This window comes from Streptomyces sp. NRRL S-1022 (assembly GCF_000720135.1).
Classification (GTDB): domain Bacteria; phylum Actinomycetota; class Actinomycetes; order Streptomycetales; family Streptomycetaceae; genus Streptomyces.
In genome coordinates this window covers 1-218742 of sequence record NZ_JOIU01000021.1, presented here as the reverse complement: position 1 = coordinate 218742, position 218742 = coordinate 1, and the positions used below count along the sequence as shown (strand labels likewise).

The following is a 218742-nucleotide window of genomic DNA, read 5'->3' as shown; positions in this document are numbered from 1 at the left end:
CAGGGAGCCGGTGACGACCGCCTCCGTCCCCGCCTCGTCCACGATCTCGCTGACCGGCTGCACCAGGACCGGGTGAGCGCTGGACTCGACGAACACCGAGTGACCCTCGGAGAGCAGAGCAGCGATGGCCGGTCCGAAGCGGACCTGACTACGCAGGTTGCGGTACCAGTAGGCGCCGTCGAGGACGCCGGCCTCGCGCACCCAGCCGCCGGTGACCGTGGAGTAGAACGGCACCAACGGCGCCTGGCTCACACGCAGCCGCGATCTCACCCTGCGAATGCCCGACCACCGCATCCGGTACGACCCCGACGGACGCCCATACGGCGGCCAGGGCGACCATCACGGCGAAGCTCGCCGGCTGGACCACATCCACCCGGCCCAGCAGGTCCGCCTCGCCGCGCAGAACAGCCGTCAAGTCCCAGTCCGTCCACGGCTCCAGAGCCCGGGCACACTCTTCGATCCTGGCGGCGAACACCGGCGAGGACTCCAACAACTCCCGCCCCATCCCCAGCCACTGCGAACCCTGACCCGGGAACACCAACACCGTCCGCCCAGGCGCCCCCGCCGAACCGGCCACCACCGCAGGACCGTTCTCGCCCCTGCCCAGCGCGCCCAGCCCCGCCACCGCCTCCTCACGGGAACCGGCGACGACCACGGCCCGCTCCGACAGCACCGCCCGCCGGGCCAGCGCCCCCGCGATCCCGGCCGGCAACACCTCCGTGTCCCCGGTGAACGCCGCCAGTCGCTCCGCCTGCGCGGACAGCGAGCCCTGCGACGCCGCCGACACCACCAGCGGGACCACACCGTCGTAGGCCTCCGGAGTGGTGACCGGCTCCTCCGGTATCTGTTCCAGGATCACGTGCGCGTTGGTGCCGCTCACGCCGAACGAGGACACGCCGGCCCGGCGGGGGCGCCCGGTCTCCGGCCACTGCCGGGACTCCGTGAGGAGTTCGACGGCGCCCACGGACCAGTCGACCTGGGAGGAGGGCGCGTCGACGTGCAGGGTGGCGGGCAGGAGGCCGTGCCGCAGGGCCTGGACCATCTTGATGACGCCGGCGACTCCGGCGGCGGCCTGGGTGTGGCCGATGTTGGACTTCAGCGAGCCGAGCCAGAGCGGTTGTTCGCGGTCGCGGCCGTAGGCGGCCAGCAGGGCCTGCGCCTCGATGGGGTCGCCGAGGGTGGTGCCGGTGCCGTGGCCCTCCACGGCGTCGACGTCGGCGGGGGTCAGCCCGGCATCGGCCAGGGCCCTGCGGATGACGCGCTGCTGGGAGGGGCCGCTCGGGGCGGTGAGGCCGTTGGAGGCGCCGTCCTGGTTGACCGCGCTGCCCCGGACCACGGCCAGCACGCGGTGCCCGTGGCGGCGGGCCTGCGAGAGCCGCTCCAGGACGAGCACGCCCGCGCCCTCGGCCCAGCCGGTGCCGTCGGCGGCGTCGGCGTACGACTTGCAGCGGCCGTCGGCGGCCAGGGCCCGCTGCCGGGAGAACTCCACGAAGGTGCCCGGGGTCGCCATGACGGTGGCGCCGCCGGCCAGGGCCATGGAGCACTCGCCACGGCGCAGGGCCTGCGCGGCCAGGTGGAGCGCGACCAGGGAGGAGGAGCAGGCCGTGTCCACGGTCACCGCGGGGCCTTCGAGGCCGAAGACGTAGGAGATCCGGCCGGAGGCCACGCTGGAGGCGGTGCCGGTGGTGACGAAGCCTTCGAGTTCCGCGGGGAGCCGGCCCCCGGAGCCGTAGCCCTGGCCCATGACTCCGGCGAACACGCCGACGTCCGTGCCCTTCAGGGCGTGCGGGTCGATGCCCGCGCGTTCCAGGGCCTCCCAGGAGGTTTCGAGGAGCAGTCGCTGCTGGGGGTCCATGGCCAGCGCCTCGCGGGGCGCGATGCCGAAGAAGCCGGCGTCGAACCGGCCGGCGTCCGGCAGGAATCCGCCCTGGCCGACGTAGGAGGTGCCGGGTTTCTCCGGGTCGGGGTCGAACAGGCCGTCGAGGTCCCAGCCCCGGTCGGTCGGGAAGTCCGTGACGGCGTCCCGGCCGGCGGTCAGCAACTGCCAGAGGTCGTCCGGGGAGTCGACTCCGCCGGGGAGCCGGCAGGCCATGCCGACGATGGCGATGGGTTCCTGCGGGTCGGTGTCCGCGGCCGGCTGTTCGGGGGTGGTCGCGGTGCCGGTCGGGCCGAGGACGGCGGTGCGCAGGTGGGCGGCCAGCTCCCGCGGGGTCGGGTGGTCGAAGGTCACGGTGGTGGGCAGGCGCAGCCCGGTGTGCTCGGTCAGCCGGTCGCGCAGGGCGACGACGGCGACGGAGGTCAGGCCCAGGTCGCGGAAGGCGCGGTCGGCCGGGAGGGGTGCCGCGTCGGGGCCGTGCAGGACGGTGGCCGCCTGTGCGCTGACGAGACCCTCGAGCAGGGCCAGTTGGGCTCGCTCGTCCAGGTCGGCGAGGCGTGCGCGCAGGGCGGCGGTGACGGTGGCGTCGGGGCGGGCCTGCGGGGCCGGTGGTTCGGCCAGGGCGCGCAGGAGCGCGGGGACCGGCCGGGACGGGTCGGGCAGGGCCGGGCGGGGGGCGAAGAGGGCCGGGGCCCGGCCGGCCAGGAGGACGTCGAACGCGGCGAGCAGGTCGGCGAGTTGGCCGGTGCCCCCGTCGGGCGCCCAGGTGAGGGTGGCGGCGGCCGGGCCCCGCAGCCGGCGGGCGTGGGTGACCGCCTCGGTGACGGCGCCGCGCACCGCCCGGTCCGGGTCGCCGGGTGCGCCCAGGGTCGCGGAGCCGTCGGTGACGGTGATGAACTCGGCGCTGTCGTCGAGGAGTTCGTCCAGGGTGCGGGCCAGTGCCGGGTCGTCGGCCGCGTGCACCACGGCGCCGACCGGGTGGGCCTCCGCCAGGGCGGCGGCCAGGCCGGACCCGTCGGCGGCGACGGCGCGGGTGCGGGTGCCGGCGGGCCAGGCGTCGGGGTCGGTGCGGTCGGTCGTGCCGGGCGCGTGGACGAGGAGCAGCCGGGCGGCCCCGTGCACAGCGGCGAGGTGGTGGGCGAGCGCGGCGCCGGCGGGCGTGTCCGTGCCGGTGACGACGACGGTGCCGGTGCGGGCGGCGGCGGGGCGGGGCCGGCCGTCCACGGGGGTGCGCAGCAGCCGGGGCACCAGCAACCGGTCGCCGCGCACCGCGAGTTGCGGTTCACCGGAGGTGACGGCGGCGAGCAGGGTCCGCGGGTCCGGGCCGTCGGCGTCGAGGTCGACGACGGTCAGCTCCCGGTGTCCGTCCGCCTGGAGCGACCGTACGGCGGCCCACAGCGCGGCGCCGACGGGGTCGGGCGTGGTGTCGCCGGCGGGCGTGGCGTGCCGGGTGAGGACCACCAGCGGTCCGGGGGTGCCCCCGCCGGTCATGTGCTCGGTGAGGAGGCGGGCCTGGGTGAGGGGGTCGGCGGAGGCGGGCGGCGGCAGCAGGACGGTGAGGCCGGGGGCCGTACCGGCCGCGGACGCCAGGTCGGGGTGGAGTTCCGCGGGGACCCCGGCGCCGCGCAGGGCGGCGGTGAGTCCGGTGGTGTCCTCGCCGGCCACGGCGCATCCGGCCGGGCCGGGGCCGTCGCCGGCCGGTGCCGGGAGCCACGCGGGGGTCAGCAGGGCGTCGTGGTGGCCGTCGGCCGTGTGGAGCGGCCAGTACGGCTGGGCGGCGAGCAGCCGGCGGACGATCTTCCCGGAGGCGGTGCGCGGGACGGCGGCGGCCTCGTGGATCCGTTCGGGGAGCTTGTAGGCCGAGAGCCGGGCGCGGCAGTGGGCGAGGACGGCGGCGAGGTCGATGCCGTCGGGTCCGGGGACCAGCCAGGCGACCGGCACCTCGCCCAGGGTGTCGTGGGCGGCCCCGGCCACGCCCGCGTCGGCGACCCCGGGCGCGGTGCGCAGGACCGCCTCGACCTCGTCGGGGTGGATGTTCTCGCCGCCGCGGATGATCAGGTCCTTGAGCCGGCCGCAGACGGTGAAGTAGCCGGCCTCGTCGCGGCGGGCCAGGTCACCGGTGCGGAACCAGCCGTCGCGCAGCGCGGCCCGGGTCGCGTCGGGGCTGTTGTGGTAGCCGACCATGACGTTGGGGCCGCTGACCCAGACCTCGCCCTCCTGCCCGGCGGGCACGTCGCGCCCGGTCGCGGGGTCGACGATGCGGACGTCGACGCCCGGCACGGGCAGTCCGCAGGAGCCTTCGACGCGGGCGCCGTCCGGCGGGTTCATGGTGATCGCGCCGCAGGTCTCGGTGGAGCCGTAGGCGTCGACCAGCGGGACGCCGAAGGTCTCCTCGAAGGAGCGGCGCAGCTCGGAGCCGGTGACGGCGCCGCCGACGAGTCCGATGCGCAGGTCGGGCAGGCTGAGGCCGGTGCGGCGGGCGGTGGCGACGAGGTGGTGGTAGGTGGTGGGCACGCCGGCCAGGAAGGTGGCCCGCTCGGTGCGCAGCAGGTCGAGGACGTCGTCGGCGGAACTGCCGTCCGTGAGGCGGGCGGTGGCGCCGACGGAGGTCACGGACAGCACGCAGGCGATGTGGGACAGGCTGTGGAAGAGCGGCAGCGGCCACAGCACCCGGTCGTCCGGGCGCAGGTCCGGGACGGGGACGTAGCTGGCGGCGACCGACCAGAGGCAGTTGCGCTGGGTGGACAGCACGCCCTTGGGGCGGCCGGTGGTGCCGGACGTGTAGAACATCCAGGCCACCTCGTCCAGGCCGAGGTCGTCGGGAGCGGGCGTGCCGGGGTCGGTGGCCGCGAGCTCGTCGTAGGCGTGGGCGCCCGGCGGCACGTCGGTGGCGCCTGCGATCAGGACGGTAGTGTCCGGGGCGGTGTCCGACACCACCTGAAGAAACGTCACTGCACTGCCTGCCCCGGCGAGCACGAACCGTGCCCCGCTGTCGGCGAGGAGGTACTCCAGCTCGGCGGGCGCGGACCGCGGGTTCACCGGCACGCCGACGCCGCCGGCCCGCACGACCGCCAGGTACCCCTCCACCATCTCGACGGAGTTGCCGAGGCAGAGCGCCACCCGGTCGCCGCGGCGCAGCCCGAGGCGGACGAGGTGACCGGCGAGCCGCCGCGTGCGCACCTCCAGCCCCGCGTAGGTGACCGCGCGCCGGCCGTCGGCGAAGGCGACCTTCTCCGGGATGCGGAGAGCGTGCTCGTGCAGCGTGACCGCAAGCGGTGTGACCAGGTCGGAACGCACGCCTCGGACTCCTTCCACAGGGCGGCAGCGGGTACGGCCGACCCCCCCCCGCAGGACGGGGGGGAGGCCGGGCGGGGGTGGGGGGGGAGGGGGGCTGGCCCGGCCCGGGCGGCGGCCCGCCGTACCGCCGGACCTGGTCGAGCAGGGGCGGACGTACGGTCAGGGCACCCGGAGGCTCACCAGGCGACCGGGAGGCTCTTCAGGCCGAAGACGGACCCGCGGGTGCGCAGCGGGACGTCCTCGGCCGGCGTGGCCGCCCGCAGGTCGGGGAAGGCCTGCAGCAACGCGCGCAGGCCGGTGCGGAGTTCGAGGCGGGCCAGGTTCTGGCCGACGCACTGGTGGATGCCGTGGCCGAACGCCAGGTGTCCGGCGGTGTCCCGGCCGAGGTCGAGGTCGGCGGGGCAGCCGTACTTGGCCGGGTCGCGGTTGGCGGCCGGCAGGGACACCGTGACGGTCTCCCCCTTCTTCACCAGCTGTCCGTCCAATTCGACGTCCTCCAGCGCGGTGCGGAAGATCTCGTACTGGTTGACGGTGACATAGCGGAGGATCTCCTCCACCGCCGCGTCGACACGGGACAGGTCGGCGCGCAGGGCGGCGAGTTGCTCGGGGTGGTGCAGCAGCGCCATGACGCCGACACTGAGAGCGCTCTCGGTGGTCTCGTAGCCCGCGAACAGCAACAGGGCCACGATGTTGCCGAGTTCCTCGTCGGTCAGCTCGCCCGCGGCCAGCAGCCGGCTGATGATGTCGTCACCGGGCTCCTGGCGCTTGCGCGCGATGGTCTCCCCGATGAGCACGCCGACCTGCTGGAAGACCGCCATCGACTCCTCGGCGTCGCCGTCCGGGTCGTGGGTGATGGCGGGCGCGTCGGCGTACCGCTCGCGCTCCTCCCACGGCAGCCCGACCAGGTCGGACAGGACCCGCAGCACGAGCGGCCTGGCGAAGGCGGTGATCAGGTCGGCGGACGCGCCCTGCGCCCGCATCTCCTCGATCTGCCCGGCGGCCACCGACTCGACGTGCGGGGCGAGTTCGGCGATCCGCCGCACGGTGAACTCCCGCGCCAGCATCCGGCGGAACCGGGTGTGGTCCGGCGGGTCCATGTGGATGAACATGCCGGGCATCGCCGGGAACTGCGGTACGGGCGCGCCGTACTTGGTGACGGGGAAGTGCCCGATCTCCAGGCTGTGGCTGAAACGGGGGTCGCTCAGGACCTCCCGGACGATCCGGTGGCTGGTGGCGAACCAGCCGATGTGACCGTCCGGGTAGGCCATCCGCGTGAGCGGGTGTTCCTCCCGCAGCTTGTCGAAGATCGCGGGCGGGTCGAAGTGATGGGTGCGTGACCAGACGTCTTCGTAGGACAGCATCTCGCTCATGAAGCACCTTCCCCACAGTATGTGCGAACGTATCCGTCCGCGGAAATCCGCACCCGTGCCCGGGGTGCGCCCGCCCGCGATGGTGGTGCCACAGGTCAGACGGCCAGCTTGCGCAGGCTTTCCCGGGCGTCGGCGAGGGACTTCTCGCCCAGCGGCTTCAGCTGCGCCATGGCGGGCACGATCGCGGCGAAGGTCAGCTCCGCGTGCACGAACCTCAGGTTGTCGGCCAGGCCGATGGCGCCCAGCACGGCCCGCAGGTAGGGCTCCTGGTAGTCCCAGCCCTCACGCGGGGTACCGGGGGCGTAGGAGCCGCCGCGAGCGGTGACGACGATGACGTTCTTGCCGCTCAGCGCGCCGGACTCGGCACCCGGGGGCACCATGTGCGCCGGGGTGACCAGGCGGTCGATCCAGGTCTTGACGGACGACGGGATCGTGTAGTTGTACATCGGGATGCCGAACACGATGGTGGTCGCCTCGCGGACCTCGGCGTGCAGCGCCTCGGTGAGCGCCTGCTCCTCGGGGGAGACGCCGTGCAGGTCGCCGGTCGGGTCGAAGAGCCACTCCCGGATCTCGTGCGTGATGTGCGGAACCGGTTCGGCACCGAGGTCGCGGTAGGTGTAACCGGCGTCGGGGTGGTTCTGCCGCCACTGGGTGACGAACTCGGCGGTGAGCTGCCGCGTCACGGACTCGCCGGAGCGGATGCTCGCGTCGATGTGCAGAAGATGGGTCATGGCATGACTCCTGGCCAGTCGGTACGGCTGTCTCGGCGACCCGCCCGGTGCCGCCCGGCCGGCGCTCGCCGGCGGTACGGCACGACACGGTGCGGAACGGTGCTTCCCTTGCTGGAGGCTACGTGGGGGGACCGCCGCGGCGGCATCCCTCAGGTTGGTAGGGCGGGGATGGTGGGGGTGGCGCGGAGCCGTCACCTGCGCTGACGGTCCCGCGCCGGCCGGCGGCTACCCGGCCTGCCGGGCGGCCACGGCGGGCCGGACCAGGAAATCGGGCCCGGACTCCCGTACGTGGTCGCCGCGTTCCTCCACCAGGATCCGGTTCCAGGAGCGGGCCAGTTCCACCCGGGAGGTCACGTCGAGCTTGCGGAATATCTTCTTCAGGTGGAAGGCCACCGTGTGCGGGGAGATGTAGAGCTGGCTGCCCACCCGGCCGTTGGTGAGCCCCTGGCTGACCAGTTCGGCCACCGCGAACTCGGTGTCGGTGAGTCGGCTGACCCGCGTCCGGCCGCGGGCCGGCCGGCCGCCGTGGTCGTCCAGTTCCCGCAGCCGGCTCTGCACCCGCGCGAGGTCCCGGGACGCCCCGGCGCCCAGGTAGGCGTCGGCCGCGCGCCGCAGCAGGTCCACCGCCCGGTCGCGTTCCGCGACGCGCACGGAGCGCACCCGGCTCGCGTCCTCCAGGGCGGAGGCGCGCGCCCAGGGGTCCAGGTGCCGCTCCGACGCGGCCTCCAGGGCGTCCGCGTCGCGGGCGAACAGCCCCGTGGCGTGCTCGGCGGCAGCCTGCACACTGCGGAAACTGCGGTTCATCAGCGCGAGCCGGCCCATCGTGCGCACGGTGTGCTCGGCGAGTTCGGTGTCGCCGAGGCGCTGGCCGGCCCGGACCAGCCAGGGCGCCGCCGCCGGCTGGGAGACCAGCAGGTCGCGGGTGAGCACCTCGTCGTGGAGGATGCCCTTCAGCAGGTGCGCCACGCTCTCCATGCCGTCGCGCGCCTCCAGGGCCTGGGCGGCGGCCCAGACGCACTGTCCCGGCATCAGGTTCTCCTGTCCGAGCAGCGCCGCGTCCCGCAGCCGGTTGGCGTAGAGCAGGCCGGTCGTCAGGTCAAGGGCGCGCACCGAGCACACGGCCATGACCACGTGCCCTCGTGGGGGGAGCCCGCGGTTCCCGGCCTGGGCGGCGAGCCGGAGCCCGGCTTCGGCCGCTGTCGTCGCCTCGGTCAGTCTGCCCCCGGCGAGATGGATCTCCGCCTCGCACAGCCGCAGCGCGGCCTGTGCCTCGGGGCGTTGCGCTCCGGGGTCGACGCACCGCGCACCGGACTGCGCACCGGGCTGCCCGCCGGTGAGGAGGCGTTCCGCCGGCCGGAGGCCGCGGACACGCGTGAGCAGCGTGGCGTACCAGATGCGCGCCTCCAGCGGCGCCTCGCGCACGGGGAGGTCCCTCCCGGCCGGTTCCGACGCGGCAGCGGCTAACTCCATGCTTTCGCCGAGTCGTCCGTCGAGCCAGAAGAGTGCTGATTGTGCGACAGAACGTCCTGGCTCGGAAGACGATTCCAGAAGAGTTTGCTCGCTGATGACTGAATATCGCGGGGGCACTACAAACCTCTGACGTGTAATCGGGTGGCGTTCTGAACTCGTGGGGTGTCGCTCTGACCCGTCGATCGTTTCTTCCGGAATCGCGCACACGCTGCTCCCGTCGTCCCCCGTCGCGCATGTGGCCCGGCCGCTGCGGGCCGCCGGTGGTGACCTGCCTTCTGGCACGAGCGCGCACCTCACCGCTCGTGCGTCGGTGCTCCGGCACAACCCGGTGTACTGAAGGACATCAACCAACCCCCCTGGCCTGTGACCCAGTTGTCCGTGTTGCCTACACGTGTGGTGAAACGCAGTCGCGCACGAACGTCACAAGGCTGGCGAGCAATTTCGATCTCGCCACCTACTCGCCGGTCCTTTCGCACAACGATACGTATTCATTCGGTGAAGCACCATGAATCGCTGTGACGCTGCCGTTAACGTCCCTCGACGACTGACCCCGAGCGCGCCCCGCCGTGGACCCGGTTCACCATTCCCCCACACAAGTCCCATCCCTGCCCGCGCGGCAAGGCGGCTCGCCGTCCCGCTCGTCCCGGGAACTAGCCCTGCCCCTTCCGGCGCCCTCGCGAACGTGACCAACGCCACGGCGGGCAGGCGCCGTTCACCCGGTGACGGCGGGTCGGAGTTCGGCCACCATGGCCGAAGGCACCCGCCGGTCCGGTGGCCGTACCCTCCCGGCGGGTTCAGCGCACCCGGCCCGCCGCGCGGCCGGCCAGCAGGTCCCGCAGTTCCCGGGCGTTGCGCCGGCTCACGGCGAGCACCCGGTCGCCGATCCGTACCGTCAGGTTGCCCCCGTCGACCCGCAGTTCCTCGATCCGGCCGAGGGCGACGAGCCGGCTGCGGTGGATCCGCACGAAGCCGTGCGAGCGCCACTGCTCCTCCAGGGTGGACAGCGGTATCCGCACCAGATGGCTGCCCCGCCCGGTGTGCAGCCGCGCGTAGTCGCCCTGCGCCTCCACGTAGGCGATGTCGGCGAGGGGCACGAACCGGGTGACGCCGCCCAGTTCCACGGGCACCTGGTCGCCGCGGCGTGCCGCGGGTCCGGGGGCCGCGGGGGCCGCCGGGCGGGGGCCCTGCCCGGCCCGGACCAGCTCGGCGACCCGCCGTACCGCCTCGGCGAAGCGTTCCTTGCGCAGCGGCTTGAGCAGGTAGTCGACGGCCTTGAGGTCGAAGGCGCGCACGGCGAAGTCCTCGTACGCGGTGACGAAGACGATCAGCGGCGGGGCGGGGAACGCGCCCAGCATCCGGGCCAGTTCGAGACCGCTCAGGCCGGGCATGTCGATGTCGAGGAAGACGACGTCGAAGCCCTCCGCACCGTCCTTGCCGGGCTCTGGGCCCGGGCCGCCCGAGGCGTCCGCCCCTGTCCCGCCCAGCCGGCGCAGCGCCTCGCCGGCCGTGAGGGCGGGGACGACGGTGCCGACCCGGGGGTCCTCCCCCAGCAGGTACAGCAGCTCCGCGAGCGCGGGTTCCTCGTCGTCCACGGCCAGGACGCGCAAGGGCCCGTCGGTCACCCCCATGTCCGGCAGCTCCTTCCGTCCTCGGCCGCTCCCCCATGGTGGTCCCGCCGGCCGGGCGGCGTCGAGATCACGGACGGCGGTGTGTCCGTGCCGTGACCCGGTCATGATCCTCCGGTCCACGCACGAGCGGCACGAGGAGGCACCGTGACCGAGCCGAACCCCGAGAGGCGGGACACGTGCCGGGCGGGCAGGGGCCGGTTCGGGCCGCCGTACTCCGCCGGACTCCGGCTGCTCGCCGCGCACGTCCCGGCGCCGGCGGCCGGGCGGTGCCTGGACGTCGGCTGCGGTACCGGCGAACTCGCCCGCCACCCGGCCGCGTCCGGGCATCCGGTGGACGCCGTCGACCGGTCCGCCGTGGCGCTCGCCGAGGCCGGGCGCGCCGCCGGGGACGGGGTGGCGTACCGGCAGCCGGACGTCGGACACGACAGCCTCGCCCGGCACGCCGGCGATCACAAGGACATCCGTACCGCGATCGGCTTCCCGAACCGGCTCGACGAGAAGCAGCTCGGCCCGGGGCTCACCACTCGCCCCACCCGCCGGAGGTCGATCCGGTCCGCTTCCTGCTCCGGCCGCCGCAGGACGGTCGCGCCGCCTGCCTGCTTCCGGGCATGCCCGCCCACAGCGCCCGCGACACGGCCATGCTCGAAGGCGTGGCCGGCCTTCCTCCCCTGCGGGGCCGCCCGATGGTGCGGGGCGCCGGGTCTCCGGCTCGGATCACGTCTACGCGCTGCACCCGGACGCGGGCAGCCGACTGATCGGCGGATACATGGTCTTCTACTCGATCGGCAGCGCCACCGGCGCCATCGCCGCGACCTGCCTCTACACGCCGGCCGGCTGGGGCGCCGTTTGCGCACTGGGTTCCGCGTTCAGCTGCCTCGGGCTCGCGCTGTGGGCCTTTGCCCGGCACAGCACCCCGGACGGACCGCCTCTGACCGGTAGCTGAAGAACCGCGCCGGGACCGCTGCCAGAGCTGCCGCCGGTGCACCGGTGCCCGGTCGCCGAGGGCTGACGGCCTCAGTCGGGCAGCACCAGCCGGGCCGTCTCCCCCGGCCCGACCGGGATCACCCGGTCGCCCAGGCGGATGTCGATGGGCGGCTGGTCGGACTCGGGTACGGCGATCTCCAGCAGGCCGCTGCGCAGCCGCAGCCGCACGCCCCAGTGGCCGTGGTAGCGGACGGCGAAGCCGTAGGAGGACAGCTCGGGCAGCGGGACGGGGTCGAGGCGCAGGCCGTCGCCGCGGGTCTCCAGGCCGGTCAGCCCGCGCTGCACGAGGTCGAGGGTGCCGGCCATCGCGCCCAGGTGGATGCCCTCGCCGGTGGTGCCCCCTTGCAGGTCGGCGATGTCGCCGCGCAGCGCCTCCTGGACGAAGCTCCAGGCGTCGGCGCGGCGGGCCCGGGCCAGGATCCAGCCGTGGACCAGGCCGCTCAGGGTCGAGCCGTGGCTGGTGCGGTGCAGGTAGTGGTCCACGGTGGCGAGCCAGCCGTGCTCATCGAGGTGGTGGCCCAACTGCTGGAACAGGGAGCGCAGTTCGAGCGGCGAGAAGAGGTAGCCGAGCATCAGCACGTCGGCCTGCTTGGACGCCTTGTAGCGGTTGACGGTGTCGCCCTCCGCCTCCAGGATCCGGTCCAGGCGCCGGATGTCCCGGTACCGCCCGCGGTAGCCGTCCCAGTCCAGCTCGGCGAGGTCGCCGTAGCCGTCGAACTGGCTGATCACCCCGTCGTGATAGGGGACGTGCAGCCCGCGGGAGACCTCGGTCCAGCGGGCGGGCTCGTCCGCGGACAGCCCGATGTGCTCGGTGAGTTCACGGCGGCGCGGCTCGGGCAGGCCGTCCAGCAGCTCCAGGGCGTGGGTGAGCACCCAGGCGGCCGTGACGTTGGTGTACGCGTTGTCGTCCAGGCCGGGCCGGTCCGCGCCGGGGTAGGCGTCGTGGTACTCGTCGGGGCCGACCACGCCCCGGATGCGGTACCGGCCGAGGTGGTCGTCCCAGTGCGCCGACCGCCCCCAGAAGCGGGCGATCTGGAGGAACATCTCGGCGCCCTCGCCGTGCCGGAACTCGGTGTCGCCGGTCGCCTCGCAGTACCGCCAGACGTTGTAGGCCACGGCCGAGCCGACATGGTGCTGGAGCCGGGAGTGGTCCGGCAGCCAGCGGCCCGAACGCGGGTTGAGGTGCACCTGCTGGGTCTCCTCACGGCCGTCGCTGCCGCTCTGCCACGGGTACAGGGCGCCGCACCGGCCCAGGTCGCGGGCCGCCCGGCAGGCCGCGTCCAGGCGGCGGTGCCGGTAGTGCAGCAGGGCGCGGGAGACCTCGGGGACGTGGAGGTCGAGGTAGGGCAGGACGAAGAGTTCGTCCCAGAAGACATGACCGCGGTAGGCCTCGCCGTGCAGTCCGCGGGCGGGCACGCCGACGTCCAGGTCCGCGGTGTGCGGGGAGAGGGTCTGCAGCAGGTGGAACAGGTGCAGGCGCAGGATGCTGCCCGCCTCGCCGGGCACGTCGAGCGCGGTGCGCCGCCACAGCTGCTCCCAGGCCGAGCGATGCGTCTCGCGCAGCTCCTCGAAGCCGGGCGCGGCATCGACCCGGTCCACGGCCGCACGCAGCGGGTCGCCGATCGCCGGGTCGTGGGAGGTGTACAGGGCGACCGTCTTGTCGACGGTGGCACTCGCGCCGGGCGGCAGCCGCAGCGGCAGCCGCTGGACCGCCCGGTGGACCTCGTTGGCGTGGGTGACCGGCGCCCGGGCGGTCAGCCGGGCGGCCAGCCCGAAGCCGGTGTCGGAGGTGCGGGTCCGGCAGCGCAGCCAGACCGTGCCGGGCACGGCGGTGCCGACGGTGACATGGCTGAGGTGCCGGCCGTCCAGCTCGCGGTAGCGGGCGACCCCGGAGTTGGTGACGCCCCCGTCCAGCGCGGCCTCCACGTCCAGTTCGACGGTGCCGCCCTCGGCGGTGAACTCGGTGCGCAGCGCGGCGAGATGGGGGTCGGCCAGGTGGACGAGGCGCTCCTGCCGGACCAGCAGGCTCGCGCCGGCGCCGAGCGGGTAGCGGGTACGGCGTTCCAGCAGGCCGGGGTCGAGGACGAGCATCTGGTGGTGCTCGGCGACGGGGGTGGTGTCCGGGCTGAGCCAGTCCCCGCCGGCCGGCCGGAACCGCAGCGGCAGCCAGTTGGGCAGGTTGACCATGTCCTCGTTCTCGACCCGGCGTCCGGCGATCTCCGAGGTGAGCCGGTTGTAGCAGCCGGCCGCGTAGGTGCCGGGGTAGTGGACGTCGTCCGCGGTGCACTCGGGCAGCGCCCCGCGCGTGGCGAAGTAGCCGTTCCCCAGGGTGCACAGCGACTCCCGCAGCCGTTCCTCCGCGGGCCGGTAGCCCTCGTACTCCCAGGTGGGGCCGTCCACCGTCAGCCTTCGGACAGCAGGCCGGCGAGGATCCGGTCGGGGGTGAGGGGGAGTTCGCGGAAGCGGATGCCGGTGGCGTGGTGGACGGCGTTGCCGACGGCGGCCGCGGTGCCGACGATGCCGATCTCGCCGACGCCCTTGCTGCCCATGGGGTTGAGGTGGGGGTCGTCCTCGTCGATCCAGTCGGCCTCGATGCCGGTGACGTCGGCGTGCACGGGCACGTGGTAGGAGGCGAGGTCGGACTCGGGGAAGTCGCCGAACGCCGGGTCCAGGGTGCTGCTCTCGGTGAGGGCCATGCCCAGGCCCATGATCATGGCGCCGGTGAACTGGGAGCGCGCGGTGCGGGCGTTGAGGATCCGTCCGGCGGCGAACACGCCGAGCAGCCGGCGCACCCGGGTCTCGCCGGTGACGGTGTCGACGGCGACCTCGGCGAAGTGCGCGCCGAACGCGTGCCGCGCCCAGGGGCTGTCGGCGTCGGCCTTCCCGGTGGTGTCCGCGCGGGTCTCGATGCCCTCGTCGGGCAGCGGTCCGGTGTGCGCGGCCAGCCGGGACGCCAGTTCGGCGCAGGCATCGTGGACGGCCCAGCCCCAGGAGGCGGTGCCCATGGAGCCGCCGGCCAGCGGGGCCGGGGGCAGGTCGCTGTGGCCGATCTCGGTGCGCACCCGGTCCAGGGGCACGCCGAGGGCGTCGGCGGCCACCTGGGCGAGGACGGTACGGGCCCCGGTGCCGATGTCCGCCGCGTTGGTCCGGACGACGAAGCCGCCGTCGGGCAGCGCCCGGGCGGTGGCGGTGGACGGGGCGACCTGCACGGGGTAGGTGGCGGCGGCCACGCCGGTGCCGAGCAGGAAGGGGCCCTCGCGGCGGACGCCGGGGCGCGGGTCCCGTCCGTCCCAGCCGAAGCGGCGGGCGCCCTCGCGCAGGCACTCCACGACGTGCCGGCTGCTGAACGGTTTGCCGCTGCCCGGCTCCTCGGCCGGTTCGTTGCGGGCGCGCAGCTCCACCGGGTCCAGGCCGAGCGCGTCGGCGAGTTCGTCCACGGCGGACTCCAGGGCGTACATGCCGGGTGCCTCGCCGGGGGCCCGCATCCAGGACGGTGTGGGCATGTCCAGCGGCACCACGCGGTGGGAGCTGAGCAGGTTCGGGACGGCGTACATGACGCGGGAGACGACCGCGGCGTACTCCACGTACTCCTTCACCCGGGAGGTGGGGCTGGTCGTCTCGTGCAGCAGGGCGGTGAGCCGGCCGTCCCGGCCGGCCCCGAGCCGCAGCCGCTGCACCGTGGGGGCGCGGTGGCCGACGACGGCCGGCAGGTGCCGGCGGGCGTAGGCGAGGGTGACGGGCCGGCCGGTGTGCCGGGCGGCCATGGCGGCGAGGACGACGTCCGGGCGCGGAGTGCCCTTTGAGCCGAAGCCGCCGCCGACGTGCTCGGCGACGACGGTGATCCGCTCCTCCGGCAGCCGGAACAACTGGGCGAGCGTGGCCCGCACCGTCGTGCCGCCCTGGCTGGAGGTGTACACGGTGAGCCGGTCGCCGTCCCAGTGGGCGGTGCTGGCGTGCGGCTCCATGGGGTGGTTGTGCAGGGGCGGCACCCGGTAGGTGACGTCGACGCGGACGTCGGCCCCGGCGTAGGCCGCCTGGGGGTCGCCGTGCTCGACGCGGCCGGGCTGGCCGCCCGCCTCCTGCGGTGCGTAGCCGTCCCGGTGGTGCTCGGTGAACCCGGCGTCGTGGGACGCGGTGTCGTAGGTGACCCGGACGGCCCGGGCGGCGGCGCGGGCGGCCTCCGGGGTCTCGGCGACGGCCAGGGCCACGCACCAGCCGCGGTGCGGCACGTCCGGGCCCTGCAGCACGGCGAGGGTGCGGTCCTCGGGCTCGGCGAGCCGCGGCGCGTCGCCGGGGGTGAGGACGGCGAGGACGCCGGGCAGGGCGAGGGCGGCCGAGGTGTCGACGGCGCGGACCCGGCCGCGGGCCACCGCGGCGGGCACCGGCCAGGCGTGGGCGCGGCCGGGCAGGGTGTACTCGGCGGCGTAGCGGGCGGCGCCGGTGACCTTCTGGCGTCCCTCGCGACGCTCGGCGGGCGCGCCCAGGGCGGTGCCGGTCATGGGGTTCCTCCTGCTGGGGGGCGGCTCAGGCCGGGGCGGGGGCCGGGGCGAGACGGTTCAGGACGTCCAGGGCGAGGTTGCGGGCGAGGGACACCTTGTAGGCGTTGTCCCGCAGCGGCTCGGCGTGCGCGAGTTCGAGGGCCACGGCGCCTTCGAAGGCGGCGGGGGTGGCGGGGGCGCCGAGCAGGGCCAGCTCGGTGTGCCGGGCCCGCCAGGGCCGGTGGGCGAGGCCGCCGAAGGCGATGCCCGCCTGGTCGACGACGCCGTCCGTGACCCGCAGTGCCACGGCCACGGAGGCGAGGGCGAAGGCGTACGACGCCCGGTCCCGGGCCTTGCGGTAGGCGGACGGCACACCGGCGGTGGCGGCGGGGAGCACGACGCCGGTGATCAGTTCCCCGGGGCGGATCCAGGTGTCCCGCTCGGGGTGCTCGCCGGGCAGCCGGTGGAAGTCGGCCGCCGGGAGGCGCCGGGGGCCCTCGGGGCCGTACAGCTCGACCTGGGCGTCCAGGGCGGCGAGGGCGACGGCCATGTCGGAGGGGTTCGTGGCGATGCACTGCGCGGAGTGCCCGAGGACGGCGTGGTCGCGGTGGACGCCGTCCCGGGCGCCGCAGCCGCTGCCCGGCTCCCGTTTGTTGCAGGGCTTGTCCAGGTCCTGGAAGTAGGGGCAGCGGGTGCGCTGGAGCAGGTTGCCGCCGGTGGTGGCGGCGTTGCGCAGCTGTGCGGAGGCGCCCGCGAGGAGTGCCTGGGACAGCGCGGGCCAGCGTGCGCGGACGCGCGGGTCGGCGGCCAGGTCGCTGTTGCGGACGGTGGCTCCGACGCGCAGGGAGCCGTCGGGCAGCTCCTCGGTGCCGTCCAGGGGCAGCCGGCCGATGTCGATGAGGACGGTGGGCCGTTCCACGCCGAGTTTCAGCAGGTCGACGAGGTTGGTGCCGCCGGCGAGGTAGCGGGCTCCGGGGCGGGCGGCGTACGCCTCGACGGCCTCCTGGACGCTGCCGGGCCTGAGGTATCCGAAACCGTCCACTCAGATCACGTCCTCGATCGCCTCGACGATGCGCGGGTAGGCGCCGCAGCGGCACAGGTTGCCGCTCATCCGCTCGCGGATCTCGGTCCGGTCCAGCGGTACGGGCGGGCCCGCGGGGGTCCGCGGGTCGGTGACGTGGGAGGGGTGGCCGGCTGCGGCCTCGGCGAGCATGCCCACGGCGGAGCAGAGCTGGCCGGGGGTGCAGTAGCCGCACTGGAAGGCGTCGCGGTCCAGGAAGGCCCGCTGGAGCGGGTGCGGCTCGTCGCCGTCGCCGCCGAGGCCCTCGACGGTGGTGATCTCGCTGCCGTCGAGGGTCACGGCGAGCAGCAGGCAGCTGTTGAGGCGGCGGCCGTCGACCAGCACGGTGCAGGCACCGCACTGGCCGTGGTCGCAGCCCTTCTTGGACCCGGTGAGGTCGAGGTCCTCACGCAGCAGGTCGAGCAGGACGCGCCGGTTGTCGACGCGCAGGGTGTGGGGTTTGCCGTTGACCCGGAGGGTGACCTCGCAGTGGTGGCCGGGCCGGGGTGAGCTGGTCATGGCAGGGGTGACCTTCCGGACGGACGGTGCAGCCGTGCAGACCGCGTATCCACGTCCGGCCGGGCTCACACGTCCCGAGGGCCACCTTTCCGATCACGGGTCCGATCACGGGTAGCGGACGAGGTCCGCGACGTTGGATGTCGCGTTCGAGGGTCCTCCGGTGCCGTTGACGACGTGGCCGATGGTGCCGGTGCCGCCGAGGGAGACGGTGACCATGCTGGTGAAGCGGACGTTCGGGTGGTCCGGTGCCTCGATGGCGCGGGCCGCCGTCACGCGCGGGTCGACGTTGAAGTAGCAGTAGCTGCCGAGGCCGTACGCCTGGTGGCTGGTGACGGAGTCGGCGACCTTGTAGGCGGCGTAGCCCTGGGTGGAGCCGTTCATCCAGGCGGCCTGGTTCGGCGGGTCGTACGGCATCTCGTTCTGGAAGAAGTAGGTCCGGCCGCCTTGGCCGTTCCAGACGGTCTGGTACTTCTGGAAGTGCTCCACGAACAGCCCGTACATGGTCACGTCGTCGCCGTTGACGACCAGGCCGGTGTCGGCGGTGTTGCTGGTCCAGCCGACGCCGCTGCCGTGATCGGCGCGCCAGATCCACATGTGGTCGCCGATGACGTTCCTGCTGTTGACGACGAGGCCGGTGGCCGCCTTGCCGACGCCGGCGCCGCCGATGCGGAAGTAGACGTCGTGCAGGGAGGTCGGGTCGGCCGTGTGGGAGGCGGTGGAGCCGGCCGGCCCGACCTCGACCAGGGTCTTCGAGCTGGTGGTGCCGGCGTCGAAGAGCAGGCCCGCGATCTTCACTCCGTCGACGTCGGCGACGGACAGCGCGGTGACGCCGTTGTCCGGGACGAAGGTGGCGAGGCCCAGGCCGAGGACGACCGTGTCCGGGCGGGTCACCTTCAGGGTCTGGTCGAGGTGGTAGACACCCGGGGTCACCAGCAGGTTCTGGCCGGCCGCCAGGGCCGCGTTGATCTGGGCGGCGGTGGCGCCGGGCTTGACCACGTAGAACCGGCTGAGCGGCAGCGAGGATCCGGCCGGGGTGCCGCCCGCCCAGCTGGTCGCGGTGGAGTCGGTGCGCACGGACGGCACGAACACCTGGTAGTTCCCGGAGCCGTCGACGTACAGGAACGGCTTCTCCCGGATGACGGGGCTCTGCGCGACGGTGGTGTACGGCGGTTTCGGGAAGCTGGTGGCCGGGACGCCCTGGCTGCCGACGAACACCATGTTCCAGTTGGACCCGGTCCAGCTGCCGAGCTGGGAGTTGCGGGTCAGCCACTGCTGCTGGCTGCCGGAGTTCACCTGCCCGTCGACCTTGCTGTCGGCGAGGTAGCCGCCGGAGGACCAGCCGCCGTCGTCCAGGGCGAGGTTGCCGCGCAGGTGCATCCGGCGGTAGGGCGCCGCCTGGGAGACGGCCCAGCGGTCACCGCCGCCGGTGGGGTTGACGGAGAGGTTCTCGGCGCCGCGCCAGAAGTTCTGGGTGGCGTTGCCCTGGAACCAGTCGGCCTCGGCGTGCACCGCCCCGTTGACCGTCACCGCGTCCGGGGTCAGGCCGAGGCCGAGCACCTGGGTGTAGAAGCCGACGTTGACGTCGGCGTCGTAGGCGCCGGGCTTGAACAGGACGGCGTAGCGCTGGGCGCCGAACTGGTTTGTCTCCTGCTGCTTGAAGATCGTGTCCAGCTTGCCCTGGATGGCCGAGGAGGACATCGACGGGTCGAAGACGACGACGCCCGGGCCGAGGTCCGGATTGCCCGCCGACTGGGTCACGGGGACCACCTGGAAGCGCTGGGCGGCGGTGCCGTTGCAGGTGTACTGCACGTACTGCACGCTGTCGGCGAGCGAGGCGCCGGGGTCGTCCAGGCACTTGCCGCTGTTCCGGTTGACGAAGTGGAAGGCGCCGCCGCCGTCGTCCACGGGCAGCCACTGCTGGTTGGCGCCGCCGCCGTAAGCCCACAGGTGCACCGCCGCGTTGTCGGCCGTGGACACGTCGGCGACGTCGGCCACCCGGCTGGTGTCGTTGCGGGTCGCGATGCGGACGTAGCCGCCGCCGGCGTCGGTGAGGCTCCACTGCTGGGCCGTGGTGCCGTTGCAGGCGTACTGCTGCACGACGGTGCCGTCGGCGGTGCCGGCCGCCCTGGCGTCCAGGCACCTGCCGCTCGCGGCGTTCATCACCGTGGCGAAGCCGGTGGGCAGGGCGGCGGCCCCGGCGGCGGCCGCCGGGGCGGGTGCCGCCGTGAGCAGGGCGGCGGCGAGGGACAGTGCGGCGAGGGACCCGGCCGCGGGAAGGGGTCTGGCCATGTGCGCGGGTGGCCTTTCGTGGGGGGCAGGCCGCAGGCCCAACAGCGGGGGGACAGTCGACCGTTGGGACCTGCGGGGCTTTGTTTAAGGCGTGAAACTAAAGGTACGGACCACCGGAGTCAAGAGGTGCACCGGAAACCCCGCCCGAGCCCGGAGCGCCGGACCATACCGGTGGGCGGGCGTCACCCCGCCGTCGGCGCCCCCGCCTCCACGGCCCCCGGCTCCACGGCCCCCGGCTCGACCGCACCCGGCGCCGCCGCCTCCGTCGGCTCCCCCGGCTCGCCGCGCCCCGCGAACTGCGTGCGGTACAGCTCGGCGTAGCGGCCGTCCGCCGCCAGGAGCTCCTCGTGCGTGCCGCGTTCCACGATGCGGCCGGCCTCCACGACCAGGATCTGGTCGGCGGCCCGGACCGTGGACAGGCGGTGGGCGATGACCACGGCGGTGCGGCCCTCCAGGGCCTCGGTGAGCGCCTCCTGGACGGCCGCCTCGGAGGTGTTGTCGAGATGGGCGGTGGCCTCGTCCAGGATGACCACGCGCTGGCGGGCCAGCAGCAGCCGGGCGATGGTCATGCGCTGGCGCTCGCCGCCGGAGAGCCGGTAGCCGCGCTCGCCGACGACCGTGTCCAGCCCGTCGGGCAGGGACCGTACGACGTCGGCGAGGCGGGCGCGGCCGAGGGCGTCCCACAGCTCGTCGTCCCCCGCGTCCGGGCGGGCCAGCAGCAGGTTGGCGCGGACGGTGTCGTGGAAGAGGTGGCCGTCCTGGGTGACCATGCCGAGGGTGGCCCGCAGGGACGCGGCGGTCAGCTCCCGTACGTCGGCCCCGCCGATGCGGACCGCGCCCGCGTCGACGTCGTACAGGCGTGGCAGGAGCTGGGCGATGGTCGACTTGCCGGCGCCGGAGGAGCCGACCAGGGCGACGGTCTGGCCGGGTTCGGCGCGGAAGGAGATGCCGTGCAGCACCTCGGCGCCGCCGCGGGTGTCGAGCGCGGCGACCTCCTCCAGGGAGGCGAGGGAGACCTGGTCGGCGGACGGGTACGCGAAGCGGACGTCCTCGAACTCGACGGCGACCGGTCCCTCGGGGACCGCGCGGGCGTCGGGCTTCTCCGCGATGAGCGGCTCCAGGTCGAGCACCTCGAAGACCCGCTCGAAGCTGACGAGCGCGCTCATCACCTCCACCCGGGCCCCGGCGAGCGCGGTCAGCGGGGCGTACAGCCGGGTCAGCAGCAGGGCGAGGGAGACCACCGCGCCGGGCTCCAGGGTGCCGTGCAGCGCGAACCAGCCGCCGAGGCCGTAGACGAGGGCCAGGGCGAGGGCGGAGACCAGGGTCAGGGAGGTGATGAACACCGACTGGGCCGTGGCCGTGCGCACGCCGATGTCCCGGACCTGGGCGGCCCGCGCGGCGAACTCCGCCGACTCCTCCTCCGGGCGCCCGAACAGCTTGACCAGGGTGGCGCCGGGCGCGGAGAACCGTTCGGTCATCCGGGTGCCCATGGCCGCGTTCAGCGCCGCCGCCTCCCGCTGCATACGGGCCATCCGGCGGCCCATGCGGCGGGCGGGCAGCACGAACACGGGCAGCAGCACCAGCGCCACCAGGGTGATCTGCCAGGACAGGGTGAGCATGACGGCGAGCGTGAGCAGCAGGGTGACGAGGTTGCTGACGACGCCGGAGAGGGTGTTGGCGAAGGCCCGCTGGGCGCCGATCACGTCGTTGTTGAGACGGCTGACGAGCGCGCCCGTACGCGTACGTGTGAAGAACGCGACGGGCATGCGCTGCACATGATCGAACACAGCCGTCCGGAGGTCGAGGATGAGTCCCTCCCCGAGCGTCGCCGACAGCCGGCGGCCGAGGATGCCGAGCCCCGCCTCCGCGAGCGCCACAAGCGCGATGAGCAGGGCCAGCCGGATCACCGTGCCGGAGTCGTGCCCCGCCACGATCGCGTCGACGACGCGGCCGGCGAGCACCGGCGTCGCCACGGCGAGCAGGGCCGTCACCACCCCGAGCAGCACGAACCGGACGATGCCGGCGCGGTGCGGGCCGGCGAAGGCGGCGATGCGGCGCAGCGTGGCGCGGGCGAACGGGCGCCGGTCGGACTGCGCGTTCATGACGCTGTGCAACTGCGTCCAGGCGGTGGTCTCCATGCTCATGGGAAAGAACCTAGAACCTCAAGGTTCGTTGAGGTCAAGCTCCCGGGTTTTTCATCGCTGATCCGGCGGCTCGGAAAGCCTGTGCCGATATGACTGCCGTCCCGCACACCCCGGGCCGCCTCCCCCGGCGCGTCCCCGTCCGCCGGGCGCTGTGCCTGGTGCCGCTCGTGCTCGTCGCCGTGACCGCGGCAGGGCGCCGCCCGGTGCTAGCCGAGGGCTTCGGGCACCTGCGGACCGCCTCCTGGCCCCGGCTGCTCGCGGCGGCCGCGGCCGACCACCTGCTGCCGAGCGGGCTCGGCGCCGGCGCCGTCGACCTGCGTGTCATGATCGTGTGCGGGGTGCCCCTGGCCCGTTCGCGGGCCGCGCTCGCCCCGTACCCGCCGGCTGAGCGCGCGGGCCGGCTCGGCCTGCCGGCCGCGCTGCTGCTCGCCTTCCCGGACGCGCTGCGGCCCGGCACCCAGCTGCCGGCCGGCACGGCGCTCCCGCTGCCGACTACGAGCGCGCCGCCGCGGACGTCGCCGCCGCGGTGGAGCTGGTGCGGGCCGAGCCCCGCGTGGACGCCGACCGGGTCGCCCTGTGGTTCCTCTCCGGTGGCGGCCTGCTCGTCGCGGACTGGCTGACAAAGCCCCCGGCCCGGCTGCGCTGCCTGGCCGCCTCCTACACGATCTCTGCGCCGCTGCCCAACTGGGGCCGGACGGCAGCCGGTTCCACTCGAGCCGGGCGATCGCGCAGGCGGGCGCCCTGCCCGTCGTCCTCCTCCGTGCGGGACGGGAGACACCCGAGATCGCCGCCACCGTGGAGGCGTTCGTGACCGCGGCCGGGGCCTGCGGGGCACACCTGGAACCGGTCGGCCTCCCGAACGGCCACCACGGCTTCGAGACCCTCGACGCCCCCGAGGAGACCCGCCCCGTCCTGCTCCGCGCCATGCGCTCGGTGGCGGCCCGCCTGACCGCCTGACAGGCTACGGACGGATCACCGTCCCGCCCCGGGCACCGGGGCCGATGAAAGAGGTCGCCGCATGCCGGTGCGGATCGAACGGCAGGAGTACGTCACCACGGTCGTCCTGTCCCGGCCGGAGGCCCGCAATGCCGTCGACGGTCCCACGGCCGCCGAACTCGCCGCCGCGTTCCGGGCGTTCGAGGCGGACGACACCGCCCGGGCGGCGGTGCTGTGGGGCGAGGGCGGCACCTTCTGCGCGGGCGCGGACCTGAAGGCGATCGGCACCGGGCGCGCCAACCGGGTGGCCGAAGACGGTGACGGGCCGATGGGGCCGACGCGGATGCGGCTGTCCAAGCCGGTGATCGCGGCGGTGTCCGGGCACGCGGTCGCGGGCGGCCTCGAACTCGCCCTGTGGTGCGACCTCAGGGTCGCGGAGGAGGACGCCATGTTCGGGGTGTTCTGCCGCCGCTGGGGCGTGCCCCTGATCGACGGCGGCACGGTACGGCTGCCCCGGCTGATCGGCACCGGCCGCGCCCTGGACCTGATCCTCACCGGCCGCCCGGTCCCGGCCCGTGAGGCGTACGAGATCGGGCTCGTGAACCGCCTGGTCCCGGCCGGACGCGCCCGCGCCGAGGCGGAGGCCCTCGCGGCGGCCGTCGCCCGCTTCCCGCAGGCCTGCCTGCGCAGCGACCGCGCCTCGGTCCTGGACCAGGAGGGCCTGGACGAGCGGACGGCGATGCTCGGCGAGCTCCGCCACGGTGCGGGGGTCCTGGCCCAGAGCGCGGAGGGTGCCGCCCGGTTCGCCGCGGGGGCCGGGCGGCACGGCGCGTTCGACGCGCCCTGAGCAGGCCGGGGACGCCCGCTCAGCCGGTGCTCACCCGTACCGGCCCGCCGCCGGGGTCGACGCGGTCGTGCCAGCGGGCGGTGAGGGTCAGCGTGCGGCCGGGCGGCGCGGTGCCGGCGGTGAGCCGCCGGCGGTCAAGGAGGCGGCCGTCCTGGCGGACGTACAGCACCGGGCGGGGCAGCGGGACGCCGGTGCGCAGGACGTGCCGGTCGGGTACGGCGCCCGGGGTGACGCGGTTCGGGGCGATCCAGCGCAGCGGTGCCTCGACGGTCACGGGGACGCCCGGGTCCGGCCAGGGCGCGCCCGCCAGGAAGTCCAGGACCGCGCCGGCCGCCCGGGCGCCCTCGCGGGCCGCGGTGCCGGCGGGCTCCACGGCGTGCAACAGGTTGCCGGCGGCGAAGACGCCGGGGCGCGAGGTGTGCGCGGTGGCGCCGGTGGCGGGGCCGCGGGTGCCCGGGTCCAGGGTGAGGCCGCCGCGCCGGGCCAGTTCGTGCTCGGGCACGAAGTCGCCGGTGAACACCACGGTGTCACAGGGGAGTACGGCCGTGCGACCGTCCCGGTGGCGGACCCGGACGCCGGACAGCCGTCCGTGGCCGAGCAGTTCGGTGATCGTGGTGCCGGTGAGCAGCGGGATGCCGTGGACCAGCCGGGCCGCACCGGCGCGGGCCCTGCCGGTCTGGGCGCGCGGGTGCTCCGTGACCAGGGCGACGACCTCGGCGCCGGCCGCGCGGACGGTGGCTGCCGCCGCGTAGGAGACGTCCGCCGCGCCGACGACGACCGCGCGGGTACCGATGTGCTGCCCGTACAGGTGGACCGCCTGCTGGAGTTCGCCGGTGGTCCAGACGCCGGCGGGGCGGGTGCCGGGCACCAGCCGGGCGGCGCGCGGGCGTTCGCGGGCGCCGGTGGCGAGGACGACGGCCCGCGCCTGGACGGTCTCCGGTCCGCCGGGCCCGACGGTGGTCAGCACGGGGCCCGCCGGCGCCCAGTCCAGCGCCGTCACGCCGGTGCGGAGCGTGGCGCCGGCCCGCTCGGCGGCCTCGGTGAGCAGGCCGGCGTAGCGGGGGCCGGTGAGCGGGCGGGTCCAGGTGCCGAAGCCGCCGTGCGCGCAGTGCCGGGGCATCCCGCCGGGCCGCGCCTCCCGTTCCAGCAGCTCCACGCGTCCGGCGCCGGCGGCGGCCAGCCGGGCGGCGGCGGCGAGTCCGGCGGGACCGGCGCCGACGACGAGGACGTCCACGTGCCGCGGGGCCGTCATGGCGCCGCCCCCTGCTCGAACAACTGCCGTACCGCCGCGCCGCAGTAGAACCCCTGGCAGCGGCCGGCCCGTGCGCGGGTGCGGCGGCGCAGGCCCTCCAGGCTGCGCGGCGGGACCGTCCCGGCGAGGGCGTCGCGGATCTCGCCGCGGGAGACGCGCTCGCAGTGGCAGACGAGGGTGCCGTACTCGGGGTCGGCGGCGATGAGGTCGGCCCGCTGGTAGGGGCGCGGGAATGCCTCGCCCAGGTTGGGCATGGTCACCGGCTCGGGCTCCCGGACCGGGCCGAGGTCCAGGCCGCCGTCGGCCAGCAGGCCGGTGACGTGGGCGGCGATGGCCAGGGACGCGGTCAGGCCGGTGGAGCGGATGCCGCCGACGGTGACGTACGCCTGCCCGGGGTGCGCGGTGATCCGGTAGTCCTCGTGCCCGGTGGCCGCGCGCAGCCCGGCGTAGACGGCGGTGACCTCCTCCGCCGGCAGGGCGGGCAGGATGCGCCGGCCCTGCTCCAGCAGTGCGGCCGTCCCGTCGGCGGTGGAGCCGGTGGCCTGCTTGTCGTGCAGGTCCTCGGCGGTGGGGCCGAGCAGGACGTTGCCGTAGACGGTGGGGGCGACCAGGACGCCCTTGCCGAGGGCGGTCGGCACGGGCAGCAGGATGTGCCGGACGAGGGGGCGGGCGAACTTGTCGTACACCAGGAGCTGGCCGCGGCGCGGGGTGACGGTGAAGTCCTCGTGGCCGAGGGCGCGGTCCAGGGTGTCGGCGTGCAGTCCGGCCGCGTTGACCAGGTGGCGGGCGCGCAGGGTGCCCCGGCTGGTGGTCAGCAGGTGCCCGTCGGCCCACCGGGTATGGTGCACGGCCGTGTTCAGGTGCAGGTCCACTCCGGCGCGCACGGCCTGGGTGGCGTAGGCGAGGGTCGTCGTCCAGGGGCAGATGATGCTCTCGCCGGGGACGTGCAGGGCGCCGAGCGCGCCGGGGCCGAGGTGCGGCTCCCGGGCGTACAGCTCCCCGGGGCCCAGCAGCACGGTGCCGGGGCAGGCGTTGCGCTCGGCCTTCTCGGCCAGCCGGGGCAGCGCGGCGAGCTGCTCCCCGTCCCAGGCGACCAGCAGCGCGCCGACCCGTTCGACGGGGATGCCGGTCTCGGCCGCGTAGGCGCCGAGCCGCGCGTAGCCTTCGCGGACCAGCCGGGCCTCCAGGGTGCCGGGGGTGGCGTCGAAGCCGGTGTGCAGGATCGCGGTGTTGGCCTTGGAGGTGCCCTGGCCGACGTCGTCCTGGGCTTCGAGCAGGGCGACGCGCAGCCGGGGCCGGCGGGCCAGTTCGCGGGCGACGGCGCAGCCGACGACGCCGGCACCGGCGATCGCCACGTCGTACGGCACCGAGGGCAGCGGACCCTCCGCGGTGACCGTCACGAGCCGAGGAGGGCCGTGACGGCGGCGCGGAACCCGGCGCGGCGTTCGGCGGCCTGGCCGGCGCTGATGCGGGGCTCGTACACGGCGGCGGGGCTCCAGTCGGGCAGGGCGTCCTCGACGCTCAGGCCGGGGTGCGCGCCGAGCCGGGCGAGGGTGGCGGCGCCGAGCGCGGTGGCGTCGGGCAGCGCGGACACCTCCACGGGGCGTTGCAGCAGGTCGGCCTGGGTCTGCATGAGGAGCGCCGAGCGGGTGAGGCCGCCGTCGACGCGGAGCGTGTCCAGCGGTGCGTCCAGGTCGCCGGCGGCCGCGTCGGCGAGTTCGGCGACCTGGGCGGCGATGCCCTCGCACAGGGCGCGCACCAGGTGCCCGGGGGTGGTGTCGAGGCCGAGGCCGGTGAGGGACCCGCGTACGTCGCCGCGCCACCAGGGGGCGGCGAGGCCGGCCAGGGCCGGGACGAAGGTGACCCCGCCGCTGTCGGGGACGGTGGCGCCGACCGGGTCGAGGTCGGCGGCGGAGGAGACGACACCGAGCCCGGTGAGCCAGCGGACGGCGGAGGCGGCCGTGTAGACCTGGCCGTCCAGGCAGTAGGCGGTGTGTCCGTCGAGCCGCCAGGCCACGCAGCCGGCCAGGCCCGAGTCGCCGCGCCGGGGGCGGTCGCCGGTGTGCGCGAGCAGGAACGCGCCGGTGCCGTAGGTGCACTTGGCGGCGCCGGGGCCGGTGACGCGCTGGGCGAGCAGCGCGGCCTGCTGGTCGACGATCAGTCCGGTGAGCGGGATCTCGGGGCCGAACGCCCGGGTGGTGCCGACCGGCTGGGCGGTGTCGGTCACCTCGGGCAGGCGTTCGCCGGCCAGGCCGTACAGGTCGAGGGCGCGCGGGGACCACTCGGCGCGGTCCAGGTCGAGCAGCTGGGTGCGGCCGGCGGTGGCGGCGTCGGTGGCGAAGGCGCCGGTGAGGCGGTGGACCAGCCAGGCGTCGGAGGTGGTGACGACGCCCTCGCGGGTGAGGTGGCGGCGGATCCAGGCCATTTTCGGCGCGGCGAAGTACGGGTCGAGGGGCAGACCGGTCAGCTGCCGCAACTCCTCGGCGTGCTCGGCGAGTTCGGCGCAGACGGTCTCGGCGCGCCGGTCCTGCCAGACCAGGGCGTCGGTCAGCGGGCGGCCGGTGGCCGGGTCCCAGGCGAGGACGGTCTCGCCCTGGTTGGCCAGCCCGAACGCGACGACGTCCTCGCCGGCCTCGGCGAGCGCGCGCCGGCCGGCGTCCACCACCGAGTCGTACAGCCGGGCCGGGTCCACCTCGACCAGGCCGCCGGGCAGATGGCGGGGCCGCACCTCGGCGAAGGCGGAACCGAGCACCCCGCGCTCGGGGCACACCACGAGCGCCTTGGTGCCGGACGTGCCCTGGTCGACGGCGAGCACCGGCCCGGTCATCGCGCGTCCTCCGCTCCAGCCGTGAAGATCACCGCGCCAGCCTGCCGTCGCCCGGGCCCGGCGTCAAGCTTCCCCCGCCAGGTCAACTTGCCTTACTAGATAGTTGACTTGGTAACAATGGTACGGGGCAACCCACGCCTCTATAGTGACCGCCGACCACACGAGGCATCTTCCATACCGCCCAGGGGAGGGCTGTTGCAACGTCACCCCGCCACCTCGCCCGTGCGCCAGTGGCCGGGGGCCCGCTGATGGCCAGAGACGGAGCCCGCCCCTCCTACGACCCCGCCGGCCCCGACCACGCCCTGCGCGCCGCCCTGCAGGACCTGCGCACCGGCCGCTGGATGGCCATGCGCACCCTGCTCGCGGAGACCGCCCACTGGGGGCAGTGGACCCAGCGCACCCAGGTCCTGGCGGCGACCGCGGCCGGCACCGACGTGGTGCGGGCCTGGCTCGCCGAGGAACCGGACAGCGCGCACGCGGTGGTGATGCACGCCCGGGTCGGTGTGGAGCGCGCCCTGCGGGCCCGGCGCGAACGGCACCGCCGTACCCACCAGCTGTGGATCGAGGCGTGGGACGCGGCCCAGTCCGCCGCCCGGGCCGCGCCGCGGGACCCGGTGCCCTGGGTGTGCCTGCTGGCGCTGGCCCAGCTCGATCCGGAGCAGCGCTGGGAGGAGCACCGGGCCGCCGCGCCGGAGCCGCTGCTGCCGCCCGGCCCCTGGGGGCTGCTGGCCGAGGCCGGCCGGCGCGACCCGTTCAACCGCGAGGCCCACCACCGCATGCTGCAGTTCCTGTACGTGCGCGGCGGTTCGGGCCGGCTCGCGGAGGCCTCCGGGTACGCGCAGTGGGCCGCCGGCCAGGCCCCGCCCGGTTCCGCGCTGCACCTGCTGCCGCTGTACGTCCGGGTCGAGCGCTACCGCCGGGACAGCGGGCACGACGCGGCGCTGGACCTGCACTGGGTGGCGGAGGAGGCGGCCCGTGAGGCGCGGCGCGCGCTGGACTCCTGGTTCGAGCGGACGCGGCCCGCCGAGCGGGCGCTGCCGGACCTCAACCACCTGGCGCACGCCCTGTGGGGCTCGCTCCAGTTCCCGCAGGCGGCCCGGGTGTTCGAGGCGATCGGCCCGTACTTCACGCCCCCGCCCTGGATGTACCGCACCCCGGACCGGGACCGGGCCGTGGAGATCTTCGTGCAGGCCCGCGACCGCTGCCGGGCCGCCGCGGACGGCTCCCGCCCCTGAACCGGTCCCGCCCCCGCCCGCTCCCCTGAACGCACAGCCCTCCGCTCCACCCCCGAACGTTCCCGTCGCACGTGCCCGTTGGAAACCGTCGATACCGGAGGTCCCCCGCGTGTCCCCCACCCCCGATCCCTCGCCCGCCCCCGTCCCCTCCCCCGGCCTGCCGCAGCAGGACGAGGAGCAGCGGCTGCGGGAACTCGGCTACCGGCCGGTGCTGGCCCGCCGCATGGGCGGCTTCGGCAACTTCGCGATCAGCTTCTCGGTGATCTCGATCCTGTCCGGCTGCATGACCCTGTACGGCTTCGGCCTGAACACCGGCGGCCCCGCCGTGATGCTGTGGGGCTGGGCCGGTGTCGGCCTGTTCGTGCTGTGCGTCGGACTCGCGCTCGCCGAGGTCACCAGCGCCTACCCGACCTCCGGCGCCCTGTACTACATGGCCGACCGGCTCGGCGGCAGACGCTGGGGCTGGTACACCGGCTGGCTGAACCTGCTCGGCCTGCTCGGCGCGATCGCCGGCATCGACTACGGCGCCGCCCTGTTCACGGGCGCGTTCGCCAACCTCCAGTGGGGCTTCGAGCCCACGCCCGGCAAGACCATGCTGATCTTCTGCGCCATCCTGCTGCTGCACGCGGTGCTGAACCTGTTCGGCGTGCGCCTGGTCAGCGTGCTCAACTCGATCAGCGTGTGGTGGCACCTGGCGGGCGTCGCCCTCATCGTCGGCGCGCTGGCGGTCTTCCCCGACCACCACCAGTCGCCGTCCTTCGTGTTCACGAAGTTCGTCAACGAGACCGGCTGGCACAACCCGCTGTACGTCGCGGCGATCGGCCTGCTCCTCGCCCAGTACACCTTCTCGGGCTACGACGCCTCCGCCCACCTGTCCGAGGAGACCTCGCACGCCTCGGTGGCCGCCTCCCGCGGCATAGTCCGCGCCATCTGGGCGTCCTGGCTGGCCGGTTTCGTGCTGCTGGCCGGTCTGACCTTCGCCATCCAGGACTACGACGCCACCCGCACCACCGGCACCGGTGTGCCGCCCGCCCAGATCCTGCTCGACGGCCTCGGCACCGACGGCGCGAGCGCGCTGCTCCTCGTCGTCATCGTCGCCCAGCTGTTCTGCGGGAACGCCGAGGTCGCCGCGGCCAGCCGGATGGTGTTCGCGTTCAGCCGGGACGGCGCGCTGCCCGGCTCCCACCTGTGGCGCAAGGTGAGCGGCCGCACCCAGACCCCGGTCGCCGCCGTCTGGCTGTCCGTCGTGGTGGCCTGCGTCCTCGCCCTGCCGTCGCTGTACTCGGCGACGGCGTACAACGCGGTGACCGCCATCAACGTCATCGGCATCACCCCGGCCTACGCCATCCCGGTGTACCTGCGGCTGCGCGCCGGCGACCGCTTCCGGCCCGGGCCGTGGCACCTGGGCCGCTGGAGCAGGCCGATCGGCTGGATCGCGGTCGTGTGGGTGGCGTGCGTGACGGTCCTGTTCTGCCTGCCGCAGTCCTCGCCGGTCACGGCCGGCACGATGAACTACGCCTCCGTCGCCCTCGCCGTGGTCCTGGTCCTCGCCAGCATCTGGTGGTACGTCGCCCGCCGGTCGTACGGCACCCCCACCACCGCCGCGTACGGCAGCGACCGTGACCAGGCGGAACTCGCCGAGGGCATCGTCTGAGCCGGCTGTCCGCACAGCGCCGGTCCCGGTGCGGACCTGCGTCCCGGATACGGCAGGATGAACGAGCGCGCCGGTCACCGGAGTTCCTCCGGCCGGCGCGATCGCACATTCCGGACATCGAGCAGGTGACAACGTGACGAGACTTCACAAGTGGTGCTCCGCAGCGGTTCCGCGCCCCGGAGGTGACCGGTGAACCGCACGCCGACCCTGGACGACCTGGTCCTCGCCGGCATCGCCCTGGGGGCCGGCCTGGTGCTCGCCTTCATGTCCCGCACCCTGCTGCGCTGGCTCGCGGGGCACGCCAAACGCACCCGCTGGAGCGGTGACGACGTCATCGTGGACGCGCTGCGCTCGGTCGTCCCCTGGGCGGCGATCGCGGGCGGCGCGGCGGCGGCCACGGCCGTGCTGCCGTGCACCAAGGCCGTCCAGCACCACGTGTACCAGGCGCTCCAGGTCTGGGTGATCGTCGTGGTGACGTTCTCCGCGGCCCGGGTGATCGCCGGTCTGGTCCGTACGGTCACCCAGTCCCGGTCGGGCGTCGCGGGCTCGGCGACCATCTTCGTCAACATCACCCGGGTGCTGGTCCTGGCCATCGGCTTCCTGGTGGTCCTGCAGACCCTCGGCATCTCCATAGCGCCCCTGCTGACCGCCCTGGGCGTCGGCGGCCTGGCGGTCGCCCTGGCCCTCCAGGACACCCTCGCCAACCTCTTCGCGGGCGTCCACATCCTCGCCTCCAAGACCGTCCAGCCGGGCGACTACATCCGGCTGAGCAGCGGCGAGGAGGGCTACGTCGTCGACATCAACTGGCGCCAGACCACGGTCCGCCAGCTCTCCAACAACCTGGTGGTCATCCCCAACGGCCAGCTGGCCAAGGCCAACATGACCAACTTCACCCGCCCCGAACAGGAGCTGACCGTCCTGGTGCAGGCCGGGGTGAGCTACGACTCCGACCTGGAGCACGTGGAGCGGGTCACCGCTGAGGTGGTCGCGCAGGTCATGACGGACGTCGCCGGCGCCGTCCCCGACCACGAGCCCGCGATCCGCTTCCACACCTTCGGCGACTCCCGGATCGGCTTCACGGTGATCCTCGGCGTCGGCGAGTTCAGCGACCAGTACCGGATCAAGCACGAGTTCATCAAGCGCCTGCACCGCCGCTACCGCGAGGAGGGCATCCGCATCCCGGCCCCCACCCGCACGGTCTCCCTCCAGCCGGGCCCGGCGGTGATCCCGCACCAGCGCACCGGGGAGGACATCACCGGCGGGGCGGCGGTGGCCGACTGAGCCACCCCGGCCGGACCGTCCTGGGAGCGGGCGGGGATCTTGGGCATCCGTAGCCGGGAGATCTTCGTCGCTGTCAGGAGGAAGCCGGCATGACCATACCCGTGCGCCAGGTCCGAGGGGCGGAGCGCCGTCGGCGCTTCGACCTGCGCAGCACCGCGATGTTCTTCGTGCTGCTCGCGATCATCCTGTGCGTCCTCGCGTTCCTGGCGCGCACGGCGGCGGACATGGCCGAACGCCGCCCGGTCTGGGCCGGGATCCTGGCGCTGCTCGCCACGGCCGCCGCGCTCCGGCTCCGTTCCCGGCGGCGCCGCCTGTCCGCCGGCGGGTACGCGGTCCGGGCCGCCCGGGCGCTGGAGGAAGCCGCCGACAAGGCCTCCGGCAGTCTCGCCGCCGCACCGGCGGCCGGGGCCGCCGCGTCCGTGCCCGCCGCCGCCCCCGTCCCGGTGACCGACTTCGCCGCGCTCGACCCCGACGGTTTCGAGCAGGCGATAGCGGAGCTGTGCGAGCTCGCCGAGTGCCGCGAGGTGGAGGTGGTGGGCGGGGCCGGCGACCTCGGGGCGGACGTCGTCGCCCGCACCCCGGACGGGCGGCGCCTGGTCATCCAGTGCAAGCAGTACTGCGACGACAACAAGGTCGGCTCCCAGGACATGCAGCGCTTCGGCGGGACCTGCTTCACCATCCACGAGGCCGACGTCGCCGCGGTGGTCACCACGAGCGACTTCACGGCACCCGCCCTGGAGTACGCGCTGCAGTGCGGCATCGTCTGCGTGAACGGCGACGGCCTGGAGGCCTGGCGCCGGGGCACCGGCCCCAGCCCCTGGGAGCGGGCGCCCCTGGGACCGTGAACCGGCACGCCCGCCGCACCGGCCGGCGCAGCCCCCGGACGTACCGGTCACGGACTACCCTCGAAGCAGCATGACCTCCTCCCCCGACCCCCGCTCGCTCGACCAGCTGCTGGACGCCCTCGCCCGGCAGCCGTTCCGGGCGCGGTTCCACCTGCGCGGCCGGGACCGGGCGACCGCCGGGCTGAAGGGCCCGGCGACCCTGCGGTGGCACGCCTACGACCTGATCGCCAAGCGGCTGGCCCCGGCCGAGCCGTACAAGGACGGCAGGCAGACGCCGTACCGGGGACATCCGGTCTTCGTGGCCCAGCACGCGACCGCCACCTGCTGCCGGAGCTGCCTCCAGCGCTGGCACGGGATCCCGAAGGGGCGGACACTGACCCGGGACGAACACGTGTACGTGGTGGACGTGATCTGCCACTGGATCGCGCGCGAGATGGCGGGCGGCGCTTTTTCCGGCCAGGACCCCTGTCGAGCCGACCCCGATCACGAGATATCTTGATGTCGAGCAATGTTGCAGACGTGGAGCGGAGCACCCGGTGACTGACTCGACCATCATCTACACCTACACAGACGAGGCCCCGGCCCTGGCGACGCATTCGTTCCTGCCGGTGATCCAGGCGTACGCCTCGCAGGCCGGTGTGCCCGTGGAGACGCGTGACATCTCGCTGGCCGGGCGCATCATCGCCGTCTTCCCGGAGTACCTGAACGAGGACCAGCGCATCCCCGACGCGCTGACCGAGCTGGGCGAGCTGGCCAAGACCCCCGCGGCCAACATCATCAAGCTGCCGAACATCTCGGCGTCCATCCCGCAGCTGAAGGCCGCCGTCGCCGAGCTGCAGGCCAAGGGCTACGCGCTGCCGGACTACCCGGACGACCCCAAGACCGACGAGGAGCGCGAGATCCGCGCCCGCTACGACAAGGTCAAGGGCTCCGCCGTCAACCCGGTGCTGCGCGAGGGCAACTCCGACCGCCGTGCTCCGGCCTCGGTGAAGAACTACGCCAAGACCCACCCGCACCGCATGGGCGCCTGGACCGGCGAGTCCAGGACCGACGTGGCGACCATGGGCGAGAACGACTTCCGCTCCACCGAGAAGTCCGTCGTCGTCTCCGAGGCCGGCGCGCTGCGCATCGAGCTGGTCGGCGAGGACGGCACCACCACCGTCCTGAAGGAGTCCGTACCGGTCCGCGAGGGCGAGGTCGTCGACGCCGCCGTCATGCGCGTCGCCGAGCTGAACACCTTCCTCGCCGCGCAGGTCGCCCGCGCCAAGGAGGAGGGCGTCCTGTTCTCCGTGCACCTGAAGGCCACGATGATGAAGGTCTCCGACCCGATCATCTTCGGTCACGTGGTGCGCGCCTTCTTCCCGAAGACGTTCGCGAAGTACGGCGAGACCCTCAAGGCGGCCGGCCTCACCCCGAACGACGGCCTCGGCGGCATCCTGAAGGGCCTGGAGAACCTGCCCGAGGGCGCCGAGATCAAGGCCTCCTTCGACGCCGAGATCGCCGAGGGCCCGGACCTGGCGATGGTCGACTCCGACAAGGGCATCACCAACCTGCACGTGCCGTCGGACGTCATCATCGACGCCTCGATGCCGGCCATGATCCGCACCTCCGGCCACATGTGGGGCGCGGACGGCCAGGAGCACGACGCCCTCGCCGTGATCCCGGACTCCTCCTACGCCGGTGTCTACCAGGCCGTCATCGACGACTGCCGGGCCAACGGCGCCTACGACCCGTCCACCATGGGCTCGGTCCCGAACGTGGGCCTGATGGCGCAGAAGGCCGAGGAGTACGGCTCCCACGACAAGACCTTCGAGATCCCGGCCGCCGGCACCGTCCGCCTGACCGACCAGGCCGGCAACGTCCTGATCGAGCAGCCGGTCGCGCAGGGCGACATCTTCCGCGCCTGCCAGACCAAGGACGACCCGATCCGCGACTGGGTCAAGCTGGCCGTCACCCGCGCCCGCGCCACCGGCGACCCGGCGGTGTTCTGGCTGGACGAGACGCGCGCCCACGACGCGCAGCTGATCGCCAAGGTCAGGCAGTACCTGCCCGAGCACGACACCGAGGGCCTGGACATCCGCATCCTGTCCCCGGTCGAGGCCACCAAGCTGTCGGTGGAGCGCATCCGCCGCGGCGAGAACACCATCTCGGTGACCGGCAACGTGCTGCGCGACTACCTGACCGACCTCTTCCCCATCCTGGAGCTGGGCACCAGCGCCAAGATGCTGTCGGTCGTCCCGCTGATGGCGGGCGGCGGCCTGTTCGAGACGGGCGCCGGCGGCTCCGCCCCGAAGCACGTCCAGCAGCTGGTCAAGGAGAACTACCTGCGCTGGGACTCCCTCGGTGAGTTCTTCGCCCTGGTGCCCTCCTTCGAGCAGTACGCGGCGACCACCGGCAACACCCGCGCCAAGGTCCTCGCCGACACCCTGGACCGCGCCACGGCGACCTTCCTCAACGAGGACAAGTCCCCGACCCGGCGCGTCGGCGGCATCGACAACCGCGGCAGCCACTTCTACCTGTCCCTGTACTGGGCGCAGGAGCTGGCGCGGCAGACCGACGACGCCGACCTGGCCAAGGCCTTCGCGGCGTTCGCCGAGACCCTCGCCGCGAACGAGCAGAAGATCGTCGAGGAGCTGAACGCGGTGCAGGGCTCCCCCGCCGACATCGGCGGCTACTACCAGGTCGACAAGGCCAAGGCGGACGCGGTCATGCGCCCGTCGGCCACCTGGAACGAGGCCCTGGCGTCCCTGAGCTGACGCCCGCGGCGCCCGTGTGACGCGCCCCGGCCGGCAACCGCCCGGCCGGGGCGCGGTCGTACCCGCCGCGGGGCGTTGTCAGTGGTGTGTGGCACCTTGATCACGCACCATGCCACCGACGACGCCCTGGAGCGGCCCGTGACCTCCTTCGACCTCCTGCCCGGTGACCCGGACTCCCCCGTGCTGCTGCACGTGCCGCACTCGGCACGGGCGATACCCGAGGACGTGCGCGCCGGGATCGTGCTGGACGAGCGGGAACTGCAGCGGGAGCTGGACCGGATCACGGACGCGCACACGGCCGAGATCGCCGAGCGGGCCGCGGCGCTCGCCGGGGTGCGGCCCTGGCGGTTCGTGAACCGGCTGTCACGGCTGGTGGTGGATCCCGAGCGGTTCCCGGACGAGCGGGAGGAGATGGCGGCGGCCGGCATGGGCGCCGTGTACACGCGGACCACGCACCGGGGTGTGCTGCGGCCCGCGGACACCGACCCGGAGCCGCTGCTCGCCCGCTATTTCCGGCCGTACGCCGCAGCCATGACCCGGGCGGTGGCCGGCCGGCTCACCGCGACCGGGCGGGCCGTGATCATCGACGTCCACTCGTACCCGGCCGAACCGCTGCCGTACGAACTCCACGGCGCCGGCCCGCGCCCGCCGGTGTGCCTCGGCACGGACCCCTTCCACACCCCGCCGGAGCTGACCGCGGCCGCCCGCACGGCGTTCGCCGGCTGCGGCGGGACGGGGCTGGACAGCCCGTTCGCCGGGACGTACGTCCCGCTGGACTTCTACGGCACGGACGCCCGCGTCGGCGCCCTGATGGTGGAGATCCGCCGGGACACCTACATGACCGAACCCTCCGGCCCGCCCGGCCCGGGCCTGAACCGCCTCGCCACCGCACTGGCGTCCCTCGTGGACCTGGCCGGCCCCTGAGCCACGCTTCCGACGAGTGCCCGGCCGCCGGCCGGCGGGCGCAGGCCGGAGACGCTCGCCACCGCGATCCGGCCCCCCGGGGGAACCGGGCGGCCCGAACCCGGACCCCCGCGCCACCGCGCCGACGGCGCTCGTGGACTGGTTCAGGCCCGCAGCCACTCCGTGACGATCACCTCCGCGTCGGTTCGCAGTCGCAGGGCGAAGGGGCCGGACGGCGGGGTGGTGCCGGTGAAGCGGCCGAGGGGGTCCGCGATGAGCGGGGCGCGGGTGGTCTGCGGGCCGCCGAGGATCTCGACGCGGGCCGGCTGCGGCGGCAGCACCTGACCGATCAGGCCGTCCTCGGTGACCTCCACGTCGACGGTCACCTCGCCCGCGCGGAACGTCAGCATCCGCGGCGCGCCCGTGACGCCCCTGACCGGCAGCGCGTCCACGAGCGAGTCGAAGGACAGCTCGGCCAGCCGGGCGTCCAGGTCGTGCAGCGCGAACGCGTCCAGGGCCGCCTGCACCAGCTCGGCCGGGACCGGGTCCAGCACGGCGGCCGCCTGGCGCAGCTCCTCCTCCAGCAGCCCGTCCGCGAACTCCTCCGGCCCTCCGGGCCTGCCGTCGTCGCCGTTCACGCCGCACCCCGTGCGTTCATCCGGGTCCGCAGCCGGCGCAGACAGCGCTGGCGCAGCGGACCGATGCTGCCGACCGCGATACCGAGCGCGGCCGAGATCTCCCCGTAGCTGGGCGGCGGCGAGGCCACCAGCACGCGCAGCAGCTGCCGGCAGCGCTCGCCCAGTCCGTCCAGCTCCTGCCACAGCCGGCGGACCCGCTCGGCCCGGTCCGCCGCGTCCTCCGAGTCGATCAGCGTCTCCTCCGGCGTCCGTTCCTCGCTGGCCCGGTCCAGCACCCGCGGATCGTCGGTCAGGGTCAGCCGCGCCAGCCCCTTGAGCACCTTCAGGCACTCGTGCCGGGCCGTACTGGCCAGCCAGGCACCGGCCTTGTCGGGTTCCCGTATGCGGCCCAGGTACTGGGCGAAGCGGAACCACGTGGTCTGGAAGACCTCGTGTCCGTCGGCGTCCGACAGCCGGTGCGCGCGCACCACCGACCACACCAGCGGACTCATCCCTTCCACCAGCGCCTTCCAGGCCGCGGCGTCCCCGTCGACGGCGGACTGGACCAACACGCCGACCTCTGCTCGGTCCACGGCCCCACCCCTTGTGTACGGCCTGTCATCGTACGCCGCGGAGTGGAGCGTTCCGGACCTCATGCGGGCACGGCCCAGGCCGCGCCCGGGACGGGGCGCCAGGTGGGCGGCCGGAGCGCCGGCACCTGCGCCCCGCGCACCTCCGCCCGCTCGGTGGCGGTTGCCAGCAGCGCCGCGCCGGCCGCCCGCGGGTCGCGCTCCCGGTACGCCGACATCCGGGCGGCGACGAGTCCCGCGGCCACCGGGGCGGCGAAGGAGGTCCCGCTCCACTGCGCGAGACCGTCGAACATCACCTGGTCCGGCTTGCCGCCGGTGCTCTCCCGGCCCTCGCTCAGCACACCGGTGTGGCGCGGGTACCGGCAGGTGCACGGGTAGTCGGCGCCGAACCGGCAGGCGTCGAAGGTGGAGTGCTGGTAGACGTACGGCACGGGCGTGGTGAAGCCGGTGAGGGCGCTGGTGAGGCGCTCGCCGGGGACGTGGACGCGCACCCACGGCCCGTGGTTGGTGAAGCAGGCCCCGGACTCGCCGTCCCCGCGCAGGGCACCGACCGACAGCACGCAGTCGGCGTACTCGGGCAGGGCGGCGTAGGCGGCGGGCCAGAACGGGGTGTCGCTGCCGTTGTTGCCGGCGGCGGCCACCAGCAGCGTGCGCCGGTCGCGCAGTTCCCGCATGAACGCGTCCAGACCGATCAGTCCGTCGGTGTCGGCGCTCGGGGTGCCCGCGGAGAGGCTGATGATGTCGGGCCAGCCGTCCCGGTCGACGGCCTCGAAGAGCAGCGCGCCGAACTCGGACTCCAGCACGGCGCCGGCGTCGTTGAGGGTGCCGCGCACGGTGATGTCGGTGTTGGGCGCGACGGCCGCGAGGATCCCGGCGATGAACGTGCCGTGGCCGACGTACTGGTGGAGCACGCCGTCGCCGTCGGTCTCGGTCAGCTGGGCGTCGCCCGTGGTGTGGGCGAGCAGCGGGTAGGAGCGGTGGTCGTGCATCAGACCGGTGTCGACCACGAGGACGCCGACCGCGGTGGCCGGGTCGTAACTCTCCTCGGCCGCGGCGGGGTTTGCGGGCTCGGTGCGCGGGACGGGCACCGGCTCGTCGCCGGGGCAGGCGTTGACCGCGATGTGCACCACGTGGTTGCGGCCGGCCAGCCGGCGGCCCTGGCGGTCCTCGGCCTCCCGCACCGCGCGCAGCGCGTGCGGCACGGTGTCCTCGCCCCCGTCCGGGTCGCCGACCCGGATCCGGGTGACGCCGGTGCGGCCGGCCCGCGGGCCGACACGGCGCACGGGGTCGGGGACGAGCCCCGGGGTCCGGGTGAAGTGGGCGCGCACGGCGTCCTCGACGAACCGGGCCTCCTCGCCGTCCCGGACCAGGACGGCGCCCTTCTCGTACAGCATCCCGGCCGAGTCGTCCGGCCCCATGGTCAGGGGTACGTCCGGCAGCGAGCGCCGGATGTGCTCGAACTGCTCGTGGAAGCGGTGTGGTGCCATGTGGTGTCCTCCCCCTCAAGACGGTGTCCGACAGTGAGAGTCGTGGGGTCACCGTCTGATACAGCAGGCCACTACCATGCGAGACGTGACAGCGGGAAGCGAGTCGGTGCTCGAACTGCTGCCCATGGTGTTCGCCGATCCCGGCGAGGCCCGGGCACGCGCCGAACACGTGCTGCGCGCCGCCCCGTCGCCGCTCCACGCCAGCGTCGCCCACCAGGTCCTCGGCATCTGGCAGCGGGACTTCGGCGACCTACGGATCGCGCTGCGGCACCTGCGGCGGGCCCGGGACCTGGCCGCGCGCGCCGAGTCGGCGGACCGGGAGGCCGATGTGCTGGCGACGCTGGGGGTCGCACTGGTGCACGCGGGGCGCACGCGGCAGGGGCTCGCCTCCTTCGAGCGGGGGGTCGCCCGGGGCAGCGGCCACACCCGGGCCCGGGTGCTGTACCGGCGGGCCTACGTGTGGTGGGTGCTGGGGCGGCACCGGGAGGCCCTGGAGGACGTCCGGCGGGCCCTGCCGGTCCTGCGGCAGGCCGCCGACGACATCTGGACGGCGCGGGCGCTGACCCTGCGGGCCACCGTGCATCTGGCGCTGGGCGCGGTGGACCGGGCCGTCGCGGACTTCACGGCGGCGGAACGGCTGTGGGAGACCACCGGCCAGGAGCACGACAAGGCGGACGCGGTGGAGAGCCGGGGACTGGCCGCGTTCCGGTCCGGGGACATCCCGGCGGCGCTGCGGCTGCTGGACGAGGCCGAGGAGCGCTACGCCAAGCTGGGCACGCCCACGTACAACCTGTCGATCCGGCGCTGCGAGGTGCTGATGGCGGCCGGGCTCGCCCCGGAGGCGCTGGCCGAGGCGGACGCGGCGATCGCGCTGCTGGACCGGATCGGCGGCCAGTCCACCCGCAAGGCCGAGCTGCTGCTCGCCGCCTCGTGGGCCGCCCGGTCGGCGGGGGACGCGCACACCGCGATAGCCCGCGCCGCCGTCGCGGTACGCCTGTTCGCGGCGCAGCGCCGGTCCTGGTGGGAGACGCACGCCCGGCTGGTGCTGCTGGAGGCGCGGGTGGCGGCCGGGCGGCGGTCGGGGCGGATGGTCGGGGACGCGGCGGCGGTCGCCGGGCGGCTGGCCTCCTTCGGTTCGCCCGCGGCCCCGGAGGCGTCGCTGCTGGCGGGCCGGATCGCGCTGGCGCTGGGCTGGACGGCGGACGCGGAACGGCACCTGGCGGTGGCCGCGCGCAGCCGGCACGGCGGGCCGCCCACGGCCCGGATGACGGGCTGGGTGGCGCAGGCGCTGCGGGCGCGGGCGGCCGGTTCCCGGCGCGGGGTGCTGGAGGCGTGCCGGCGCGGTCTGGACGTGCTGGACGACCACCGGATGACGCTGGGCGCCTCGGAGCTGCGTGCCCACGCGACCGCGCAGGGTGCCGAACTCGCGGCACTGGCGCAGGAGGTGACTCTCGCGCAGGGCGGTCCGCGCCGGCTGCTGGGGTGGAGCGAGCGGTGGCGGGCGACCGTGCTGTCCACGCCGCCGGCCCGGCCGCCCGACGATCCGGCGCTGCTGAGCGGGCTGACCGCCTACCGGGAGATCGCCGCCCGCGCGGAGGCCGCCCGGATGGCGGGCCGCCCGGTGCCGGCGCTGGACCGCGAACAGCGGCGCCTGGAACGGGAGATCCGCTCACGCACCCGGCACATGGGCGGGGCGGCGGCCGACGCGGGCGACCGGCTCGACATGGGCCGGCTGCTGGACCGGCTGGGCGACGGACGGCTGGTCGAACTGGCCGTGGTGGACGGCCGGGTGCACGTCCTGCTGTGCGGACAGGGCAGGGTACGGCGGTTCGCGGGTGGTTCGCTGGCGGAGGCGGCGGCCGAGGCCGAGCACGTGCAGGCGGGGCTGCGACGGCTCGCGCACCCGGGGGCCGACGCCCGGCTGCCGCTCGTGGAGGCCGCCGGCCGGCGCCTCCAGGAGCTGCTGCTGGCGGGGGCGGTGCCCCATCTCGGTCCGGGCCCGGTGGTGGTCGTACCGCCGGGCGCGCTGCACCGGGTGCCGTGGGCGCTGCTGCCCGCGCTGCGGGAGCGGGTGCTGAGCGTGTCGCCGTCGGCCGGCAGCTGGCTGCGGGCCCGGGAGACGGCGCCGCCGCCGGACGACGGCCGGCCGGTGCTGGTGCGCGGCCCGGGCCTGGCGACGTGCGGTGCGGAGGTGTCCGAACTGGCGGACCGGTACGGCGCGGCGACGGTCCTGGAGGGCGAGGCCGCGCAGGTGCCGCGGGTGCTGGCGGAACTCGACGGCGCGTGCCTCGCCCACCTCGCGGCGCACGGCACGTTCCGCGCCGACAGCCCGCTGTTCTCCGCCCTCCGGATGGCCGACGGCCCGCTGATCGTCCACGACTTCGAGCGCCTGGCCCGCAGCCCGTACCGGATCATCCTCTCCAGCTGCGACACCGCCCGCCTCGCCTCGGTCGGCGCCGACGAACTCCTGGGCCTGGTCACGGCGTTGCTGCCGCTGGGCACGGCCGGGGTGGTGGCCAGCAGCGCTCCGGTCAACGACGCGGCGGTGGTGCCGCTGATGCTGTCGCTGCACAAGGGCCTCGGCGCGGGTCTCTCGCTGGCCGAGGCCCTGCGCGACGCCCGGGCGGTCCTGCCCGGCGACGCGGTCCACCAGGCGACGGGCTGGGCGTTCGCGGCGTTCGGGGCGGCCTGAGCGAAGGGGGACCGCCCCGGGCATCCCTCAGGCCGTCTCCGTCCGCGGCTCCTCGACCAGCCGGGGCAGCGCGTCCCGTTCCCCCGTCCCCAGCCGGGTGTACGCGCTGTACAGATGGTTGCCCACGGTCCGTACGGACAGCGTCAGCCGCTCGGCGATCTCCCGGTTGCTCAGCCCCGCCGCGGCCAGAGTGACGATCTGCCGCTGCCGCACGGTGAGTTCGCCGAGGACCAGGCCGGCCAGCGCGGGCGTACGCGCTCCCTGGCAGCGCCGGGCCAGGGCGACGGCCCGGGTGCGGGACAGCCGCGCGGCCCGCGGATCCCGGTGCACCCGTACCGCCTGCGCGTGGGCCTCGGCCGCGTACAGCAGGAACCCCCGTTCGGCCAGCGCCTGCGCGGCCAGGTCCAGCGCGGGCCCGTCCCCGCGCGCGAGCGCGTCCGCGTGGCGGGCGAACACGCTCCCGGCCGGCAGCCGCCCGACCGCCCGGCCGGGCTCGCCGAGGCGTACGGCGCCGTAGAGCGCGTGGACCTCGTCCGGATCGGTCACCTCGCCCAACGGCTGCTCGGCGAGGGCGAGTTCCCGCAGGCACCCGCTGTCCGACGCGGTCTGCCGCAGCCCTTCCCGGGCCCAGGCCGCCGCCTCCCGCAGCTCGCCCCGCAGCCGGGCGTACCGGGCGCGGACGGCGGCGTACCCGGCGGGCAGCGGGCCGCCCTCCGCCACCAGCCACTCGCCCACCGGGGCCGGCACCGGCCGGACGTCGAGCCGTTCCATCCGCCGGGCCAGCGCGCTCTGTTCGGCGGCCAGCGCGGGACCGTGCGCGAGGGGCGCGCGGCCGAGCCGCCGGGCCCGCAGCCGGCCGGCCGTGGCACGCAGGACGGGGCCGTGCAGGGGGTGGGCGAGGGTGACGGCGCCGTGTGCACCGACGTCGATCAGGCCGTCCGCCTCCAGGTGTTCGAGGGCGGCCAGGTCCAGCTCGTCCGCGGGCAGCGGCAGGGGTTCGGCGAACGCGAGGCGTTCGAGCGCCTCGCGTTCACCGGGCCCGGACCGCTCCAGGGCGGGGGCGAGCCGCTCGCGGACGGCCGGGGTGACCGGCAGGGCGCCCCGCCAGGCCCGCTCCCCGGTGCCCGCGACGGGGGTCAGCCGGCCGGATCCGGCGAGCGCGGTGACCAGGTCGCGCAGCAGCCGCAGGTCGCCCCGGCAGGCCTGGTGCAGCCGGCGCACGGTGAGCGGTTCCAGGCCGGCGCCGGCGAGCAGCCGGGCGGTGTCCTCGCAGGGCAGCGGGTCGAGGGGCAGCCGGGGCAGCAGCTCCCCGGTCCACAGCCGGGAGACCGCCGCGGGCGGGGGCGGGCCGTCCGCCGCGGCCACGACCAGACGGATGCGGCCCTGCACGGCCAGCTGGTGGACCAGGGCGGCGGAGGTCTCGTCCAGGAGCTGGGCGTCGTCCACGACGAGGAGGCGTACGCCGGACAGCGCGCGGACCGCGCGGTGCAGCGAGACGGTGTCGGGGAGCAGGTGCGCGAACGCCGCGAGGGGCAGGTCCCGGGCCTCGGGTGTGCCGGTCACCCGGGCGTGGTCCGTGCCCCGCACGGCCTCCGTGATCAGCCGGGTCTTGCCGCGGCCCGCCGGCCCGGTCACCACGATGCCGGGCCGGCCGGCGGTCAGCGCACCGCGCACCCCCTCCAGTTCCTCCGCCCGGCCGGTGAACGGCCAGGGCAGTTCCAGGGTCTTGGCGTCCTGTTCGTAGGTCCTCACATCATGCAGAGCGCGCGTACTCAGGCTTGATACAGGGCGACTTGAGTAGACCCCGACTCAGGCGTCCGGGCGGCGCGGGCGGCACTGTGGCCGCATGACCCGACGCCTCTGCTCGCTTCCGCGGCAGCCGGCCCCGGCCTTCGCCCCGGGGCTGACGGCCGAGCGGCTGGGCGCGCTGCTCGCCGGGCGGCGGATGTGGGTCGACGGCACGGTCCTGCACTACTGCTTCCTGGACGACCGCACCGACGCCTCGGTCATCCCGGTTCCCGGGACGGGGGAGCTGCGCCGGGTGCCGTGGGCGGGCGGCGAGGAGCAGCGGGAGGTGGTCCGCTCGTGCTTCGGCGAGTGGCGGGACCTCGGCATCGGCGTCGCCTTCGCCGAGGTCGGCGACCGCTGCGAGGCGGAGCTGCGGATCGGGTTCCAGTCCGGCGCCGGGTCCTGGTCGGCGGTGGGCCGGGGCGCTCTGTCGGTGGGCCGGGGCGAACGCACCATGAACCTCGGCTGGGACGTGACCGCGCCCGGGGAGCGCGGCACGGTCCTGCACCAGATCGGGCACGCGCTGGGCATGGTGCACGAGCACCAGAGTCCGTTCGCCGGGCTGCACTGGGACGACGAGGCCGTGTACGCCGAACTGGCGGGCCCGCCGAACTTCTTCAGCCGGGAGACGGCGTACCGCAACGTGCTGGGCCGGCTGGACGCCTGCGAGGCGGGCGGCTCGGTGTGGGACCCGCAGTCGGTGATGACACTGCCGATCGGGCCGGGGCTGGTGCTGGAGCCGGAGCAGTACCGCGGGGGGCTGCGTCCGCCCGGCACGCCGTCCCCGGCGGACAAGGAGTTCGTGCTGCGCTGGTACCCGCCCACCGGTCCCACCGGGCCGGCCGCGCTGGTGCCGTTCCGGTCCGCGCCGCTCGGTCTCGGGCCGGGCGGGCAGGCCGATTTCACCGTCGAGCCGCCGGAGACCCGCGAGTACACCGTGGGCACCTTCGGCGACGCCGACACCGTACTGGTGGTCTTCGAGGAGCGCGACGGGGAACCGCGCTTCCTCGCGGGCCACGACGACGGCGGCACACCGGAGAACGCCGCCGTCCGCGTCCGGCTCGTCAAGGGCCGCCGCTATGTCGTCCGGGTCCGCCTGTACTCCACGTGGGGGTCGGGGGAGACAGCGGTCATGTGCTGGTGACGGCACACGGACGACGGCGGGCCACGGACCGGCGCCGGGGGAACGGGCATGGACGTCACCCACGGGGGAGGTGACGTCCATGCCCGCACCGGGTGGCCGAAGGGCTCCGCGAAGAACCGCACCCCTCGACGTGCTGAGGGGCGCGGGGCGGAACGGGCGGCCCGGGGCGCCTGCGGGTCGGGGGGTACGGGGAGAAGTCAGGCGGGCCGGCGCGCCGGGGACGTCACGACGCGGCGCGCCGGGCCGTGCCGGTCTCGTCGGGGTGGGCGAGGCCGAGGTGGTCGCGCAGGGTGGTGCCCTCGTAGTCGGCGCGGAAGACGCCCTGCTCCTGGAGGAGCGGGACCACCTTGTCGGCGAACGGGTCGAGTCCGCCGGGGGTGATGTGCGGCACGAGGATGAAGCCGTCGGAGGCGTCGGCCTGCACGAACTCGTTGATGGTCCGGGCGACGGTGGCCGGGGAACCGATGAACGTCTGCCGGTTGCCGGTGTGGATGACCAGGTCGCGGATGGACCACTTGTTGGCCTCGGCGAGCCGGCGCCACTCGCGGGCGATGGCGACCGGGTCCCGGTACATCCGCACCTGGGCGCGGCCCCGGGAGATGTGCTCCTCGGCGACCACCGGGTCGACGTCGGGCAGCGGGCCCTCCGGGTCGTACGCCGACAGGTCACGGTTCCAGACGAACTCCAGGTGCTTGATGGCGGTGGCGCCGCTGACCTGCTGCCGGCGGACCTCCCGGGCGAGTTCGGCGGCCTCCTCGTCGGTGTCGCCGAGGACGAAGGTCGCGGCGGGCAGGATGAGCAGCTGATCCGGGCGACGGCCGTACTTGGCGAGACGGGACTTGACGTCCGTGTAGAACGCCTGGCCCTCCTTCAGCGTGGCGTACCGGCTGAAGATGGCGTCCGCGCCGGAGGCGGCGAACTCGCGGCCCTCCTCCGAGTCGCCGGCCTGGAAGACGACCGGCCGGCCCTGCGGGGAGCGCGGGACGTTGAACCGGCCGTGGATGTCGAAGTGCTGCCCCCGGTGCACGAAGGCGCCGGCCCTGGCGTCCCGCAGGAAGGTGCCGGTGGCCTGGTCGGCGACGATCTCGTCACCGCGCCAGGAGTCGAACAGCTCGTGGGCGGTGGCGAGGAACTCCCTGGCCCGGGAGTAGCGTTCCTGCTGCGGCAGGAAGCCGCCGCGCCGGAAGTTCTCGCCGGTGAAGGCGTCCCAGGAGGTGACCACGTTCCACGCGGACCGGCCGCCGGAGAGGTGGTCGAGGCTGGCGAACTGGCGGGCCACCTCGTACGGCTCGTTGAAGGTGGAGTTGATGGTGCCGGTCAGGCCGAGCCGGTCGGTGACGGCGGCCAGCGCGGCCAGCACGGTGAAGGTGTCGGGGCGGCCGACCACGTCGAGGTCGTATATCTGCCCGCCCTGTTCGCGCAGCCTCAGTCCCTCGGCGAGGAACAGGAAGTCGAACTTGGCGCGTTCGGCGGTCCGCGCGAAGTGCGCGAAGGAGCTGAACTCGATGTGGCTGCCGGCGGCCGGGTCGCTCCACACGGTGGTGTTGTTGACCCCGGGGAAGTGGGCGGCCAGGTGGATCTGCTTCAGCGGCTTGCTCATGGCGTACGGGTCGTCCCTTCCGGCGTTCAGGCTGCTGCGTAGCGGTTGGCGGGGCGGGCGAGGCCGAGGAGGCCGCGCAGGGTGCCGGCCTCGTAGGCGTCCCGGAAGCGGCGGCGGCGCTGCAGCTCGGGCACCAGGTCCCGGGTGATCCGGGGCAGGTCGTGGCCGGCGACCGCGGGCCGCAGCCGGAAGCCAGTCAGTCCGCCCTCCGCCAACTCCTCCAAGGTGTCGGCCAGTTGTGCGGCCGTGCCGGTGAAGATGGGGGCGTCGCTGGTGTACGGCTCCCCCGCGAGCGTGTCGAGACGGTCGCGGCGGGCCTCCGCCTCGGCCCGGCTGTCGTCCAGGAGGACGACGAGGTCGCCGAAGACGTGCACGGTCTCGCCGGCGCGGCCCGCCGCCTCCTGCTCGGCGCGGATCTCGGCGACGATCGCCCGGGCCTCGTCCGCGTCCCGGGGGGTGACGTAGCCGACGTCGGCCTGGCGGGCCACCAGCCGGTACGGGACCGTCTGGTGGGCGAGCGCGGTGACCAGCGGCTGGCCCTGCGGCGGACGGGGTGTGATGGAGGGGCCCTTGACGCTGAAGAAGCGGCCCTCGAAGTCGATGTAGTGCAGCTTGTCCCGGTCGATGAAGCGGCCGGTCGCCGCGTCCCGTATCTCGGCGTCGTCCTCCCAGCTGTCCCAGAGCCGGCGGACCACCTCCGCGTAGTCGGCGGCCTCGTCGAACAGCTCGGCGATCACCTCCCGTGCCCCGGGGGCGTCGAAGCCGTCGATCCGGGGGATGGTGCGCCGGCCGAAGTGCGCGGCCTCGTCAGGGCGGAAGGTGGTCCGCACCCGCAGGCCCGCGCGTCCGCCGCTGACGTAGTCGAGGGTGGCGATCGCCTTGGAGATGTGGAACGGCTCAGTGTGCGTGGCGACCACGGTCGGGACCAGCCCTATGTGCCGGGTGAGCGGGGCGACGCGGGAGGCGACGAGGACCGCGTCGAGCCGGCCGCGGACCTGGTCGGTGCGCTCGTCGGGCGCGAGGAGCCGGGAGGACTGCGGGCCGAGGTCGTCCTCAAGGGTGACGAAGTCGAGCAGGCCGCGTTCGGCCTCGGTGATCAGGCCGGCCCAGTAGCCGGCGGTGAACAGGTCCCGGGGGCGGGCGGCCGGCTCGCGCCAGGACGCGGGGTGCCAGCCGGTGCCGTCCAGGGCGACGGCGAGGTGCAGGGGGGCGGGGGAGGTCGAGGACACGTCGGTGCCTTCCTTGATGTCCGTACGAGAAACACCGGCTCGCGGTGCCGGCGGCGACCGGGGCGGGCGGCGGCGGCCACGGGTGGGCGCGGCGGAGGAGACCCCGGGCGGGAAGCGGGGCCGGGGGGAAAGGTCAGCGGCGACAGAGCGCGGCGGACACGCGCTGGAGGTCTATGTGCGGCCGGGAGTGCAGACGGACGGAGCGGTACGGGTGCGGGGCGCGCGGCGGGCGTGCCCGCGGGGGCACTCGGGTCACGGCCGTCACCTCCCTCCGTCGGCCACGGCGGGCCGGATCGGCGTCCGCCCGGTGGATCTCGTCACAACGTCCAACGCCCGGCCCGCGCCGGTTGTTCCCGGGCTGCGCACCTGCACGATCCGGGAGCGGCGGCGCAGGGTGAACCCGAGGGACTCGTACAGCCGGATCGCGGGTGTGTTGCCGGCGGCGGCGTGCAGGAACGGGGTGTCCCCGCGGTCCCGGATGCCCGCCGCGACCGCGCGTACCAGCCGGGTGGCCAGGCCCCGGCCGCGGTGACCGGGATCGGTGCACACGGCGCTGATCTCGGTCCAGCCGGGCAGCCGCAGCCTCTCCCCCGCCATGGCGACCAGCCTGCCGTGGTGCCGGATGCCGAGGTAGGTGCCCAGCTCGACGGTCCGGCGCAGGAACGGGCCCGGCCGGGTGCGGGCGACCAGGCCGAGGATCTCGGGGACGTCGTCGGGGCCCAGCCGCACCGCCTCCGGGGCCGGTCCGGCCCGCAGCGCGGTGTCGACGAGCTGGACGCCCTCGCCCTCGCCGAGCACCTCCCAGCCGTCGGGGACCCGCTCGACGGGCTTGACCCGTACGGTGGTTCCGGGTCCGACGAGCGTGTGCAGGTCGGCCCAGGCCGCCGGGTCCGCCGGGTCGGCGAGCGCCGCGAAGGCGTACGTCTGCGGCCGGTAGCGGGCCGCCCGGCCGTACCGGTCGGCGAGGTGGGCGTGCGGGCCGTCCAGGGCGGCCCACACCGCGTTGTCGAGGGCGCGGACACCGGGCAGGAGCGGTGCTCCGCCGCCGCGGACGTCGGTCGGATGGGCCACGGAGGCGGAGTCCTCTCTGCGGGTGCCGGGTGGACGGGCGGCCGGGCGGCCGGGTGCCGGGTGGTCAGGAGTTGGTGAGCGGCAGCCCGGGCGGGTTGACCTCCGCCTTCGCCACGGACTCGTTGGAGAGGTTGTACGCGGCCAGCCACTTGCCGTACTGCCCGTGCTCGATGAGGTAGTTGAGGGCCTCGGTGAGCGGCTCGGCGAGCCCGCTGTCCTTCTTGGCGGTGGCGGCGATCAGTCCCTGGAGCGTCGCGCCGGCACCGGAGAAGGTGCCCGCGTTGCGGGTCGGGTCCGGGCTGTTCGCGGTCTGCCGGGCGCGGTAGGCGATCGTGGGGTTGGGCCCGAAATAGGCGTCGACCTTGCCGCTGTTCAGCGCCAGGTTGATGGCGTTCTGGTCCGGGAAGTACTTGACGGTGAGCTTCTTGCCCTCCTTGGCCAGCTTCGTCTTCCACTCCAGGAGGATCTTCTCCTGGTTGGTGCCGGCGCCCACGGTGACCGTCTTGCCGGCGAGGTTCTCGTAGTCGCCGTCGAAGTTCCAGGAGTTCTTCCTCAGCACCTCGAAGGCCAGGTTGTCCTTGCGGTAGGAGGCGAACTCGTACTTCTTCTTGCGCTCCTCGGTGACGGTGACGTTGGAGAAGGCCACGTCGACCTTGCCGCTGTCGATGCCGACGAAGAGGTTCTCCCAGGTGGAGTTCCTGACCTCGGGCTTGAGGCCGAGCACCGCGGCCACCAGACGGCCGAGGTCGGGCTCGGAGCCGGTGAGGGTCTTCTGGTCGCTGCCCACGAAGTTCAGCGGCGCGGACCCCGAGGGCAGGGCTCCGACGCCGATGACGAGCTTGCCGCTCCTGCGGACGGAGGCGGGCAGGTGGGCGCTGATCGACTTCACCTCGGAGACCTTCAGCGCGGTCTCCTTCGCGGCGCCGTTGGACAGCCGGCCCACGGTCACCGTGCCGGCCGTGTCGGTGGTGGTGGCCGCGTCGCTGTCGCCCCCGCAGGCGGCGAGCCCGCCGGCCAGGGAGAGGGCCGCGGTGGCCGCGGTGAGGCCGCGTATCAGTCTGCGTCGGGAGAACTGGCTGGGCATGGCTGTCCTTGTCGTTCGGAAGGGCCGGGAAGACCGGGAGGTCCGTCGGGAGTCGGAAGGTCCGGGACGTGCAGGGGGCTTGGGGAGGTGCGCGGGGCCGGGGAGGTGTGCGCCGCCGGGCGGGCGGTCAGAGCACCTTGCCGAGGAAGTCCCGGGTCCGTTCGTGCCGGGGACGGTCCAGCACCTGGCCGGGCGGCCCCTGTTCGACGATCCGGCCGCCGTCGATGAAGACGACCCGGTCGGCGACCTCGCGGGCGAAGCCGATCTCGTGGGTGACGATGAGGAGGGTGGTGCCGCCGCTCGCCAGGTCCTTGATGACGGCCAGCACCTCGCCGACGAGTTCGGGGTCGAGCGCCGAGGTCGGCTCGTCGAAGAGGATGATCCCGGGCCGCAGGGCGAGGGCGCGGGCGATGGCGACGCGCTGCTGCTGGCCGCCGGACAACTGCCGCGGGTAGGCGGCCGCCTTGTCGGCTAGGCCCACGCGGCCGAGCAGTTCGCGGGCGAGTTCCCGGGCCGCCGCCCTGGCCAGCCTGCCGGTGGCGACGGGAGCGGCGGCGACGTTGTCGAGGACGGTCAGGTGCGGGAACAGGTTGAAGTTCTGGAAGACGAAGCCGATCCGGCCGCGCTGGGCGAGGAGGGCGCGTTCGCTCAGTTCCTTCAGCCGCTCCCCGTGCCGCTTCACCCCGATCAGCTCGCCGCCGACGCTGACATGGCCGATCTCGGGCTTCTCCAGGTGGTTGATCACCCTGAGCAGCGTCGACTTGCCGGAGCCGGACGGCCCGATGATCACCGTGACCTCGCCGGGGCGGACGGTCAGGTCGATGCCGTCGAGGACGCGGTGGGCGCCGTACCACTTGTGGACGCCGCGGATCTCCAGTGCGGCGGGTGCGGGCTTCGCGAGCGTGGGTGCGGTGGTCATACGGCGGCCTCCTTGCGCAGCCGGGCACGCAGCCCGGCCAGGCCGGCCCGGGCTTTCTGCAACGGGGTCGGCGGCAGGGTGCGCGTGGCGCCCCGGGCGTAGTACCGCTCGACGTAGAACTGGGCGCCGGACACGGCGCTGGTCAGGATCAGGTACCAGACGGTGGCGACCATCAGCAGCGGCACGACGTCACCGGGGTAGGTGCTGCCCATGGACTGCACGGTGCCGAACAGGTCGAGCAGGGACACGTAGAACACCAGGGACGTGCTCTTGACGAGGCCGATCAGCTGGTTGACGTAGTTCGGGGTGATGGACCTGAGGGCCTGCGGGAAGACGATCCGGCGGAACTGGTAGCCCTTGGGCAGTCCGAGCGCGGCGGCCGCCTCGTGCTGTCCCTGGTCGACGGAGAGGATACCGCCGCGGACCACCTCGGCCGCGTACGCCGCCTCGTTGAGGCTGAGCCCGATGACGGCGATCGTCATGTCGGTGGCCAGCCGCGACTCGTCGAAGGTGACGAAGGCGGGGCCGAAGGGCACCCCGAGGCTGAGCGTCTTGTACAGGGCGCTGAAGTTGTAGAGGAAGATCAGCACCACGATCAGCGGTACGGAGCGGAACAGCCAGGTGTAGGTCCAGCTGACCGCGCGCAGCACCGCGCTCCCGGAGAGCCGGGCGACGGCCAGCAGGATCCCGCCGAGCAGCCCCAGCACCGCGCTGAGCGCGGTCACTTCGAGGGTGACGAGGAGGCCGTCGAGGACGGTCGGGCGCAGGAACCAGTAGCGGAAGCGGTCCCACTGGTAGAAGGGGTTGGTGACCAGTCCGTGCAGGATCTGCGCGACGAGCACGAGGACGACGGCGGTGACGATCCACCGGCCGGGCCGGCGCAGCGGCTGGACCCGCTGGGCGGTGAGGGTTTCTGACGGGGCGTCGGCTTGTACCGGCGGCTCGGCTGTCGAGACGGCGGCGCCTGGGGGTTCGCTCATGGCGGGCTCCGGCGGAGTCGGACACCCCGGGGCCGCGCACGGGCGGGCGTGTGCCGCGTCGGCACGGGGGCACGAGGCGGCGCACGGACGGGCGCGGAACCGGGGGCTGGGCGGACAACGGCACACCGGGCGGTGGGTGTGCGGCGGGAACGCGGGGGCTGGGAGGAGACGTCAGCCCTGACAGCGGGCAGAGCCCGGTGCGGTACACAGTGCGCTGTTCACGCGGAGCAGATCGACGGCCCGGTCGGCGACGAGGAGACCGGCGTACGACGGTACGCAGCCCTGGGGGCGGCTCGCGGCCGTCCTGGGAGCTGCGTACATGGCGTCACCTGTCACTGTTGCGGCCCCGTGGGGCCTCGCGCTTACCGAATACGTCGTCCGGTCCGGTCGTCACCTGGGGCACCCCACCGCGGTGCGAGGGTTGCCGGTCAGCGAGCCAGGGCTTGGCGCTGACGCTCATGACCGTTCTGAGCCGTAAGTAAGGCAGTTGGCCGTCCGAATGTCAACGGCCGTCCGTCACATGGACATCGGTGCACCGCTCTCACCTGTGAGAAGCGTCCGAGGTATCTGCGGCGTGGGCCGCCCAGTCCAGGATCTGGACAGCGGCTCCGGCGGCCTCCAGGCCCTGGCAGCGGCCGTGGTGGCGGCGGGCGATGCCGTCGAGGTCGAGGTGGCGGCCGAACGCGGGACGCGCGGCCAGGCGGCGGGCGTAGGCCCACAGGGCGCGGTGGCCGGCGATGCGGTGCACGGCGGAGGCGTCGAGGTGGCAGCGGTGGACGGTGTCGAGCTGCACCAGGGTCACCCACAGTTCGACGTCGGCGGCGGTGAGCCGGTCGTCGGCCAGGTACTGCTCCGCGTCCAGCCGCCGCTCCAGCCGGCCCAGGGTGTCGAGCAGCACGTCGAGGGCGGCGGCCCGCTCGGACGGGCCGGCGCCGGCCCGTCCGGCGCGCTGCGCGGCCTCCTCGATGCCCTCGGCGCACATCCGCTCGACGGCCTCGATCACGGACTCCAGCCCGGAGGGGTAGAGGCGGGCCCGGCCGTCCGGCCCGAACCGGTCCAGGTCGCGCAGGATGTCGGGGGTGTGGGTGCTGACGATGCGTCCGGACCAGTCGTCGCTCAGCACGGGCGCGAGCGCCGGTCCCGTGTAGTGGTGGGCGCTGGCCTCGTACAGCGGGCGCAGCGCCGCGTGGCCGCCGCCGGGACAGTCCGGGACGGGGGGCAGGAGGGTGACCGGACAGCTCGCGCCGAGGCCGAGCAGGCTGTGGCCGACGGCGAGGCGCAGCCCGTCGGGGCAGGCGGTGGACAGATGGAGCCGGTAGCGGTGCGGCACGGCGTAGTGGCCGCTGCGCGCGTCCCGGCCGATCCGTCCGCGGAAGGCGGGGGCGGTGCGAGGGGCGGGCGGAACGGCGGCGAGCGGAGCGATGGACATGGGTCTCCCCGGGTGGTGGGCGTGCGGAGGGGCGCGCCGGCGCGGGCGTGGCCGGCCGGTGGGGCGAGCGGGGCCAGGCTCAGCGGCGGCGGCCGATCGCGCTGCAGACGCGCTGCAGGTCGATGTGACGGCGGGAGGTGAGCAGGGGGGCGCTGGGCGGCGTCCGGCCCGTGGAGCCGGTACCCGTCCGGAGGCGCGCCATGATTCCCTACCTGTTCACTAGGATTCCCTCCCTGGAGTGTCGATCGGCCTCAGCACGGCGTCAAGGGGGCGTCCACGCCTGGGAATCGGAGGCCGCGCCGGGTACTCCTCAGGGACAGGAACATGTGACATAGTACTGCCGTGACCAAGCGACTGACCTGCGATGTCGTGGTCGTCGGGGCCGGGATGGTGGGCGCTGCCTGCGCGCTGTACGCCGCACGGGCCGGACTCGGCGTACGGCTGGTGGACCGGGGGCCGGTGTCCGGCGGCACCACCGGCGCCGGCGAGGGCAATCTGCTCGTCTCCGACAAGGAACCGGGCCCTGAGCTCGCACTCGCCCTGCTGTCGGCCCGCCTGTGGGTCGGCCTGGCCGAGGAGCACGGAGGCGCCGTGGAGTACGAGCGCAAGGGCGGCCTCGTTGTCGCCTCGGCACCCGGGACCCTGGCCGCGCTGCGGGAGTTCGCGGCCGGACAGGCCGGCGCGGGTGTCACCGCCGTACCGGTCGACGCCGACCGGCTGGGGGAGCTCGAACCGCACCTGGCACCCGGCATGGCGGGCGGCGTCCACTACCCGCAGGACGCGCAGGTCATGCCCGCGCTGGCCGCCGCCCACCTGGCCCGCGCCTCCGGTGCCGCCCTGCACACCGGCCGGACCGTGACCGGGGTGCTGCGCACGGCGGACGGCACGGTGTACGGCGTCCGCACCGACCGGGGCGAGATCCACGCCCCGGCGGTGGTGAACGCGGCCGGCACCTGGGGCGGCGAGGTGGCGGCGCTGGCCGGCGTCCGGCTGCCGGTGCTCCCGCGGCGCGGCTTCGTGCTGGTCACCGAGCCGCTGCCGCGGATGGTCCGGCACAAGGTGTACGCCGCGGACTACGTCGCCGACGTGGCCAGCGACGCGGCCGCCCTGCGCACCTCCCCGGTCGTGGAGGGCACGGCCGCCGGCCCGGTGCTGATCGGCGCCACCCGGGAGCGGGTCGGCTTCGACCGCTCGCTGTCGCTGCCCGCGGTACGGGCGCTGGCGGCCGGGGCGGTCGGACTGTTCCCCTTCCTGGAGCGGGTGCGCGCCCTGCGCACGTACGCGGGCTTCCGGCCGTACCTGCCCGACCACCTGCCGGCCATCGGCGCCGACCCGCGGGCGCCCGGCCTGTTCCACGCCTGCGGGCACGAGGGCGCCGGCATCGGACTCGCCACCGGCACCGGGCGGTTGATCGCGCAGGCGGTCACCGGGAGGACACCCGAACTGGATCTCACACCGTTCCGGCCGGAGCGGTTCGACACCGAGGGAGGCGACGTCCGGTGAATCCGCTGAGGTCGACCCGCGCCCGGCCGGGCGCGGCCTGCACCGTCACCTTCGACGGCCGGCCCCTGCCGGCGCTGCCGGGCCAGACGGTCGCGGCGGCCCTGTGGGCGGCTGGCGTGCCGGCCTGGCGCAGCACGCGCGGCACCGGCCGGCCCCGCGGGGTGTTCTGCGGGATCGGGGTGTGCTTCGACTGCCTCGTGACCGTCAACGGCCGCCCGAACCAGCGGGCCTGCCTGGTGCCGGTGCGCCCGGGCGACGACATCCGCACGCAGGAGGGGACGGGCCTCGACGATGACTGAACGACCGCGACTCGCCGTCGTCGGCGCGGGCCCGGCCGGCCTCGCCGGGGCGCTGGCGGCGGCCGCACGAGGGGTACGGGTGCTCCTGGTCGACGCGGCCGAGCAGGCCGGGGGCCAGTTCTACCGGCAGCCCGCCGCCGCCCTGGGCGCCCACCGGCCACAGGCCCTGCACCACCAGTGGCGCACCTGGGAGCGGCTGCGGGACGCCCTGGAGCGGCACCGCGCGGCCGGCCGCATCACGCACCTGACGGACCATCACGTGTGGTGCGTGCGGCGGGACTCCGCCTCCAAAACGTTCTCCGTGCACGCCCTGCTCGGCCCCGCCCAGGAGGAGGGCGTCACCGTCCGCGCCGACGCCGTCCTGCTCGCCACCGGCGGGTACGAGCAGGTGCTGCCCTTCCCGGGCTGGACACTGCCCGGGGTCGTCACCGCCGGCGGGGCGCAGGCCATGCTCAAGGGCGGCCTGGTGCTGCCCGGCCGGACGGCCGTGGTCGCCGGGACCGGGCCGCTGCTGCTGCCGGTGGCCACCGGGCTCGCCGCGGCCGGTGCCCGGGTCGCCGCGCTGGTCGAGTCCGCCGGTCCCGCCGCCGTGCTGCGCCGGGCGCCCGCCCTGGCCGCGCAGCCCGGCAAACTCGCCGAGGGCGCCGGGTACGCGGCCCGGCTGCTGCGGCACCGGGTGCGCACACTGGCCCGGCACACCGTCGTGGCGGCGCACGGCACCGACCGGGTGGAGGCGGTCACCGTGGCCGCGCTCGGCCGGGACCAGCGCCCGAGGCCCGGCAGCGCCCGCCGCATCCCCTGCGACACCCTCGCCGTCGGCCACGGCATGCTGCCGCACACCGACCTCGCGGAGACCCTGGGCTGCACCCTGTCGGGCACCGCCGTACAGGTCGACGAGGAGCAGCGCACCGGCGTGCCCGGTGTCTGGGCCGCCGGGGAAACCACCGGCGTCGGCGGCGCGGCGCTCGCGCTCGCCGAGGGCCACATCGCCGGACGCTCGGCCGCCGCCCGGCTGCACGGCACCGAGCCCGACCCGCGCCGCTGGGCCGCCGCCGCCCGGGCCCGGACCCGGCTGCGGGAGTTCGCCACGGCCCTGGACGCGGTGTACGCCCCGCCGGCGGGCTGGGCCGGCCGGCTGCCGGACGACACGGTGGTGTGCCGCTGCGAGGAGGTCACCGCCGGCCAGGTGCGCGCGTCCGCGGACACGCTGGGCGCCGGCGACCTGCGCACCGTGAAGCTGCTCACCCGGGCCGGGATGGGCTGGTGCCAGGGGCGGATGTGCGCGCCCGCGGTGGCCGGCCTGACCGGCTGCCCGCTCGACCCCGGCCGGCGGCCGTTCGCCCGGCCGGTACCGCTCGGGGTGCTGGCCGCCCTGCCGGAGACGGACTGAGCCCGCCCTCCCGGCGGAGGACCCGGACCGCACCGCCCGTCAGTAACATGTCACACCCTATTGATTGGGAGAGCCCCATGACCGACCCGCAGCACCGTCCCTGGCGCGGCATCCTCGTCGCCACCGCCCTCCCGCTGCGCGACGACCTCTCGGTCGACCACGACCGGTACGCCGAGCACTGCGCCTGGCTCGTCGCGAACGGCTGCGACGGCGTCGTACCGAACGGCTCGCTCGGCGAGTACCAGGTGCTCACCGACGCGGAGCGGGCGCGGGTGGTGGAGACCGCCGTGGCCGCGATCGGCGGGGAGCGGGTGATGCCGGGCGTCTGCGCGTACGGCTCGGCCGAGGCCCGGCGCTGGGCCGAGCAGGCGGGCGAGGCGGGCTGCGCCTCGGTGATGCTGCTGCCGCCCAACGCCTACCGCGCCGACGAGCGTTCGGTGCTCGCCCACTACGCGGAGGCCGCGCGGGCGGGGGTGCCCGTGGTGGCGTACAACAACCCGGTCGACACCAAGGTCGACCTGGTGCCCGAACTCCTCGCCCGGCTGCACGGCGAGGGGCTCGTGCACGCCGTCAAGGAGTTCTCCGGTGACGTCCGCCGTGCCTACCGCATCGCCGAACTCGCCCCCGATCTAGACCTCTTGATCGGCGCCGACGACGTGCTGCTGGAGCTGGCGGTGGCCGGTGCCAAGGGCTGGGTGGCCGGCTACCCCAACGCCCTCCCGCGCGCCTCGGCCGAGCTGTACCGCGCCGCGCTCGCCGGGGACCTCACCACCGCGCTCCCGCTGTACCGGCAGCTGCACCCGCTGCTGCGCTGGGACTCGCGGACGGAGTTCGTCCAGGCGATCAAGCTCTCCATGGACGTCGTCGGACGGTACGGCGGTCCGGTGCGCCCGCCGCGGGTCCCGCTGCCGCCCGAGCAGGAGGCCGCGGTCCGCGCGGCCACCGAGAAGGCCGTCGCCGCCGGTCTCGCGTAAGGAGTCCTCCCATGCGCAGCAAGCTCGTCCTGCACGCCGTCGACTCGCACACCGAGGGCATGCCGACCCGCGTGATCACCGGCGGGATCGGCACCGTCCCGGGGGCGACCATGAACGAACGGCGCCTGTGGTTCCGTGAACACCGCGACCAGGTCAAGCAGTTGCTGATGAACGAGCCGCGCGGCCACTCCGCGATGAGCGGCGCGATCCTGCAGCCGCCGGCCCGCCCCGACTGCGACTGGGGCGTCCTCTACATCGAGGTCTCCGGCTATCTGCCGATGTGCGGGCACGGCACGATCGGGGTGGCCACCGTGCTGGTGGAGACCGGCATGGTGGAGGTCACGGAGCCGGTGACCACGATCCGGCTCGACACCCCGGCGGGGCTCGTGGTCGCCGAGGTCGCGGTGGAGAACGGCGCCGCCCGGAACGTCACGCTCAGGAACGTGCCGTCGTTCGCGGCCGGCCTGGACCGCGAGATCACCCTGCCGGACGGCCGTACCGTCACCTACGACCTGGCCTACGGCGGCAACTTCTACGCGATCCTGCCGCTGGACGCGTTCGGGCTGCCCTTCGACCGCGCCCGCAAGGACGACATCCTGGCGGCCGGCCTGTCGCTGATGACGGCGATCAACGCGGAGGCGGAGCCGGTGCACCCCGAGGACCCGTCGATCCGGGGCTGCCACCACGTCCACCTGTACGCGCCCGGCGCCACCGCCCGGCACTCCCGGCACGCCATGGTCATCCACCCGGGCTGGTTCGACCGCTCCCCCTGCGGCACGGGCACCAGCGCGCGCATGGCGCAGCTGCACGCGCGCGGTGAACTCCCGCTGCACACCGAGTTCGTGAACGAGTCCTTCATCGGCACCCGGTTCACCGGCCGGCTGCTGGGGGCCACGGAGGTCGCCGGGGTGCCGGCCGTGCTGCCCAGCTTCACCGGCCGGGCCTGGATCACGGGCACCGCACAGTACCTGCTGGACCCGGCCGACCCCTTCCCGGAGGGGTTCGTCCTCTAGCGTCCTCTACACTCACCCCGGTGATGCGTGACATGGCACCGAACCCCCGTGACCCCGAGATGCCCGCGCTCCCCCGGCTGGGCGGCCGGCGGAGCAGCTACCGCGAGCGGGTCGCGGACGCCCTGCGCGCCGCGCTGATCGCGGGCGAGCTGCGGCCCGGCGAGGTCTACTCGGCGCCCTCGCTGGCCACCCGGTTCGGCGTCTCGGCCACACCGGTGCGCGAGGCCATGCTCGACCTGGCCAAGGAGGGACTGGTCGACACGGTGCCCAACAAGGGCTTCCGGGTCACCGCCGTCTCCGACCGGCAGCTGGACGAGTACACGCACGTCCGGGCGCTCGTCGAGATCCCCACCGTGGTGGAGCTGGCCCGCACGGCCGACCGTGTCTCGCTGGAGGCGCTGCGCCCTGCGGCCCGGGAGATCGTCACCGCCGCGGTGGCGGGCGACCTGATCGCCTACGTCGAGGCCGACACCCGCTTCCACCTCGGTCTGCTCGCGCTGGCCGGCAACGCCCACCTGGTCGAGGTCGTGGCCGACCTGCGCAAGCGCTCCCGTCTGTACGGGCTGACCGCGCTGGTGGAGGCGGGCCGGCTGCTCGCCTCCGCCGAGGAGCACCTGGAGCTGCTGGACGCCCTGCTGGAGCGTGACGAGAAGGCCGTGCACGCGATCATGACCCGGCACCTCGGGCATGTGCGCAGCCTCTGGGCGGCGACGGACTGACCTCGCCCGTCCGCGGGACCCGCCGGAGGGCGCCGGACATCTCGCGGCGCCGGGACCCCGGCACGACGTATTTTCCGTGCTCAGGCGGCCACTGCGGAACAAAAAACGGCGATTTTGCGCCAGACCGGTGCATCCCCGACCATGGCCCGGTCCCGGCGATCCCGGGAACGTCAGTTCCATGAGAGGCGCACCACCCATGCACAGCACCGGAACCGTCCCGGCTCCGGCCCCCGCGGAGATCCCCGCGGAGACCGCCACGGCTCACGGCGGGGACCCGCAGGGCGACACCGGCAGGCATGCCCGCCGGTTCGGCCTGCCCGTCGCCACCGCACTGGTCATGGGCAACATCATCGGCGGCGGCATCTTCCTGCTTCCCGCCTCCATCGCCCCTTACGGCACGGTCAGCCTGGTCGCCTTCGGCGTGCTGACGGTCGGCGCCATCGCGCTGGCCCTGGTCTTCGGCCGGCTCGCCGCACGCGACCCGCGCACCGGCGGCCCCTACGTCTACGCCCGCGAGGCGTTCGGCGACTTCGCGGGATTCCTCGCGGCCTGGTCGTACTGGATCACCACCTGGGTGTCGAACGCCGCGCTCGCCGTCGCCGCCGTGGGCTACCTCGACGTGCTCGTCCCGGTGAACGGGCACCGCTGGACCGCCTGCCTGGCCGCGCTGGCCCTGCAGTGGCTGCCCGCCCTCGCCAACTTCGCCGGCACCCGGTACGTGGGCGCCGTCCAGCTGGTGTCCACGGTGCTGAAGTTCGTGCCGCTGCTGCTCGTCGCGGTCGGCGGGCTGTTCTTCTTCGACCCCGGCCGGCTGGGGCCGTTCAACACCAGCGGCCACGGCGCGGTCGGCGCGGTGTCCGCCTCCGCCGCCCTGCTGCTCTTCTCCTACCTCGGGGTGGAGTCCGCCGCCGTCAGCGCGGGCGAGGTCAGGGACGCCCGGCGCAACGTGGGGCGCGCGACCGTCATCGGCACCGCGGGCGCGGCGCTGGTGTACCTGCTGGGCACCCTGTCGGTGTTCGGCACGGTCGCGCACGACCGCCTGGTCGCCTCCACCGCGCCGTTCTCGGACGCCGTGAACACGATGTTCGGGGGCAGCTGGGGCGGTACGGCCGTGGCGCTCGCCGCCCTGGTGTCGATGACCGGCTGCCTCAACGGCTGGACCCTGCTGAGCGCCCAGACGCCGTACGCGGCGGCCCGCGACGGACTGTTCCCGAGCGCCTTCACGCGCCGTCGGCGGGGCGTGCCCACGGTCGGCGTCGGCGTGACGGTCGTCCTCGCCTCGCTGCTCACCGTCTACAACTACTTCTCGGGTTCGGGCCGGGTCTTCGAGGTCCTGGTCCTGGTCACCACGTTCACCGCGACCGTGCCGTACCTGCTGGCCGCCGCCGCGCAGATCTTCCACCTGATGGCCGGCCGGTCCGAGGCCGTCGACCGGGGCCGGCTGGTGCGGGACTCCGTGATCAGCGCGGTGGCCGCCGCCTTCACGCTCTGGCTGATGGCGGGCGCCGGCTACGCGGCCGTCTACCAGGGCGTGCTGTTCCTGTTCGCCGGTGTCATCGTGTACGCGGTGATGGCGGCCCGCCGCCAGCGCCGGCAGCAGCGGTGACGGGCCGAGCGGCGCACCGAGGGACGGGCTGCGGGACGGACTGAGGGACGGGCCGAGGGGATCAACGACGCCGGCTTCCCCGTCCCCGGCCCCGGGACGGTCGAGTCGCCCGCCACCGTGGCCGGGATCTCCGGCAGCGACCCGAAGATCTGCCTGGTTGCCCCGGACGGCAGGGCCTACGGGCTGAAGGAGACCAGCGCCTCGGAGTCCGGCGGCACCCTGACCAGGACCTACTCGGTCGACGCGAGCGCCTCCCCGGCCAACGGCACCTGGAAGCTCCAGGTCGCGGACGTGTACCCGGACGGCATCGGCACCCTGGACAACTGGTCGCTGACCTTCTGACCCGTCCCCACGCGCGCGGCCCCCGGCAGCACCCCGCCGGGGGCCGCGGGCATGTCCGGCACGGGCCCTCACTCGTTCCCGGAGGCGGTGCGCGGAGGCGTGCTGTGCACTCCGGTGCGGTACTTGGGGATCCGGATCGTGATCTTCATCCCGGCCGCGACACCGGTCTCGATCACCAGCCCGTGGTCGTCGCCGTAGACCTGGCGCAGCCGTTCGTCCACGTTGCGCAGCCCGATGCCCGTCGAGGGGCCGTCCTCGCCGCGCAGGATCCGGCGCAGCCGGTCCGGTTCCATGCCGACCCCGTTGTCCTCGATGACGATCCGGGCCGTCGCCCCCTCGTCCTGCGCGGTGATGCCGATACGGCTGCGCTCCACGCTCTCCTCCAGCCCGTGCCTGACCGCGTTCTCCACCAGGGGCTGCACGCACAGGAAGGGCACCGCCACGGGCAGCACCTCCGGGGCGATCTGCAAGGTCACCCGCAGCCGCTGCCCGAACCGGGCGCGGACCAGCTCCAGGAACTGCTCGACGGAGCGCAACTCCTCGGCCAGGGTGGTGAACTCGCCGTGCCGGCGGAACGAGTACCGGGTGAAGTCGGCGAACTCCAGCAGCAGTTCACGGGCCCGCTCGGGGTCGGTGCGCACGAACGAGGCGATCGTGGCGAGGGAGTTGTAGATGAAGTGCGGGGAGATCTGCGCGCGCAGCGCCCGGATCTCCGCCTCGATCAGACCGGTGCGGGTGCGGTCGAGCTCGGCGAGTTCGAGCTGGACGGACACCCAGCGCGCCACCTCCTCGGTGGCCCGGACCACGCTCGCCGACTCCCCGGCGCCGAGCACGACGAGGGCGCCGAGCACCCGCCCGTCGACCGTGAGCGGCGCGGCGGCGCCCCGGCGCACGGGGCAGTCCGGGTCCGGGCAGCGGATGGTGAAGGTCTGCGTGCGGCCGCTCCCGAGGACGTGCCGGGCCCGCTCCAGGGCGGTGTCCGCGTGGTGCCGGCCCGGCCCGTCCCAGGCCAGCAGCCGGTCCTCGGCCGTGAGACCGAGCGCGGCCGTGCCGAACAGCGGCCGGAGCCGTCGTACCGCCTTGCGGGCCGCGTCCTCGGTGAGTCCGGCGCGCAGCGGGGGCGCGGCCGCGGACGCGGTGTGCAGGGTGCGGAAGGTGGCGCGTTCCACGGGGCTGCCGCCGTGCTCCGTGCCGTCCCGGTCGCTCCGGCGGGACAGGAGGCGTCCCGTGGCGAGGCCCGCGGCGAACACCACGGGCGTCGCGGCGGCGAGGAGGACGAGGCCGTTCATGCGCGGGCGCCGTCGGCGGGCCGGCGGGTCGTCATGGGGTGGTCACTCCTCGGCGGGTGGCGGACGCGCCCCGGCCCGGGGGGCGTTCGGGCAGGTGCAGGCGGGCCATGGCGGCCTCGGTGCCGGCCGGGATCCGGTCCCGGGTGGCCAGGGAGACCAGGATCATGGTCAGGAAGCCGAGCGGCACGGACCACACCGCCGGCCAGGCGAGCAGGGTGTGCGGCCAGCCGTCGGTGAGGGGCCCGGCGATGGTCAGGGCGACCGCGGTGAGGGCACTGCCGCCCCCGGTGAGCAGCCCCGCGATCGCGCCGGGCGCGGTGAGGCCGCGCCACCAGATGCCGAGCAGCAGCAGCGGGCAGAAGGAGGAGGCGGCCACCGCGAAGGCGAGGCCGACGGCGTTGGCGACGGGCAGACTGCCGGCCGCCACGCTCACCGTGACGGGTACGGCGACCGCCAGGAGCGTGGCCAGCCGGAAGTGGCGGACGCCGAGCGAGGGCAGTACGTCCTGGCTGAGCACGCCCGCGACGGACAGGGTGAGCCCGGAGGCGGTGGACAGGAAGGCGGCACAGGCGCCGGCGGCGATCAGGGCACCGAGCAGGTCGCCGCCCGGGCCGCCGACGAGACGTTCCGGCAGGACCAGGACGGCGGCGTCCGTGGTGCCGGTGAGCAGCAGGTCGGGGGCGTAGATCCGGCCGAGGAGGCCGTACAGCGGCGGCAGCAGGTAGAAGCCGCCGACCAGGGCGAGCACGATCACGGTGGTGCGCCGGGCGGCCCGGCCGTCGGGGTTGGTGTAGAAGCGGACGAGGACGTGGGGCAGGCCCATGGTGCCCAGGAAGGTGGCGAAGATCAGCCCGTACGTCGTGTACAGCGGGTGGTCCTCCCTGCCGCCGGACAGCGGCGCCGCCCAGCTGGAGGCTCCGGCGCGCCGGCCGTCGCCCGGCTCCCGCTCGGGCACCGGGGTGCCCGGCGGGAACCGGAGGGTCGTACCGGCCCGGACCTCGTGCACCCCGGGGTCCAGCAGCAGCGGGTCCCGCTCGTGGTCCCGGCCGTCCACGGCGCCGGTCGCGACGGCCCGCAGCGGCGTCTCGATCCGGATGCGGACGGTGGTCTCGACGGTGACCTGGGTGTGCCGGCGGAAGGTCGGCGGCTCCTCCAGGGCGCCGGCGGGGCGCGGGTCGCCGTGCCAGGCCAGGAGGAGGAAGACGGCGGGCACGAGGAGCGCGGTCAGTTTCAGGCAGTACTGGAAGGCCTGGACGAAGGTGATGCTGCGCATGCCGCCGGCGGCCACGGCCAGGGCGACGACGACGGCGACCAGCACCCCGCCGAGCCACCGCGGCGCGCCGGTGACCAGGCCGAGGGTGAGGCCCGCGCCCTGGAGCTGCGGCAGCAGGTAGAGCCAGCCGACACCGACGACGAGCACGCTGGCGACGCGCCGGGCGGCCCGGGACTGGAGCCGTGAGTCGGCGAAGTCGGGCAGCGTGTAGGCCCCGGAGCGGCGCAGCGGGGCGGCGACGAACACGAGCAGGACGAGGTAGCCGGCGGCGTAGCCGACGGGGAACCAGAGCATCTCGACGCCCTGGGCGGCGACGAGCCCGGCGATGCCGAGGAACGAGGCCGCCGAGAGGTACTCGCCGCTGATGGCCATGGCGTTGAGGTACGGCGGCACGGTGCGGGAGGCGACGTAGAAGTCGGAGGTGGTGCGGGAGATGCGCAGGCCCGCCGCGCCGATCACCAGGGTCACCACGACCGCCGCCGACACGGCCACGACGCCGTACGTCTGGTTCACCCGGCGGCTCCGGGTGCGCGGCCGGACGGGGACGGCTGGACGTCGCTCACCGCCGGGCCCCTCCGGCGCGGTCCGCGGTGTCGCGTTCGTTGCGCTCGGCGCGTACGACGTACCACCGGCCGATGACGACGAGCGCGGGGTAGACGGCGACCCCGAGGACTGCCCACACGGCCAGGGCGCTGCCCGGCCGCGCCGCCGGGTCCGGCAGGGCCGTGAAGGCGAGGGGCAGCGGACCGAGCAGGACGGCGAGCAGTGCGAAGGCCCGCAGCCCCAGCTTGAGTTGACGGCGCATCAGGGAGCGGAGGGCGAGGGTGTCGACGGCCGGACCGGGCTGCGCGGGCCCGTGCCCGCCCCGAGCCGGGCGGGCCGCACGCGGAACCCCCGTGACCACTTCACGTCGAGGAGCCCCCGGTGCACTCATGCCGCGTCCTCCGACCGCGATGATCACACTTCGCAGTGGAGTGTACGCACCGGGAAAACAAAGCGACAGCCTCCGGGACGGGCCGACGCCGACGTGCGGTCAGGGGATTCGCGGGGAGCCGTCAGCGCGGCCGGACGGCGGCCGTCGCCGAAGACCGCCGTCCCGCTCGCGCCCTCCTCCCCCTCGCAGACCCCGTACCGGCCCTCGGATAGAGCGGGAGGTGCGCGGGCCCGGCCGCGGCCCCACGGCCCGGCACGTCGCGGCCGGGCGGGCGCGTGAGGGGGCCGCCGCCGGGTACCCGGCGGCACATGATCGGAAGCGCCGTCTGGCAGGGGCCGGCCGGGGGCACCGTCGGGGGCGTGGTGACGAACCTCGGCGAGAAGACCGAGCAGACCGCCACCGGCCGCCCCGGCTCCCACGTACCCGCCCGGGTCCCCCAGCGCCCGACCGGCCTGCCCGAGTGCCCGGGCGCACAGCCCCGGCCGGTCGGCCTGGCCATGCACCACGGCCAGGCCGACCTGCTCGGCGTCGTGTGCTCGCTCATGGCCCAGGCCGGCCTGCCCGGGCCGCCGGCCTCCGCCGAGTTCACCGTCGTCCGCCCCACCGACGACCAGATCCTGGAGAACGCGACCGGAGCCGGCGTCCCGCCGGGCACCTGGCCGCGCGGGGACCTCGTCCCGGACGTGCCGCACAAGGCGGTCTGCGCCTTCACCACCGGTGCCGTCGCCGACGTGCCGGCCGCCCGCGGCGGACCCGGCCCCGGACAGGCCCACGCCGCCTCGTGCCCCGGCCGCCGTTCCGGCGTCGGACCGCTGCCGCGCGGGGACGCCCCCGGGCGGTGAGTGTGGGCCCCGCCCGGACCGGCCCCACGGACCATGTCTCCGAGCCGCGCCCGGAGCTGATCACCTTCGGTCACGGCACCGCGGACAGGACCGCCCTGGCAGGGCTCCTGCGAGAAGCCGGTGTCGAGTCTGTCGTGGACGTCCGGACCGCGCCCGGCAGCCGCCGGAACCCGGACGTGGCCCGTCAGCGGCTGGCCCAGTGGCTGCCCGGGGAGCGGATCTCCTACCGGTGGGAGCAGAGGCTCGGCGGGTGGCGCAAGCCGTCGCCGGACTCCCCCGACACGGTCTGGCGCAACGAGTCCTTCCGCGGCTACGCCGCCCACACGCGCAGCCCCGAGTTCGTCACCGCGATGGATGTCCTGCTGCGGCAGGCGGGCGAGGAGCGTACGGCGGTGATGTGCAGCGAGGCGGTGTGGTGGCGGTGCCACCGGCGCCTGATCGCCGATTTCGCCGTCCTCGCCCGCGGCGCGCTGGTCCTGCACCTGATGCACGACGGACGCCTCATGACCCACACCCCGACCCCGGGCGCCCGCCTCCGCCCCGACGGCCTCGTGGTCTACGACGCCGGTGACGGGGCGGCACCGTGATCAAACCACCGCCGGCCCGTCGCCCGGATCGCCTGCGCACCGGATCAGCCCCGGCCTTTCCACGAGACGGTCACGTCGAGGTGGCAGCCCGCCTGGCCCTCCGTGATCACGGCTCGGGCCGACACCGACAGGTCCACGCCGAACTCGATCACGACCTCGTCGGGACGGACCTCGCGCAGCTGTTCCGGGGCAAGGCGCGCCCTCTCCGTGACCGGCCCGAGCGCCTCCTGGAGCGTCGTCGGCAGCTGATGCACGGCGTCGTCGACCCGGCCTGCCTTCACCGGCCCCTCGTAGGCGGCCGGACCCTCGGCCAGAAAGCAGCCCCCGCCCTCCAGCGGGATCCGAGCCCGGGATACCACGGCGCCTCCTACGTCTGCCGTCCCGCCCAGCGCCGCCCACACGAGCGGAAACCGCATCACGGCACAGGGGTCCGTGGCCGCGGTGACTGCACACAGTGCCCTTCGACTGCTGCGCCCGCGAGCGCATTCAGCCAGCCGATGCCCATCAATGCCGAGCCGGATGGTTCAGCTGACCGTAAGGCCTGGTTCTCCAGCGGAAGAAGCGAGGAGATCCCCGGGACGAGGGCGGGAGCGAGGATACGCGGCACCACTCCGGAGATCGGGCGGAACTCAGTCCGCGTCGGTTCCACTCTTCCAGGCGAGGCGGAGCTGCTCTGTGGCATCGGCGGCTTGGCGAAGGCCGGCCTGGTAGGCCGGTTCCCATGCCGTCCGGTCATTCAGGTCCGAGCCGAATGCGCTTATTGATGCCGGGTCGGGCTCGATGGTCACCACTGTGCGTGCCCCGGCGACCGCCAGCTCCTGGTGCAGCAACTCGCGGGGAAACAGGTGCGCCTGCGGGTCGATCACGACGAGCGTGCGGGCTCCGGCTGCGAGTCCTGCGTTGGTCGCCGACTGCAGGGAGCCGTCCATGTACCGGCGGCCCTTGATGGTGATCGGTGGGTAGATGCCCGGGAAGGCCGTGCTTGCCGCCACGGCGGAGGGCAGCGGGACGCCACTCGCGCGGTCGAAGACCTCCTGCTCACCGGTCCCGGCGTTCATCGCGGCGATGAGCAGCTGCCGGTCCGGCCACTGGTCCGCGCCGACCATGGCCCGCATCCGGGCGACATGCGCCTGCTCGGGGCCGGTCTCGGCAGCGAGTGCGATCCGGCCCACTCGGCGCCGCGCCTCGGCGGGGTCCGAGGCGGCCATACCGAGCACGGCGAACGCCTCGCCCAGCCGGCGCCCGTCCACCTGGGGAGGAGTGCTGCCGGAGTCGGCGGGGCGCACTGGGGTGGCGAGCCGGTCGGGGTCCTGGCCGGTGGCCAGCAGTGCCGCGGTGATCGCGCCGGCCGAGGTGCCGACGATCAGATCGGCCTCGCCGAGATCCACCCCACCACGGCGCAGCCCGCAGGCGAGCCCGGCCGTCCAGGCCGTGCCCACGAGACCTCCGGCGCCCAGTACGAGTGCCCGGTCGAGTGAGTGCATGACTTCTCCCCCAGTTATCGAAACAGTCGCACCACATACTGACGCACGCTCTTCAGGTGCCGGAGAAAAGGACCATCGCCCTTTACTGAGCAGCAAGGTCGACACCACGGCCCGCCGTTTGACGCTTGTGAGACGCAGGTCCCGGAAAAACGACCGAGGGCCCTGTCCCACCGAAGTGGAGCAAGGCCCTGACCCGGGGAAAACCCCAGGCATTCTGTCGGGACGACAGGATTTGAACCTGCGACCCCTTGACCCCCAGTCAAGTGCGCTACCAAGCTGCGCCACGTCCCGTTGCGGTCTCACGCGGGTGCCCCGCGTGATCACGCAGGTCAACCCTACCGCACGCGGGCGGGTGCCCGGGCCGGGGCCGGGGCGGTGCCGGTGCGGGCCGGGCGGGTGGGACGGCGTGCCGGGACGAGGAGGGCGGCGCCGGCTGCGGCGAGGCACAGGAGGGCGAGCAGGGCCCAGGCGTGGGTGTAGCCGGAGGCGTACGGCAGGCCCGAGGGCTGGAGCCGGCCGGTGACCAGGACACTGGTGAGCGCGGCGCCGATCGAGCCGCCGATGGTGCGGATGTTGGCGTTCATGCCGGTCGCGGCGCCGGTCTGCTCCGCCGGCACGCTGCCCACGATGAGGTTGGCCATGGAGGCGAAGGCGAGTCCGATGCCGAGGCCGAACAGGCCCGCGACGACGGCGATCTGCCACTGCGCGTCGTGCCACAGGGTGAGGAAGCCGCAGGCCACCGCGCCGAAGGCGGCGCCCGAGACGAGCAACGCCTTGGCGCCGACACGGGGTTCGAGGCGGCCCGACAGGACGCCGGAGAGGAACATCGCGACCAGCATCGGCAGCATGAGCAGGCCGGAGGCGGTCACGCTGGCGCCGAAGCCGTAGCCGGCCGCGGACGGGGTCTGGACGAAGCCCGGCAGGAAGGACCAGATCGAGTACATGCCGGCGCCGAACAGCAGGGCGGCCGCGTTGGTCGTCCACACCGGGGGCTGCCGCAGCACCCGCAGATCGATGAGCGGGCTGCGCGAGCGGGCCTCGGCGGCCAGCCACACCGCGAACAGTACGACGGCGGCGGTGAACAGGCCGAGCACCTTCGCCGAGCCCCAGCCCCACCGGCCGGCCTGGCTCAGCGGCAGCAGCAGGGCGACCAGCCAGCCGGAGAGCAGTACGGCGCCGCCCCAGCTGACCCTGCCCCCGGCCCTCCTGGGCGACTCGGGGACGTAGCGCAGCGCGATCAGGACCGTCGCGGCGACGATCGCGACCGGTATCCAGAACAGCCAGCGGTAGTCGAGCGCGGACACGATCGGCCCGGCGGCCACCATGCCGACGCCGCCGCCGGCGGCGATCACGGCGGAGAGGTTGCTGATGCTCCCGCTGACCTCGCCGGGGGCGAACTCGTCCCGGATGATGCCGAAGGAGAGCGGGAACAGGGCGCCGCCGACGCCCTGGACGACCCGGGCGACGATCAGTACGCCGATGGTCGGGGCCAGCGCGGCGATGAGACAGCCCGCGAGGACGGTGACCAGGACGGCCACGAGGGTGCGTTTCTTGCCGGCGAGGTCGCCGACCCGGCCGAGGATCGGGGTGAAGACGGAGGCGGACAGCAGGTATGCCGTCATCACCCAGGTCGCGGTGGACTGCGAGGTGTGCAGGGCGTGCTGGACGGTCGGCAGGGCCGGCGCGATCAGCGACTGCAGCATGGAGAACACGCCGGCACCGGTCGCGAGGACCGTGAAGGTGAGGCGGGTGGACGCGCGGGGCATGGAGAAGCCTCTCCCGGATGAGGGACGCGGAGGATCGGGTACGTGGGGCGCGGTCGTACGGGCCGCGCCGGGGCAGGCGGGGCCGGCTGGGCGGGCCGCGTCCGGCCACGGCGGAGCCGACCCCGCACTGTTAAAGTGGAGGTACCCCTCCACTGTAGCGGAGGTACCCCTCCGCTTCAATCGATTCCCCTCCCGGGAGGCAGCAGTGACGGCCACGCCGTTCCCCGTCGGCGAGATCGTGGCGGCCCGCCGGCCGCACCGTAAGGACGCCGCCCGCAACTACGACGCGCTGCTCGCCGCGGCCCGCGAGGCGTTCGCGGAGCACGGGGCGGACGCCTCGCTGGAGGACATCGCCCGCCGCGCCGGCGTCGGCATCGGCACGCTGTACCGGAACTTCCCGACCCGCCGCGACCTGTTCGAGAGCGTCTACGCCGACGAGGTCAACGCCCTGTGCCGGGCGGCCGTCGAGCTCGCGGACCGGGAGCCGTGGGAGGCGCTGACGGCCTGGCTGAACCGGTTCTCCGGGTACCTGGTCACCAAGCGGGCCGTCCGCGAGGCCCTCGACGGACAGTCGGACATCTTCCAGTCGTGCCGCGACTCCATGTACGCGGCCGGCGGCCCGCTGCTGGAGCGGGCGCAGCGGGCCGGTGCCGCCCGGGCGGACATGGAGTTCGGTGATCTGCTGCGGATGGTCGCCGGGATCACGGCGACGGCTTTCGAGGACGACGCCCAGCGCGACCGGGTCCTGACGATCGCCCTGGACGGCGTCCGCACCATCCGCTGACGGACCCGCCCGGGCCTGTGCGTGACGTCCCGGAAGGCAACGCTGCGCGGGGCCGCCCGGGACCGTACCGACCGGCCCCGCAAGCCGTCCCGCGCACCCGCCCCGCGCACCCGTCCCACGAGCCGCGCCGACCGCCCTCGGGGCTCGGCCCCCGCCGACCGGCCTCGGGCTCGGCCCGCCCCGACCGGTCCCGGCCGAGGGCCCCACCGGCCCTGCCGACGCACCCGGCCTCGCCGGCCGACACCCCCGCATCCCGCGCCGGCCCCAGTCCGCCCGTAGCCGGCCGGGCCGCGGCCGGCAGCGCCCGGCGGCTACTTGATCAGCGCGTTCGCCACCACCACGAACAGGCCCAGCAGCGCGTCGCCCAGTCCCATCAGGACGGCGGTCGGCCAGGTGCGGGCCGACCAGCGGGCGGTGACGAGGCCCAGGGCGAACAGGATGGCGATGTTGAGGGCGAACGCCGCGTACTCGACGCCTTTCGCGGACCACCACCCGAAGCGCGCGCCCGCCAGCAGGAAGACCGTGGGCAGGACGGCCGCGACGAGCGGCCACTCGTTGCGCAGGGCGAGCAGGATGTCCCAGCGGCGGTGCGGGACGCGCTCGGCGATGTAGTGGGCGTAGCCGTGGGCGAGGGCGGAGGCGCACGCGGTCACCAGCACCCAGGCGGCGTCGTAGCCGCGGACCTCGGCGGAGGTGTGCCCGTACTGGGTCAGCGCCGCGACCATCGAGCTGGCGAGGACGGCGCCGTACACGCCGCCGAAGAGGACGATCTCACGCGTGCCGTGGTGCCGGGACGGTGCCGAGCCGACCGCCGTGGAGTCAGCCATGCCCCCACGATCACGCGCGCCGGGCGCTCCCGCCACCGCGCGGCCCGACGAAGTGTCCCGCGACCGTGCCCGATACCGCACACCCTGTCGACGGCGGCGCGGCGCGCCCGCCGACTAGGGTCGGCCGCATGACGCCCAGCTTCGCGCTCAACATCCCCGACGCCGACCTCGAACCCGAGCCCCTGGACCCGGAGCAGATCGTCTCCGGTGATCCGGAGGTCACCGGGAAGGTGGTCTGGGAGTCGGCGGACGGCCGGCAGATCCGCGGGATCTGGCAGATCACCCCGGGCGTGGTCACCGACACCGAGGCGGACGAACTGTTCGTAGTGATCAGCGGGTCGGCGACGATCGAGGTGGCGGACGGGCCGACGCTGACCGTGGGCCCCGGCGACCTGGCGGTGCTCCGCGCGGGCGACCGTACGACCTGGACGGTGCACGAGACCCTGCGCAAGGCGTACGCGATCAGCCTGTGACACCGGCCGCGGGCGGCCCCGTCGTGCCCCGGATCTCCAGCACGGGCACGGCCAGGTGTACGCGCCCCTCCCGCTCCGGCCGTGCGAAGCGGTCCAGCAGACAGCGGGCGGCGCGCCGGCCCACCTCGTGCGGGGAGGCGTCGACGGTGGTCAGCCAGAGGTGCCGCAGCCGGGAGACGCTGGTGTTGTCGTACCCGGCCACCGACAGGTCGTGGGGCACCCGCAGCCCCAGTTCCCCGGCCGCCGACAGCGCGCCCACCGCGGCCATGTCGTTGACGGCGAAGAGCGCCGTGGGCGGTGCCGGGCCCCTCAGCAGGCGTACGGTCCCGCGGTAGCCGCCCTCCTCGGTCAGGTCGCCCGGTTCGACCAGCGGTTCGGCGCCGTGCTCGCGCATCGCCGCCTCGAAGCCCCGCCGGCGCAGCACGCCGACGGCGCCGTGGCCCGCGAGGTGCGCGATCCGGCGGTGGCCGAGCCCGAGCAGGTGCTCGGTGGCGAGCCGGGCGCCCCGCTCGTCGTCGCCGGCGACGACGTCCACGCCCGGCGGCTGCGTCTCGCGCGCGCCCGCGACGACGACCGGCATCCGCCGCGCGAGCGTTTCGAGGCCGCCCGCGTCCGGGACCGTGCCGACCACCACCAGGCCGTCGACGCCCAGGTCCAGGAAGGGTTCGGCGAGGTCGTGGCCGATGCGCCGGCTGAGGCGGGCGTCGGCGAGGAGCATGCTCAGGCCGGCCGCGTGCAGCGGGGAGTTGAGCCCGTCGAGCAGGTCCACGAACCAGGGGTTGCGCAGGTCGTCGAGGAGGACGCCGACGGTGCGGGTGCGCTGCTCGCTCAGGCTGCGGGCCGCCGCGTTCGGCCGGTAGCCCAGCTCGCGCACGGCCCGCAGGACCGCGTCCCGCTTCTCCGGGCGCACCGGGCCGGAGTCGCGCAGCACCAGTGAGACCAGCGACTTCGACACGCCGGCCCGTTCGGCCACGTCGCGGATGGTCGGCGCTCTCATGGCATGGACCGTTCCACGCGGCGTGCCGCGCTGTCAAAGGGTTGACACGCTGTGCATGTCCGAACAAAGGTGGCCTGGATCGTATGTGGACCGGTCCAAACGCGGGAGGCTGTCATGGCGGATGCGCTCGGTGTCGCCGTCGTCGGGTTCGGCTGGATGGGCCGGGTGCACACCCAGGCGTACGCCCGCCTCCCGCACCACTATCCCCGGCTCCCGCTGCGGCCCCGGCTGATCACGGTCGCCGAGGAGGTGCCGGGGCGGGCCGAGGAGGCCGCGGAGCGGTTCGGCTTCGCCTCGGCGACCCGTGACTGGCGGGAGGTGGTGGCCGATCCGCGCGTGCGGGCGGTGAGCGTCACCGCGCCGAACTTCCTGCACCGGGAGATCGGCGTGGCGGTGGCCGAGGCCGGCAAGCACCTGTGGATCGAGAAGCCGGTGGGCCTGACGGCCGGGGACGCCCGCGCGGTCGCCGACGCGGTCGCCGGGGCCGGCGTCCAGGGCGCGGTCGGCTTCAACTACCGCAACGCGCCCGCCGTGGAGGCCGCCCGCGAGCTGATCGTCTCCGGCGGCCTCGGCACGGTCACGCACGTCCGCATCCGCCTCTTCAGCGACTACGCGGCCCACCCGGACAGCGCCCTGACCTGGCGGTACGAGCGTGCGCGGGGCGGCAGCGGAGTGCTCGCCGACCTGGCCTCGCACGGCGCCGACCTGGCCCGGTTCCTGCTCGGCGACATCGCCTCGCTCACCGCGGACACGGCGGTGTTCGTGCCGGAGCGGCCCCGTCCGAGCGGCGCGACGGCCGGCCACGCCCTGGCCTCGGGCGGCGAGCCGGGCCCGGTCGAGAACGAGGACTACGTCGGCTGCCTGCTGCGCTTCGCCTCCGGCGCCCGCGGGGTCCTGGAGGCCTGCCGGGTGTCGGTCGGCGAGCAGAACGGCTACGGCTTCGAGGTGCACGGCACCCGGGGCGCGGTGTTCTGGGACTTCCGCCGGATGAACGAGCTGCGGGTCGGCCGCGGTACGACGTACCAGGACCAGCCGGTGAGCACGGTGTACGTCGGGCCGGGCGCCGGCGAGTTCGCCGCGTTCCAGCCGGGCGCGGCCAACGCGATGGGCTACGACGACCTGAAGGTGATCGAGGCCTACCGCTTCGTCCGCTCCATCGCCGAGGGCACCCCCTACGGCGCCACCCTCGCGGACGCGGTGCACAGCGCGGCCCTGCTGGACGCCATGGCGGAGTCGGCGCAAAGCGGCCGGTGGGTCACCCCGCAGGCATGTTGTACGGGGTGACCACCTGGATCGCCGACGGCAGCACCGGCCCGGCGGGCGGCAGCGCGCCGTGGAAGCGCATCACCCTCCTCGGCGCACGGCGGACAGCCGTACCTCGCGCCGTACGTCGCCGCCAAGGCGGGCCTGGTCGGCCTCACCCGGAACGCGGCGCACGCGCACCGCCGGGACCGGATCCGGATCAACGGCCTGAACATCGGCTGGACCGCGACGGAGGGCGAGGACGCGACCCAGCGCGCCTTCCACGGTGCCGGGGACGACTGGCGCGAACAGGCCGGGGCCCGGCTGCCGATGGGCAGGCTCGGCCGGCCGGACGAGATCGCCGACTTCGTGGGCTTCCTGCTGTCCGAGCGGTCGGGGGTGGTCACCGGGTCGGTGATCGACTGGGACCAGAACGTGCTCGGCGGCCTCGACCAGAACTCCGCACAACCCTAGGAGCAGTACCGCATGCGTATCGGAATCCTCGGCCTCGGCCGCATCGGCGCCTTCCACGCCGAGACCCTCTCCGGCCTCGACGCCGTCGAGTCGCTCGTCGTCGCCGACCCCTTCGCGCAGGCGGCCGAGGCCGCCGCCGAGCGGTTCGGTGCCGAGGTCGCCCACTCGCCCGAGGCCCTGCTGGCGGCCGGCGTGGACGGTCTCGTCGTCGCGGCGGCCACCGACGCCCATCCCGCCCTGATCCTGGCCGGTGTCGAGGCCGGCGTCCCGGTCTTCTGCGAGAAGCCCGTCGCCCGGACGATGGGCGAGGGCGTCGAGGTCCTCAAGGCCGTGCGGGGCAGCGACGTGCCGATCCAGATCGGCTACAACCGGCGCTTCGACGCGGGCTTCGCCGCCGCGCGGGCCGCCGTCCGGTCCGGCGAGCTGGGCGCGCTGCACACGGTGCGGTGCACGACACTGGACCCGGCCCCGCCGCCGGCCGCCTACGTCGCCGCGTCCGGCGGTATCTTCCGCGACTGTTCCGTGCACGACTTCGACATCATCCGCTGGGTGACGGGAGCCGGGGTCACCGAGGTGTACGCGGTGGGCGGCAACCGGGGCGCCGACTACATCAAGGCGGCGGGCGACGCCGACACCACCGGCGCGGTCCTGACCCTGGACGACGGAACCATCGCGGTGGTGTCCAACTCCCGGCACAACAAGCGTGGTTACGACGTGCGCATGGAACTGCACGGCTTCGCCGACTCGCTCGCCGTGGGCCTGGACGACAAGCTGCCGCTGCGCTCGGCCGAGCCCGGCGTGACCTTCCCCGCCGGCACCCCGCACGACTTCTTCATGGACCGCTTCACCGACGCCTACCGCGCCGAACTGACCGCGTTCACCGAGGTCGTGGCCGGCACCCGGCCCTCCCCGTGCACCGTCGAGGACGCCCTGGAGGCCGGCTGGATCGCCGAGGCCTGCACGCTGTCCCTGCACGAACACCGGCCGGTGACACTCGCGGAGGTGCGGCAGGGCTGAGCCGCCCGGCGCCGGGCAGCCGCCCGGCGCCGCCCGGTCCGTTCCGCGTCAGCCGCAGTACCGGATCAGCCACTCGTCGGGGTTGTAGGTGTCGCGCGCCGGGTCCGGCACGGTCGCCGGCCTGGTCTCCACCGTGTCCTCGGGACGTATGCGCTCGGGCAGCGAGCCGAAGCGGTCGCGGCGCAGGACCGCGGCGTCGGCCAGGACCGCGGCGTCGGCCTGGTCCTCGGGCGTGGTGCGGGCTTCCGTACGGTGTGTCATCTCGTCCTCCCGTCCGCGCGGGCGTTCCCCGTTGTCGGTGGAAACGACCGCGTGCCCCCGTTGGTTCCCGGCCCCCCGGTGACCGAATCCCTCGCAACAGCGCAGGAACCGGGCCGCGGTCGTGCACCCCGCGGCCCGGTCGGGTGGGACGGCCGGCCCCTCAGGCCCCGCAGGACCGCAGGAAGCGGCGGGTGCGCACCGCGATCGGCAGCGGCTTGTCCGGCTCGCACGGGTACATGTCCTGCTCGACGATCGCGAACAGCTCCACGCCCAGTTCCTGTGCCGCCTCCAGCACCGGCCCCAGCTCCGGCACCCCGGACGGCGGTTCGCACATCACCCCGCGCCGCACCGCCGGTCCGAACGGCACCCCGCCCGCGACGACCTCGGCGAGGACGTCCGGGTCGACCTGCTTGAGGTGCAGGTACCCGATGCGCTCGCCGTAGGTCTCGATCAGCTTGACGCTGTCCCCGCCGCAGTAGGCGTAGTGCCCGGTGTCCAGGCACAGGTTGACCAGTTCGGAGTCGGTCGAGTCCAGGAAGCGCCCGACGTGCTCCTCGGTGTCGATGTGGGTGTCGGCGTGCGGGTGCACCACGATGTCCAGGCCGTAGGTCTCCTTGACCTCGTGGCCGAGCCGCTCCATGCCCTTGCTCAGGTGCGCCCACTGCCCGGCGGTCAGCTCGGGCGGCTCCAGGATCTCGGCGGTCTTGTCGTCCCGCCAGAAGGAGGGGATGACCACCAGGTGCCGGGCGCCCATCGCCTGGGTGAGCGCGGCGACCCGGCTGACGTGCGCCCAGGTCTCCTCCCAGACGGCGGGGCCGCGGTGCAGGCCGGTGAAGACCGTGCCCGCCGAGACCTTCAGGTTCCGCGCGGCCACCTCGTCGGCGAGCCGTGCCGGGTCGGTGGGCAGGTAGCCGTACGGGCCGAGTTCGATCCAGTCGTAGCCGGCCTCGGAGACCTCGTCGAGGAAGCGTTCCCAGGGCACCTGCTGCGGGTCGTCGGGGAACCAGACGCCCCAGGAGTCGGGGGCCGAGCCGACCCGGATGCGGTCGAGCGGGGTGGGGTGCGCCATGGTCAGGGGGTTCCTTCCGGGGAGGTGGCCGCGGGTGCGCTCAGGTCGCCCTCCTCGGGCAGCTCGTCCACGGCGACGCCGCGCACCTGGGCCAGCTCGTGCTTGAGTGCGGCGAGTTCGGTGCCGCCGGCCATGTGGTGGGTCAGCTCCTCCAGGCCGATCCCGCTGCGTTCGGCGCTCAGTTCGAGGGTGCCGAGGCGCAGGACGCTGAAGTGGTCGCCGACCATGTAGGCGTGGTGGGGGTTGTGGGTGATGAAGATGACGCCGAGGCCGCGGTCGCGGGCGGCGGCGATGTACTTCAGGACCACGCCGGACTGCTTGACGCCGAGGGCGGCCGTCGGCTCGTCCAGGATGAGGACGCGGGCGCCGAAGTAGACGGCACGGGCGATGGCCACGCACTGGCGCTGGCCGCCGGAGAGGGTGCCGATGGGCTGTTCCAGGTCGTCCAGGACGATGCCCATGTTGCGCAGTTCCCGGTCCGCGGTCTGCTTCATGCGGGCGATGTCGAGCCGGCGCAGCGGCCAGGGGCCCTTGGTCATCTCGGAGCCGAGGAAGAAGTTCCGCCACACCGGCATCAGCGGGACGGTGGCCAGGTCCTGGTAGACGGTGGCGATGCCCCGGTCCAGGGCCTCGCGCGGGGTGGAGAAGCGCACCGGGTGTCCGTCGACGAGGAACTCGCCCTCGGTGTGCCGGTGCAGCCCTGAGATGATCTTGATGAGGGTGGACTTGCCGGCGCCGTTGTCGCCGAGCACGCACGTGACCCGGCCGGCGTGGACCGTCAGGTCGACACCGTGCAGGGCGCGGATGTTGCCGTAGGACTTGCCCGCCCCGCGCAGTTCGACGAGGGGGCCCCCGGCGGGGGGCGGCGGGTCCTGGACGGCGGTGCCGTGGGTCGTGTGGTCGGTCATCGCTTCACCTCCGGGTCGCCGTGCGCTGGACCCACAGATTGATCAGGACGGCGCCGAGCAGCATCACGCCGAGGAAGGCCTTGAACCAGTCGGGGTTCCAGCCGGCGTAGACGATGCCCTGCTGCACCATGCCGAACATGAACGCGCCGAAGACCGGCCCGATCGCGGAGCCGTAGCCGCCGGTGAGCAGGCAGCCGCCGATGACGGCCGCGGCGATGTAGATCAGCTCCTGGCCGACGCCCTCGCCGGACTGCACGGTGTTGAACGAGAACAGGTTGTGCATGCCGACGAACCAGGCGCCGAAGCCGACCAGCATGAACAAGGTGATCTTGGTGAACCTCACCGGGACGCCGACCGCGCGGGCGCTCTCCTTGTTGCCGCCGACGGCGAAGATCCAGTTGCCGTACCTGGTGCGCAGCAGCACCCAGGTGGCGAGGGCCGCGAAGACCAGCCACCAGATGACGGTGATCTTCACCTGGACCCCGGCCACGTCGAAGGTGGAGGCGAAGATCTTCTTGGCCTGGCCGAAACCGTCCATGTCGCTGATGTCGTCGGTGGCGACGTTGCCGGTGACCAGCTTGGTGACGGCGAGGTTGGCGCCCTGGAGGATCAGGAAGGTGCCGAGGGTGACCAGGAAGCTGGGCAGCCCGGTCTTCACCACCATCCAGCCGTTGAAGGCGCCGATCCCGAGGGACGCGACCAGGGCGACGACGACGCCGGTCCACACGTTCACGGTCAGCTGGTAGCTGAGCATGCTCGCGGTGAGCGCCGAGGAGATCACGGCGACGCCGGAGGAGAGGTCGAACTCGCCGCCGATCATCAGCAGGGCCACCGGGAGGGCCATGATGCCGATGGTCGAGGACTGGTAGAGGATGTTCGCCATCGAGCTGCCGTCGCGCACCGGCGGCGCCGTGATCAGGAAGAAGACCAGGACGGCGACGGCGCCGAGGAAGACGCCCACCTCGGGCCGGGCCAGCAGCCTGAGGACCGGCGGGCGCCGGGCGGTGCGGCCGTCGGTCTGCTGCGGGCCGGACGCCGGCGGGCCGCCGACGGCCGGCTGAGCCTGCTGGGCCATGCTCATCACCGGGTGCCCTTCGCGGCGAAGGCGGCGACCCTGTCGACGTTGGACTTGTCGACGAAGGCCGGGCCGGTGAGCACCGGCTGCTCACCGCCGCCGCTGTAGTTGCCGTTGTTCCTGTAGAGCCACAGCGAGTCGACCGCCAGGTAGCCCTGGAGGTAGGGCTGCTGGTCGACGGCGAACTCGATGGTGCCGTTCTGCACCGCCTTGACCAGTTCCTTGTTGAGGTCGAAGGTGGCCACCTTCGCCTTGCTGCCGGCGTCGCCCACCGACTGCACCGCGGTCAGCGCGAAGGGGGCGCCGAGGGTGACGACGGTGTCGACGGACTTGTCCTGCTTCAGCTTGGCCGTGACGGTCGACTTCACGGACGGCATGTCGGTGCCGTTCACGTACAGGGTCTCGGTGGTGCCCCGGAACGTCTTCTTCACGCCGTCGCAGCGCTGGGTGAGACCCACGTTGCCCTGTTCCTGGATCACACAGACGATCTTCTTGGCACCGGTGGTGTTCAGCTTCTTGCCGAACGCCTCGCCCGCCACGCTCTCGTCCTGCCCGAAGAACTCCAGCAGGCCGAGCTTCTTCCAGTCACTCAGTCCGGAGTTGAGGCCGACCACCGGTATGCCGGCCTGCCCCGCCTTGCCGATCACGCCCTTCATCGCGTCGGGCTTGGCCAGGGTGACCGCGATGCCGTCGACCTTCTGGTCGATCGCGTTCTGCACGTAGTTGGCCTGGTTGCCCGCGTTGGGGTCGGCGGAGTAGACGAGCTTGACGTTGTCCTTGGCCGCCGCGGCCTCGGCACCCTTGCGGACGGTGTCCCAGAAGGTGTCGCCGGGTGCCTGGTGGGTGACCAGCGCGACGGTCATGCGGGGGGTGTCGGCCTTGCCCGCGGAGGCGTTCGCCGCTTCCTCCTCGGCCTTCTTGCCGCCGGAACCGCTGGAACAGCCGGCGAGGGTGAGGGCTGCCGCAGCGGCAACGGCCACGACGGGGGCCAGTCTGCGGGAGCGGGGGCGAGAAGAGCGGTCCATCTTTCCTGCACCTCACTGTGCTTGCGACGGGGCGAGGGACGCGATTGCGTTGGGACGGGATACAAGCCTCTGCCGGGCCCGCTGTCAATACTTTGTTAAGACATCATTTCACAAGCAGGTCCGAATGTAAGTACAAACACCGACACCCCGCCGGCGCGGGACCCGGCGACCGGGGGGCATGAGCCCAGTACACCGCACTCCGCGGCGAACGGCTTCCAGTCGCTGGTCAGCACCCGAAGCGGAACCGCCCGTCCCGCCTGCGGCGGAACCACCTCTTTCCCACAACCCCTCCGGCCGCCCCCGGCCGCGCCGGCCGCCCGTCCCTGCCGCCGCCAATGGCGCAGGTGACGGTGACGATTACGTTTCGGGCAAGAGACCTCCCGTTGCGACCGGAGCTATTGACGCATGCGCGGACCTGAGGCTGTTATTACGCCCACGATGTTCGGTCGAGTTGGTTTCTGAGCGGTTTCGAAGACCTTTCGGTGACCAACTCACCCCCTTGGCCGAACCCTGCATTCCTCAGGAGCCGCCATGCGCCTCTCCCCCTCCGGTCTGTCCCTCCCCGGCCCCAGCCGCCGTTCCCTGCTCCGCTCAGCGGGCGGTGCCGCCCTGCTCGCCGGAGCCGGCATACCCCTGCTGTCCGCCTGCGGCGGCAGCGGTTCCGGCTCGGACCCGAAGACCGTCACCGTCGGCTCCAACCAGTCCGACGCCGTGCCGAAGAAGGCCTACGGGGACATCTACGCGGCCTTCACCCGGCAGTCCGGCCTCAAGGTCGACGTGAACACCAAGGACCACAACACCTTCCAGGAGCAGATCAACTCGTATCTGCAGGGCACCCCGGACGACGTGTTCAACTGGTTCGCCGGCTACCGCATGCAGTTCTTCGCGGCGAAGGGCCTCGCCAGCCCGATCGACGACGTGTGGGAGAAGATCGGGGGCAACTTCCCCGAGGCGATGAAGAAACTCAGCAAGGGCGCGGACGGCAAGTACTACTTCGTGCCGCTGACCACCTACCCCTGGGCCGTCTTCTACCGCAGAAGCGTCTTCCGGCAGCACGGCTACGACGTCCCCACCACCTGGGACGACCTGGTCGCCCTGTGCAAGCGGATGAAGAAGGACGGCCTGGTCCCGATCGCCTTCGGCGACAAGGACGCCTGGCCGGCGATGGGCACCTTCGACCAGATCAACTTCCGCCTCAACGGCTACGACTTCCACGTCCAGCTGATGGCCGGCAAGGCCTCCTGGACCGACGCCAAGGTCAAGGCCGTCTTCGACCACTGGGCCGAGCTGCTCCCCTACCACCAGGACGGCTTCATGGGCCGTACCTGGCAGGACGCCGCGCAGACGCTGGTGGCGAAGAAGGCCGGCATGTACCTTCTCGGCTCCTTCGTGGCACAGCAGTTCACCGACAAGGCCGACCTGGACGACCTCGACTTCTTCCCCTTCCCGGAGATCGATCCCGCGTACGGCCAGGACACCGTCGAGGCGCCCACCGACGGCTTCATGGTCTCCAAGTCGCCGAAGAACCACGCCGGTGTGGTGAAACTGCTGGAGTTCCTCGGCACCCCGCAGGCCGAGGAGATCTACCTCAAGAGCGACCCGAGCGTGGTGGCCGCCTCCGACAAGGCCTCCACCTCGTCGTACTCGGCGCTGCAGAAGAAGGCCTTCGAGATGATCTCCGGCGCCAAGAGCCTCACCCAGTTCATGGACCGCGACTCCCGGCCCGACTTCACCTCCACGGTGATGCAGCCCGGCCTGCAGAAGTTCCTGCAGAACCCCAAGGGCGTGGACGACCTGCTGTCGTCCGTCGAACGCCAGAAGAAGACGATCTTCGCTTCCTCGTGAGCGGCCCGATGACCACCGACACGACGACGAAGACCCCGCAGCCGGCCGCGGTGCCTGCTCCGGGGGCCGCGCCCGGGAAGAAGCGGGTCGTGCGGGGCCACCGGCGCCTGCTGACCCGCCGTGACCGGTTCACGCTCGCCCTGATGGCGGGCGTGCCGACCGTCCTGCACGTGATCCTCGTCTGGGTCAGCGCCCTCGCCTCGATCCTCCTCGCCTTCACCACGTGGGACGGCATCGGGTTCGACTCGATCAAGTGGGTCGGCCTGGACAACTTCCGGCAACTGTTCACCGACAACCCGCAGTTCTGGCCGGCCGTCCAGCACAACATGGTCTGGTTCGTCGTACTGATTCTGGTCCCGACGCCGTTCGGCCTGTTCCTCGCCGTACAGCTGGACAAGAAGATCCGTTTCACCCGGGTCTACCAGACCGCGTTCTTCCTGCCGGTCGTCATCTCCATGGCCTGCATCGGGTTCGTCTGGCAGCTGATCTACAACCCGGACACGGGCCTGATCAACAGCGTCATCGGCGCCAACAGGCCGGGCCACTACATCGACTGGATCGGCGACCCGCACCTCAACCTGTGGGCCGTCCTGATCGCCGCGTCCTGGCGGCACACCGGCTACATGATGATCCTGTACCTGGCCGGTCTGAAGAGCGTCGACCCCTCGCTCCGCGAAGCCTCCGCGCTGGACGGCGCGGGCGAGTGGCAGACGTTCAAGAACGTCATCTTCCCGACCCTGCGCCCCACCAACACGGTCGTCCTCGTCGTCACCATCATCGAGGCACTGCGCGCCTTCGACCTGGTCTTCGTCTTCAACAAGGGCGCCCAGGGCACCGAGTTGCTGTCGATCCTGGTCACCAACAACATCATCGGCGAGTCCAGCCGCATCGGGTACGGCTCCGCCATCGCCGTCGTCCTGCTGGTGATCTCCCTCGCCGTCATCATCCCCTATCTGATCGCCACCTTCCGGAAGGAGCGGCGCGCATGAGCGGCACCACTCTCCCGCTGAAGCGGCGCGCCCCGGTCCGCCCCGCCCGCGTCCTGTTGCACGTCTTCCTCGCGGGCACCGCGCTGGCCTGGCTCGCCCCGCTGCTGTGGGCGGTCTTCTCGGCGCTGCGCCCCTACGGCGAGACCAGCGCCAAGGGTTACGTGTCCTGGCCGGACAAGCTGAGCCTGGACAACTTCGTCCACGCGTACCAGCAGTCCGACATGATGCACTACTTCGGGAACACGCTGCTCATCGCGGTGCCGGCGGTGCTGCTGACGCTGTTCTTGTCCTCCTGCGTCGCGTTCTACGTCGCCCGGTTCGACTTCCGGGTCAACCTCGCGCTGCTGCTGGTGTTCACGGCCGGCAACCTGCTGCCGCAGCAGGTCATCATCACCCCGCTGTACCGGCTGTACCTGCTCACGGACCTGCCGGGCATCACCGCGAGCGGCAAGCTGTACGACTCCGCGCTGGGCCTGGTCCTGATCCACGTGGCGTTCCAGTCCGGGTTCTGCGCGTTCGTGCTGAGCAACTACATGCGCTCGCTGCCGCACGAGCTGACCGAGGCCGCGCTGGTCGACGGCGCCTCGGTGTGGCGGCTGTACTGGCAGATCACGCTGCCGCTGTGCAAGCCGGCGATGGCCGCCCTGGCGACCCTGCTGTCCATCTGGATCTACAACGACTTCTTCTGGGCGCTGGTGCTGATCTCCACCGGTGAGAACATGCCGGTCACCTCGGCGCTGAACAACCTCTCCGGGCAGTACTTCACCGACCCCAACCTGGTCGCCGCCGGCTCCCTGCTGACCGCGATCCCCACCCTGGTCGTGTACTTCGTCCTCCAGCGCCAGTTCGTCAGCGGCCTGACCCTGGGCTCCAACAAGGGCTGAGGCGCCCGCACCGGAAAGAGAACCACGTGAAGCGCACCCTGTCCGTCCCCGGCCTCGCGTACGGCGGCGACTACAACCCCGAGCAGTGGCCCGAGGAGGTGTGGGCCGAGGACGTACGCCTGATGCGCGAGGCCGGGGTGAACCTGGTCAGCGTCGGCATCTTCTCCTGGGCGCTGCTGGAGCCGGCCGAGGGCGTGTACGACTTCTCGCGCCTGGACGACATCCTGGACCTGCTGCACGACAACGGCATCGCCGCCGACCTCGCCACGCCCACGGCGGCGCCGCCGGCCTGGTTCTTCCGGGCCCACCCCGGGGCGCTGCCGGTGGACGGGGACGGCCGCCGGCTCTCCTACGGCAGCCGCCAGACGTTCTGCCCGTCCTCGCCCGCCTACCGCAGGGCCGCGCTGCGCATCGCGGGCGCGCTCGCCGAGCGGTACGCGGACCACCCGGCGGTCCGCATGTGGCACGTCCACAACGAGTACGGCTGCCACAACGCGGCCTGCTACTGCGACACCAGCGCGGCGGCCTTCCGGCGCTGGCTGCGCGACCGGTACGGCGACGACCTGGCGGCCCTCAACGCCGCCTGGGGCACCGCCTTCTGGTCCCAGTGGTACCACGATTGGGAGGAGATCCTGCCGCCGCGCGCCACCGGTGCCGTACCCAACCCGACGCACCGGCTGGACTGGCGGCGCTTCTGCTCCGACGAACTGCTCTCGCTGTACCGGGCGGAGCGGGACCTGCTGCGCACGGCGGCCCCGTCCCTGCCCGCCACCACCAACTTCATGGTGAACTTCAGCTTCGAGGCGCTGGACTACTGGCGCTGGGCGCCCGAGCCGGACATCGTCTCCAACGACCACTACCTGCGGTCCACGGACCCCGAGTCGCAGATCGACGTCGCGCTGAGCGGCGACCTGGTGCGCTCGCTCGCGGGCGGCCCGTGGCTGCTGATGGAGCACTCCACCGGCGCCGTCAACTGGCAGCCCGTCAACCGGGCCAAGGATCCGGGGCAGTTGCGCCGCAACGCGCTCGCGCACGTGGCGCGCGGCGCCGACGGCATCGCGTTCTTCCAGTGGCGCCAGTCCAGGGCGGGCGCCGAGCAGTGGCACTCCGCGATGGTGCCGCACGCCGGGACGGACAGCCGGATCTGGCAGGACGTGGTACGGCTCGGAGCCGACCTGAAGGCGCTGGCGGAGGTGCGCGGCAGCACCACCCCCGCCGAGGTGGCGGTCGTCTGGGACTGGAACGCCGCCTGGGCCCTGGAACTGCCCGCCCAGCCGAGCGGCGCGCTGCGCCACCTGGACCTGGTCCGGGCGTGGTACGAGCCGCTGTGGCGCGCGGGCGTCGCGGTGGACTTCGTACGGCCCGACGCGGACCTGTCCGCGTACCGCCTGGTGCTCGCGCCGAGCCTCTACCTCGTCGACGACACCGGCGCGGCGAACCTGGCCGCGTTCACCGAGCGGGGCGGCACGCTCGCCGTGGGCTTCCACAGCGGCGCCGTGGACGAGAACTGCCATGTGCGGCTGGGCGGTTACCCGGGGGCGTTCCGGGACGTGCTGGGGGTCCGCTCCGACGAACCGTTCCCGCTGCTGCCGGACGCGCCGGTCGCCCTGCACGGCGCGGTGCCGCAGGGCGCCACGGGCACGCTGTGGTCGGAGCGGCTGCGGCCGGCGGGCGCCGAGGCGGTCGCCTCGTTCGCCGACGGCCCGCTGGCGGGTGTCCCGGCGGTGACCCGGCACGGCTACGGCGCCGGTGCCGCCTGGTACCTGGCGACGCTGCCCGACCCGCACACGCTGGCCGCCCTGCTGGACCGCGTCCGCACCGAGGCGGGGGCGGAGCCGGTGCGCTCCGCGCCGCCCGGGGTGGAGGTGGTCCGCCGGCGGGGCCCGGAGGCGGACTACCTCTTCGTCATCGACCACACCGGCCGGGGGGCGTCGGTGCCGGTCGCGCGGAACGCCACGGAGCTGCTCACCGGCAAGGAGACGCCCGGCTCGGTCACCGTGGCCCCCGGCGGCGTGGCGGTGGTACGGGAGCCGCGCGGCCGGTGAACCGCGGGTCGGGGTGCCGGGGCGGGTGCGCAAGCGCTGGCCTTCCGTGCGCGGGGCTGGTAGCACGGGGGTGTTCCGCCCGGACCGCACGCGAAGTCACCGAACGTGAGACCGGCATCCCGGAGGTTTCCTGTGCTGCGAGCGATGCTCACGGCGGGCGCGGCCGTCGCCGCGCTGCTGGCCCCCGCCACCGCCCACGCCGAGGAGACCGGGCGGGACGTCCCCCGGCTCACCGACCGGCACGGGCGGGTACTCACCCTGCACGGCTGGAACATCGAGGACAAGGTGCACCGGGGGGACGCGGCCCTGACCGCCATCACCGAACGCCACCTGCGCGACCTGCGGGCCCACGGCTTCGACTTCGCCCGGCTGCTGGTCTTCTGGGACGACCTGGAGCCGAGGCCGGGACAGTACAGCCGCGGTTACCTCCGCAAGATCGAGCGCGTCCTGGACTGGGCGCAGCGCCATGACGTGAAGGTCGTCCTCGACGCCCACCAGGACGTCTTCGGGCCCGCGTTCGGCCACCGCGGCATACCCGAGTGGGCGACCCGCACCGACGGCCTGCCGTTCACCGCGCACCCCGACGACTGGTTCGCCGAGTACTTCGAGCCCGCCGTGCAGCGCGCCTTCACCCACCTGTACGAGGACACGGACCTGCGGCGTGCCCAGGCCGCGATGTGGCACACCCTCGCCGCCCGCTTCGCCCGTCACCCGGCCGTGCTCGGCTACGACCTGATCAACGAACCGATGGGCGAGCGGCGACCGGACGAGGACCTTCCGACGGCCGCGCGCCGCGTCGAACGCGAGCAGCTCACCCCGATGTACAACCGCCTCGCGAGCGCCGTCCGTCCGGCCGACCGGGACGCCTGGCTGTTCGTCGAGCCGACCCCGGTCGTGGGCGAGGGCGTACCGACCGGCCTCGGCCGCGTGGACGATCCGCGGGTCGTGTACGCGCCGCACTTCTACGACACCGCCATGGAGGCGGGCGCCGACTACGATCCCGGGGCCGGCTGGATCGAGGCGTACGAGCGGGCCGTCACCGAGTACCCCCGGCGCTACCGGGTCCCGGTGGTCGTCGGCGAGTGGGGGCCGCCGGACAGCACGCTGCCGCACATGGACGCCTTCTACCGTGACGCCCTGGCCTCCCTTGGCCGTTACGCCTCCGGCTGGGCGGGCTACGTGTGGTGCTACGGCGGCGGGTACTGCGCGGTGGACGGCACCGGCGCGTTCCGCCCCCGCAAGGAGCTGACCGCCGAGCCGTACGCACAGGCCGTGGCGGGCACGGTCCGCTCCGCCGGCTACGACCCCGGGACGGGCGTCTACCGGCTGGCCTACCGCGCGTCTTCCCACGGCTCCCGGACGACGGTGCTCTCCCTGCCGCCGGGCACCTGGCGCCTCACGGCCACCGGCGGGGCACGCATCCTGCGCGGTCCTGCGGGCCGGGCCCGCGTACTGGCCGCCCCGGGCAGCGAGGTGACGGTCACCGCGGAGCGCGGCCGGCCGTGCCGAGGTCCGCCGTCCGCCCGCCCTCCACGTGCCGGCCGGTGGTCAGCTTCCGGGCGTCAGCAGGACCTTGCCCCGGGCGCCACCCGCTTCGAGGAGGGCGTGGGCCTTCGGTGCCTCTTCGAAGGGGAGGACACGGGCGACGCGCAGCGTCAGCTTTCCGGCTTCCACGTGGCGGGCCAGGGTGTCCAGCATGGTGCCGTCGGTCCGGACGCCGTAGATCTCCACGTCGACGGACCGCTCGGCCTCCGGTACCGCGAAGGGCGTGAGGGAGATGTAGCGTCCCGCGTCGCGCACCGCCGCGATCGTCTCCGGGCGGCCTGCCGCGTCGATGACGGCGTCGTACGATCCGGGCGGAGGGGTGTCCGCGTCCGAGTAGACCTCGGCCGCTCCGAGCTCCGTCACCGTGTGCCCGTCGGACGCGCGGGCCAGGGCCGCCGGCCGCCAGCCGCGCAGGGCAGCCAGCTGGACGAGATGACCGCCGACCGCGCCCGCCGCCCCGGCCACCAGGAGGCGGCCCGGGAACTCGGCCGGCAGCCGGCCGAGGGCCTGCTCGGCGGTGAGGGCGGCCAGCGGCATGGCCGCGGCGTCCTCCAGCGGGACGTTCTCGGGGGCGTGTGCCGCGAGGCTCTCCTCCAGGACGAGGTACTCGGCGGTCACCCCGGCTCCGTCGGCGAACGGCGAGCGGGCGGCGATCACCCGGTCCCCCTCCCGGAAGCGCGTGGTGCCCGGGCCGGCCTCGACCACGGTGCCCGAGGCGTCCCAGCCGACGACGGCCGGCAGGACCGGGGACGGTATGTCGCCGCGGCGCACCGCCAGGTCGACCGGGTTCACGGCGGCCGCCGCCACCCGGACCAGGACCTCGCCCGGACCGGGCCGGGGAACGTCCAGTTCGGCCACGGTGAGGACCTCGGGAGGCCCGTAGCGGTCGATGACCACTGCTTTCACGAGGACTCCTTGCGAGGCCGTCCGAGCCAGCGCATGGCCGGCTTCTCCACACCGACGAACAGCAGCCATGCCGCACCGAGCGTCAGCAGCATCTGCGCGAGCAGCACACCGACGCCCGCGGCGGTCCCGAAGTAGCGTTCCGGGCCGAGGACGTCGCGGAACACGTTCAGCAGGATGAGGTGGACCATGTAGAAGGCGAAGGACACCTCACCCAGCCAGACCATCGGCCGGCTGCGCAGCACGGAGGGCCGTCCCGCGGTGTCCGTGAGGGCGACCGCGGGGATCAGCAGGGCCATGGGGACGACGAAGACCGCGTCGAGGGCGTAGAGCCACGGGATGTGGAGGGACAGGGCGTACGCCGCCACACAGGCGAGCGCGGCGGGCAGGGCCCGGACGGGGAACCTGCGGCCGGTCAGGACGATGCGGGCCATCAGCATGCCGAGCACGAAGTCCAGCGCGCGCACCGGCGGGAGCATGTACACGCTCCAGTACTGCCAGACGGACGCCGGGGAGCCCTCGGGCATCGGCGGGTTACCGGGCAGCAGCAGATACGCCAGCGCCGGTACGGCGATCACCGCGCCCGCGGTTCCTGCGGCCCAGCGCCACAGGTGTGCGGCCGGGATCCGCTTGATCCAGCGCAGGAACAGCGGGAAGCACAGGTAGAAGAAGAGCTCGCAGGCGAGGGACCAGCTGGGCGGGTTCACACCGAGGAAGACCGTGAACTCGGGGATCCAGGCGTGGACGAGGGCGAGGTTGGGAACTGCCTGCCACCACTGGGTGGTGGATCCGGAGAGCAGTGCCAGGGCCAGGACCCAGGTCACGAGGTGGTTGGGGTAGATCTTGAAGAACCGGCGGCGCCAGAAGTGCCGTGGCCGGTCTCCCTCCCGGGCCGACCAGGTCAGCACGAAGCCGCTCAGGATGAAGAAGAAGCTCACTCCGGCCCAGCCGGCGTTGCTGAACAGGTGCCGGTAGCCATCGGCGACGTCGGGTGAGGAGAAGGGGTTCAGGGCGGGCAGGGCGAGTGAGGAGTGGTAGCAGAAGACCAGCACGGCGGCGATGAAGCGCAGCCCGGTCAGCGAGGGGAGCCGGCCGTGTACGGCCCGCTGCCGCGGTCGGGGGCCGCGCCCCGTGGCTGTCGCATTGGATTCGGCGGATATGGACAAGGGGTCTCTCCGGAGGAAGACGGGATATGGGCCGGCCTGGGCGGCCGGAGGGGCCGGGTGGGGCCGCTCCAGCCGCACAGGCGGGCTGCCGGCCGGGGTCAGTCCCGGTCGAGGAACTCGGTGACGAGCTGGACCAGTTCGGCGGTCTTCTCGAAGACGACCATGTGGCCGCTCTCCAGCTCGGCGTACTCGCTGCCCTCGATGGCCTGGTGGATCTCGCGGGAGTGCTCCACGGGGATGAGCTGGTCCCGGGTGGAGCCGACGACGAGTGTGCGGGCGCCGATGGCGGGCAGGAGGGCGCTGATGTCCACCCGGTGGTCCAGCTCGATCTGGCGCAGTGTTCCGATCTCCGCCGTGATGCCGGCCACGGTGGCCTTGACCCCGTCGCTGCCGAAACCGGCGAGGAAGGGCGGCGAGAAGATCAGCAGCGCGCTGTACGCGGCGAAGGCTTCCGCGTCGATGTCCGGCAGCCGCCGCCACAGATCGACGGCGAGCTGCTGGCGCGGATCGTCGTTGCGGGCCCAGCCGTTGATGACGACGAGACGGCGGACCATCTCGGGGTACTTGGCCGCGGCGGCCGCGGAGACGACCGCGCCGAGCGAGAACCCGACGATGTCGAAGGGCTGGTCGGTCACTGCCCGGGCGGCGCCGATCACCTGGTCGACCAGCTCGTCCAGGCTCAGGTCGTCGGCGTGCAGAGGCGTCTTGCCGCTGCCCGAGTAGTCGGGCGTGATGACGGTGTGGCGCTCGGTGAAGTGCTCGCGCAGATGACCCCAGTTGGTCTCGCCGTCGGCGGCCGTGCCGTGCACGAACAGCAGTCCGGGCCCGTTGCCCTGGGCGGTGTAGTGGACGGGGGTGCCGTTGACGTCGATCGTGGGCACGGGAATCTCCTCACTTGCGGGTGACAGGGGGAACTCGGGGCCGGCCACGGAAGGGCCGGAGGCGCGGCGGGTGTCAGTGCAGCGCCGGGACGGGCTGTGGTTCCTCGTCCCGGGGCGCCGTGGTCCGCGCGGCCGGCCTGGCCCAGCGGCGCATGACCGGGCGTTCGACGCACACCAGGAGCAGCCAGCCGGCCAGGAGGGTCGCGAAGAAGAAGCCGAGGAGGACGAGGACGGCGGGCAGCGGGCTGAAGAGCCGCTCGTCCATCAGCGACGTACGGATGGAGTACATGACCACGTACTGGGCGAGGTAGAAGCCGAAGGAGACCTCGCCGAGCCACTGCATCGCACGGCCGCGCAGCACCGTCCGGGTGCCCTCGATGTCGGCACGGGCCACCGCGCAGATCAGCAGGGCGATGGGGATGACCGTCATCAGGTTGAGGCCGTACAGGAACGGCACCGCCATCGCCGCGGCGTAGCCGGCCACGCACAGCAGCGCGGCGGGAACGATACCGACGCGGGGAGCGGCTCCGGTCATCACGAGGCGGGCCAGGATCATGCCGAGGACGAACTCGAACATCCGCACCGGCGGGAAGTTGTAACCGAACCAGAACTCCCACAGGGAGACGCCGAAGCCCTCGGGGGTCGGCGGGTGCTGCGGCATCAGGAAGTCGGTGACCAGCTGCACGGCCAGCATGCCGGCGACCATGGCCGCCGCCCACACCCACAGCGCGCGCTTCTTGATGCGCAGCACCGGCCGCAGCAGCAACGGGAACAGCAGGTAGAAGAGCAGCTCGCTGCAGAGCGACCAGCTCGGCGGGTTCACGCTGATGAAGGTCCCGTGCTGCGGGAACCAGGAGTGGATCAGGAGGAGGTTCGGCAGCCACGCGGACACCGGCGTCGTCGCCCCGGCGAACAGCACCATGGCGAACGCCCACATGACGACGTGGTTGGGGAAGATCTTCAGCAGGCGCCGCCGCCAGAACCCGCTCAGCGTGTCACCGGGCCGGGCCGACCAGGTCAGCACGAAGCCGCTCAAGACGAAGAAGAACGACACCCCCATCCAGCCGGCCTTGCTGAACAGCCACCGGAAGCCCTCCTCCCAGCTCTGGTCGGCGAACGGGTTCATGGGCGGGTCGCTGAAGGTCGCGTGGAAGAAGAAGACCAGCGCGGCGGCGATGAAGCGCAGCCCGGTCAGCGATGGGAGCTTGGTCCGGTAACTCGGAACGGCGCTGCTGTCGGTGGCAACGGGGGACGGCGAGGTCATGGGTGCCTTTCCCTTCAGGAGGCGGTGGTGAGCTGCTGCGGGGCGGCGGAGGACTCTGCGGGCTCCGCCGTCTTCCTGCGGGGACGGGCCCAGCGGCGCATGACGGGGCGTTCGACGCACACCAGGAGCAGCCAGCCGAGGGCGAGCGCACCGGCGAATTCGGTTGCCACCACGGCGATGCCGACCGGGGTGGCGACGGTCCGCTCGTCCATCAGCTTCGTGCGCACGAAGGAGAGCACGATCTGCTGGGCGAGGTAGAAGCCGAAGGAGACCTCGCCGAGCCACTGCATCGCACGGCCGCGCAGCACCGTCGGGGTGCCCTCGACGTCGGCGTACGCCACCGCGCAGATCAGCAGGGAGATGGGCACGACGGTCATCAGGTTGAGGCCGTACAGGAACGGCACCGCCATCGCCGCGGCGTAACCGGCCAGGCACAGTACGGCCGCCGGGACGATCGCTATGCGGGGGAAGGCTCCGGCCAGCACGAGCCGGGCCAGGATCATGCCGAGGACGAACTCGAACATCCGCACCGGCGGGAAGTTGTAACCGAACCAGAACTGCCAGACCGTCACATCGGTGCCGGGCGCCGCGGGGCTGCCGGGCGCCAGGAAGTCGGTGACCAGCTGCACGGCCAGCATGCCGGCGACCATGGCCGCCGCCCACACCCACAGCGCGCGCTCCTTGATGCGCAGCACCGGCCGCAGGAGGAACGGGAACAGCAGGTAGAAGAGCAGCTCGCTGCAGAGCGACCAGGCGGGGGCGTTGAGGCTCAGGTGGACGGCCGGGTCGGGGAACCACGAGTGCACCAGGAAGAGGTTGGGCAGCCACACCTTGACCGGGACCGCCGATCCTGCGAACAGGAGCATGGCAAGGGCCCAGGTGACGACGTGGTTGGGGAAGATCTTCAGCAGGCGCCGCCGCCAGAACCCGGTGACCGTGTCACCGGGGCGGGCCGACCAGGTCAGCACGAAGCCGCTCAGGACGAAGAAGAACGACACCCCCATCCAGCCGGCCTTGCTGAACAGCCACCGGAAGCCGTCGGCCAGGTCCGGGTCGGCGAAGGGGTTCATCGATATGAAGATCAGTGAGGCGTGGAAGAAGAAGACCAGGGCGGCGGCGATGAAGCGCAGCCCGGTCAGCGAGGGAAGCTTGGGTCTGGAGGCGGGCGGGGAGTTGCTCGGCATGGGAGTGGCTTTCTCGTAGAAGGTGCGGGCCGGGAGGCCGGTTCAGGAGGTCGGCGCGGCGGTGGATCCGCAGTCGGCGGACTGCCGTTCCGTCGTGCCGTTGCGGTCCTGGTCGCCGGCGTCCCGCTGCCCGCGCCGGCCACTGCGGACGGTCTGCAGGATCAGCAGGGCACCGAGGGCGGTGAACGTCGCGGCACCGACCGTGACGGTGCGGATACCGAGGCCCTGATCGATGATCTGGCCGCCGGCCCAGGAGCCGAGAGCAGCGCCGAGCCCGAAGGCGGACATGTTGGCGGTCAGGGACAGCGTCGGCGCGTCCGCGGCAGCCGAGAGAACCTTGGCCTGGAGTCCGGGGATGAGGGCGAAGGTCGCCATGGAGAAGAGGATCAGGAAGGCTGCGGCGCCCACCGGGGAGGGCGCGGCGGCCCAGTACAGGAGGCAGACCGCGGCCAGTGCCGAGGACAGCCCGAGCACGGCCGCGTCGACGGACCGGTCGGCGCACCGGCCGCCGATGGCGTTGCCGGCGATGGAGCCCAGACCGTAGACGACGAGCACGGCGGGCACCCAGGCGGACGGGAAGTCCCCTACGTCGGTGAGCAGCGGGACCATGTAGGTGATCAGGGTGAACATGCCGCCCGAGCACAGGACGGTGGCCAGGACGGTGCCCATCACCTGCCACCTCCTGAACACGCGCAGCTCGTGTGCCGCCGAGGAGCCGCCGGCGCCGCCGCTGTCGGGGACGACGAGCAGGATGAGGACGGTGGCCAGCAGGGCGAGGACGGCGACGCTGCCGAACGTGGCCCGCCAGTTCAGCTGTTGGGCCACCAGGGTGCCCAGCGGCACGCCGAGCACGGTGGCCAGGTTGATGCCCAGCTGGGTACCGGCGATCGCCGATCCCTCCTTGCCCTCGTCGGCCATGCTGCCCGCGATGACGACGCACACGGCGAGGAAGGTGCCGTGGATGACGGCGGTCAGCATCCGGCCCACGACCAGCAGGGTGAAGGTGGGGGCGAGGCTGGAGACGACGTTGCCGGCGACGGAGACCAGCAGCAGCCCCACGAGCAGGTACTTGCGGCGGACCCTGGTGGTGGCCGCGGTGACGAGCGGCCCTCCGACCACGACCGTCAGGGCGTAGACGGTCACGAGGAGCCCCGCGGTAGGGATGCTGACGGACAGGTCCCTGGACAGGTCGCCCAGCATGCCGCTCGGCGCTAGTTCGGCGGTGCCGACGCAGAAGATGGCCAGGATCAGGACAGCCATACGGGACCGCATGCAGTGCCTCTCGTGACGGAAGCCCTTGATCGGACTCGGGATTATTTTAATGGTCGCTTGTCCACTATACAAGCAGCTCGACACTGAGCCTGGCTTATTGAACAGTTCACGAGCCGGGTACCGGGCGCAGGGCCAACACGGTGACCAGGACCGCCGTAGCCAGTACGGTCGAGGTCAGCGGGAGCCAGCCGACCGGATGGCCGAGGAGGAACGCGCCCAGCGCCGATCCCCCCGCGATACCGATCTGGAACCCGGTGACATAGACGGAGGACGCACGGTCGGCGTCCGCACCCGCGAGGCGCATCACCCCGGTCTGGAAGACGGGACCCGCCGCGGCGAACGCCCCGCCCCACACGGCTACGGCGACGACGGCCACCGCACAGCGCACGGCCGTCGGAGCCGGACCGCACGCGAGGGCCAGCAGACCGGTCCCCGCGGTGAAGGCCGCCATGGTGACCGCGGCGGCGCGCTGCGCAGCGCTGTCGTTGTGGCGGCCGATCAGATACGTCCCCACCGCCCCCGCGCCGCCGAAGACGGCCAGCAGCGCGATCACCGCACCCGGCGTCCCGGTGACCTCGGTGACGACGACGGCGAAGTAGGTGTAGGTGAGGAAGTGCGCGACGATCAGCACCACCGCGACGGCGCACAGCGTCAGGACCCCGGACCAGTCCACCGGGCCCGCCGCGCCGTGCGGCTCCGGCGGCGCGTCCGCCGGGCCGCCGGGTGCCGGCGCGCTCACCGCCGGACGCGGTCGCAGGGCCCAGACCAGCGCGAGGGTCACCACCACCGTGGCCGCCGCGAGAAGCAGCGCGGTGGCCCGCCATCCGATGAGGTCACCGACGAGCGTGGTGCCGGGGCTGCCCACGATCGCCGCGAGCGAGGACCCGCCGAACACTACGGCGGTCGCGGTCCCCACCCGTTCACGGGGCACCAGGGTGGCGGCCGCCGGAGCGATCAGCGACCAGAGCACCCCGTGGGTCAGCGCCGCGGCGACCCGGCTGGCAGCCATCATGGCGAACCCCGTGGCGGACGCCGCGAGCAGCTCGGCGACGACCAGGACCAGCAGGGAGACCACCAGTGCCGCGGCACGGGAGACGCGTGCGGCGAGGGCGACGGTCGGGATGGTCACGACGGCGGCGACGACGGCGTATCCGCTGATCAGGAGTCCGACGCGGCCGGCGCCGACCCCGAGGTCCGCGGCGATGTCGTGGATGAGGCCGACCGGGAAGACCTCGAAGGTGACGTAGACGAAGGTGGCACCGGCCAGCACGGCCAGCCGTGCCGCCGTCGGTGCGTCGATGCCGGCCGGTGCGGCCGCCGACACCGCCTCGCTCACCGGCGCGCCCCGACCGCGGCATCGCGCGAGCCCGCCCGCGCCGGGGAACCCGCTGCGTCCCGCGGCGCGGGGTCGACCCGGACCAGGACCTTGGGCCTGGCGCGCCCGCCGTCCGCCAGGCGGGCGAAGGCGGCGTCGAGGTCGTCGAGCGGGAACACCCGGTCCACGAGGGCGTCCAGGTTCACCGCGCCCGACTCCACCAGGGCGACCAGCCGGTCCCAGTAGCCGATGCCGGACAGCACGCCGTGCACCGTGACGTTCCGGATGACCAGGGCGGCCGCGTCGAATCCGTCGACGGCGCGGTGCGGCGTCCCGAGTTGGGCCACCCGCCCGCCGGAGGCGGCCAGGCCGACGGCGGAGCGGACCGCCGCGGCGCTGCCGGACGCCTCGATCACGGCGTCGTACGCCTCGCTGTCCGCGTCGGCGGGCGCGGCGTGCGCGGTCAGGCCGAGACTGCGCGCCAGTTCCCGGGCCGCGGGCTGGGGGTCGAAGACGACGGTGGGCGCGCCCAGGGCCCGGGTCGTCTGGGCGGCCGCGAGTCCCAGGGTGCCGGCGCCGAGGACCGCGACGCGGTCACCGGGGGTCACGGCGAGCCGGTCCACCGCGTGCACCGCGGCGGCGGTCGGCTCCAGCAACGCGGCGGCGGCATCGGACATGGTGCCGGGGATCCGGGTCAGGGTGCTCACCGGTGCGCTGATCAACTGGGATCCCGCACCGGGCAGCGGGCCGAGCACGCCGATCTCGCTGCGGTCCGGGCAGTACCTGATCCGGCCGGCCCGGCAGTGCAGGCAGCGGCCGCAGGCACGGAAGTTGTGCCCCGCGACGCGTTGCCCGGCCAGGGCGGGATCGGCTCCGGGCCCCAGAGCGGTCACCGTGCCGACCCACTCGTGGCCCGGTACGAAGGGGTAGCTCTTCAGTCCGTCGCGGAGGTAGTTGCTGCTGCTGTCGTAGAAGCCGAGATCCGTGCCGCACAGACCGAGCAGGCCCACCCGGACCAGCACTTCGTCCGGGCCGGGCTCCGGCGGGTCGACCTCGGCGAGCGTCACCGCGCGGGGGCCGGTGAGCAGGATGGCCTTCATCGTTCTTCCTTGGCGTGGCTCAGCCCGACGGCGGTACGGCACAGCGTGATGTCCGTCCGCAGGCGGGTCGGTGAGTGTTGGTAGTCGTTCTCCACGAGCACCGAGCGGGCGCCCGAGTGCCGCAGCAGGCGGGGCAGCGCGTCGAAGACCGTGCCCGGTGCCGGGCTGACGCCCTCGGTGGGGTGCGCGGGCTCCTTGACGTGCAGATCCGGCAGGAGCAGCCCCGTGGCCCCGACGAGGCCGGCGAAGCGCAGCGGGTCCTCACCGGCCTCCAGGAGATTGCCGGTGTCCAGCACCAGGCGCAGGGCCGGGTGGCCGACGGACCGGGCGAGGGCGAGGGAGTCGGCCGGGCCGAGGGGCGACTCGTAGGCGAGTATCAGGCCCGCCGCCGCGACCCGCCGGCACAGGACGCGCAGCGCGTCGGCCGTGCCCGCCCGTAACGCGTCGGTGGTCGGCCGGCTCCGCCGAAAGCCGGGGACGTGCAGCACGCGTACGCCCAGGTGCCGTGCGCAGTCCAGGGCGCGCTCCAGCAGTGTGACGGCCGCCGGGTTGGCCGCACCGTGGTCGAGGGCCAGGCCGATGTCGTTGACGTGGTTGACCGCGAGGACGGGCACCGGGATCTCACGGGTGATCGCCCGCGCCGCACGCAGTTCGCCCGGATCGCTCAGCGGCGGCCCGCGGTGGGCCCCGCCGAAGTCGAGATGCAGCTGATCGGCGCCCTCCGCGAGCGCGACCCGGGCCGCTTCCCGCCGGTCCGTACTGATGCGCCACTGCGGGGCGGCCACGGCGACATCGGCCGGGGCCGGCTCGCCGTGGGCTGCGGTGACCGGGACGGCCGGGGCCGGTCCCGCTGCGGGGCCGGCGGCCACGGCGGCCGTTCCCGCGTCGGATCCCCGGGGCATGCGCGCCCGCCGTTGGACGCCGGCCGTCTCCTGCCGGGCATCAGCCGTCATCGCCCCGCCCCATCCGGATCGCCGCCTTGAGGACGCGCCGCCCGCCGGCAGCCCTGCGGTCCGACTCCAGCACGGAGTTGACGAGGTCCGTGGCACCCGTCAGGTCCACCTCATGGGTCAGTACGCCCTTCCCGGACGGCTCCCCCTGCTGCAGGAGCAGGTCGACCGCCGTGCGCAGATGGCCGCCCGACACCCCGCGGTGCCCGTACAGGAGAAGGGGGCCCGCCGGGCGGTCGACGTGGTGCACCCGAGGCGGCCGGGGCTCTCCGCCGCAGTTGCCGGCGCGCAGGGCCGCGACGTCGGCCTCGCCGGACGACAGCGGGACCGGCCCCGGCGGCAGGCCCGCGTGCACGTCGACCAGGAGCGTGCCACGCACATGCCGGTCCACGGCGGTCAACGCCTCCCGGGTGGCGGTGCGCGGCGTGGCGATCACCACGCCGACCGGTGCGGGCAGGGCGGCGAGCAGCTCGGGCAGGCCTGCGTCGCGCGGGTGGACCGCGTCGGCGCCGTGGCCGACCAACAGGGTTGCCAGCCCCGGCAGTTCCCGCTGCCAGGCATCGCGCGCGAGCCGTCCCACGATGCCGTCGCCCCACACGACCATGGCGGCGGGCCTCGTCACCGCGAGGGCGATCTCCAGGCCGTACAGCGCCGAGGCGAGCGGCTCGGCCAGGGCCGCCACCCCCGGTCGGTCCGCGCCCTCCGGCACCGGCAGGACGAGACCGGCGCGTACGGCCGTGGCGGGGATACGGGTGCGCTCCGCCCACAGGCCCGGCAGGTTGTGCCCGAGCAGGAACGAGGGGTCACCGGGGTGCGTGGGGTTGACCGTGACGAGGGAGCCGGCGGGCAGACCGGTGTCACCGGACTCGACGACGCGGGCCACCCCCTCGTGCCCCAGGACGGGCGTCGGATCGTCCCTGAGTCCGCGCAGGATCTGCCAGTCGGTGCCGCACACGCCGGCGGTGACCGGCGCCAGGAGGGCGTCGCCCGGTTCCAGCCGGGGTGTCCGCACCTCGGTGACCTCGACGCGGGTGCGGCCCCGGGCATCCGCGGGGAGGCGCACCAGGGCCCGGTGGACCGCGCCGCTCACGGTGCGATCCCCGGCAGCCAGCGGCCGATGCGCTGCGCACCGCGCAGTGCGTCGACCGTTCCGGGACCGCAGAACAGCAGCCGGCCGGCGAGCCAGTCCGGGCTCCGTCCCGGGTCGGCGTAGGAGGTGGCGTGGCCGAGCTGGCGGCGCAGTTCGTCGGCGTAGTGGGCGCCGAGGCCCTCGATGACACCCCCGCCGAGGCCGAGCAGGTCGAGGTGCGGGTCGAGGCACCACAGGGTCCGCAGCATGTGCGCCACCGGTCCGATGCACAGCTCCAGCAGCCGCCGCGCCCGGGGGTCGCCGGCCGCGAGTGCCTCGGGCAGCCACTGCGTGAGCGCCGGTCCTCCGTCGAGGCCCAGGCGCTCGGCGACGCGGGCGATGCCGGGGCCGGAGGAGACCGAGGCGAGGTGGTCCGGCGCGCCGCACTCGCACAGCAGACCCGCCCGGCGGAGTTCCGGAGCGGTGGTCATGGCCGGAAGGTGGCCGATCTCGCCCTGAAGGCCCCGCTCGTCGACGGGGATGCGCAGCCGCTCCAGGTCGGCGACGCGCAGCGCGATACCGCTGCTGAGGGTGAGATAGCCGACGCGCCGGAGACCGGGCCGGGTATGCGTGGCCGCGAAGTCCACCAGGGCGGCGCTGACGTCGTTGACCAGCTGCCAGGTGACGTCCGGGCGGCGCCCGCGCAGCGCGGCCCCCAGGTCGAACGGCTCCGCCGCCGCACCCCACAGCGGTGCCGACCCGTAGACCGTGCCGGAGAGATGGTCGATGGCCGCGCCGAAGGAGATCGCCGCGTGGGCGCCGCGCGGCGCCGCCTGGCACAGCAGTTCGATCATGTCCTCGCGCAGCCGTGTGACCGACCGGTCCGGGTGGTTGAGCCTGCTGGGCGAGCTGAGGCGTTCGACGGGGGCGTCCAACCCTCCGGTCCGCAGCCGCACCCACGTACCGCCGACGTCCGCCGCGAAGACGGCCGCCTCCTGCGGCGGAGTGCCGGCCGACGTCCGCGGCGCGGAGCCGGCCGAAGCACGGCTCCCGCCGCCGGCCGTCGTTTTGACGCCGGTCATCGCCGCTCCCCCACCGGGCCGGCGAGCCGCCCGGAGACGGTCATCACGACCCCGTCCACCGCGGACGCGGCCGTGTCGACCCGGAAGCCGCGGAAGTCGGCGTGCCGTTGCGCCACCCCGTCGAATGCGTCGAGACCGCCGATGACCACGGTGCGGGCGCCGCTGGCCAGGCCTGCCCGCACGCCGGCACCGGAGTCCTCGAAGACGATCGTGTCGGCCGGCTCCACGCCGAGGATCTCGGCGGCACGCAGGTAGCCCTCGGGATGGGGCTTGCCCAAGACCACGTCGTCGGCGCTCACCAAGACCTCCGGCAGGGGCAGGCCCGCGGCGGCGAGCCTCACCTCGGCGAGCTTCCGGCCGGCCGAGGTGACGACGGCCCACGAGCCGCGCGGCAGCGCCGCGAGGAGCGAGCGGGCGCCGGGTATCTCGGTGATCCCGGTGGTCTCCGACTCCTCGTGCGCGACGAGCCTGCGGGTCTCCGAGGCCGCCAGTTCCGGATCGGCGATGAAGTGGCCGACCGTCTCCCGGGTGGGCCGGCCGTGCGCGAACGCCAGGACCTCCGGGAGGTCCGCTGCGTGCCGTGCGCAGAAACCCGCCCACGTGGATTCGACCAGGGCGGTCGAGTCGACCAGCGTGCCGTCCATGTCGAACAGCAGCGCGGAGGCGCGCAGGTGCGCGGAAGGGGCGTCGGGTATCGCCGCCGGGGCTGCCGGCTGGGCGTTGGGCATCTGTCGTTCCTTCACTATCGGAGGGGACGGGACTAGGACTGGGACACCGGCAGGCCCTGGGTGGCGGGCGACCACGTGCCGTCGCCGTGCACGACGAGGGCCTCCCCCGCGTAGGGCACACCCCGGGTACGGGCCAGCTCGGCGGCCAGGGGGGCGAACGCCGCCGGCGACATGTAGCCGCTGTAGTCGAAGCCCGGTGAGCGGCGGGCCCGGATGCCGGGGCTGTCGACCATGCCTGCGGGCAGGGCCTCGACGAACGTCACCTCGTCCGCGTCCGTCTCCTGCGACACGGACCGGATCAGCGAACTCGCCGCGGCCTTGGTGGCGGCGTAACCGGACCGGTTCGGACCGGCGTTGTAGACCACCTCGGACGAGATGTGCAGGAACAGTCCGGGAGCCGCGGACCGCAGGGCCGGCAGCACCGCCTTCAGTGACCAGGCCAAGCCGTGGACGTTGACGGCGAACTGGTCCAGCCAGTCGGTCTCGTCGGTCTCCAGGAAGGGCTCGCGCCGGGCCGTGAAGTAGATGGCCGAGTAGCAGGCCAGGGTGACCTCGGCGGGCAGGTGGTCTCGCAGCGCCTGCCTGGCCTGTGCGGGGTCGCGGAAGTCGAGCCGGTGCCACATCAGTCGCTCGGCGCCCGGGCCGGCCGGCCTGCTGCGGCTGAACACGTGGGTCTCGAAGCCGTGCGCGGCCCAGGCGTCGGCGACGCCCCGGCCGATGCCGGTCGATCCGCCGATCACGACCGCTGTCCTGGCGCCGCCGTCCGTGGCGCCGGGAGCCGCGGGACTCATGCGCCGACCTGCTCGGGCACGAGCGCTCCGGCCCAGGGGGCGTAGCCCCGGGCGCGCTCGCCCAGCAGCCGCGCGGCATCGCGCAGTTCCGCGGGCGTGACGTCGTTGACGAAGTGGTGCCGTCCGATGCCGATCGGCAGCGGCAGCCGCTGCTGTCCGTCACGGTGGCGCACCGTGTCCCGCAGGGCTTCGTCGAGCAGCGCCGGGTCTTCGAGGACGTCGTTCCACAGGGGCAGTCCGAGTGCCTGGATCACGTGATAGACCCGGTCGGCCTGCGCCTCGCTGACGTCGCCGCGCAGGGTCGCCAGCGCGGTCGTCAGGGCCATGTCGATGACCACGGCCTCGCCGTGCAGCAGCGCGGGCAGGGCGTGCATCTCCAGGGTGGGGCTGAAGGTGTGGCCGTAGTCCACGCAGCGCTCCAGCGCCGACTCCCAGAGGTTGGGCTGCAGTTCCTCCAGCATGAGGTGGATGGACTCGGCGATGATGGCGTCCGCGGCCCGGGCGAGGTCCTCGGTGGTTCCCTGGAGCCGGTCGGCGCGGACGGCCGCACCCCGCGACTCCAGCAGGCCGAACAGGGCCTCGGAGCGGATGAGGGCCATCTTCAGGATCTCGGCGAGGCCGTTGCTGATGTGCCGCAGGGACAGGCTGCGCAGGAAGGACCGGTCCAGGAAGGTCGCCGTCGCCGGAGCGTAGGTGCCCAGCCGGTTCTTGCCGCGCTCGTAGTTCACCCCGGTCTTGACCCCGACTCCGGCGTCGACGAGGCCGATCAGCGTCGTGGGGATGCGGATGTACGGCGTTCCGCGTCGGTAGAGGCTCGCCGCGAAGCCGACGATGTCGGTCAGCACCCCGCCGCCGACGGCGAGCACCGGCTCACGGCGGCGGTCGATGCCGAAGTCGTTCATCGCGTCGACGACCCGCGCCACGGCGTCCCACTGCTTCACCGCTTCGTCGGCACGCAGGGGGACGACGGTCGCGTCGATCCCGTGGGCGGTGAAGTAGGAGCGCACGTCGCCGCCGTACAGCGCGTCGACGTTCTGGTCCATGACGACGAGCCGTCGGTCGCCCGGGTACATCGGTGCGTCAGGGCAGCCGGTCAGCAGCGCGGTGTTGCCGGGGTCGAACAGGCCCTCGGAGCTGACGACGTGGTATCGCACCTGCCGGACGGCCTCGACCGTCCAGTACGGGCTCTCCCCCACACCGTGTCGAAGCCCCTGGGTGAAGACAGTACCGCTACGCATTTCCCCTCCAGCGTGAGCTGCCACGTTACGAGCACGACGAGCCTTTTATCGGCTCGCTGTCCACTATAGTAGCAACATGACTGTGGCCATGTCATTCGTGTTACACTCACGCCGAGGGCCGCTGTAAGCGAAGCGGTCAAGAGCACTGAGGAGCACCCGTCGAAAGGAGGCTCACGCGGTGCTCGTATAGAAGAACCCCCGAGTCATCGACGCCTACGGAGGTCGGGATCCACATGGCTACGCTGGCAGAACGCCTGAACTCCTGGTTCGCCGATGCCGCCACCCCGGATGCCGTGGGCCGGCTGCGGGAACCGTCCACGTCGGAGGTCGCCCAGGCCATCTCCCAGGACCCGAGCCACGACGTGACGATCTCCCGGAGCTACCTGACCGCCCTGCGCAACGGCTCGCAGACCAACCCGACGGTCAGCGTGCTCTCCGCGATCGTCAAGTACTTCCAGTCCCGGGACATGAGCCTGCCGGTGTCGGTGAGCGCGCTCATCAACGAGGAGCCCCCGGGACGCCCCGCGAAGTCGCAGGACGGGTGGGCGACGGCGCTCGCCGACCGGCAGGTGCAGTCCATTGCCATGCGGGCCGGCCGGTTGACTCCGGAACTGCGCGAGCAACTACTGTCGATCATGGACGTACTGGACGCCTCCAAGAAGGCGTCGCCGTCCGCGGACGCCGGGAAGTCCTCGGGAGACGAGCCTGAGAGCGGGTGAACCGCTTACCGCCGACTTCTCGCGCCGGCCGGGGCGAGCGGACGCCGCCTCAGACCGACGCGTAGGTGCGCATGGCGCACAGTTCGCGGGAGAGCCGGACCAGGGTGCCCAGATCCTCCTCGTAGTCGTGGCCGTCCATGCTGGACGGGCAGCGGGGAGCGAGAACGAAGACCGCCTCCGTCGGCGGACCGCCGTCGCGCGGCCCCTGATCGCCCTGCAGCCGCAGCGCGCGCACGATGAGATCGGCGGACGCCCGCAGGTCTTCCTGCGGTTCGGGCGTCGACATCTCCTGGGAGGCGAGCCGGAGATAAGGGCCGAGCCGGATCAGACCGTCCCGGCATTCGACGTAACGCCGGTACACGGCCCGGGAACTCGCGAGGAAGACGCGGCGTCGACGGCTGCGCTGATCCAGTATCAACTCGGGATATGCCCTGGCCAGTTGGCACCACAGCTCTTCGAGCCCGCGGTATTGCCTGCAGTGGTCCAGCATCTCCCGCACGATCTGCACGACACTGACGAAGAAGGGCAGACTCAGGCCCACGCACACCACGATGGCGGCGACCTGGCCGAACAGGAAGACATCGGCATAGTCGATCAGCCGCTCGTCTCCGCGCAGGCTGGGCAGATTCACCCACAGGAATCGGAAGATACAGGTGAGAGCCAGTCCGGTCAGTCCGACGGCGATGATGTTGAACGACAGCCGCCGCAGCGAACGGCCTCGTCGGGCATGCCGTCCGGCCAGGTAGGCACTGGCCGCGTAGCCGAAGAGCAGGTAGAAGTTGCCGAAGTTGTAGAACGTGCGCACGCGCCAGTCGCCGAGATACGCGGACGTCAGTACGTGATTGCGCAGCTGCGCCGGGAGGAACGCGGTCACGGCGAGCATCCCCGCGAGGCAGACGAGGCACGCGCCCACTTCCCAGGGCCACGGCGGCGCCCAGCGCCGCAGCGGGCTTTCCCGCAGGAAGCCGACCATGAGGCTGAGGCCGACCAGGACTTCCACGTTGTACGTGACCTTGGAGAAGCCCTCGAAGGTGACGCCGTCGACGACATTCAGGACGGATGGCTGGGCCAGTACGTTCCCCGCTCCCATCAGCAGCAGCGCCAGACAGAGATGGAGACGCATGGGATCACGCAAACGCCGCCGGATGAGAGCGGGCAACGTCCAGAGAGCCCCACCGAGGAGCGTGGCAATGGCCACGAAATTGAGCGCGCTCACACCGCTCCATCGGTAAGGACGAGACTGTTGTACACCGAGGGCCGCCACGGCTCGTCCAGTCCGTGGCTTCGCACGCGCCGGCCCATGGAAATTGCCTCGGACATAATCGTCGATGCGATGATCTCGGCGTCGCGCTCGTCGCGGTCGGAATAGCAGGTCCGGTCCACCATGGCGGGCGGTCGCTCGCCTGCGAGATCGAACGCGATGATATGTCCGACCTCATGAAGAATGATGTGCGCCTGATGCGCCTTGGTGGTCATCGCCTGATAGACGATGACATCCTCGTGGTCACGGGATACCAGCACACCGAACGGCCCGTCGGCCGGCAGATCCCACTCCATAAGCCTGATCGGCCTGTCGCGCATTTCGCTCAGCTCGGCACAGAGAGCGGTGACACTGAACGGCAACTGCGGCGTGAGTCGGCGTATCAAATGGCGACTGTGGCTGCGTAATTGAGCGTCACGCAGTCGATCCGCCCGTGCACGGGAAGACCATCCCCGCACTGAAATTCCCCGTTTGCCCAGCATGGCTGAACTCTACGACACCCGCTGGCGCGCGCCAACGAAAAAGAGACTCAGATCACTCTCGTGTAACCAGCGCTTTACTAACCGTAACAGAGGGCGTGGAACAGGACCTTTGTGGCGGCAGGGGCACCCGGGGCGCGGGCCGGGCTGCACCGGAGGCGGCCGAAGGGGCGGTGACCCACCCAATACGGGCATCAATGCAAGCGCTGGAAAGCAGGCGGACTTGGCCTGAAGAAAGCGCAGGGTAATACGACGAAAGAGCCCGGTGCATGGCTGGAGGCCCTACCACACAGTAGTGAGGTAGGGCCTCCAGCCCGTGGCTACGAAGCATTGCTCCCGTCGGGACGACAGGATTTGAACCTGCGACCCCTTGACCCCCAGTCAAGTGCGCTACCAAGCTGCGCCACGTCCCGGTGCGCTCACCCGCGGTGCCCCGCGTGATCGCGCGGACAGCACTTTACCCCACGCCGGGGGGTGTGCCGAAGAAGACCCGGGCGGGGCGGGGGACAATCGGCGGTATGACGAACACGGGCGCATCGGATGCCAGGGACCGGGACGTGACGGGGCGGGCCCGGAACGCGCGGCCGCGGGACGGGCTGGGGCGCCCCCTGCCGTACGGGGCCGAAGGGGTGCCGCGGCAGCCGGAGGGCATCGCACGGGCACCGCAGCAGACGGTCGCCGAGGCGCAGGCGCTGCTGGCCGAGGGGCGGCCGTTCCACGCGCACGAGGTGTTCGAGGACGCCTGGAAGTCGGGCCCGCGGGACGAGCGCCCGCTGTGGCGGGGGCTGGCCCAGCTGGCGGTGGGACTCACCCACGCGGCCCGCGGGAACGCCGTCGGCGGGGCGCGGCTGCTGCGGCGGGGCGCCGGCGCGGTCGAGGAGTGGGAGACCGGGCGGGGCGAGGACCGGCCGTACGGGCTGGACCTGCCGGGCCTCACCCGCTGGGCGCGGGAACTGGCCGGCCGGGTGGAACAGACCTCGGCCCCGGTGGACCCGCGGACCGAGGCACCCCGCCTGGGCCCCTGAACCGGGCGCGCTCGCAGCGTGCCGGGGCGGCGGCCCCGCGGGCAGCGGTACCGCGGCCGAGGCCCCCGTCGGGGCGTGCGGCAGACTCGGGGCGTGCGAAAGATTCATGTCATCGGTATCGGCGCGGGCGACCCCGACCAGCTGACCCTGCAAGCGGTCAAGGCGCTGCGGAGCACGGACGTGTTCTTCCTGCTCGACAAGGGCGAGGTGAAGAGTGATCTGACCCGGCTCCGCCGGGACATCCTGGACGCGCACCTGCCCGAGGGGTCGTACCGGGTGGTGGAGGCCCGGGATCCCGAGCGGGACCGGAAGGCGGGCGGGGCGGCGTATTCGCCGGCCGTCGGGGACTGGCGCAGTGCCCGCGCCGGGATCTACGAGCGGCTGATCACCGAGGAACTGGACGAGGACGGCACCGGCGCCTTCCTGGTGTGGGGGGACCCGGCGCTGTACGACAGCACGCTGGCCATCCTCGACGAGGTACGGGAACGCGGCACGGTGGAGTTCGCGCACGAGGTGGTGCCCGGCATCAGCAGTGTCTCCGCGCTGGTCGCCCGGCACCGCACGGGCCTGAACCGGGTCGCCCGGCCGGTGCAGATCACCACCGGGCGGCGGCTGGCCGAGGGCTTCCCGGAGGGGGTGGACGACGTGGTGGTGATGCTGGACGCGCACCAGGCCTTCCGGCGGTACGCCGAGGAGGACATGGACATCTACTGGGGCGCCTACATCGGCACGCCGGACGAGATCCTCGTCGCCGGTCCGATCGCCGAAGCCGGCCCGCGCATCGAGCGGCTGCGGGCACAGGCCCGGGAGCGCAAGGGCTGGATCATGGACACGTACCTGCTGCGCCGGCATCCCGCGCGGGACGGCCGGGCCCCGGACTGAGCGGCCCGGGCCGGAGCGTCGGGACCGGAACGCAGGGGCCGGCAGCGGCGCGGGCACCGCACCGGCACCGGCACCGGCACCGGCACCGGGGTGAGCGGGCGCGGTCGTAGGCGTCCGTCCGCCGCCCGGGCCGCTACGGTCGGTCCATGCAGTCACCGGCGTCCGCGCGTGCCGTCCTGATCGACATCGACGGGGTCCTCACCGTGTCCTGGAAGCCGCTGCCCGGCGCGGTGGCGGCGCTGCGCGCGCTGCGTGCGGCCGGGCTCGGCGTGGCCCTGGTGACCAACACGACGTCCCGGACCCGGGCGTCGATCGCCGAGACGCTGGCGGCGGCCGGTTTCGAGGTGGGCGCGCAGGACGTGCTGACCGCGCCCGCCGTCACCGCCGCCCATCTGGCCGAGCACTGTCCGGGCGCCCGCTGCATGCTGCTGAACAGCGGGAACATCGCCGCGGACCTGGGGGACGTCACCCTCGTCGAGGAGGGTGCCGACGTGGTCGTGATCGGCGGCGCGGGACCCGGCTTCGACTACGCGGCGCTGAACCGGGCCTTCGGCGAGCTGCAGCGGGGCGCACGGCTGGTCGCCATGCACCGCAACCTGTACTGGCGGACCGACGCCGGGCTGCAGCTGGACTCGGGTGCCTTCCTGGCCGGTCTCGAGCGGGCGGCGCGTGTGGAGGCGGAGGTCACGGGCAAGCCGTCCCGGGCGTTCTTCGAGGCGGCGCTGGCCCGGCTGGGCGTCGGCGCGCAGCAGGCGCTGATGGTCGGCGACGACATCGAGTCGGACGTGCTGGCGGCGCAGCGGGCCGGCCTCACGGGCGTGCTGGTGAGGACGGGCAAGTACGAGCCTCAGACGCACGCGCGGGCGAGCGGCGTCCCGGACCACGTCGTGGACTCCTTCGCGGACGTCCCGGGGCTGCTGGGGCTAGCGCAGTAGCAGTTGCAGGCCGCCCACGACCGTCGCCGCGATCACGAGTTGTTCGAAGAGTCGCTGGTTGATCCGGTGCACGGCCCACTTGCCGAACAGCGCGCCGGGCACGACGAACACCACGAGCGCGGCGTCGAGGAGCAGCGAGCGCCCGTCGATCAGGCCCAGGCCCGCGCTGAACGGCACCTTCGCGACGTTCACGATGAGGAAGAAGAACGCGGATGTCCCCAGGAAGCCCAGCTTCCGGAACCCCGCGGACAGCAGGTACAGCGACATCACCGGCCCGCCCGCGTTGGCGACCATCGTCGTGAACCCGCCGAGCACGCCGTACGAGCGGGCCTTCACCCGGCCCGCCCGGGTCGTGACCGCCTCCGGCGCCCGCGGGGCCTCGGCGGTCCGCCGGCGCCACATGGTCACCCCGGCCATCAGCAGCAGGATCGCGCCGATCGAGGTCCGTACGATCCCGTCGCCGGCCCACAGCAGGAACAGCGTGCCGGCCACCACGCCCGCGGCCACGGCCGGGAACAGCCGCCACAGCGTGGGCCAGTGCGCGTGCCGCCGGTAGGTGAGCACGGCGAGCACGTCGCCGGCGATCAGCACGGGCAGCAGCACGCCGGTCGAGGCGCGGGCGGGCAGCACCGCGGCGAAGACCGCGAGGCTGACCGTGTTGGCCCCGCTGACCGCGGTCTTGGAGAAGCCGACGAGCAGGGCCGCGAAGGCGAGCGCCGCGAACCCCCAGCCGGAGATGTGCCAGAGCGTCATCGTGTTCATGGAGGAACCGATGCTATGCACACGCATGCGCCCGGCGTGAGCGGGGCCCCGCCGGCCGGTCCCGGTGGCCGGCCGGCGTACCGCCTGGCGGCCCGTCGCGACGTACCCCCTAGCGGCCCGTGTACCGGGCCCGCAGCTCCCGCTTGAGCACCTTCATGCTCGGCCCCAGCGGCAGACCGTCGGTGACCTCCACGCGCCGCGGGTACTTGTGCCGGCCGAGGTGCTCCTTGGACCACTCGGTGAGCGCGGCGGGGTCCGGCGCGGCGCCCGGGGCCGGGACGACCACGGCGCACACCTCCTCGCCGTGCAGCTCGTCGGGCAGGCCGATGACGGCGACCTGGGCGACCTGCGGGTGGCGCATCAGGACCTCCTCGACCTCCCTCGGGTAGACGTTGTAGCCGCCGCGGATGATGACGTCCTTCTTGCGGTCGACGATGCTCAGGAAGCCCTCGTCGTCCTTGGTGCCGAGGTCGCCGGTGCGGAACCAGCCGTCCACCAGGGCCTCGGCGGTGGCCTCGGGGCGGCCGAGGTAGCCGGAGAAGACGTTGTGGCCGCGGATGACGACCTCGCCCAGCTCGCCGGGCGGCAGCAGCTCGATCCGGCCCTCCAGGTCGGCGCGGGCGATCTCCACGTCGATGCCCCACAGCGGGTGGCCGATGGTGCCGGCCTTGGTGCCGAACACCGGCTGGTTGACGGTGGCGGTCGGCGAGGTCTCCGACAGCCCGTAGCCCTCGTAGATCTTCGATCCGAACGCGGCCTCGAACCGCTCCAGCACGGTGACCGGGAGCGAGGCGCCGCCGGAGATGCACACCCGCAGCGCGGGGAGCCGCTCGGCGCCGGCGGCGGCCGCCGTGAGGGCGACGAACATGGTCGGCACGCCGTGGAAGGTGTTCACGCCCTCGCGCACCATCAGCTCGATGGCGCGGGCCGCGTCGAAGCGGGGCAGCAGGACGAGGGTGGCGCCGGCCCGCCAGGTGGAGTTGAGCGACACCGTCTGGCCGAACGCGTGGAACAGCGGCAGCGCGCCGAGGGCGATGTCGTCGGCGCGGATGTCGTTGGCGTCGAAGGCGTTGACGGTCGCGTTCATCACCAGGTTGAAGTGGCTGAGCACGGCGCCCTTGGGGACACCGGTCGTCCCGCTGGTGTAGAAGACGACGGCGGGGTCGTCGGCCGACCGGGTGACGTACGACGGCAGCGGCTCGGCGTCGGCCGCGAGCTTCTCGAACTCGCCGCCCAGGGTGACCGCCCGGACGCCCGTGGCCCGTGCGGCGGCGGTGCCGGTCTCCGCCTGCGCCGGGTGGACCAGCAGCAGCGTGGCCCCGCTGTCCCGCAGGACGTGTTCGACCTCGCCGGCCGACAGCAGCAGGTGCACGGGGACGACGACACCGCCCGCCGCCGTGATCGCGTAGTAGGCCACCGGGAACTCTGCGGTGTTGGGCGCCATGAGGGCGACCCGGTCGCCGGGCCGTACGCCGAGACCGGTGAGCGCGCCGGCCTGGGCCAGCGCCCGCTGCCACACCTCGGCGAAGGTGAGCCGCAGGTCGCCTTCGACGAGGGCGGTCTTGCCGGGGCGGCGCCGGGCGTTCTCGGCGAGGATGGCGGCGACGGACAGGGTGGCCATGTGGTGGTGCTCCGTTTCCTTGCTGCGGCTCGTGTACCGGATCCCCCGTGCGGGGAGCCCCCGTCGGCGTCGCCCTAGTGCCTCTCGACCAGCACCGCGCTCCCCTGCCCCACGCCCACGCACATGGTGGCGAGGCCGCGTTCCGCGCCCGTGCGCCGCATCCGGTGCAGCAGGGTGGTGAGGATGCGGGCGCCGGAGCAGCCGAGGGGGTGGCCGAGGGCGATGGCGCCGCCGGTGGGGTTCACCATCTCCGGGTCGATGCCCAGCTGGTCGACGCAGGCGAGGGCCTGGGCGGCGAACGCCTCGTTGAACTCGGCCTCCTGGAGGTCGCCGGTCTCCCAGCCGGCCCGGGCCAGCACCTTGCGGGTGGCCGGGACCGGGCCGAGGCCCATCACGTCGGGGTGGACGCCGGCGGAGGCGCCCGCGACATAGCGGCCGAGGGACTCCAGGCCCAGCTCGTTCAGCGCCTCCTCGCTGACCAGCAGCAGGCCGGCCGCGCCGTCGTTCATCGGCGAGGCGTTGCCGGCCGTCACGGTGCCGTCCGCGCGGAAGACCGGCTTGAGGCGGGAGAGCTTCTCCAGGGAGGTGTCCTCGCGGACGCACTCGTCCTGTTCGACCACGACGCCGTCGGGGCGCTCGACAGGCAGGAGTTCGTCGTCGAAGTGGCCGTTCTTGCGGGCGGCGGCGGCGAGTTGGTGGCTGCGCAGGGCGAACTCGTCCTGCCGGGCGCGGGAGACGCCGTACCGCCCGGCGACCTCCTCGGCGGTCTCGCCCATGGAGAGCAGGCCGTGCAGCTCCTTCATGGCGGGGTTCACCAGCCGCCAGCCGAGCCGGGTGTCGTGGGTCTCGACGCGCTGCGGCAGGGCCTCGTCGGGGCGGGGCAGGACGAAGGGGGCGCGGCTCATCGACTCCGAGCCGCCGGCGATCACGATGTCGGCCTCGCCGGCGGCGATGGTGCGGGCGGCGGCGGTGACCGCTTCGAGTCCGGAGGCGCACAGCCGGTTGACGGTGGCGCCGGGCACGGAGTCGGGCAGTCCGGCGAGCAGGACGGCCATCCGGGCGACGTTGCGGTTGTCCTCGCCGGCCTGGTTGGCGGCGCCCCAGTAGACGTCGTCGATGCGGGCCGGGTCGAGCGCGGGCACCTCGGCCACCAGGTGGCGGATGACGGTCGCGGCCAGATCGTCGGGCCGGACGGAGGACAGGGCTCCGCGCAGCTTGCCGATGGGGGTGCGGCGGGCGGCCGCGAAGTGGACGGGACGCACGGCTGGGACTCCTGACCTACGACGTTGTGGATCCGGACCTGCACAGCACCAATTAATTAGCACTGCTAGTTTTGGACTATAGACCCCCGACCGGCCCGCTGGGAAGATCCCCCAGGAGCTTCCACGAGGCAGCTGGAGGAGATATGCCCCACGTCCGCGAGCACACCCTCGACGGCACCCACGGCCCCCTCGCCGTACACGAGTGGCCGCACCCGGCCCCCCGCCGGCTGGTCCTCCTGGTGCACGGCTACGGCGAGCACGCCGGCCGGTACGCGGAGCCGGCCGCCGTGCTCACCGGGCACGGCGCCGCCGTGTACGCGCCCGACCACGCCGGCCACGGCCGCTCGGCCGGCGAGCGGGTGCTGGTCGAGGACTTCGAGGACGTGGTCACGGACGTGCACGCGGTGGCGGATCTGGCCCGCGCCGCCCACCCCGGCCTGCCGCTGGTCCTGGTCGGGCACTCCATGGGCGGTCTGATCGCGGCCCGCTACGCCCAGCGGTACGGCGCCGAGCTGAGCGCGCTGGTCCTGTCCGGACCGGTGATCGGCACCTGGGAGCTGCCCGGGCGGCTGCTGGCGATGGACGAGATCCCGGACGTCCCGGTCAACCCCTCCGCGCTCTCCCGGGACCCCGCGGTGGGCGCCGCGTACGCCGCCGATCCGCTGGTCTGGCACGGACCCATGAAGCGGCCGACGCTGGAGGCGTTCGTCCGGACCCTCGAAACCGTCGCCGGGGGCGGTGACGTCGGCGCCCTGCCGGTGCTGTGGCTGCACGGCGACGACGACCGGCTGGTGCCGCCGGCCGGCAGCCGGACCGGGGTGGAGCGGCTGAGCGGCGGGCGGCTGACCGAGCGGATCTTCCCGGGGGCCCGGCACGAGGTGTTCCACGAGACCTGCAAGCAGGACGTCCTCGCCGAGGTGCTGGACTTCCTGGACCGGGTGCCGTCCCGCTGACGGGACCGGGCACTGTCCCCCTGATCAGCCGGTTTGCTCCCCCGGGCAGCGGGCACCCGCTCCGACGGACATGACCGTGCACAACTCACGAAAGGGGACGTACGCGCCATGACCGTGGTCAAGAGCACGCTGCCCGAGGAGGCACTCCGCGTCACCGGGACCGCCCTGCAGGAGACCCTCGTCGACCTGCTCGGCCTGTCGCTGATCGGCAAGCAGGCGCACTGGAACGTCGTGGGACCCCGGTTCCGGTCGATCCACCTCCAGCTGGACGAGGTGGTCGCCGCCGCGCGGGAGCACTCGGACACCGTGGCCGAGCGGGCCGCCGCGCTGGGCGTGTCTCCTGACGGCCGGCCGGAGACCATCGCCGCGACCTTCGCGCTGCCCGGCGCCAAGGACGGCTGGCTGCGCGACACCGAGGTGGTCGAGCTGATGGTGTCGGCGCTGGAGGCGGCCATCGGCCGGCTGCGCGAGCGGATCGAGACGACCGAGAAGGCCGACCCGGTCACCCAGGACCTGCTGATCTCGGTCACGGCCGAGCTGGAGAAGCAGCGCTGGATGTTCGAGGCCGAGAACCACCCCCGCGAGGACGGGAAGTAGGACACCCGGTCCCGCACGGAAGGGGGAGACCCATGGCCGACGCCCTGGAGACCGAGGCGCTGTGGGAGGACTTCCACCGCGTGGTGAACATGACCTCGGCGGAACTCGCGGCCTGGCTGCGGGTCCGCGACGCCGCCGAGGAGACGGAGCCGCTGCCGGAGGATGCGGGCCCGCCCACCGGGCAGCACGTCCTCGCTATCCTGCAGAAGCGCCGTACCGACCTCACCGACGACGACATCCGGGTCATGTACGAGGTCGTCGACACCGTCGGTGCCCTGGCCGACCCGGAGAACGAGCCGGAGCCGGAGAACACGCCGGCGGACACCCGCCGGCGGCACCGGCTGATGACGCTGGGCCACGACCCGCTCAAGCCGTAGCCGGTGCGGTCGTGAACCGCGACGAACGGGTCGTGCGCGAGCTGGTGTCCGGATACGGGCGGACGTACGCCGAGGAGGCGGGCATCCGCCTGACGGACACCCCGCAGCCGCTGTACCGGCTGCTGGTGCTGTCCCTGCTGCTGAGCGCCCGGATCCGGGCCTCGGTCGCGGTGGCCGCCGCCCGGGCCCTGCACGAGGACCGGCTGGACAGCCCCCGCCGGATGGCCGAGGCCGGCCGGCGGCGGCGGGTGGCCGCGCTCGGCCGGGGCGGCTACCGCCGGTACGACGAGCGGACGGCCGCCCAGCTCGGCGCCGGCGCCGAGCTGCTGACCGAACGCTGGGGCGGGGACCTGCGCCGGCTGCACCGGGAGGCGGAGGGCGACCCCGCCGCCCTGCAGCGACTGCTCATGGAGGAGCCGGGCATCGGCCCGGCCGGCGCCGGCATCTTCCTGCGCGAGGCGCAGCGGGTGTGGCCCGACATCGCGCCCTACCTGGACGGCAAGGCACTGGCCGGCGCCGGGCGGCTCGGCCTGCCCGAGGACCCCGGCCGGCTGACCGAGCTGGCCGGGGACACCTAACCGGCCGTGCTGGCCGCCGCGTTGGTGCGGGCGGCGCTCGACCGGCAGGTGGCCGAAGACTGTCTGCGCCGCGCCGCGTGATCGTGTCAGACTGCTCCCCGCACGTCCCGGACCGACCACCGGGACCGACGGGTGGAGGAGCAGCGCGTGACGGGGACCGGCCCGCGGATCCAGGACACCATCGACACCAGCCGGCCGCATCCGGCCCGGGTGTACGACTGGTTCCTCGGCGGCAAGGACAACTACCCGGTCGACGAGGAACTGGGCCGGCGGATCGCGGCGATCGACGCGGCCGCCCCGAAGGCCGCCCGCGCCAACCGGGCGTTCATGCACCGCACCACCCGGGCGCTGGCCGCGGAGCAGGGCATCCGCCAGTTCCTGGACATCGGCACCGGCATTCCGACCGAGCCGAACCTGCACCAGGTCGCCCAGTCGGTGACCCCGGACGCCCGCGTGGTCTACGTCGACAACGACCCCATCGTGCTGGCCCACGCCGGCGCGCTGCTGCGCGGCACCCGAGAGGGCGTGACGGAGTACGTCCAGGCCGACGCCCGCGATCCGCGGAGCATCCTGGAACAGGCCGCCCGCGTCCTGGACCTCGGCCGCCCGGTGGCCCTCTCCCTCATCGCCCTGCTGCACTTCATCGCCGACGAGGACGGCGCCCACGACCTGGTGGACACCCTGGTCGGCGCGCTGGCGCCGGGCAGCTGCCTGGTGCTGTCCACGATGACCGCCGACTTCGAACCCGAGAACGTCCACCAGGGCATCGCGGCCTACGCGGCCGGCGGTGTCACCCTGGTCGCCCGCTCCCACGCCGAGGTGGGCACGTTCTTCCGGGGCCTGGAACTGCTGGAGCCCGGAATCGTCTCCGTGGCGCAGTGGCGGCCCGAGGAGACCGCGGACGGGCCGGTCTCGCTGTACGGCGGGGTCGCGCTCAAGCCCTGACCCGGGCCACAGGTCCCTGACGCGGGCTACAGGCCGAGCACTCGGGCCATGGTGCGCAGGACGCCCCCGTCGTTGTTGGACGGGGCCAGGTGGCGGGCCCTGCGGATCACCTCGGGGTGGGCGCCCGCCGTGGCGAAGGACCACTCCGCGGCGTCGAGCATCTCCAGGTCGTTCAAGTAGTCGCCGAAGACCATGGTCTGCGCGGCGGTGATGCCGAGCGCCCGCTGGAGGCCGCGCAGGGCGGTGCCCTTGTTGGCGGTGCGGTTCATCACGTCCACCCAGTGCTCGCCGGAGACCACCACCTGGTGGGTGCCGGCGAACTCCGCGAGGGCCGGGGCGGTGCCGTGCTCGGCGGACCCGAAGTCGAACAGCGCGACCTTGATCACGTCGTCGCCGACCGCGGTGACGTCCTCGACGATCCGGTGCTCGGCATAGTACGTGCGGACCTCCGCCAGGAACGCCTCGTCGGTCCGCTCGACGTACGCCGCCCGCTTGCCGCAGACCACGGCGCCGACGTCCGCGCCGCCCGCGACCAGCCGCCGTACCCTCCGGACGACCCCGCCGGCGACGGACCTGTCGAGCGGGTCGGAGCTCAGCTCCACGCCGTCGCGGACCACGTACGTGCCGTTCTCCGCGATGAACACCATGCCCTCGGCGACCCGGGCGAACTGCCGGTGCAAGGTCGCGTACTGGCGTCCGCTCGCCGGGCTGAACAGCACTCCGCGGCGGCGCAGCTCGGCGAGCATCGGCCACAGGCCGTCGGGGATCCGCTTGGCGTCGTCCAGCAGCGTGCCGTCCATGTCGGTGACGACCAGCCGGATATCGGCCGGGCCGGCGGACGGTGGGGAGGCCTCCAGGAAGGTGGCGGGCGTGGCGGGCATGTCCTGCTTCCGGTCGGGGGCGGGGATGTACCGGTCCAGTGTTCCTCATGTGCCCCGCGTGCCCGGAACCGCCCACGGTGCCCGGTTGCCGGGACAGCTCGATCGGCGGGCGGCACAATGACGGCGGACGACCGCACGTGAGAGGGGCGGATACGTGAGCGAGGGCCACTCCCCGGCGGCACGGCCGGCGGCGGCCGGCGGCGGCCCGTGGCCCGCGGAGGAGGACGTATGACGACTTTCGCCGACCCCGTGCCCGGCGGCCGTCCCGGCGACCTGCGCCGGGTCGCCGCCCTCACCGCCGACCTGTCCGCGCGGGGCGTGCACGGCATCGTGCTGGCGTACGTCGACACGGCGGGCGTCTGCCGGGTCAAGACCGTCCCGACCGCGCGGCTGGAGGCGGCCGTGACCCGGGGTGTCGGCATGTCCCCGGTGTTCGACACCTTCCTCGCCGACGACTCCGCCGTCACCACCGACGTCCTCGGCTCCCCCGACGGCGACCTGCGGCTCTACCCGGACCTCGACCAGCTGGTGGCGCTGGCCGGGCAGCCCGGCTGGGCCTGGGCGCCGGTGGACCGGATCACCCAGGAGGGCGCCCGGCACCCCGGCTGCGCCCGGACCTTCCTGCGCCGGATCGTCACCGGCGCGGCCGAACGGCACGGCCTCGGCTTCAAGGCGGCGATCGAGATCGAGTGGTCCGTGGGACTGGGCTCGGCGCCCGCCGGGGAGTTCGTCCCGGCGGTCTCCGGGCCGGCGTACGGCGCGACCCGGCAGGTCGGGCTGAGCGACTACACCGCCGATCTGCTGGCCGCGTGCGCCGCCCAGGGCGTGGACGTCGACCAGCTGCACCCCGAGTACGCGCCCGGGCAGTTCGAGATCTCGGTGGGCGCACGGGACCCGGTGGCCGCGGCCGACCGCAGCGTCCTGGTCCGCCAGACCGTGCGGGCGGTGGCCCAGCGGCACGGCCTGAGGGTGTCGTTCGCGCCCGCGGTGTCCGCCGAGGGCGTCGGCAACGGCGGCCATCTGCACCTGTCCTGCTGGCGCGACGGGGTGAACCTGCACGCGGGCGGCGAGCGCCGGTACGGCATGACGGCCGAGGCGGAGTCCTTCGCGGCCGGCGTCCTCGCCCGCCTCCCGGCTCTGACGGCGGTCACCGCCCCGAGCCCGGCCAGCTATCTGCGGCTGCGGCCCTCCCAGTGGGCCGGGATCTTCACCGCCTGGGGCCGCGAGACCCGCGAGGCCGGCCTGCGCATGATCACGGGCTCGGCCGGCCGCCACGGCCAGGAGGCCAACATGGAGGTCAAACCCGTCGACCTGGCCGCCAACCCGTATCTCGCCCTCGGCTGTGTGATCGCCGCCGGGCTCGACGGTGTCACGGCGGCCCGCGCCCTGCCCGGCGAGATCACCGGCGACCCGGCCCGCTACGGCCCCGACGAGGCCGCGGCCCTGGGCGTACGGCGGCTGCCGCGGTCGCTGCCCGAGGCCGTCGAGGAGTTCCGCGCCGACCCGGTCCTGCGGGCCGCGCTGGGCCCGGTCCTCGCCGACGCGGTGACCGCCGTACGGCTCGGCGAGGCGGCGGCCGTCGACGGACTCGGCCCGGACCGGATCGCGGCGGCCTACCGCTGGACGTACTGACGATGGCCGCCCCCCAACCCGTGCACGAGGCGCTCGCCGCGCTGCCGCTGGTCGATCACCACTGCCACGGCGCGGTCACGGCCGACCTGAGCGCCGCGGAGTTCGAGTCCCTGCTCACCGAGGGCGCCGCCTGGCCCGGCGTCTCCCCCTTCGACAGCCCCGTCGGCGTGGCCGTCCGCCGCCACTGCGCGCCCCTGCTCGGCCTCCCCCGGCACGCGCCGCCCGCCGACTACGTGGCCCGGCGCGCGGAACTGGGCTGGCAGGAGGTCAACCGGCGGTTCCTGACGGCCTCCGGCACCGGGGTGTTCTGCGTGGACACCGGCTACGCCCCGTACCCGCTCACCTCCCCCGCACAGCTGGCCACCGCGGCCGGCGCCGCCGCCTGCGAGGTCGTACGGCTGGAGCCGGTCGCCGAGGCGGTGGCCGCGCGGGGTGTGACGGCGGGCGGGTACGCGGCCGCGTTCCGGGCCGCCGCCGAGGCGGCCGTACGCCGGCCGGGCGTGGTGGCGGTGAAGTCCGTCGCGGCATACCGGACCGGTTTCGCGCTGGAGCCGGAGCGCCCGGCCGCGGCCGAGGTGACGCGGGCGGCCGGACGCTGGCTGGCACGCGGCACAGGACGCCTCGACGATCCGGTCCTGCTCCGGCACCTGCTGTGGACCGCCGTCGAGCTGGGGCTGCCGCTGCAACTGCACACCGGTTTCGGCGACGCGGACCTGCGGCTGCACCGCGCCGACCCCGCGCTGCTCACCGACTGGCTGCACCGGACCGCCGGCACCGTCCCGGTGCTGCTGCTGCACTGCTGGCCGTACCAGCGCCAGGCCGCCTACCTCGCCGCGGTGTTCGAGCACGTGTACCTGGACGTCGGCCTCGCCCTGCACCACACCGGTCCCGCCCGCTGCCGGGCGGTGCTGGAGGAGGCACTGGAGATAACCCCGTTCCGCAAACTGCTGTACAGCTCCGACGCCTTCGGTGTGGCCGAGTTCCACCACCTGGGGGCCCTGTGTTTCCGGGAGGGTCTCGCCGGTCTGCTGCAGGACCGCGTCGACGCCGACGAGCTGAGCCTGGCCGACGCCCTGCGGATCGCGGACTGGACGGGCCGTGACAACGCCCGCCGGCTGTACGGACCGCCCGTATCCGAAGCCGCCCGCGATTCCAGCGGGCACCCCGACCGGAAAGTATGATCAAGCAATGTCTGACATGACCGAAACCACGCCCGGCTGGCTGACCACGGACGAGCTGGAGATGGCCAGGGCCCGGATGCCGATCCTGTACGTCGAGGCCGTGCCCGTACGCGTGGACGACAGCGGTGAAGTCACCAGCATCGGGCTGCTGCTGCGCATCGGCCCGGACGGCACCGTCAGCCGGACGCTGGTCTCCGGCCGCGTCCTGCACCACGAGCGGGTCCGCGACGCGCTGCTGCGCCACCTGGAGAAGGACCTCGGCCCGGTCGCCCTGCCCCGCGTCCCCGCCTCGCTCCAGCCGTTCACGGTCGCCGAGTACTTCCCGACCGCCGGTGTCACGCCGTACCACGACCCGCGCCAGCACGCGGTCTCCCTCGCCTACATCGTGCCGGTGACCGGGGACTGCCGGCCCCGCCAGGACGCGCTCGACCTCGTCTGGTTCAGCCCCCAGGAGGCCGCCTCCCCGGCCGTGCAGAACGAGATGCCGGGCGGCCACGGGGTCCTGCTGAAGCAGGCGCTGGCGCACGTGGGACTGGCCCTCTGACCGCTGCGTCGCCGCCGCCACTCGCGTTCGCGGCCTCCCGCGGCCGCGGCCGCGGGAGGCCGCGAACGCGGGAACGGCTCAGGAACGGGTGGCCGTTTCGTCGCCGGCGTCGATGGTGAAGATCTGGTCGAGGCCGACGATGCGCAGGACCCGCAGGAAGTGGGCGGGGACGGCGGCGAGCGCGATGCCGGCCTGGGCGGCGTGCGCGTGGTTGCGGGCGGCGATCATGGCGGTGATGCCACTGGAGTCACAGAACTCCATCCCGTCCAGGTCCAGCGTCAGGCGCTGGCCGGGCCGCAGGCCGATGGTGGGGATCAGCTCACGCAGCTGCGCGGCGTTGGCGTAGTCGAGTTCGCCGGAGATCTCCAGAACGGGACCGCCGGCGGCGTCTCGGGTGGTGATCTTCAGTGCGCTCATCGTGGCTGTCTCGTCTGGGGGGCGGCTGCGAGGGCGAGGACGGCGGTGTCGTCCTCCAGGCCGTCGCCGAAGCCTTTCAGCAGGGCCGCGACGGCCTCGACGACGGCCTGCGGGGATCTGTCGGCCTGCCCGGTGGCGAAGGCCAGCAGGGCTTCCTCGCCGAACAGGGTGGTGCGGTCCGTGCCGGTGCGGGCCTCGGTGAGGCCGTCGGTGTAGAGCAGCATCGTGTCGCCCGGGGCGAGCACGGTGGTGGCGGTGACGAAGGGCGCGGAGGGCAGGATCCCGACCAGGAGGCCGCCGGGGGTGGGCAGGAACTCGGCCGTGCCGTCGGCGCGCAGGACCAGGACCGGAGGATGACCGCCCGAGGCGAGGTGCACGGTGATCTCGCCGGTCGCCGGGTCGGGCCGGAGCCAGCCGAAGACGGCGGTGCAGTAACGCGGGTCGCCGCTCGCGGAGTAGCGCTCGTGGAGCACCTTGTTGAGGATGGTCAGGGCCGAGACCGGATCGGGGTCGTGGAGTGCCGCGGCGCGCAGGGTGTAGCGGGTCAGCGAGGTGACCGCGGCGGCCTGCGGGCCCTTGCCGCACACGTCGCCGAGGAAGAAGGCGAAGCGCGCGCCGTCGACGGGGAAGACGTCGTAGAAGTCGCCGCCGAGCCGGTCGGGGGACGCGGTGTGGTACGAGGCGGCTGCCGCCACCCCGGGCATCGTCGGCAGCGTGTCGGGCAGGAGCGACCGCTGGAGCACGGCGAGGGCGTCCTGGAGGCGGGCCCGGTCGGCCTCCGCCTGTCTGCGCGCCTCCTCGGCCTCCCTCTTGCGGCGCAGGAGCTCTTCCTCGTACGAACGGCGGTCCCGGGCGTCGAAGACGGTGGTGCGGGCCAGCAGCGGCTCTCCGGTGCTGCCGTGTTTGACCACGGAGGAGACCAGCACCGGGATGCGGCCGCCGGTGGCCTCCTTGATCTCCAGGGCGATGCCGTTTATCTCGCCCTGCATCCGCAGCAGCGGTGCGAAGTGCGTCTCGTGGTACAGCTTGCCGCCCACCGTCAGCAGGTCGGTGAAGCGCATCCGGCCCACCACCGCCTCCCGGTCCAGGCCCAGCCACCGCAGCAAGGTGGCGTTGATCTTGGCTATGGTGCCGTCCATCAGCGTGGACAGGTATCCGCAGGGGGCGCTCTCGTACAGTTCCTCGGCGCTGTCCTCCAGCAGTGCGGCGAACGCCGCGTCGGAGGCGGCCGTGTCCTCGGCGTCGTGCGGGTCGGGCTGCCGGTCGGCGCGGCACATCATCGCAGGCTCGCCAGGAAGGCGGTGATCGCCTCGTTGGTGGCCTCGGGCGCGGACAGGTGCGGGCAGTGTCCGGTGGCGTCGAGGGTGACCAGGGCGGAGCCGGGGATCGACCGGTGGACGAAGGCGCCGACCTCCCGCGGGGCGATGACGTCCTGGGTGCACTCCAGCACCAGCGTCGGCACCCGCACGCTCCTCAGGTCCTGCCTCGAATCGGTCAGGAAGGTGGTGCGCGCGAAGACGCGCGCCATGTCCGGGTCGGTGGCGCAGAAGCTGTTCTTCAGCTCCGCGCCCAGTTCGGGCCGGTCCTCGTTGCCCATGATCACCGGAGCCATCGCCGCCGACCAGCCGAGGTAGTTCGATTCCAGGGAGGACAGCAGTTCGTCGATGTCCTCGGCGCTGAATCCGCCCCGGTAGCCCTCGTCGTCGATGTAGCAGGGGGACGGGGCGACCATCACCAGCGCCCCGAGCCGCTCCGGAGCCCGGTCGGCGGCCAGTACCCCGATCATCGCGCTGACCGAGTGGCCGACGAACACCGCGTCCCGCAGGTCCAGCGCCTCGCACACGTCGGTCACGTCCCGGGCGTAGCCGTCGAGCGAGGAGTAGCGGTCCTCCGAGAAGGCGGACGCGTCCGAACGGCCCGAGCCGACGTAGTCGAAGAGCACCACCCGGTACTCCTCGGCCAGGGCGGGGACCGTCAGCCGCCACATGTTCTGGTCGCAGCCGAACCCGTGCGCCAGCACCACCGGCCGCCCGTCGGGATTGCCGGTGACGGTGACGTTGTTCCTGCGGGCGATGTCCATGCCCGAGAGTCTCACACCCCCGACCGGGTGCGATGGCCTCGCCCCGGGGCCTTCCCCGGGAAAAGAGGAAGCGACTATTCCATAATTCCCGGGAAACCGGACACCCACAGCGGCCGCCCCGAGGCGAAAGCGGCCGCCGAGGAAAAGCAGCAGATTTCCCCGGGAAGGGTTTTGCATGTCTGTGAGCCGCACGCTAGCCATATCCGTGATCTGTGCGACCGCCGCCGTCGGCGTCGCGGGATGCTCGGACGACGGATCGTCGGACCAGCCGTTCAAGGGGCAGAGCGCGGACCAGGTGGCCGCCAAGGCGGTGACCGCCACCCGGGACTCCGCGTCGCTGCGCATGGCCGGCAAGGTCTCCGCGGACGGGCAGCCCCTCACGGTCGACGTCCACGTCGACGACCAGAAGAACTGCAAGGGCCGGATGTCCATGGAACAGGGCACGGCCGACGTCATCCACGCGGGCCGGACGACGTACATCAGGGGCGACAAGGATTTCTGGGCGAACGCCGCCAAGGGCTCGGGCGACGGGCAGAAGCAGGCGCAGGCGCTGAGCGGCCGCTGGGTGAAGGTGCCCGTGGGCGACGCCCGTACGACGGGGCTGTGCGACAAGCAGGGATTCCTGGCCGACATGGACAGCGACAAGTCCGAGCGCAAGGGAATGACGAAGGGCGACGTCACCACGGTCGACGGCCGCAAGGCCCTCCCCCTCAAGAAAAAGAAGGGCGGCGAAACCATCACCATGTACGTCGCCACGGAGGGAAAGCCGTACATTCTCAAGCTCGACCAGTCCGGCGGTGAGAATCCCGGCACGATGGTCTTCTCGGACTACGAGAAGCCGGTCAAGGCGGAAGCCCCGCCGGCCGGGCAGGTGATCGACGGCACCAAGGGCGGCAGGACGGCAGGGTGACGGACGTCTCACCGAACGTGTGAGGGCCGGTTCCGGATACTTCCGGAACCGGCCCTCACCGGCGACTCTCACGAGTCGGGACGACAGGATTTGAACCTGCGACCCCTTGACCCCCAGTCAAGTGCGCTACCAAGCTGCGCCACGTCCCGGTGCCGTTTGACCTGGGATTTCCCCGGTCGCAACGTGCAGGGAAACAATACCGCACTCGGATCGGTGGTCGCGCGCCCCTTCCGACGTTCACCCGGTGTTGACCTCAAGTCCGGTTGAGGTTGCACGATCATCGGCATGACGACCGCAGCGGAACAGCGCCGCACGTACGGCTACGACGACCTGCCCCGGCTGATGGGCATGATGACCGGCGACGAGAAGCACGGGCCGGCGGCCACCTCCACGCTCGACGTGCTGTGGGTGCTCTACGACCGGGTGCTCCGGGTCGCCCCGGAGCGGCGCCAGGACCCGGCCCGGGACCGGTTCCTGCTGAGCAAGGGGCACGGCCCCATGGCGTACTACGCGGTGCTCGCCGCGAAGGGCTTCCTGCCGGTGGACTGGCTGCCGGGCTTCGGATCGTACGACTCCCCGCTCGGCCACCACCCGGACCGGGTGCTGGTGCCGGGGGCCGAGATCGGCAGCGGATCGCTCGGGCACGGGCTGCCCATCGCCGTGGGCACCGCCCTGGGCCTGCGGGCGCAGGGCCGGACCGACCCGGCGGTGTGGGTGCTGACCGGGGACGCCGAGCTGGACGAGGGCAGCAACCACGAGGCGATCGCCTTCGCCGGGCCGGCCGGGCTGGACCGGCTGCACACCGTCGTGATCGACAACTCCTCCGCCAGCCATGCGCTGCCCGGCGGGATCGCCGCCCGGTTCGAGGCGGCGGGCTGGTCCGCGGTGACCGTCGACGGGCGCGACCACGAGGCGCTGTACGCCGCGTTCACCGCGCCGCACCCGGGCCGGCCGCACGTCGTCGTGGCCCGTGTCGAGGCGAAGAACGCCTGACCCTCCCCTGTCGCCGCACACCCTCCCCTGATCCCCGCACGCTGTGCGCAGCATTCCGAAAGGGCACACCTGCCATGGACACCATGCGTGACCGTCTCGCCCCCGTCGTCTCCCGGCTGCTGGACGAGGACCCGCGCGTCGCGGTCGTCCTCGCCGAGATCGGCCGGGACGGCTTCCGCGAGGCCGAGCGCCGGCACCCCGACCGGGTGATCAACGTCGGCATCCGCGAGCAGCTGCTGGTCGGCGCGGCGGCGGGGCTCGCGCTCACCGGGCTGCGGCCGGTCGTGCACACCTTCGCCAGCTTCCTCGTGGAGCGGCCGTTCGAGCAGCTCAAGCTGGATCTGGGGCACCAGGACACGGGCGCGGTGCTGGTCAGCGCCGCCGCCTCCTTCGACTGGCCGGCCGGCGGCTTCACGCACATGGCTCCGGGCGACATAGCCCTGCTCGACACGCTGGACGGCTGGACCGTGCACGTGCCCGGGCATCCGGACGAGGCCGAGACGCTGCTGCGGCACGCGGTCGCCGCGGGGGACGACAAGGTGTACGTGCGCCTGTCCGTGCAGTCCAACCGGCAGGGCCGGGCGGTCGACGGGCGGCACTTCCGCCCCGTCCGCGAGGGCCGCTCCGGGGTGGTCGTCGCCGTCGGGCCGGTGCTGGACGCCGTCCTCGCCGCCACGGAGGGCCTGGACGTGACCGTGCTGTACGCGACGACCGTACGGCCCTTCGACGCGGCCGGGCTGCGCCGGGCGACGCGGGCGGCGGGTACCGACGTCGTGCTGGTCGAGCCGTATCTGGCGGGGACGTCGACGGCCGCGGTGAGCGAGGCGCTGGCCGATGTGCCGCACCGGGTGCTCGGCCTCGGCGTCGGCCGCCGCGAGCTGCGCCGCTACGGCACGATCGAGGAGCATGTCGCCGCGCACGGGCTGGACCCGGCGAGCCTGCGGGAGCGGATCGGCCGGTTCACGGACGCCGGGCGGACGGTGGCGGCGCGCGGATGAGCCCCGGGCTCAGCGGACGGCGGGTGCGGCTGCGGTCGGTGCGGTCGCGTCGGCCCGGACCAGGCCGCGTATCGGCGGGACGGCGAGCAGGATCGCCGCCACCAGCAGGCTCACGACGGCGGCGGCCAGCAGGACGTGACCGGTGCCCAGCGCCCCGGCCGCGGGGCCGGCGAGGGCCTGGCCGACCGGCATCATGGCGAGGGAGCCGGCCACGTCGTAGGCGTGGATGCGGTTGAGGACGTCGGCCGGGACCTGGGTCTGCACGGTGGTCGCCCACATCACGCCCCAGAACGACATCCCGGCACCGGCGAGCGCGGCCCCGGCCGCCATGGCCGGCAGCCCGAGGCCCGCTCCGACGGTGGCCGGGAAGCCGAAGAAGGCGAACAGGGACAGGGCGCCCGCCCGGAGCATGCGGCGCGGGCGCAGCCGCAGGGCGAGCAGACCGCCGAGCACCGTGCCCACGCCGAGGGCCGAGTTGACCAGGCCGTAGGCGCCCGGGCCGTGGTGCCGTACGACCTCGGTGGCCACGAGCGGGACGGTCGGGCCCCACACGGCGATCATGTAGAGGCACCACACGGCGATCACACCCCACAGCCAGGAGCGGGAGCGGAACTCCCGCCAGCCGTCGACGAGATCGGCGCGGAAGGCGCGCGGGGCGGAGCCGGCGGCGGCGCGGGGACCGGCGGGGAGCGGGGGCAGCCGGAGCAGCAGCAGGCACAGGGCGCTGAGCGCGTAGGTGGCGGCGTGCGCGGCGAAGACCCCGCCGGGCGAGGCGAGGCCCACCAGGACGCCGGCCACGGCCGGGCCGGCGAGCTGGGCCGCGGACTCGGCGACCCGGATCGCGCCGTTCGCGCCCTGGATGTCGGCGGCCAGGCGGGGCACGGTGCTGGCCACGCCCGGCTGGAACACCGCGCCGGCCACGCCATTGGCGAAGCCGATGGCGCAGATCTGCCACAGCACCACGTGCCCGGTGAGGAACAGGCCCGCGGCGAGCGACTGGGTGCCGAGCCGGACGAGGTCGGCGCCGATCATCAGCCTGCGGGTGCTGAACCGGTCGGCGACGACCCCGCCGAAGACCACGAGCCCGGCGAACGCGGCCGCCGTGGAGGCCATGGCGAGGCCGACCGCGCCGGCGCCGTACCCGTGCTCCAGCAGGCCGGCCGCGAGGGCGACGGGCAGCATGGTGTCGCCGAGGCGGGCGACGGCCCGCGCCGCGAAGAACAGCGCGAAGTCCCGCGACCACACCGCCGGGCCGCCGGCCGCCGCCCGGTCCGTCCCCTGGGCGGCGATGCCGCGCCGCGCGTCCGTTCCGGTCATCCCGGGTGCTCCCCCTGTGCCCGCTGTCGCCGCCGTCGCGCGGGATCATGCCACTGCCGGCCGCGCGCCCACCGGGATTTTCAGATTCCGGGCGGGAGCCCCAACTCCGGGTGGGCGTCGAGGAGTCGGGGCGGGGCGGCCTGGCGCCAGGAGTCGGCGAGGATGTCCCGCAGCTCCTCCTCGTCCTCCAGGGCGGCGAGTCTCGCCCTGACCCAGGCGAACTGGGCCTCGTGGCCGGCGATCCAGAACTTCTCCGGTTCGGCCAGCACCAGTTCGTCGCGCTCCTCCTTGGGACAGCGCACCGCGAGGGACGTCTCGTCCTCGGGCAGGGTCGCGAACATCTTCCCGGCGACCCGGAAGGTGGGCATGCTCCAGGCGGTCTTCTCCGTGGTGTCCGGCAGGGACAGGGCGATTCGGCGTACGTCGTGTGCATCCGGCATGCCACGCAAGGTAGCCCCTGCCACTGACAGTCACCCTGCGAGCCGCTTGCGGTACAGGGGCGCGGGCCGCGACTCACCGGCCGGGCTCCCCCGCGGCCGGCGCCGTCACGGACGCCTCACGCCTGCGCCGCCTCCCCGAGCGCCGCCAGCACCGGGCGGATCAGCGGGTGCCCCTCGGCGCCCCGGCGGACGGCGGCGAAGACCCGGCGGGTCGGGGCGACGCCGTCGACGGGCCGTACGACCACACCGGCGAGGTCCGTGCCCCGCAGCGCCGAGCGCGGTACGAGCGCCACCCCGGCGTCGGCCGAGGCCAGGGCGACGACGGCGCGGAAGTCGTCGGAGGAGTGTTCGAGGCGGGGCTGGAATCCGGCGCTCTCGCAGGCCAGGACGACCACGTCGTGGCAGGGGTTGCCGGGGTACGGGCCGATCCAGGAGTCCTTGGCCAGCTCGGCCAGGGGCACCTCGGGGGCGTCCGCCAGGCGGTGCCCCACCGGTACGACGGCGTCGAACGGCTCGGCGTACAGCGGCACGTGGGTCAGCCGGGGGTCGTCGGCGGGCGGCGCGCCCCGGTACTCGACGGCGACCGCGACGTCGACCTGCCGGTCCAGCACCATGGGCAGGCTGGCGTCGCCCTCCGCGTCCCGCACGCGGATCCTTATGCCGGGCGCGGAGTGGGCGAGGCGGGCCACCGCCGGGGCCACGACCTGGGCGATGCCGGTCGCGAAGGCCGCCACGGTGACCGTGCCCGCCTCGCCGGAGCCGTAGGCGGCCAGCTCGGCCTCGGCCCGCTCCAGCTGGGCGAGGACCGCGTTGGTGTGGCTGAGCAGGATCTCGCCGGCCGGGGTGAGCCGTACGCCCCTGGCGCCGCGCTCCACCAGGCGGTGGCCGGTCTCCTGCTCCAGGGCCGTCAGTTGCTGGGAGACGGCGGAAGGGGTGAGGTAGAGCGCGGCGGCTGCCGCGGTGACCGTGCGGTGGTCGGCCACCGCACGGAGGATGTGGAGCCGCCGTGCTTCGATCATGACCTCAATTATCCCAGGTCATCCGGTCGGTCAGACCGCCAGCGCGGCGCGCGCCGCGATGAACGCGTCGACCGCGCGGTTGACGTCGTCCGTGGAGTGCGCGGCGGACAGCTGGACGCGGATGCGGGCCTGGCCCTGCGGGACGACCGGGTAGGAGAAGCCGATCACGTAGACCCCGCGCTCCAGCAGCAGTTCCGCCATGCGGGCCGCCTCGGACGCGTCGCCGATCATGACGGGGGCGATGGCGTGGTCGCCGGGGAGGACGTCGAAGCCCTCCTCGGTCATCCGGCGGCGGAACAGGGCCGTGTTCTCGGCGAGGCGCACCCGCAGGCCGTCGGCCGACTCCAGCAGGTCGAGGACCTTGAGGGAGGCGGCGGCGATGACCGGGGCGAGCGTGTTGGAGAACAGGTACGGGCGGGAGCGCTGGCGCAGCAGGGCGACGATCTCGGCGCGGGCGGCGACATAGCCGCCGGAGGCGCCGCCGAGGGCCTTGCCGAGGGTGCCGGTGATGATGTCGACGCGGTCCATGACGCCGTGCAGTTCGGGCGTGCCCCGGCCGGTCGGGCCGACGAAGCCGACGGCGTGCGAGTCGTCGACCATGACCATCGCGTCGTAGCGGTCGGCGAGGTCGCAGATCTCCGCCAGGGGCGCCACGTAGCCGTCCATGGAGAAGACGCCGTCGGTGACGATCAGGCGGCGGCGGGCGTCGGACGCCTCCTTGAGCTTCGTCTCCAGGTCCGCCAGGTCGCGGTTGGCGTAGCGGAAGCGGCGGGCCTTGGACAGCCGGATGCCGTCGATGATGGAGGCGTGGTTGAGGGCGTCGGAGATCACCGCGTCCTCCTCGCCGAGCAGCGTCTCGAAGACACCGCCGTTGGCGTCGAAGCAGGAGGAGTACAGGATCGTGTCCTCCTGGCCGAGGAACGCCGACAGCCGGGCCTCCAGCTCCTTGTGGACCTCCTGGGTGCCGCAGATGAAGCGGACGGAGGCCATGCCGTAGCCCCAGCGGTCCAGGGCCGCGTGGGCGGCGGCCACGACCTCGGGGTGGTCGGCGAGGCCGAGGTAGTTGTTGGCGCAGAAGTTGAGGACCTCGCCGGCACGGCCGCCGGCCGAGACGTTGACGGTCGCTGACTGCGGGGTGTCGATGACCCGCTCGGGCTTGTGCAGGCCGGCGGCGCGGATCTCGTCGAGGGTGGCGCGCAGGTCCTCACGGACGGTGTCGAACATGGGGGCTCTCCTGAAGGTGCTTGCGGATGAAGGGGGTCACACGGTCCAGTCGAGGATGACCTTGCCACCGGTGCCGCTCGCCGCGTCGGCGAAGGCCGCCTCGAAATCGCGGTAGCCGTACCGGCCGGTGATCACCGGGGCGAGGTCGAGGCCGCCCTCCAGCAGCACCGACATCGCGTACCAGGTCTCGAACATCTCGCGGCCGTAGATGCCCTTGATGGTGATCATCGAGGTGACGATCCGGGCCCAGTCGACGGGGAACTCCTGGGCGGGCAGGCCGAGCATGGCGATCCGGCCGCCGTGCGTCATGTTGGCGATCATGTCCCGCATGGCCTCGCCGCGGCCGGACATCTCCAGGCCGATGTCGAAGCCCTCGCGCAGCCCCAGCTCGCGCTGTCCCTCGGCGATCGTCGTCTCGGCGACGTTCAGGGCGAGGCTGACCCCTATCTTGCGGGCCAGCGCCAGGCGGTCCTCGCTGACGTCGGTGATGACGACGTTGCGGGCGCCCGCGTGCCGGGCCACGGCGGCGGCCATCAGACCGATCGGGCCGGCACCGGTGATGAGCACGTCCTCGCCGACCAGCGGGAAGGACAGCGCGGTGTGCACGGCGTTGCCGAACGGGTCGAAGATCGCGGCGACGTCGAGGTCGACGGGGACCCGGTGCACCCAGACGTTGGACGCGGGCAGGGCGACGTACTCGGCGAACGCGCCGTCGCGGCCGACGCCGAGGCCGACGGTGGCCCGGCACAGGTGGCGGCGGCCGGCCAGGCAGTTGCGGCACTTGCCGCACACCAGGTGGCCCTCGCCGCTGACCCGGTCGCCGATGCGGATGTCGGCCACGTCCCGGCCGACCTCGACGACCTGCCCGACGAACTCGTGGCCGAGCACGAGGGGCGTGCGGATCGTCTGCTGCGCCCAGCCGTCCCAGGCCCGGATGTGCAGGTCGGTGCCGCAGATGCCGGTCCGCATGACCTTGATCAGGACATCACCGGGGCCGATGGCGGGCTCCGGGACGTCCGTCAGCCACAGTCCCGGCTCCGCCTTCTCCTTGACGAGCGCCTTCAACGCTAGGGCTCCTGTGAGTGAGGCCCGGCCCACGGGCACGCCGAAGGAGCCCGCACCGGGTCAGAGGGGTGGAATCACCCTGCAATCTGCCGTACGCGCGGGCCGGGGTCCATCGAGCTTTTCTTAACCGGTGCCTCAGCTTTCCTACACGCCTTTTCCGCGTGTCAGATCGGCAGACCGTCGTCCGCGCCGCGTTCCAGGCGTACGACGAGTTCGGCGGCGAGCGACTTGATCGTCTCCAGGCCCGGCCTGCCCCAGGTCCGGGGCGCCGTGTCGGCGGCACACACGGTGCCGAGCGTCATGCCGGAGCTGTCGATGAGCGGGGCGCCGAGGTAGGACCGGATGCCGTACTCGTCGACGACCGGGTTGCCCGCGAACCGGGGATAGTCGCGGACGTCCTCCAGAACCAGAGCCTTACGGCGGACGACCACATGGGGGCAGAAACCATGGTCGCGGGGCAGCACCCGGCCGATCTCGGCCCTGCTGCCGTCGTCCCGGACGACCGGGGCGGTGGCGGGGGCGCTCAGGCCCGCGAAGAACTGGTGGTCCTCGCCGATGAAGTTCACCATGGCGTACAGCGCGCCGGTGAGCTGGGCGAGGTGGCCGGCGAAGGCGTCGAGCACGGGGTCGGGCCGGTCCGCCAGGCCGAGCCGGCACAGCCGCTGGACACGGGCGGGGGCCTCCTTGTCCTCAGGGGTGAGCAGCAGGCCCCGGACCGGCCGGGGCGGCTCGTAGCTCATGGCCGGGCTCCGGCGCGGTGGGCGTACCTCATATAGCGGCTCCGTGGGCGGTAGTACGGGATCACATGTGGGCGCCGTGGCTGGGCGCGGTCGCCGGGGCGTGGGCGAGGAGGTGACGGACGAGGACGAGCAGGGTCTGGACGCCGGAGCTGGAGATCCGGGCGTCGCAGCGGACCACCGGGACCTCCGGGTCGAGGTCGATGGCGGCCCGCACCTCCTCGGGGTCGTAGCGGTGGGCGCCGTCGAACTCGTTGACGGCGACGATGAAGGCGAGCCCGCGCTCCTCGAAGAAGTCCACGGCGGCGAAGCAGTCCTGCAGGCGCCGGGTGTCGGCGAGGATCACCGCGCCGAGCGCGCCCTCGGACAGCTCGTCCCACATGAACCAGAACCGCTCCTGCCCGGGTGTGCCGAACAGGTACAGCACGTGTTCCGGATCGAGGGTGATCCGGCCGAAGTCCATGGCGACCGTGGTCTCCATCTTGTTCTCGACGCCGTCGAGACTGTCCGTGCCGACGCTGACCGCGGTGAGCAGCTCCTCCGTGCTGAGCGGCGCGATCTCGCTGACCGCTCCCACGAAAGTGGTCTTGCCGGCCCCGAACCCGCCCGCGACCAGGATCTTCAGCGCGGTCGGGAACGGGTCAGAGCTGTCGTCGTAGTCCATCGAGCACTGCCTCCAGCAGAGACCGGTCAGTGGGTGTGTGGTGGTGGACGGGCGGCTTGGTGGTCAGCGCACCGCAGTCGACCAGGTCCGACAGGAGCACCTTGGTGACCACGGCGGGCAGCTTCAGCTGGGCGGCGACCTCGGCGACCGAGACGGGCGCGCGGCACAGGTCGAGTGCCTGGGCGTGCTCGGGACCGAGGTAGCCGAGCGGGGTGACGCCGGTGGCCATCACCTGGGACATCAGGTCGAGGGCGATGCTGGGCCTGGTCCGGCCGTTGCTGACCGTGAACGGCCGCACCAGCCGCCCCGCCGCGTCGTCCAGCCAGGGCCCGTCGCCGGCTGCGGCCACCCTCAAGGCCTCGTCGCCGCGGATTCGACGGCGTGCTGCCGGGGAGCGGTCACCAGGTACGGGCGGACGCTCTTGACCAGCATCGCCATCTCGTAGCCGAGCACCGCCGCGTCGGCCTCGCGGCCGGCCAGCACGGCGAGGCAGGTGCCGGAGCCGGCCGTGGTCACGAACAGCAGCGTGGAGTCGAGCTCGACGACGACCTGGCGGACCTCTCCGCCGTCGCCGAACCGGACGCCCGCGCTGCGGCCGAGGGAGTACAGGCCGGAGGCCAGGGCCGCCATGTGGTCGGCGCTGTCGGCGTCCAGGCCGTGCACGGACTTCACCAGCCCGTCGCAGGACAGGAGCACCGCGCTGGAGGTGTGCGGTACGCGCTGCACGAGGCCGCTCAGCAGCCAGTCGAGGTCGGATGCGGGGACGGTCGGCGCGTCGCTCGCCATGGTGGATCGACTCCTTGGGGTACGAAGAGCTGCGGGAGCGCTGGGGGTGGGGGTACGGCGTGGAGGTGCGGGGGCGGTCATCCGGCCGGGGCGCTCCCCCCGGGCCGGCCGGCACCGCGGCCACCGTCGCCCGCGGGCGAGGGGGCGTGCGCTGGGGGTATGGGGGCCGGGAGCATGTCGTCCCGGGACATGGGGGCCGGGGAGGTGTGCGGCGGGGCCATGTGCTCCGGCGCTGTGTGGGGCGGGGCTGTGTGGGGCGGGGCTGTGTGGAGCAGGGCCGTGTCGGGCCGGGCCGTGTGGTCTGGGGCGGTGCGGTCCGGGGCGGTGCTGTGGGCCGCGTTGTACTGGGTCGCGTGGTGCTGGGCCGGTCGGCCCGGAGCGGTGGGGGTCGGGTTGGTGCGACCGGAGCCCGTGTGGCCCGAGCCCGTGTGGCCCGAGCCCGTGTAGTCCTCTCCCGTGTGGCCCGAGCCCGTGTAGTCCTCTCCCGTGTGGCCCGAGCCCGTGTAGTCCTCTCCCGTGTGGCCGGAGCCCGTATGGCCAGAGCCCGTGCTGTAATCCGCGCCCATGTGGCCTGAGTTCATGTGACCCGAGCCCATGTGGTCCGAGTCCGTGTGGTCCGAGTCCGTGTGGTCCGAGTCCGTGTGATCCGAGCCCATGTGGGTGGGCCCCGCGTGGTCGGCCGTCATGTACGCGGCCCCCACGTGGTCGGACTCCCTGTGGCCGGGCTCCGCGTGCTCCGAGCCCCGGTGGTAAGGGCCGCCGTGCGCAGCGCCCAGGGGTCCTGGGCCGCCACCGTGGCCGGGGCGTACGCGGGCCGTTTCGGTGGCGTCGGGCGTGGCCACCGGGAGGTGCGCGCCGGCCATGTGCGCGGTCTCCGTGTGGGCCCGGCCCAGCTGTCCGTGAGCCGGGTCCCCGTCCACCGGCGTTGCCGCGTGCCGGGGCGCCCCGTGTTCCGGCTCCAGGCCCTGCTGCGCCTCGGCGAGGCCGATGCCGCGTTGGAAGGCGGCCATCAGGCCGGGGTCGTGGCCGGTGACGGTGTCGGACTCCTGGCGGGGGGCGGGGCCGCCGCGCAGCTGGGGCACGATGTGCTCCTGGGCGCGCCGGCGGGGCAGCCGGGGCTTGTCCATGGTGCCGCGCACCGGGCCGACGCGCGGGGTGGGCAGCACGCCCGCGTGCGCCTCCACCGCCGGCCGGTCGTCGGGGCTGATGCCGGGCACGGCCTCGGCGGGGGTGGGCCGCGTCTCCTGGGCGCCGCGTACGGGCAGCGGGGCGGGGACGGCTCCGTGCCGTCCGCGCGTACCGCCTGCGGCCCCGTGCCGCCCGGACCCGCGCTGGGCGTGCCGCCGTCGCCCGGAACCCGCCCCGGCCTCGGCGGCGTCTCCGGCTCCGCCTCCGGCGGCGCTGCCCGCTCCGGACGCGCCCCCGCTCCGCGGTGCCTGCGCGGGCACCGGCACGGCCGCCGCTGCCTGGTGTGACGCCCCGGTGTCCGCCGGGGGCCGGCCCTGCGGCTGCGGCACGTCCGTCCCGGCACCGGCGACCGGCACTGCCGGAGCGTTGCCCAGCAGTGCCTGCGGGACGACCAGCACGGCCTGCACACCGCCGTAGATGTTGGTCTGCAGCCGTACGTGGATGTGGTGCCGGCGGGCGAGCTGGGAGACGACGTAGAGGCCGATGCGGCCGTCGGCCAGCAGGCTGGCGACGTTGACCTGGTCGGGATCGGCGAGCAGGGCGTTCATCCGGCTCTGCTCGCCGACGGGCATGCCCAGCCCGCGGTCCTCGACCTCCACGGCGAGCCCGGAGGTGACGAGGTTGGCGCGCAGCAGCACCTGGGTGTGCGGGGCGGAGAACACGGTGGCGTTCTCGATGAGTTCGGCGAGCAGGTGGATGACGTCGGCGACGGCGTGGCCGCGCAGTTCGCCGTCGATCGGGGGCACGAGCTTGACCCGGGAGTACTGCTCGACCTCGGCGATGGCGGAGCGCAGCACCTCGGTCATGCTGACCGGGTTGCTCCACTGCCGGCGGGAGACGGCGCCGCCGAGCACGGCGAGGTTCTCGGCGTGCCGCCGGATCCGGGTGGCCAGGTGGTCCACGTGGAAGAGGCCCTTGAGCAGGTCGGGGTCCTCGATCTCGTTCTCCAGGTCGTCGAGGATCGAGATCTCCCGGTGGACGAGCGACTGGAGCCGGCGTGCCAGGTTGACGAAGACTTCCAGCTTCTGTTCGCTGCCGGCCCGGCTGGAGAGCTGGGCGGCGCGGACGACGGCGGTGACGGCGCCGTCGTACGCGCGGGCCAGGTCGGCGGCGAGCAGTTCGAAGTCGTCGGCGTCCGCGGGCGGCCGGCGGCGCGGGCCGGGCTGCGGCGGGGTCTCGCCCTGGCGGAGCGCGTCGACCAGGGCGTGCAGGTCGGCCTCGCCGCGTGCGGCGGTGCGGCGCAGCGCGTCGACGCGGTCGGCGACCGAGCGGGCGGCGCGGTCGGCGGCCACGGCGGCGATGAGGATCCCGGCGACGGCCACGGTGACCGCTCCGGCGAGCACGGCCCACAGCAGGGGGCCGGTGCGGGCGCCGGTGGAGCGGATGCTGAACAGGACCGCGGCGGTGGCGCTGAGCGCGACCGCCAGGGGCGGCAGGACGGCGAGCCGCATGAGCTGGGGCCGTATGTGGGTTTCGGGCAGTGCGGGAGCGGGTCGGGCGACCGGCCGCCCGTGCCGGCCGCTCTCGCGGCGGTCGGCGCGGGTGGCCGGTGCTCGGAGGTGAGACATCTGCGTCCTCGTACTGTCCGTCGGGCCTGTGTCGTCGTGCGGTGCGCCGCGGGCATGCGTCGATGCGGGCGTGCGGCAGCACGGCGTCGGCCGGCGGCACCGGCGGACCGGCCGCGCGTCGCCCGACGGCCACTCACAGTAGTTGCCTGAGCATCATGTGCGGTGGGCAGTTGACAAAGTCCCCCGAGGAGCGTCCCGCTCTGGTATGAGCCGTCGTACGACAGTCCGACGACCCACGGCGAACACCCGGTCGAACCTTCGACAGGACCGATCCCTCCTGCTCAGAAGCGGTCGGGAACGGAACGAGCGACGGATCGCTCCGTGCCTCCGGCCGGCCCCCTCGCGGAGGCGGCCTCCCCCGCGTACGGATGGCCGCCGGGCCGCCTTCGGGGCCCTCTGCGAGACCCCTCCCCCCCTGCCGATCGTCACGCACCGTGCTCGCTTTGGCCTGCGCCGGGGCGAGTGGTGCCGCTCTGCCCGATGGAGCGCATCCCGTACATACGTGAGGCGGCGCGCCGTACACGCGTTCACGGGATGGTCTGGTCCGGGTCTCGCGTCACGATCGTCGGGACGGCGGCGAGGAACCGCCGTCACACCCTCACCAGCGGGAGAAGGAAGAAGTCCGGTGACTCAACCATCCAGCCCTGTACCGGGTCTCGCGTCAGCCCGTCCGGCGCCCGCGCCGCACACCGTGCGCAAGGCTGGTCTGATCGCCGGCATCATCCTCGTCTCCCTCAACCTCCGCCCGGCGATCACCAGCCTCGGCCCGCTGCTCCCGCAGATCGAGAAGGACCTGCGGCTCTCCGGCACCGGCGCGGGCCTGCTCACCATGCTGCCGGTGCTCTGCCTGGGCGTTTTCGCGGGGCTGGGCCCCGCGCTGCGGCACCGGTTCGGCGAGGACCGCGTGCTGCTCGGCTGCCTGCCCGTGCTGCTCGCCGGCATCCTGGTGCGGCTGCTCCACCCGACCGCCCTGCTGTACGTCGGTACCGTCGTGATCGGCGGTGCGATCGCGGTGGCCAACGTCGTGCTGCCCAGTCTGATCAAGCGTGAGTTCCCGGACCGGGTCCCGCTGATGATGGCCACGTACACCATGGCCCTCACCTTCGGCGGCGCCGCGGCGGCCGGTGCGGTCATCCCGCTGGAGAGCGTGGTGGACACGGACTGGCGTGGCTCCCTGGGCCTGCTCGCCGTGCCCGTGGTCGTGGGCGTCGTCGCCTGGCTGCCGTACGGCAGGCGCGCTGTGCGCACGAGCGCGGGCGGGCGGGCGCCCGTCCGGCCGCTGTTGCGCGACCGGCTGGCCTGGCTCGTCACCGCCTTCGTCGGTCTTGAGGCACTGCTGGCCTACGTGATCTTCGGCTGGCTGCCCGCCATCTGCGTCGACCGCGGGCTGAGCGAGGAGGCGGCCGGCTACATGATGTCGGCGATCACCTTCCTCCAGGCCGCCGGTTCCATGCTCGTCCCGTTCTTCGTCCACCGGGGCGGCCGGGGCCAGCGGGGCTTCTGTGTGGTCGTCTCGCTCGGCACGGCCGTGGGCCTGATCGGCGTGGTCGCCGCGCCGATGTGGACCATCTGGCTGTGGGCGGTGGTCCTCGGCATCGTCGGGGGCGCCGCGTTCAGCCTGGCCCTCACGCTCATCGGGCTGCGCGCCGGCGACGGTGACAGCGCCGCCGGACTGTCCAGCATGTCGCAGGGCGTCGGCTATGCGCTCGCCGCGGCCGGGCCCTTCGGGGTCGGCGCGCTGCACCAGCTGTCCGGCGGCTGGGGCGTGCCCCTGTCGGTGCTCGTCGGCCTCTGCGTCCTGATGGCCGTGATCGGGCTCGGCGCGGGCCGCGACGCGACCCTCTCACTCCGGCGCTGACCGGAGCCGTCGGCACCGCGCCGCCCGCCTCCCGGTCGTTCCCCCGCCCGACGCCCCGCTCCCTGCCCGTCCCCTGCCCGCCTCCTCCACGCCCGCGCCCCACGTCGCCATCCGCACGTCTTCACACCCACCTGCTCCGGCCGTCCGGCACACCGGCCCGACCCGGGCTTCGCGCTGCCCGCGACCGCCGTAACCGTCCGATGGGAAAGGGAAGATGAAACCTTCACGTTCATCCGCCACAGTTACGGACCCGGGTACGTCCGCCGATCGGGCCGATCCCGCGGCCGTCGTCCACCGGCACCTGATCCAGGACCGGAGGCCCTCGGACCGACCGGTGCCCGTGGTCGCGCGTCAGCAGGGCGCCCGGATCGAGACCCGGGACGGCAGAGTGCTGCTGGACGCCGCGAGCGGCGGATTCGGCGGCGCGCACCCGAGAGTCCGGGCCGCCATCGCCGACCAGGCCCGCCGGGTCGCGCTCTCCAGCCGGATCCTCGTCAGCCGGCCGCTGGCCGGGGCCGTGGCGGCCCTCGCGGAGTTCTGCCCCGGGCCGCTGTCGGTGTCGTACCTCTGCAACAGCGGTCACGAGGCACTGGACTCGGCGTTCAAACTGGCCAAGGGCACCCACCCGGACCGCCCGTACGCGCTCGGCATCCAGGGCGAGGACTTCGGCACCCTGAGCCACGGAAGCGCGCTCGGCGCGGGGAGCACCGTGCTGCCCTCAGCCCCGCTGCGCCCGCGCACGGTTCCCGCCGGCGCGCCCGAGGAACTGCTCGGGCAGGTCGACGAGTCGGTGGCGGCCGTGGTGGTCGCCCCGGCCGCGCCCGGCCGCCCGCTCGGCCGGCTGACCCTCGACTGGTGGGTGGCGCTGCGGGAGCGCTGCCACCGCACCGGCGCGCTGCTCGTCGTCGACGAGCGCCGCACCGGCCCGGCCCGGCTCGGCCGGCCGCTCGGCACCGGAGCCCTGGGCATCTTCCCGGACGTCCTGGTGCTGGGCGACACGCTGGGCGCCGACGCGGTCCCGGTGGGTGTCTCCGTCATGACACGGGCCGTCTACGAGCGGGTCTACGGCCGCCGCAACCCCAGCCTGCACGGCTCCACCTTCGGCGCCAGCCCGCTCTCCGCGGCCGCCGTGAGCGCCGTACTCGACGCCGTGGTCAGCGACGATCTCGTCACCCCGCAGCGGGAGTTCGAGCAGGCCGCCCTCCGGCTGCGCGAGGAGCGGACCGGCTCCGTCGAGCTGCACGCCGACGGCTCCCTGCTGTGGATCCGCGCCCGGGACACCGGCGCCGCCCGGCGGCTCGCCGCCGCACTGGCCGCCCGGGACGTCCTGGTGCGCGAGCCGGCCGGCGGCCTGGTCACCCTCGCACCGCCGCTCACGGCCGAGCGGGAGGACACCGACCAGATCCTCAAGCGGCTCGCCGAAGCGCTCAAGGAACTCGACACCGAGGAGACCGGACGATGAGCACCGCGACCGCCGTGGCGGCCCTGGACCGGCAACAGGTCCTCACCACGCTGGGCCGCCACTGGAACCCCACGGCCGCGCTGATGCTGGCCGCGGCCGGGCGGCAACTGGAGTCGCACGCCCGGGGCACCGAGGTGTTCGCCGAGGACGGCTCCCGCGCCCTGGACTTCGCCGGGAGCTACGGCGTCTTCCTCGTCGGCCACCAGAACGACGCCGTGCGCACAGCGGTCCTGGACGCCCTGGAGAGCGCACCCGCCCTGGTGCCGGGGACCGTCCACCCGGCGACCGCCGAGCTGTTCACCCTGCTGACGGAGATCCTGCCCGCCGGGCTCACCGAGTTCTCGCTGGGCTGCTCGGGCGCGGAGATCGTCGAAATCGCCCTGCGCGCCGCCTACCTGGCCCGCCCCGGCCGCCGCCGGATCGTCATCGTGTCCGGCGGCTACCACGGCAAGACGCTCGGCGCCCTCACCGTCCTCGGCCAGCACGAGCACCGCGACGCCTTCACACCCGCCGACGACGACCTGGTGATCGTGGAACCGGGTGACGCACGGGCCGTACGGGAAGCCGTGCGCGGTGGTGACGTGGCCGCCGTCTACGTCGAACCGGTTCTGGGCGGCGCCTACTTGAGGGTGCCGCCGGCCGGCTTCCTGCCGGAGGTGGCCGCGGCCTGCCGGGAGACCGGCACCCTGCTCGTCGCCGACGAGATCCAGACCGGGTTCGGGCGCACCGGCCGGATGTTCGCCGTCGAGCACTCCGGTGTGGAACCGGACATCATGCTGCTGTCCAAGGCGCTGACCGGCGGCTTCGTACCCGTCGCGGTGGTCGCCACCACGGCACAGGTGCTGGCCGACGCCCGCCGGTCCCCCCGGTGGTACCCGGGGGTGCTGGACGGCGCCGCCGCCTCCGCCCTGTCGATGGCCGCCGCCGCGGCCACCATCCGCGAGGTGCGGGACAGGAACCTGCCGGAACGGGCCGAGACCGTCGGCCGGGCGCTGCGGGAGGGCCTGAAGCGGGCGGTCCGCAGGCATCCGCGCCATCTCGTGGACGCGCCCGGCATCGGGCTCATGACCGGACTACGCACCCGCAACCCGTCGGTGGAGAACCTGATCTCGATGCAGATGGCGGCCCGGGGGATCCACCTCGGGCATTCGCTCAACGAGCAGATGGACCAGCCCGTGCTGCGCTTCTACCCGCCGCTGACCGTGTCCGCCGCCGACATCGAGCGGGTGCTGGTCGCGCTGGACGAGTCGCTGGACTGGCTGGACCGGCGCCCGGCCTGGCTCATGCGCCGGATCACCGGGCTGCTGCGCCGCCAGTACCGGCTGCCGCCGGCGCTGGTGCTGAAGCTGATGCACTCCGACCTCGAAGTGAACTGGTGACCGGCCGGCGAAGGAGGATTCCCGTGGAGATAGCCATCGTTCAGTCCGGCACGCCCGAGTACCAGGAGGCGCGGACGTTCGCCCAGCACGCCTACCGGAAGGCCTACGGCGCGACGACGGCGCCGAGCCCGGACCGTTTCGTCACCGTCCGCGAGGCGCCCGGCGGCCCGGTCGCGGCCTGCGCCGGACTCACCGGACCGGGGTCGCGGGGATTCTTCTCGGAGAACTACCTCGGGGTGCCGGTGGAGCGGGTGCTGGCGTCCGTGGTGGAGGCCGCTCCGGAGCGCGACGAGGTGGTCGAGGTGGGCCCCCTGGCCGGCTCGGGCGGGGCGGGGGGCGAGCTGATCCGGCTGCTGCCGATCATCGCCTGGTGTCAGGGGAAACGATTCATCCTCGCGACGGTCACCGACAAGGTGGAGCGGTCGATGGCCGGCGCGGGCGTGCCGTTCCTGCCGCTGCGGCAGGCCACCACCCACTGGATGGACGAGGTCACGCGCGCCGACTGGGGCACGTACTACGACAGGTCGCCGACGACCGGGGTGGTGCCGCTGGACAGCATCGGCCGGCTGATCAACAGCCTCACCGGCCGCTACAACTTCGTCGAGCTCGCCGTGCGGACCCTCGTCGGCACGGCACAGGAGGTGTCCGGTGCACACGCTTAAGAAGACGCTCCTGGCGCTGGCCGGGGACGAACGCCCCCTCGTCGAGGTGCTCACCGCCGACGGCTCGGTGGCCCGTTCCTACTCCTACCGCCGGATCGTCGGCGCCGCGGCCGCCGTCGCCGCGGCCCTGCGCGCACATCCCGTGCGCCCGCGCGGCCCCCGCCCGGACGGCGACCCCACCGACCCCGCCCAGCTCCAGGTGGGCGTGGTCACCGCCAACGGACCGGAGTTCCTCGTCGCCGACTTCGCCGTGCTCGGCGCGGGCGCCGCCGAGGTGGTGGTGCCGCTGGCCTTCACCGCCGAGCAGACGGCCGCCATGCTCGCGGACATCGACGTCTGCCTCGCCGACGAGGCGGGCGTACGGCGGCTGAGGGAGTGGGGCCTGGACAAGGTGCTGCCCCCGGACGCCGAACTGCGGGTGCTCGACATCGAGCAGGACCCGTCCGGCACCGGCCCGCTGTTCACGGAGCCGGATGCCGGCGATCGCCTCTGCAAGATCATCCACACCTCGGGCACCACCTCCAAGCCCAAGGGTGTCTGCATCCGCGAGGCCGCGCTGGAGGAACTGATCGGCTCGCTGCGCTCGGCCATGCCCGCCGACGCCTACCGGCGCTATCTCTCGCTGGTGCCGATGAGCCTGCTCATCGAACAGGTCACCGCCGTCTACCTGGTGGCGTGCGACGGCGGCACCGTCGTCCTGCTGCCGCCCGAGGTCCCGCTCGTGGGCACCTCCTCCTTCGCCCCCCGGGCGGTGCTGCCCCACATCCGTGCCGCGCGGCCCACCGCGCTCGTCGTCACCCCCGCCCTCGCCGAGGCCCTGCTGACGGCGGCGGACGACGCACGCGCCGCCCGGCGGGAGCCGGTGCCCGCCCTGTTCGGGCGGGCCGAGGCCCCGCTCGTGTGCTGCGGCGGCGCCCCCGTCGACGCCGACACCCTGCGGCGTCTCGACTCCTCGGGCATCCCCGTCCACGAGGGGTACGGGCTGAGCGAGAACAGCTCCGTGGTCAGCTGGAACACCCCGGCCGCACGCCGGCTCGGCAGCGTCGGCGCCCCGCTCCCCCACGTCCGGGTGCGCACCGCGCCCGACGGTGAACTGCTGGTCAAGAGCACGTCGTTGTTCGCCGGGTACAAGGGCGGCGACGACCCGTCCGGATGCGTGGTCGACGAGGACGGGTGGCTGCACACCGGCGACCTCGCCGACATCGAGGACGGCTACATCTGGATCAAGGGCCGCAAGAAGAGCGTCATCATCACCGCCGCGGGCCGCAACGTCGCCCCCGAGTGGGTGGAGGCCCAGTACCGCTCCCACCCCGCCGTGCTGGCCGTCGCGGTCGTCGGCGACGGACTGCCCGGCCTGCACGGTCTGTTCCTCGTGGACCCGCGGGCCTCCCTGGACACCGTCCGCGCCGAGCTCGACGCGCTGGGCCGCGAACGGCTCTCGGAGGTGGAGCGGGTCGAGGTGGCCCACCTGGTCCCGGCGGACGAGTCCCTGCACGCCGAGTTCTTCACCGTCACCGGACGCCCCCGGCGCTCCGCGGTGCGGACGGCCCTGACGGCCGGCCGCTTCGGGTGACGGTCCCCCGCGACCGGTCCCCGGCTCCGGCGCGGCAGCGCGCGTCCGGCAGCTCCCCTGTTCCCACCCTTTGTTCCCACCCTTACGGCAAGCGAGGAGAAACCATGATCGACCATGCGCGTGTGACCTCCTACGGCTCGGGCACCGGCCTGCTCGTCCAGCCGGCCGGGCCGGGTACGACCTTGGACGACCTGGCGCCCGGACAGGTGGTCGGGGCGCTGCGCGAGGCCGGGTTCCTGCTCCTGCGCGGCTTCCGTCCGGACCTCGGACTGTTCTCGCGGTTCGTCGGCGCCCACTCCGAGCGCGTCACCCTCGACCCGGCCCGCTCCTTCCACGGCGGCTCCACCGCGCAGAAGGTGGACGCCGGCTACGACGCGGTCGGCCTGCACCTGGAGAACGGCAACAGCCCGTTCGCGCCCACCCTCACCTGGTTCTTCTGCGAGAAGGCCGCCTCGTCCGGCTCGCAGACCACCGTGTGCGACGGCCACCGGGTGTGGGACGCGCTCGGCGAGGAGGCCCGCGGTCTCTTCCGTGAGCACGAGATCGTCTACAGCCGGCGGGTCGAGGAGGAGAAGTGGAAGGCCTTCGCCGCCTTCCACCTCGGCACCCCGGACGCGGCCTCGGTCACCGTCGACGACCTGCGCGAGCTGGCCGGCGGCCCCGGCAAGACCGTCATCGACCTCCTCGACGACGGCTCGATCCACTACGCCTACCGGGTCTCCGCGGCGCACGGCACCCTCTTCGACGAGCGGCCGGCCTTCGCCAACAGCATCCTCGGCCCCTCCAACCACTACGAGAAGCCGCACATCGCCTTCGCCGACGGCCGGGACATACCCGTGCACATCCTCAAGGAGGTGGAGAGCGTCACCGAGGACCTGACCGAGGAACTGGACTGGGCCGACGGTGACGTGGCGCTGATCGACAACACCCGGGTCATGCACGGCCGACGCGCCATCACCGACCCCGAGCGCTCGATCTACAACGCCCAGAGCGACCTGGACCGGGGGCTGCTGACCGTCTGACGCCACCGGCCCGACAGGGTGCCGCCGGGATCGTCCCGGCGGCACCTTCGTGCGTCAGGCCCCTGCGCGGCCTGACGCCCAGAGCCGCCGTCGGCCCGGCTCCAGCAGCGACCGCAGCAGTTCGCCGTCCCGCTCGCCGCCGACCACCCGGGCCGCGGGACGCTCCCGGCGGTGCGGCGGCCAGCCGTCGGCCGGAGTCCCGGTCCGTACGAACTCCCCCCACAGCCTGCGCACCCGCGTCCGGAGCGCGGCCGTCTCCTCCTGGTCGGCGTCGGCGAACAGCGGGGCGCGCCGCGCCTCGTCGCGGCCCAGCAGGAAGGGGATCTCCAGGCAGTGGCAGGCCCGCAGGCGTGCGTTGCGGCCGGGCACCCGCCAGTCGAAGCGGAACAGCCGGACGGTCGCGCCCGACGCCTCGGCGAGGTCGGCGAACTCCTGGGTGGGCGCGGTGAAGAAGGCGTCGGTCTTCAGTTCCTCGAACGCGACACGTGGGCCGGCGTCCGGGGCGTAGAGCCGCAGCGCCTCCTCGGCGCGGGACCCGAACACCGCGGTGAACTCCGCCGTGACCTCCGCCCGCGTCATCCCGTCCAGAGCGGCGTCCATCCCGTACCACAGCGCGCACTCGTGCCGGGTGACACCCGCGAGGAGGTCGAGCCCGTGCACCGGGGGTGCCGCCCGCAGGGCGCCCGGCAGATCGGCGGTGACGACCGTGTCGTCGGCGACGAGCCGGAACGGCGGCCGGACGTCCCCGCGCGGGCGGGGCCGGGTGAGGACGGTCCGCTGGGCGCGCAGCAGTCGCTCGCCGGAGACGCTCCGCAGCCGCCCGGGGTCCGCGTCGAGTGCCGCGAGGAAGTCGTCGGCGGTCCGCGCCGCCTCCTGCCGGCTCTGCGGCGCCATGCCCAGCGGCGCGCTGTGCAGGACCGCGCGCCGGAACAGCGGGCGCACCTGTTCCAGTGCCAGCAGCGCCGCGAGGGACTGCCCGCCCGCGGACTGGCCGGCCACCGTGATGCGCTCGGGGTCGCCGCCGAAGGCGTGGATCTCGCGCCGGACCCAGCGCAGCGCGGCGATCTGGTCGAGCAGTCCCGCGTTCGTGACATGAGTGCTTCCCGGCGGCATGCGGAAGGACAGCGAGGTGCCGGCGCCCTCGACGGCGGCCGGCTCCGCCCAGGACGGGGCGAGGAAACCCAGCGCGCCCAGACGGTAGTTGACGAGGACGACGACGAGCCCCTCCTGCGCGGCCAGTTCCGCGCCGTCGTAGCGGGGCAGGTCGGCGCCGCCGGTGAGGAAGCTGCCGCCCGGCAGCCACACCAGCACCGGGTGGGGGCCCTCGCCGGAAGCGGCGGGCGCCCACACGTTCACCGTCAGACACGCCTCCGTCCGCGGCGGTTCGACCGGGTCGCCCATCAACCCGGCAAGCGGAGACGGCAGTTGCAGCGGCACGGTGCCTGCGGGGCCGTCCGCGCGCAGCGGCTCGGTCCACCCGGGGTGCTCGCGCGGCGGTGCGAACCGGTCCGGGCCGACGGGCGGGGCCGCGTACGGCACGCCGCGGTACGCCGCCACACGGTGCCCGGGTCCCTCCAGCCGGCCGACCACGGGGCCGGCCGACACCTCCGTCCCGGTCCGGGTCGTCGCCGAGGCGGTGTCAGCAGCGCGCATGGGTGCTCGTCTCCCTGTCGGAGTGGGGGCTATGAGGAGGTGGGCGCCGGGACCTGGCCGGAGGGGCTGTGCGCCAGCACGTAGCGGGCCAGCTCCACCCGCCGGGACACGCCCAGCTTGGCGAAGGCGCGACGCAGATGGGAGTCCACGGTGTGGGCGGAGACCGCGAGCCGCTGGGCGGTCTCCCGGTTCGTCAGACCCTCCGCGACCAGGCGTACGACCCGCACCTCGGACGGGGTGAGGCTGTCCCAGTCCGCCGCGGCCTCCGGGGCGCGCACGACGGACGTGGCCGGGGGCCGGGTGGCGGCCGGCGGTTCCCGCACGATCCGGCCGGGTGAGAACCGCGTCCGGCGTCGCACCCGCTCCGCACCCAGTCCCGCTCCGGCGGCCACGTAGATGCGCTGGGCCTCCTGGAGCATCTCGGTGGCGCGCAGCGGCTCGCCGTGCGCCCGGGTGGCGTCCGCCGCGTCCTCCAGCGCGGACGCCAGCGCGAGCGGATGCGACCCACCCCGGAAGGTGCGCACGGCGCGGTGCAGCGGGGCCGCGAGGCCGCGGTACAGCCCCTGGGCGTGCAGGGCGGCCCCGGTCAGCGGGACGACGCCGGGGCTGCGCCGGGCCAGCCGGCGGGCCAGTTCGACCGCTTCGGCGGCGTGTTCGTGGGCGCCGGCCCGCAGGGCGATGCGGACCAGGTGGGGCAGGATCAGCGGGTCCGCGGCGAGCAGCCAGGTGTGCCGCTCCGGGCCGGCCCATACGTCCGTCAGGTGCCGCACGGCCTCCTGCGGGTTGCCCGAGGCGTCGAGGTGGAGTGCGGTGACGAGGGCGGGGAGGGCGCCGGTGAACCCGGACGGCGCACCGTCCGGCGACGCGAGGTGGGTGGCGGCCCGCTCCAGGTCTCCGCGCACGGTGGCCAGCAGGACGAGCAGGGCGCGCAGCGCCTTGCCGCTGCCGGGGTCGGCGAGCCGCCCGCAGGCCTCCAGGCCGGCCTGTGCCTCCTGCTCGGCGTCGGCCAGCCGGGCGCTGTGCCACAACTGCACCGACCGGGCGAGGTGCCAGCGCGGTGCGGCCCAGTCCCATCCCTGCTCGCCGGTGGAGTCCCGCCAGGCCTTCAGCACCTCGTCCGCGTCCAGCGGGCGTCCGGCCGAGCCGAGGATCAGCGCGGGCACGGCCAGTTCCCAGCCGAAGCTGCGCTCCGCACGGTGCGGCCCGCCCGCGACCGCCTCGCCGGCGAGCCGCAACGCCTCGCCGATGTCTCCCGCGCGCTGCGCGCACCGGGCGAGCAGGGCGGTGCCGAGCGCAGCGGAGGCATGGTCCGCCGTCTGCCGGGCCAGGTCGACCGCGGCGCCGGCCAGGGATGCGGCGCCGGCCCACTCGCCGCCGGAGCAGGCCGGCAGACAGCGGGCCTCCAGCGCGGTGAGCCAGGCCCGGCCGCGGGCGGGGGAACGCGTGTCCTCGCGTGCCCGCCGCAGATGCCGCAGCGCGTCGGGGGCCTGCCCCAGCCGCAGCAGCACTTCCACGAGTTCGGCGAACGCGTCGGCCTCCGCGTCGGTCTCCCAGCCCGCGGTGGCCAGGGCCGCGTCGAGCAGCCGGCGGGCGGCGCCGGGCCGACCGGCAGCGAGGAAGAGACGTACCGCCGTCCGCACCGGGCCGGCCGCGAGGGGGTCGTACCGGCGCAGCTGGGCGAGCAGGGCCCCGGTCAGCTCCTCGCGCTCGTGGGACGGCAGGGAGTCCTCGTTCCGCTTCAGCCACTCCAGATGGGCGGCGCCCTGCTCCAGGTCCTCCTGTGTGCCGGAGAGGATCAGATGCCCGATGGTCTCCGGGCAGGGCCGTTCCTCCGCCGCGCACAGCCGGGCCGCCTCGGCGTGCAGGGCGCGGCGCACGGGGCCGAGGAGGCTGTCGTGCAGGGCCTGGTGGACGAGCGGGGCGCGGAAGCGGAACGCGGCACCGTCGTCCTCCAGCAGTCCCGCGGCGACGGCCTCCTGGGCGGCGGTGGCCAGTTCCATCGTCGGCCTGCCGGTCAGCGCGGCGGCCTCCCGCAGCGAGAAACGCGGGCCGAGCACCGCTCCGACCTGCAGCAGTTCCCGTGTCTGCGGGGCGAGTCCGGGCAGCACCGGGGCGGTCGCCCGGGTCAGGTCGACGGGGGGATGCCCGCCGAGCACCCGTACCGTGCCGTCCTCGGTGCGGATCCGCCCTTCCTCGCGCAGCAGGTGGACCAGCCGCCCGATGAGGGCGGGGATGCCGCCCGCCATGGTCACGACCCTGCGGATGTCCTCCGGACCCGCCGTGCCGAGGAGCTGGGCCGCCAGCTGCGCGGCGGCCGGCTCCTCCAGCGCGGACAGCGGCACGACGTCGGCGTGGGCGGCCAGCAGCCGGTCGAGGGCGTCCCGGGTGGGCCGTACGACGGGGAAGCCGGTGCAGGCGGCCAGCCACAGGACCGGAGCGCCGGCGAGCCGGGGCACCAGGGTCTCCAGGGCGGCCAGGGTCAGCTGGTCCGCCCACTGGAGGTCGTCCAGGACGATCACCAGCGGTGACTGGGCGGCCCGTCGCCCGATGAGGCGGTGCAGCAGCCGGATCAGCCGGCTCCAGTGGGTGGGCCGGTCGGCGAACCCGGCCAGCGAGCGGGCCTGGGCGGCGTCGACCACCGGATGCGGCCCGGCGCCGAGCGCGGTGAGCAGCGGGGCCATCGCGGAGTGCTGGTCGAGCCGGGCCAGCCGGGCGCTGGACACGGTCATGCCGCGTCGGGCCGCCTGCGCGGCGGCCGTGCGCAGCAACAGGGACTTGCCCGACCCGGACGGTCCGTGGAACACCAGCAGGGAGCCCCGCCCCGCCGCCGTCGCGTCCAGCGCGGTCCGTAACGCGGCCTGTTCCCGCTCGCGCCCGACGAGGCGCTGGTCCCCGGATGTCGGCATGGGGTGTTTCCTCCCTGTCGCGCCGCCTCGCATGTGCCCGCTGCCCGCTGTCCGGCCGGTCAGCTGCCCGGGCCGCCGCGGCCCCTGGCCGGGGGCGTGGCCGGCGGCTCGGCGGCGCGCACCGCCAGCAGCCCCTCCAGGGCGTGCAGACTCGTGCGGACGACATGGCGGGCCGCCGCCGCGGCGGCCTCCGAGTCCTGGTCGTCGATGGCCTGGACGAGCGCTTCGTGGGCCTCGGTGCCGCATTCCAGGTGGGTGTCGGCGCCGGCGAACAGGTCCAGGCTCTCCTGCAGGCGCCGGACGAAGAACCGGTAGCACTCGGTGAGCGTCACGTTGTGGGCCGCCTCGACCACGGCCAGGTGCAGCGCGGCGTCCCGCTCGCCGAACTCGGCGTCGTCCCGCCCCGCCGCCTCGGCCCGGGCCCGCAGCAGCTGCCACAGCCGCGTCATGTCCTGTGACGTGCGGCGCTGGGCCGCGGAGTGCGCCGCCTGTACGTCGAAGCCGAGCTGGACCTCGAACACATCGCGCACGTCGGCGAGTTCGATGCTCTGCAGCATGGGCGCCGGGTCGGACACCGACCGTACGAAGACGCCCTTGCCGCGCTGGGCCTCCAGCATGCCGGTGTGCACGAGCGCGCTGACGGCCTCACGGATGGTGGGCCGGCTCACGCCCAGTTCCGCCGCCAGCTCCGTCTCGGAGGGGATCCGGGAACCTATGGGCCAGGCTCCGCTGGCCAGCTCCCGGTGGAGCAGCGCGATGACCTCGCGGGCCGTCGAGAGCCGGGCGATCGGGCGCAGGGCCATCGGGCGGTCCTCCCAGTTGTCTGACAACTGACGTCAGGCTACTCAACGGCGTCAGTGGCTACAAGTCCGGCGCTGCTCCACGGGGTTGAGATCGCGTTACAGGCCGCCCGCGGTGCGGCCGGGCCGGGACCCGCCAGGACGGCCGGCCCGGCATGCGAGTGTGCCGAGGACCGCCCGGGCGACTTCGGCGGGGGTACGGCCGTCCGTGGCGACCCGTGCGGCAGCGGCCTGCCGGTAGAAGTGCCGCCGTGCCTCCATCAGTTCCCGCCACCGTCGCCGCGGGTCGGCCGCGAGCAGGGGGCGGGCGGTGCCGGGCGCGAGGCGCCGGGCGGCCTCGTCGGCCTCCATCGACAGCCAGACCACGGGGTGGGCGGCGAGCAGCGCACGGGTGTCCGCGTCGAGGATCGCGCCGCCGCCCAGGGCGAGCACCCCGTCGTGCTCGGCGAGCGCCCGGCGCACGGCCCGCTTCTCCACGCCGCGGAAGTACGGCTCCCCGCGCTCGGCGAAGACGGCGGCGACGGACCGGCCCTCTTCGGCCACGATGTCGTCGTCGGTGTCCCGGTAGCCCACGCCGAGCCGCTCGGCCAGCAGCTGCCCGACGGTGGACTTGCCCACCCCCATCGGGCCGATGAGCACGACCAGCGGCCCGCTCATCGGATGTGCAGGGCGTCGAGGTACGACCGCACGTTGCGGCGGGTCTCGGCCACGCCGTCGCCGCCGAACTTCTCCGCGACCGCGTCCGCGAGGACCAGCGAGACCATCGCCTCGGCGACGACACCGGCCGCCGGCACCGCGGACACGTCCGAGCGCTGGTGGTGCGCCTGCGCCGCCTCACCGGTGGTCACGTCCACCGTCCGCAGCGCCCGCGGCACGGTCGCGATCGGCTTCATCGCCGCCCGCACCCGCAGCACCTCACCCGTGGACACACCGCCCTCCGTGCCGCCCGAGCGCCCGGACGCACGCCGGATGCCCTCGGCGGTCCGCACGATCTCGTCGTGCGCCCCGGAGCCGGGAGCCCGCGCCAGCTCGAAGCCGTCACCGATCTCCACACCCTTGATCGCCTGGATGCCCATGAGCGCACCGGCGAGCCGCGCGTCCAGCCTGCGGTCCCAGTGCACGTGGGAGCCCAGCCCGACCGGAACGCCGTACGCCAGGACCTCCACCACACCACCGAGCGTGTCGCCGTCCCGGTGCGCCTGGTCGACTTCCGCGACCATCGCCTTCGAGGTGTCCGCGTCCAGGCAGCGCAGCGGGTCCGCGTCCAGCTTCCCCACATCGGCCGGCGTCGGGTACACACCCCGCGGAGCCTTCACCGAGCACAGCTCCACCACGTGGCTGACGATCTCGGTACCGGTCGTCTCCCTCAGGTACGAGCGGGCCACCGCGCCCAGCGCCACCCGGGCCGCCGTCTCCCGCGCCGAGGCACGCTCCAGGACCGGCCGCGCCTCGTCGAAGCCGTACTTCTGCATCCCCGCCAGGTCCGCGTGCCCGGGACGCGGACGGGTCAGCGGCGCGTTGCGGGCCAGGCCGGCCAGGATCTCCGGGTCGACGGGGTCGGCCGCCATCACCTCCTCCCACTTCGGCCACTCGGTGTTGCCCACCATGACCGCCACCGGGGAACCCAGGGTCAGCCCGTGCCGGACGCCACCGAGGAAGGTGACCTCGTCCCGCTCGAACCCCATCCGCGCACCGCGTCCGTGACCGAGCCGGCGCCGGGCCAGGTGGTCCGCCACCATGCCGGTGGTCACCGGCACCCCGGCCGGCAGCCCCTCCAGGACGGCCACCAGGGCCGGGCCGTGGGACTCTCCCGCGGTCAGCCAGCGCAACCTGCTCAACTCCGCTCCTTGCCGCTCGTGGGGAACCCGGGGAACAGCCGGTGCAGTTCGGCATGGAACCCGGGGAAGGTCTTGGACACACAGCTCGGGTCGTCCAGGTCGAGCCGGACGCCCGAGCCCAGCGCGAGGACCGAGAAGGACATGGCGATCCGGTGGTCCCGCCGGCACCTGATCAGCGCGGGGGCCGGGGTGCCGGGATGCACGGTGATCCGGTCCCCGCCCTCCTCGACCGTCACCCCGCAGGCGCGCAGGTTCGCCGCCACGGCCTCGATCCGGTCGGACTCCTTCAGCCGCGCGTGTCCGATGCCCCGGACCGTCACCGGGGCGTCGGCGAGGGGTGCGATCGCGGCCAGTGTCATGAAGGTGTCGGAGATCTCGCCCATGTCGACGTCGAAGCCGCCGCGCAGCCGCCCGGCCCCGGTGACCGTGGTGCTCGCGGCCGTCACGGTCACCCGGGCACCGGTCCTGGCGAGCACGTCCACGAACCGGAGATCGCCCTGGAGGCTGCCCGCGCCCAGGCCGGGCACGGTGACCGTGCGTCCGGTCACCGCAGCGGCGGCGAAGAGGTACGACGCCGTGGAGGCGTCCGGTTCGATCGCGAGGTCCGCGGGACGGTAGCGGCCCGGCCGGACGACGATGCGGCCGGCGCGGTCCTCGATCCGGGCGCCGAAGCGGCGCATCAGCGCCAGGGTCATGTCGACGTAGGGCCGGCTGACCAGGTCGTGCGGGCGCAGCACGAGCGGACCGCGCATCAGCGGGGCGGCCATCAGCAGACCGCTGGAGTACTGGCTGCTGAGCGAGCCGTCCACGGCGAGTTCGCCTCCCTCAAGCCCTGCCGCGGTCACCTCCAGCGGCAGGGTGCCGTCCGTCGCGCGCACGGTCGCGCCGAGCCGGGCCAGGGCGTCGGCCAGGGGGCGCAGGGGGCGCGCCCGCAACTGCTCGGAGCCGTCGAACAGATAGGTGCCCTGGCCGGTGGCGGCGAACGGCGGCAGGAAGCGGGCCGCCGTACCCGCGTCGGCGCACCGGATCCGGCCGCCCCGGCGCGGGCCTCCGCCCAGCCCGGTGACCGTCCAGTAAGCGTCGTCCGGGGCCGCGGTCACGGTGGCGCCGAGGCCGGCGAGGGCCGTACGGAAGGCCAGGGTGTCGTCGCTGACCAGCGGGGCCGTCAGGGTGGTCGTGCCGGCCGCGGCGGCTGCCAGCAGCAGGGCGCGGTTGGTGATGCTCTTCGAGCCCGGGACACGGGCGGTGTGGGCAAGCGGGTCGGCGGGCATGGCCGGTCGTCCTCTCGGGGCGACGGGTGTGCGGGGGCGGCCGGCCGGGTCGCCGGCCGCCCCCGGTGCGGTCACAGCCGGACGCCCAGGACGTCCGTCATCAGGGTGCCGAAGAGGCGCACACCGTCCTCGGTGAGCACCGACTCGGCGTGGAACTGCATGGAGGCGAAATGGGGGCCGCGCAGCGCGTGCACCTCACCGGTCTCCGGGTCGCGGCCGACCTCCACCCGGCCGACGCCCTCGACCTCGGCCTCGTCCTCGGAGCTGCGTGCGGCGAACGTGTTGTAGAAGCCGACCCGCTCGCGGGCACCGAAGAAGGCGATCTCCTGCTGCACGCCCTGGTTCGGCACCTCCCGGCGGACCAGGGGCAGACCGAGCCGCATGCTGAGCACCTGGTGGCTGAGGCAGACCGCGAGGAAGGGCCGCCGCTCGGTGAGCAGGGTCTCGACCGCCGACCGCAGATGGGCGATCTTGGGGTGGCCGGCCTCGCGCGGGTCGCCGGGCCCGGGGCCCAGGACGACGAGGTCGTGACCGTCGAAGGAGTACGGGTCGTCGAAGCGGCGTACCGTCACGTCCAGTCCCAGGGACCGCAGTTGGTGGCCGATCATCGAGGTGAAGGTGTCCTCGGCGTCCACGACGAGCACCCGGCTGCCCGCCAGGCCCGGCACGGCCCGCCGCCGTCCCCCGTCCCCGGCGAGCCAGAACCCCGCGAGCGTGGCGTTGCGCCGCTCCAGCGCGGCCCGCACCTCCGGATGGCCGCCGAAGCGTACGGCACCGGCGGCGCGGGCCTGCCCGGCGGCCGTTCCGTCCGCCTGGAGCGCGGCCACCAGTCCGGCCGCCTTCGCCCGGGTCTCGGCGACCTCGGAGTCCGGGTCCGAGTGGCGGACCAGCGTGGCGCCCACGCCGATCCGCACCCGGCCCGTGGCGTCGATGTCGGCGGTGCGGATGAGGATGGCCGAGTCCAGCGTGCGGCCGCCGTGGGCGTCGCGGCCGATGAGGGCCGCGACGCCGCTGTAGTAGCCCCGGCCCTCGGGCTCGTACCGGCTGATGACCCGGCAGGCGCTCTCCAGCGGGCTGCCGGTGACGGTGGGGGCGAACAGCGACTCGCGCAGGATCTCGCGCGGGTCGCGGGTGCTGTGGCCCTCGATGAAGTACTCGGTGTGCGCGAGCCGGGTCATCTCCTTGAGGTACGGGCCCACGACCCGGCCGCCGGTGTCGCAGATCCGGGCCATCATCTTCAGCTCTTCGTCGACGACCATGTACAGCTCGTCGGCTTCCTTGCGGTCGGCGAGGAAGTCCAGCACCCCGGACAGGGCCGGCCCGGTGGGCGGATAGCGGTAGGTGCCGCTGATGGGGTTCATGACGGCGTTGCCGCCGTCGAGGCTGAGGTGCCGTTCGGGCGTCGCACCGACGAAGGTCCGCTCGCCGGTGTGGACGACGAACGTCCAGTAGGCGCCCGACTCGCCGCGCAGCAGCCGGCGGAAGAACGACAGCGCGCTGGACGGGGTGTAGCCGGAGATGTCGGCGACGAAGGACCGCTTGATGACGAAGTTCGCGCCCTCGCCGGTGCCGATCTCGTCGGCGATGACCCGGCGGACCGTGTCGGCGTAGGTCTCGTCGTCCACGTCGAAGTCGCCGCCGGTCATCTCGATCGGCACGTCCGGCAGCCGGCGCAGCACCTCGTCCAGGGGGAGCACGGCCTGGTCGGTGACGGTCATCGCGATCAGCGGCGCACCGTCGTCGGGGCCGGCGAAGCCACGCTCGGCGATCTGCCGGTACGGGACGAGCGTCAGCAGCTCGTGCCGGGGGCCGTCGGCGGGCGCCGCCTGGTCGGGCAGGGGCAGGTCCGCCAGCGTCCGGGGGACGGAGACCTCACCGGACAGGACGTCCACGGTGTCCGCCGCGCCGGTGTGCGGACGGTACAGCAGCGCGAAGGCGGGCGGATTCCGCGTCAGCACGCGGGCGAGGAGGTCGGCGGGCGCGGTCATACGGCCGCTCCGGCCACGGTGTTGGTTTCCGTCTGGTCGAGGAGGCTGCCGGTGGTGGTGACGACGGCGCAGCGCTGGGCGGCGTACTCGACGGCCAGCCGGTGGTACTCGGCGGAGAAGTCCGCGACCGCGTCGGCGACGAGGAAGGTGCGGATGTCGTGGGTGAAGGCCTCGACCGCGGTCATCAGCACCCCGACATGGGCGTACACACCGCACAGGACCAGCTGGTCGCGGCCCTGCTCACGCATCCACTCCAGCAGCCCGGAGCGGAAGAAGGCGCTGTAGCGCCACTTGGTGAACACGCGGTCCCGCGGGCCCGGTGCCAGCGGCTCCGCCACTTCCCGGTCCGCGGGATCCACCCGCATCCCCGGTCCCCAGAAGTCCTTGAGCAGGCCCCGCTGTTCCTCGCTCATACCGCCGGGCTGCGCCGTGTAGGCCACCGGCATGCCGGCGGCGTCGGCACGCTCCTTGAGCAGGGCGGCGTTGTGCACCAGCGGCTCGCGCAGGGACGCGGGCAACGGCCGCAGGAAGTACCGCTGCATGTCGTGGACAAGCAGTACCGCACGGTCCGGATCGGCGGACCAGCGGGCGGTGTTGGCCGGCAGGTCGTCCGCCGACGGCAACGGGTACGGCTCGATGGGGGGTATGCCCGCCATGACTGTCCTCTCCTCGGGCGAAGAACGGGGGTGGTGCGGCGCCCCGGAGGGGGCGCGGGACGTATCGGTCTGCGGCTCCGCCGCGTGGGCGCGGCCGGCCGCGCCGGCGCCGCAGCGGGCCGCTCAGGCCGCCGCGGGCCGAACGCTCCGCCCGGTCATCCACCAGGCCGAGACCACGGCCAGGGCCTGCACGGGGTTGAGCCGCGGATCGCACAGGCTCGTGTACCGGCTCCCGACCCGGCCGGTCTCGGAGGCGTCGCGCACGCACTCGGTGACGTCGTCCGGCGTGGTCTCCAGGTGGAGGCCGCCCGCGACACCGCCCGCCGCGCCGACCGCGTGCTGGAACTCGTCGACCTCGCGCGTGACCGTCTCCAGGAAGCGGGACTTGTAGCCGTCGGGGGTGGTGACGGTGTTGCCGTGCAGGGGGTCGGTCAGCCAGATCACCGGATGTCCGGCGGCGCGCACGGCCGCCACCAGCGAGGGCAGCCGCTCGGCCACGTTCCCGGCGCCCATCCGGGCGATGAGGGTGAGCCTGCCCTTCTCCCGGCGCGGGTCGAGCCGTTCGCACAGGGCCAGCAGTTCGCCGGCCGTCATGGTGGGGCCGACCTTGCAGGCCACCGGGTTGGCGACGTCGGCGAGCAGGGCGACATGGGCGCCGTCGAGCTGCCGGGTGCGCTCGCCGATCCAGGGCCAGTGCGTGGAGGTGAGCAGGAGCCGTCCATCCGGCTGCCGGCGCAGCATCGGGACCTCGTAGTCCAGCAGCAGGGCCTCGTGGCTGGTCCAGACGGGGGCGCCGATGCGCGCCTGTCCGGGGGTGTCGAGCCAGCCGAGGCAGCCCATCACCTCGCGGGCGGCCCCGTAGCCGGACAGGATCCGCTCCGGGTCGGGGCGGCGACGTACGGGGTCGGGCTCCGGGCTGTTGACCATGTGGCCCCGGTAGACGGGGAGTTCCAGGTCTCCGATCCGCTCGGTGGGGCGGGAGCGGGGCTTGCCGAACTGGCCGGCCATCCGGCCGGCCCGCACCACGGGCCGGCTCGTGTCCATCTCCAGCTGCCCGGCGAGCATGTTCAACAGGCCCGCCTTGCGGGCGACATGGTCCGCGGTGCACTCGGCGGGGTCCTCCGCGCAGTCGCCGGCCTGCACCACATGGGCGGTGCCCTCGGCCACCTGCGCCAGCATGGAGCGCAGGGTGCGCACGTCCTCGGCGTCGACGAGCGGGGGGCGGGCGGCGAGTTCCTTGCGCACCCGCAGCACCTGTGCCTCGTCCTCCCAGGGGGGCTGCTGCAACGCCTGTTCATACCGGATGTCGAGCAGAGCGTCGTCCACTGGTTTCTCCAATCGCGACGAGGCGTACGCCGGTGTGCGGGGCGCAGGAAAGGGAAAAGGGGATCACGGGAAAAGAGGCAGAGCGCGACATCCCGGTGACGCACCAGATCGTCCGACGGATTCCGCCGTGCCGCCAACAAGGTGCGCGGTACTCCGTCAGGGGGGGGGGGGCGGGGGGGGGGGGGGGGGGGGGGCGGGGGCCCCCCCCCCCCGCCGGTCCGGGGGGGGGTGCGGGGTCAGGCGCGGTTCACTGCGCGCTCCGGGCGAGCGCGACGACCGCGTGGGCGGCCGAGGCCAGCGTCACGTGGCGGTGCCATCCGTCGAAGGACCGCCCGGAGAAGTCCCGGATGCCCACCCGGTCGGTGATCTCCGCGAAGTCCGTGTCGACCCGCTCGGCCAGCCGGCTCAGCCGCAACAGGGAGGCCGCCGGGGCGGTCGTGAGGTTCGTCAGCCACAGCTTGGCCGGCCAGGGGCCGCCCTCCTCGCCGATCCCCAGCAGATGCACCTCGCCCCGCCCCGAGGACGGCCCGGGCAGGGACGGACCGGTGACCCGTACGGTCGCGGCCCAGTGGGTCCACGGCGCCGTACCGGATCTCGGTCCGCCGGCCAGGACGGGCCGCCGCAGGTCCTTGGCCGCGATCACGATCTGCTCGGCCGTCAGCGGCCCCTGCCCGGTGCCGGGCAGCGCGGGGTCCGCGACGGTGAGCGGCTGGTCCTCGCAGACGCTCACGAGCACCGGCATGCCCGCGGCGTGCAGCTTCGCGAAGATGGGCAGGGCGTGCACCTCGCAGGAGTCGAGCACGAACGGCCGCACCGGCAGCTGCCAGCGCGTCACCGCCTCCAGGCACGCCTCGACGACGGATTCGCTCAGCGTCTCCACCGGCACCCCGGCGGGGATCGACACCTGGCTGCGCCGCTCATCGTCCTTGAGCCAGGTCTGCGGCAGGTGCAGACGCCAGTTGACGGGGGCGCCGGCGGTGTCCGAGGCGGCCCACACACCGATGGCGCGCTGGGCGTTCAGCACCTGGCCCAGCGTCGGGAAGAAGTGCTTGTCCACCCCGACGGAATGCCGGCCGGTCTTGGGAATGATGACCGGCTGCACCACCCAGGCCCGCGGTGGGCAGGCGGCGATCCAGTGCTCGGCGAGCGCCCGGCGAACAGGGGTCCAGTCCCAGGTGGAGGCCGAGATGAAGTGGTGGAGGTTCTGCTCCGACACCTGCTCGCCGAGCAGGGCCGCGATGTTGCGTATGGATTTGCGCCCAGGTGTCTCCAGCAAGCCCCGTAAGTACTGCATGGCCTTTCTGCACTGGTCGCTCCGGGACAGGGACGCGAAGAGCATCGAGGAGATCTCGCTGAGGACGTCGTCGTGGGAGCTGGACGGAAAGGGCGTGGGGAGCGTCCCTCGTGCTGCGGTCGTGGGACGCAGGTCGAGGCTGAGCATGAATCTCCTATCTGATGATCCAACCCGTGCTCGCGGCACATCCGCTGTGATCGAACGGGAGCCCAGAGTGAGGCCCAGCCAGAGCGTAAGGGGCAGCACTGGAGGTGAGCCATCACCGATCAACAGAGAGTGTCAAGTTACCGAACGGTAGTCCTGTTGATGAGGGGGACATCACAGGACATCGCCGGGGATCCCCGCCCGGACGTCCACCGCCCCCGAGCGGGCCGCCGCGACGACCAGGTGGGCGACGGACGCCAGCGTGATGTGCCGGTGCCAGCCGGGGAAGGACCGTCCCGCGAAGTCCCGCAGCCCGACCCCGTCGGAGATCTCGGCGCGGTCCCGCTCGACCACGCCCGGCAGCCGGGTGAGCCGGAGCGCGGGCACCAGGTGGTCGGCGCCGAAGTTGCCGAGCCACAGCCCGCGCACCGCCGGGCGGCCGGGAAGCCACTCGCCCAGCAGCGTCAGGGCCTCCCGCCCCGGCGGTGACGCCGACACCGGTATCGCCGCCGCCGTCGTGCGCCCGTCACCGGGGTTGACCTGCTGACGCAGGTGCGGCAGGGACTCGGCCAACTCCCCGGCGGTCCGCTGGAGATCGCCGAACCTGGGCAGCAGCGACCGGTCGATCCGCACGGGCGTGGCCGGATCCACCCGCACCGCGAACGGCAGCCCCGTCGCCGCCAGCAGGCGGGCGAGGCAGGCGCCGTCGGCCTCCCCGACGTCCACCACCACCGGCAGCGGCGGCATGTCGCCGACGCCCATGAGCCCGGCGACGGCCTGCCGTACGCACTCCTCCACGGTGCCCGGCACGGCGTGCGCCGGCACGCTCGCCCGCTGCCGCAGCGGATCGGCCGTCCAGCGGGCGGACAGGCGCAACTGCCAGTCGACCGGGACGGCCGCCCGTTCCGACGCGAGCCAGGTGCCCACCGCCCGCTGGCCGTTGACGGTGCCCAGCGCGGTGGGCTGCGGATCGGCGCCGACGGAGTGCGGACCCGCCTTGGGGACGACCAGGGAGTCGATCACCCATGCCAGCGGGTTCAGGACCCGCTGCGCCTGCCGGGCCAGGTCGTGCCGGACCCGCACCCAGTCCCAGGGCGAGGCGGCGATGAAGTGGTGCACGTTCTGCTGTGCCGACGCCCCGTCGAAGTGTGCCGCGATGCTCCGCAGGGTCTTGCGCCCGCGCACGGACAGCAGTCCGCGGACGTACTGTTCGGCCTTCACCCGCTGCCCGCTGCGCGGCAGCGAACCGAACAGCGCCCGGCACAGCTCGGCGTCCAGGACCTTCGCCGCCGGCCCCTCGGCCGCCGGTTCCCCGTCTTCCCGCCGGTTCAGCAACTCGCTCCCCCGTTCGCCTCCGCCGCCCCGGAAAAGGACTCACGTCCTGTTTCCGTACGAAGCATGCACGACGGGTCGCACATTCACACGAGCCGGCCGGCGGGCCGGCCGCGCGGCGGCGGGGAGGGCGGTCCGCCTCAGGTGGACCGGGCGAGGGCGACGGCCCGGTGCGGCGAGGTGTCGAGCTTCGCCAGCACCCCGGGGCGGGCGATGTTGGGCAGGACCAACTCCAGGAAGACGGAGACCTCCTTGCAGAGTTCGCCCTCGGGCAGGGCCTCGGTGATCAGCCGGATCCCGGTCCAGGAGGCGGTGAGCAGCCGCGCCACCTCCGACGGCTCGACATGGCCGAGCAGTTCCCCCTGCTCGCGGGCTGCGCGCAGCAACTCCTCGCCCGCGTCGATCCACCGGGGCCAGCAGGTGCCGAACAGCCGGCGGGCCCTGAGGTCGACCGACAGCCGGACGGTGGCGCCGAGCAGCGGGTCGCGGGGCAGGCGGTAGGCGAGCAGCAGCGCGGTGTCGACCCACTCCTGCAGCTTCACGGCCTGCGGCGGAACCGGTGCCAGGGCCGCCGTCTCGTCGAGGATGGCGCGTGCCAGCTGTTCCTTGGAGGCGAAGTGGAAGTACAGGCCTCCGCGGGTGAGCCGGGTGCGCTCGATGAGGCCGCCGATGGTGGTGGCGTCGTACCCGAACTCGTTGAACATCGCGGCGGCGGCCTCAAGGATGACCCGCCGGGTGTGGACCGCCCGTTCCTGCCTCCCCACGCAGCTCCTCCCGGTCAACGCCTTTACCAGTGCTTGGCTTCACACTTACTATGTAAAAAACCGAACGGAGATCCGGTACTTTAACAGCGTAACGAGTGTGGCCTGACACCACAGACCAGGGGGACCGTTGAACGACCTCACTCTCGCCCCGCACCCGCACGCCCCGTCGCCGGCTCTCCTGTGCTCCTATGCCCATCTGCGGCGCGAGGAGTACTTATTCGTCACCGGCTGGGAGCGGCTGACCGCCCGGGAGTTCACCCTGGGGGTCACGTGGCCCGCCGTCCAGGGGGACCTGCCCTACGATCCGCGCGTCCTGGCACAGACCGTCCGGCAGACCGGACTGGTCGTCGCGCACGCCGCGTTCGGCGTGCCGCTGACCCACCAGACCATGCTGAGCACGCTCTCCTTCAGCATCGCGCCGGGCCTGCGCATACCCCGCGGCCGGACCTCGGCGCTGGACGTGCACGTCACCGTGTCGGAGAGCGGGGGCAGGCGGCGTACGGCGAGCGCGCTGCACATGTCCTTCCACGTGCGGCGGGACGGGGTGACGGTGGCCCGCGCCGAGAGCGAGTTCGCCTGGATCTCGGAACGGGTCTACGGACGTGTCCGCGGTGCCCGGCGCACCGTGGACTGGGGGGCGTGGCCGGTGCCGGCGCCCCTGGACGCCCGGTCGGTCGGGCGCGCCTGCGCGGCGGACGTGGCACTCGCCGCGGGGGACCGCCCGGGCCGCTGGCTGCTGCGCAACGACCCGGGCAACCATCTCCTCTTCGACCACCCCGTCGACCATGTGCCGGGCCTGGCCCTGCTGGAGTCCGCCGACCAGGCGGCGCGGGCCCACTGCTCCCCGGCCCCCTTCGCCCCGGCCGGGATCGAGGCCACCTACTGGCGGTACGTCGAGTTCGACCAGCCGTGCTGGATCGAGACCGAGCCGCTGCCGGAGCCGGGTGCCCTCCGGGTCACGGGGATCCAGGGGGACGAGCCCGCCTTCCGTGTCGACTACCGCACGCGCGCCTGACGTTCGCGCGCCTGACGTTCGAGGGGAGCGGACCTGTGCGGCCCCGGCGGGCGGAGGCGGTCGAGGCCGGGGGCCGTCCGGCCGCTGTCGTCACGGCTCCTGCTCCGGCGGCACCGCACGGGAACACGCCTCGGCCCCGTGGCCGGGCCCCTGGCGTCAGGGGCCGGACCGCAGGGCCGGAAGGGCGGGTGCGTCAGTGCGTCGCCGCCGTCTCGGTCTCCGCGCCCGCGCCGGCGGCCGTAGCGTCCTCCTTCGGCACCCAGCGCAGGGCGAGTACGCCGAGGGCCAGGCAGAGCACGCTCGCCACGCCGACCGCGACGTGCAGACCGCTGAGGAAGGCGTCCTTGGCCTCTGCCGCGGCGGCCGCGGACAGCCCCGGCGTGTCCAGCGTCTCGTCGAGCGTGCCCGCCACGTCGGGGCCGGCCAGCCGGAAGACGAGGGCCGCGAGCGAGCCGAGCAGCGAGATGCCGAGCGCGTTGCCCAGCTCGTTGCTGGTCTCGGCGATCGACGCGGCCGACCCGGCACGCTCGGCCGGCACCGCCGCGACGGCGGTGTCCGCGACCAGGCTGAAGGAGAAGCCGTAGCCGACGCCGGTGACGACGGTGGAGGCGATGAACGCCGCCACGCCGTGCTCGGTGCTGGTCAGCAGCAGAAGCAGCAGACCGAAGCCCATGAAGAAGTGCGAGGCGATGAGCGCCGACCGCTTGCCGATCCGGTCCACCACGCCGCTCGCCCCGATGCACGAGGCGGTGAGGACCGCCGCGCCCGGCAGCGCCAGCAGGGCCGCCGTCAGGACGCTGTACCCGAGGACCGACTGGAGGTACATGCCGCTCAGATAGCCCGCGGCGGCCCAGGCGACGAGCGAGAGCAGGCCGGTGAGGATCGCGACGGCGAAGACGTGGTCCTTGAACAGCCGCAGGTCCAGCAGGGGGTACTCCAGCGTGAGCTGACGGCGCACGAACCACACCAGGACGGCGACGCCGACGAGCCCGATGACGAGCTGCGTCGCGGAGAAACCCTCCGCCGCCGCCGTCTTGACCGAGTAGACGGCCAGCAGGATGCCGACGGCGGACAGCACCACGCTGACGGCGTCGACCCGGCCGGGGTTGGAGGTGCGGACCTCACGCAGCAGCACCGGGGCGAAGGCCACGAACAGCACCACGACCGGAAGGTTGATGAGGAAGACCGAGCCCCAGTCGAAACGGCTGAGCAGCAGGCCGCCGATCACCGGTCCGGCCGCGAACCCGGCGGCGAACGTCGCCGCGAAGATGCCGATGGCCTGGGAGCGCTGCCTGGGGTTGTGGAAGAGGTTGCCGATGATGGCGAGCCCGGCGGGCAGCAGGGTGGCGCCGCCGAGCCCCATCAGCGCACGGCAGGCGATGAGGATCTCGGGGTTCGGCGCGAACGCGGCGCCCGCCGAGCCGGCGCCGAAGACCGCCGCACCGGTCACCAGGAACTTGAGGCGGCCGTAGCGGTCACCGAGGTTGCCGAAGGCGATGAGCAGGGACGAGACCACGAAGCCGTAGATGTCCAGGATCCACAGCGCCTGGTCGGTACTGGGCGTGATCGCGGACGTGATGCTCGGCATCGCGAGATAGAGGACGGAGCCGTCCATCGCGACGAGTGCGACCGGGCCGAGGACGATGACGAGACCCAGCCAGGCCCGCCGGTCGGCACGCTCCGCGACTAAATCGAGGGAAGTCACGGGGGGCAACCTTTCAGGAGGAGGTGCAAAGAGGTGGCGAAAACGCTGCATACGGCGTACGCGATAAACCGGCGTACGGGTGTCCGTACGAGCCGCGCGTACGGCGTACGCGAAAACTGTGCGTACGGTGTACGCAGACTGTTGGGTATAGTACCCCATGACCTTCAATGCACAAGGCAGGCAAGTGACTTCACGCGGCCTGTCGCGGGGCGCGATCGTGGCGGCCGCGATGCGTATCGCGGACGCCGAGGGAATCGCCGCGCTCTCGATGCGGCGCCTGGCGACCGAGCTGGACTCGGGCGTCATGTCGCTCTATCGGCATGTGGCCAACAAGGACGCGCTGATCACCGCGATCACCCGCGCGGCGTGCAACGAACACCCTTATCCGGAACCCGCGCCGCCTGACTGGCGCGAGGCGATGAGGCTCGCGGCCCGGCTCGACTGGGAGGTGTACTGCACCCACCCCTGGGCGCTGGTGACGTCGAGCTCCGCCCGGCACTTCTCGGACACCTCGTGCCTCGACTGGATGGTCGACGCGCTCGCGGACCTCACCGACGACCCGGACCTCGCACGGTCCTTCTCGATCGCCGTGTGGTCGTACGTACAGGGCGTTTGCATCCAGCACCTGGCCCAGCAACTGCTCACCGGCGGCGACAAGCCCGAGCAGTCACCGTTGAGGGCGACCGAGGACGACTTCGAACTGGGTCTGGAGACCCTCCTCGACGGCATGGCACAGCGCGCCGCACAGCACGGGCCGGAGCGTGCCGGCGCACCCCCGGCCCGGACCTTCCCGACCGCCGTGCCCCGCTGACGGACTCTCACGGCTCCCGAGGGACACGGCAGCGCTGTCCGGACGGGCACCGGCCGCCGACAGCGGCCCGGCGTTCCCCGCGGAGCCGTGGCGCCGGGCTCACGACGCGGAACCGCTCATCTCCCGGCGGGGGACACAGCACAGCTCCGGGTCGGACATCGAGCCGCACGCGTGAGGCGCCGCATCGCCCTCCGACTGCCAGCGGTCCAGCGGCGGTTCGCCGGCCGCGGCGGCGAAGCTGCCCGCGGCCTCGATCCGGTCCCGCACCGGCTCCGCTGCCAGCCGCGGCAGCACCAGCCGCCAGAACGGCGTCACCGACTGCGCGATCCGGTCGCCGCCCGGTTCCCGTTCCAGCCCCTCCAGCCCGGCCATCAGCGCAGTGATGGCGGAAACGGCGTCGTCAAGATCGGCGTCGACCGCCAGACTCCCCTGCCGCCGGGCGAGATCGAGCAGCCCGCGCACCCAGTGCCGCCAGTGCTGCCACAGGCTCACCTCGCTGTGCCAGCCGGCGTCGTGGGCAAGGCCGAATCCGGCGCGGAGCACCAGGTCGCACGACACCCGCTCGGCGAGCGCGTGCGAGGTGTCGACGAGGACCTGCAGCGGTGCGGGGTGCCCGGCCGGGACCTGCCCGGTCACGCACAGCAGGATCTCCCTCGCGGTCGACTCGACCGCCTCACCGAGGGCCTGCTTGTTCCGGAAATGGAAGTGGAGCGCGCCGCGGCTGACGTCGGCCCGGGCGCAGATCTGCCCGATGGAGGCCCCGGCGAATCCGTCCCGTTCGAAGAGCTCGGCGGCGGAGCGGATCAGTTGTCGTCGCGTCTTTGCGGCACGGTCCTGCATCACGAGGCGCACTCCGGGAGAAGGGGAACGAAGAAACGGCAGAGGTGAGCGGGAAGTGACCGCACGCGGACCTGCCGGGCGGCGCTGCCGGATGCCCGGCCACGGACGGCCCGCGCTCCCCCGCGCCGTGCACCGCCTCCCACTCCTACCACGTCACCGGCACACCGGGTACGGAACGTCACCGACAGTGGCGCGATATCGTGCCCGGCATGATCGCCATACGGTTCGACCGCTTCGGCGGTCCCGAAGTGCTCACCGTCGTCGACGTACCCCGCCCGCGGCCCCGGCCCGGCGAGGTCCTGATCACCGTCGAGGCCGCCGGGGTGAACTTCGCCGACATCCACCAGGTGGACGGCTCCTACCTGGACGCCGGTGCGCTGCCCCACATCCCCGGCAGCGAGGTCGTGGGTCGGACCGAGGACGGCCGGCGGGTGCTGGCACGCGTGTCCCACGGCTATGCGCAGCAGGCGGTGGCGAAGGAGTCCGCCCTGACCGAGATCCCCGAGGACCTGGACGCCGGGGCCGCCCTCGCCCTGCTGGTGCAGGGCCTGACCGCCTGGCACCTGCTGCGCACCGCCGCCCGGATCCGCGCGGGCGAGACCGTGGTCGTGCACTCCGCGGCGGGCGGTGTCGGCACCCTCGCCGTACAGCTGGCCGGACAGTTCGGCGCCGGGCGGGTCTGGGCACAGGCCTCCACCCCCGGGAAGCGGCGGCTCGCCCTGGACCTCGGCGCGGACGCCGCCGTCGGCTACCCGCTGGCCGAGCGCGCCGACGTGATCCTCGACGCCGTCGGCGGTGAACTCTTCGACAGCGCCCTGGACTCACTCGCCCCGGGCGGACGCCTGGTCAGCTACGGCAACTCCGCGCGGACCGGGTTCACTCCCGTCGACCCCGCCCGTCTCGGCCGGCTGAACGCCGCCGTCGTCGGCTTCTGGCTGCGCCCCACGCTGGCCGCGCCGGGCGCGTTCACCGGCCCCCTCCGGGAACTGCTGTCGCTGACCGCGCACGGCAGCCTCAAGCCGGTGGTGCACCCGCCGTACCCGCTCGCCGAGGCCCGCCGCGCCCATGAGGACCTGCTGGCCCGGCGCACGGCCGGCAAGGTGGTGCTGCGGCCCTGACCAGGGGCCGCCCGCCGCCGACATGACAGATCGTCGGCCGATTGCTCCGGGATCCCGTCGCCCTGTGCCTATCTTCGGGTGACGAGCTGCAAGCGTGGCGTACGCGCCCGTCAGCCGTCCTCTTCCTCATCCCTGAAGCCGGCCAATCCTGCGACGCGGAGACTCAGCATGCGACTTGCGCAAGTGGTGGCATCTCTCATGGAGCGCCACGCGGACCGCCCCGCCGTCGGAGAACGCGTGAAGGAGTTCACGCGGGACCCCGGCACGGGCCGGGTCGCGATGCGGCTGCTGCCCCGATACGAGACGACCAGCTACCGCGAGCTGTGGGCGCGGGTCCGGGCGGTCGCCAGTGAGTGGCACCACCGGCCGGACCACCCGCTGACCGCCGGGGACCGGGTCGCCCTCCTCGGTTTCACCAGCCGCGACTACGCGACGATCGACCTCGCCTGCATCCATCTCGGAGCCGTCACGGTCCCGCTCCAGACCAGCGCCGCGCCGGCCCAGCTGCGGTCGATCCTCGCGGAGACCGAGCCGTTCGTCGTGGCCGCGAGCCTGGAGCGCCTGGACGCCGCGGTCGACCTGATACGTGACAACGACTCGGTGCGACGGCTCGTGGTCTTCGACGTCCACCCCGAGGCGGACGACCACCGTGAGACCCTCGCCGCGGCCCGCGAGCGCCTCGCGAGGACCCGGCCCGCCGTGGTCGTGGACACCCTGGCGGACATCGCCGAGCGGGGCGCCGGCCTGCCCGGGGCCCCGCTGTTCGCGGCGGCCGACGGCGAGGACCCGCTGGCGATGCTCATCTACACCTCCGGGAGCACCGGTACGCCGAAGGGGGCCATGTACACCGAGCGGCTGGCCAGGGCGATGTGGGGCGGGGCCTGGGCGAAGCTCTTCGACGAGACCTACGCGGTCACCTTCCACTACATGCCGATGAGCCATGTGGCCGGGCATTCCTCGCTGAAGGCCACCATGGTGCGCGGCGGCACCAGCTACTTCACGGCCAGCAGCGATCTGTCGACGTTCTTCGAGGACATCGCCCTGGCCAGGCCCACGGAACTGTCCCTGGTGCCCCGCGTGAGCGAGATGCTCCACCAGCGCTACCGCAGCGAGGTGGACCGGCGCACGGCCGCCGGCACGGACCGCGCGGTGGCCGAGGCCGAGGTCCGCGCGGACATCCGGGAGAACGTCCTGGGTGGCCGGGTCACCTGGGCCAGCAACAGCTCCGCGCCGCTCTCCGCCGAACTGACCGCGTTCGTCGAGTCCCTGCTGGGCCTCGAACTGCACAACGTCTACGGCTCCACCGAGGCCGCCGGAGTCTCGGTCGACGGTGTGCTGCTGCGCCCGCCGGTGGTCGACTACAAGCTCGCCGACGTGCCCGAACTCGGCTACTTCCGCACCGACTCACCGCACCCGCGCGGCGAACTCCTGCTGAGGACCGACGCCGTCATCCCCGGCTACTACAAGCAGCCCGAGCTGTCTGCGGAGCTGTTCGACGAGGACGGCTACTACCGGACCGGTGACATCGTCGCGGAGCTGGAACCCGACCGGATCGCCATCGTGGACCGCCGCAAGAACGTGCTGAAGCTGTCCCAGGGCGAGTTCGTCGCCACCTCCGGGCTGGAGGCCGTCTTCGCCGCGAGCCCGCTGGTGCGGCAGATCTTCGTGTACGGCAACAGCGAACGGTCCTACCTCCTCGCCGTCGTCGTCCCCACCGTCGAGGCCCTGGGCGCGTTCGACGGCGACGAGCCGGCCCTGCGGCAGCGGCTGAGCGGGTCGTTCCAGGCACTGGCCAGGAAGACCGGGCTCAACTCGTACGAGATTCCCCGTGACTTCCTGATCGAGACCGAACCGTTCAGCCAGGCCAACGGCCTGCTCTCGGACCACCGCAAACTGTTGTGGCCCCGGCTGGTGGAACGTTACGGCGAGCGCCTTGAGCAGCTGTACGCCGACACGGCCGCCCGCGAGCAGGGGGAACTGGCGCAGATCCGGCGCACCGGCGCGGACCGGCCGGTGCTGGAGACGGTGCAGCGGGCCGCCCGGGCGCTGCTGGCCGGGTCGATGACCGAGGTCGGCCCGGAGGCGCGCTTCAGGGACCTGGGCGGGGACTCGCTGTCCGCGGTGTCCTTCTCGAACCTGCTTGAGGAGACCTTCGGCGTGCGGGTGCCGGTGGACGTGGTCATCAGCCCCGCGTACGACCTCCGGCACCTGGCCGGGCAGATCGAGGCCCGGCGCCGGACGGCCGCGGGGCGGCCCACCTTCGCCTCGGTGCACGGCGAGGGCGCGGCCGAGGTCCACGCCAAGGACCTCACCCTCGACAGGTTCGTCGAGGCGCGCATCCTCACCGACGCCCGGGCGCTGCCCCGCGCGGCGGGGGAGCCGCGCACCGTGCTGCTGACCGGCGCGAGCGGCTATCTGGGCCGCTTCCTCGCCCTGGAGTGGCTGCGCACGCTGGCGCCGGCGGGCGGCCGGCTGATCGCCCTGGTGCGCGGGAAGGACGCCGCCGCGGCCAGGCGGCGGCTGGACGCGGCCTTCGACAGCGGCGACCCGGAGCTGGTGCGGACGTACGAGGAGCTGGCCGCGGACCATCTGGAGGTCGTGGCCGGCGACATGGCCGAACCGCGGCTCGGCCTGGACGAGGCGTCCTGGGACCGGCTGGCCGGCGAGGTGGATCTGATCGTGCACGCCGGCGCGCTGGTGAACCACGTCCTGCCCTATCCGCACCTCTTCGAGGCCAACGTCGTCGGCACCGCCGAGCTCGTCCAGCTGGCCCTCACCGGCCGGATGAAACCGTTCACCTACATCTCCAGTGTCGCGGTCGCGACCTCGCGGCCGGGACAGCCGGCCCTCGACGAGGACGCCGACCCCCGGGTCGCCATGCCCCTCCAGCCGGTCGACGGCGGCTACGCCGGCGGGTACGCGACCAGCAAGTGGGCCGGCGAGGTGCTGCTGCGGGAGGCGCACGACCTGTGCGGTCTGCCGGTCACCGTCTTCCGGTCCAACATGATCCTCGCGCACAGCCGCTACGGCGGACAGCTGAACGTCCCCGACATGTTCAGCCGTCTGCTGTTCAGTGTGCTCGCCACCGGGATCGCGCCGCGCACCTTCTACCGCGGGAACGCCGAACGGGCCCACTACGACGGTCTGCCGGTCGACTTCACCGCTGCGGCCGTGGTCGCCCTGGGCGGTCGTACCGCACCCCGGTCCCCGTCGGAGTACCGGACGTTCAGCCTCGTGAACCCGAACGACGACGGCATCTCCCTCGACACCTTCGTCGACTGGCTGGCGCAGGAGGGCCACCGCATCGAGCGGGTGGACGACTACGCCGACTGGTACCGGCGGTTCGAGGCGGCGATGCGCGCGCTGCCCGAGGCCCAGCGGCAGTACGCGGCGCTGCCCATCCTGCACGGCTTCAAGGAGCCCGCGGAACCGGTGCCCGGGTCGGTGATCCCCTCCGAGCGGTTCCGGGCCGCCGTCCGGGCCGGCGCCGTGACCGGGCACCAGGACATTCCGGGACTCGGCCGCGCGCTCGTCGCCAAGTACGCGCGGGACTTGCGGAACCTGAGGGCGAACGGGGCGGGGGCACGGGCGTGAACAGTGATCTCCTCGCCGGGAAGGTCGTCCTGATCACCGGTGCGAGCAGCGGCATCGGCGCCGCTGCGGCCGGGGTGTTCTGCCGGGAGGGCGCGGCGGTGGTCCTCGCCGCGCGCCGGGAGGACCGGCTGGCGGAACTGACCGGGCAGCTGCGGGCCAAGGGCGCCGAGGCCGAGTACGTGGTCTGTGACGTCACCGATCCCGAGGACGCGGCGCGGGCCGTGGAGTGCGCCGTCAGCGGGTTCGGGCGGCTGGACGGGGCGTTCAACAACGCGGGCGTCGGAGGCGACCGCACGCCGCTGCACCTGATGTCCGACGACGTCTACGACACGGTCATGGACGTCAACGTCCGGGGCGTGTGGAACTGCCTGCGCCACGAGATCGCCGCGATGCTGCGGCACGGCGGGGGCGCCATCGTCAACAACAGCAGTGTGGGCGGGCTGGTGGCGATCCCGGCCGCCGCGCCGTACGTCGCCGCCAAGCACGCGGTGGTCGGCCTGACCCGGGCGGCGGCGGACGAGTACGCCACGGAGGGGATCCGGGTGAACGCCGTGGCACCGGGCACCACCCGCAGCGAGATCACCGAGGACTGGTTCCGGCGCAACCCCGGCCTGGAACAGATGGTCAACTCGATGACGCCGCAGGGGCGTACGGCGGCACCCGAGGAGATCGCGGCCGCGGCGGCCTGGCTGCTGAGCGACCACTGCCCGTTCCTGACCGGAACGGTGCTCCCCGTGGACGGCGGCTTCGTCAACCGGTGACGAAGCCGTCCGGGACGCGGAGCCGGATGCATCCCCCGTCGCCGGCTCCGCGTCCCCCAGTGCGCCCCCGGGCGGGCCGGGAGGACTTGGTAACATACCGAACCTTCGGTAGCCCATGGTCGACGGGACGGTCGACGGACCGACGTTCCGCAGGGCGTGGGAGACAGAGACTGGAGGGCGGCCGAGTGGCGCGTCAGGAGCGTGGGATCCGCACCCGTGAGTCCATCCTGGAAGCCATGGCGAGCCTCTTCATCGAGGTCGGCTACGAGGCCGCCACCATCGCGGCGCTCGTCGAGCGGACCGGGCTGACCCGGGGCGCGCTGTACTTCCACTTCCCGACGAAGGAAGCGATGGCGCGCGGTGTGCTCGACCGGGCCGTGACCCGCGAGGGGACAGCGCCGCAGACGTACAAGCTCCAGGAGTGGGTCGACCTCGGCCTGGTCCTCGCCCACCGGCTGCCCCACGAGCCGATGCTGCGCGCCGCCGTCCAGCTGTCCGTGGACCCCAGGGCACGCAGCCTGTTCGGCACCCGCTGGCCGGACTGGATCAACCTCGGGGAGGATCTGCTCGTCGAGGCCGCGGAGCGGGGCGAGCTGCTGCCGCACGCGGTCCCGGCGGAGATCGCGCGGCTGGCCGTGGGCGCCTGGACCGGTGTGCAGCTGGTGACCGAGGCGCTGCCGGGCGGCCCGGACCTGTGCGAGGAGATAGCGCGGCTGTACCAGCTGATCCTGCCCAACGTCGCCAGCACGGGCGTCCTCGCCAAGCTGGACACCTCCCCCTACCGGGCGAAGCGCCTGCTCGGCCTCTCCTAGTCCCCGGCACCGGGCGCCGGCGGCGGCCTCACGGCCCGAGCCGCGGCCTCCAGGGCGCCGGAACCGGCATGGCCCAGCCTCCCGCTAGCTCTCTCCCACGAGGTCGAGGTCGAGGTCGTCGCGAGACGCCACCGGGGTGATCTCCGGAACGGGCCACGTGCGACTCACCGGCGGGGACACATCGCGCCACCAGGGCCGCGTCGGCAGGTCGCCGGCAGGCTCGAAGGGCCGGCCCGGCACGGGCAGGGCGACCGCCTGCCCGACCGCGCCGGCCGCGGCCAGCGTCCACTCCCCCGGCTCGGCCCACGGGTGCGGGGCGAGGTTGAAGGTGCCCCAGTGGATCGGCAGCAGCACGCCGTGCGGCGCCCCGCCCTGCAGGTCGAGGTGGGCGCGCAGGCCTTCCTCGGGGGTCATGTGGATGTCCGGCCAGAACTCGCTGTACGCGCCGATCTGGATCATCGTGGCGTCGAAGGGGCCGTGGGCGGCACCTGTCTCCTTGAAGCCGTCGAAGTAGCCGGTGTCACCGCTGTGGTAGATCCGGTGCTCGTCGCCGGCGACGGTCCAGGACGCCCAGAGGGTGTGCTGGGTGTTGCGCAGGCCGCGGCCGCAGAAGTGCCGGGCGGGGGTGGCCGTGAGGGTCAGCCCGCCTGTCCTGGTGGACTCGTGCCAGTCCAGTTCGCGCAGCCGGTCCGCCGGGACGCCCCAGTGCTCCAGGTGGGCGCCGACCCCGAGCGGCACGGCGAAGAGGGTGTCCGTGTCCGCCAGCGCCCTGATGCTGGGCAGGTCCAGGTGGTCGTAGTGGTCGTGGGAGATGACGACGACGTCGACCGGGCCGAGCGCGGCCAGCGGCAGCGGCACCGGGTGCAGCCGCTTGGGCCCGGCGAAGGGGAACGGGGAGCAGCGCTCGCCCCAGACGGGGTCGAACAGGACCCGGTGGCCGTCGATCTCGGCGAGCACGCTGGAGTGGCCCGTCCAGGTCAGCCGCAGTCCCGTCGCGGGCGGTTCGGCCAGGTCGGCGAAGGTGGTGGGGTGTACCGGGACGGTGCCCTGCGGGGTGCGCAGCGGCCGGGTCTCCTTGTCCAGGAACACCTTCGCGAGGTCCACGGGGGAGCCGGAGGGGCGGGTGCGGGCGGGGCCGCCGGGGTTCTGGAAGACACCGTCCTTGAAGTGGGGCGAGCGGCGGATACGTGCCAGGCGCTCACCGCCCGGGTCCGCGCCGAAGGCCGCGGGCCGCAGCGCGCGCAGCCCCGAGCTCGAAGATCGCGAACCGGTCACGGTACCTCCCGGTGGAGTGGGTGAGGTCCTCCATTATGGTCGGCGGCTCCGGCGGTCCGGGCGGGCAGGGGTCCGCCCGGGCCATCGGCGGGATCCGTTCCGCGTCCGCCGGGCCGTCGCGGGCGCCCGGGGCGGGGACAACTCCCAGGCGGGCGGCCGGTGATGGCGGGCCGTGTGCGGTGGCCTCGGGTGCCAAGGCCCAGGGACGGGATCGTTTGCGACCGACGGCGCTCACTTGCGATCGACTACGACTAGGGTGAGCGCGTGGCGAGAGTGCGGTTGAGCGTGGCCGAGCGGCGGGAGGAGCTGCTGCGGGCCGCCATCGGGCAGATCGAGGCGCGGGGCGTGGCGGCGGTGCGGATCGCCGACGTGGCCGCGGCCCTCGGGGTGAGCAACGCGCTGGTGCTGTACCACTTCTCCACGAAGGAGAAGCTGGTCGCCGCCGCGTTCGGGTACGCGGCCGAGGACGATCTCGCGCATCTGCGCAAGGTGGTGGGCCGGCGGACCACCGCGCTGCGCCGGCTGCGGGCCGCGGTGCGCTGGTACGCGCCGACCGGGCAGGCCAAGGGCTGGCGGCTGTGGATCGAGGGCTGGGCCGTGGCCCTGCGCGAGCCGGCGCTGCGGGAGGTCACCCGGGAGCTTGACAAGGCGTGGAAGGCGGCGATCGCGGAGGTCATCGCCGAAGGTGTCACGGCCGGTGAGTTCGCGTGCGCGGACCCGGCCGGCACGGCACTGCGGCTGACCGCGCTGCTGGACGGTCTTGCGGTGCAGCTGACGTCGTACCCGGGCGCGGTGGCGCGCTCCCGCGCACAGGAGTGGGTGGACGACGCCCTCGCCCGGGAACTGGGCCTGGACCGGAAGACGTTGACCGAACGGGCACGGTGAAGGCGGCGGCCGTGGCGCGCGCACCGGGGACCCTGACCCGGCCGCGCCCCGGCCGCCCGGGCGGGCGGCAGGACGCGGTCCGGCGGGTCAGGCCACCGCGGCGATGCGCAGCTTGATGTCGTCCGGGGAGAGGGTGCCCTTGGCGGTGACGTGGTCGCCGGAGGACTCGCCGCGCAGGCGGCGGCCGATCCAGGGCACGAGGTACTCGCGGGCCCACTGGACGTCGTCGCGGCGGACGTCCAGGGTGCCCCGGGGCGGCAGCGGCGGCCACGGCTGCTCCGGGTCGGCCGGGATCTCCAGGCCGAGGGCCTGACCGGCGCGCAGCGCCACGCGGGTGTGGCCCTCGGGCGACAGGTGCAGCCGGTCGTTGTCCCAGGCCCTGCGGTCCTGCACGGACTTCAGCGACCACAGGTCGAGGACGGGACAGCCGTACCGGTCGGCGATGGCCCGGACGTGCCCGTTGTAGGTGGCGATCTTGCCGCGCAGGTGCTTGAGCACGGGCACGCGCCGGGTGTCGAACCCGGTCGTCACCATGACGGTGCCGGCGGCCTCGGCCAGCCGGGCCACGGCGCTCTCGAAGCGCTCGGCGACCTCGTCGGGGTCGGTGCCGGGGCGGATGATGTCGTTGCCGCCCGCGCAGAAGGAGACCAGGTCGGGGGCGAGTTCGACGGCCCGGGGAAGCTGGTCGGCCACGATCTGGTCCAGCAGCTTCCCGCGCACGGCGAGGTTGGTGTACTGGAAGTCCCCCTCGGGTCGCCGGTCGGCGAGCAGCACCGCGAAGCGGTCGGCCCAGCCCACGAACGCCCCGTCGGGGCCGGGGTCGCCGACGCCCTCGGTGAAGCTGTCCCCCACCGCCACGTACGACCCGATCACTGATGCGTTGTCATTCTTCGAATCGTCTGCCACGTCGGACCATGATTCACCTTTCGATGTGACCTACGCGACCGTAGGCCGGGGTTGACGAACGGTGAGATGAGCCACTCCTAAATTATGTGTCAAGTCAGGAATAGGCGGCGCCGGGCAGCGGGGGGCGGGTGTCAGCCGACGGGGACGCCGTGCGCGCGGAGGCAGCCGACCGGGTCCAGGTCCGAGCCGCAGTCCGGCGTGGTGCGGATCTCGAAGTGCAGGTGCGGTCCGGTCACGTTGCCGGTGGCGCCGGACGGGCCGACCTGCCGGCCCGCGGTCACGGTCTGGGATCTTCGCGAGGCAGTCGCCGCCGCGCACTGTGGAGACGCGCACGCCCGCCGCCGGCTGGGCAGGCGAGCGGGAGCGCGAGGGCGGCGCCGCCGGCTCGGGGCGGCGGCGAGGGAGCGGGAGAGACGCGGGGTCCTGGGGCGGTGCTTACCCTTGGCGGGTATGGCGCTGTCCCTCCCCGGCGCCTGCGAGGCCGGGGTCCCCGCTCCTGCCCGCACGGCTCAGGTGTGGGGAGTCCGGACGGCGGCAGGATGCGGCGTTCCGTCCGGTTGGGTGGGCGAACCCAAGCGAGCGGGGCGTACGCGGACAAGCAGCCGATCGCGGCCGCCCGTTCCCCGGTTGATCCATTGCGGGGATGGCGAAAGCCTCGGTCGGTGCGGAGCGTTCATATGCGGCGCAGCCGGATGACCGTCGCATCCAGGTCGCCCTTCAGTCCGGTGTGCAGCCCGTGGTGCAGCAGCACGGCACCTCGGTGCACTTCGCCCGTTTCACGGCATTCGTAGGAGGCCGTCGGGTCGAGTCCGCGCAGCCGCACCGCCGGGACCGGCTCGCCGTGGCTCTGCGCCTGGAGCCAGGCGAGGACGACCGTCTCCTCGCCCCGGAGGTACTGCACGGCGCTCAGGCCGCCCGCCGGGGGACGCAGCCGGTACAGCTCGCCGTGCTGCACGACCGGGCGGATCTCCTTGTAGAGCCCGACCCAGCGCCGGGCCTCGGCCAGCTCCCGCGGGCTCCACTCCGTCAGGTCCCCGCCCACCCCGAGCACACCCGCCATGGCGCTGACGAACCGGAACCGCAGCGAGCTGACCCGCCCGTTGAGCTGGGTGTTGGGGCTGTCGGTGACCCAGGCCGCCATCACGCGCGCGGGGTGGATCTGGGAGAAACCGTGCTGGATGGCGAGCCGGTCCAGCGGGTCGGTGTTGTCGGAGGTCCACACCTGGTCGGTGCGGCCGAGCACACCGAGGTCGATCCGGCCGCCGCCGCCCGAGCAGGACTCGAAGGCGACACCGGGATGGGCCGCCCGCAGCCGGTCCAGCAGGGCGTACAGGGCGCGGACGTGGTCCACCCACAGGCGCTGCGGGTACGGTTCCCCGGGCCAGCCGGCGTCGGTGAAGCAGCGGTTGAAGTCCCACTTCACATAGTCGATCGCGGCACCGGACAGCAGGGTGTCCAGCCGCTCCCAGAGGTACTCCTGGACGTCCTCGCGCGCGAGGTTGAGAACGAGCTGGTTGCGCAGTTCCGTCCGCGCGCGCCCCGGCATGTGCTGCACCCAGTCGGGATGGGCGCGGTACAGGTCGCTGTCGGGGTTGACCATCTCGGGCTCGACCCAGATGCCGAACCGCATGCCCAGGCCGTGCACCCGGTCGGCGAGGGGTCCCAGGCCGCGCGGGAAGCGGTCGGGGTTGGGCGTCCAGTCGCCGAGGCCGGCGCGGTCGCTGGTGCGGGCGCCGAACCAGCCGTCGTCGACGACGAACAGTTCGATCCCCATCTCTGCGGCCCGGCGCGCCAGGGCGAGCTGCTGCTCCTCGGAGATGTCGAAGAAGGTGGCCTCCCAGGAGTTGAACAGCACGGGCCGGTCCCGGTCGGCGTCCGGGACGACGTACGCGCGCTGGTAGGCGTGCCAGGCACGGCTCGCGCCGCCGAAGCCGCCGTCGCTCCACAGGCCCGCGAAGACCGGGGTGGTGTACGACTCCCCCGGCGCGAGGAGCAGCAGGCCCGAGTCGTCGTAGCCGGCGCCGCCGGTGATCTGCACGCGCGCGTCCGGGAGCTGGGCGACCGCGATGCGCCAGGAGCCGGACCAGCCGAGCGCGCAGCCGTACACCTCGCCGCGCTCCTCGGTGGCGTCGGTGTCGAGGGCGACCCAGGGCAGGTGCTGGTGGCCGGTGTGGCCGCGGCGGCTGCCGATGACCTTCTCGCCGTAGGTGAGGGGGGCGGCGGTGAGCCGGGACTCCGCGGCCCAGCGGCCGTGCAGCTGGGACATCCGCCAGCCCTCGCGGTCGGGCAGCGTCCAGGTGGCCGCGTCGGCCCGCAGCAGCTCCACGCGCGCGGGGCCGCCGTTCACGACGGTCACCCAGCGCTCGACCACGTCGCCGCGCATCCGGTAGTGCAGCGTGATCCCCACGCCGTCGTCGTCGAAGCGCAGCCGCAGCTCGTCGCCTTCCGTGTCGTACGAGACGAAGCGCCACTCGGTGCCGCGCCGCTCCTCGGTGCGGACGGACAGGGCGGGGCGGACGAAACGGGGTCCGCCCTCGACGGGGTACTCCTCGCGGCCGTCCAGCGGGGACTCGAAGGGCCGGTAGCCGGGCAGCGGGCGCACCGCGAGCGCCTCGGCGTCGGCGAGGGCGATCCGCGGCCCCCAGTGCAGGTGCAGCAGCTCGTCCGTGTCGGTCAGATGCAGGGCGTAGCTGCTGTTCGGACCCGACAGGAGCCAGGTACGACCGTTCTCGGCGATGTCCGCCATCGAGACCTCACAAGTGCCAACAGATTCGCGCAAGTGCCAACATCATCAGGTGCGCGCATCCCGCTGGCAATGCCTGTGGACAACTCATTGCCCGAGGAAATCGATGCCGTATGGTCGACAGAGCGCCCGCCGACGAGCCGCGACGGCGGCGACCGACCGGGAGGAGCCCCCGTGACGCAGCAGGTCCCGTCGACCGAGCCGGAGCTGGCCGGAGTGCGCAATTTCCGTGATGTCGGCGGGCTGCCGACCGTGGACGGACGGCGGGTGCGTCACGGAGTGCTCTTCCGCAGCGGCCACCTCGCGCACGCGACGCAGGAGGACGCGGCCTTCCTCGCCTCCCTGGGCCTGCACACGGTCTTCGACTTCCGCAACGCGGCCGACCAGAAGCTGGAGGGCCCCGACGTCGAGCTGCCCGGCGTGCGGAACGTGAACCTGCCGCTGAGCGACCCGGCGGACGGCGCCGAGTTCTGGAAGATGGTCCGCGAGGGCGACCTCGACCAGCTGCGCGCGATCCTGGACGACGGCAAGGGCGCGGCCCGCATGATCGCCTCCTACCGGAGGATCGTCGTCGAGCGCACCGCCGAGCACTCCCGGGTGCTGCACGCGCTCTCCGACGACAGCGTGCCCGCGCTGATGCACTGCGCGGCCGGCAAGGACCGCGCCGGGATCTCGATCGCGGTGACCCTCCTCGCCCTGGGGGTCGAGCGGGACGCGATCGTCGCCGACTACCTGGAGTCGGCCGCCGGTCACCGGCGCTACAAGGTCCGCCGCAGCGGCAGCGCGGACAGCGCGTACACCCCCGAGGTGATGGAGCTGCTCGACCCGCTCTTCGACGCCCGCGCCGAGTACCTGGAGGCGGCCTTCGCGAGCATCGAGGGGACCTGGGGCGACGTGGACACGTACCTCGCACAGGGCCTGGGCCTGTCGGCCGAGTCCCGCGGCCGGCTGCGCGAGCGCCTGCTGGACTGACCCGGGTACCGGTGTCAGCCCTTGGCGCCCACCGCGAACAGCAGGTAGAGGAACCCGGCCAGGACGTGCCCGAGGGCGATGTAGATGATCAGCCGGACCCACAGGGAACGGGGGAACTTGGTCTCGTAATTGCTCATGGGAGTTCTCCGGTCGGCGGCCCCAGGCACAGCGTGGCCGTGGGGCTCTGCAGCAGGGTGTGGACGAACAGCAGCTCCACGCCGTCGTGGTCCTCGGCGGCGAGGCGGTGCGGGGTGAGCGAGTCGAAGTGCGCGCTGTCGCCGGGCCCGAGCAGGTGCGCGGTGTCGCCGAGCCGCAGCCGCAGGCGTCCGCTCAGGACGTAGAGCCACTCCTCACCGGGGTGGACGCGCACGATGTCGCCCTGCGAGCCGTACGGCACCCGCACCCGCAGGGCCTGCATGCCGCGGCCGGGCGCGCCGGCCTGGACGTACGTCCAGCCGCCCGCCCGGGTCGGCTCCATGTCGGCGGCCCGCACGATGGCCTCCCGGTCGGCGACCGTCTCGCCGAGCAGCTCGGAGACGGTCGTACCGTAGATACGGGCGAGCGCGAGGAGCATCGGCAGCGACGGCTGGCGGTGCCCGGTCTCCAGCCGGGACAGATGAGCCGGCGAGAGCCCGGCGGCGCGGGCCGCGGCCTCCAGCGTGAGGCCGGTCCGCCGGCGCAGGGCGCGCAGCTGCGGCGCGACGGCGGGCAGGCCGTCGTCCGGGGCCGGGGCCGCCGGCGCGGAGTCCGAGGCGTTCATGCCTCCATTGAGCCCCAGGTTTGCCTGTGAGGCAACTTTGTTGCCTCACAGGCAAAATCCGTCAGCGGTTCGCCACCGCCTGCTTGATCAGGGTCTTGCCGAAGTCCCACATCAGCCCGCCGCCACTGTGCGCGTCGTCCATGACCGCGGTGAAGGCTGCCACGAACCGCTCCACGTCCGCCTCGTCGACGACCAGCGGCGGGATCAGCTTGATCACCTCCAGGTGGTCCCCGGAGACCTGGGTGAGGATCCGGTGCTTCTGCAGCAGCGGGACGACGACCATCTGCGCGAACAGGCCCTTGCGGGCCGCCTGGAGCATGGTCCAGCGGCTGCGCAGCTTCAGGGAGGACGGCTTGCCGAACTCGATGCCGATCATCAGGCCCCGGCCGCGGACGTCGGCGAGCAGCTCGTACCTGTCGATCAGCGCGGTGAGCCGGGCCTTCAGCAGCTCGCCCGTCCGGCGCACCCCCGCGACGATCTGCTCGTTCTCCATGACCGACAGCACGGCGAGCCCGCACGCCATCGCCTGGGCGTTGGCGCCGAAGCTCGCCGAGTGCACCAGCACCCGGTCCATGGACGAGTAGACCTTCTTGAAGATCCACTCCTTGCCGAGGGTGGCGCCGACGGGCACGTAGCCGCCGGACAGGGCCTTGGCCACGCACACCAGGTCCGGCTCGACGCCCTCCTCGTGCTGGTAGGCGTAGAAGTCGCCGGTGCGGCCCAGACCGGTCTGCACCTCGTCGGCGATGAGCAGCGCCTTGTGCCGGTGCAGCAGTTCCTGCGCGGCCCGCAGGTAGCCGGGCGGCGCCTCGTGCACGCCCTTGCCCTGGATCGGCTCCACGATCAGCGCGGCCACGTCGCCCTTCTTCAGCTCCCGGGCCAGCGCGTCGAGATCGCCGAGCGGCACGGCGGTGTCGGGCAGCAGCGGGGCGAACCCGTCGCGGAAGCCGCGCTCGCCGTTGACCGACAGGGAGCCGGTGGTCAGCCCGTGGAAGGCGTGGTCGCAGTACAGGACGCGGGGCCTGCCGGTGGCGCAGCGGGCGAACTTCAGGGCCGTCTCGACCGCCTCGGTGCCGCTGTTGCCGAAGAACACCCGGTCCAGGTGCGGGCTGTGGGCCAGCAGCCGCTCGGCGAGCAGGCCGGGCAGCGGCTGGCAGTCGAACCGGGTGAGGTCGGCGAGGTCCAGGTCCAGGACGTCGTGCAGCGCCTTGCGGACGACCGGGTGGTGGCGGCCCAGCCCCATCACCCCGAACCCGGCGAGCATGTCCAGGTGGTCGTTGCCCTCCGCGTCGAAGAAGTGGGCACCCTCGGCGCGCTCGTAGACCTTGTCGAAGCCGATGGTGTGCAGCATGCGCGGGAGCTGCGGGTTGAGGTGCTTCGCGTGCAGCTCGTAGCGTTCGGCTCCGCGCTCGGCGAGCAGGGCGCCGAGGTCGAACTCGGTGGTCATTCACTCTCCTTGACGGTGCCGTCGGCGTCCTTGACGTCCCCGGCCTCCCTGACGTCTCTGACGTCCTTGACGGCCAGACTCGCACTGATCCGCCCGGCGATCTCCACCGGTGTGAGGCCGATGTCGGCCAGCACCTCGCTGCGCTTGGCGTGCGCGAGGAACTGCTCCGGGATCCCGAACCGCCGTACCGGCACGTCCACCTCGGCGTCCCCCAGGGCCAGCGCCACCGCCGAACCGACGCCCGCCGACCGGCTGTTGTCCTCGACCACGGCGACCAGACGGTGCCCGGCCGCGAGGCCCGGCAGCGCGGGGTCGACGGGCTTGACCCAGCGCGGGTCCACCACCGTGCAGCCGATGCCGCGCGCCTGGAGCAGCTCGGCGGTCCGGAGGCACACCGGGGCCATCACGCCGACGGCCACCAGCAGCACCTCGGGGCGTGCGGCGCGGTGCAGGACGTCCATGCCGCCGACCCGGTCGAGCGCCGGGACGACCGGGCCCACGGACTCCTTCGGGAAGCGGACCAGGGTGGGCGCGTCGTCCACGGCGACCGCCTCGCGCAGCTGGGCGCGCAGCTGGTCGGCGTCGCGCGGGGCGGCGATCCTGAGGCCCGGGACGACCTGGAGGACGGACATGTCCCACATGCCGTTGTGCGAGGGTCCGTCGGTGCCGGTCACGCCGGCCCGGTCCAGGACGAAGGTGACCCCGCAGCGGTGCAGGGCGACGTCCATCAGCAGCTGGTCGAAGGCGCGGTTGAGGAAGGTGGCGTAGACGGCGACGACCGGGTGCAGCCCGCCGGTGGCGAGGCCCGCCGCGGAGACGGCCGCGTGCTGCTCGGCGATGCCCACGTCCCACACCCGGTCCGGGAAGCGTTCGGCGAAGGCGGCGAGGCCCACCGGGTGCAGCATGGCCGCCGTGATCGCCACGACGTCCGCGCGCTCCTGGCCGATCCGCACCATCTCCTCGCCGAACACCGAGGTCCAGGAGGGCCCGCCGGCCGGGGTGAGCGGCGCGCAGGTCAGCGGGTCCATCACGCCGACGGAGTGGAAGTGGTCCTCCTCGTGCGCGAGGGCGGGCTCGTAACCGCGGCCCTTCTCGGTGAGGCAGTGCACCAGGACGGGGCCGTGGAAGCGTTTCGCGCGGCGCAGCGCGGACTCCACGGCCTGGACGTCGTGGCCGTCGATCGGGCCGAGGTACTTCAGCCCCAGGTCCTCGAACATGCCCTGGGGGGCGAAGGCGTCCTTGAAGCCCTTCTTCGCACCGTGCAGGGACTCGTAGAGGGTGGTGCCGACGACCGGGGTGCGCTGGAGCACCTCCTTGCCCCAGGCGAGGAACTTCTCGTAGCCGTCGGTGGTGCGCAGGGTGGCCAGGTGGTTGGCGAGGCCGCCGATGGTCGGGGCGTAGGACCGCTCGTTGTCGTTGACGACGATGATCAGCGGCCGGTCCCTGGCCGCGGCGATGTTGTTGAGCGCCTCCCAGGCCATGCCGCCGGTCAGCGCGCCGTCGCCGATGACCGCGACCACATGGCCCTTCTCCCCCTGCACCTGGCGGGCCTTGGCGAGGCCGTCGGCCCAGCCGAGCGCGGTGGAGGCGTGGCTGTTCTCGATGACGTCGTGCTCGGACTCCTCGCGCGAGGGGTAGCCGGACAGCCCGCCCTTGCCGCGCAGCTTCGAGAAGTCCTGCCGGCCGGTCAGCAGCTTGTGCACGTAGCTCTGGTGGCCGGTGTCCCACAGGATCCGGTCGACCGGTGACTCGAAGACCCGGTGCAGGGCGACGGTCAGTTCCACCACGCCCAGGTTGGGTCCGAGGTGACCGCCGGTCCTCGACACCGCGTGCACCAGGAACTCACGTATCTCCTCGGACAGTGCACCGAGTTCCGCCTCGGACAGCGCCTTCAGGTCGCGTGGTTCCCGGATCCTCTCCAGAATGGTCACGCTCGGGCCCCCTCTCGGTCCGTGCCTTGCCTCAACTCACTTGGTCTGCGGGGCTCGTCCGCTCGGCGAGCTTCATCGCCTCCTCGATCAGGGTCTCCACGATCTTCGACTCGGGGACGGTCTTGACGACCTCGCCCTTGACGAAGATCTGGCCCTTGCCGTTGCCGGAGGCGACGCCGAGATCGGCCTCGCGGGCCTCGCCCGGGCCGTTGACGACGCAGCCCATCACCGCCACCCGGAGCGGCACCTCCATGCCGTCCAGGCCCGCGGTGACCTCCTCGGCGAGCTTGTACACGTCCACCTGGGCCCGGCCGCAGGACGGGCAGGAGACGATCTCCAGGCGCCGCTGCCTGAGCCCCAGCGACTGGAGGATCTGGAGGCCGACCTTGACCTCCTCGGCCGCGCGATCTCCTTGACCTTGTCGTCGAACTGCTTGATGTTGCCGGGGTTCACGCGGACCGCGGCGCAGCCGGCCTCGATGGCGGCGAAGACGTACTTCGGCTGGAAGTGGATGTCCGCGATCACCGGGATCTGGGACTTCTTCGCGATGGTGGCGAGGGCGTCCGCGTCGTCCTGCGTGGGGCAGGCGACGCGGACGATCTGGCAGCCGGACGCGGTGAGTTCCGCGATCTGCTGCAAGGTGGCGCCGATGTCGGACGTACGGGTCGTCGTCATCGACTGCACCGACACCGGGGCACCGCCCCCGACCGCCACCGGCCCGACCTGGATCTGCCGCGACAGGCGCCGCGGCGCGACCGGACGGGCCGGTACCCCGGGAACGCCCAAGGGAACGGCGGTCACCGGGTCACTCCCGGTTTCCGGAGACGGTCTCGCGCATCGCCCGCAGCGACTCCTTCAGGGAGCCCATGGTGGCGAGGACGGCGGTGGGCTCGTAGCCGCAGTGCGCCATGCAGTTGGCGCAGCGCGGGTCCTTGCCCCGGCCGTACTTGTCCCAGTCGGTCTCCTCGATGAGCTCCCGGTACGTCGGCACGTACCCGTCGCTCATCAGGTAGCAGGGGCGCTGCCAGCCGAACAGCGAGTAGTTGGGGATCGCCCACGCGGTGCACGGGAAGTCGACCTTGCCCTCCAGGAAGTCCAGGAAGAGCGGGGAGTGGTTGAGCCGCCACTTTTTGCGGTTGCCGCCCGCGAAGGCCTTCTTGAACAGCTCGCGGGTCTGCTCGACGCCGAGGAAGTGCTCCTGGTCGGGAGCCTTCTCGTAGGCGTAGGCGGGCGAGATCATCATCTCGTCGACCTTGAGGTCGTCGTTGAGGAAGTTGAGCACCTCGACGATGGTCTGCGGGGTGTCGGTGTTGAAGAAGGTGGAGTTGGTGGTCACCCGGAAGCCGCGCCGCTTGGCCTCCTTGATGGCCGCCACCGCCTCGTCGAACACGCCTTCCTTCGCCACGGACTCGTCGTGCCGCTCGCGCAGTCCGTCGATGTGCACGGCGAAGGCGAAGTAGGGCGACGGCGTGAACTTGTCCATCTTCTTGCGCAGCAGCATCGCGTTGGTGCACAGGAAGACGTACTTCCGCTTCGCCACCAACTGCCGCACGATCTCGTCGATCTGAGGGTGCATCAACGGTTCGCCGCCGGCGATGGAGACCATCGGCGCACCGGACTCCAGCACCGCGCCCACCGCCTGGGCGACCGGCATGCGCTGCTTGAGCACACCGGCCGGGTGCTGGATCTTGCCGCAGCCCTCGCACTTCAGATTGCAGGCGAACAGGGGTTCCAGCTCGACAATGAGCGGAAACTTGTCCCGCCTGCGGAGCTTCTGTTCAGCCAGGTACGTAGCGACCTTGATGGACTGGCGCAACGGCATGGCCATCTGGCTCACCTCCGGGGGAGCAGCAAGGAACGGTGCCATTCGAAAAATGCGGGAAGGATGGAACGGAGCACACGGAAGGCGGATATCCCGCCGCGCACCGTGCCGATCCGGACGAGTTCGTGTTCGGGAGCGTCCACGACCACCCGGACGGCCGCGACCGGGCGTTCGCCCGTGCGGACGGCGGCCAGCAGCGTGGCCGCCGACTCCATGTCGACGGCGATCGCGCCGGTGGCGAGCAGGTCGGACCGCTCGGGTCCCCGGACGACGTGGTCGGAGCCGGTGAGCGGGCCGGTGTGGACCGTGCGTCCGGGCAGCAGGCGCACGAGTTCCTTGACCAGCAGTTCGGTTCCCACGCACGGGACGGTCCCGTGCGGGTCCCGGGTCTCCTCGGCGACGACCAGGTCGCCGGGGTGCATGCCGGGGGCGAGCCCGGCACAGAAGCCGGTGGCCAGCACGGCCGCGCCGGCCGCCGCCGGGCCGGCCAGGTGCCGGGTGACGGAGCGTTCCGCCGCACGGGGGCCCATGCCCGTGCGGACGAGGGTCACCGGCCCGCCGGCACCGCCGTGGTCGCCTGTGCGCAGGGCGAGGTGCTCGATGCCGAGCGCGCAGGCGATCAGCAGCGGGGCCGGGGCGGGCTGGTTGCTCACCTCAGCTCACCTTGGCCCCGGACAGCGGCTTCCTGGTGAGCAGGCGGCGTTCGAAGGGGTCGCCGTGCAGGTACCGGCCGAGCGCGGTGAGCGGGAACACCTGCCGGTACAGGTGGTAGTTGATGGAGAAGTCCCAGGGGAAGCCGGTGCCGGTGAAGTACGGCTCGTCCCAGGTGCCGTCCGCCCGCTGGGTGCCGGCCAGCCACCGCACGCCGCGCTCGACGGCCTCGGACTCCTTCTCCCCCGCCGCGAGCAGCGCCATCAGCGCCCACGCGGTCTGCGAGGGGGTGGAGGCGCCCCGGCCGCTCCATTCCTTGGCGTACTTGTAGGAGCGCAGGTCCTCGCCCCAGCCGCCGTCGTCGTTCTGGACGCTCTCCAGCCAGGCCACGGCCCGCCGGATCGCCGGGTGCGAGCCGGGCAGACCGGCCGCCGTCAGGGCGGGCACCACGGACCCGGTGCCGTAGATGTAGTTGACGCCCCAGCGGCCGAACCACGAGCCGTTCGGCTCCTGTTCGGCGAGCAGCCAGTCGATGCCGCGCCGGGTGCGCGGGTCGTGGGCCAGGCCCTCGGCGGCGAGCATCTCCACGACGTGCGCGGTGACGTCGGCGGACGGCGGGTCGATGACCTCGCCGAAGTCGCAGAACGGCAGCCGGTTGGGGAACGGGCTGGTGTTGTCGACGTCGAAGGCGCCCCAGGCGCCGTTCTTCGACTGCATGCCGAGGTTCCAGCGCACCGCCCGCCCGATGGCCTTGTCCACGCGCTCCGGGTCGTGGTGGCGGACCCGGCGCAGCGCGAGGGCGACCTCGGCGGTGTCGTCGATGTCCGGGTAGTTGTCGTTGTGGAACTCGAACGCCCAGCCGCCCGGCGGGAGGTGCGGGCGCCGTACGGCCCAGTCGCCGGGCCGGACGATCTCCTCGCCGAGCATCCAGTCGGCCGCCTTGACCAGTTGCGGATGGTCGACGGGGAGACCGGCGTCGACTAGGGCGATGGCGGCCAGACAGGTGTCCCAGACCGGGGACTGGCAGGCCTCGATCATCCGGGCGCCGTCCTCGCGCCAGACGGCGAACCGGTCCAGCGAGGCGAGGCCCTCGCGCAGCACCGGGTGCTCCAGGTCGTAGCCGAGCAGGTGCAGGGCGATGACCGAGTACACGGCCGGGGGCTGGATGCCGCCCCAGCAGCCGTCGTTCTCCTGCCGTTCGATGATCCAGCGGGCCGCCGAGTTCATCGCGGCCCGGCGGAGCCGGCGCACGGCGACCCTGCGGTAGCCGCGGACCACCTTGTCGAGCCGCTGGAAGACGCCGTCCCAGCTGGCCACGGGGGCCGGCGGCTGCGGCGGGTTCGGGTTCGCCGGGTCGGTGTGCAGCTCGTCCAGGGCGAAGGGGGCCGGGCGGACCGGGCGCTTGGCGGAGACGATGGTGAGCGGCACGATGGTCTGCCGCGCCCAGCACCCGAAGTTGTAGATGTTGAGCGGGAACCAGGTCGGGAAGTAGATCAGCTCCGGCGGGAGTTCGGGCAGGTCCTCCCACTTCCACCAGCCGAACAGGGCGAGCCAGATCCGGGTGAAGACCCGGGCGGCCGCGATGCCCCCGCGCTCGCGGACCCAGGCGGAGGCCTTCGCCATGTGCGGGGCGTCGGGCGCGTCGCCGGCCAGGCGCAGGGCGACGTAGGCCTCGACGGTGGTGGACAGTTCGCCGGGCCCGCCGTAGAAGGTGGCCCAGGTGCCGTCCTCGCGCTGCTCGCCGCGGATGAACTTCGCGGCGGCCCGTACGGTCTCTTCGTCCAGGATGCCCAGGAACTGACGGAGCAGCAGGTCCTCGGCGTCCATGGTGACGTTGGTCTCCAGGTCGCCCTTCCACCAGCCCTGGGCGTCCTGCGTGGCGAGCAGGAAGTCGGTGGCGCGGCGGGCGGCGCCGGCGGCGGCTTCTTGTACCCCGGCCGTCTCGGGGGTGATGAGGGTGGTGTCGCTGGCCGCGGCAGCGCGGGACGGCAAGGTCGCCCCGGTGCTTCCGTCGGTCGTCGCTGTCATGGCTTCCCCTTCGTGCAGTCGTGCGAGTCGTGCTGCTGTGGGTCCGCCGTCGGCCGGTGTCCTGATCCCTGGAACACCGGCCGGCGACTACGCGAGGCTTATCGAGCCAATACTGGTCATCTCTTTCGTACGACGACGAAGTCCGCGAGTGCCGTGAAGGAGTCCCGCACCCGGTCGGGCATGCCGACGGCGTCGAGGGCCTCGATGGCGACGGTGTGCTGACGGCGCGCTTCCTCGGCCGTCCACGCGCGGCCGCCGGCCTCCTCGATGAGCGCGGCGCGGGCCGCGAACTCCTCCTCGGAGAAGTTCGCGACGTCGCTGCTCTTGGCGTCGGCGGCGAGGATCTCGCCGAGCTGCTCGGAGGCGGGGCCGCCGGCCGCGAGCGCGGCCACCACCGGCAGGGACTTCTTGCGCTGGCGCAGGTCGCTCCAGGTCTGCTTGCCGGTGGCCTCCGGGTCGCCCCAGATGCCGAGCAGGTCGTCCACGGCCTGGAAGGCGAGGCCGAGGTGGTAGCCGTACCGTTCCAGCGCGTCGGCGGTGGCGTCGTCCGCGCCGCCGAGGACCGCGCCGATGGAGGAGGCGCAGGCGAGCAGGGCGCCGGTCTTGTTGCCCTCCATCTCCAGGCACTCCTCGACGCTGACCCAGTCGCGGTGCTCGTAGGAGATGTCCTGGGCCTGACCGTCGATCAGGGCACGGGTGGCGGTGGTCAGGCGGCGGGTGGCGCGGCCGGCCTCGGCGGTGCCTAGTTCCAGCAGGACCTCGCCGGCGAGGGCGAACAGGGCGTCGCCGACCAGGATGGCCTGGGCGGGGCCGTGCACCTTCCAGACGGTGTCGCGGTGCCGGCGCTGCTCGTCGCCGTCCATCAGGTCGTCGTGCAGCAGCGAGAAGTTGTGCACGAGTTCGACGGCGACCGCACCCGGGATGCCCACCTCGGGTGCGGCGCCGGTGACCTCGGCGGAGAGCACGGCGAGCGCGGGGCGGACGGCCTTGCCGCCGTCGCCGTCGGCGGGGTTGCCGGCGGCGTCGATCCAGCCGAAGTGGTACGCGGCGACGGTGTCCATGGGAGGCGCCAGGCGGTCGACGGCCGCGCGCAGCACCGGTGTGGCCAGGGTCCGGCCGCGCTCCAGCAGCGCGGCGACGTCCACCGCGGCCCGTGGAGCGGGCGTCGAGGCCGGGGGCACAGTGGTGGGCACAGTCTCTCCTCTTGTTGCGGTGCCGGGGGTGCGGGGGCGTGCCGCCTGCCGGTCGGGCATCAGGCCGCCTCCTCGAAAGCGAAGAGGTGGCGGGGGCGGGGCCGGCCCAGGGCGCCGAGGGCGGCGTCGGCCGCGCTCACTCCGCTGCGGACCGCACTCTCCATGGTCGCGGGCCACCCGGTGGCGGTCCACGCTCCGGCCAGGTACAGGCCGGGGGCCTTGGTGCGGGCGCCGGGCCGCAGCCGCCCGACGCCGGGGGTGGGGGCGAACGTCGCCGTGCGCTCCCGGGTCACGAAGAAGTCCTCCACCACGGCCGCGCGGGTGCCGGGGATGAGGCGTTCCAGCTCGGGCAGGTAGCGCTCGCGCAGCTCGGCGACCGGAGTGTCGATCTCGTCCTGCGCGGCCGACTGCGACAGCGCGAGGTACTGTCCGGTGCGCAGCCCGGAGGCCCGGGTGCGGTCGAACACCCACTGCACGGGGGTGCCGAGGGCGGCGAAGAAGGGCCGCGCGAGCACCGGGCGGTCGTAGACCACGTGGACGTTGAGGATCGGCGCGGTGCCGATCTCCAGCAGCCGCTCGGGCGCGTCGAGGGCGCCGGGCGGCAGCAGGCCGTGGGCCTCGCGCTGGGGTACGGCGAGGACGACCGCGTCGGTTTCGAGATTCCCGCCGGGAACCTGAACGCTCCACGTCCCGTTCTCGTTGACAGAGACGGAGGTGACGCGTGTACGGACCTCGGTACGCACGCCCGCGGAGTCGAGCGCCTTGCGGGCCAGCCGGTCGTGCAGTTCGCCCAGCGGGACGCGGGCCCAGCCGATGTCGGCCGCGCCCGGGTCGGACAGCAGACCGGTCTTGAACACCATCGCGGCGAGCCCCAGCGAGGCGTCGCCCGCGACCGCGTTGAGGGTGGCGACGCCGACCAGGTCCCACAGGGCCTCGACGGCGCGCGCCGACTGGCCGTGCGCGGCCAGCCAGCTGCCGAAGTCCTGGGTGTCCAGGGCCGGATCGGCGGGGTCGAGCCCCTTCAGCGCGAGCGCGGCACGCCCGACGGCCGCGCGCTCGGCGAGCGAGAGGTGCGGGTAGGCGGCCAGGCTGCGCCCCAGGTGAAGGGGGACGGGCAGCGGGTCGCGCCGCAGCCTGCCGAGCCGCCGTCCCTCGGGCCTGGCGACGTCGACGACGGGCACGTCCAGGCGGTCCTGCAGCGGTGCCAGCGCCGCGGCCTCGATCCGGTCGAGGAACCAGCGGTAGGCGGTGCAGCAGCGCAGGTACACGTGCTGGCCGTTGTCGACGGTCAGTGAGCCGCGCTGAAAGGAGAAGGCGAGGCCGCCCAGCCTGGGCCTGCCTTCGAGCAGGGTGACCCGGACGCCCGCGTCGGCGAGGGCGAGTGCCGCGGTGGTCCCGGCGAGGCCGCCGCCGACCACGACCGCGCTGCGGCCCGCCGTGCGCGGGGTGCCGGCCCGCGCCGGTGCGGGGGGTGAGCCGTCGCTCATCGTGCGTCCTTCCCTCCGTGCGCGAGCGCTCCGCGGGCCGGGCCGGCCGGGGCCGTCGGTCGTCCGCGGGCCGGTCGCGGCTGGTCGTGCCCATGCGGCGGCAGCCGCATGTCCAGCAGGGCCGCGCGGCCCCTGGGGGCGCGCGTGTGCTGGTTGAACGGTGCACGCCCGGCCGTCGGAGTCAGGGACGCCACGCCGCGGGGAAGGGTTGCCTGTCTCATGCCGTCCGGTGCGGCCGGCTCCGGTGCGGTGCGCTGCATCAGGCGCGCCTCCGCACGGAGCGCCGGGAGACCTGGCGGGTCACGTGCCGGGTGTCGAGCCCGGACAGGCCGCGCACGGCGACGTAGGCCTTCTCGTGGCCGGGCAGCGAGACCCGGCCGCGCAGCACGGCCTCCGGATCGCGCTCGATGCGGTCCAGCAGCCGGCGGTAGATGCCGGCCATCGCGGCCACGCAGGCGCCGCTGCGCCGGTCGAGCATGGGCAGCAGCCGGTAGCCCTCGGCGAACAGGGCGCGGGCGCGGCGCACCTCGAAGTGGACGAGACCGGCGAAGTCGGAGCCGTCCGGCGGGGTCGGCCCGTGGAACCCGGCCGAGCAGCCGAACTTGGCCAGGTCGTCGGCGGGCAGGTACGTACGGCCGCCCTGCGCGTCCTCGCGGACGTCGCGCAGGATGTTGGTGAGCTGCAGGGCGAGGCCCAGCGTGTCGGCGTACTCGGCCGCGCGCTCGGCGCCGCGGGCCCCCGGTTCGGTGCCGAACACGCCGAGCGAGAGGCGGCCGATGGCACCGGCGACACACCGGCAGTACACCTTCAGGTCGTCCCAGGTCTCGTAGGTCTCCCCGCGGAGGTCCATCTGGACGCCGTCGATCAGCTCGTCGAGCCCGCCGAGCGGGATCGGGAAGGCGTCCGCCGCGTGGCTGAGGGCGACGGCCACCGGGTCGGTGTCGTCCTCCTCCACGTCGCCCCGGCGGATCCGGGCGAGCAGCGCCCGGGTGTCCTCCAGGCGCGCCAGCTTGACCTCGCCGGCCAGGTCGCCGTCGCCGATGTCGTCCACGCGCCGGGAGAACGCGTACAGCGCCGACATGGCGCGGCGCTTGGCCGTCGGCAGCAGCCGGATGCCGTACGCGAAGTTGCGGGCCTGCTGCCCGGTCACGGTTTCGCAGTAGCTGTAGGCGGCGAGTACCGGCGCGGACAGGTGCGGCGGAGACTCCACGGTCCGGATCACCCCTCTCCTCGCAGGATCGTGCCCGCCTCACGCAGCAACTGGACCTTGCCGGGTCGGGGCGGGCCGGGAAGTACGTCGTATTCGGCGGCGGCGATCGCCCGGATCGCCGCCCTTCCCCCCGCCACGAACCCCGCGAGCAGCAGCTTCAGCCTTCCGGGGACGCTACCCACGAGGGGGGCGCCTTCATTCAGCAGATCGCGGGCGCGTTGCGCTTCGTATGCAACCAGGGCGCGCACCGATGCGCCCGCGGTTTTCGCGGCGAGGTCCGCTTCCTGGACGTGGAAGCGTTTCATGTCCGCGGCGGGGAGGTAGATCCGGTCGCGGCCGAGGTCCTCGGCGACGTCCTGGAGGTGCTCCACGATCTGCAGCGCGGTGCAGACCGCGTCGGACAGCCGGACCCGCTCGGGGGTGGAGGTGCCGGTGACGGCGAGGACGAGGCGGCCGACGGGGTTGGCGGACAGTTCGCAGTAGGCGAGGAGGTCGTCGTAGGTCTCGTACCGGGTGACGAGCTGGTCCTGGCGGTTGGCGGCGATCAGCCCGAGGAACGGCTCGGGGGTGAGGGCGCGGCGGCGGACGGTCGGCTGGAGGCGGCGCAGCAGCGGGTGGCGCGGGGTGCCGCCGAAGACGCGGCGCAGGTCGGCCTCGAAGGCGTCGAGGACGACGAGCCGGTCCGCGGCCGGCGGCACGCCGAGCAGCCGGGCGTCGGCGCCGCCGGGGGCGAGGTCGCCGTCGCCGATGTCGTCGACGAGGCGGGCGAAGCCGTAGACGGCCATGAGGTCCTCGCGCCAGGCCCTGGGCAGGAAGAAGGGGGCCACGGGGAAGTTCTCGCCGGCGGCCTTGTCCAGCGTGGCGCGTTCCAGGCCGGGCGCCGTGCCGGTGGCCGTCATCGGGCGCTGCCCGGGGCGGGGACGGCACATACTGCCCCGAGCAGGGGAGTTTCCGTAGCCATTGCCGTCACATCTCCCGTTCTACACTGCCGACCCAATACACACTATTTCGGACACGCCGCCCCGCGCCGCGCAGGGCCGTCCCGGCGCAGGGTGTCGCGCATTATCGCCCCACTTGCCGGTTTCCGGCACCGGTACAGCTTACGTTGTACAACGCGGTACGGACCTTCGGGGTGTCCTGCACATCACAACAACACACCGATCGGCTCCAAGATTCCTTACGCCAGGGCGAGTTGACGCTTCCTTTGCAGACGCAGGGCCCCGCCGGAGGAATTCCGGCGGGGCCCTGGCCGAAACACGTCACTTGCCCGTGAACTTCTCGTACTCCTTCAGGACCTCTTCGGTCGGACCGTCCATGCGCAGTTCGCCGCGTTCCAGCCACAGCACGCGGTCGCAGGTGTCACGGATGGACTTGTTGTTGTGGCTGACCAGGAAGCGCATCGGCAGGGTGATGAAGTCGCCCTTCTCGTTGATCCCGGAGAAGTCGACGATGTCCTGGTAGCGCTCCTTGATCTGCTCCCGGGACATGCCCATCGCCAGACCGCCCAGGATGATGTTCCGCTCACCCGTGAGGTCGTTCATCAGCGCCGCGTTCACGCCCAGCAGGGAGGGCTGGCCGTCGGTGTAGACCTTGCCCTTCTCCGCGGGCAGCAGACCGGCGATGGCGCGCAGCAGGGTCGACTTGCCGGAGCCGTTGGAGCCGATCAGGCCGATGGCCTCGCCGCGGTAGGCGACGAAGGACACCCCGCGCACGGCGTGCACCTTGCGCACCCCGCGCGCCGTGTCGTCGGAACCCCGCCTGAGGATCCTGCTCAGGGCCGCCGTCGCGCTGCCCTTGCCGGTCTTGGCGCCGTTGACCCGGTAGACGATGTGCAGATCGTCCGCGATGACCGTAGGGCGCGGGTCCGCGCCGGACCCGGTGTTCGGCTCAGCCACGGCCGTACCTCTCCTCAGCCTTCCAGAAGTACACGAAACCGCCGGCGAAGACGGCCACGGCCCAGAACAGGGCGATGGCCCACACGTGCGGCGGCAGGTTCGAGGCACCGTAGCCGTCGATCAGGGCGAACCGCATCAGGTCCATGTAGACCGCGGCCGGGTTCACCTGGAGCAGGCGGACCGCCAGCTCGGAGCGGCCCTCCATCATCTTGTTGATGGAGAACATGACACCCGAGGTGTACATCCAGGTCCGCAGGATGAACGGCATCAGCTGGGCCAGGTCGGGTGTCTTGGCCCCCATGCGCGCCACGATCAGCGCGAGCCCGGTGTTGAACAGGAACTGCAGCAGCAGGACCGGCACGATCAGCAGCCAGGACAGCCCCGGGTAGCTGCCGAAGCCGATCGCCACGAGGAACATGACGATCATCGAGAAGAGCAGCTGCTGCAGCTGCTGGAGCGAGAAGGAGACGGGCAGCGAGGCGCGCGGGAAGTGCAGGGCGCGCACCAGCCCCAGGTTGCCGGAGATCGCGCGGACGCCCGACATGACCGAGCTCTGCGTGAAGGTGAACACGAACACGCCGGTGACCAGGAACGGGATGTAGACGTCCTGGGACAGGCCACGGCTCGCGTGCAGGATCACGCCGAAGATGAAGTAGTAGACCGCCGCGTTCAGCAGCGGCGTGGCCACCTGCCAGAGCTGGCCGAGCTTGGCCTGGCTGTACTGCGCGGTCAGCTTCGCCTGGGAGAAGGCGAGGATGAAGTGGCGGCGCCCCCAGAGCTGACGGACGTACTCCACGAGCGAGGGCCGGGCGCCGCTCACGGAGAGCCCGTACTTCTCGGCGAGCCGGGCCGCCGTCAGTCCCTCGTCGGGCGACGGGGCCGCGGTCACCGCGACCGTGCCGTCGTGCGTGCTCTCACTCACAGGTGTGGAAACTTTCGTCTTCGTCTTCGGGTTCGCGGGCGTCCTGCCGTGCGCGCGGACGCACCGGCGCACAGGGTCGAGCTTGTCAGATGACCGGGGGACGGCCCAGTCGGGTGAGCCGCCACACGGTACGCCAGCGCATCGGGCGGCGCGGGCCGCAGGGCGTGGTCCAGCCTTCCCGGAAACCGCCGAACCATGCCTTCAGGGCCGGCCCCGAGGGGCGGCGGAGCAGGGTGAGCAGCAGCCAGACGCCCAGGTAGACGGGGACCAGGAGGACGGGGAGGTTGCGGCGGGCGAGCCAGACCCGGTTGCGCGCGACCATGCGGTGGTAGACCGCGTGCCGCGAGGGCGCGGTCGTCGGGTGGTACAGCACCATGTCGGACCGGTAGTCGATCATCCAGCCGGCGTCGAGGGCCCGCCAGGCCAGGTCGGTCTCCTCGTGGGCGTAGAAGAACTCGTCCGGGAGCCCGCCGACCTCGGCGAGGACGCGGGTGCGGACGGCGTTGGCGCCGCCGAGGAAGGTGGTGACCCGGCTGGAGCGCATCGGGTCGGAGGCGCGCAGCCTCGGCACGTGCCGGCGCTGGGTCTCGCCGGTGTCGGGGTCGGCGATGCGGAAGCTGATGATGCCCAGCTCCGGGTCGGCCGCGAAGGCCTCCCGGCACAGCTCGGCGGTGTCGCGCCGGGCGAGCAGGCCGTCGTCGTCGAGGAAGAGCAATATGTCGACATTGCGGCCGCCGGGCCCGAAGGCCTCTATGCCGACGTTGCGCCCGCCGGGGATGCCCAGGTTCTCGGGCAGTTCCACGGTCCGTACGCCCTCGGGGACGTCCGGGACGGGCGAGCCGTTGCCGACGACGACCACCTCGACCGGGTCGCCGTCCTGCTCGGCGACGGAGGCCAGCAGGGCGCGCAGCTCCTCGGGCCGGTTGCCCATGGTGATGATGACGGCGCCGACCTTCACGGGGGCGCTCACTTCAGCCTGCTGGAGGCGAGGATGGACACCAGGTGCAGCAGCGTCTGCAGCAGGGCGATGCCCGCGAGGACGGCCGTACCGAGGCGGGTGAAGAACAGGTCGCCGCGCGCCTGGTCCACGATCGCGAGGACCAGGATGAGCAGCGAGGCCTCGATGCCGAGGATCAGCCGGTGGAACTTCAGCGCCGCGGCGGCCCGGCGGGCCAGCGCCATGCCGGAGGAGCGCAGCTCGGAGGCGGCCTCCTGCACCGGGGGCCTGCCGGTCTGGTGGCGGGCGACGCCGACCAGGTCGGTCTCGGCCTTGATCAGGATGGCACCGAGCGCGGCGAGGGTGCCGAGGAAGGCCCACAGCCAGTCGATCCGGCCGCCGCCCCACAGGTCGGCGGCGCGCAGGCCGAGGCCGACCAGTACGGCCGCGTCGGTGAGGTAGGCGCCGACGCGGTCCAGGTAGACCCCGGCGAGCGAGTACTGCTTCTTCCAGCGGGCGATCTCGCCGTCGACGCAGTCCAGCAGCAGGTACAGCTGGGTGGCGACCACGCCCAGCACGGCGCCCGGGATCCCCGGCACCAGCAGGGCCGGGGCCGCGAGCACCCCGCAGACGGTCATCAGGTACGTGAGCTGGTTGGGCGTGACCCTGGTGTTCACCAGGTAGCGGTCGACGCGCAGGGACACCTCGCGCATGTAGAGGCGTCCCGCCCAGTGCTCACCGCTGCGCCGGTCCTTCACCCCCGCGGGGTGGACGACCGGACGGAGTTCAGCTACCGATGGCCTTGACATAGTCGGCGTAGATGTCCTTGATCTGGTTCGTCTTGAGGTCGAGGTGTTCGAGGATCGTGTAGCGGCCGGGCCGGGTCTCGGGGGCGAACTCCACCGCGCGGACGAACTCGTCCAGCGTGAAGCCGATCTCCTCCGGCAGCACCGGGAGCCCGTGCCGGCGCAGCACCTCGGCCATGTACGCCGACTCCTCGTGGGCGCCGCGCAGGTACATCGCGAAGGCGGCACCGAGGCCGCACTGCTCGCCGTGGGCGGCGGCGCGCTTGGGGTAGAGCAGGTCGAAGGCGTGGTTGATCTCGTGGCAGGCGCCGGAGGACGGGCGCGAGTCGCCCGACACGGACATGGCGATGCCGGTGAGGACCAGCGACTCGGCGAGCACCTGGAGGAAGCCGTCGTCGCCGACCCCGCCGGGGTGCCGGAGCACCGCCTCGCCGGCCTGGCGGGCCATGGCGGCGGCCAGACCGTCGATCTTCTCGCCGTTGACCCGGTTCGCCAGCTCCCAGTCCGCGACCGCGGAGATGTTGGAGACGGCGTCGCCGATGCCGGAGCGGACGAACCGGACGGGTGCCTCACGGATCACGTCGAGGTCGATGATGACCGCGATCGGGTTGGGCACGCCGTACGAGCCGCGGCCCGCGTCGTTGTCGAGGGTCGCGACCGGGGAGCACAGGCCGTCGTGGGCGAGGTTGGTGGCGACCGCGACCAGCGGCAGGCCGACCCGGGCCGCCGCGAACTTGGCGCAGTCGATGATCTTCCCGCCGCCGAGGCCGACGACCGCGTCGTAGTGGCCGGCCTTTATGTCGCTCGCCAGCCGCACCGCGTCGTCGATGGTGCCGCCGCCGACCTCGTACCAGCTGGCGCCGGGCAGCGAGGGGGCGATCCGTTCGCGCAGCCGGGCGCCGGAGCCGCCGCTGACGGCGATGGCGAGCTTGCCGGACTGCGAGACGCGCTCGTCGGCGAGGACCGAGGCCAGGTCGTCCAGAGCACCCGGGCGGATGTCCACGACGACCGGCGAGGGGATGAGCCGGGTCAGTACTGGCACGCGATCTCCCGTCCACGGGCGAGGTCGTCGTGGTTGTCGATCTCGACCCACTTGACGTCGCCGATCGGCGCCACGTCGATACGGAAGCCCCGGTTGACGAGCTCCTGGTAGCCGTGCTCGTAGAACTGCTGCGGGTCGGTCTCCCAGACCGTCTTCAGCGCGTCGGCCAGCTCCGCAGCGGCGTCGCCCTCGATCAGGGTGACGCCGATGTACTCGCCGGTGGCCTCGGCCGGGTCCATCAGCTTGGTGATCCGCGTCATGCCCTTGCCGGGGTCGACGACGACCTTCATCTCCTCGTCGGCGAGGTTCTTCACGGTGTCGAGGGCGAGGATGATGCGCCGGCCCTCGCCCCGCGCGGCGAGCAGGGTCTTCTCGACGGAGACCGGGTGCACGGTGTCGCCGTTGGCGAGGATCACGCCGTCCTTGAGGGCGTCACGGCCGCACCACAGGGAGTAGGCGTTGTTCCACTCCTCGGCCTTGTCGTTGTCGATGAGGGTGAGCTTGAGGCCGTACTTGGCCTCCAGGGCCGCCTTGCGCTCGTAGACGGCCTCCTTGCGGTAGCCGACGATGATCGCGACCTCGGTCAGCCCGATCTCGGCGAAGTTGCCGAGCGTCAGGTCCAGCACCGTGATCGAGTCCTCTATGCCCGCGGGCCCCACCGGCACCAGCGCCTTCGGCAGGCTGTCGGTGTAGGGGCGCAGACGCCGTCCGGCGCCGGCCGCGAGCACGAGGCCGATCATGCGGTTTCTCCTTCGTCGTGTACGGCGGGCGCCCCAGCGGACACCCAGAAGCGGATGCTCTCGACGAGCACCACCAGGGCGACGGCCACGGCGAGGACCGTGAGCGCGGCCTGGAACTGAGCAGCGGTGAGCACCGCGGCGAGGACGGTGACGAGCAGCGTCCGCCCCTCGTGCCCCCCGATGGCGCGCACCAGCCGGGCCGGGGGCGCTCCGGCGTTGCCGCGGATGCGGTACACCGTGTCGTAGTGATGGTAGGCGACGGCCGCCACCAGGCCGAAAGCCGCAGGAAGGGCCCCGTTCACCCCGGCTTTGCAGGCCAGGGCGAGCACCGTGCCGTACTCGGCGGCCCGGAAGAAGGGCGGGACCAGCCAGTCGAGGGCGCCCTTGAGGGGGCGGGCGACGGCGAGGGCCGAGGCGAGGACGTACACGAGGGCGCCGGCGACCGGCAGCGGCCCGCCGAAGTCCGTGAGGGCCGAGGCGGCCGTGACGGCGGCGCCGCCGAGGAGGGCGACGGCGGGGACGGCGAGGCCGGGCAGCCCCTTGCCGGCCACGCGCCGCACGGCACCGGCGAGCGGTCCGGAGTCGGCGAGGTCGGCGAGGGCCTGGGCGGCCCGGTCGGTCCGCTGCGCCTTGCGGGTCAGCGAGCGCAGCACCCGGCCGGCGGTCGTGTACGTCGCCGCGAAGGCGCAGCCGGCGAGCAGGACGTAGAAGGTGATCCGCGGGGTGGTGGCCGCGGTGAGGACCGCGATCAGCGCCCAGCGTTCGCCGATCGGCAGCACGATCATCCGCCGCAGCCACACCGTCCAGCCGACGCTGTCGAGCTTGTCGGAGAGGGCGGCGGTGGGGCTGGTGTTGGCGGTGGCGTCGTGGTTGGCCTCGTTGAAGGAGAAGTCGACCACGTGCCGGCAGGTCTGCAGGATCATCGCGCCGAGCGCGAGCGCCCACACGTCGTCGCCTCCCCCGCTGCCGCCCGCGGCCGATGCGCCGAGCGCGAGGCCGGCGTAGTAGGCGTACTCCTTGGCCCGGTCGAAGGTGGCGTCGAGCCAGGCGCCGAGGGTGGAGTACTTCAGGGCGTAGCGGGCGAGCTGGCCGTCGGTGCAGTCCAGGACGAAGGAGGCGATCAGCAGCACACCGGCCGCGACGAAGCCGCCGCGGGTGCCGGTCGCCGCGCAGCCCGCCGCTATCAGCGCGGTGAGCAGCGAGGCCGTGGTGACCTGGTTCGGGGTCAGGCCGCGGCGGGCGCACCAGCGGGCGAGGTAGCGCGAGTACGGGCTGATGAAGAACGTGGTGAAGAAGCCGTCGCGGGACTTCACGGCCGACTTCAGGCGTACGGCCTCGTCGTCGACGGCGGCCACGGCCTGCCGGGCCTCGTTGCGGGCCTGCGGGTCGTCGGGGACGGTGGCGACCAGGCTGCCCAGCTCCGGCCGGTGCACCGCGCCGCCGTCGGCGTCGAGCGCGCCGGCGACCCGGTCGGCGAGGCAGTCCACGGCGAGCGCGGGGGCCCCGCCGGTCCCGGTGGTGCCGCCGTCGGCAGAGGTCTCGCGGGCCACGGCCCGGGTGAGCGCCTGCCGGGCGGCGGGCTGGGCGGTGACGGCGCCGGGTACGGCGGCGAGCGGGAAGCGCGGGTCGGTCAGGCCGAGGCGCAGCGCGTGCGGGTGGCCGACGAAACGGGCGTCGACCAGGGCCACGCGCCGGCCGGCCGGCACGGCGGCGAGCAGGGCCTCCGTCTCCGCGGCGTCGGCCGCCGGTCGCACCTCGAAGCCGAGGGACCGCAGATCGTGCTCCAGGGACGATCCGGGGACCGGCTGACCGGTGACGATGGCGGTCGACAACCGAACTCACTCCCTGGGTGCCGGCGCGCGGGCGCCGGTCGTCTGCGTGGTGGGGCGCCCCTGCCTGCGGCACCCGGGCGGCATGTCGGCAGAGGCTATCGGATGGGCCGGAGCCCGTGTTCACCGGCCGTTCACGGCCCGGTCCACGAGGACTGCCCCGGCCTTTGCCGCGATCATCATCGGGGATCGGGGGCCCGGCCCACAAACCGGTGGGGCAGACCCGGGCAACCGGGACACCGGGGCGGGGCGGCATAGGGTGGACGACCATGACGTGGCTGATCACCGGCGGAGCCGGATACATCGGGGCGCACGTGGCGCGGGCCATGGCGGGCGCCGGGGAGAGCGTCGTGGCGCTGGACGACCTGTCGGCCGCCGTGCCCGCGCGGCTGCCGGCCGAGGTGCCGCTCGTCCGGGGCTCGACGCTGGACGGGGACCTGCTCAAGCGGGTCTTCGCGGAGCACGGCGTGACGGGTGTGGTGCATCTCGCAGCGCGCAAGCAGGTCGCGGAGTCGGTGGCGCAGCCCACCCGCTACTACCGGGAGAACGTGGGCGGTCTGGCCACCCTGCTGGACGCGGTCGCCGAGGCGGGCATCGGCCGGCTGCTGTTCTCCTCGTCGGCGGCCGTGTACGGCAACCCGGACGTGGACCTGATCACCGAGGACACCCCGTGCGCCCCGGTGAACCCGTACGGCGAGACCAAGCTGGCCGGGGAGTGGCTGGTGCGGGCGGCGGGCCGGGCGCACGGGATCTCCACGGTGTGCCTGCGCTTCTTCAACGTGGCGGGCGCCGCGGCGCCGGAGCTGGCGGACACGGGTGTGTTCAACATCGTGCCGATGGTCTTCGACCGGCTCACCCGTGACGAGGCCCCGCGCATCTTCGGCGACGACTACCCGACGCCGGACGGCACCTGCGTGCGCGACTACATCCACGTCGCCGATCTCGCCGACGCCCACCTGGCCGCGGCCCGGCGGCTGGCCGGCGGGGAGCCGTCCGGCGATCTGACGCTGAACATCGGCCGGGGCGAGGGCGTCTCGGTGCGCGAGCTGATCACGGTCGTCGGAGAGGTGACCGGGGACCGCCGGGCGCCCGTGGTGGAGGAACGGCGTCCCGGTGACGCCCCGCGCGCGGTGGCCTCGGCCGAGCGGGCCGCCGAGGTGCTGGGCTGGCGGGCCCGGCGCGGGGTGCGGGAGATGGTCGAGTCGGCGTGGGCGGGCTGGCGGCTGCACCACGGCCGGTGAGCGCCGGCGGCCGCACCCCGGCCGGTGAGCCGCGGCCACGCTGACCTGCGGAACGTTTCCGCAGATCAGAGCACATGACAACGGTGTTCAGTGCCGCGTTGCCCGCTGCCCGCGCCCCGTAGTTCACTGGCCTCCGGGCAGGCACACGGAAGGCGGTAGTCATGGGGGCAGGGCACGACCACGGGCACGCGCACACCCACGTGCCGGCTCCGGGTACGGCCACGGCCGCGTACCGGGGCCGGCTGCGGATCGCGCTCGGCATCACGCTGACGGTCATGGTGGTCGAGATCGTCGGCGGGCTGGTCGCGGACTCGCTCGCGCTGATCGCGGACGCGGCCCACATGGCGACCGACGCGGTGGGCCTGGGCATGGCGCTGGTCGCCGTGCACTTCGCGAACCGCCCGGCGAGCACCAACCGCACCTTCGGCTTCGCCCGCGCCGAGATCCTCGCGGCTCTGGCCAACTGTCTGCTGCTGCTCGGGGTCGGCGGATACGTGCTGTACGAGGCGGTGCAGCGGTTCGTGGAGCCCGCGGCGACCCGGGGCGGCCTGATGGTCGTGTTCGGCCTCGTCGGCCTGGTCGCGAACTCCGTCTCGCTGGTCCTGCTGATGCGCGGCCAGAAGGAGAGCCTGAACGTGCGCGGCGCCTTCCTGGAGGTGGCCGCGGACGCGCTGGGCTCGGTGGCGGTGCTGATCTCGGCGGCCGTGATCCTGACCACCGGCTGGCAGGCGGCGGACCCGGTCGCCTCGCTGGTCATCGGGCTGATGATCGTGCCGCGGACGCTGAAGCTGCTGCGCGAGACGCTGGACGTGCTGCTGGAGGCGGCCCCCAAGGGGGTCGACATGGCGGAGGTCCGGGCGCACATCCTGGCGCTGGAGGGCGTGGAGGACGTCCACGACCTGCACGCCTGGACGATCACCTCGGGCATGCCGGTGCTCTCGGCGCACGTGGTGGTCAGCTCCGAGGCGCTGAACGCCATCGGGCACGAGAAGATGCTGCACGAGCTGCAGGGCTGCATCGGCCACCACTTCGACGTGGAGCACTGCACCTTCCAGCTGGAGCCGGGCGGTCACGCGGAGCACGAAGCGCGGCTGTGCCACTGACCGTACGCACTCCCGTTCGGCGCATCCCCGGACGGTTCCCCGCGGCGGTCGCCGGGCACGATGATCCACCGGGTCCGGCTCCCGGATGCCGCGCCGCGCGCGGGCCCGTGGACGTGCCGGGAGTGCCGGATTCGTACGGCAGACTTGGGGTGCGAGAACCGAGGCGAAGGATGGGTATGCCGATCACACCTGCCACCGCGAAGCACAGCTCGTCGGAGGGCACCGCAGAGGCGATTTTGCTGGAACTGGTCGACGAGAAGGGTGTGACGACCGGTACGGCGGAGAAGCTCGCCGCCCATCAGCCGCCCGGGCAGCTGCACCGGGCGTTCTCGGTGTTCCTCTTCGACGAGCGGGGCCGGCTGCTGCTCCAGCAGCGGGCCCTCGGCAAGTACCACTCCCCCGGTGTGTGGTCCAACACCTGCTGCGGTCATCCCTACCCGGGCGAGGCGCCGTTCGCGGCGGCGTCCCGGCGCACGTTCGAGGAGCTGGGCGTGTCGCCGTCGCTGCTCGCGGAGGCCGGCACGGTCCGGTACAACCACCCGGACCCCGCCTCGGGCCTGGTGGAGCAGGAGTTCAACCACCTGTTCGTCGGCCTGGTGCAGGCAGCGCTCGGACCGGACCCGGAGGAGGTAGCCCGGACCGCCTTCGTGACGGCGGCCGAGCTGGCCGAGCGGCACGCCAGGGACCCCTTCTCGGCCTGGTTCATGACCGTCCTGGACGCGGCCCGCCCGGCGATCAGGGAGCTGACGGGCCCGTCCGCGGGCTGGTAGGGGCTACGTCAGCGACGCGGGCTTGAGCGGCAGGGCGGCCCAGATCACCTTGCCGCCGCTCGCGGTGTGCTCCACGTCCACCACCCCGCCCGCCTCCCGCGCCACCTCGCGCACCAGGAGCAGTCCCCGGCCCCCGGTCCGGCCGTGGTCGGCCTCCAGGGCGGTGGGACGGTAGGGGTGGTTGTCCTCCACGGACACCCGCACCCATTCGGCTCCGACGGCCACCTCCACGGCGAGCACCGGCGACAGCAGCGCCGCGTGCCGGACCGCGTTGGTGACCAGCTCGGAGACGATCAGCAGCAGGCCGTGCACCAGGTCGTCGGAGACCGGCACACCCTGGCGCAGCAGCAGGTCCCGCACCGCGTGCCGGGCCTGCGGGACCGAGGCGTCCACCGCGGCCGCGGTGAACCGCCAGACACCTTCGTACGGCAGGGGATCCGGCGGCCGCTCGGCACCGCTCCCCGCTGGGCGCGGGCCGTCCCCGCGCCCATGGTCGTCCATCGTCCGGTCGCCACCCTCGCGCTCGATTGTCACCACACGTCGAGTGTTGGTAACGACGCGCTCCGGTCCGGGTTCCTGAACACAAGTCGGCGGGTATCGAACGGTTTCTGACCGACTCCGTGTGACCTGGTCGCGGTCGGGACTGTTCCTGTTCCCCGGGCGCCGGTTCGCGAACTAGTCGGGTTGTACGAGGCCGACGATACGATCCCCGCATGGAGCCCCAGCTGTCCCACCAGGTCACCGACTCCGTCGCCACCGTGGTGATCCGTCATCCCGCCAAGCGCAACGCCATGACGACCGCGATGTGGCGGGCCCTGCCCCCGCTGCTGGACGCGCTGGCCCGCGACCACGGGGTACGGGCGCTGGTGCTGACCGGCGAGGGCGACACCTTCTGCGCGGGCGCCGACATCTCCACGCTGAAGGGCTCGCCGGAGGAGGCGCCGGCCCTCGCGGTCGCGGCCGAGGAGGCCCTGGCCGCGTTCCCCAAGCCGACCCTGGCCGCGGTGCGCGGGCACTGCGTGGGCGGCGGGGCGCAGCTCGCGGCGGCCTGTGATCTGCGGCTGGCCGAGGAGGAGGCCCTGTTCGGGGTGACACCGGCGAAGCTCGGTGTCGTGTACCCGGCCTCCTCGACCCGCCGGCTGGTGTCGCTGGTCGGTCCGGCCACGGCCAAGTACCTCCTGTTCACGGGCGAGTTGATCGATGCCGGGCGGGCACTGCACACCGGCCTGGTGGACGAGGTGCTGCCCGGGGGCGACCTGGACAAGCGGGTCGCGGACCTGACCCGGGTCCTGGTGTCCCGCTCGCAGCTCACCCAGGCCGCCGCCAAGGAGTTCGCCGACGGCCGCACCGACCGCGACGCCCACTGGAGGGCGCAGGCACGCGGCAGCGGCGACACCGCGGAGGGGGTCGCCGCGTTCCTGGAGCGCCGGCAGCCGCGCTTCACCTGGAGCGTGTCTACGCCAGGCTGAACCGCCGGCCCGCGCGCAGTTCCTCGACCAGGTGCGCGGGCGCCTTGTGCGGGGAGCCGGCGTCGTAGGGCGGCTGGGGGTCGTACTCGGTCAGCAGCTGGACGGCCTGGGCGTGTTCGTCGCCCGCGATCCGGCCGGCCAGGGTGAGCGCCATGTCGATGCCGGCGGACACCCCGGCGGCGGTGACGTACTTGCCGTCGGTCACCACCCGCTCCCCCGTCGGCTCGGCGCCGAACCCGCCCAGCAGGTCCAGGGCGGTGAAGTGGCTGGTCGCGCGGCGGCCGCGGAGCAGTCCCGCGGCGGCCAGCAGCAGCGAGCCGGAGCAGACCGACGTCGTCCAGGTGCTCGTCGCGTCGGCCGCGCGCAGCCAGTCCAGCAGGACCGGGTTCTCCAGCTGGGCCATGGTGCCGGGCCCGCCGGAGACCACCACCAGGTCGGGATCGGGCATCTCGGCCAGAGCCCGGTCGGCGGTGACGGCGAGGAACCCGGTGTCCGTGCGGACCGGGCCGGCCCGTTCGGCGACGAAGGCGAGGCGCGCGTCCGGCAGCCGGCTGAGCATCTCGTAGGGTCCCACGACGTCCAGGGCGGTGAAGCGGTCGTAGACGACCAGGGCGATCTGCATCGGTTTCCTCTCAGTGGGCGGGGGCCGGCCTGAACCGGCGCCGGTATTCGGCCGGGGCCGTGCCGAGCGCCTTGACGAAGGCGCGGCGCATGGCCTCCGGGGTGCCGTAGCCGCTGGCGCGGGCGACCTCCTCGATGCCGCCGGGGGTGTCCTCCAGCAGACGGCGGGCGTGTTCCAGGCGGACCCGGTCGACGTAGCGGCCGGGGGTGGTGCCGGTCTCCTCCCGGAAGGCGCGGGCGAAGTGCCGCGGTGACAGCCGGGCCCTGGCGGCGAGCGAGTCGACCGTGAGGTCGCCGGCCGGATGCTCGGTGATCCAGCGCTGCACCTCGCGCAGCGGTGCCCGCTGCGCGGTCTGGGCGGCGAGCTGGGCGCTGAACTGCGCCTGGTTGCCGGGCCGGCGCAGGAAGACCACCAGGTGCCGGGCGACCGCGAGGGCGACGTCCCGGTCCAGGTCCTCCTCGACCAGGGCGAGGGCCAGGTCGATGCCGGCCGTCACCCCGGCCGAGGTGGCGACGTGCCCGTCCCGGACGTAGATCGGCTCCGGGTCGACGTCGACGGCCGGGTGGTCGCGGGCGAGTGTGCCGCAGTACGCCCAGTGGGTCGTCGCCCGGCGGCCGTCGAGGAGTCCGGCGACGGCGAGCAGGACGGCGCCCGTGCAGACGGAGACCAGGCGCGGGGCGCGCGGCCCGTGGGTGCGCAGCCACTCGGTCAGCCGCGGGTCGGGGGCGCGGGTGCCCTCGCCGCCGGGGACCAGCAGGGTGTGCGGGCCGGCCGCCGCGGTGAGCGCCTCGTCCGGTACGAGGGTCAGGCCGGAGGAGCTGCGCACCGGGCCGCCGTCCAGGGAGGCCGTACGGATCCGGTAGGTGCCCGGTGTGTGCTTCTCGGCGCCGGCGAACACTTCCAGCGGACCGGTGACGTCGAGGCTCTGGACGCCGTCGAAGAGGACGAAGAGGAGGGTGCGCTGCGCCATGCCCCCGATTCTTCGCGGCCCCGGTCGAGGCCGCAATGACGTCCTTCCCACCTTTTCTGCCATGCGGTCCCGTCCCGCGGACCGGGGCCCGCGGGAGGCCCGGCGCCCCGCCGGACGTGCCCTGATCCCCGGGATGCCGGTGTCACCTGCCACAATTGCCGCGCAACCTTGAGTGGAGAAGGCGGTACGGGATCGTGACGACACCCGGGTCCCTCGGAGCAGGGTCCATCGAAGGCAGGATCGCCGGGGAACTCGGCGTACGGGAGCGGCAGGTGAGGGCCGCGGTGGAACTGCTCGACGGCGGTTCCACGGTGCCCTTCATCGCTCGCTACCGCAAGGAAGCGACCGAGATGCTCGACGACGCGCAGCTGCGCACCATCGAGGAGCGGCTGCGCTATCTGCGGGAGCTGGAGGAGCGGCGCTCCGCGATCCTGGACTCGGTGCGGGAGCAGGGCAAGCTCACCGAGGAGCTGGAGGCGCGGATCCGCGGCGCCGAGACGAAGGCGCGGCTGGAGGACATCTACCTCCCCTACAAGCCCAAGCGGCGCACCAAGGCGCAGATCGCGCGCGAGGCCGGTCTGGAGCCGCTCGCGGAGGGGCTGCTGAGCGACCCGGCGGTCGAACCGCTGGCGGCCGCCGCCGCGTTCGTCGACGCCGGCAAGGGCGTCGCCGACCCGCAGGCCGCGCTGGAGGGCGCGCGGGCGATCCTCACCGAGCGGTTCTCGGAGGACGCCGACCTGATCGGCGAGCTGCGCGAGCGCATGTGGGTGCGCGGGCGGCTGGCCGCGAAGGTACGGGAGGGCAAGGAGGAGGCGGGCGCCAAGTTCGCCGACTACTTCGACTTCGCCGAGCCGTTCACCGAGCTGCCCTCGCACCGGATCCTGGCGATGCTGCGCGGCGAGAAGGAGGAGGTCCTGGACCTCGTCCTGGAGCCGGAGGAGGCGACCGGGGGCCCGTCGTCGTACGAGGGCATCGTCGCCCACCGGTTCGGGATCGCCGACCGGGGCCGCCCGGCCGACAAGTGGCTGGGCGACACGGTCCGCTGGGCCTGGCGGACCCGCATCCTGGTCCACCTCGGGATCGACATCCGCCTCCGGCTGCGGACGGCCGCGGAGGACGAGGCGGTCAACGTGTTCGCGGCGAACCTGCGGGACCTGCTGCTGGCCGCGCCGGCCGGCACGCGGGCGACACTGGGCCTGGACCCCGGTTTCCGCACAGGCGTGAAGGTGGCCGTGGTCGACGCCACCGGCAAGGTCGTCGCCACGGACGTGATCTACCCGCACGTCCCGGCCAACAAGTGGGACGAGGCGCTCGCCAGGCTGGCGCGGCTGGCGAAGGAGCACGCGGTCGAGCTGGTCGCGATCGGCAACGGCACGGCGTCCCGCGAGACCGACAAGCTCGCCGGCGAACTCGTCGCCCGGCACCCGGAGCTGAAGCTCACCAAGGTGATGGTGTCCGAGGCGGGCGCGTCGGTGTACTCCGCCTCCCCGTACGCCTCGCAGGAACTGCCGGACATGGACGTGTCGCTGCGCGGCGCCGTCTCCATCGCCCGCCGGCTCCAGGACCCGCTGGCCGAGCTGGTGAAGATCGACCCGAAGTCGATCGGTGTCGGCCAGTACCAGCACGACCTGTCCGAGGTGAAGCTGTCCCGCTCGCTGGACGCGGTCGTCGAGGACTGTGTGAACGGTGTCGGCGTGGACGTCAACACGGCGTCCGTGCCGCTGCTCGCCCGGGTGTCGGGGATCTCGGCCGGGCTCGCCGAGAACATCGTCGCGCACCGGGACCAGAACGGGCCGTTCACGTCCCGCTCCGAGCTGAAGAAGGTGGCGCGGCTCGGCCCGAAGGCGTACGAGCAGTGCGCGGGCTTCCTGCGCATCCGCGGCGGCGACCCGCTGGACGCCTCCAGCGTGCACCCCGAGGCCTACCCGGTGGTGCGCCGCATGGTGAAGACCACGGGCCAGGAGGTGGCGTCCCTGATCGGCAACACGGGCGTGCTGCGCTCGCTGCGGCCGGCCGACTTCGTGGACGACACCTTCGGTCTGCCGACCGTCACCGACATCCTCAAGGAGCTGGAGAAGCCCGGCCGCGACCCGCGTCCCGCGTTCCGGACGGCCACCTTCAAGGAGGGCGTGGAGAAGATCTCCGACCTGTCCGCCGGGATGGTCCTGGAGGGCGTGGTCACCAACGTGGCCGCCTTCGGCGCGTTCGTCGACGTCGGCGTCCACCAGGACGGCCTGGTGCACGTGTCGGCGATGTCGAAGACGTTCGTCAAGGACCCGCGCGACGTGGTCAAGCCCGGGGACATCGTCAAGGTGAAGGTGCTCGACGTCGACATCCCGCGCAAGCGCATCGCGCTGACGCTGCGGCTGGACGACGAGGCGGCGGCGCAGGGCCAGGGCGGCGGCCGGCAGCAGCGCGGCGGCGGGGCCCGGCCGCCCCAGCAGCGGCAGGGCGGCGGCCAGCGGCAGGCCCGGGGCGGCGGTGACCGCGGCGGCCGGCAGGCGCCGGCACCGGCCGGCGGCGCGATGGCGGACGCGTTGCGCCGCGCGGGCCTGCTGGACCCGAAGAAGCGCTGACGGACGGGCCGGGCCGGGCGGCCACACCTCGCCCGGCCCGGCCCGCGCCACCCGGGAAACCGGTGGACACCGGTCACCTGATCGTCAGACTGGCCCCATGACCCCATCCGATCCCAAAGCCGACCTCCAGGTGTACCTCCAGGACGCCCGGGACGCGCTGCTCTGGAAACTCGACGGCCTGTCCGAGTACGACATCAGGCGCCCCCTGACTCCCACCGGCACCAACCTGCTGGGCCTGGTGAAGCACCTGACCGGCGCCGAGGCGCTGTACTTCGGCGCGGCCTTCGGCCGGCCCTTCCCGGGCACGCCCCTGTGGATCACGGGCGACGCCGAACCGGACGCGGACCTGTGGGCGCGGGCCGACGAGAGCCGGGAGGACATCACCGGGCGGTACCGGCGGGCGTGCGCCCGGGCCGACGAGACCGTCGCGGCGCTCCCGCTGGACGCGGTCGGCCGGGTGCCCGGCGCGCCGGCCGGGACGACGCTGCACCGGGTGCTGACCCACATGGTCGCCGAGACCCAGCGGCACGCCGGGCACGCGGACATCGTGCGCGAGCTGATCGACGGGGCCGTGGGGCAGCGGCCGGACGGCCTCAACGTGGCGCCCCGTGACCCGGCGCACCTCGGCCGGGTCGAACGGGCGGCGAAGGAGGCCGCGGCCCGCGTCGGCTAACGCTCCGTCACCTTGCCGTCGGCCACCTCAAGGCGCCGGGTCACATGGACCGCGTCCAGCATGCGGCGGTCGTGGGTGACCAGGAGCAGGGTGCCCGTGTAGGCGTCGAGAGCGCCCTCCAGCTGCTCGATGGCCGGCAGGTCCAGGTGGTTCGTCGGCTCGTCCAGCACCAGGAGGTTGACGCCCCGGCCCTGGAGCAGGGCGAGCGCGGCGCGGGTGCGTTCGCCCGGCGACAGGGTCGCGGCCGGGCGCAGCACGTGGGCGGCCTTCAGACCGAACTTGGCCAGCAGGGTGCGGACCTCCGCCGGTTCGGTGTCGGGGACGGCGGCGCAGAAGGCGTCGAGCAGGGTCTCCGGGCCGTGGAACAGCCCGCGGGCCTGGTCGACCTCGCCGACCAGGACCCCGGAGCCGAGGGCCGCGTGGCCGGCGTCGAGCGGGACGCGGCCGAGCAGCGCGCCGAGCAGGGTGGACTTGCCGGACCCGTTGGCGCCCGTCACCGCGATCCGGTCCGCCCAGTCGATCTGCAGGGAGACCGGGCCGAAGGTGAAGTCGCCGCGCCGCACCTCGGCGTCCCGCAGCGTCGCCACGACCGCGCCCGACCGCGGGGCGGACGCGATCTCCATGCGCAGCTCCCACTCCTTGCGCGGCTCCTCGACGACCTCCAGGCGCTCGATCATGCGCTGGGTCTGCCGGGCCTTGGCCGCCTGCTTCTCGCTGGCCTCGCTGCGGAACTTGCGGCCGATCTTGTCGTTGTCGTTGCCCGCCTTGCGACGGGCGTTCTTCACGCCCTTGTCCATCCAGGCCCGCTGCGTCTGGGCGCGGTCCTGGAGGGCGGCCTTCTTGTCGGCGTACTCCTCGTAGTCCTCGCGGGCGTGCCGGCGGGCCGTCTCCCGCTCCTCCAGGTAGGCCGCGTAGCCGCCGCCGTAGAGGTTGATCCGCTGCTGGGCGAGGTCGAGTTCGAGCACCTTGGTGACGGTGCGGGTGAGGAACTCGCGGTCGTGGCTGACGACGACCGTGCCGGCGCGCAGGCCGGTGACGAACCGTTCCAGACGCTCCAGGCCGTCCAGGTCCAGGTCGTTGGTGGGCTCGTCCAGGAGGAAGACGTCGTAGCGGGACAGCAGCAGGGAGGCGAGGCCGGCGCGGGCCGCCTGGCCGCCGGACAGGGCGGTCATCGGCTGGTCCAGGTCCACTGCCAGGCCGAGGGAGTCGGCGACCTCCTCGGCACGTTCCTCCAGGTCGGCGCCGCCCAGGCCGAGCCACCGCTCCAGGGCGGCCGCGTAGGCGTCGTCCGCGCCGGGCGCGCCGTCGACCAGCGCCTGGGTGGCCTCGTCCATGGTCCGCTGGGCCTCGGCGACCCCGGTGCGGCGGGCCAGGAACTCCCGGACGGTCTCCCCCGGCCGGCGCTCGGGCTCCTGCGGGAGATGTCCGACGGTCGCGGCCGGCGGGGACAGCCGCAGGTCGCCCTGCTCGGGCGGGACGAGGCCGGCGAGCATGCGCAGCAGGGTCGACTTCCCCGCGCCGTTGGCGCCGACCAGCCCGATCACATCGCCGGGCGCGACGACCAGGTCGAGCCCGGAGAACAGCGAGCGGTCGCCGTGCCCGGCGGCGAGGTTCTTGGCAACGAGGGTGGCAGTCATCAGGACGTCGATCCTAACGGCGGCGGGTGCGCGGGGCCGCCACGTCTTCTCCCGGTCACCGGCGTGGGGAGCGGTCTGCCGGCCGGGCCGCGCGGGGCCTATCGTCCTGGCGTGGACAGTGAGCCGAGAGACGAAGTGATCGTGGTCGGGGGCGGGGTCGCGGGGCTGACGACGGCCGTGCTGCTGGCCGAGTCCGGGCGGCGGGTACGGGTGTGGACGCGGGAGCCGGCCGAGCGGACGACCTCGGCGGTCGCCGGGGGCCTGTGGTGGCCGTACCGCATCGAACCGGAGCCGCTGGCGGGCGCCTGGGCCCTGGAGTCCCTCGGGGTGTACGAGGAGCTGGCGGAGCGCCCCGGGGAGACGGGGGTGCGTCTGGTCGACGGCGTCCACCACGGGGCCCGGCTGGACGAGCTGGGCCCGTGGGCGGGCCGGGTGCCGGGGCTGCGGGCGGTGGCCGAGGGGCTGGCGGCGCGGCTGCCGGTGATCGACATGCCGGTGCATCTGGCCTGGCTGCGGCAGCGCCTGGAGAGGGCGGGGGGCGCGGTGGAGGTCCGTGAGGTGACCGACCTGGCCGCCGTGCCCGCCCCCGTGGTGGTCAACTGCACGGGTCTCGGGGCCCGCTCCCTGGTGCCGGACCCGGCGGTGCGGCCGGTGCGCGGGCAACTGGTCGTCGTGGAGAACCCGGGCGTCACGAGCTGGTTCACCTCCGTCGACCACGTCTCGGCCGCGTCCACCTACTTCATCCCGCAGCCGGGCCGGCTGCTCCTGGGCGGCACGGCGCAGGAGGACGACTGGTCCCTGGAGCCGGACCCGGCCACGGCCGAGGCGATCGTCGCCCGCTGCGCGGCCGTCCGGCCGGAGATCGCCGGCGCGCGGGTCCTCGCGCACCGGGTGGGACTACGGCCGGCCCGGGAGGCGGTACGGCTGGAGCGCCGGACCCTCCCGGACGGCCGCGTGCTGGTGCACGACTACGGCCACGGCGGCGCCGGCGTCACAGTGGCATGGGGCTGCGCCCGCCAAGCAGCCGAGCTGGCCTCCCCACCCACCTGACCTCCCGCCCCCCAGGGGCGCGGGGAACCGCGCGACGAGCCCACACCAACCGGCACCCGAACCCGCGGACCGGCCACCCCCCAGGGGCGCGGGGAACTGCGCGACCAGCCCGCCCACGGCAACCCGCACCCGAACCCGCGAACCCGCCACCCCCCAGGGGCGCGAGGAACCGCGCGACCAGCCCACGACGACCCGCACCCGAACCCGCGAACCCGCCACCCCCCAGGGGCGCGAGGAACCGCGCGACCAGCCCACGACGACCCGCACCCGAACCCGCGGACCGGCCCCCCAGGGGCGCGGGGAACTGCGCGACCAGCCGACGGCAACCCGCACCCGAACCCGGCGGCCAGCCACCCGTCCCGGGCCGGTACCGCAGTGGCGGAAACCGTCAGCTCGCCGGAACGTGCCGGACGGCGTTACGCGGTGCTCCGACACCGTCCAGAACCCCCGGCGCGGGCGCCCCCGCGCCGCCGGACGTGGCCCGGGCGAAGGCCGCCGCACCGCCCACCAGCGGCACCCTGGCCGTCGTACGGGCCAGGTCCACGGTGAGCGTCGGCCTGGTGGACGGCGGGTCGATGAGGTCCTTGTCCGTGCCGGCCACGATCAGTGCCAGCCGGTGCCCGGCGGGAACGACGTGGTCGGTGGCCGCGAGGGAGAGGGTGATGGTGTAGGCCCGGCCCGGGGTGAGCGGGACGCCCTTCGCCGGCCAGGCGTAGTGACCGAGGTCGGCCCAGCCCCGGCTGACCACGGTGTAGTCGACGGCGGCCGTCTTCGCCGCGGTCTCCTTGAAGCAGGCGCTGTCCCCGGCGGTGCTCGCGCCCCAGCAGGTGCGGTCGGTGAGGGTGGTGATGCCCTCGGCCGGGTCGGCGTAGTCGCGGATGGTGTCCGGGCCGACGTCGACCAGCACGGCGGACAGATGGGCGGAGCCGGTCGTCGGGGTCGCGGTGACCGTCACCGTGGAGGAACCGGACAGGCGCACGTCCCGGCGGAGCGGCGCGGTGAGGAAGCCGGCCTTCTCCGGCGTGGACGCGGTCAGGTGCGCCGCCCAGTCGGTCTCGCTGCGCGCCGGGTCGTCCGTGAAGGTCTCGGTGCCGGCGGCCGGGCGCAGGCCGAGGGTGCCGACGCCGGCCCGGCTGCCCGCGGCCGGGTGCAGCACGGTGGTGCGGGTGCCGTGCGGGGGCCAGGCGGTGGAGGTGACCCACTGGCCGGGGTGGCGTTCGATGTCGGCCGCCGGCTCGCGGTCGACGCCGTTGTCGTAGCCGAGGAGTTCGTGGTCGAACCAGCGGTGCAGGGTGTCGACCCAGGCGCCGCGCCGGTAGTCGAACGGGTCGACGTGCCCGGTCTGGGACAGCCAGATCTTCCGCTTCACGCCATGCCGGGCGAGGGCGTCCCACCACTGCCCGAAGTGCTTGGTGCGGACGTTGAGGTCCTGCATGCCGTGCACCAGGAACACGCTGGCGCGCACCTTGGCGGCGTCCTTGACGTAGTCCCGCCCGGTCCACAGCGGGGTCCGGTCGCCGCTGCGCGGGCTGCCGTCGGCGAGTTCGCGCTGTACGGCCGCGCAGCGCGCGTGCGCGCCGGCGCTCTCGACGTAGTCGGCCAGTTCGTCGGGGCCGCCGTCGTAGAGGGGGGCGCCCTGGGCGAAGTAGTAGTCGTACCAGGAGGAGATGGCGCTGATCGGGACGATCGTCCTGAGGCCCTTGACGCCGGTGGCGGCGACGCCGTTGGCGATGGTGCCGTCCCAGCTCTTGCCGATCATGCCGGTACGGCCGTTGGTCCAGCCGGCCCGCACGGGGGTGCCGCCGGTGCGGCTGGTGTAGGCCCTGGCGCGGCCGTTGAGCCAGTCGATCACGGCCTTGGCGGACTGGATGTCGGAGCGGCCGCCGACGTCTACGCAGCCGTCGGAGCGGTTGGAGCCGGCGAGGTCGACGCCGACGAAGGCGTAGCCGCGGGGCACGAAGAAGTTGTCGTAGAACAGCGGCATCTGGACGACGTGTCCCTGCGCGTCGTACGTCTTGCGCTGGCTCTCGTTGCCGCGGCCGCAGCAGGAGTAGTAGGGGCTGGCGTCCATGATGACCGGCACCTTGCGGCCCTGCCGGGCCGGTTCGGCGGGCCGGACGATGTCGGCGGCGACGCGGTCGGTCCGTCCGTCGCCGTCCCCGTCGAGGCCGGTGTCCACCCATACGGACTCGCGGACGGCGTCGGTGTAGGAGTAGACGGGTCGGCTCTCCCGCGGCGCGGCCTGGGCGACGGCCGGGGTGAGGAAGGCGGCCGTCAGGGCGGTGACGGCGGCGGTGACGAGCGTTCTCCAGAGCGTGGAGCGCGTGCGTTTCGGCATGCGCGGACGGTACTCCGGCCAACTGCCGTGCAGAAGGGGGCTCTCGCGTGGCGCGTGTCGGCTGAATGGCGATCGTGTGACAGCAGGGGCCATGGACAGGTCAGAGGCCCCGGGGACTGAATAGGCTCTGACCAGACTTCTCCGAACGGACTTGCAGTCCTGACGACTTGGAGCTGACGTGCACCGCAGAATCATCGCCCCGGGCACACTGGCGGCGGCCTCCCTCCTGCTGGCGATCCCGGCATCGGCCGCGAGCTACACCCCCGGCGCCCCGGGCATCGGCGACCCCTACTACCCGTCCTACGGCAACGGCGGCTACGACGTCTCCCACTACGACCTGAGGCTGCAATACCAGCCGAAGACGGACGAGTTGCAGGGCACGGCCACGATCCAGGCGCGGACCACCCAGGACCTGTCCAGCTTCGACCTGGACTTCCTGCTGGACGTGAGCGAGGTGCGGGTCAACGGCGCCAAGGCCGCCTTCACCACGTCCGACCAGCACGAACTGGTCGTCACCCCGAAGACGCCGCTGGCCAAGGGCACGCCGGTGACGATCGTGGTCCGCTACAGCGGGGTGCCGTCGGCGAAGAGCGCCTACGGCTTCACCTCCTGGCACCGCACGCCCGACGGAGGCGTGGCCGCCAACGAGCCCGAGGCCGCCTGGTGGTGGTTCCCGAGCAACGACCACCCGACCGACAAGGCCACCTACGACGTGTCGGTGGCGGTACCGGACGGCACCCAGGCCATCTCCAACGGCACCCTCCAGTCGACGTCCTCGAAGCTGGGCTGGACCCGCTACAACTGGCGGCAGAACAAGCCGCAGGCGACCTACCTGGCCACGCTCGCGCTCGGCAGGTTCGACATCACCACCGGCACCTCCGACGGCGGGGTGCCCGTCGTCAACGCCTACAGCAAGGACCTGGGCGACAACGACGGTGCCGCGCGGGCCAGCGTGGAGCGCACCGGGGAGCTGGTGGACTGGCTGAGCGGCTACTTCGGGCCGTATCCGTTCAGCTCGGCGGGCGGCTACGTGCCGAACACCACCACCGGGTACGCGCTGGAGACGCAGGGCCGCGTCTACTACAGCCCGCGGCAGTTCGCGAACGGCTCCAACACCTCGGTGGTCGTGCACGAGCTGGCCCACCAGTGGTACGGCGACTACGTGTCGGTCAAGGGCTGGAAGGACATCTGGATCAACGAGGGCTTCGCCCGGTACGCGCAGTGGCTGTGGTCCGAGCACGAGGGCGAGGGCACCGCGCAGGAACTCGCCGACTACGTGTACGCCTCGCACCCGGCCGACGACGCCTTCTGGACGGTGAAGCCCGGCGACCCGGGCCCGGACGAGCAGTTCAGCGGCGCCGTCTACGACCGGGGTGCCCTGGCCATCCAGGCGCTGCGCAACGAGATCGGTGACGACGCGTTCTTCGCGGTCCTGAAGGGCTGGCCGAAGGAGCACGCCTACGGCAACGCCTCGGTGGCCGACTTCCAGAGGTACGCCGAGCAGGTGTCCGGCAAGCCGCTGTCCGCGCTGTTCGACACCTGGCTGTTCCAGCCGTCGAAGCCGGCCGCGCCGGCGGTCCGCGCCCTGGTGAAGACGGGTACGCCGGTGGCGCGGCCGAAGTCGTGGAAGAAGATCGAGGCGACGAACGACGTGCACGGGCACTGACGCCTCACCGGTCCGGCCCGGCCGCCTGCCGCAGGAGGTCCGCCCGGCCTATCGCGTCCGCGCGGGAGGCCGGGACGGTGCAGGCGTAGGCGCCGGCGATCGCGCCGTACCGGGCGCAGCGCTCGGGTGGCTCGCCGGTCAGCCGGCCGTAGAGGAACGCGGCGGCGAAGGCGTCGCCCGCGCCGTTGGAGTCGACCACCGGAGCGGGCGGCTCGGCCACCGGCACCCGGGTCAGCTCGCCGCCAGCCAGCAGGTACGCGCCGTCCGCTCCGGCGGTGGCGACGACGGCCCGGGCCCGGCCCCGCCCGGCGATGCGCCGCATGGTCCGCTCGGGGTCGGCGAGGGCGGCGGCCGACAGGAAGACGACGTCGGCCGCGTACGCGAACGGCTCGTGGTACGGGTTCTCGCCGTCCCAGTCGTGCAGGTCCGTGGAGAGCGGCACGCCGGTCTCCCGCAGGACGGGCAGGGCGTGGGCGCAGGGCTGGGTGATCGTCACGTGCACGTGCCGGCTCGCGGCGGCCAGCGCCCGCAGGGTGGCCTCGGGGAAGCGGTCGTCGGGGTGGGCGCGGCTGGTGTCGTACAGCGACAGGCGGCGGCCGTCCGGGCCTACCAGGTTGACCGCCCGCTTGGTGCCGGCGGGCTGCGGGAGGGCGGTGAGGGTGATGCCGTGCTCGTGGTGCAGGGCGCGCACGAGGTCGCCCTCGGGGTCGTCGCCGAGCAGGTCGAGGTGGTGGGTGCGCAGGCCGAGCCTGGCCAGGCCCAGGGCGACGAAGTCGCCGGTCTGCCCGGCGCGGGTGCGGATCCCCGAGTCGATCATGTAGCTGTCGGCGTACGGCAGGGGCAGCTCGGGGACGTGGACGATGGTGTCCACCCCGGCCCCGCCCAGTACCAGCACATCCGTCGTCCCCGCCCGTGCGGTCATCGCGCGCCCTCCCCGTGGTCGTGCGCCGCCACGGCCGTCCCGCGTCCCGCCGGCCTCCTGTGTTCTGTGCACCGGCGCGTGGTGGCGTCGCCCCGGAGCCACTGGATTCCGGGGTGACGCCACTTTAGGCGAAGCCACTGACAGTGGCTCCGAGCTGCTACTTCGACAGCTCGGACAGCTCCTGGCCGGTGTTTCGTGCCACGCGGCGGCGGACGCCGAACCAGCCGGCGACCAGCATGACGGCGAGCAGCGGGATCAGCAGGATGGTCTTCCGGCCGACCTCGGGGTCGTTCCACATCATGCCGAGGCAGATCAGCAGGAACGCGATCGTGGCGATCTCGGTGACCGGGCTGAACTTCAGCTGGAAGTGCGGCCGGGTCGCCAGGCCCGCGCGGGCGCGGCGGACGAAGATCATGTGGCAGAGCATGATGATCACCCAGGTGCTGATGATGCCGAGGGAGGCGACGTTCAGCACGATCTCGAAGGCCTGGCTGGGCACCAGGTAGTTCAGGCCGACACCGAGCACACAGACCGCGCAGGTCAGCAGGATGCCGCCGTAGGGCACCTGGCTGCGGTTCATGCGGGCGGTGAACTTCGGGGCGGAGCCCGCCATGGCCATGGAGCGCAGGATGCGGCCGGTGGAGTACAGGCCGGAGTTCAGCGACGACATGGCGGCGGTCAGCACGACCAGGTTCATCACGTCGCCGGCCGCCGGGACGCCGATCTTCGACAGGACCGTGACGAACGGGCTCTCGTCGGCGGAGTACACCGAGCCGGGCAGCAGCAGGGCGAGCAGGACGACCGAGCCGACGTAGAACAGGCCCACGCGCCACATGATCGAGTTCACCGCGCGGGGGACGACCTTCTCCGGTTCGGCGGTCTCGCCGGCGGCCACGCCGACCAGCTCCAGCGCGGCGTAGGCGAAGATCACGCCCTGCATGACCAGGACGACCGGCATCGCGCCGTGCGGGAAGAGGCCGCCGTGGTCGCTGATGATGCTCAGGCCGGGGGTGTGGCCGCCGACCTTGTGCTGGGTGGCGAGCAGGAAAATGCTGATCAGCATGAAGCCGACGATGGTGGCGACCTTGATGATCGCGAACCAGAACTCCATCTCGCCGAAGAACTTCACCGAGATCAGGTTCACGGCCAGGACCACCGCGAGGGCGATCAAGGCGAGCACCCACTGGGGAATGCTGGTGAACATGGACCAGTAGTGCGTGTAGAGCGCGATCGCGGTGATGTCGGCGATGCCGGTGGTCGACCAGTTCAGGAAGTACATCCAGCCGGCGACGTAGGCGCCCTTCTCGCCGAGGAACTCGCGCGCGTACGACACGAAGGACCCGGAGGACGGGCGGTACAGGACCAGCTCGCCCAGGGCCCGGACGACGAAGAAGGCGAAGACGCCGCAGACCAGGTAGGCCAGGGCGAGCGCCGGTCCGGCGTTGTGCAGGCGGCCGCCGGCACCCAGGAGGAGTCCGGTGCCGATGGCGCCACCGATGGCGATCATGTTGACGTGGCGGGCCTTGAGGTCCTTGCTGTAACCGGCGTCGCCCGCGTCCGCGGGCGTCTGGGCCACCGGGGGGTGGGTGGTGGCCGGTGCCGATTCCACGGCTTCCTTGCTCACGGGTGGTTCCATTCCTGGTGCGCCCGGGCCTCGTGGGCCCGGGGTTCGTGCAGGTCCTGGCCCGCACCACCCTCGTGTTGCGGCACAGACCAAGGCAGCAGCTTCCCAGAGGGTTCGGCCGGTATGCGATGGTCCACGTCACAGAGCGGTTCTTCTCACACGACGGCCACAGGCTCCTTCCGGGTTTCACACCATCGGTGAGACAGCAATACTGCTGCGCATGACGACCGGTACCGGGGAGACGCCCCTCACCATCGACGAGCTGGCCGCGCGGGCGGGCGTCACCGTCCGCACCGTCCGCTTCTACGGCAGCAAGGGGCTGCTCCCGCCGCCGGTGATCGGTCCGCGCCGGGTGGGGCACTACGGTCCCGACCACGTGGCGCGCCTGGCGCTCATCGAGGAGCTGCAGCAGCAGGGCATGACCCTGGCGGCGATCGAGCGGTACCTGCGGCAGCTGCCGCAGGACCTGACCCCGCACGATCTGGCCATCCACCGCGCGGTGGTCGCGTCCTGGGCGCCGGACGTGGTGGAGACGGTGCCGCGCCGGGAGCTGGAGCGGCGGGCGGGACGCCCGCTCGGCGCGGAGGACGTGGAGCGGCTGGCGGCGATGAACGTCGTCGTGCCGGTCGGCGGGGACACCTTCCGGGTGGACGCCGGGCTGTTGCGGCTCGGCGTCCGGCTCCTGGACGTACCGCTGTCGCAGGAGGCGATCCTCGCGGCGCGCAAGGTGCTCGTGGAGCACTCGCGCGCCGCGGCTCACGCGCTCTCCCAGCTCCTGCGCGGCGAGGTGGAGGAGCGCGACGCCCGGGACGTGAAGTCCCTGTCGGCGCACATGCACCCCTTGGTGGTGCAGGCGCTGCTGACCACCTTCCAGCGATCGCTGCGGGAGGAGCTGAGCGAGTGGCTCACCGGCTCAGGAGCGGGCTGAGTCGCTGAACGGCTCCCCCTTCTCCGCCTTCGTCACGAGCAGGGCGGGCGGGGTGAACCGCTCGCCGTAGCGCTCGGCCAGCTCGCGGGCGCGGGCCACGAAGCCGGGCAGGCCCCCTTCGTAGCCGTTGATGTACTGGAGCACGCCGCCGGTCCAGCCGGGGAAGCCGATGCCGAGGATCGAGCCGATGTTGGCGTCGGCGACGGAGGTGAGCACGCCCTCCTCCAGGAGGCGCACGGTGTCGAGCGCCTCGGCGAAGAGCATGCGCTCCTGCATGTCCCGGAACGGGATCTCGTACCCGGGCCGGGTGAAGTGCTCGCGCAGGCCCGGCCAGAGCCCGGCGCGCTTGCCGTCCTCGGTGTAGTCGTAGAAGCCGGCGCCACCGCTGCGGCCGGTGCGGCCGAACTCGTCGACCATGCGGTCGACGACCGCCTCCGCGGGGTGTGCGGTCCAGGTGCCGCCGGCCTCCTCCACGGCCCGCCTGGTCTCGGCCCGGATCCTGCGCGGCAGGGTGAGGGTCAGCTCGTCCATGAGGGAGAGCACCTTGGCCGGGTAGCCGGCCTGGGCGGCGGCCTGTTCCACGGAGGCGGGTTCGACGCCCTCGCCGACCATGGCGACGCCCTCGTTGATGAAGTGGCCGATCACCCGGGAGGTGAAGAAGCCGCGGGAGTCGTTGACGACGATCGGCGTCTTGTTGATCTGCCGGACCAGGTCGAAGGCGCGCGCGAGGGCCTCGTCGCCGGTGCGGCCGCCCTTGATGATCTCCACCAGCGGCATCTTGTCGACCGGTGAGAAGAAGTGCAGCCCGATGAAGTCGTCCTGGCGCTGCACGCCCTCGGCGAGCGTGGTGATGGGCAGCGTGGAGGTGTTGGAGCACAGCAGCGCGTCGGGGGCGACGACCTGCTCGATCTCCTGGAACACCTTGTGCTTGAGGGCGGTGTCCTCGAACACGGCCTCGATGACGGCGTCGCAGCCGGCGAGGTCGGCGGCCTCGGCGGTGGGGGTGATACGGGCGAGCAGCGCGTCGGCCTTCTCCTGGCTGGTGCGGCCCCTGGCGACGGCCTTGGCGCACAGCTTCTCGGAGTAGCCCTTGCCCTTGACGGCCGCCTCCAGGGAGACGTCCTTGAGGACGACGTCGATGCCGGCGCGGGCGCACGCGTAGGCGATGCCGGCGCCCATCATGCCGGCGCCGAGGACGGCCACCCTGCGGACCTGGCGGGGTTCGATGCCCCGGGGGCGGTTGGCGCCGGAGTTGACCGCCTGGAGGTCGAAGAAGAAGGCCTGGATCATGTTCTTCGAGGTCTGTCCGGCGGCCAGTTCCACGAAGTAGCGGGCCTCGATGACCTGGGCGGTCTCGAAGTCGACCTGGGAGCCCTCGACGGCGGCGGCGAGGATGTTGCGCGGGGCCGGGTAGGGGGCGCCGCCGGTCTGCTTGCGCAGGCTGGCCGGGAAGGCGGGCAGGTTCGCGGCGAACTTGGGGTGGGCCGGCGTCCCGCCGGGGATCCGGTAGCCCGGCCGGTCCCAGGGCTGCTGGGACTCTGGGTTGGCGTCGATGAAGGCGCGGGCCCTGGCGAGCAGGTCCTCGGGGGTGGCGGCGACCTCGTGGACGAGGCCGTTCTCCTGGGCGCGCCGGGCGTTGTACTGCTGGCCCTGGAGGAGCACCTTCAGCAGGGCGTCCGTGATGCCCAGCAGCCGTACGGTGCGGACGACTCCGCCGCCGCCGGGCAGGAGGCCGAGGGTGACCTCGGGACAGCCGATCTTGGTACCGGGGGTGTCGAGGGCCACCCGGTGGTGGCAGGCGAGGGCCAGTTCGAAACCGCCGCCGAGGGCCGCGCCGTTGATCGCGGCGACGACCGGCTTGCCGAGGGTCTCGATGCGGCGCAGGTTCCGCTTGATGGCGAGGCCGCCGTCGAACAGTTCCTGCGCGGTCTCCGGCGTGACCCGGATGAGGTCGCGCAGGTCGCCGCCCGCGAAGAAGGTCTTCTTGGCGGAGGTGAGGATGATGCCGCGGATGTTCTCCTGCTCCGCCTCCAGCCGGTCGGTGATCGCGGCGAGGGAGTCGCGGAACGCCTGGTTCATGGTGTTCGCGGACTGGTCGGGGTCGTCCAGGACGAGGGTGACGACACCGGTGTCGTCCTGCTCCCAGCGGATGGTGGTGCTCTCGGTCATGACAGTCGTCTCCGTTGAGGTCTGCGGTCGCTTGGTTTCCGCGGGGAGGTCAGATGCGCTCGACGACGGTGGCGATGCCCATGCCGCCGCCGACGCAGAGGGTGGCGAGGCCGTACCGCTTGTCCTGGCGTTCCAGTTCGTCGACGAGCGAGCCGAGGATCATGGCGCCGGTGGCGCCGAGCGGGTGGCCGAGGGCGATGGCGCCGCCGTTGACGTTGACCTTGTCCAGGCTGAGGCCCATGTCCTTGACGAAGCGCAGCACGACCGCGGCGAACGCCTCGTTGATCTCGACCAGGTCGATGTCGTCGATGGTGAGGCCGGCCTTGGCCAGGGCCTTGCGGGTGGCGGGGGCGGGGCCGGTGAGCATGATGGTCGGCTCGGAGCCGGAGACGGCCGCGGAGACGATCCGCGCGCGCGGGGTGAGGCCGTAGCGCTCGCCGACCTCCCGGGAGCCGATCGCGACGAGGGAGGCGCCGTCCACGATGCCGGAGGAGTTGCCCGCGTGGTGGACGTGGTCGATCTTCTCCACCCAGTGGTACTTCTGCAGGGCGACCGCGTCGAAGCCGCCCAGGTCGCCGATGTCCGCGAAGGACGGCTTCAGCCTGCCGAGGGAGTCGGCGGTGGTGCCGGGGCGCAGGTGCTCGTCGTGGTCGAGGACGACCAGGCCGTTGCGGTCCTTCACGGGGACCACGGAGCGGTCGAAGCGGCCCTCCTTCCAGGCGGTGGCGGCGCGTTCCTGGGACAGGGCCGCGTACTCGTCCACGTCCCGGCGGGAGAAGCCCTCGATGGTGGCGATCAGGTCGGCGCCGATGCCCTGCGGCACGAAGTTGACGGAGAGGTTGGTCATCGGGTCGTTGAACCAGGCGCCGCCGTCCGAGGCCATCGGGACGCGGGACATGGACTCGACACCGCCCGCGAGGACCAGGTCCTCCCAGCCGGCGCGGACCTTGGCGGCGGCCAGGTTGACGGCCTCCAGGCCGGAGGCACAGAAGCGGTTCTCCTGCACGCCGGCGACCGTGTCCGGCAGTCCGGCGGCGATGGCGGCGATCCGGGCGATGTCGGAGCCCTGGTCGCCGACGGGGCCGACGACACCGAGCACGATGTCGTCGATCGCGGCCGGGTCGAGGCCGGGGAAGCGGTCGCGGATCTCGTGGATGAGGCCGACGACCAGGTCGATGGGCTTCGTGCCGTGCAGGGCGCCGTTCGCCTTGCCGCGGCCGCGCGGGGTGCGGATCGCGTCGTACACGTACGCTTCGGTGCTCACTGGGGTGCCTTTCGGGAGGGTGGGCCGAGCGGGGTGGGCCGGGTCAGCCGCGGTCGGTGACGAGGTCGTCGGGGTCGTCGGCGGGACGGTCCGGTATCCCCCAGTCCCGGGCGACCGCGGCCGTGTCCGCGCCGGGCCGGGCGGGGCCGGTGCGGACGGCGGTGGGGGTGGCGGAGAAG

182 protein-coding genes, 3 tRNA genes, 12 pseudogenes and 1 riboswitch are annotated in these 218742 nt (G+C 73.5%); of the genes and pseudogenes, 72 read left to right on the top strand and 125 right to left on the bottom strand.

Annotated features, from left to right (window positions below):
• The 6 genes and pseudogenes from IG05_RS50690 to IG05_RS0128960 all read right to left on the bottom strand — a co-directional run.
• Window positions 1-2503: pseudogene (locus tag IG05_RS50690) on the bottom strand (type I polyketide synthase); the annotation flags it as partial.
• A gap of 1182 nt (window positions 2504-3685) precedes the next feature.
• Window positions 3686-5173, bottom strand: a pseudogene (locus IG05_RS50685) (class I adenylate-forming enzyme family protein); the annotation flags it as partial.
• A 176-nt stretch (window positions 5174-5349) separates the two neighbouring features.
• Window positions 5350-6543, bottom strand: a complete 1194-nt coding sequence (locus IG05_RS0128975; RefSeq protein WP_030346977.1) for a cytochrome P450 — start codon at window positions 6541-6543, stop codon at window positions 5350-5352.
• Between the two features lie 95 nt (window positions 6544-6638).
• Window positions 6639-7274: an FMN-dependent NADH-azoreductase gene (locus IG05_RS0128970; protein WP_030346976.1), complete on the bottom strand. Its 636-nt coding sequence runs from the start codon at window positions 7272-7274 to the stop codon at window positions 6639-6641.
• A 225-nt stretch (window positions 7275-7499) separates the two neighbouring features.
• A complete protein-coding gene (locus IG05_RS0128965; RefSeq protein ID WP_051790371.1) occupies window positions 7500-8696 on the bottom strand; it encodes a helix-turn-helix transcriptional regulator in 1197 nt (398 codons plus the stop codon).
• A gap of 842 nt (window positions 8697-9538) precedes the next feature.
• Window positions 9539-10372 carry a LytR/AlgR family response regulator transcription factor gene (locus IG05_RS0128960; RefSeq protein ID WP_030346974.1) on the bottom strand — a complete coding sequence of 278 codons (834 nt, stop codon included), beginning with the start codon at window positions 10370-10372 and terminating at the stop codon, window positions 9539-9541.
• 144 nt (window positions 10373-10516) lie between these two features.
• Between IG05_RS0128960 and IG05_RS45815 the strand changes: the two are divergent.
• Both IG05_RS45815 and IG05_RS45810 read left to right on the top strand, forming a co-directional pair.
• A pseudogene (locus IG05_RS45815) lies at window positions 10517-10690 on the top strand (DNA mismatch repair protein MutT); the annotation flags it as partial.
• 400 nt (window positions 10691-11090) lie between these two features.
• Window positions 11091-11315, top strand: a pseudogene (locus IG05_RS45810) (MFS transporter); the annotation flags it as partial.
• 71 nt (window positions 11316-11386) lie between these two features.
• Here the strand turns inward: IG05_RS45810 and IG05_RS0128950 are convergent.
• The 6 genes from IG05_RS0128950 to IG05_RS0128925 form a co-directional block, all read right to left on the bottom strand.
• Entirely contained in the window at window positions 11387-13756 is a 2370-nt protein-coding gene (locus IG05_RS0128950; RefSeq protein WP_030346973.1) for a glycoside hydrolase family 65 protein, read from the bottom strand.
• A 2-nt stretch (window positions 13757-13758) separates the two neighbouring features.
• A complete protein-coding gene (locus IG05_RS0128945; protein ID WP_030346972.1) occupies window positions 13759-15855 on the bottom strand; it encodes a xanthine dehydrogenase family protein molybdopterin-binding subunit in 2097 nt (698 codons plus the stop codon).
• Between the two features lie 25 nt (window positions 15856-15880).
• Entirely contained in the window at window positions 15881-16876 is a 996-nt protein-coding gene (locus tag IG05_RS0128940; protein ID WP_030346971.1) for an FAD binding domain-containing protein, read from the bottom strand.
• Window positions 16877-17413: a 2Fe-2S iron-sulfur cluster-binding protein gene (locus tag IG05_RS0128935; RefSeq protein WP_030346970.1), complete on the bottom strand. Its 537-nt coding sequence runs from the start codon at window positions 17411-17413 to the stop codon at window positions 16877-16879.
• A 105-nt stretch (window positions 17414-17518) separates the two neighbouring features.
• On the bottom strand, window positions 17519-19702 hold the full coding sequence (locus IG05_RS0128930) for an RICIN domain-containing protein (protein WP_030346969.1): 2184 nt from the start codon (window positions 19700-19702) through the stop codon (window positions 17519-17521).
• A gap of 182 nt (window positions 19703-19884) precedes the next feature.
• Window positions 19885-21840 carry an ABC transporter ATP-binding protein gene (locus tag IG05_RS0128925; protein WP_051790380.1) on the bottom strand — a complete coding sequence of 652 codons (1956 nt, stop codon included), beginning with the start codon at window positions 21838-21840 and terminating at the stop codon, window positions 19885-19887.
• Window positions 21841-21935: 95 nt separating this feature from the next.
• On the opposite strand from IG05_RS0128925, the pseudogene IG05_RS45805 reads away from it, so the two are divergent.
• From IG05_RS45805 to IG05_RS0128910, 3 genes and pseudogenes are all read left to right on the top strand, one after another.
• Window positions 21936-22334 (top strand): annotated as a pseudogene (locus tag IG05_RS45805) (TIGR00374 family protein); the annotation flags it as partial.
• Window positions 22335-22653: 319 nt separating this feature from the next.
• Window positions 22654-22803 carry a hypothetical protein gene (locus IG05_RS50680; protein WP_158839033.1) on the top strand — a complete coding sequence of 50 codons (150 nt, stop codon included), beginning with the start codon at window positions 22654-22656 and terminating at the stop codon, window positions 22801-22803.
• A 61-nt stretch (window positions 22804-22864) separates the two neighbouring features.
• On the top strand, window positions 22865-23629 hold the full coding sequence (locus tag IG05_RS0128910) for a crotonase/enoyl-CoA hydratase family protein (RefSeq protein ID WP_030346966.1): 765 nt from the start codon (window positions 22865-22867) through the stop codon (window positions 23627-23629).
• Between the two features lie 19 nt (window positions 23630-23648).
• Here the strand turns inward: IG05_RS0128910 and IG05_RS0128905 are convergent, their stop codons facing one another.
• The 3 genes from IG05_RS0128905 to IG05_RS0128895 are packed head-to-tail and all read right to left on the bottom strand — an operon-like array spanning window position 23649 to window position 27708.
• The gene (locus IG05_RS0128905) at window positions 23649-24881 is read right to left on the bottom strand and encodes an NAD(P)/FAD-dependent oxidoreductase (protein WP_030346965.1); all 1233 of its coding nucleotides are present in this window, start codon (window positions 24879-24881) and stop codon (window positions 23649-23651) included.
• Complete coding sequence (locus IG05_RS0128900) at window positions 24878-26281, bottom strand: FAD-dependent oxidoreductase (RefSeq protein ID WP_030346964.1); 1404 nt, start codon at window positions 26279-26281, stop codon at window positions 24878-24880. The genes IG05_RS0128905 and IG05_RS0128900 overlap by 4 nt, the downstream gene beginning before the upstream one ends.
• Window positions 26278-27708, bottom strand: coding sequence for an FGGY family carbohydrate kinase (locus IG05_RS0128895; RefSeq protein WP_030346963.1), 1431 nt, complete (start codon window positions 27706-27708; stop codon window positions 26278-26280). The genes IG05_RS0128900 and IG05_RS0128895 overlap by 4 nt, the downstream gene beginning before the upstream one ends.
• Window positions 27709-27956: 248 nt before the next feature.
• On the opposite strand from IG05_RS0128895, the gene IG05_RS0128890 reads away from it, so the two are divergent.
• From IG05_RS0128890 to IG05_RS0128855, 7 genes are all read left to right on the top strand, one after another.
• Window positions 27957-28943: a hypothetical protein gene (locus IG05_RS0128890; RefSeq protein WP_030346962.1), complete on the top strand. Its 987-nt coding sequence runs from the start codon at window positions 27957-27959 to the stop codon at window positions 28941-28943.
• Between the two features lie 109 nt (window positions 28944-29052).
• Window positions 29053-30597 carry an amino acid permease gene (locus tag IG05_RS0128880; RefSeq protein ID WP_030346961.1) on the top strand — a complete coding sequence of 515 codons (1545 nt, stop codon included), beginning with the start codon at window positions 29053-29055 and terminating at the stop codon, window positions 30595-30597.
• 189 nt (window positions 30598-30786) lie between these two features.
• On the top strand, window positions 30787-31878 hold the full coding sequence (locus IG05_RS0128875; protein WP_030346960.1) for a mechanosensitive ion channel family protein: 1092 nt from the start codon (window positions 30787-30789) through the stop codon (window positions 31876-31878).
• Window positions 31879-31967: 89 nt separating this feature from the next.
• Window positions 31968-32723, top strand: coding sequence for a restriction endonuclease (locus IG05_RS0128870; RefSeq protein ID WP_030346959.1), 756 nt, complete (start codon window positions 31968-31970; stop codon window positions 32721-32723).
• A gap of 70 nt (window positions 32724-32793) precedes the next feature.
• Window positions 32794-33222, top strand: a complete 429-nt coding sequence (locus IG05_RS0128865) for a DUF4186 domain-containing protein (RefSeq protein WP_030346958.1) — start codon at window positions 32794-32796, stop codon at window positions 33220-33222.
• Window positions 33223-33259: 37 nt separating this feature from the next.
• Window positions 33260-35479 carry an NADP-dependent isocitrate dehydrogenase gene (locus IG05_RS0128860; RefSeq protein WP_030346957.1) on the top strand — a complete coding sequence of 740 codons (2220 nt, stop codon included), beginning with the start codon at window positions 33260-33262 and terminating at the stop codon, window positions 35477-35479.
• 99 nt (window positions 35480-35578) lie between these two features.
• Window positions 35579-36403 carry an N-formylglutamate amidohydrolase gene (locus tag IG05_RS0128855; RefSeq protein ID WP_420707635.1) on the top strand — a complete coding sequence of 275 codons (825 nt, stop codon included), beginning with the start codon at window positions 35579-35581 and terminating at the stop codon, window positions 36401-36403.
• Window positions 36404-36546: 143 nt separating this feature from the next.
• Here the strand turns inward: IG05_RS0128855 and IG05_RS0128850 are convergent, their stop codons facing one another.
• From IG05_RS0128850 to IG05_RS0128840, 3 genes are read right to left on the bottom strand one after another with little or no spacing between them, the layout of a single operon-like run.
• Window positions 36547-37020, bottom strand: a complete 474-nt coding sequence (locus IG05_RS0128850; RefSeq protein ID WP_030346955.1) for a hypothetical protein — start codon at window positions 37018-37020, stop codon at window positions 36547-36549.
• Window positions 37017-37655 (bottom strand): RNA polymerase sigma factor, encoded by a 639-nt coding sequence (locus IG05_RS0128845; protein ID WP_199808399.1) that lies wholly within the window; start codon window positions 37653-37655, stop codon window positions 37017-37019. The genes IG05_RS0128850 and IG05_RS0128845 overlap by 4 nt, the downstream gene beginning before the upstream one ends.
• A complete protein-coding gene (locus IG05_RS0128840) occupies window positions 37652-39076 on the bottom strand; it encodes a S8/S53 family peptidase (protein WP_030346953.1) in 1425 nt (474 codons plus the stop codon). The genes IG05_RS0128845 and IG05_RS0128840 overlap by 4 nt, the downstream gene beginning before the upstream one ends.
• Window positions 39077-39161: 85 nt before the next feature.
• Here IG05_RS0128840 and IG05_RS0128835 point away from each other — a divergent pair, with 85 nt between their 5' ends.
• Complete coding sequence (locus IG05_RS0128835; protein WP_030346952.1) at window positions 39162-41768, top strand: CHAT domain-containing protein; 2607 nt, start codon at window positions 39162-39164, stop codon at window positions 41766-41768.
• A gap of 27 nt (window positions 41769-41795) precedes the next feature.
• On the opposite strand, the gene IG05_RS0128830 is transcribed toward IG05_RS0128835, so the two are convergent.
• Window positions 41796-43520, bottom strand: a complete 1725-nt coding sequence (locus IG05_RS0128830; protein ID WP_030346951.1) for a helix-turn-helix transcriptional regulator — start codon at window positions 43518-43520, stop codon at window positions 41796-41798.
• Between the two features lie 94 nt (window positions 43521-43614).
• On the opposite strand from IG05_RS0128830, the gene IG05_RS0128825 reads away from it, so the two are divergent.
• Window positions 43615-44700 (top strand): M12 family metallopeptidase, encoded by a 1086-nt coding sequence (locus tag IG05_RS0128825; RefSeq protein ID WP_030346950.1) that lies wholly within the window; start codon window positions 43615-43617, stop codon window positions 44698-44700.
• A gap of 223 nt (window positions 44701-44923) precedes the next feature.
• Here IG05_RS0128825 and IG05_RS0128820 read toward each other — a convergent pair whose 3' ends face one another.
• The 9 genes from IG05_RS0128820 to IG05_RS50055 all read right to left on the bottom strand — a co-directional run bounded on the left by IG05_RS0128820 (window position 44924) and on the right by IG05_RS50055 (window position 53214).
• Entirely contained in the window at window positions 44924-46300 is a 1377-nt protein-coding gene (locus IG05_RS0128820) for an NtaA/DmoA family FMN-dependent monooxygenase (protein WP_030346949.1), read from the bottom strand.
• A gap of 26 nt (window positions 46301-46326) precedes the next feature.
• Window positions 46327-47529 carry an LLM class flavin-dependent oxidoreductase gene (locus IG05_RS0128815; protein WP_030346948.1) on the bottom strand — a complete coding sequence of 401 codons (1203 nt, stop codon included), beginning with the start codon at window positions 47527-47529 and terminating at the stop codon, window positions 46327-46329.
• Between the two features lie 133 nt (window positions 47530-47662).
• Window positions 47663-47776 carry a putative leader peptide gene (locus IG05_RS50675; RefSeq protein ID WP_420707634.1) on the bottom strand — a complete coding sequence of 38 codons (114 nt, stop codon included), beginning with the start codon at window positions 47774-47776 and terminating at the stop codon, window positions 47663-47665.
• Window positions 47777-47790: 14 nt separating this feature from the next.
• The gene (locus IG05_RS0128810) at window positions 47791-48600 is read right to left on the bottom strand and encodes a GNAT family N-acetyltransferase (RefSeq protein ID WP_030346947.1); all 810 of its coding nucleotides are present in this window, start codon (window positions 48598-48600) and stop codon (window positions 47791-47793) included.
• 64 nt (window positions 48601-48664) lie between these two features.
• Window positions 48665-49684: an ABC transporter substrate-binding protein gene (locus IG05_RS0128805; RefSeq protein WP_030346946.1), complete on the bottom strand. Its 1020-nt coding sequence runs from the start codon at window positions 49682-49684 to the stop codon at window positions 48665-48667.
• Between the two features lie 127 nt (window positions 49685-49811).
• Window positions 49812-50603, bottom strand: a complete 792-nt coding sequence (locus IG05_RS0128800) for an amino acid ABC transporter ATP-binding protein (RefSeq protein WP_030346945.1) — start codon at window positions 50601-50603, stop codon at window positions 49812-49814.
• Window positions 50600-51583, bottom strand: coding sequence for an amino acid ABC transporter permease (locus tag IG05_RS0128795; protein WP_030346944.1), 984 nt, complete (start codon window positions 51581-51583; stop codon window positions 50600-50602). The genes IG05_RS0128800 and IG05_RS0128795 overlap by 4 nt, the downstream gene beginning before the upstream one ends.
• Window positions 51584-51936: 353 nt before the next feature.
• Window positions 51937-52047: riboswitch (SAM riboswitch) on the bottom strand.
• 77 nt (window positions 52048-52124) lie between these two features.
• The gene (locus IG05_RS0128790; RefSeq protein WP_030346943.1) at window positions 52125-53012 is read right to left on the bottom strand and encodes a glutathione S-transferase C-terminal domain-containing protein; all 888 of its coding nucleotides are present in this window, start codon (window positions 53010-53012) and stop codon (window positions 52125-52127) included.
• 79 nt (window positions 53013-53091) lie between these two features.
• On the bottom strand, window positions 53092-53214 hold the full coding sequence (locus IG05_RS50055) for a putative leader peptide (protein ID WP_267883329.1): 123 nt from the start codon (window positions 53212-53214) through the stop codon (window positions 53092-53094).
• Window positions 53215-53354: 140 nt separating this feature from the next.
• On the opposite strand from IG05_RS50055, the gene IG05_RS0128780 reads away from it, so the two are divergent.
• The 8 genes from IG05_RS0128780 to IG05_RS0128745 all read left to right on the top strand — a co-directional run bounded on the left by IG05_RS0128780 (window position 53355) and on the right by IG05_RS0128745 (window position 60858).
• Window positions 53355-54515: an NAD(P)/FAD-dependent oxidoreductase gene (locus IG05_RS0128780; RefSeq protein ID WP_030346942.1), complete on the top strand. Its 1161-nt coding sequence runs from the start codon at window positions 53355-53357 to the stop codon at window positions 54513-54515.
• The gene (locus IG05_RS0128775; protein ID WP_030346941.1) at window positions 54512-54814 is read left to right on the top strand and encodes a (2Fe-2S)-binding protein; all 303 of its coding nucleotides are present in this window, start codon (window positions 54512-54514) and stop codon (window positions 54812-54814) included. Before IG05_RS0128780 ends, IG05_RS0128775 begins: the two co-directional genes overlap by 4 nt.
• On the top strand, window positions 54807-56204 hold the full coding sequence (locus IG05_RS0128770; RefSeq protein WP_030346940.1) for an NAD(P)/FAD-dependent oxidoreductase: 1398 nt from the start codon (window positions 54807-54809) through the stop codon (window positions 56202-56204). The genes IG05_RS0128775 and IG05_RS0128770 overlap by 8 nt, the downstream gene beginning before the upstream one ends.
• A 77-nt stretch (window positions 56205-56281) precedes the next feature.
• On the top strand, window positions 56282-57178 hold the full coding sequence (locus tag IG05_RS0128765; RefSeq protein ID WP_030346939.1) for a dihydrodipicolinate synthase family protein: 897 nt from the start codon (window positions 56282-56284) through the stop codon (window positions 57176-57178).
• Between the two features lie 11 nt (window positions 57179-57189).
• Entirely contained in the window at window positions 57190-58191 is a 1002-nt protein-coding gene (locus IG05_RS0128760; RefSeq protein ID WP_030346938.1) for a proline racemase family protein, read from the top strand.
• Window positions 58192-58214: 23 nt separating this feature from the next.
• Window positions 58215-58910 carry a GntR family transcriptional regulator gene (locus IG05_RS0128755; protein WP_199808398.1) on the top strand — a complete coding sequence of 232 codons (696 nt, stop codon included), beginning with the start codon at window positions 58215-58217 and terminating at the stop codon, window positions 58908-58910.
• A 196-nt stretch (window positions 58911-59106) separates the two neighbouring features.
• Window positions 59107-60516, top strand: a complete 1410-nt coding sequence (locus tag IG05_RS0128750; protein ID WP_030346936.1) for an amino acid permease — start codon at window positions 59107-59109, stop codon at window positions 60514-60516.
• Window positions 60517-60633: 117 nt separating this feature from the next.
• Window positions 60634-60858, top strand: a complete 225-nt coding sequence (locus tag IG05_RS0128745) for a proprotein convertase P-domain-containing protein (protein ID WP_030346935.1) — start codon at window positions 60634-60636, stop codon at window positions 60856-60858.
• Between the two features lie 68 nt (window positions 60859-60926).
• Here the strand turns inward: IG05_RS0128745 and IG05_RS0128740 are convergent, their stop codons facing one another.
• From IG05_RS0128740 to IG05_RS48485, 3 genes are read right to left on the bottom strand one after another with little or no spacing between them, the layout of a single operon-like run.
• Window positions 60927-62147, bottom strand: a complete 1221-nt coding sequence (locus IG05_RS0128740; RefSeq protein WP_030346934.1) for a sensor histidine kinase — start codon at window positions 62145-62147, stop codon at window positions 60927-60929.
• A gap of 31 nt (window positions 62148-62178) precedes the next feature.
• Complete coding sequence (locus tag IG05_RS0128735; protein ID WP_030346933.1) at window positions 62179-63933, bottom strand: cation acetate symporter; 1755 nt, start codon at window positions 63931-63933, stop codon at window positions 62179-62181.
• Between the two features lie 46 nt (window positions 63934-63979).
• Entirely contained in the window at window positions 63980-64354 is a 375-nt protein-coding gene (locus IG05_RS48485; RefSeq protein ID WP_030346932.1) for a hypothetical protein, read from the bottom strand.
• A gap of 308 nt (window positions 64355-64662) precedes the next feature.
• On the opposite strand from IG05_RS48485, the gene IG05_RS0128725 reads away from it, so the two are divergent.
• Window positions 64663-65196, top strand: a complete 534-nt coding sequence (locus tag IG05_RS0128725) for a hypothetical protein (protein ID WP_030346931.1) — start codon at window positions 64663-64665, stop codon at window positions 65194-65196.
• A gap of 2 nt (window positions 65197-65198) precedes the next feature.
• On the top strand, window positions 65199-65783 hold the full coding sequence (locus tag IG05_RS0128720) for a DUF488 family protein (RefSeq protein WP_051790367.1): 585 nt from the start codon (window positions 65199-65201) through the stop codon (window positions 65781-65783).
• Window positions 65784-65827: 44 nt separating this feature from the next.
• Here IG05_RS0128720 and IG05_RS0128715 read toward each other — a convergent pair whose 3' ends face one another.
• The 4 genes from IG05_RS0128715 to IG05_RS0128700 form a co-directional block, all read right to left on the bottom strand.
• Window positions 65828-66142 (bottom strand): CU044_2847 family protein, encoded by a 315-nt coding sequence (locus tag IG05_RS0128715; RefSeq protein ID WP_030346929.1) that lies wholly within the window; start codon window positions 66140-66142, stop codon window positions 65828-65830.
• Window positions 66143-66412: 270 nt separating this feature from the next.
• On the bottom strand, window positions 66413-67267 hold the full coding sequence (locus IG05_RS0128710) for a patatin-like phospholipase family protein (protein WP_037814856.1): 855 nt from the start codon (window positions 67265-67267) through the stop codon (window positions 66413-66415).
• A gap of 217 nt (window positions 67268-67484) precedes the next feature.
• Window positions 67485-67558, bottom strand: a tRNA-Pro gene (locus IG05_RS0128705).
• Between the two features lie 44 nt (window positions 67559-67602).
• A complete protein-coding gene (locus IG05_RS0128700; RefSeq protein WP_030346927.1) occupies window positions 67603-69033 on the bottom strand; it encodes an MFS transporter in 1431 nt (476 codons plus the stop codon).
• 205 nt (window positions 69034-69238) lie between these two features.
• Here IG05_RS0128700 and IG05_RS0128695 point away from each other — a divergent pair, with 205 nt between their 5' ends.
• Entirely contained in the window at window positions 69239-69817 is a 579-nt protein-coding gene (locus IG05_RS0128695; RefSeq protein ID WP_030346926.1) for a TetR/AcrR family transcriptional regulator, read from the top strand.
• Between the two features lie 311 nt (window positions 69818-70128).
• On the opposite strand, the gene IG05_RS0128690 is transcribed toward IG05_RS0128695, so the two are convergent.
• Complete coding sequence (locus IG05_RS0128690) at window positions 70129-70644, bottom strand: hypothetical protein (protein WP_030346925.1); 516 nt, start codon at window positions 70642-70644, stop codon at window positions 70129-70131.
• 128 nt (window positions 70645-70772) lie between these two features.
• On the opposite strand from IG05_RS0128690, the gene IG05_RS0128685 reads away from it, so the two are divergent.
• Complete coding sequence (locus tag IG05_RS0128685; protein ID WP_030346924.1) at window positions 70773-71117, top strand: cupin domain-containing protein; 345 nt, start codon at window positions 70773-70775, stop codon at window positions 71115-71117.
• Here IG05_RS0128685 and IG05_RS0128680 read toward each other — a convergent pair.
• Complete coding sequence (locus IG05_RS0128680; RefSeq protein WP_030346923.1) at window positions 71107-72114, bottom strand: LacI family DNA-binding transcriptional regulator; 1008 nt, start codon at window positions 72112-72114, stop codon at window positions 71107-71109. The genes IG05_RS0128685 and IG05_RS0128680 overlap by 11 nt on opposite strands.
• 114 nt (window positions 72115-72228) lie before the next feature.
• Here IG05_RS0128680 and IG05_RS0128675 point away from each other — a divergent pair, with 114 nt between their 5' ends.
• The 3 genes and pseudogenes from IG05_RS0128675 (at window position 72229) to IG05_RS0128665 (ending at window position 74847) form a co-directional block, all read left to right on the top strand.
• Complete coding sequence (locus tag IG05_RS0128675; RefSeq protein ID WP_030346922.1) at window positions 72229-73398, top strand: Gfo/Idh/MocA family protein; 1170 nt, start codon at window positions 72229-72231, stop codon at window positions 73396-73398.
• Window positions 73399-73464: 66 nt separating this feature from the next.
• Window positions 73465-73830, top strand: a pseudogene (locus tag IG05_RS0128670) (SDR family oxidoreductase); the annotation flags it as partial.
• Between the two features lie 12 nt (window positions 73831-73842).
• Window positions 73843-74847: a Gfo/Idh/MocA family oxidoreductase gene (locus IG05_RS0128665; RefSeq protein WP_030346920.1), complete on the top strand. Its 1005-nt coding sequence runs from the start codon at window positions 73843-73845 to the stop codon at window positions 74845-74847.
• Between the two features lie 48 nt (window positions 74848-74895).
• Here the strand turns inward: IG05_RS0128665 and IG05_RS0128660 are convergent, their stop codons facing one another.
• From IG05_RS0128660 to IG05_RS0128640, 5 genes are all read right to left on the bottom strand, one after another.
• Entirely contained in the window at window positions 74896-75108 is a 213-nt protein-coding gene (locus tag IG05_RS0128660) for a hypothetical protein (RefSeq protein ID WP_030346919.1), read from the bottom strand.
• 160 nt (window positions 75109-75268) lie between these two features.
• Window positions 75269-76177 (bottom strand): sugar phosphate isomerase/epimerase family protein, encoded by a 909-nt coding sequence (locus tag IG05_RS0128655; protein WP_030346918.1) that lies wholly within the window; start codon window positions 76175-76177, stop codon window positions 75269-75271.
• Between the two features lie 2 nt (window positions 76178-76179).
• Window positions 76180-77085 carry an ATP-binding cassette domain-containing protein gene (locus tag IG05_RS0128650; RefSeq protein WP_030346917.1) on the bottom strand — a complete coding sequence of 302 codons (906 nt, stop codon included), beginning with the start codon at window positions 77083-77085 and terminating at the stop codon, window positions 76180-76182.
• 4 nt (window positions 77086-77089) lie between these two features.
• The gene (locus tag IG05_RS0128645) at window positions 77090-78166 is read right to left on the bottom strand and encodes an ABC transporter permease (RefSeq protein WP_030346916.1); all 1077 of its coding nucleotides are present in this window, start codon (window positions 78164-78166) and stop codon (window positions 77090-77092) included.
• Window positions 78166-79185 carry a sugar ABC transporter substrate-binding protein gene (locus IG05_RS0128640; RefSeq protein WP_030346915.1) on the bottom strand — a complete coding sequence of 340 codons (1020 nt, stop codon included), beginning with the start codon at window positions 79183-79185 and terminating at the stop codon, window positions 78166-78168. Before IG05_RS0128640 ends, IG05_RS0128645 begins: the two co-directional genes overlap by 1 nt.
• Window positions 79186-79716: 531 nt before the next feature.
• Between IG05_RS0128640 and IG05_RS0128635 the strand changes: the two genes are divergently transcribed.
• From IG05_RS0128635 to IG05_RS45795, 5 genes and pseudogenes are all read left to right on the top strand, one after another.
• On the top strand, window positions 79717-81030 hold the full coding sequence (locus tag IG05_RS0128635) for an ABC transporter substrate-binding protein (protein ID WP_030346914.1): 1314 nt from the start codon (window positions 79717-79719) through the stop codon (window positions 81028-81030).
• An 8-nt stretch (window positions 81031-81038) separates the two neighbouring features.
• Complete coding sequence (locus IG05_RS0128630) at window positions 81039-82019, top strand: carbohydrate ABC transporter permease (RefSeq protein ID WP_030346913.1); 981 nt, start codon at window positions 81039-81041, stop codon at window positions 82017-82019.
• A complete protein-coding gene (locus IG05_RS0128625; protein ID WP_030346912.1) occupies window positions 82016-82903 on the top strand; it encodes a carbohydrate ABC transporter permease in 888 nt (295 codons plus the stop codon). Before IG05_RS0128630 ends, IG05_RS0128625 begins: the two co-directional genes overlap by 4 nt.
• Window positions 82904-82929: 26 nt before the next feature.
• Window positions 82930-84948 (top strand): beta-galactosidase, encoded by a 2019-nt coding sequence (locus tag IG05_RS0128620; RefSeq protein ID WP_030346911.1) that lies wholly within the window; start codon window positions 82930-82932, stop codon window positions 84946-84948.
• Window positions 84949-85092: 144 nt separating this feature from the next.
• A pseudogene (locus IG05_RS45795) lies at window positions 85093-86445 on the top strand (cellulase family glycosylhydrolase); the annotation flags it as partial.
• Between the two features lie 51 nt (window positions 86446-86496).
• On the opposite strand, the gene IG05_RS50670 reads toward IG05_RS45795, so the two are convergent.
• The 14 genes from IG05_RS50670 to IG05_RS0128545 form a co-directional block, all read right to left on the bottom strand.
• Entirely contained in the window at window positions 86497-87468 is a 972-nt protein-coding gene (locus IG05_RS50670; RefSeq protein WP_420707633.1) for an NADP-dependent oxidoreductase, read from the bottom strand.
• Window positions 87396-88562: an acyltransferase family protein gene (locus tag IG05_RS0128605; RefSeq protein WP_030346908.1), complete on the bottom strand. Its 1167-nt coding sequence runs from the start codon at window positions 88560-88562 to the stop codon at window positions 87396-87398. Before IG05_RS0128605 ends, IG05_RS50670 begins: the two co-directional genes overlap by 73 nt.
• Window positions 88563-88660: 98 nt before the next feature.
• Window positions 88661-89443 carry an alpha/beta fold hydrolase gene (locus IG05_RS0128600; RefSeq protein WP_030346907.1) on the bottom strand — a complete coding sequence of 261 codons (783 nt, stop codon included), beginning with the start codon at window positions 89441-89443 and terminating at the stop codon, window positions 88661-88663.
• A 73-nt stretch (window positions 89444-89516) separates the two neighbouring features.
• Window positions 89517-90707, bottom strand: coding sequence for an acyltransferase family protein (locus tag IG05_RS0128595; protein WP_051790364.1), 1191 nt, complete (start codon window positions 90705-90707; stop codon window positions 89517-89519).
• Window positions 90708-90721: 14 nt separating this feature from the next.
• Window positions 90722-91891 carry an acyltransferase family protein gene (locus IG05_RS0128590; protein ID WP_051790362.1) on the bottom strand — a complete coding sequence of 390 codons (1170 nt, stop codon included), beginning with the start codon at window positions 91889-91891 and terminating at the stop codon, window positions 90722-90724.
• 42 nt (window positions 91892-91933) lie between these two features.
• Entirely contained in the window at window positions 91934-93151 is a 1218-nt protein-coding gene (locus tag IG05_RS0128585; RefSeq protein WP_051790359.1) for an MFS transporter, read from the bottom strand.
• Window positions 93152-93269: 118 nt separating this feature from the next.
• Window positions 93270-94499, bottom strand: coding sequence for an MFS transporter (locus IG05_RS0128580; protein ID WP_107051436.1), 1230 nt, complete (start codon window positions 94497-94499; stop codon window positions 93270-93272).
• Complete coding sequence (locus IG05_RS42605) at window positions 94496-95578, bottom strand: zinc-dependent alcohol dehydrogenase (protein WP_051790356.1); 1083 nt, start codon at window positions 95576-95578, stop codon at window positions 94496-94498. The genes IG05_RS0128580 and IG05_RS42605 overlap by 4 nt, the downstream gene beginning before the upstream one ends.
• Window positions 95575-96480 (bottom strand): sugar phosphate isomerase/epimerase family protein, encoded by a 906-nt coding sequence (locus tag IG05_RS0128570; RefSeq protein WP_078894556.1) that lies wholly within the window; start codon window positions 96478-96480, stop codon window positions 95575-95577. Before IG05_RS0128570 ends, IG05_RS42605 begins: the two co-directional genes overlap by 4 nt.
• 40 nt (window positions 96481-96520) lie before the next feature.
• Window positions 96521-97618, bottom strand: coding sequence for an alcohol dehydrogenase catalytic domain-containing protein (locus IG05_RS0128565; protein ID WP_030346900.1), 1098 nt, complete (start codon window positions 97616-97618; stop codon window positions 96521-96523).
• Entirely contained in the window at window positions 97615-98679 is a 1065-nt protein-coding gene (locus tag IG05_RS0128560; protein WP_078894554.1) for an ROK family protein, read from the bottom strand. The genes IG05_RS0128565 and IG05_RS0128560 overlap by 4 nt, the downstream gene beginning before the upstream one ends.
• The gene (locus tag IG05_RS0128555; protein WP_051790352.1) at window positions 98676-99407 is read right to left on the bottom strand and encodes an HAD-IA family hydrolase; all 732 of its coding nucleotides are present in this window, start codon (window positions 99405-99407) and stop codon (window positions 98676-98678) included. The genes IG05_RS0128560 and IG05_RS0128555 overlap by 4 nt, the downstream gene beginning before the upstream one ends.
• Before the next feature lie 32 nt (window positions 99408-99439).
• Window positions 99440-100198: an SDR family NAD(P)-dependent oxidoreductase gene (locus tag IG05_RS0128550; RefSeq protein ID WP_051790350.1), complete on the bottom strand. Its 759-nt coding sequence runs from the start codon at window positions 100196-100198 to the stop codon at window positions 99440-99442.
• Window positions 100195-101436, bottom strand: coding sequence for a sedoheptulose 7-phosphate cyclase (locus tag IG05_RS0128545; protein ID WP_030346896.1), 1242 nt, complete (start codon window positions 101434-101436; stop codon window positions 100195-100197). The genes IG05_RS0128550 and IG05_RS0128545 overlap by 4 nt, the downstream gene beginning before the upstream one ends.
• A gap of 233 nt (window positions 101437-101669) precedes the next feature.
• On the opposite strand from IG05_RS0128545, the gene IG05_RS0128540 reads away from it, so the two are divergent.
• Window positions 101670-102155, top strand: a complete 486-nt coding sequence (locus IG05_RS0128540; RefSeq protein WP_051790347.1) for a hypothetical protein — start codon at window positions 101670-101672, stop codon at window positions 102153-102155.
• A 49-nt stretch (window positions 102156-102204) separates the two neighbouring features.
• On the opposite strand, the gene IG05_RS0128535 is transcribed toward IG05_RS0128540, so the two are convergent.
• The 3 genes from IG05_RS0128535 to IG05_RS0128525 form a co-directional block, all read right to left on the bottom strand.
• Complete coding sequence (locus tag IG05_RS0128535) at window positions 102205-103371, bottom strand: MAB_1171c family putative transporter (protein WP_037814854.1); 1167 nt, start codon at window positions 103369-103371, stop codon at window positions 102205-102207.
• The gene (locus IG05_RS0128530; RefSeq protein WP_030346893.1) at window positions 103368-103898 is read right to left on the bottom strand and encodes a hypothetical protein; all 531 of its coding nucleotides are present in this window, start codon (window positions 103896-103898) and stop codon (window positions 103368-103370) included. Before IG05_RS0128530 ends, IG05_RS0128535 begins: the two co-directional genes overlap by 4 nt.
• Before the next feature lie 336 nt (window positions 103899-104234).
• Window positions 104235-104308, bottom strand: a tRNA-Pro gene (locus tag IG05_RS0128525).
• A gap of 105 nt (window positions 104309-104413) precedes the next feature.
• On the opposite strand from IG05_RS0128525, the gene IG05_RS0128520 reads away from it, so the two are divergent.
• The 3 genes from IG05_RS0128520 to IG05_RS0128510 all read left to right on the top strand — a co-directional run bounded on the left by IG05_RS0128520 (window position 104414) and on the right by IG05_RS0128510 (window position 106737).
• Entirely contained in the window at window positions 104414-104920 is a 507-nt protein-coding gene (locus IG05_RS0128520; protein ID WP_030346892.1) for a DUF309 domain-containing protein, read from the top strand.
• Window positions 104921-105013: 93 nt separating this feature from the next.
• On the top strand, window positions 105014-105802 hold the full coding sequence (gene cobF, locus IG05_RS0128515) for a precorrin-6A synthase (deacetylating) (protein WP_030346891.1): 789 nt from the start codon (window positions 105014-105016) through the stop codon (window positions 105800-105802).
• Between the two features lie 146 nt (window positions 105803-105948).
• The gene (locus IG05_RS0128510) at window positions 105949-106737 is read left to right on the top strand and encodes an HAD-IIA family hydrolase (RefSeq protein ID WP_030346890.1); all 789 of its coding nucleotides are present in this window, start codon (window positions 105949-105951) and stop codon (window positions 106735-106737) included.
• Here IG05_RS0128510 and IG05_RS0128505 read toward each other — a convergent pair.
• From IG05_RS0128505 to IG05_RS0128495, 3 genes are all read right to left on the bottom strand, one after another.
• A complete protein-coding gene (locus IG05_RS0128505) occupies window positions 106726-107499 on the bottom strand; it encodes a sulfite exporter TauE/SafE family protein (RefSeq protein ID WP_030346889.1) in 774 nt (257 codons plus the stop codon). The two genes, IG05_RS0128510 and IG05_RS0128505, sit on opposite strands and share 12 nt — an antisense overlap.
• 109 nt (window positions 107500-107608) lie before the next feature.
• Window positions 107609-109120 carry a long-chain-fatty-acid--CoA ligase gene (locus IG05_RS0128500; RefSeq protein ID WP_030346888.1) on the bottom strand — a complete coding sequence of 504 codons (1512 nt, stop codon included), beginning with the start codon at window positions 109118-109120 and terminating at the stop codon, window positions 107609-107611.
• 74 nt (window positions 109121-109194) lie between these two features.
• Window positions 109195-110382, bottom strand: coding sequence for a thiolase family protein (locus IG05_RS0128495; protein ID WP_030346887.1), 1188 nt, complete (start codon window positions 110380-110382; stop codon window positions 109195-109197).
• A gap of 143 nt (window positions 110383-110525) precedes the next feature.
• Here IG05_RS0128495 and IG05_RS0128490 point away from each other — a divergent pair, with 143 nt between their 5' ends.
• The 5 genes and pseudogenes from IG05_RS0128490 to IG05_RS0128470 all read left to right on the top strand — a co-directional run bounded on the left by IG05_RS0128490 (window position 110526) and on the right by IG05_RS0128470 (window position 113832).
• Window positions 110526-111335 carry an alpha/beta hydrolase gene (locus IG05_RS0128490; RefSeq protein ID WP_030346886.1) on the top strand — a complete coding sequence of 270 codons (810 nt, stop codon included), beginning with the start codon at window positions 110526-110528 and terminating at the stop codon, window positions 111333-111335.
• Window positions 111336-111443: 108 nt separating this feature from the next.
• The gene (locus IG05_RS0128485) at window positions 111444-111932 is read left to right on the top strand and encodes a Dps family protein (protein ID WP_030346885.1); all 489 of its coding nucleotides are present in this window, start codon (window positions 111444-111446) and stop codon (window positions 111930-111932) included.
• 32 nt (window positions 111933-111964) lie between these two features.
• Window positions 111965-112309 carry a DUF3140 domain-containing protein gene (locus IG05_RS0128480; protein ID WP_030346884.1) on the top strand — a complete coding sequence of 115 codons (345 nt, stop codon included), beginning with the start codon at window positions 111965-111967 and terminating at the stop codon, window positions 112307-112309.
• Window positions 112310-112320: 11 nt separating this feature from the next.
• Window positions 112321-112968, top strand: a pseudogene (locus tag IG05_RS42600) (endonuclease).
• A 66-nt stretch (window positions 112969-113034) separates the two neighbouring features.
• Window positions 113035-113832, top strand: coding sequence for an SAM-dependent methyltransferase (locus tag IG05_RS0128470; RefSeq protein ID WP_030346883.1), 798 nt, complete (start codon window positions 113035-113037; stop codon window positions 113830-113832).
• 26 nt (window positions 113833-113858) lie between these two features.
• On the opposite strand, the gene IG05_RS0128465 is transcribed toward IG05_RS0128470, so the two are convergent.
• Window positions 113859-114713: a Cof-type HAD-IIB family hydrolase gene (locus IG05_RS0128465; RefSeq protein WP_030346882.1), complete on the bottom strand. Its 855-nt coding sequence runs from the start codon at window positions 114711-114713 to the stop codon at window positions 113859-113861.
• 228 nt (window positions 114714-114941) lie between these two features.
• On the opposite strand from IG05_RS0128465, the gene IG05_RS0128460 reads away from it, so the two are divergent.
• The 3 genes from IG05_RS0128460 to IG05_RS0128450 are packed head-to-tail and all read left to right on the top strand — an operon-like array spanning window position 114942 to window position 118070.
• Window positions 114942-116345 (top strand): glutamine synthetase family protein, encoded by a 1404-nt coding sequence (locus IG05_RS0128460; RefSeq protein ID WP_030346881.1) that lies wholly within the window; start codon window positions 114942-114944, stop codon window positions 116343-116345.
• A 2-nt stretch (window positions 116346-116347) separates the two neighbouring features.
• Entirely contained in the window at window positions 116348-117526 is a 1179-nt protein-coding gene (locus IG05_RS0128455) for an amidohydrolase family protein (protein WP_030346880.1), read from the top strand.
• A 16-nt stretch (window positions 117527-117542) separates the two neighbouring features.
• Window positions 117543-118070: an NUDIX hydrolase family protein gene (locus IG05_RS0128450; protein WP_030346879.1), complete on the top strand. Its 528-nt coding sequence runs from the start codon at window positions 117543-117545 to the stop codon at window positions 118068-118070.
• 78 nt (window positions 118071-118148) lie between these two features.
• On the opposite strand, the gene IG05_RS0128445 is transcribed toward IG05_RS0128450, so the two are convergent.
• Genes IG05_RS0128445 through IG05_RS0128435 form a run of 3 tightly spaced genes read right to left on the bottom strand, consistent with a single transcriptional unit; the run spans window position 118149 to window position 120567 of the window.
• Window positions 118149-118487: an STAS domain-containing protein gene (locus IG05_RS0128445; RefSeq protein WP_030346878.1), complete on the bottom strand. Its 339-nt coding sequence runs from the start codon at window positions 118485-118487 to the stop codon at window positions 118149-118151.
• Complete coding sequence (locus tag IG05_RS0128440) at window positions 118484-119764, bottom strand: PP2C family protein-serine/threonine phosphatase (RefSeq protein ID WP_030346877.1); 1281 nt, start codon at window positions 119762-119764, stop codon at window positions 118484-118486. The genes IG05_RS0128445 and IG05_RS0128440 overlap by 4 nt, the downstream gene beginning before the upstream one ends.
• Window positions 119764-120567, bottom strand: a complete 804-nt coding sequence (locus IG05_RS0128435; RefSeq protein WP_030346876.1) for an alpha/beta fold hydrolase — start codon at window positions 120565-120567, stop codon at window positions 119764-119766. The genes IG05_RS0128440 and IG05_RS0128435 overlap by 1 nt, the downstream gene beginning before the upstream one ends.
• 205 nt (window positions 120568-120772) lie before the next feature.
• On the opposite strand from IG05_RS0128435, the gene IG05_RS0128430 reads away from it, so the two are divergent.
• On the top strand, window positions 120773-121477 hold the full coding sequence (locus tag IG05_RS0128430) for a hypothetical protein (protein ID WP_234336061.1): 705 nt from the start codon (window positions 120773-120775) through the stop codon (window positions 121475-121477).
• A gap of 75 nt (window positions 121478-121552) precedes the next feature.
• On the opposite strand, the gene IG05_RS0128425 is transcribed toward IG05_RS0128430, so the two are convergent.
• Window positions 121553-121626 (bottom strand) — tRNA-Pro (locus tag IG05_RS0128425).
• Between the two features lie 136 nt (window positions 121627-121762).
• On the opposite strand from IG05_RS0128425, the gene IG05_RS0128420 reads away from it, so the two are divergent.
• Together IG05_RS0128420 and IG05_RS0128415 are read left to right on the top strand one after the other, a co-directional pair.
• Window positions 121763-122470 carry a transketolase gene (locus IG05_RS0128420; protein ID WP_030346874.1) on the top strand — a complete coding sequence of 236 codons (708 nt, stop codon included), beginning with the start codon at window positions 121763-121765 and terminating at the stop codon, window positions 122468-122470.
• Between the two features lie 74 nt (window positions 122471-122544).
• Window positions 122545-123468: a transketolase family protein gene (locus tag IG05_RS0128415; RefSeq protein ID WP_030346873.1), complete on the top strand. Its 924-nt coding sequence runs from the start codon at window positions 122545-122547 to the stop codon at window positions 123466-123468.
• A 9-nt stretch (window positions 123469-123477) separates the two neighbouring features.
• On the opposite strand, the gene IG05_RS0128410 is transcribed toward IG05_RS0128415, so the two are convergent.
• The 10 genes and pseudogenes from IG05_RS0128410 to IG05_RS42595 all read right to left on the bottom strand — a co-directional run.
• Window positions 123478-124785 carry an MFS transporter gene (locus tag IG05_RS0128410; RefSeq protein ID WP_030346872.1) on the bottom strand — a complete coding sequence of 436 codons (1308 nt, stop codon included), beginning with the start codon at window positions 124783-124785 and terminating at the stop codon, window positions 123478-123480.
• Window positions 124786-124865: 80 nt separating this feature from the next.
• On the bottom strand, window positions 124866-125225 hold the full coding sequence (locus IG05_RS0128405; protein WP_030346871.1) for an MmcQ/YjbR family DNA-binding protein: 360 nt from the start codon (window positions 125223-125225) through the stop codon (window positions 124866-124868).
• Between the two features lie 116 nt (window positions 125226-125341).
• On the bottom strand, window positions 125342-126244 hold the full coding sequence (locus tag IG05_RS0128400; RefSeq protein WP_030346870.1) for a LysR family transcriptional regulator: 903 nt from the start codon (window positions 126242-126244) through the stop codon (window positions 125342-125344).
• Window positions 126245-126274: 30 nt separating this feature from the next.
• On the bottom strand, window positions 126275-127468 hold the full coding sequence (locus IG05_RS0128395; protein WP_030346869.1) for a glycine C-acetyltransferase: 1194 nt from the start codon (window positions 127466-127468) through the stop codon (window positions 126275-126277).
• A 36-nt stretch (window positions 127469-127504) separates the two neighbouring features.
• On the bottom strand, window positions 127505-128533 hold the full coding sequence (gene tdh / locus IG05_RS0128390) for an L-threonine 3-dehydrogenase (RefSeq protein WP_030346868.1): 1029 nt from the start codon (window positions 128531-128533) through the stop codon (window positions 127505-127507).
• A gap of 164 nt (window positions 128534-128697) precedes the next feature.
• A complete protein-coding gene (locus tag IG05_RS0128385; protein WP_030346867.1) occupies window positions 128698-129273 on the bottom strand; it encodes a GAF domain-containing protein in 576 nt (191 codons plus the stop codon).
• A 61-nt stretch (window positions 129274-129334) separates the two neighbouring features.
• Window positions 129335-129934, bottom strand: coding sequence for a GTP-binding protein (locus IG05_RS0128380; RefSeq protein ID WP_030346866.1), 600 nt, complete (start codon window positions 129932-129934; stop codon window positions 129335-129337).
• The gene (locus IG05_RS0128375) at window positions 129912-130283 is read right to left on the bottom strand and encodes a DUF742 domain-containing protein (protein WP_030346865.1); all 372 of its coding nucleotides are present in this window, start codon (window positions 130281-130283) and stop codon (window positions 129912-129914) included. Before IG05_RS0128375 ends, IG05_RS0128380 begins: the two co-directional genes overlap by 23 nt.
• 2 nt (window positions 130284-130285) lie before the next feature.
• Window positions 130286-130720: a roadblock/LC7 domain-containing protein gene (locus tag IG05_RS0128370; RefSeq protein WP_030346864.1), complete on the bottom strand. Its 435-nt coding sequence runs from the start codon at window positions 130718-130720 to the stop codon at window positions 130286-130288.
• Window positions 130721-131625: 905 nt separating this feature from the next.
• Window positions 131626-133476: pseudogene (locus IG05_RS42595) on the bottom strand (sensor histidine kinase); the annotation flags it as partial.
• A 691-nt stretch (window positions 133477-134167) separates the two neighbouring features.
• Between IG05_RS42595 and IG05_RS0128360 the strand changes: the two are divergent.
• The 6 genes from IG05_RS0128360 to IG05_RS0128335 all read left to right on the top strand — a co-directional run bounded on the left by IG05_RS0128360 (window position 134168) and on the right by IG05_RS0128335 (window position 141432).
• Window positions 134168-135334 carry a CynX/NimT family MFS transporter gene (locus tag IG05_RS0128360; protein WP_051790341.1) on the top strand — a complete coding sequence of 389 codons (1167 nt, stop codon included), beginning with the start codon at window positions 134168-134170 and terminating at the stop codon, window positions 135332-135334.
• Between the two features lie 334 nt (window positions 135335-135668).
• Complete coding sequence (locus tag IG05_RS0128355) at window positions 135669-136796, top strand: aminotransferase class III-fold pyridoxal phosphate-dependent enzyme (RefSeq protein ID WP_158839031.1); 1128 nt, start codon at window positions 135669-135671, stop codon at window positions 136794-136796.
• A complete protein-coding gene (locus IG05_RS0128350; RefSeq protein ID WP_051790338.1) occupies window positions 136793-138175 on the top strand; it encodes an aspartate aminotransferase family protein in 1383 nt (460 codons plus the stop codon). The genes IG05_RS0128355 and IG05_RS0128350 overlap by 4 nt, the downstream gene beginning before the upstream one ends.
• A gap of 23 nt (window positions 138176-138198) precedes the next feature.
• Window positions 138199-138837 carry a thermostable hemolysin gene (locus IG05_RS0128345; protein ID WP_030346859.1) on the top strand — a complete coding sequence of 213 codons (639 nt, stop codon included), beginning with the start codon at window positions 138199-138201 and terminating at the stop codon, window positions 138835-138837.
• Window positions 138824-140410, top strand: a complete 1587-nt coding sequence (locus IG05_RS0128340; RefSeq protein ID WP_030346858.1) for an AMP-binding protein — start codon at window positions 138824-138826, stop codon at window positions 140408-140410. The genes IG05_RS0128345 and IG05_RS0128340 overlap by 14 nt, the downstream gene beginning before the upstream one ends.
• Window positions 140411-140514: 104 nt before the next feature.
• Window positions 140515-141432 (top strand): TauD/TfdA family dioxygenase, encoded by a 918-nt coding sequence (locus IG05_RS0128335; protein WP_030346857.1) that lies wholly within the window; start codon window positions 140515-140517, stop codon window positions 141430-141432.
• Window positions 141433-141486: 54 nt separating this feature from the next.
• Here the strand turns inward: IG05_RS0128335 and IG05_RS42590 are convergent, their stop codons facing one another.
• The 12 genes from IG05_RS42590 to IG05_RS0128275 all read right to left on the bottom strand — a co-directional run bounded on the left by IG05_RS42590 (window position 141487) and on the right by IG05_RS0128275 (window position 157404).
• On the bottom strand, window positions 141487-143085 hold the full coding sequence (locus tag IG05_RS42590) for a carboxylesterase/lipase family protein (RefSeq protein WP_051790335.1): 1599 nt from the start codon (window positions 143083-143085) through the stop codon (window positions 141487-141489).
• A gap of 29 nt (window positions 143086-143114) precedes the next feature.
• Window positions 143115-145991, bottom strand: a complete 2877-nt coding sequence (locus IG05_RS50050) for an ATP-binding protein (RefSeq protein WP_030346855.1) — start codon at window positions 145989-145991, stop codon at window positions 143115-143117.
• A 59-nt stretch (window positions 145992-146050) separates the two neighbouring features.
• Window positions 146051-146821 (bottom strand): FadR/GntR family transcriptional regulator, encoded by a 771-nt coding sequence (locus IG05_RS0128320; RefSeq protein ID WP_199808397.1) that lies wholly within the window; start codon window positions 146819-146821, stop codon window positions 146051-146053.
• Between the two features lie 69 nt (window positions 146822-146890).
• Window positions 146891-147448 carry a shikimate kinase gene (locus IG05_RS0128315; protein ID WP_030346853.1) on the bottom strand — a complete coding sequence of 186 codons (558 nt, stop codon included), beginning with the start codon at window positions 147446-147448 and terminating at the stop codon, window positions 146891-146893.
• Window positions 147445-148629: a chorismate synthase gene (aroC, locus tag IG05_RS0128310; RefSeq protein WP_030346852.1), complete on the bottom strand. Its 1185-nt coding sequence runs from the start codon at window positions 148627-148629 to the stop codon at window positions 147445-147447. Before aroC ends, IG05_RS0128315 begins: the two co-directional genes overlap by 4 nt.
• On the bottom strand, window positions 148626-149900 hold the full coding sequence (aroA, locus tag IG05_RS0128305; protein WP_030346851.1) for a 3-phosphoshikimate 1-carboxyvinyltransferase: 1275 nt from the start codon (window positions 149898-149900) through the stop codon (window positions 148626-148628). The genes aroC and aroA overlap by 4 nt, the downstream gene beginning before the upstream one ends.
• A 71-nt stretch (window positions 149901-149971) precedes the next feature.
• On the bottom strand, window positions 149972-151888 hold the full coding sequence (locus IG05_RS0128300) for an anthranilate synthase family protein (protein ID WP_030346850.1): 1917 nt from the start codon (window positions 151886-151888) through the stop codon (window positions 149972-149974).
• Entirely contained in the window at window positions 151885-152544 is a 660-nt protein-coding gene (locus IG05_RS0128295) for an isochorismatase family protein (protein ID WP_051790333.1), read from the bottom strand. Before IG05_RS0128295 ends, IG05_RS0128300 begins: the two co-directional genes overlap by 4 nt.
• A gap of 123 nt (window positions 152545-152667) precedes the next feature.
• Window positions 152668-153870, bottom strand: coding sequence for a 3-deoxy-7-phosphoheptulonate synthase (locus IG05_RS0128290; RefSeq protein ID WP_030346848.1), 1203 nt, complete (start codon window positions 153868-153870; stop codon window positions 152668-152670).
• A 247-nt stretch (window positions 153871-154117) separates the two neighbouring features.
• The gene (locus tag IG05_RS0128285) at window positions 154118-155311 is read right to left on the bottom strand and encodes a transposase (protein ID WP_030346847.1); all 1194 of its coding nucleotides are present in this window, start codon (window positions 155309-155311) and stop codon (window positions 154118-154120) included.
• Between the two features lie 171 nt (window positions 155312-155482).
• Window positions 155483-156643 carry a transposase gene (locus IG05_RS0128280; RefSeq protein ID WP_234336060.1) on the bottom strand — a complete coding sequence of 387 codons (1161 nt, stop codon included), beginning with the start codon at window positions 156641-156643 and terminating at the stop codon, window positions 155483-155485.
• Window positions 156644-156780: 137 nt separating this feature from the next.
• Window positions 156781-157404, bottom strand: a complete 624-nt coding sequence (locus IG05_RS0128275) for a ScbR family autoregulator-binding transcription factor (protein WP_030346845.1) — start codon at window positions 157402-157404, stop codon at window positions 156781-156783.
• Window positions 157405-157531: 127 nt separating this feature from the next.
• Here IG05_RS0128275 and IG05_RS0128270 point away from each other — a divergent pair, with 127 nt between their 5' ends.
• The gene (locus tag IG05_RS0128270) at window positions 157532-158419 is read left to right on the top strand and encodes a ScbA/BarX family gamma-butyrolactone biosynthesis protein (RefSeq protein WP_030346844.1); all 888 of its coding nucleotides are present in this window, start codon (window positions 157532-157534) and stop codon (window positions 158417-158419) included.
• A 193-nt stretch (window positions 158420-158612) separates the two neighbouring features.
• Here the strand turns inward: IG05_RS0128270 and IG05_RS0128265 are convergent, their stop codons facing one another.
• Window positions 158613-160034: an MFS transporter gene (locus IG05_RS0128265; protein WP_234336066.1), complete on the bottom strand. Its 1422-nt coding sequence runs from the start codon at window positions 160032-160034 to the stop codon at window positions 158613-158615.
• 274 nt (window positions 160035-160308) lie between these two features.
• On the opposite strand from IG05_RS0128265, the gene IG05_RS0128260 reads away from it, so the two are divergent.
• The gene (locus IG05_RS0128260; RefSeq protein ID WP_051790328.1) at window positions 160309-160935 is read left to right on the top strand and encodes a TetR/AcrR family transcriptional regulator; all 627 of its coding nucleotides are present in this window, start codon (window positions 160309-160311) and stop codon (window positions 160933-160935) included.
• A 99-nt stretch (window positions 160936-161034) separates the two neighbouring features.
• Here IG05_RS0128260 and IG05_RS42585 read toward each other — a convergent pair whose 3' ends face one another.
• Window positions 161035-161775, bottom strand: coding sequence for a ScbR family autoregulator-binding transcription factor (locus IG05_RS42585; RefSeq protein ID WP_037814853.1), 741 nt, complete (start codon window positions 161773-161775; stop codon window positions 161035-161037).
• Window positions 161776-161984: 209 nt separating this feature from the next.
• Between IG05_RS42585 and IG05_RS0128250 the strand changes: the two genes are divergently transcribed.
• The 4 genes from IG05_RS0128250 (at window position 161985) to IG05_RS0128235 (ending at window position 168060) form a co-directional block, all read left to right on the top strand.
• Window positions 161985-162893: a quinone oxidoreductase family protein gene (locus IG05_RS0128250; protein WP_030346840.1), complete on the top strand. Its 909-nt coding sequence runs from the start codon at window positions 161985-161987 to the stop codon at window positions 162891-162893.
• Window positions 162894-163091: 198 nt separating this feature from the next.
• Window positions 163092-166487, top strand: coding sequence for a carboxylic acid reductase (gene car / locus IG05_RS0128245; RefSeq protein ID WP_107051433.1), 3396 nt, complete (start codon window positions 163092-163094; stop codon window positions 166485-166487).
• Window positions 166484-167248, top strand: a complete 765-nt coding sequence (locus IG05_RS0128240; protein WP_030346838.1) for a glucose 1-dehydrogenase — start codon at window positions 166484-166486, stop codon at window positions 167246-167248. Before car ends, IG05_RS0128240 begins: the two co-directional genes overlap by 4 nt.
• A 185-nt stretch (window positions 167249-167433) precedes the next feature.
• Window positions 167434-168060, top strand: a complete 627-nt coding sequence (locus tag IG05_RS0128235) for a ScbR family autoregulator-binding transcription factor (RefSeq protein WP_030346837.1) — start codon at window positions 167434-167436, stop codon at window positions 168058-168060.
• A gap of 84 nt (window positions 168061-168144) precedes the next feature.
• On the opposite strand, the gene IG05_RS0128230 is transcribed toward IG05_RS0128235, so the two are convergent.
• Window positions 168145-169335, bottom strand: a complete 1191-nt coding sequence (locus tag IG05_RS0128230) for an MBL fold metallo-hydrolase (protein ID WP_030346836.1) — start codon at window positions 169333-169335, stop codon at window positions 168145-168147.
• A gap of 264 nt (window positions 169336-169599) precedes the next feature.
• Between IG05_RS0128230 and IG05_RS0128225 the strand changes: the two genes are divergently transcribed.
• Complete coding sequence (locus tag IG05_RS0128225; RefSeq protein ID WP_030346835.1) at window positions 169600-170220, top strand: TetR/AcrR family transcriptional regulator; 621 nt, start codon at window positions 169600-169602, stop codon at window positions 170218-170220.
• Between the two features lie 87 nt (window positions 170221-170307).
• Here IG05_RS0128225 and IG05_RS0128220 read toward each other — a convergent pair whose 3' ends face one another.
• The 3 genes and pseudogenes from IG05_RS0128220 to IG05_RS0128210 all read right to left on the bottom strand — a co-directional run bounded on the left by IG05_RS0128220 (window position 170308) and on the right by IG05_RS0128210 (window position 173872).
• On the bottom strand, window positions 170308-171093 hold the full coding sequence (locus IG05_RS0128220) for an SGNH/GDSL hydrolase family protein (protein ID WP_030346834.1): 786 nt from the start codon (window positions 171091-171093) through the stop codon (window positions 170308-170310).
• 164 nt (window positions 171094-171257) lie between these two features.
• Window positions 171258-171413: pseudogene (locus IG05_RS47125) on the bottom strand (M23 family metallopeptidase); the annotation flags it as partial.
• 386 nt (window positions 171414-171799) lie between these two features.
• The gene (locus IG05_RS0128210) at window positions 171800-173872 is read right to left on the bottom strand and encodes an alpha-galactosidase (protein ID WP_030346833.1); all 2073 of its coding nucleotides are present in this window, start codon (window positions 173870-173872) and stop codon (window positions 171800-171802) included.
• Window positions 173873-174043: 171 nt separating this feature from the next.
• Here IG05_RS0128210 and IG05_RS0128205 point away from each other — a divergent pair, with 171 nt between their 5' ends.
• Window positions 174044-174841, top strand: a complete 798-nt coding sequence (locus IG05_RS0128205) for a tyrosine-protein phosphatase (RefSeq protein WP_030346832.1) — start codon at window positions 174044-174046, stop codon at window positions 174839-174841.
• A gap of 14 nt (window positions 174842-174855) precedes the next feature.
• Here IG05_RS0128205 and IG05_RS42580 read toward each other — a convergent pair whose 3' ends face one another.
• The 20 genes and pseudogenes from IG05_RS42580 to IG05_RS0128110 all read right to left on the bottom strand — a co-directional run bounded on the left by IG05_RS42580 (window position 174856) and on the right by IG05_RS0128110 (window position 195544).
• The gene (locus IG05_RS42580; protein WP_037814849.1) at window positions 174856-174978 is read right to left on the bottom strand and encodes a DUF6126 family protein; all 123 of its coding nucleotides are present in this window, start codon (window positions 174976-174978) and stop codon (window positions 174856-174858) included.
• Window positions 174975-175601, bottom strand: coding sequence for a helix-turn-helix domain-containing protein (locus IG05_RS0128195; protein ID WP_030346831.1), 627 nt, complete (start codon window positions 175599-175601; stop codon window positions 174975-174977). The genes IG05_RS42580 and IG05_RS0128195 overlap by 4 nt, the downstream gene beginning before the upstream one ends.
• Window positions 175602-175662: 61 nt before the next feature.
• Entirely contained in the window at window positions 175663-177048 is a 1386-nt protein-coding gene (locus tag IG05_RS0128190; RefSeq protein ID WP_030346830.1) for an aspartate aminotransferase family protein, read from the bottom strand.
• On the bottom strand, window positions 177045-178979 hold the full coding sequence (gene dxs, locus IG05_RS0128185; protein WP_030346829.1) for a 1-deoxy-D-xylulose-5-phosphate synthase: 1935 nt from the start codon (window positions 178977-178979) through the stop codon (window positions 177045-177047). Before dxs ends, IG05_RS0128190 begins: the two co-directional genes overlap by 4 nt.
• Before the next feature lie 31 nt (window positions 178980-179010).
• Window positions 179011-179780: pseudogene (locus IG05_RS42575) on the bottom strand (flavodoxin-dependent (E)-4-hydroxy-3-methylbut-2-enyl-diphosphate synthase).
• Window positions 179781-179784: 4 nt separating this feature from the next.
• Complete coding sequence (gene hpnH / locus IG05_RS0128175) at window positions 179785-180807, bottom strand: adenosyl-hopene transferase HpnH (RefSeq protein ID WP_030346828.1); 1023 nt, start codon at window positions 180805-180807, stop codon at window positions 179785-179787.
• Between the two features lie 5 nt (window positions 180808-180812).
• Window positions 180813-181454 carry a hypothetical protein gene (locus IG05_RS0128170; protein WP_030346827.1) on the bottom strand — a complete coding sequence of 214 codons (642 nt, stop codon included), beginning with the start codon at window positions 181452-181454 and terminating at the stop codon, window positions 180813-180815.
• 1 nt (window position 181455) lies between these two features.
• Window positions 181456-183480, bottom strand: coding sequence for a squalene--hopene cyclase (shc, locus tag IG05_RS0128165; RefSeq protein WP_030346826.1), 2025 nt, complete (start codon window positions 183478-183480; stop codon window positions 181456-181458).
• Window positions 183481-183596: 116 nt separating this feature from the next.
• Window positions 183597-184733 (bottom strand): polyprenyl synthetase family protein, encoded by a 1137-nt coding sequence (locus IG05_RS0128160; RefSeq protein WP_078894540.1) that lies wholly within the window; start codon window positions 184731-184733, stop codon window positions 183597-183599.
• Window positions 184733-186160: a hydroxysqualene dehydroxylase HpnE gene (gene hpnE, locus IG05_RS0128155; protein WP_030346824.1), complete on the bottom strand. Its 1428-nt coding sequence runs from the start codon at window positions 186158-186160 to the stop codon at window positions 184733-184735. The genes IG05_RS0128160 and hpnE overlap by 1 nt, the downstream gene beginning before the upstream one ends.
• A complete protein-coding gene (locus IG05_RS50665) occupies window positions 186157-186381 on the bottom strand; it encodes a DUF6380 family protein (protein WP_420707632.1) in 225 nt (74 codons plus the stop codon). The genes hpnE and IG05_RS50665 overlap by 4 nt, the downstream gene beginning before the upstream one ends.
• Window positions 186382-186419: 38 nt before the next feature.
• Complete coding sequence (gene hpnD / locus IG05_RS0128150; RefSeq protein ID WP_030346823.1) at window positions 186420-187382, bottom strand: presqualene diphosphate synthase HpnD; 963 nt, start codon at window positions 187380-187382, stop codon at window positions 186420-186422.
• Complete coding sequence (hpnC, locus tag IG05_RS0128145) at window positions 187379-188269, bottom strand: squalene synthase HpnC (RefSeq protein WP_030346822.1); 891 nt, start codon at window positions 188267-188269, stop codon at window positions 187379-187381. Before hpnC ends, hpnD begins: the two co-directional genes overlap by 4 nt.
• A 360-nt stretch (window positions 188270-188629) precedes the next feature.
• Window positions 188630-189265 carry an ABC transporter ATP-binding protein gene (locus IG05_RS0128140; protein WP_030346821.1) on the bottom strand — a complete coding sequence of 212 codons (636 nt, stop codon included), beginning with the start codon at window positions 189263-189265 and terminating at the stop codon, window positions 188630-188632.
• The gene (locus tag IG05_RS0128135) at window positions 189258-190187 is read right to left on the bottom strand and encodes an ABC transporter permease (protein ID WP_030346820.1); all 930 of its coding nucleotides are present in this window, start codon (window positions 190185-190187) and stop codon (window positions 189258-189260) included. The genes IG05_RS0128140 and IG05_RS0128135 overlap by 8 nt, the downstream gene beginning before the upstream one ends.
• An 85-nt stretch (window positions 190188-190272) precedes the next feature.
• Window positions 190273-191145, bottom strand: a complete 873-nt coding sequence (locus IG05_RS0128130) for a glycosyltransferase family 2 protein (RefSeq protein WP_030346819.1) — start codon at window positions 191143-191145, stop codon at window positions 190273-190275.
• An 8-nt stretch (window positions 191146-191153) separates the two neighbouring features.
• The gene (locus tag IG05_RS0128125; protein ID WP_078894560.1) at window positions 191154-191933 is read right to left on the bottom strand and encodes a CDP-alcohol phosphatidyltransferase family protein; all 780 of its coding nucleotides are present in this window, start codon (window positions 191931-191933) and stop codon (window positions 191154-191156) included.
• On the bottom strand, window positions 191911-192972 hold the full coding sequence (locus IG05_RS0128120) for an iron-containing alcohol dehydrogenase family protein (protein ID WP_030346817.1): 1062 nt from the start codon (window positions 192970-192972) through the stop codon (window positions 191911-191913). Before IG05_RS0128120 ends, IG05_RS0128125 begins: the two co-directional genes overlap by 23 nt.
• Window positions 192960-193712, bottom strand: coding sequence for a sugar phosphate nucleotidyltransferase (locus tag IG05_RS0128115; RefSeq protein ID WP_030346816.1), 753 nt, complete (start codon window positions 193710-193712; stop codon window positions 192960-192962). The genes IG05_RS0128120 and IG05_RS0128115 overlap by 13 nt, the downstream gene beginning before the upstream one ends.
• On the bottom strand, window positions 193709-195544 hold the full coding sequence (locus IG05_RS0128110) for a DUF5941 domain-containing protein (protein WP_030346815.1): 1836 nt from the start codon (window positions 195542-195544) through the stop codon (window positions 193709-193711). The genes IG05_RS0128115 and IG05_RS0128110 overlap by 4 nt, the downstream gene beginning before the upstream one ends.
• 266 nt (window positions 195545-195810) lie before the next feature.
• On the opposite strand from IG05_RS0128110, the gene galE reads away from it, so the two are divergent.
• The 3 genes from galE to idi all read left to right on the top strand — a co-directional run bounded on the left by galE (window position 195811) and on the right by idi (window position 198655).
• Window positions 195811-196782, top strand: coding sequence for a UDP-glucose 4-epimerase GalE (gene galE, locus IG05_RS0128105; protein ID WP_030346814.1), 972 nt, complete (start codon window positions 195811-195813; stop codon window positions 196780-196782).
• A 161-nt stretch (window positions 196783-196943) separates the two neighbouring features.
• Window positions 196944-197885: a cation diffusion facilitator family transporter gene (locus IG05_RS0128100; RefSeq protein ID WP_030346813.1), complete on the top strand. Its 942-nt coding sequence runs from the start codon at window positions 196944-196946 to the stop codon at window positions 197883-197885.
• A gap of 176 nt (window positions 197886-198061) precedes the next feature.
• Entirely contained in the window at window positions 198062-198655 is a 594-nt protein-coding gene (idi, locus tag IG05_RS0128095; protein ID WP_030346812.1) for an isopentenyl-diphosphate Delta-isomerase, read from the top strand.
• Window positions 198656-198658: 3 nt separating this feature from the next.
• Here idi and IG05_RS0128090 read toward each other — a convergent pair whose 3' ends face one another.
• The gene (locus tag IG05_RS0128090) at window positions 198659-199156 is read right to left on the bottom strand and encodes an ATP-binding protein (protein WP_037814865.1); all 498 of its coding nucleotides are present in this window, start codon (window positions 199154-199156) and stop codon (window positions 198659-198661) included.
• 212 nt (window positions 199157-199368) lie between these two features.
• Here IG05_RS0128090 and IG05_RS0128085 point away from each other — a divergent pair, with 212 nt between their 5' ends.
• On the top strand, window positions 199369-200124 hold the full coding sequence (locus IG05_RS0128085; protein ID WP_030346810.1) for an enoyl-CoA hydratase/isomerase family protein: 756 nt from the start codon (window positions 199369-199371) through the stop codon (window positions 200122-200124).
• Here the strand turns inward: IG05_RS0128085 and IG05_RS0128080 are convergent.
• Together IG05_RS0128080 and IG05_RS0128075 are read right to left on the bottom strand one after the other, a co-directional pair.
• Complete coding sequence (locus IG05_RS0128080; RefSeq protein WP_030346809.1) at window positions 200111-200746, bottom strand: DJ-1/PfpI family protein; 636 nt, start codon at window positions 200744-200746, stop codon at window positions 200111-200113. The two genes, IG05_RS0128085 and IG05_RS0128080, sit on opposite strands and share 14 nt — an antisense overlap.
• A gap of 10 nt (window positions 200747-200756) precedes the next feature.
• The gene (locus tag IG05_RS0128075) at window positions 200757-201716 is read right to left on the bottom strand and encodes a GlxA family transcriptional regulator (RefSeq protein ID WP_030346808.1); all 960 of its coding nucleotides are present in this window, start codon (window positions 201714-201716) and stop codon (window positions 200757-200759) included.
• Between the two features lie 194 nt (window positions 201717-201910).
• Between IG05_RS0128075 and IG05_RS0128070 the strand changes: the two genes are divergently transcribed.
• Window positions 201911-204292, top strand: a complete 2382-nt coding sequence (locus tag IG05_RS0128070; RefSeq protein WP_030346807.1) for a Tex family protein — start codon at window positions 201911-201913, stop codon at window positions 204290-204292.
• A 97-nt stretch (window positions 204293-204389) separates the two neighbouring features.
• On the top strand, window positions 204390-204965 hold the full coding sequence (locus IG05_RS0128065; RefSeq protein WP_030346806.1) for a DinB family protein: 576 nt from the start codon (window positions 204390-204392) through the stop codon (window positions 204963-204965).
• On the opposite strand, the gene IG05_RS0128060 is transcribed toward IG05_RS0128065, so the two are convergent.
• Complete coding sequence (locus IG05_RS0128060; protein ID WP_030346805.1) at window positions 204962-206602, bottom strand: ABC-F family ATP-binding cassette domain-containing protein; 1641 nt, start codon at window positions 206600-206602, stop codon at window positions 204962-204964. The two genes, IG05_RS0128065 and IG05_RS0128060, sit on opposite strands and share 4 nt — an antisense overlap.
• Window positions 206603-206737: 135 nt before the next feature.
• Between IG05_RS0128060 and IG05_RS0128055 the strand changes: the two genes are divergently transcribed.
• Window positions 206738-207652 carry an FAD-dependent oxidoreductase gene (locus tag IG05_RS0128055; RefSeq protein ID WP_030346804.1) on the top strand — a complete coding sequence of 305 codons (915 nt, stop codon included), beginning with the start codon at window positions 206738-206740 and terminating at the stop codon, window positions 207650-207652.
• A 388-nt stretch (window positions 207653-208040) separates the two neighbouring features.
• Here IG05_RS0128055 and IG05_RS0128045 read toward each other — a convergent pair whose 3' ends face one another.
• A complete protein-coding gene (locus tag IG05_RS0128045) occupies window positions 208041-209990 on the bottom strand; it encodes a Xaa-Pro dipeptidyl-peptidase (protein WP_030346803.1) in 1950 nt (649 codons plus the stop codon).
• Window positions 209991-210168: 178 nt separating this feature from the next.
• Between IG05_RS0128045 and IG05_RS0128040 the strand changes: the two genes are divergently transcribed.
• Window positions 210169-211656, top strand: a complete 1488-nt coding sequence (locus tag IG05_RS0128040) for a M1 family metallopeptidase (protein ID WP_030346802.1) — start codon at window positions 210169-210171, stop codon at window positions 211654-211656.
• A 4-nt stretch (window positions 211657-211660) separates the two neighbouring features.
• Here IG05_RS0128040 and IG05_RS0128035 read toward each other — a convergent pair whose 3' ends face one another.
• Window positions 211661-212578, bottom strand: a complete 918-nt coding sequence (locus IG05_RS0128035) for a PfkB family carbohydrate kinase (protein ID WP_030346801.1) — start codon at window positions 212576-212578, stop codon at window positions 211661-211663.
• A 157-nt stretch (window positions 212579-212735) separates the two neighbouring features.
• Complete coding sequence (locus IG05_RS0128030) at window positions 212736-214202, bottom strand: amino acid permease (RefSeq protein ID WP_030346800.1); 1467 nt, start codon at window positions 214200-214202, stop codon at window positions 212736-212738.
• 220 nt (window positions 214203-214422) lie between these two features.
• Between IG05_RS0128030 and IG05_RS0128025 the strand changes: the two genes are divergently transcribed.
• Complete coding sequence (locus IG05_RS0128025) at window positions 214423-215130, top strand: MerR family transcriptional regulator (RefSeq protein WP_030346799.1); 708 nt, start codon at window positions 214423-214425, stop codon at window positions 215128-215130.
• Here the strand turns inward: IG05_RS0128025 and IG05_RS0128020 are convergent.
• The 3 genes and pseudogenes from IG05_RS0128020 to IG05_RS47115 form a co-directional block, all read right to left on the bottom strand.
• The gene (locus IG05_RS0128020; protein WP_030346798.1) at window positions 215116-217299 is read right to left on the bottom strand and encodes a 3-hydroxyacyl-CoA dehydrogenase NAD-binding domain-containing protein; all 2184 of its coding nucleotides are present in this window, start codon (window positions 217297-217299) and stop codon (window positions 215116-215118) included. The genes IG05_RS0128025 and IG05_RS0128020 overlap by 15 nt on opposite strands.
• A gap of 49 nt (window positions 217300-217348) precedes the next feature.
• Window positions 217349-218563 carry an acetyl-CoA C-acetyltransferase gene (locus IG05_RS0128015; RefSeq protein WP_030346797.1) on the bottom strand — a complete coding sequence of 405 codons (1215 nt, stop codon included), beginning with the start codon at window positions 218561-218563 and terminating at the stop codon, window positions 217349-217351.
• A 43-nt stretch (window positions 218564-218606) separates the two neighbouring features.
• Window positions 218607-218742, bottom strand: a pseudogene (locus IG05_RS47115) (CoA transferase); the annotation flags it as partial.

Excerpts from the sequence above, each read along its gene's own strand:
- IG05_RS0128380 (WP_030346866.1), bottom strand. The coding sequence starts at position 129,934 with ATGGACTACGACGACAGCTCTGACCCGTTCCCGACCGCGCTGAAGATC.
- IG05_RS0128370 (WP_030346864.1), bottom strand. The coding sequence starts at position 130,720 with ATGGCGAGCGACGCGCCGACCGTCCCCGCATCCGACCTCGACTGGCTG.
- IG05_RS0128405 (WP_030346871.1), bottom strand. The coding sequence starts at position 125,225 with ATGCCGGATGCACACGACGTACGCCGAATCGCCCTGTCCCTGCCGGAC.
- IG05_RS0128190 (WP_030346830.1), bottom strand. The coding sequence starts at position 177,048 with ATGACCACCGAGTTCGACCTCGGCGCCCTGCTCGCCGAGCGCGGAGCC.
- IG05_RS0128540 (WP_051790347.1), top strand. The coding sequence starts at position 101,670 with ATGGCTACGCTGGCAGAACGCCTGAACTCCTGGTTCGCCGATGCCGCC.
- IG05_RS0128075 (WP_030346808.1), bottom strand. The coding sequence starts at position 201,716 with ATGGCGCAGCGCACCCTCCTCTTCGTCCTCTTCGACGGCGTCCAGAGC.
- IG05_RS48485 (WP_030346932.1), bottom strand. The coding sequence starts at position 64,354 with ATGAGTGCACCGGGGGCTCCTCGACGTGAAGTGGTCACGGGGGTTCCG.
- IG05_RS0128450 (WP_030346879.1), top strand. The coding sequence starts at position 117,543 with ATGACCGAAACCACGCCCGGCTGGCTGACCACGGACGAGCTGGAGATG.
- IG05_RS0128870 (WP_030346959.1), top strand. The coding sequence starts at position 31,968 with ATGACCATACCCGTGCGCCAGGTCCGAGGGGCGGAGCGCCGTCGGCGC.
- IG05_RS0128975 (WP_030346977.1), bottom strand. The coding sequence starts at position 6,543 with ATGAGCGAGATGCTGTCCTACGAAGACGTCTGGTCACGCACCCATCAC.
- IG05_RS0128440 (WP_030346877.1), bottom strand. The coding sequence starts at position 119,764 with ATGTGCCGCGCCGACCGGCAGCCCGACCCGCACGACGCCGAGGACACG.
- IG05_RS0128505 (WP_030346889.1), bottom strand. The coding sequence starts at position 107,499 with ATGAACACGATGACGCTCTGGCACATCTCCGGCTGGGGGTTCGCGGCG.
- IG05_RS42590 (WP_051790335.1), bottom strand. The coding sequence starts at position 143,085 with ATGCGCGCTGCTGACACCGCCTCGGCGACGACCCGGACCGGGACGGAG.
- IG05_RS0128960 (WP_030346974.1), bottom strand. The coding sequence starts at position 10,372 with ATGGGGGTGACCGACGGGCCCTTGCGCGTCCTGGCCGTGGACGACGAG.
- IG05_RS0128410 (WP_030346872.1), bottom strand. The coding sequence starts at position 124,785 with ATGACCGGAACGGACGCGCGGCGCGGCATCGCCGCCCAGGGGACGGAC.
- IG05_RS0128755 (WP_199808398.1), top strand. The coding sequence starts at position 58,215 with ATGCGTGACATGGCACCGAACCCCCGTGACCCCGAGATGCCCGCGCTC.
- IG05_RS0128045 (WP_030346803.1), bottom strand. The coding sequence starts at position 209,990 with ATGCCGAAACGCACGCGCTCCACGCTCTGGAGAACGCTCGTCACCGCC.
- IG05_RS0128750 (WP_030346936.1), top strand. The coding sequence starts at position 59,107 with ATGCACAGCACCGGAACCGTCCCGGCTCCGGCCCCCGCGGAGATCCCC.
- IG05_RS0128485 (WP_030346885.1), top strand. The coding sequence starts at position 111,444 with ATGACCGTGGTCAAGAGCACGCTGCCCGAGGAGGCACTCCGCGTCACC.
- IG05_RS0128640 (WP_030346915.1), bottom strand. The coding sequence starts at position 79,185 with ATGGACCGCTCTTCTCGCCCCCGCTCCCGCAGACTGGCCCCCGTCGTG.
- IG05_RS0128460 (WP_030346881.1), top strand. The coding sequence starts at position 114,942 with ATGACGACTTTCGCCGACCCCGTGCCCGGCGGCCGTCCCGGCGACCTG.
- IG05_RS50050 (WP_030346855.1), bottom strand. The coding sequence starts at position 145,991 with ATGCCGACATCCGGGGACCAGCGCCTCGTCGGGCGCGAGCGGGAACAG.
- IG05_RS0128090 (WP_037814865.1), bottom strand. The coding sequence starts at position 199,156 with ATGGACGACCATGGGCGCGGGGACGGCCCGCGCCCAGCGGGGAGCGGT.
- IG05_RS42605 (WP_051790356.1), bottom strand. The coding sequence starts at position 95,578 with ATGAAGGCCATCCTGCTCACCGGCCCCCGCGCGGTGACGCTCGCCGAG.
- IG05_RS0128510 (WP_030346890.1), top strand. The coding sequence starts at position 105,949 with ATGCAGTCACCGGCGTCCGCGCGTGCCGTCCTGATCGACATCGACGGG.
- IG05_RS0128210 (WP_030346833.1), bottom strand. The coding sequence starts at position 173,872 with ATGGCGGACATCGCCGAGAACGGTCGTACCTGGCTCCTGTCGGGTCCG.
- IG05_RS0128765 (WP_030346939.1), top strand. The coding sequence starts at position 56,282 with ATGACCGACCCGCAGCACCGTCCCTGGCGCGGCATCCTCGTCGCCACC.
- IG05_RS0128710 (WP_037814856.1), bottom strand. The coding sequence starts at position 67,267 with ATGCACTCACTCGACCGGGCACTCGTACTGGGCGCCGGAGGTCTCGTG.
- IG05_RS0128825 (WP_030346950.1), top strand. The coding sequence starts at position 43,615 with ATGACCCGACGCCTCTGCTCGCTTCCGCGGCAGCCGGCCCCGGCCTTC.
- IG05_RS0128660 (WP_030346919.1), bottom strand. The coding sequence starts at position 75,108 with ATGACACACCGTACGGAAGCCCGCACCACGCCCGAGGACCAGGCCGAC.
- IG05_RS0128455 (WP_030346880.1), top strand. The coding sequence starts at position 116,348 with ATGGCCGCCCCCCAACCCGTGCACGAGGCGCTCGCCGCGCTGCCGCTG.
- IG05_RS0128945 (WP_030346972.1), bottom strand. The coding sequence starts at position 15,855 with ATGACCGGCACCGCCCTGGGCGCGCCCGCCGAGCGTCGCGAGGGACGC.
- IG05_RS0128025 (WP_030346799.1), top strand. The coding sequence starts at position 214,423 with ATGACGACCGGTACCGGGGAGACGCCCCTCACCATCGACGAGCTGGCC.
- IG05_RS0128160 (WP_078894540.1), bottom strand. The coding sequence starts at position 184,733 with ATGCCCGACCGGCAGGCGGCACGCCCCCGCACCCCCGGCACCGCAACA.
- IG05_RS0128300 (WP_030346850.1), bottom strand. The coding sequence starts at position 151,888 with ATGACCGCGCCCGCCGACCTCCTCGCCCGCGTGCTGACGCGGAATCCG.
- IG05_RS0128420 (WP_030346874.1), top strand. The coding sequence starts at position 121,763 with ATGACGACCGCAGCGGAACAGCGCCGCACGTACGGCTACGACGACCTG.
- car (WP_107051433.1), top strand. The coding sequence starts at position 163,092 with ATGGAGCGCCACGCGGACCGCCCCGCCGTCGGAGAACGCGTGAAGGAG.
- IG05_RS0128935 (WP_030346970.1), bottom strand. The coding sequence starts at position 17,413 with ATGACCAGCTCACCCCGGCCCGGCCACCACTGCGAGGTCACCCTCCGG.
- IG05_RS0128675 (WP_030346922.1), top strand. The coding sequence starts at position 72,229 with ATGGCGGATGCGCTCGGTGTCGCCGTCGTCGGGTTCGGCTGGATGGGC.
- IG05_RS0128125 (WP_078894560.1), bottom strand. The coding sequence starts at position 191,933 with ATGTCAAGGCCATCGGTAGCTGAACTCCGTCCGGTCGTCCACCCCGCG.
- IG05_RS0128480 (WP_030346884.1), top strand. The coding sequence starts at position 111,965 with ATGGCCGACGCCCTGGAGACCGAGGCGCTGTGGGAGGACTTCCACCGC.
- IG05_RS0128490 (WP_030346886.1), top strand. The coding sequence starts at position 110,526 with ATGCCCCACGTCCGCGAGCACACCCTCGACGGCACCCACGGCCCCCTC.
- IG05_RS0128895 (WP_030346963.1), bottom strand. The coding sequence starts at position 27,708 with ATGACCGGGCCGGTGCTCGCCGTCGACCAGGGCACGTCCGGCACCAAG.
- IG05_RS0128080 (WP_030346809.1), bottom strand. The coding sequence starts at position 200,746 with ATGCAGATCGCCCTGGTCGTCTACGACCGCTTCACCGCCCTGGACGTC.
- IG05_RS0128805 (WP_030346946.1), bottom strand. The coding sequence starts at position 49,684 with ATGCCCAGCCAGTTCTCCCGACGCAGACTGATACGCGGCCTCACCGCG.
- IG05_RS0128820 (WP_030346949.1), bottom strand. The coding sequence starts at position 46,300 with ATGAGCAAGCCGCTGAAGCAGATCCACCTGGCCGCCCACTTCCCCGGG.
- IG05_RS0128655 (WP_030346918.1), bottom strand. The coding sequence starts at position 76,177 with ATGGCGCACCCCACCCCGCTCGACCGCATCCGGGTCGGCTCGGCCCCC.
- IG05_RS0128465 (WP_030346882.1), bottom strand. The coding sequence starts at position 114,713 with ATGCCCGCCACGCCCGCCACCTTCCTGGAGGCCTCCCCACCGTCCGCC.
- IG05_RS0128285 (WP_030346847.1), bottom strand. The coding sequence starts at position 155,311 with ATGCTCAGCCTCGACCTGCGTCCCACGACCGCAGCACGAGGGACGCTC.
- IG05_RS0128445 (WP_030346878.1), bottom strand. The coding sequence starts at position 118,487 with ATGAGCGCACTGAAGATCACCACCCGAGACGCCGCCGGCGGTCCCGTT.
- IG05_RS0128890 (WP_030346962.1), top strand. The coding sequence starts at position 27,957 with ATGGCCAGAGACGGAGCCCGCCCCTCCTACGACCCCGCCGGCCCCGAC.
- IG05_RS0128905 (WP_030346965.1), bottom strand. The coding sequence starts at position 24,881 with ATGACGGCCCCGCGGCACGTGGACGTCCTCGTCGTCGGCGCCGGTCCC.
- IG05_RS0128435 (WP_030346876.1), bottom strand. The coding sequence starts at position 120,567 with ATGGACATCGCCCGCAGGAACAACGTCACCGTCACCGGCAATCCCGAC.
- galE (WP_030346814.1), top strand. The coding sequence starts at position 195,811 with ATGACGTGGCTGATCACCGGCGGAGCCGGATACATCGGGGCGCACGTG.
- IG05_RS0128630 (WP_030346913.1), top strand. The coding sequence starts at position 81,039 with ATGACCACCGACACGACGACGAAGACCCCGCAGCCGGCCGCGGTGCCT.
- IG05_RS0128685 (WP_030346924.1), top strand. The coding sequence starts at position 70,773 with ATGACGCCCAGCTTCGCGCTCAACATCCCCGACGCCGACCTCGAACCC.
- IG05_RS0128930 (WP_030346969.1), bottom strand. The coding sequence starts at position 19,702 with ATGGCCAGACCCCTTCCCGCGGCCGGGTCCCTCGCCGCACTGTCCCTC.
- IG05_RS0128925 (WP_051790380.1), bottom strand. The coding sequence starts at position 21,840 with ATGGAGACCACCGCCTGGACGCAGTTGCACAGCGTCATGAACGCGCAG.
- IG05_RS0128415 (WP_030346873.1), top strand. The coding sequence starts at position 122,545 with ATGGACACCATGCGTGACCGTCTCGCCCCCGTCGTCTCCCGGCTGCTG.
- IG05_RS0128295 (WP_051790333.1), bottom strand. The coding sequence starts at position 152,544 with ATGGCGGGCATACCCCCCATCGAGCCGTACCCGTTGCCGTCGGCGGAC.
- shc (WP_030346826.1), bottom strand. The coding sequence starts at position 183,480 with ATGACAGCGACGACCGACGGAAGCACCGGGGCGACCTTGCCGTCCCGC.
- IG05_RS0128520 (WP_030346892.1), top strand. The coding sequence starts at position 104,414 with ATGACGAACACGGGCGCATCGGATGCCAGGGACCGGGACGTGACGGGG.
- IG05_RS0128595 (WP_051790364.1), bottom strand. The coding sequence starts at position 90,707 with ATGACCTCGCCGTCCCCCGTTGCCACCGACAGCAGCGCCGTTCCGAGT.
- IG05_RS0128315 (WP_030346853.1), bottom strand. The coding sequence starts at position 147,448 with ATGAGCGGGCCGCTGGTCGTGCTCATCGGCCCGATGGGGGTGGGCAAG.
- IG05_RS0128400 (WP_030346870.1), bottom strand. The coding sequence starts at position 126,244 with ATGATCGAAGCACGGCGGCTCCACATCCTCCGTGCGGTGGCCGACCAC.
- IG05_RS42585 (WP_037814853.1), bottom strand. The coding sequence starts at position 161,775 with ATGCAGGACCGTGCCGCAAAGACGCGACGACAACTGATCCGCTCCGCC.
- IG05_RS0128195 (WP_030346831.1), bottom strand. The coding sequence starts at position 175,601 with ATGAACGCCTCGGACTCCGCGCCGGCGGCCCCGGCCCCGGACGACGGC.
- IG05_RS0128690 (WP_030346925.1), bottom strand. The coding sequence starts at position 70,644 with ATGGCTGACTCCACGGCGGTCGGCTCGGCACCGTCCCGGCACCACGGC.
- IG05_RS50670 (WP_420707633.1), bottom strand. The coding sequence starts at position 87,468 with ATGGCTGCTGTTCGTCGGTGTGGAGAAGCCGGCCATGCGCTGGCTCGG.
- IG05_RS0128770 (WP_030346940.1), top strand. The coding sequence starts at position 54,807 with ATGACTGAACGACCGCGACTCGCCGTCGTCGGCGCGGGCCCGGCCGGC.
- IG05_RS0128680 (WP_030346923.1), bottom strand. The coding sequence starts at position 72,114 with ATGAGAGCGCCGACCATCCGCGACGTGGCCGAACGGGCCGGCGTGTCG.
- IG05_RS0128700 (WP_030346927.1), bottom strand. The coding sequence starts at position 69,033 with ATGCCCCGCGCGTCCACCCGCCTCACCTTCACGGTCCTCGCGACCGGT.
- IG05_RS0128020 (WP_030346798.1), bottom strand. The coding sequence starts at position 217,299 with ATGACCGAGAGCACCACCATCCGCTGGGAGCAGGACGACACCGGTGTC.
- IG05_RS0128790 (WP_030346943.1), bottom strand. The coding sequence starts at position 53,012 with ATGTCCATCGCTCCGCTCGCCGCCGTTCCGCCCGCCCCTCGCACCGCC.
- IG05_RS50665 (WP_420707632.1), bottom strand. The coding sequence starts at position 186,381 with ATGAGACAGGCAACCCTTCCCCGCGGCGTGGCGTCCCTGACTCCGACG.
- IG05_RS0128910 (WP_030346966.1), top strand. The coding sequence starts at position 22,865 with ATGCCGGTGCGGATCGAACGGCAGGAGTACGTCACCACGGTCGTCCTG.
- IG05_RS0128650 (WP_030346917.1), bottom strand. The coding sequence starts at position 77,085 with ATGACCGACCACACGACCCACGGCACCGCCGTCCAGGACCCGCCGCCC.
- IG05_RS0128795 (WP_030346944.1), bottom strand. The coding sequence starts at position 51,583 with ATGAGCGAACCCCCAGGCGCCGCCGTCTCGACAGCCGAGCCGCCGGTA.
- IG05_RS0128635 (WP_030346914.1), top strand. The coding sequence starts at position 79,717 with ATGCGCCTCTCCCCCTCCGGTCTGTCCCTCCCCGGCCCCAGCCGCCGT.
- aroA (WP_030346851.1), bottom strand. The coding sequence starts at position 149,900 with ATGCCCGCCGACCCGCTTGCCCACACCGCCCGTGTCCCGGGCTCGAAG.
- IG05_RS0128645 (WP_030346916.1), bottom strand. The coding sequence starts at position 78,166 with ATGAGCATGGCCCAGCAGGCTCAGCCGGCCGTCGGCGGCCCGCCGGCG.
- IG05_RS0128585 (WP_051790359.1), bottom strand. The coding sequence starts at position 93,151 with ATGGCTGTCCTGATCCTGGCCATCTTCTGCGTCGGCACCGCCGAACTA.
- idi (WP_030346812.1), top strand. The coding sequence starts at position 198,062 with ATGCCGATCACACCTGCCACCGCGAAGCACAGCTCGTCGGAGGGCACC.
- hpnE (WP_030346824.1), bottom strand. The coding sequence starts at position 186,160 with ATGAGCGACGGCTCACCCCCCGCACCGGCGCGGGCCGGCACCCCGCGC.
- hpnC (WP_030346822.1), bottom strand. The coding sequence starts at position 188,269 with ATGACGGCCACCGGCACGGCGCCCGGCCTGGAACGCGCCACGCTGGAC.
- IG05_RS0128665 (WP_030346920.1), top strand. The coding sequence starts at position 73,843 with ATGCGTATCGGAATCCTCGGCCTCGGCCGCATCGGCGCCTTCCACGCC.
- IG05_RS0128840 (WP_030346953.1), bottom strand. The coding sequence starts at position 39,076 with ATGGCACCACACCGCTTCCACGAGCAGTTCGAGCACATCCGGCGCTCG.
- IG05_RS0128085 (WP_030346810.1), top strand. The coding sequence starts at position 199,369 with ATGGAGCCCCAGCTGTCCCACCAGGTCACCGACTCCGTCGCCACCGTG.
- IG05_RS0128265 (WP_234336066.1), bottom strand. The coding sequence starts at position 160,034 with ATGGACGGCTCCGTCCTCTATCTCGCGATGCCGAGCATCACGTCCGCG.
- IG05_RS0128100 (WP_030346813.1), top strand. The coding sequence starts at position 196,944 with ATGGGGGCAGGGCACGACCACGGGCACGCGCACACCCACGTGCCGGCT.
- IG05_RS0128560 (WP_078894554.1), bottom strand. The coding sequence starts at position 98,679 with ATGACCGGCGTCAAAACGACGGCCGGCGGCGGGAGCCGTGCTTCGGCC.
- IG05_RS0128570 (WP_078894556.1), bottom strand. The coding sequence starts at position 96,480 with ATGCCCCGGGGATCCGACGCGGGAACGGCCGCCGTGGCCGCCGGCCCC.
- IG05_RS0128865 (WP_030346958.1), top strand. The coding sequence starts at position 32,794 with ATGACCTCCTCCCCCGACCCCCGCTCGCTCGACCAGCTGCTGGACGCC.
- IG05_RS0128035 (WP_030346801.1), bottom strand. The coding sequence starts at position 212,578 with ATGACCGCACGGGCGGGGACGACGGATGTGCTGGTACTGGGCGGGGCC.
- hpnH (WP_030346828.1), bottom strand. The coding sequence starts at position 180,807 with ATGGCCATGCCGTTGCGCCAGTCCATCAAGGTCGCTACGTACCTGGCT.
- IG05_RS0128250 (WP_030346840.1), top strand. The coding sequence starts at position 161,985 with ATGATCGCCATACGGTTCGACCGCTTCGGCGGTCCCGAAGTGCTCACC.
- IG05_RS0128760 (WP_030346938.1), top strand. The coding sequence starts at position 57,190 with ATGCGCAGCAAGCTCGTCCTGCACGCCGTCGACTCGCACACCGAGGGC.
- IG05_RS50055 (WP_267883329.1), bottom strand. The coding sequence starts at position 53,214 with ATGGCGCGCCTCCGGACGGGTACCGGCTCCACGGGCCGGACGCCGCCC.
- IG05_RS0128845 (WP_199808399.1), bottom strand. The coding sequence starts at position 37,655 with ATGAGGTCCGGAACGCTCCACTCCGCGGCGTACGATGACAGGCCGTAC.
- IG05_RS0128115 (WP_030346816.1), bottom strand. The coding sequence starts at position 193,712 with ATGATCGGCCTCGTGCTCGCGGCCGGCGCCGGACGGCGTCTGCGCCCC.
- IG05_RS0128350 (WP_051790338.1), top strand. The coding sequence starts at position 136,793 with ATGAGCACCGCGACCGCCGTGGCGGCCCTGGACCGGCAACAGGTCCTC.
- IG05_RS0128625 (WP_030346912.1), top strand. The coding sequence starts at position 82,016 with ATGAGCGGCACCACTCTCCCGCTGAAGCGGCGCGCCCCGGTCCGCCCC.
- IG05_RS0128800 (WP_030346945.1), bottom strand. The coding sequence starts at position 50,603 with ATGACCACCGCACCCACGCTCGCGAAGCCCGCACCCGCCGCACTGGAG.
- IG05_RS0128970 (WP_030346976.1), bottom strand. The coding sequence starts at position 7,274 with ATGACCCATCTTCTGCACATCGACGCGAGCATCCGCTCCGGCGAGTCC.
- IG05_RS0128555 (WP_051790352.1), bottom strand. The coding sequence starts at position 99,407 with ATGCCCAACGCCCAGCCGGCAGCCCCGGCGGCGATACCCGACGCCCCT.
- IG05_RS0128530 (WP_030346893.1), bottom strand. The coding sequence starts at position 103,898 with ATGCTGGGCAAACGGGGAATTTCAGTGCGGGGATGGTCTTCCCGTGCA.
- IG05_RS0128545 (WP_030346896.1), bottom strand. The coding sequence starts at position 101,436 with ATGCGTAGCGGTACTGTCTTCACCCAGGGGCTTCGACACGGTGTGGGG.
- IG05_RS0128385 (WP_030346867.1), bottom strand. The coding sequence starts at position 129,273 with ATGAGCTACGAGCCGCCCCGGCCGGTCCGGGGCCTGCTGCTCACCCCT.
- IG05_RS0128550 (WP_051790350.1), bottom strand. The coding sequence starts at position 100,198 with ATGAGTCCCGCGGCTCCCGGCGCCACGGACGGCGGCGCCAGGACAGCG.
- IG05_RS0128740 (WP_030346934.1), bottom strand. The coding sequence starts at position 62,147 with ATGAACGGCCTCGTCCTCCTCGCCGCCGCGACGCCCGTGGTGTTCGCC.
- IG05_RS0128725 (WP_030346931.1), top strand. The coding sequence starts at position 64,663 with ATGATCGGAAGCGCCGTCTGGCAGGGGCCGGCCGGGGGCACCGTCGGG.
- IG05_RS0128060 (WP_030346805.1), bottom strand. The coding sequence starts at position 206,602 with ATGACTGCCACCCTCGTTGCCAAGAACCTCGCCGCCGGGCACGGCGAC.
- IG05_RS0128065 (WP_030346806.1), top strand. The coding sequence starts at position 204,390 with ATGACCCCATCCGATCCCAAAGCCGACCTCCAGGTGTACCTCCAGGAC.
- IG05_RS42580 (WP_037814849.1), bottom strand. The coding sequence starts at position 174,978 with ATGAGCAATTACGAGACCAAGTTCCCCCGTTCCCTGTGGGTCCGGCTG.
- IG05_RS0128500 (WP_030346888.1), bottom strand. The coding sequence starts at position 109,120 with ATGGCCACCCTGTCCGTCGCCGCCATCCTCGCCGAGAACGCCCGGCGC.
- IG05_RS0128335 (WP_030346857.1), top strand. The coding sequence starts at position 140,515 with ATGATCGACCATGCGCGTGTGACCTCCTACGGCTCGGGCACCGGCCTG.
- IG05_RS0128395 (WP_030346869.1), bottom strand. The coding sequence starts at position 127,468 with ATGTTCGACACCGTCCGTGAGGACCTGCGCGCCACCCTCGACGAGATC.
- IG05_RS0128590 (WP_051790362.1), bottom strand. The coding sequence starts at position 91,891 with ATGCCGAGCAACTCCCCGCCCGCCTCCAGACCCAAGCTTCCCTCGCTG.